Source organism: Providencia sp. PROV141, from assembly GCF_028481645.1.
GTDB lineage: Bacteria > Pseudomonadota > Gammaproteobacteria > Enterobacterales > Enterobacteriaceae > Providencia > Providencia rettgeri.
The window spans coordinates 1-171,374 of the sequence record NZ_JAMPPR010000024.1 but is presented as its reverse complement, the minus strand read 5'-3'; the positions used below and the strand labels follow the sequence as shown (position 1 = coordinate 171,374).

Annotated in this window: 134 protein-coding genes; 38 read left to right on the top strand and 96 right to left on the bottom strand. The window is 41.2% G+C overall.

Features of this window, described 5'->3' with window-relative positions:
* Positions 1–98: 98 nt before the first annotated feature.
* The 4 genes from hemG to pepQ are packed head-to-tail and all read right to left on the bottom strand — an operon-like array spanning position 99 to position 4,112.
* On the bottom strand, positions 99–623 hold the full coding sequence (gene hemG / locus PSF09_RS16730) for a menaquinone-dependent protoporphyrinogen IX dehydrogenase (RefSeq protein ID WP_210835753.1): 525 nt from the start codon (positions 621–623) through the stop codon (positions 99–101).
* A 60-nt stretch (positions 624–683) separates the two neighbouring features.
* Complete coding sequence (trkH, locus tag PSF09_RS16725) at positions 684–2,135, bottom strand: Trk system potassium transporter TrkH (protein ID WP_004914863.1); 1,452 nt, start codon at positions 2,133–2,135, stop codon at positions 684–686.
* 28 nt (positions 2,136–2,163) lie between these two features.
* Positions 2,164–2,778 (bottom strand): IMPACT family protein, encoded by a 615-nt coding sequence (locus tag PSF09_RS16720; RefSeq protein WP_210835755.1) that lies wholly within the window; start codon positions 2,776–2,778, stop codon positions 2,164–2,166.
* Positions 2,778–4,112, bottom strand: a complete 1,335-nt coding sequence (gene pepQ, locus PSF09_RS16715; protein WP_210835757.1) for a Xaa-Pro dipeptidase — start codon at positions 4,110–4,112, stop codon at positions 2,778–2,780. The genes PSF09_RS16720 and pepQ overlap by 1 nt, the downstream gene beginning before the upstream one ends.
* A gap of 257 nt (positions 4,113–4,369) precedes the next feature.
* Here pepQ and fadB point away from each other — a divergent pair, with 257 nt between their 5' ends.
* Positions 4,370–6,562, top strand: coding sequence for a fatty acid oxidation complex subunit alpha FadB (gene fadB / locus PSF09_RS16710; RefSeq protein WP_272684188.1), 2,193 nt, complete (start codon positions 4,370–4,372; stop codon positions 6,560–6,562).
* Between the two features lie 4 nt (positions 6,563–6,566).
* Entirely contained in the window at positions 6,567–7,733 is a 1,167-nt protein-coding gene (gene fadA, locus PSF09_RS16705) for an acetyl-CoA C-acyltransferase FadA (protein WP_272666208.1), read from the top strand.
* 494 nt (positions 7,734–8,227) lie between these two features.
* Here the strand turns inward: fadA and fre are convergent, their stop codons facing one another.
* From fre to pepE, 3 genes are all read right to left on the bottom strand, one after another.
* A complete protein-coding gene (gene fre / locus PSF09_RS16700) occupies positions 8,228–8,929 on the bottom strand; it encodes an NAD(P)H-flavin reductase (RefSeq protein ID WP_272666209.1) in 702 nt (233 codons plus the stop codon).
* Positions 8,930–8,939: 10 nt separating this feature from the next.
* A complete protein-coding gene (gene ubiD / locus PSF09_RS16695; RefSeq protein ID WP_272666210.1) occupies positions 8,940–10,415 on the bottom strand; it encodes a 4-hydroxy-3-polyprenylbenzoate decarboxylase in 1,476 nt (491 codons plus the stop codon).
* Positions 10,416–10,527: 112 nt separating this feature from the next.
* Positions 10,528–11,253: a dipeptidase PepE gene (gene pepE / locus PSF09_RS16690; protein ID WP_210835767.1), complete on the bottom strand. Its 726-nt coding sequence runs from the start codon at positions 11,251–11,253 to the stop codon at positions 10,528–10,530.
* Positions 11,254–11,418: 165 nt separating this feature from the next.
* On the opposite strand from pepE, the gene rfaH reads away from it, so the two are divergent.
* The gene (rfaH, locus tag PSF09_RS16685) at positions 11,419–11,913 is read left to right on the top strand and encodes a transcription/translation regulatory transformer protein RfaH (RefSeq protein WP_272684187.1); all 495 of its coding nucleotides are present in this window, start codon (positions 11,419–11,421) and stop codon (positions 11,911–11,913) included.
* Between the two features lie 76 nt (positions 11,914–11,989).
* Here the strand turns inward: rfaH and tatC are convergent, their stop codons facing one another.
* The 17 genes from tatC to ltnD form a co-directional block, all read right to left on the bottom strand.
* Positions 11,990–12,757, bottom strand: coding sequence for a Sec-independent protein translocase subunit TatC (tatC, locus tag PSF09_RS16680; RefSeq protein ID WP_004260806.1), 768 nt, complete (start codon positions 12,755–12,757; stop codon positions 11,990–11,992).
* Positions 12,758–12,760: 3 nt separating this feature from the next.
* A complete protein-coding gene (tatB, locus tag PSF09_RS16675; RefSeq protein WP_272684186.1) occupies positions 12,761–13,306 on the bottom strand; it encodes a Sec-independent protein translocase protein TatB in 546 nt (181 codons plus the stop codon).
* A gap of 3 nt (positions 13,307–13,309) precedes the next feature.
* Positions 13,310–13,591 (bottom strand): twin-arginine translocase TatA/TatE family subunit, encoded by a 282-nt coding sequence (gene tatA, locus PSF09_RS16670; protein ID WP_096865125.1) that lies wholly within the window; start codon positions 13,589–13,591, stop codon positions 13,310–13,312.
* Between the two features lie 113 nt (positions 13,592–13,704).
* A complete protein-coding gene (gene ubiB, locus PSF09_RS16665) occupies positions 13,705–15,339 on the bottom strand; it encodes a ubiquinone biosynthesis regulatory protein kinase UbiB (RefSeq protein WP_004914885.1) in 1,635 nt (544 codons plus the stop codon).
* The gene (locus PSF09_RS16660; RefSeq protein WP_272684185.1) at positions 15,326–15,979 is read right to left on the bottom strand and encodes a ubiquinone biosynthesis accessory factor UbiJ; all 654 of its coding nucleotides are present in this window, start codon (positions 15,977–15,979) and stop codon (positions 15,326–15,328) included. The genes ubiB and PSF09_RS16660 overlap by 14 nt, the downstream gene beginning before the upstream one ends.
* A gap of 1 nt (position 15,980) precedes the next feature.
* Complete coding sequence (gene ubiE, locus PSF09_RS16655) at positions 15,981–16,736, bottom strand: bifunctional demethylmenaquinone methyltransferase/2-methoxy-6-polyprenyl-1,4-benzoquinol methylase UbiE (protein WP_047756010.1); 756 nt, start codon at positions 16,734–16,736, stop codon at positions 15,981–15,983.
* A 75-nt stretch (positions 16,737–16,811) separates the two neighbouring features.
* Entirely contained in the window at positions 16,812–18,167 is a 1,356-nt protein-coding gene (gene rmuC / locus PSF09_RS16650) for a DNA recombination protein RmuC (protein WP_272666213.1), read from the bottom strand.
* 107 nt (positions 18,168–18,274) lie between these two features.
* Positions 18,275–18,805, bottom strand: a complete 531-nt coding sequence (locus tag PSF09_RS16645) for a DedA family protein (RefSeq protein WP_004914898.1) — start codon at positions 18,803–18,805, stop codon at positions 18,275–18,277.
* Positions 18,806–18,955: 150 nt separating this feature from the next.
* A complete protein-coding gene (locus PSF09_RS16640; protein WP_272666214.1) occupies positions 18,956–19,738 on the bottom strand; it encodes a tyrosine-protein phosphatase in 783 nt (260 codons plus the stop codon).
* A gap of 274 nt (positions 19,739–20,012) precedes the next feature.
* Complete coding sequence (gene udp / locus PSF09_RS16635) at positions 20,013–20,771, bottom strand: uridine phosphorylase (protein ID WP_004914901.1); 759 nt, start codon at positions 20,769–20,771, stop codon at positions 20,013–20,015.
* A 289-nt stretch (positions 20,772–21,060) separates the two neighbouring features.
* Complete coding sequence (locus PSF09_RS16630; RefSeq protein ID WP_004914902.1) at positions 21,061–22,437, bottom strand: GntP family permease; 1,377 nt, start codon at positions 22,435–22,437, stop codon at positions 21,061–21,063.
* Between the two features lie 10 nt (positions 22,438–22,447).
* Positions 22,448–23,407 carry a D-erythronate dehydrogenase gene (denD, locus tag PSF09_RS16625; protein ID WP_210835793.1) on the bottom strand — a complete coding sequence of 320 codons (960 nt, stop codon included), beginning with the start codon at positions 23,405–23,407 and terminating at the stop codon, positions 22,448–22,450.
* Positions 23,408–23,470: 63 nt separating this feature from the next.
* Positions 23,471–24,238, bottom strand: coding sequence for a DeoR/GlpR family DNA-binding transcription regulator (locus tag PSF09_RS16620; RefSeq protein WP_004914906.1), 768 nt, complete (start codon positions 24,236–24,238; stop codon positions 23,471–23,473).
* A 12-nt stretch (positions 24,239–24,250) separates the two neighbouring features.
* Entirely contained in the window at positions 24,251–25,030 is a 780-nt protein-coding gene (otnI, locus tag PSF09_RS16615) for a 2-oxo-tetronate isomerase (protein WP_272666216.1), read from the bottom strand.
* Between the two features lie 10 nt (positions 25,031–25,040).
* Positions 25,041–25,682: a 3-oxo-tetronate 4-phosphate decarboxylase gene (otnC, locus tag PSF09_RS16610; protein WP_109912576.1), complete on the bottom strand. Its 642-nt coding sequence runs from the start codon at positions 25,680–25,682 to the stop codon at positions 25,041–25,043.
* Positions 25,675–26,952, bottom strand: coding sequence for a 3-oxo-tetronate kinase (gene otnK, locus PSF09_RS16605; protein ID WP_272666217.1), 1,278 nt, complete (start codon positions 26,950–26,952; stop codon positions 25,675–25,677). The genes otnC and otnK overlap by 8 nt, the downstream gene beginning before the upstream one ends.
* On the bottom strand, positions 26,949–27,857 hold the full coding sequence (gene ltnD / locus PSF09_RS16600; protein ID WP_210835801.1) for an L-threonate dehydrogenase: 909 nt from the start codon (positions 27,855–27,857) through the stop codon (positions 26,949–26,951). The genes otnK and ltnD overlap by 4 nt, the downstream gene beginning before the upstream one ends.
* A 382-nt stretch (positions 27,858–28,239) precedes the next feature.
* On the opposite strand from ltnD, the gene PSF09_RS16595 reads away from it, so the two are divergent.
* On the top strand, positions 28,240–28,629 hold the full coding sequence (locus PSF09_RS16595) for a YidB family protein (protein ID WP_004914918.1): 390 nt from the start codon (positions 28,240–28,242) through the stop codon (positions 28,627–28,629).
* A 215-nt stretch (positions 28,630–28,844) separates the two neighbouring features.
* Here PSF09_RS16595 and metE read toward each other — a convergent pair whose 3' ends face one another.
* Entirely contained in the window at positions 28,845–31,118 is a 2,274-nt protein-coding gene (gene metE, locus PSF09_RS16590; protein ID WP_272666218.1) for a 5-methyltetrahydropteroyltriglutamate--homocysteine S-methyltransferase, read from the bottom strand.
* A 108-nt stretch (positions 31,119–31,226) separates the two neighbouring features.
* On the opposite strand from metE, the gene metR reads away from it, so the two are divergent.
* Positions 31,227–32,183, top strand: coding sequence for an HTH-type transcriptional regulator MetR (gene metR / locus PSF09_RS16585; RefSeq protein WP_210835804.1), 957 nt, complete (start codon positions 31,227–31,229; stop codon positions 32,181–32,183).
* Here the strand turns inward: metR and PSF09_RS16580 are convergent.
* From PSF09_RS16580 to PSF09_RS16570, 3 genes are all read right to left on the bottom strand, one after another.
* Positions 32,068–32,967: a carboxylate/amino acid/amine transporter gene (locus PSF09_RS16580; protein WP_272666219.1), complete on the bottom strand. Its 900-nt coding sequence runs from the start codon at positions 32,965–32,967 to the stop codon at positions 32,068–32,070. The genes metR and PSF09_RS16580 overlap by 116 nt on opposite strands.
* A 57-nt stretch (positions 32,968–33,024) precedes the next feature.
* Positions 33,025–34,674 carry a Na+/H+ antiporter gene (locus tag PSF09_RS16575; RefSeq protein WP_210835806.1) on the bottom strand — a complete coding sequence of 550 codons (1,650 nt, stop codon included), beginning with the start codon at positions 34,672–34,674 and terminating at the stop codon, positions 33,025–33,027.
* Between the two features lie 263 nt (positions 34,675–34,937).
* Positions 34,938–36,284 (bottom strand): NCS2 family permease, encoded by a 1,347-nt coding sequence (locus PSF09_RS16570; RefSeq protein WP_004914933.1) that lies wholly within the window; start codon positions 36,282–36,284, stop codon positions 34,938–34,940.
* A 613-nt stretch (positions 36,285–36,897) separates the two neighbouring features.
* On the opposite strand from PSF09_RS16570, the gene PSF09_RS16565 reads away from it, so the two are divergent.
* Positions 36,898–38,586: a hypothetical protein gene (locus PSF09_RS16565; RefSeq protein ID WP_272666220.1), complete on the top strand. Its 1,689-nt coding sequence runs from the start codon at positions 36,898–36,900 to the stop codon at positions 38,584–38,586.
* 46 nt (positions 38,587–38,632) lie between these two features.
* Here PSF09_RS16565 and PSF09_RS16560 read toward each other — a convergent pair whose 3' ends face one another.
* The gene (locus tag PSF09_RS16560) at positions 38,633–39,916 is read right to left on the bottom strand and encodes an MFS transporter (protein WP_140172661.1); all 1,284 of its coding nucleotides are present in this window, start codon (positions 39,914–39,916) and stop codon (positions 38,633–38,635) included.
* Positions 39,917–40,010: 94 nt separating this feature from the next.
* Positions 40,011–40,763 carry a sulfite exporter TauE/SafE family protein gene (locus PSF09_RS16555; protein ID WP_210835810.1) on the bottom strand — a complete coding sequence of 251 codons (753 nt, stop codon included), beginning with the start codon at positions 40,761–40,763 and terminating at the stop codon, positions 40,011–40,013.
* Positions 40,764–40,974: 211 nt separating this feature from the next.
* Here PSF09_RS16555 and PSF09_RS16550 point away from each other — a divergent pair, with 211 nt between their 5' ends.
* The gene (locus PSF09_RS16550; RefSeq protein ID WP_109912583.1) at positions 40,975–41,532 is read left to right on the top strand and encodes a helix-turn-helix domain-containing protein; all 558 of its coding nucleotides are present in this window, start codon (positions 40,975–40,977) and stop codon (positions 41,530–41,532) included.
* On the opposite strand, the gene PSF09_RS16545 is transcribed toward PSF09_RS16550, so the two are convergent.
* From PSF09_RS16545 to ivbL, 4 genes are all read right to left on the bottom strand, one after another.
* On the bottom strand, positions 41,529–42,191 hold the full coding sequence (locus PSF09_RS16545; protein ID WP_272684184.1) for a hypothetical protein: 663 nt from the start codon (positions 42,189–42,191) through the stop codon (positions 41,529–41,531). The two genes, PSF09_RS16550 and PSF09_RS16545, sit on opposite strands and share 4 nt — an antisense overlap.
* 194 nt (positions 42,192–42,385) lie before the next feature.
* On the bottom strand, positions 42,386–42,670 hold the full coding sequence (gene ilvN, locus PSF09_RS16540; protein ID WP_070927583.1) for an acetolactate synthase small subunit: 285 nt from the start codon (positions 42,668–42,670) through the stop codon (positions 42,386–42,388).
* A 2-nt stretch (positions 42,671–42,672) separates the two neighbouring features.
* Positions 42,673–44,370: an acetolactate synthase large subunit gene (gene ilvB, locus PSF09_RS16535; protein ID WP_272666288.1), complete on the bottom strand. Its 1,698-nt coding sequence runs from the start codon at positions 44,368–44,370 to the stop codon at positions 42,673–42,675.
* Positions 44,371–44,472: 102 nt separating this feature from the next.
* Complete coding sequence (ivbL, locus tag PSF09_RS16530; protein WP_109912586.1) at positions 44,473–44,562, bottom strand: ilvB operon leader peptide IvbL; 90 nt, start codon at positions 44,560–44,562, stop codon at positions 44,473–44,475.
* A 333-nt stretch (positions 44,563–44,895) separates the two neighbouring features.
* On the opposite strand from ivbL, the gene PSF09_RS16525 reads away from it, so the two are divergent.
* Together PSF09_RS16525 and PSF09_RS16520 are read left to right on the top strand one after the other, a co-directional pair.
* On the top strand, positions 44,896–46,068 hold the full coding sequence (locus PSF09_RS16525; RefSeq protein WP_272684183.1) for an MFS transporter: 1,173 nt from the start codon (positions 44,896–44,898) through the stop codon (positions 46,066–46,068).
* Positions 46,069–46,310: 242 nt separating this feature from the next.
* A complete protein-coding gene (locus tag PSF09_RS16520; RefSeq protein WP_117163030.1) occupies positions 46,311–46,718 on the top strand; it encodes a helix-turn-helix domain-containing protein in 408 nt (135 codons plus the stop codon).
* Positions 46,719–46,993: 275 nt separating this feature from the next.
* Here the strand turns inward: PSF09_RS16520 and PSF09_RS16515 are convergent, their stop codons facing one another.
* Positions 46,994–47,515, bottom strand: a complete 522-nt coding sequence (locus tag PSF09_RS16515) for a single-stranded DNA-binding protein (RefSeq protein ID WP_109912589.1) — start codon at positions 47,513–47,515, stop codon at positions 46,994–46,996.
* Positions 47,516–48,158: 643 nt separating this feature from the next.
* Between PSF09_RS16515 and uvrA the strand changes: the two genes are divergently transcribed.
* Complete coding sequence (gene uvrA / locus PSF09_RS16510; protein WP_272666224.1) at positions 48,159–50,993, top strand: excinuclease ABC subunit UvrA; 2,835 nt, start codon at positions 48,159–48,161, stop codon at positions 50,991–50,993.
* Positions 50,994–51,236: 243 nt separating this feature from the next.
* Positions 51,237–52,436, top strand: a complete 1,200-nt coding sequence (locus tag PSF09_RS16505) for a hypothetical protein (protein ID WP_272666225.1) — start codon at positions 51,237–51,239, stop codon at positions 52,434–52,436.
* A gap of 68 nt (positions 52,437–52,504) precedes the next feature.
* Here the strand turns inward: PSF09_RS16505 and PSF09_RS16500 are convergent, their stop codons facing one another.
* From PSF09_RS16500 to dnaB, 10 genes are all read right to left on the bottom strand, one after another.
* On the bottom strand, positions 52,505–55,066 hold the full coding sequence (locus PSF09_RS16500) for a fimbria/pilus outer membrane usher protein (protein WP_272684182.1): 2,562 nt from the start codon (positions 55,064–55,066) through the stop codon (positions 52,505–52,507).
* 66 nt (positions 55,067–55,132) lie between these two features.
* On the bottom strand, positions 55,133–55,885 hold the full coding sequence (locus PSF09_RS16495) for a fimbrial biogenesis chaperone (protein ID WP_247605251.1): 753 nt from the start codon (positions 55,883–55,885) through the stop codon (positions 55,133–55,135).
* 1 nt (position 55,886) lies between these two features.
* Positions 55,887–56,525, bottom strand: a complete 639-nt coding sequence (locus tag PSF09_RS16490) for a fimbrial biogenesis chaperone (protein WP_272684190.1) — start codon at positions 56,523–56,525, stop codon at positions 55,887–55,889.
* Between the two features lie 76 nt (positions 56,526–56,601).
* On the bottom strand, positions 56,602–57,135 hold the full coding sequence (locus PSF09_RS16485; RefSeq protein WP_210835824.1) for a fimbrial protein: 534 nt from the start codon (positions 57,133–57,135) through the stop codon (positions 56,602–56,604).
* Between the two features lie 8 nt (positions 57,136–57,143).
* Entirely contained in the window at positions 57,144–57,722 is a 579-nt protein-coding gene (locus tag PSF09_RS16480; RefSeq protein ID WP_272666226.1) for a fimbrial protein, read from the bottom strand.
* Entirely contained in the window at positions 57,697–58,410 is a 714-nt protein-coding gene (locus PSF09_RS16475; RefSeq protein WP_272666227.1) for a fimbrial biogenesis chaperone, read from the bottom strand. Before PSF09_RS16475 ends, PSF09_RS16480 begins: the two co-directional genes overlap by 26 nt.
* A 93-nt stretch (positions 58,411–58,503) precedes the next feature.
* Positions 58,504–59,064, bottom strand: a complete 561-nt coding sequence (locus tag PSF09_RS16470) for a fimbrial protein (protein ID WP_210835830.1) — start codon at positions 59,062–59,064, stop codon at positions 58,504–58,506.
* A gap of 426 nt (positions 59,065–59,490) precedes the next feature.
* Positions 59,491–60,687 (bottom strand): amino acid aminotransferase, encoded by a 1,197-nt coding sequence (locus tag PSF09_RS16465; protein ID WP_115166560.1) that lies wholly within the window; start codon positions 60,685–60,687, stop codon positions 59,491–59,493.
* Positions 60,688–60,791: 104 nt separating this feature from the next.
* Positions 60,792–61,874: an alanine racemase gene (gene alr, locus PSF09_RS16460; RefSeq protein WP_272666289.1), complete on the bottom strand. Its 1,083-nt coding sequence runs from the start codon at positions 61,872–61,874 to the stop codon at positions 60,792–60,794.
* Between the two features lie 294 nt (positions 61,875–62,168).
* Complete coding sequence (dnaB, locus tag PSF09_RS16455; RefSeq protein ID WP_042848859.1) at positions 62,169–63,581, bottom strand: replicative DNA helicase; 1,413 nt, start codon at positions 63,579–63,581, stop codon at positions 62,169–62,171.
* A 213-nt stretch (positions 63,582–63,794) separates the two neighbouring features.
* On the opposite strand from dnaB, the gene PSF09_RS16450 reads away from it, so the two are divergent.
* Complete coding sequence (locus tag PSF09_RS16450) at positions 63,795–64,778, top strand: quinone oxidoreductase (protein WP_210835686.1); 984 nt, start codon at positions 63,795–63,797, stop codon at positions 64,776–64,778.
* Between the two features lie 219 nt (positions 64,779–64,997).
* On the opposite strand, the gene dusA is transcribed toward PSF09_RS16450, so the two are convergent.
* Complete coding sequence (gene dusA, locus PSF09_RS16445; protein WP_272684181.1) at positions 64,998–66,035, bottom strand: tRNA dihydrouridine(20/20a) synthase DusA; 1,038 nt, start codon at positions 66,033–66,035, stop codon at positions 64,998–65,000.
* A gap of 229 nt (positions 66,036–66,264) precedes the next feature.
* Here dusA and PSF09_RS16440 point away from each other — a divergent pair, with 229 nt between their 5' ends.
* Positions 66,265–67,782: a phosphoethanolamine transferase gene (locus PSF09_RS16440; protein ID WP_272666229.1), complete on the top strand. Its 1,518-nt coding sequence runs from the start codon at positions 66,265–66,267 to the stop codon at positions 67,780–67,782.
* Between the two features lie 74 nt (positions 67,783–67,856).
* On the opposite strand, the gene ycaC is transcribed toward PSF09_RS16440, so the two are convergent.
* The 6 genes from ycaC to PSF09_RS16410 all read right to left on the bottom strand — a co-directional run bounded on the left by ycaC (position 67,857) and on the right by PSF09_RS16410 (position 74,149).
* Complete coding sequence (gene ycaC, locus PSF09_RS16435; protein WP_004260919.1) at positions 67,857–68,483, bottom strand: isochorismate family cysteine hydrolase YcaC; 627 nt, start codon at positions 68,481–68,483, stop codon at positions 67,857–67,859.
* Positions 68,484–68,619: 136 nt separating this feature from the next.
* Positions 68,620–68,829 (bottom strand): YdgH/BhsA/McbA-like domain containing protein, encoded by a 210-nt coding sequence (locus tag PSF09_RS16430; protein ID WP_272666230.1) that lies wholly within the window; start codon positions 68,827–68,829, stop codon positions 68,620–68,622.
* 357 nt (positions 68,830–69,186) lie between these two features.
* A complete protein-coding gene (locus PSF09_RS16425; RefSeq protein ID WP_272684180.1) occupies positions 69,187–69,660 on the bottom strand; it encodes a DUF6882 domain-containing protein in 474 nt (157 codons plus the stop codon).
* Positions 69,661–69,663: 3 nt separating this feature from the next.
* Positions 69,664–70,599, bottom strand: a complete 936-nt coding sequence (gene uriH / locus PSF09_RS16420) for a uridine-preferring nucleoside hydrolase UriH (protein WP_272684179.1) — start codon at positions 70,597–70,599, stop codon at positions 69,664–69,666.
* 98 nt (positions 70,600–70,697) lie between these two features.
* Entirely contained in the window at positions 70,698–72,857 is a 2,160-nt protein-coding gene (locus tag PSF09_RS16415) for an ornithine decarboxylase (RefSeq protein WP_272684178.1), read from the bottom strand.
* A gap of 272 nt (positions 72,858–73,129) precedes the next feature.
* The gene (locus PSF09_RS16410; protein WP_272666234.1) at positions 73,130–74,149 is read right to left on the bottom strand and encodes a mechanosensitive ion channel family protein; all 1,020 of its coding nucleotides are present in this window, start codon (positions 74,147–74,149) and stop codon (positions 73,130–73,132) included.
* Between the two features lie 143 nt (positions 74,150–74,292).
* Here PSF09_RS16410 and PSF09_RS16405 point away from each other — a divergent pair, with 143 nt between their 5' ends.
* Positions 74,293–74,700: a DUF2750 domain-containing protein gene (locus tag PSF09_RS16405; RefSeq protein WP_272666235.1), complete on the top strand. Its 408-nt coding sequence runs from the start codon at positions 74,293–74,295 to the stop codon at positions 74,698–74,700.
* A gap of 33 nt (positions 74,701–74,733) precedes the next feature.
* On the opposite strand, the gene PSF09_RS16400 is transcribed toward PSF09_RS16405, so the two are convergent.
* From PSF09_RS16400 to rbsK, 3 genes are all read right to left on the bottom strand, one after another.
* A complete protein-coding gene (locus tag PSF09_RS16400; protein ID WP_272666236.1) occupies positions 74,734–75,750 on the bottom strand; it encodes an aldose 1-epimerase family protein in 1,017 nt (338 codons plus the stop codon).
* 58 nt (positions 75,751–75,808) lie between these two features.
* Positions 75,809–77,116: an L-fucose:H+ symporter permease gene (gene fucP, locus PSF09_RS16395; RefSeq protein ID WP_198641995.1), complete on the bottom strand. Its 1,308-nt coding sequence runs from the start codon at positions 77,114–77,116 to the stop codon at positions 75,809–75,811.
* Between the two features lie 108 nt (positions 77,117–77,224).
* Positions 77,225–78,154, bottom strand: a complete 930-nt coding sequence (rbsK, locus tag PSF09_RS16390) for a ribokinase (protein WP_102139120.1) — start codon at positions 78,152–78,154, stop codon at positions 77,225–77,227.
* Positions 78,155–78,322: 168 nt separating this feature from the next.
* On the opposite strand from rbsK, the gene deoC reads away from it, so the two are divergent.
* Together deoC and deoR are read left to right on the top strand one after the other, a co-directional pair.
* Positions 78,323–78,991, top strand: coding sequence for a deoxyribose-phosphate aldolase (gene deoC, locus PSF09_RS16385; RefSeq protein ID WP_272666237.1), 669 nt, complete (start codon positions 78,323–78,325; stop codon positions 78,989–78,991).
* A 55-nt stretch (positions 78,992–79,046) separates the two neighbouring features.
* Positions 79,047–79,826, top strand: coding sequence for a DNA-binding transcriptional repressor DeoR (gene deoR / locus PSF09_RS16380; RefSeq protein WP_272666238.1), 780 nt, complete (start codon positions 79,047–79,049; stop codon positions 79,824–79,826).
* Between the two features lie 42 nt (positions 79,827–79,868).
* Here deoR and rnz read toward each other — a convergent pair whose 3' ends face one another.
* Positions 79,869–80,783: a ribonuclease Z gene (gene rnz, locus PSF09_RS16375; protein WP_272666239.1), complete on the bottom strand. Its 915-nt coding sequence runs from the start codon at positions 80,781–80,783 to the stop codon at positions 79,869–79,871.
* Between the two features lie 236 nt (positions 80,784–81,019).
* Here rnz and PSF09_RS16370 point away from each other — a divergent pair, with 236 nt between their 5' ends.
* The 3 genes from PSF09_RS16370 (at position 81,020) to PSF09_RS16360 (ending at position 99,614) form a co-directional block, all read left to right on the top strand.
* The gene (locus PSF09_RS16370) at positions 81,020–83,302 is read left to right on the top strand and encodes an inverse autotransporter beta domain-containing protein (RefSeq protein ID WP_272684177.1); all 2,283 of its coding nucleotides are present in this window, start codon (positions 81,020–81,022) and stop codon (positions 83,300–83,302) included.
* 195 nt (positions 83,303–83,497) lie between these two features.
* Positions 83,498–85,666, top strand: coding sequence for an inverse autotransporter beta domain-containing protein (locus tag PSF09_RS16365; RefSeq protein ID WP_272684176.1), 2,169 nt, complete (start codon positions 83,498–83,500; stop codon positions 85,664–85,666).
* Positions 85,667–86,093: 427 nt separating this feature from the next.
* Positions 86,094–99,614, top strand: a complete 13,521-nt coding sequence (locus tag PSF09_RS16360; RefSeq protein WP_272684175.1) for an Ig-like domain-containing protein — start codon at positions 86,094–86,096, stop codon at positions 99,612–99,614.
* Between the two features lie 59 nt (positions 99,615–99,673).
* On the opposite strand, the gene rtcR is transcribed toward PSF09_RS16360, so the two are convergent.
* Positions 99,674–101,257, bottom strand: a complete 1,584-nt coding sequence (gene rtcR, locus PSF09_RS16355) for an RNA repair transcriptional activator RtcR (RefSeq protein ID WP_272666243.1) — start codon at positions 101,255–101,257, stop codon at positions 99,674–99,676.
* A gap of 486 nt (positions 101,258–101,743) precedes the next feature.
* Between rtcR and PSF09_RS16350 the strand changes: the two genes are divergently transcribed.
* From PSF09_RS16350 to PSF09_RS16340, 3 genes are read left to right on the top strand one after another with little or no spacing between them, the layout of a single operon-like run.
* The gene (locus tag PSF09_RS16350) at positions 101,744–102,865 is read left to right on the top strand and encodes a slipin family protein (RefSeq protein WP_272666290.1); all 1,122 of its coding nucleotides are present in this window, start codon (positions 101,744–101,746) and stop codon (positions 102,863–102,865) included.
* A 3-nt stretch (positions 102,866–102,868) separates the two neighbouring features.
* Positions 102,869–104,095: an RtcB family protein gene (locus tag PSF09_RS16345; RefSeq protein WP_272666244.1), complete on the top strand. Its 1,227-nt coding sequence runs from the start codon at positions 102,869–102,871 to the stop codon at positions 104,093–104,095.
* A gap of 24 nt (positions 104,096–104,119) precedes the next feature.
* Entirely contained in the window at positions 104,120–104,914 is a 795-nt protein-coding gene (locus PSF09_RS16340) for a nucleotidyltransferase domain-containing protein (protein WP_272666245.1), read from the top strand.
* A gap of 86 nt (positions 104,915–105,000) precedes the next feature.
* Here PSF09_RS16340 and PSF09_RS16335 read toward each other — a convergent pair whose 3' ends face one another.
* The 5 genes from PSF09_RS16335 to PSF09_RS16315 form a co-directional block, all read right to left on the bottom strand.
* Positions 105,001–105,423 (bottom strand): DoxX family protein, encoded by a 423-nt coding sequence (locus PSF09_RS16335; RefSeq protein ID WP_272666246.1) that lies wholly within the window; start codon positions 105,421–105,423, stop codon positions 105,001–105,003.
* A gap of 205 nt (positions 105,424–105,628) precedes the next feature.
* Positions 105,629–106,195: a molecular chaperone TorD family protein gene (locus PSF09_RS16330; RefSeq protein WP_272684174.1), complete on the bottom strand. Its 567-nt coding sequence runs from the start codon at positions 106,193–106,195 to the stop codon at positions 105,629–105,631.
* Positions 106,196–106,229: 34 nt separating this feature from the next.
* Positions 106,230–107,129 (bottom strand): dimethyl sulfoxide reductase anchor subunit family protein, encoded by a 900-nt coding sequence (locus PSF09_RS16325; protein WP_272666248.1) that lies wholly within the window; start codon positions 107,127–107,129, stop codon positions 106,230–106,232.
* On the bottom strand, positions 107,126–107,764 hold the full coding sequence (locus PSF09_RS16320) for a DMSO/selenate family reductase complex B subunit (protein ID WP_164528339.1): 639 nt from the start codon (positions 107,762–107,764) through the stop codon (positions 107,126–107,128). Before PSF09_RS16320 ends, PSF09_RS16325 begins: the two co-directional genes overlap by 4 nt.
* Complete coding sequence (locus PSF09_RS16315; protein WP_272684173.1) at positions 107,761–110,178, bottom strand: DMSO/selenate family reductase complex A subunit; 2,418 nt, start codon at positions 110,176–110,178, stop codon at positions 107,761–107,763. The genes PSF09_RS16320 and PSF09_RS16315 overlap by 4 nt, the downstream gene beginning before the upstream one ends.
* 192 nt (positions 110,179–110,370) lie before the next feature.
* Between PSF09_RS16315 and PSF09_RS16310 the strand changes: the two genes are divergently transcribed.
* On the top strand, positions 110,371–111,144 hold the full coding sequence (locus tag PSF09_RS16310) for an AraC family transcriptional regulator (RefSeq protein ID WP_272571697.1): 774 nt from the start codon (positions 110,371–110,373) through the stop codon (positions 111,142–111,144).
* 24 nt (positions 111,145–111,168) lie between these two features.
* Here the strand turns inward: PSF09_RS16310 and PSF09_RS16305 are convergent, their stop codons facing one another.
* From PSF09_RS16305 to PSF09_RS16265, 9 genes are all read right to left on the bottom strand, one after another.
* Positions 111,169–112,179 carry an adhesin gene (locus tag PSF09_RS16305; RefSeq protein ID WP_272666250.1) on the bottom strand — a complete coding sequence of 337 codons (1,011 nt, stop codon included), beginning with the start codon at positions 112,177–112,179 and terminating at the stop codon, positions 111,169–111,171.
* Positions 112,180–112,339: 160 nt separating this feature from the next.
* Positions 112,340–112,876 carry a fimbrial protein gene (locus PSF09_RS16300; RefSeq protein ID WP_272684172.1) on the bottom strand — a complete coding sequence of 179 codons (537 nt, stop codon included), beginning with the start codon at positions 112,874–112,876 and terminating at the stop codon, positions 112,340–112,342.
* Entirely contained in the window at positions 112,873–113,388 is a 516-nt protein-coding gene (locus PSF09_RS16295) for a fimbrial protein (protein ID WP_272684171.1), read from the bottom strand. The genes PSF09_RS16300 and PSF09_RS16295 overlap by 4 nt, the downstream gene beginning before the upstream one ends.
* Positions 113,381–113,809: a hypothetical protein gene (locus PSF09_RS16290; protein ID WP_272666253.1), complete on the bottom strand. Its 429-nt coding sequence runs from the start codon at positions 113,807–113,809 to the stop codon at positions 113,381–113,383. The genes PSF09_RS16295 and PSF09_RS16290 overlap by 8 nt, the downstream gene beginning before the upstream one ends.
* A gap of 14 nt (positions 113,810–113,823) precedes the next feature.
* On the bottom strand, positions 113,824–114,528 hold the full coding sequence (locus PSF09_RS16285) for a fimbrial biogenesis chaperone (protein WP_272684189.1): 705 nt from the start codon (positions 114,526–114,528) through the stop codon (positions 113,824–113,826).
* A gap of 47 nt (positions 114,529–114,575) precedes the next feature.
* Positions 114,576–117,128 (bottom strand): fimbria/pilus outer membrane usher protein, encoded by a 2,553-nt coding sequence (locus PSF09_RS16280; protein WP_272684170.1) that lies wholly within the window; start codon positions 117,126–117,128, stop codon positions 114,576–114,578.
* A gap of 88 nt (positions 117,129–117,216) precedes the next feature.
* Complete coding sequence (locus PSF09_RS16275) at positions 117,217–117,774, bottom strand: fimbrial protein (RefSeq protein ID WP_272684169.1); 558 nt, start codon at positions 117,772–117,774, stop codon at positions 117,217–117,219.
* Positions 117,775–117,857: 83 nt separating this feature from the next.
* Entirely contained in the window at positions 117,858–118,445 is a 588-nt protein-coding gene (locus tag PSF09_RS16270) for a fimbrial protein (protein ID WP_272684168.1), read from the bottom strand.
* Positions 118,446–118,607: 162 nt separating this feature from the next.
* Positions 118,608–118,937, bottom strand: a complete 330-nt coding sequence (locus PSF09_RS16265; protein WP_272666255.1) for a helix-turn-helix domain-containing protein — start codon at positions 118,935–118,937, stop codon at positions 118,608–118,610.
* Between the two features lie 635 nt (positions 118,938–119,572).
* Between PSF09_RS16265 and PSF09_RS16260 the strand changes: the two genes are divergently transcribed.
* Positions 119,573–120,193: a flavin reductase family protein gene (locus tag PSF09_RS16260; RefSeq protein WP_210840431.1), complete on the top strand. Its 621-nt coding sequence runs from the start codon at positions 119,573–119,575 to the stop codon at positions 120,191–120,193.
* A 56-nt stretch (positions 120,194–120,249) separates the two neighbouring features.
* Here PSF09_RS16260 and PSF09_RS16255 read toward each other — a convergent pair whose 3' ends face one another.
* The 11 genes from PSF09_RS16255 to PSF09_RS16205 all read right to left on the bottom strand — a co-directional run bounded on the left by PSF09_RS16255 (position 120,250) and on the right by PSF09_RS16205 (position 134,088).
* Positions 120,250–120,762, bottom strand: coding sequence for an AAA family ATPase (locus PSF09_RS16255; RefSeq protein WP_272666256.1), 513 nt, complete (start codon positions 120,760–120,762; stop codon positions 120,250–120,252).
* 355 nt (positions 120,763–121,117) lie between these two features.
* Positions 121,118–122,764 (bottom strand): Na+/H+ antiporter, encoded by a 1,647-nt coding sequence (locus PSF09_RS16250; protein WP_004915075.1) that lies wholly within the window; start codon positions 122,762–122,764, stop codon positions 121,118–121,120.
* 266 nt (positions 122,765–123,030) lie between these two features.
* The gene (locus PSF09_RS16245) at positions 123,031–123,567 is read right to left on the bottom strand and encodes a MarR family winged helix-turn-helix transcriptional regulator (RefSeq protein ID WP_272666257.1); all 537 of its coding nucleotides are present in this window, start codon (positions 123,565–123,567) and stop codon (positions 123,031–123,033) included.
* 79 nt (positions 123,568–123,646) lie between these two features.
* Positions 123,647–124,402, bottom strand: coding sequence for a maleate cis-trans isomerase family protein (locus tag PSF09_RS16240; protein ID WP_272684167.1), 756 nt, complete (start codon positions 124,400–124,402; stop codon positions 123,647–123,649).
* Positions 124,399–125,430 carry a carbon-nitrogen hydrolase family protein gene (locus PSF09_RS16235; protein WP_272684166.1) on the bottom strand — a complete coding sequence of 344 codons (1,032 nt, stop codon included), beginning with the start codon at positions 125,428–125,430 and terminating at the stop codon, positions 124,399–124,401. Before PSF09_RS16235 ends, PSF09_RS16240 begins: the two co-directional genes overlap by 4 nt.
* A 9-nt stretch (positions 125,431–125,439) precedes the next feature.
* Positions 125,440–126,351, bottom strand: coding sequence for a fumarylacetoacetate hydrolase family protein (locus PSF09_RS16230; protein ID WP_272684165.1), 912 nt, complete (start codon positions 126,349–126,351; stop codon positions 125,440–125,442).
* A gap of 95 nt (positions 126,352–126,446) precedes the next feature.
* Positions 126,447–127,574: a cupin domain-containing protein gene (locus PSF09_RS16225; RefSeq protein WP_272684164.1), complete on the bottom strand. Its 1,128-nt coding sequence runs from the start codon at positions 127,572–127,574 to the stop codon at positions 126,447–126,449.
* Between the two features lie 29 nt (positions 127,575–127,603).
* Complete coding sequence (locus PSF09_RS16220) at positions 127,604–129,901, bottom strand: bifunctional salicylyl-CoA 5-hydroxylase/oxidoreductase (protein ID WP_210840023.1); 2,298 nt, start codon at positions 129,899–129,901, stop codon at positions 127,604–127,606.
* A gap of 16 nt (positions 129,902–129,917) precedes the next feature.
* Positions 129,918–130,340: an acyl-CoA thioesterase gene (locus PSF09_RS16215; protein WP_272666261.1), complete on the bottom strand. Its 423-nt coding sequence runs from the start codon at positions 130,338–130,340 to the stop codon at positions 129,918–129,920.
* A gap of 10 nt (positions 130,341–130,350) precedes the next feature.
* Complete coding sequence (locus PSF09_RS16210; RefSeq protein WP_272666262.1) at positions 130,351–131,880, bottom strand: indolepyruvate oxidoreductase subunit beta family protein; 1,530 nt, start codon at positions 131,878–131,880, stop codon at positions 130,351–130,353.
* Positions 131,881–131,889: 9 nt separating this feature from the next.
* Positions 131,890–134,088, bottom strand: a complete 2,199-nt coding sequence (locus PSF09_RS16205) for an indolepyruvate ferredoxin oxidoreductase subunit alpha (protein WP_272666263.1) — start codon at positions 134,086–134,088, stop codon at positions 131,890–131,892.
* Between the two features lie 745 nt (positions 134,089–134,833).
* Here PSF09_RS16205 and PSF09_RS16200 point away from each other — a divergent pair.
* A complete protein-coding gene (locus tag PSF09_RS16200; RefSeq protein ID WP_272666264.1) occupies positions 134,834–135,841 on the top strand; it encodes an AraC family transcriptional regulator in 1,008 nt (335 codons plus the stop codon).
* An 81-nt stretch (positions 135,842–135,922) separates the two neighbouring features.
* Here PSF09_RS16200 and PSF09_RS16195 read toward each other — a convergent pair whose 3' ends face one another.
* The 7 genes from PSF09_RS16195 to soxR all read right to left on the bottom strand — a co-directional run bounded on the left by PSF09_RS16195 (position 135,923) and on the right by soxR (position 142,654).
* The gene (locus PSF09_RS16195) at positions 135,923–136,816 is read right to left on the bottom strand and encodes a SphA family protein (protein WP_272684163.1); all 894 of its coding nucleotides are present in this window, start codon (positions 136,814–136,816) and stop codon (positions 135,923–135,925) included.
* Positions 136,817–136,890: 74 nt separating this feature from the next.
* On the bottom strand, positions 136,891–138,504 hold the full coding sequence (locus PSF09_RS16190; RefSeq protein WP_272684162.1) for a phytoene desaturase family protein: 1,614 nt from the start codon (positions 138,502–138,504) through the stop codon (positions 136,891–136,893).
* Between the two features lie 3 nt (positions 138,505–138,507).
* Positions 138,508–139,290, bottom strand: coding sequence for a cyclase family protein (locus PSF09_RS16185; protein ID WP_272666267.1), 783 nt, complete (start codon positions 139,288–139,290; stop codon positions 138,508–138,510).
* A 14-nt stretch (positions 139,291–139,304) separates the two neighbouring features.
* A complete protein-coding gene (locus tag PSF09_RS16180) occupies positions 139,305–139,841 on the bottom strand; it encodes a flavin reductase family protein (protein ID WP_247605438.1) in 537 nt (178 codons plus the stop codon).
* Between the two features lie 16 nt (positions 139,842–139,857).
* Positions 139,858–141,102, bottom strand: coding sequence for a styrene monooxygenase/indole monooxygenase family protein (locus PSF09_RS16175; RefSeq protein WP_272666268.1), 1,245 nt, complete (start codon positions 141,100–141,102; stop codon positions 139,858–139,860).
* A gap of 35 nt (positions 141,103–141,137) precedes the next feature.
* Entirely contained in the window at positions 141,138–141,923 is a 786-nt protein-coding gene (locus PSF09_RS16170) for an SDR family oxidoreductase (RefSeq protein WP_272666269.1), read from the bottom strand.
* A 233-nt stretch (positions 141,924–142,156) separates the two neighbouring features.
* Positions 142,157–142,654, bottom strand: coding sequence for a redox-sensitive transcriptional activator SoxR (gene soxR, locus PSF09_RS16165; RefSeq protein WP_272666270.1), 498 nt, complete (start codon positions 142,652–142,654; stop codon positions 142,157–142,159).
* 99 nt (positions 142,655–142,753) lie between these two features.
* Here soxR and PSF09_RS16160 point away from each other — a divergent pair, with 99 nt between their 5' ends.
* Genes PSF09_RS16160 through PSF09_RS16145 form a run of 4 tightly spaced genes read left to right on the top strand, consistent with a single transcriptional unit; the run spans position 142,754 to position 147,592 of the window.
* Entirely contained in the window at positions 142,754–143,182 is a 429-nt protein-coding gene (locus tag PSF09_RS16160; RefSeq protein ID WP_210839543.1) for a DoxX family protein, read from the top strand.
* 12 nt (positions 143,183–143,194) lie between these two features.
* Positions 143,195–144,304 (top strand): efflux RND transporter periplasmic adaptor subunit, encoded by a 1,110-nt coding sequence (locus tag PSF09_RS16155; RefSeq protein ID WP_272666272.1) that lies wholly within the window; start codon positions 143,195–143,197, stop codon positions 144,302–144,304.
* A 10-nt stretch (positions 144,305–144,314) separates the two neighbouring features.
* Positions 144,315–147,419 carry a MexW/MexI family multidrug efflux RND transporter permease subunit gene (locus PSF09_RS16150; protein ID WP_272666273.1) on the top strand — a complete coding sequence of 1,035 codons (3,105 nt, stop codon included), beginning with the start codon at positions 144,315–144,317 and terminating at the stop codon, positions 147,417–147,419.
* On the top strand, positions 147,416–147,592 hold the full coding sequence (locus tag PSF09_RS16145) for a hypothetical protein (RefSeq protein WP_272684161.1): 177 nt from the start codon (positions 147,416–147,418) through the stop codon (positions 147,590–147,592). The genes PSF09_RS16150 and PSF09_RS16145 overlap by 4 nt, the downstream gene beginning before the upstream one ends.
* Before the next feature lie 62 nt (positions 147,593–147,654).
* On the opposite strand, the gene arnT is transcribed toward PSF09_RS16145, so the two are convergent.
* From arnT to PSF09_RS16115, 6 genes are all read right to left on the bottom strand, one after another.
* On the bottom strand, positions 147,655–149,301 hold the full coding sequence (arnT, locus tag PSF09_RS16140; RefSeq protein ID WP_336298618.1) for a lipid IV(A) 4-amino-4-deoxy-L-arabinosyltransferase: 1,647 nt from the start codon (positions 149,299–149,301) through the stop codon (positions 147,655–147,657).
* Positions 149,302–149,667: 366 nt separating this feature from the next.
* The gene (locus PSF09_RS16135) at positions 149,668–150,942 is read right to left on the bottom strand and encodes a bifunctional O-acetylhomoserine aminocarboxypropyltransferase/cysteine synthase (protein ID WP_272684160.1); all 1,275 of its coding nucleotides are present in this window, start codon (positions 150,940–150,942) and stop codon (positions 149,668–149,670) included.
* A gap of 291 nt (positions 150,943–151,233) precedes the next feature.
* Entirely contained in the window at positions 151,234–152,493 is a 1,260-nt protein-coding gene (locus PSF09_RS16130; protein WP_272666277.1) for an aromatic amino acid transport family protein, read from the bottom strand.
* Between the two features lie 277 nt (positions 152,494–152,770).
* A complete protein-coding gene (gene dcuC, locus PSF09_RS16125) occupies positions 152,771–154,129 on the bottom strand; it encodes an anaerobic C4-dicarboxylate transporter DcuC (RefSeq protein WP_004915139.1) in 1,359 nt (452 codons plus the stop codon).
* Between the two features lie 253 nt (positions 154,130–154,382).
* Positions 154,383–154,838 carry a regulatory protein RecX gene (locus PSF09_RS16120; RefSeq protein WP_272666278.1) on the bottom strand — a complete coding sequence of 152 codons (456 nt, stop codon included), beginning with the start codon at positions 154,836–154,838 and terminating at the stop codon, positions 154,383–154,385.
* A 298-nt stretch (positions 154,839–155,136) separates the two neighbouring features.
* The gene (locus PSF09_RS16115; protein ID WP_272684159.1) at positions 155,137–156,594 is read right to left on the bottom strand and encodes a DUF4026 domain-containing protein; all 1,458 of its coding nucleotides are present in this window, start codon (positions 156,592–156,594) and stop codon (positions 155,137–155,139) included.
* A gap of 252 nt (positions 156,595–156,846) precedes the next feature.
* Here PSF09_RS16115 and PSF09_RS16110 point away from each other — a divergent pair, with 252 nt between their 5' ends.
* From PSF09_RS16110 to PSF09_RS16070, 9 genes are all read left to right on the top strand, one after another.
* Entirely contained in the window at positions 156,847–157,029 is a 183-nt protein-coding gene (locus PSF09_RS16110; RefSeq protein WP_210838271.1) for a hypothetical protein, read from the top strand.
* A 236-nt stretch (positions 157,030–157,265) separates the two neighbouring features.
* Positions 157,266–158,267: a hypothetical protein gene (locus tag PSF09_RS16105; protein ID WP_272684158.1), complete on the top strand. Its 1,002-nt coding sequence runs from the start codon at positions 157,266–157,268 to the stop codon at positions 158,265–158,267.
* Positions 158,267–159,412: a BamA/TamA family outer membrane protein gene (locus PSF09_RS16100; RefSeq protein ID WP_272684157.1), complete on the top strand. Its 1,146-nt coding sequence runs from the start codon at positions 158,267–158,269 to the stop codon at positions 159,410–159,412. Before PSF09_RS16105 ends, PSF09_RS16100 begins: the two co-directional genes overlap by 1 nt.
* Positions 159,412–160,557, top strand: coding sequence for a DUF4056 domain-containing protein (locus PSF09_RS16095; protein WP_272684156.1), 1,146 nt, complete (start codon positions 159,412–159,414; stop codon positions 160,555–160,557). The genes PSF09_RS16100 and PSF09_RS16095 overlap by 1 nt, the downstream gene beginning before the upstream one ends.
* A 489-nt stretch (positions 160,558–161,046) precedes the next feature.
* Positions 161,047–161,856 (top strand): protein bax, encoded by an 810-nt coding sequence (locus PSF09_RS16090; RefSeq protein WP_210838263.1) that lies wholly within the window; start codon positions 161,047–161,049, stop codon positions 161,854–161,856.
* 296 nt (positions 161,857–162,152) lie between these two features.
* Positions 162,153–163,571, top strand: a complete 1,419-nt coding sequence (locus PSF09_RS16085) for an MBOAT family O-acyltransferase (RefSeq protein ID WP_272666282.1) — start codon at positions 162,153–162,155, stop codon at positions 163,569–163,571.
* Positions 163,558–164,727: an SGNH/GDSL hydrolase family protein gene (locus tag PSF09_RS16080; protein ID WP_272666283.1), complete on the top strand. Its 1,170-nt coding sequence runs from the start codon at positions 163,558–163,560 to the stop codon at positions 164,725–164,727. Before PSF09_RS16085 ends, PSF09_RS16080 begins: the two co-directional genes overlap by 14 nt.
* Positions 164,699–165,925 (top strand): SGNH/GDSL hydrolase family protein, encoded by a 1,227-nt coding sequence (locus PSF09_RS16075; RefSeq protein ID WP_272684155.1) that lies wholly within the window; start codon positions 164,699–164,701, stop codon positions 165,923–165,925. Before PSF09_RS16080 ends, PSF09_RS16075 begins: the two co-directional genes overlap by 29 nt.
* Before the next feature lie 502 nt (positions 165,926–166,427).
* Entirely contained in the window at positions 166,428–167,246 is an 819-nt protein-coding gene (locus PSF09_RS16070) for a helix-turn-helix domain-containing protein (protein ID WP_272666285.1), read from the top strand.
* Between the two features lie 74 nt (positions 167,247–167,320).
* On the opposite strand, the gene PSF09_RS16065 is transcribed toward PSF09_RS16070, so the two are convergent.
* Positions 167,321–171,374, bottom strand: a 4,054-nt coding sequence (locus PSF09_RS16065) for an Ig-like domain-containing protein (RefSeq protein WP_272684154.1), incomplete at its 5' end; no start/stop codon positions are given.

Genomic DNA, 171,374 nt, shown 5'->3' with positions numbered 1-171,374 from the left:
TCGAAAAATTCTCGCAAGTGTTTTTTTGATTTATTTTACCAAGCGATGAATTATTAAACAAATCACACAAAATAACTACGTTTTGTTGAAATTACGAACTACAAATCATCAAATTCAACCGCGAATTCAGCAACCTTTTCCCAGTTAGTATATTCAATCTCTGTTTTTGGATCGGTTGGACCATCCGTCATTTTCATTATTAGACGAATCATCATTCTATCAAACCATGTATAGCGTGGATAAAACAGCGCTCCGGCAAAAACAGACTTCAATGTCGGCTTCCAAGGACATGCTTCTAAAAACTTTCGCGTATATGCGTTGGTTTCTACCGTATTCTTGCCTTCTTTTCTTGCCGTCAAATTTACAGCAAAAAAACCCGTCTTCATTGAGTTCAATTGATTTTGATGAGAAAGCACGAAGCGTTGTAGCTTTTTATTAAAGTGCCCATAACGAATGGATGCCCCTACTAATACTTTATCGTAGCCTGATAAATTAAGCTGTTGGTCAGTATTTAAATCACGAATATCACATTCACGACCAGAGTTTCTCAGTTGCTCCGCTATTTTTAGAATAATTTTTTTAGTTTGCCCATCCGTACTGGAGTGTAAAAGTAAGTAGCTCATTATTGTTCCTAAATTAATATCATTTCTATATAGGTAATATTATTTATTAATTGTACCCAACTATTCACGCCAAAAAGTGGGAGTCAGTAGCACTAATAAAGTGAAAACTTCCAAACGCCCAAATAACATCGTGACAACTAATATCCATTTCCCTGTAGGGTTCATCGTTGTGAAATTATCAGCCACAGTCCCTAACCCAGGCCCTAAGTTATTCAGTGTCGTTGCAATTGCTGAAAAAGCAGAGAATTCATCAACCCCTGTAGCAATCAGTAATAATAAGCTGACAACAAAGACCAGTGCATATGCAGAAAAGAACCCCCAAACAGCTTCGATGATCCTTTCAGGTAATGCGCGTTGCCCTAATTTGATTGTGTAGACTGCATTTGGGTGAACTAGGCGCTTTAACTCACGCGAGCCTTGTAAGAAAAGTAACAATATACGAATAACTTTTAACCCACCACCTGTCGAGCCTGCACATCCTCCAACGAATGCGGCGCACAATAGCAGCATAGGTAAAAAAAGAGGCCAACCAGAAAAGCTATCTGTCGTAAATCCAGCCGTTGTCGCCATGGACACGACTTGGAAGAATGCCTGATCAAGTGTTTGACCAAAGCTACTATAAACAGAATGGAACATAAGTACTAAGGTACAAATAACCACCAAGACAAACTGGAAGCTAATAAACATTCTAAATTCAGGATCGCGCCAATAAATCCCTAAACTACGTCCAGTTAATACTGCAAAGTGCAAACCGAAGTTACAACCAGAGATAATCAGGAAAATACCAATGATAGTGTTAATCGCAGGACTATTGAAATAACCAATACTGGCATCATGAGTTGAAAACCCACCAATAGCGATAGTCGAAAAGCTGTGAGAAATAGCATCAAAAACATCCATACCGGCTATCCATAAAGCAACTGCACAGGCAATCGTTAGCAGTACATAGATAAGCCATAATGTTTTTGCTGTTTCTGCAATACGAGGCCGCATTTTATTGTCTTTCAAAGGACCAGGCATTTCTGCGCGATATAGCTGCATTCCCCCGACGCCCAAAAGTGGCAAAATTGCAACGGCAAGTACAATAATCCCCATCCCCCCAAGCCATTGAAGCATCTGCCGATAAAATAAAATAGCTTTGGGCAGGGAATCAAGCCCTGTTAGCGTTGTCGCACCTGTCGTCGTCAAGCCTGAAAACGATTCAAAAAAAGCATCAGTTACTGAAAGATTAGGTCTTTCAGAAAAAATAAAAGGCAATGCCCCTACGCTTCCCAGTACCGTCCAAAATAAAACAACAATAAGAAAACCTTCTTTCGCTTTCAGTTCGTGCCGGCTATTACGGGTTGGTAGCCACAAAAAAAGGCCAATTAGCAAAGCAGTGACAAAAGTCTGGCTAAAAGCTCGCCCTGCACCATCACGATAAATTAGCGCAACAATACCAGGAATAACCATGGTAAAAGAAAAGATGATGACAAGCAGCCCGACTATACGGGTTATTGCACGAAAATGCATTCGGCAGGTTCCTTGATAAAACTGTTTACTATTGTGATTCTGACGTGAGCGTTATGGCTCCACGGCTTATATCGCGTAATTTATCATTGACTTCCTGCTCAAGAGTAGCAGGAATTGCAATTTGTAAAGAGACAGTTTCATTATAATCACTGTGTAAAACCGTGCCATTCACCTGGACAAGCAGTTGTTCAATCGCATTAATCAATGAATAGTCACACACTAAATTAAAGATTTTTTGTGGTACTTTTGTCTTTGTTGGTAATATTTTTAATGCTTGCTGAGCACCATTTCCATAAGCTTTAACTAGCCCACCAGTGCCTAGTTTTATCCCACCAAAATAACGTACAACAACACAGGTAACCTCCCCTAGGTTGCTACCTAATAGTTGCGCCATGATGGGTTTTCCTGCTGTTCCTGTCGGCTCCCCGTCATCAGAGAACCCCAATTTTTGTGAATCATCAGGCCGACCAGCAACAAATGCCCAGCAATGGTGCCGGGCATCTGGGTATTGAGCTTTAATCGATTGAATGTAATCTTTTGCCGCTTCAATACCATCTGTATGAGCTAAATACGTAATAAATTGGCTTTTTTTGATCTCTTCTGTAAAAGAAATGGTTTCAGCCGGTATTAAATAAGGTTTCATTAACGTAAATGTAAATCTCGAGTCATATTCTCAATACGATTTGCATGGATCACGATATTATCTTCAATACGAATCCCACCGTAAGGTTTGAAGAACTCAATTTTATCCCAATTAAAGTGCTGGCTGAACTCTCCATTTCTCCATTCAGATAACAGAGATTCAATGAAGTAGAGCCCTGGCTCAATAGTTAACACCATTTTAGGTTCTAAAACACGAGTACAACGCAAGAATGGATACATTTTAGGAGCGGCGAGATGAGTACCACTATCATCTTGCATAAAACCAGCAGCATCATGAACTTGTAGCCCAAGAGGATGGCCTAAACCATGAGGCAAAAACGGCGTTGTTAAGCCACATTCCACCATCGACTCTTCGCTAATACCTTTAACAATATCATGTTTAATTAGTATCTTAGCAATCCTATGATGCATATCCACGTGATAATCTGTATAGCGAACCCCCGCCTTAATCGTATCAATTAAAGCAAGCTGTTCTGTATTGACATCTGCAACCAATTCAGCAAATTCGTCTTTACCTTTCGCCGCATAAGTTCTCGTAATATCAGCAGCATAGCCATTATATTCAGCGCCTGCATCAATAAGAAAACTGCGTAATTCGTTCGGCACTGTTTGCTGCAGTTTAGTGTAATGTAATACCGCCGCATTTTCATTCAGCGCAACAATGTTACCATAAGGCACATTAGTATCTCGATGACCGGTGGATTGTAAGTAACTGACATTAATATCAAATTCGCTCATACCTGCTCGGAATGCTTCGAGAGCCGCAAGGTGTCCATTTACTGCCATTTTTTGAGCTTCTCGCATACAGTAAAGCTCATAATCTGTCTTATAAGAACGATGATAATGATAGTAATCTAAAACCGATTTGGGATTGATATTATGCAAAGAAATCCCTAAAGATTCTGCTCGTGCTGTTGCTGAGCCTATATAGGCGACATTTTCTTTTGATAAGCTTGCGAGAAACGTTTTGATGTCATCCGCATTTTTTAAATGGATTAACTCAATATCTTTAGTCCAAAAACTGTTTGGTAGTGGCTCAACACTATGCCAATAGTCAACGGGAGAATAAAACCATAGCTTAGGCTTATTTATACCATCAACTAATAACCATGAATGTGGAACATCGGTAACAGGTACCCACGCTTTGAAATGAGGGTTAACTTTAAACGGATAGTCGCTATCATCAAGAAAGATGCGTAGGGGTTCACCTGAATGAATCAATATGGCATCTAATTTGCTGCGCTGTAAAACTTGCTGAGTTCTGTTTTGTAACGTTTTAATGTGTTCAGCGTAGAGTGCAGTCAGTTTTTCCATTTCCTTCAACCTTTCAGCATTAATTAGAAAAATTAAGCTTACCACGTTCTGTTATTAACGGATATGCACTCTGTTGCAAACCTTAATTAACCAATTGATATATAATACGTTTATCATTAAAATCATTAATTATTCCACTTAATTGCTGTGACCAACCTTCCATTTTTGTCATTAATCATTTGCAATTAATTAACATTCTAGTCACACTCTTTTCATCTGGTCGTACCAGATAACACTACCACGTAGAGGAGAGCAGAATGCTTTATCAAAGTGACACTATCTATATTCAATGGTTGAAACAAGGGATTGCAGAACTGGTTTTTAACTCACCAGGGCCAATTAATAAATTGGATACCCACACCGTTGCTTCACTTGATGAAGCCGTGTCTGTTCTTGAGCAACAAACCGAGCTGCAAGGTGTAATTTTCCGTTCTGATAAACCCGCTTTTATTGTTGGTGCTGATATCAAAGAGTTTCTGTCACTCTTTGAAGCATCAAAAGAAACACTAAGCGATTGGTTACACTACGCTAATAGTATTTTTAATCGTATTGAAGACTTGCCTGTTCCAACGATTTGCGCCATTAATGGCTATGCACTAGGTGGTGGTTGTGAATGTGTTTTATCCACTGATTTTCGTATCGCCTCTCCTGATGCCCGAATTGGGCTTCCTGAAACAAAACTTGGGATCATGCCTGGCTTTGGTGGTTCTGTTCGGCTACCTCGATTAATTGGTTTGGATAGCGCATTAGAAATTATTACTGCGGGTAAAGATATCGATGCCTCTCAAGCTTTAAAATTTGGCCTTATTGATGCCGTTGTTAATACAGAAGCTCTCGCACAATCAGCGCTACAAGTCATTGAATCTGCAATTACCGGAGCCTTCAATTGGCAGCAAAAACGCCAACCTAAACTTAGTCCTCTGCAATTGAAGCCTATTGAGCAAACGATGAGTTTCAATGTCGCTAAGGGAATGGTGTATAAGGTTGCAGGCAAACACTATCCAGCCCCTATGGCTGCGGTGAATACAATAGAAAAGGCAGCAAACTGTACTCGCGATGAGGCCTTGAAGCATGAAACAGCCGCATTTGTTCCTCTAGCACATAGTGATGTTGCACGTGCGTTAGTGAATATTTTTCTAAATGACCAACAAGTTAAGTCAAATAGTAAAAAAATCGCACAACGTGTTGATATTCCTACACATGCCACCGTATTAGGCGCAGGGATTATGGGCGGAGGCATTGCTTATCAGTCTGCCAGCAAAGGCGTACCTGTTTTAATGAAAGATATTAATGTTAAGTCATTAGAATTAGGGATTGAAGAAGCACAAAAGCTATTAAATAACCAATTTGAGCGTGGAAAAATTACAGCTGCAAAAATGGCGGCAACCTTATCATCTATTCACCCTTCATTATCTTATAATGGCGTAGAAAATAGCCAAATCGTCGTTGAAGCCGTTGTTGAGAACCCAAAAGTCAAAGCCGCTGTATTATCTGAAGTTGAGTCCTTAGTAACAAGTGAAACTATACTGGCTTCAAATACATCAACTATTCCAATTTCAATCCTTGCTAAATCACTAAAGCGCCCAGAAAATTTCTGCGGAATGCACTTTTTTAACCCTGTGCATCGAATGCCATTAGTCGAAATTATTCGCGGAGAACAAACCTCTGATAACACGGTTGCTAAGGTTGTTGCCTACGCCAATAAAATGGGGAAAACCCCTATTGTTGTCAATGATTGCCCTGGCTTCTTTGTTAACCGAGTACTTTTCCCTTACTTTGCTGGCTTTAACTTACTGTTACAAGATGGAGCTGACTTTAGAGAAATAGATAAAGTCATGGAAAAAGAGTTTGGCTGGCCAATGGGACCTGCTTATCTCCTTGATGTGGTTGGTATTGATACTGCCTTTCATGCAGAGCAAGTTATGGCTCAAGGTTTTCCTGAACGAATGGGAAAAAAAGGCAAAAATGCCATTGATGTGATGTATGAACAACAACGCTTTGGCCAAAAAAATGGCCAAGGGTTTTATCAATATGAAAAAGATAAAAAAGGGAAACCGAAAAAAGTTGATGACCCGCGGGCTGATGAACTACTTGCTACTATTTGCTCAACAAGACGCTCTTTCACCAAAGAAGAAATTATTGCTCGAATGATGGCTCCAATGATCAACGAAGTTGTTCGTTGCTTAGAGGAAGGCATTATCCAAAGCCCTTCGGATGCAGATATTGCTTTAGTTTACGGTTTAGGCTTTCCACCATTTAGAGGCGGAGTATTCTGCTATTTAGATACCTTAGGTAGTCAATCTTACTTAAAAACAACGGAGTCTTTACAGCATTTAAGTCCTCTATATCATGCGCCTAATGGCTTAAAAGAAAAAGCATCTACCAATGCAAGATATTACCCACAGCCACCAGTAGTGGCGATTGATGTCAAAAAAGTTGCGAGAGGTTAATTCTATGGAAAATGTCGTCATTATTGATGGAATACGTACACCTATGGGCCGTTCAAAAGGTGGGGTATTTCGCCATGTTAGAGCTGAAGACCTTTCTGCGCACCTCATGAATGCGATTTTTGAACGTAATCCAAACGCAAGTAAAAAAGAATTGGATGACATCATCTGGGGTTGCGTTCAGCAAACACTAGAGCAAGGGTTTAATATTGCGAAAAATGCAGCATTACTCACAGATATACCTCATACGGTTCCTGCCGTTACAGTAAATCGCCTTTGTGGTTCATCAATGCAAGCGATACATGATGCGAGCCGGTTAATTATGACTGGTGATGCAAAATCAGTACTCATTGGTGGAGTTGAGCATATGGGCCACGTCCCAATGACTCATGGTATAGATTTCAACCCTAAACTGACTTTACGCGTTGCTAAAGCCGCAGGCGCTATGGGACTGACCGCTGAAATGCTTGCCAAAATGTATAAAATTAGCCGAGAAGAGCAAGATGCATTTGCATTAAGGTCTCACCAACTTGCAGCCCTAGCAACGGAAAAAGGGAAGTTCAATAACGAGATCGTTCCAATTAGTGGCCATGATGCCACAGGTAACCTCATTTCAGTAAATTATGATGAAGTGATTCGCTTTGATGCAAACCTTCAAGGCTTAGCCGCTCTTCGCCCCGCCTTCGACCCTATTAGTGGTACAGTGACTGCAGGTAATTCGTCTGCTCTATCTGATGGTGCATCTGCGATGCTGCTAGCCAGCGAAAGTTATGCCACACAGCAAGGCATTAAACCTCGAGCTAAAATACGCGCAATGGCAGTTGTTGGCTGCGACCCGTCGATCATGGGATTTGGACCAGTACCAGCAAGTGAACTTGCTTTAAAGCGCGCAGGACTAACTTTAAATGATATTGATATTATCGAATTAAATGAAGCTTTTGCGGCGCAATCTATTGCATGCTTAAAAGGCTTGAAGCTATCAGAAAACCAACTAGATGATAAAGTAAATCTCAGTGGTGGAGCTATTGCGCTAGGCCATCCTTTGGGATGCTCAGGGGCAAGGATTTCAACAGCATTACTTAATCAATTAGAACAAAACGATAAACAATTTGGTTTAGCCACCATGTGCATCGGGTTCGGCCAAGGTATTGCTACAATTATTGAGCGTGTTTAACAATTTAGTTTTAGTTTTCGCAAACATTGTATTTTGTCGATGTTCCCGCCTAGTCAGGGGCGGTTTTTTTTTTGCCTTTTTCTGGCCAAATAGCCACGATAAATTCAAAGATTATCGATAGGTGGCAAGTGAATAAGCCCCTAGGAGCATACAAAAGTCTGTGACTAGGGCGACCAACATTTCTACAATTTGAACAGATCTGATTTCACGCAAAAACCATGACAAGTTTAACCCTCATCGTTCAGATTATCGATAGGCGGCAAGTGAATAAGACCCTAGGAGCATACAAAAGTATGTGACTAGGGCGAATGAGTGGAGCCAACATTTCTACGATTTGAACGGGTCTGATTTCACGCAAAAACCATGACAAGTTTAACCCTCATAGTTCAGATTATCGATAGGCGGTAAGCAAATGAGACCCTAGGAGCATACAAAAGTCTGTGACTAGGGCGAATGAGTGAAGCCAACACCCCTACAATTTGAAGTAGGACGGGTTAAATGAATTCGTAAGCATCACCAAAGAGTTGTTCTGCCTTAGCTCCTCGCTCATTACAAAACCGCTCTCTCGCTATTTTAGCCATTTCAAAGCGACCTGCGATATAGATATCATGACTGGACAAATCGCCAAAATCTTCTAATACTGCGCTCAGGACTGTTCCTGTTCTACCACGCCATAGTTCGTCTGGTTGCTCTACAACTGGAACAATTTTCAAATTAGGGTAGTTTTCACTGAGGGCCTGCAATTCACCAAGGTCATATAAGTGCTCCAATTGGCGCCCTCCCCAATAGAAAGTTATGTCACGATTCGAGTTTTCAGCTAAAGCCGCAAGTAATACAGAGTGGGTATAGGAAAAACCAGTTCCACCTGCAATTAAGATCATTGCGTTACTGCTATTTTCCCGAAACCAAGCTTTACCGTGAGGAATGTCAATATTTATACGTTTTTGGTCCAAAATTCTATCCATGACAGCCATTGCGTATAAATTAATCTCAGAAGCACCAATATGTAATTCAATAGTTTCTTTATTATTCGGTGTAGAAGCCATTGAAAATGGTCGCTTGTCTCTCTCATCCATTACGACCATTAAATATTGACCTGCTTTAAAATGAAAAGGACCATCTGGCAACAAAATCACCCGATAAACCGTATCCGTGATAGATTCAACAGATGTTACTTTACAGCTTAAAGTTGCCATGGTTTCCCTCTTATTTTGTGTCAAAAATATTTAACTGTTCCCAAATATCATCAATGCGAGATTTAACGCTCTCTGTCATTACGATAGGACGCCCCCACTCACGATCTGTTTCACCCGGCCATTTATTGGTGGCATCAAGCCCCATTTTTGAGCCTAATCCTGATACAGGAGAAGCGAAGTCGAGATAATCTATGGGCGTGTTTTCCATCATCACGGTATCACGAGCTGGATCCATACGGGTTGTAATTGCCCAGATGACATCTTTCCAGTCTCGTGCATTAATATCATCATCACAAACAATAACAAACTTAGTGTACATGAATTGGCGCAGGTATGACCAGACTCCCATCATGACTCTTTTAGCATGTCCTGCATATTGTTTTTTCATTGTCACAACGGCAAGACGATACGAGCACCCTTCAGGAGGAAGATAGAAATCAACAATTTCAGGAAATTGTTTTTGAAGAATGGGAACAAGGACTTCGTTTAACGCTTCCCCTAATACTGCGGGCTCATCTGGTGGCCTTCCCGTATAAGTTGAATGATAAATTGCATCACGACGCTGAGTCACATGAGTCACAGTAAATACTGGGAAATTATCTATTTCATTATAATAACCAGTATGGTCACCATAAGGACCTTCAGGGGCCATTTCACCCGGTTCAATATACCCTTCTAAAATAATTTCAGCGCCAGCAGGTACTTCTAGGTCATTCGATATGCATTTAACAACCTCGGTTTTATTACCGCGCAATAATCCCGCAAAAGCGTATTCTGATAATGTGTCAGGAACTGGTGTTACCGCGCCTAAAATGGTCGCAGGATCTGCACCAAGGGCAACTGCAACAGGGAATTTTTCACCGGGATGTGCTTGGCACCATTCTTGAAAATCCAAAGCGCCACCGCGATGAGACAGCCAACGCATAATAACTTTGTTTTTTCCAAGAACTTGCTGACGATAAATACCTAAATTTTGCCTTTCTTTATGTGGGCCTTTAGTTACTGTCAGCCCCCATGTAATTAGAGGAGCGGCATCTTCTGGCCAACAATGCATAACAGGGATTTTTGTGAGATCGACGTCTTCACCAACCCAAATTTGTTCCTGACAAGCCGCTGAACTTAACCGTTTAGCTGGCATATTCAGCACTTGTTTAAATTTTGGAAGCTTATCAAAAAGGTCACGAAAACCTTTCGGTGGATCAGGCTCTTTCAGAAACGCCAGTAATTTGCCTACATCATGTAAAGCTTTTATGTCTTCTTGCCCCATCCCCATCGCAACACGTTTAGTTGTTCCAAACAGGTTACACAAGACAGGCATGTTATAGCCTTTGGGATTTTCAAATAATAGGGCCGGTCCCCCTGCTCTTAGTGTACGATCTGCAATTTCTGTCATTTCCAAATAGGGGTCGACTTCCATTGTAATGCGTTTTAGCTCGCCTTGTTTTTCAAGTTGCGAGATGAAATCTCTAAGGTCACGGTATTTCATTATCTTCTTTTACTGTTACAGAGGGAGTCCCATTATAAGACGTCCGGCCAAGGTTACAAGTTACTGTCTAAAGCACTTAAAAATCAATCTTTTTCTGGTTTAGTATACCATTTTACTGGCAATCAAAAGGGACTAATTTTTCTAATAGTAATGTATTAAATTGCTCTGAGAATGTTTTATTATGCTGAAATAGTTTAAAACCTTCATCTTTTCCACTGAAATAATGAAGTTCATTACCTTTAATTTGTAACCCACTTCCTTCCCTGAGTGCAACAACAACTTCATGAGGATTAATCACACAAAATTCTTGTAATCGCTCATCACGAGTTTCTCCCATATGACCAGAGATGTGTGCATCAATATAATGAGGATTAATTTGTAATGGGAATAGCCCCAGAGATGGCATAATTGCTGCGTTACTTACAGGCATATCATTCGTAGTACGAATACTTGGCGTCGCTACATTACATCCTGCGCTCCAGCCGATATATGGCACGCCACGTTCACGAACTGCGCGTTGAATCGCAACAATCAACCCATTCTCATGTAGGCATTTATTCAACCACCAAGTATTGCCACCACTTACAAGAATGCATTCTGCCTGCTCAATCGCGTCCACTGGGCTAGAAAAATGCTCAATTGACGTAACTTTTATCCCCAATGCTTCGGAAAGCTGCTCTGCTCTTTCGTCATGTGAGCCGCGAAGAACCGCATAAGGAACCAAAACTGCTGACTTTATATTCTTACGAGTAATCATTTCTTTGATTCGAGGTAAGGCGTAGCTTAGCCATACAGGATTGCCTGCTAGCTTGCCGTTACTCAACAAAAAGATATCCATTATGTCTCCTACTGATTTGGTTTTTGCATTACAGTTATCATAAGACTATATTCGATTAATATAGACTGATGAATATCAATGATATGGTGCTGTTATTCATTAGTCACATTGTTATGTCGTAATTTGTTATCATAAACATAGTTTTGTCAGATGGAATTCAAAAAAATGGAAAAATGGTATTTGCTTTATTGCAAACGAGGCCAAATTGAGCGCGCTATGGAGCATTTAAATCGACAGAATGTTGTTTGTATGACGCCCATGACTGAAATGGAAAAAGTGGTTAGAGGAAAAAGGACGACTGTGCAAGAAGCTCTGTTTCCAAATTACTTATTTGTGAAATTTGATCATAATGAAATTCATACGACAACAATCCAGTCAACGAGAGGGGTCAGCCATTTTATTCGTTTTGGCCAATTGCCGACGGAAGTCCCTGAAGAAATTATTGAACTACTACAACAAACTCCTATTAGTTATTCCGTCGCACCAGATATACCAAAGCATGGTGACCAGGTGACTATTACCGAAGGTATTTTTGCGGGTGTACAAGCTATTTTTGGTGAACCTAATGGTGAGTACCGTTCTATTCTTTTACTGAATATTTTAAATAAAAGCGTACCCAAAGTAGTTGATAATACACAGTTTAAAAAAAATACAGATTGAGTATTGAAGCAATAAAAAAGCCCTTCCTAGAGGGCTTTTTATAATTTTGTATTGAATAACAATAGATTAATACAAATCAGGACTCTTCTTTTTCTTCTTCCTCTGCACCTTCTTGTCGATTTCTACCTTTTCCAACATAGAAATTGGATAGTAAAACACCGAGCTCAAAGAGCAAATACATTGGAACAGCAAGTAAAGTTTGAGAGAGTACATCTGGCGGCGTTAAAAACATCCCAACGATAAATGCCCCGACTAAAATATAAGGGCGTTTACGTTTTAGTGATTCAGGTGTCGTTACACCAGTCCAACACAGTAAAATAATTGCAATAGGGACTTCAAATGCAGCACCAAAAGCCATGAATAATGTCATGACGAAACTAAGGTATTTACTGATATCCGGGATAAAGTTAACGCTATCTGGCGTTGTTTTAACAAAGAAACCAAATGCGAGTGGAAAAACAACGAAGTAGGCAAATGCCATTCCCAAATAGAACAAGAAACTACTTGAAACAAGCAAAGGCAACATGAGTTTACGTTCATGCTTGTATAAGGCAGGTGCAATGAAAGCCCATATTTGATAGAGAATAACTGGGATCGATACAAAAACCGAAACCATCATTGTCAATTTAATTGGGGTAAAGAATGTAGACGCCACATCCGTCGCACTCATTTGCGAACCTACTGGCAGCTTATCAATCAAAGGAGCTGCAACCAGCCGATAGATATCATTCGAAAAATAAGCAAGCGCAGCAAAAACAATTAAAACTGTAATTAAACAGTTGAGTAGCCGTTTACGAAGTTCAATGAGGTGGCTAATAAGTGGTTGTGTATCATTTACAGCCATGTGTTATTTTTCACTTTCAGTTTGATTAGAGTTTTTTACATTAGCATCGAGTGACTCTACTTTTTTCACGGCTGCTGAATCTTCCGGTTTCTCATCCTCCTCAACAACTGCCGCCATTTTAGCTGCATGTTCAGGGTTTGGATCAGACTCTTCAGGTTGCTGAGTATTATCTTTCACTTCCTTTACAGCACTATCGTAACTGTCAGTGATCTCTTTTGCTTTGTTTAACTCTGTTTCAATATCATTAGTTGTCGCTTGGTAATCGCTTTTAAGCGATTGTGCCGCTGTACGCAGTTCTTCCATAGACTGCTTAAGTTCAGGAGAAAGCGCTTCTAGATTCGCTTTTTCTTCCACCTTTTTCAGCGTTTCTTGCAGCTCCTGCAGCTTTAATTCTTGCGATAACTCGTTTTGTACATTTGCAGCCATAGAGCGCATCGCACGGATCCACCCAGCGACAGTTCTCACTGCCACTGGTAACCGCTCAGGGCCTAATACAACGAGACCAATAACTGCAACAAGCAACAGTTCACTAAAACCTATGTCAAACACGGTTTAACCCTGCTCTTTGTTTTTGCTCTCAACTGGGCTTTCTTTCTTTTCAGCAGCCTGTTGTTCCGTAATATTTTTAGGTGCGAAGTCAGCATCTTGCTTTTCTTGCTCTGCTTTTGCTTTTTCGTCATCGCTCATTGCTTTTTTAAAGCCTTTGAGTGACTCACCCAAATCCGAGCCTAAAGAACGCAATTTTTTGGTGCCGAAAATTAAAATAATAAGCAAAGCAATGATAATGAGTTGCCAAGGACTACCGAAAGCAGCCATTGCAATAGTTGATTCCATTGTTAATACCTCTATAGTTTTGGGATCAATTGTTGTTAGATCTATTATATACAACCAACACAAAATACGGAAATGTTCACAGCCTTATAAACTTGTCGCAAAACAAAGTTTACTTAATTTCCGCCTGTTTTACACCAACCAAACAACCAAGACAATGCTCCTGCCACCATAAACACAATACCAAACGGGGTGAGATTCGAAATAAGGAACATACTCCCACAGAGAATAAATGTGGCACCTATACCTAAAAGGTACTGAGATTTACGCTGTTTATTACGCTGACTTTTCAGTTGTTGCGTTAGTTGGTCTATGTTTGATTGTAAGTACTTATGTTGCCGTAATGCACCATAAATTAAATCAGGAATTTCAGGCATTTTTTCTGCCCAATACGGTGCCTTTTCTTTCAATGCTTGAGTAATTGCTGGTATCCCTACTTGGCTATGAACCCAATCCTCAAGGAATGGTTTTGCTGTTTTCCAGAGATCAAGCTGCGGGTAAAGCTGCCGCCCCAACCCTTCAACATACAATAATGTTTTTTGTAATAATACCAACTGTGGCTGAACTTCCATATTGAACCGACGTGCTGTATTAAATAAATTCAATAGCACTTGCCCAAACGAAATTTCAGCCAATGGTTTTTCAAAAATAGGTTCACATACCGTACGGATAGCAAACTCAAAGTCTTCCACATTCGTGTCTGAAGGAACCCAGCCTGAGTCAACGTGTAGTTCTGCTACTTTGCGGTAATCACGATTAAAAAAAGCAATAAAGTTTTCTGCCAGATAACGTTTGTCTTCTTTGTTCAATGAACCGACTATTCCACAGTCTATCCCTATGTATTGAGGATCTTCTGGATGATCGTAACTAACAAAGATATTTCCTGGATGCATATCTGCATGGAAAAAACTGTCGCGAAAAACTTGTGTAAAGAAGACTTTAACGCCACGTTCTGCCAGCAGTTTCATATTGGTTCCTTGCGCTTTAAGCGCAGCAATATCAGAAACTGGGATCCCATATATACGTTCCATGACCATCACGTTTTCACGACAATAGTCTGGATAGACCTCTGGCACATACAGCATTGCGCTGTTTTCAAAATTACGCCGGAGCTGAATGGCATTTGCTGATTCACGAAGCAAATTCAGCTCATCAATCAACGTTTTTTCGTATTCACGCACGACTTCTTTTGGTCTTAATCGCCGCCCATCTGGCAACAACGGAACCCAATTGGCAATGCGGTACATTAATTTAATGTCAGCTTTAATAATTGGCAGAATATCTGGGCGAATAACCTTGATGACAACATCTTTGCCATTTTCTTTTAATGTTGCGGTATGAACCTGAGCAATAGATGCTGAAGCTAAAGCTTGTTCATCAAAATCATCAAACCACTGTTCTAAAGGACCTTCGAGAGATTCTTCAATATAGCTTCGTGCTAGTTTGCCATCAAAACTCGCGACTTTGTCTTGCAATAGCGAAAGTTGATCTGCGATTGCGGGAGGGAAAAGATCTCGACGAGTCGATAGCATTTGGCCAAATTTGATCCAAACCGGCCCGAGTTCTTGTAGGGCGAGACGAAGCCTTTCACCCAATGCTTTGTCTTTATGCTTATTTCTAATCCAAAAGAAACCTAAGCGACCAATTCTTAATGGTAACGTTAGTTTAATTTTAGGGATTAACTCGTCTAATCCGTAAGAGAGAAAAACCCGAATAATGAAGTAAAGTCGTTTTATTTCACCGGGTGTCATTCTTCTCCTCCAACTGGCTTAACCGTTGCTCAAGCGCACTCATTGAATATTCCACTTGCTCGACTTCATCACTAAAATGAGCGAGTTCAAGCTGGTTAGGAGCCATTTTCCATTCTTCAACAATAGCGTCTTTGATATACGTTTTTTGCCGTTTTACTAAATGAGATGCAAAGCAAACACCTTTATTCAGGAACTTACTAAGGCCCTCTGCTGCAACATCACCAATGTAAGGTGACAGATAATGAGCAGGGTTCCAAATAGCTAAGTCAAGCAAAGAAGACCAGTGCTGTACAATTTGCATATCACCTTCAATCACGATATCACCACGATTGATAAGTTGAGCTAATTGCTGTTTGTCTTTCAATTTAACGAGCGTAAAGATGGATGTTTTAATGGTACAGTCCGCAGGCTCAACCCACTGGCTTAACACATCAACATGATTTTCAGCAAAAACGAGTGTCAACGTTTTATTCAGTTCTTTAAGTTCAATTGCCATAACTTTGCCAGCCAAACGCATCCTAGCCGGCTGTAGAACTTTTTCTTTGAACAACATGTGGTTAAGAGAGGTTTCCATCAATGCTGTGATCAAAGAATACAAAGCTGTATTTTGGTTTTCGGTATGTGTTGATGGTGCTTCCATCTTAGAATTTAAACCCTTTATGCAATGCGACAATTCCACCTGTCATATTGGTGTAGGAAACCTGTTCAAACCCTGCATTTTCCATCATACCTTTTAGTGTTTCTTGGTTTGGATGCATGCGGATTGATTCAGCTAAATAGCGATAGCTATCGGGATCATTAACGATCGCTTGACCAATACGAGGGAGTATATGAAATGAATAGGCATCATAAGCTTTATTCAGTGGCTCAATAACTGGTTTTGAGAACTCTAATACCAATAAACGCCCACCTGGCTTCAACACTCGGAACATAGAGCGTAGCGCTTTGTCTTTATCGGTGACATTACGCAGGCCAAAAGAGATTGTAATACAATCAAAATAGTTATCAGGGAATGGCAGCTCTTCCGCATTGGCTTGCACGTAATTAACATTACCAACAATACCAAGATCACGTAGTTTCTCACGCCCCATTTTTAGCATTGAATCATTAATGTCTGCGAGTATGACTTCGCCTTTTTCGCCCACTAAACGTGAAAATTTAGCGGTTAAGTCACCCGTTCCACCCGCAAGGTCAAGTACCCGCTGATTACGACGGACACCACTTGCCTCAATGGTAAAACGCTTCCAAATACGATGAATACCAAACGACATCAAATCATTCATTAAGTCATATTTTGATGCTACTGAGTGAAAAACATTCGCTACTAGGCCAGCTTTATCTTCTTTGCCGACAGTACGGAAACCGAAATCAATGGTTTCTTTAGTTGGTTCAGTCATTTCTCTTATGCCTGCTTATCATTCAAACTTTTGTAGGAAGTGTAACAGTCTTTGAGCCAAAACCCTATCAGAAGTCTAAGATTCCGCACAATTAGGCGTATCAGACCGCTCAACCAATTGAGGCGGGATAGGTTGCTTAATTTCGACTCCTAGCTCTTTAAAACTTTCCGCCTGGCTAATTAAATTTCCACGCCCTTGAGCAAGACGCTTCATTGCCGATAGGTAAGTATTATTGGCTTTATCAAGACTGGCGCCTAAAACCTGCATATCATCCACAAACAAACGCAGCTTGTCATACATTTTTGCTGCTCTATTTGCTATCTCCTGAGCATTTTGCCCTTGGCGTTCATACCGCCAAATATTATTAATCGTTCTCACTGCGACTAACAATGTTGAAGGACAAACTAACATAATATTCTGTTTAATGCCTTCATCAAGTAACTCGGGAGCTTCTTTCAAAGCCAGTAAATACGCAGGTTCAATAGGGATAAACATTAAAACGTAATCCAGTGAACGAATTCCCGGTAACTGGTGGTAATCTTTACGACTCAACATACGCATGTGATTACGGATAGATGCCACATGATTTTTTAACGCTTGTTGCTGTTCATGTGGATCTTCGCTATTGAAGTAATGTTCATAGGAAACCAGCGACATTTTTGCATCAACAACCACATCTTTCCCTTCTGGAAGATGAATAATCACATCCGGTTGATAACGGCTATTATAACTTGTATTGATACTAACTTGGGTTTCAAATTCACTTCCTTCACGTAAACCTGAAACTTCGAGGATCCGAGTAAGAATGGTTTCCCCCCAGTTCCCTTGAATTTTGTTATCCCCTTTCAGCGCTCGTGTCAGGTTAACTGCCTCTTTGGTCATTTGATTATTGAGCTGCTGTAATTGCCGAATTTCATAGGCTAAAGTGTGGCGCTCTTTGGCTTCCTCGCCAAAACTTTGTTGAACTTGCTGACGAAAGCCTTCTAATTGCTCGCGAAAAGGTGACAACATCGCCAATAGGCTTTTCTGTTGTTGCTCAGATGCACGACGCTCATTTTGTTCAAAAATACGGTTAGCTAAGTTTTCAAATTGTGCTGTCAGCCGTTGTTCACTGTTTTGTAAAATGCGCTGTTTTTCTTCGTTGGCTAGCTGGTTCTGTTCAAAACGGGTGATTACCTCGCGAAGCTCTGCTTCTTGCTCTCGGTTAATATCTCTTTGAGTACGCAGTTCTTGATCTAGCCTGTCGTATTCTTCTTTCCATTGCGCAAGGTGAATATTTTTTTCGTCACTTGCCGCAAGTTGGCGGTTGAGTTGTTGCAGTTCTTGATCTTTTTGCGCAATTTTTTGGGCAATAGAGAACCACGTTGCCAAGCCACCAATTAAAACGCCACTCAACGCACCAATAACAGCATATAAAAGAGAGGTATCCACGGTTAAATCCTTACTTTACAAAGTCTAGTGTAAGGTAATGGGATACTGTATAAGTGTCCAGAGGTAATTTCGCCATCGAAGAAAATTTTGCGAAGCGCTTCGCAAGCTTAGCCTATCCAGCTCGCAAACCATTTCAAGCCTAATGCTCCAGGCGCTAGAATACCAAATGCCCAAATCATTGCAGAAGCGATATTAGCGAGTTGGAAATGCCGTTGTGGCATGGCACAAATCCCTGCAACCAAGGGAACAATGGCTCGTAAAGGCCCGAAGAAGCGCCCAAAGAAAATGCCCCAAATCCCCCATCGGTCAAAGAAACGTTGCCCTTTATCAATCATTTGCGGGTTACGAGAAATCGGCCACATATGGCGTACATTTTCTTTGTAATGATAACCAAACCAATAAGAAAGCCAGTCTCCAAAAAAAGCACCGAGTGCTGCTGCTAACCATATTGGCCAGAAAGTAATATTACTTTCACCAATCAAAGCACCGAGCGCGAGTAAAATGACCGTTGCAGGTAACAGAAGCGACAAAAATGCCAGAGATTCCCCAAAAGCCAGAAAGAAAATAATAGGAAGCGCCCATACTTCGTGTTCGCGTGTAAAGTCCGTCACTATGGTGACAATTTCATTGAGTGTCACGGTCAGTTCCTTTCATTAGGGGATAATCAGAATACTGTAGCGAAAAAGTGGTAAATCAACGTTAAACAAAGCCAAAACACCTTTGAAAAAACCGAGTTGTGGATAAAGAAAAACGGATTATCCGACAACTCATGTTCCAGTTAGAGCAACTTAGTCCAGAAACTGGCTTTGCAGTGCTTCTCGTTGCTGCCTTCCTAAACCAAAATCTTTTTCTAGCCATTGGTCAACATTGCCATACTGGCTTTCAATACTGTTTAGTGCTGTTCTCAAGAAGTCTTCACGTACCGAATAGACGTACTCGAATTTTTTCACGATGCTTTCGTCCATCGTTTTTGCATGCTCTTCAAGTAAGTGTTTGCGGTAAGGTGCGAGTGTTTCATTAGTCAGTAAGTAATCTTCCATTACGGTGTCTAAATCTGCACCTAAAGCAAATAACACGAGCGCAGACCCGACTCCTGTACGGTCTTTTCCTACCGCACAGTGTTGTACTATGCCACCTTTTTCTGGTTGTTTGAGTAAATTGACTAATTGATGATAAGCAGGATTGTTCAGTGGTAACAATTCATATAAACGGAACATAAAGGCTTGCGGATCAAATTGTTCCAATATCTCTGGCGTTAATTTATCTAAATTTGCGGTGACTTCTTTGGCTAGCGGATTTGCTGGCGCATGTACATAATGCGCGCCTTGCCAAATGACATCAGGCTTATCTAAGATTTCAGCCTCATCACGATAGTCAATGATTTGGAAAAGATTTTGTGAACGCAAAACCGCTTCGTCTTCCTGTGTTAATCGGTCTAACGCACCGGAACGAAACAGGACACCGGGCTTGATTTTGCCACCGTTAGCAAGTTTTTTACCACCGAGGTCACGGAAGTTAATACCGCCCTTCAAAGGCAGAACAGAAGGATGAAGATAAGGTGTTGTTGACATAATAATTCCTTTTCGCCCTATAGCTTTCATTCAAGTTAGCAATAAAACAAACGTAACCTGAATAATTTAAGGGCACATAATATTGATAATTGTTTTTATGACAATAACAGATCTAGCAAATAAGAGGATCAGAATATTTCCTGTAAATTGATTAGTAATTGCCAAATCTATCGAGGAAATAAAGAGAAATGAAAAGTGGATAAAGGGACTAAGCCCGCTTACTTTTTGTCCACAACCGAGTGAAAGTCAAGTAAACGGGCCAGTAAATCACGGACTACAGTAAGCGGCGTGCAGCTTCAACCACAATACTTAATACGTTACCTTCAGTTTTCTTCAGTAACGCTTCATTTGGAATTTCTTGTTGGGTACGATTCACGATAACACCCGCAACCATACCAGCACGTAATCCTTTACTGCTAGAACACATAGTCAGCAATGTGGCTGATTCCATTTCGTAGTTCATTACGCCCATGTCTTGCCACTCTTTCATCGAACCTCTGAAATGACGCATCACACGGCCAGTATAGGTATCATAACGCTCTTGACCTGGGTAGAAGGTATCAGATGATGCAGTAACACCAACATGAACGGTCGCACCGGCATCTTTCGCTGCGGCATAAAGCGCATTAGTACAGTCAAAATCAGCAACAGCTGGGTATTCTAATGGTGCGAAGTGTTGACTAGCACCGTCTAGGCGCACTGCCCCAGTTGTCACCAGAACATCACCGACATTGATATCTTCTTGGATTGCACCTGTTGTACCAATACGTAAGAAAGTACGGATACCAAGCTGTGCAAGTTCTTCAACTGCAATTGACGTTGATGGACCACCGATACCGGTTGAACAAACAATGACAGCTTTTCCGTCAAGCTCACCACGCCAAGAGGTGTATTCACGTAATGACGCAAGGTGCACAGGGTTATCCATCAGACGTGCAATTTTTTCAACACGGTTAGGATCCCCAGGAACAATCGCTACGGTCGCACCCTGTAAGTCACTTTTCTTTAAACCTAAGTGGAAAACGTCAGACATTTCAAACTCCTTTACACAATGGCATCATTAAATCAGTCAATACTGATTAATCGTTATTTGTAATATAGCGAGAAAACGATATTTTTTTAGTGATGAACATCACTTTTAATGAAAACAATAAAAGATTGATTTCATAATTTGGTGATATATATCACACAAATTCATGGATTTTATTTCTCTTTGAATTCCATTGCCATCAGTATAGATGAAAGTTTGGCATAACGACAAAAGCGCCCCTAATTGCTGGGCGCTTTGATTATTTGGCAGAACTAAAACTGATAACGCTATGTTAGAGAATTACATCAAGAACGAGGACACCAACTAAGCCTATCGCCCACGCAATGGTGGTCGGAATAGACCAAACAATCATTTGTTGTTTAACGTCCTTAATTCCCATCATTCTGTTCACCACCCAGTACAGGCTGTCGTTGAAGTAACCGAAGAACAGAGACCCCATGGTTGCCGCTTGCGCAGCGACCAATAAGTTAATATCCGGTATTTGGCTAATGATTGGTGCAGAAATAGATGCTGCGGTAATCATTGCTACCGTACCCGAACCTTGAATCAAACGAACCAATGTCGCGATGATAAACGGAATCAATACTGGTGTAATCGGCAGATTTGCAACATGTTCAGCAAGAATATTTCCTGTGCCACTATCACGCAGTACCGCACCTAATGCACCACCCGCACCCGTAACTAGCAGGATAATACCCGCTGCTTGTAAGCCTTCTTCCATACGGTCGATGACTTCTTCTTTTGTTGCTTTTGGCATTAATGTGTAAACAGAGATCAACACACTAATTGATAATGCAATAATTGGTGCGCCTAAGAATTCAAATGTTTGGAAATACCAATTACTTTCCATACCTTGGAAAGATTCTGTTTTGAGAATTAATCCATTGATAGCATTGATAAAAATCAACAAAATAGGTGTAATAATCGGTAAAAGCGATAAGAACAGGCTTGGTAATGGCTTATTCGCTTTTTCTTCCATATAACGAGCGTGAACTTCTTTCAGGTCTTCGCTGCCCGTTTCATCTGGCATAAATTCAGGGTACTTAGTCCCTAACCATTTTGCGTAAAACACAATACCGATAACACAAGGGATAGCCAGGCTCATACCCGCTAGGATCATGGCGCCAACATCGACACCAAAAATCCCTGCCACGCCTAAAGGCCCTGGTGTTGGTGGAACGGTGTGGTGTGTCACCACTAACCCACCAGCGAGTGCAACGCCTAAAGTTAGTATGCTACGTTTACCATTTTTGGCTAATGCTTTTGCCAATGGGTATAAAATCACAAAAGCAGAGTCAACAAAGATAGGAATACTAACAATATAACCCGTAATCGCTAACGCCCATTCTTCACGTTTTTTACCTAACCATTTGATAAAGCTATAAGCGATTTGTTCAGCAGCACCTGAAACTTCCAGCACCCTTCCCATCATTACCCCGAGTCCGATAACAATACCGATGCTACCAAGTGTTGACCCAAAGCCTTTTGTAATGACTGTCACTGTCTCTGCGGCGGTCAAACCACCAGATACACCCGCGATTGCCGCAGCAATTAGCATGGCTAATAACGCATGAACACGCGTGCGTAATACTAAAAAGATCAGGACAAATATGGCCACTGCGAGGCCAATAACAGGAATATAGGACATAGGCTATCTCCTACTTAGACGAGCCGTGGTGAGTGATAAACGAACGGATCGCATCACCAAACGAGCCATCTGCACGGAAACCGAGATCCAATGCACGGCTGATATCAAATTTACCCGGCCAGCTCGCCACAATGCGGTTAATGCCTTCATCAGGTTCAAAACGAATAAGATCCACCGCTTCTTGGCCTGCAACATCACGCAGAGCATCAATCATGCCTTGAACAGTAACCGTAATACCTGGCAGGTTCACAGTGCGAGATTTACCAAATTTCTCAGCTGGGATACTGACCGCATGAATAAAGTTGTTAATCACGGTTTCAGGGCTGGATAACCATAGCGCAAGGTCAGGGGAGACAGGGCAAACACTTTCAACCCCATTTAATGGTTCACGAATAATGCCGCTTGCGAATGAAGATGCCGCTTTATTGGGTACACCAGGACGAATACTGATGGTTGGCAAACGCATCACCCGACCATCAACAAAGCCTTTGCGTGAATAGTCATTGACCATCAGTTCACACATTGCTTTTTGAGCACCATAGGACGATTGTGGGTTAACGACACACAAGTCTGTGATGACATCCGGTAGCTCACCACCAAACACGGCAAGAGAACTGGTAAACATAAATTTGATTGCTGGGTTCTTGGCACGAGCAACTTCCAATAATTGGCGAGTAGCTTCGAAGTTAACCTTCATGCCCAAGTCAAAGTCACTTTCAGCGTGGCTACTTACGATAGCGGCAAGGTGGAAAACCACGTCAGTTTGTGCATCGATCAGTTTATCGGCCGCGCCTGCTTGCGTTAAATCTAGCGCAACGCAACTGACTCTGGCATCTTCAACTGGTGATGTAGGGCATTGAATATCGGCTAAAACAAGGTGGTCAAATTTTAAACCCTGGCTATTTTTAAGCAAAGCAGCGGCTAGCTGCTGGCCCAGAAAGCCTGCGCCACCAGTAATAATAACTTTCATTGTAATTCTCCTTGCTATAGCCTTTTTGCTGGCTATGCAGTTTTAGGTAAGATTATTTATGTTTTATGTCTTGATTAAATGAAGTTTTATGTTTTGTTCTGTTATCCGCTGCACCACATCAGCTGGCAACTGGTCATCACAGATGATGTCGTGCAATTGATTCAATGGGCAAACACGAAACATGCCATATTTGCCGAATTTGCTACTGTCTGAAACCAATACACAGCGACGGGCAACATCCAATAGCGTTTGTTTTATCTGAACTTTTTCTTCATGTGGGGTAGAAACCCCGTGCTGTAAATCCCATGAACTGGTGCTGATAAAAGCAATATCAACATTGAGCGTTTTCAGCATCATCGCAGCAGTATTTCCTACACTAGAATGGTTACGTTTATCCACCAATCCCCCGGTGTGGTATAGGTTTAGCTGCGATTTATTCATTAAGTACTGCATAATCGAAAAATCATTAGTGACAATCGTTAAGTTAAAACGCTCACCGAGTACGCGCGCTATCTCAAAGGTGGTGGTTCCTGCATCGAGATACACTACTTGCCCATCTTCAACTAATGAGCTGGCAAACTGACCAATTTCACGCTTATGGCGATGATGCAACCGCGCCTTTTCACTCCAAGGTAGCTCTTGGCGCAACACATCATTTAACTTAACGCCACCACTGATACTGAGCACCTTCCCTTCTTCTTCTAACATCCGAATATCACGTCGTACTGTCATATGAGAGACATTCATTAGCTCAACCAAATCACTGATCGATACGGTTTGATGTTCATGCACGTAACGGTAAATAAAATCACGACGCTCAGAAGGGAGCATAGGTTCTCCTAATTATGAATTTGCTTGTTTAAGCCAGCCTAATCCATCTTCGGTGCGGCCTGCAGGATGGTATTCACATCCTAACCAACCTTCATACCCCATTTCATCCAACTGCTTAAAAATCCATGGGTAATTGACTTCACCGCTATCCGGTTCATGACGATATGGGACTGACGCTATCTGAATGTGACTAAATTTACCCCATAAACGTTCAATTGTTTTCAATAAATCACCTTCCATAATTTGGCAGTGATATAAATCCAACTGGATAAATACATTTTCACGATTAATTTCAGGCAGTAATGCTTCCGCTTGTTTTTGCGTCGTCAAAAAATACCCAGGCATATCGCGGGTATTGATGGGTTCGATAAGCACACGAATACCGTGCTCAGCCATCACATCTGCCGCATATTGAATATTTTTGATATAGCACGCGGTTTGCTGTTCAAGTGTATAATTTTCATTCACTTTCCCCGCCATCGCATGAACTTGTTTACAGCCTAATGCTTTTGCGTATTTCAATGCAGTTTGTACGCCCTCGGCAAATTCGCTCTCACGACCTGGGATCGACGCCATACCGCGCTCCCCCAGAGCCCAATTTCCCGCAGGCATATTAAACAGGGCCTGTGTTAAATGGTATTTACTCAGTTCACCCGCAATAACATTGGCATCTTCTTCATAAGGGAAGAGATATTCAACACCGTTAAACCCCGCATTTGCAGCACGTTCAAAGCGCTGTATAAAAGGCACTTCGGTAAACATCATGCTTAAATTTGCAGCAAATTTAGCCATTTTCGCCTCGCTACTTTTGTGGATAACGACTTTCGAGCTGTTCAACTTGCTCTTGCGTTAATGTTGTAAAGCCATGTGGGCGTAATGTGATATATAAACGAGCAGTATCTTCTAACTCTTCTGCATTGAAGAACGCTTGTCTTAACGTTTTACCACCCACGACCGGACCATGATTCGATAGCAATACCGCATTATGTGTCGGTGCTAATTTTGCAATTTCCTCACCAATTCGGTCATCCCCCGGTGGCAAGTATTCAATCAATGGCAGTTTCCCCACTCGCATCACATAATAAGGTGTGATTGGAGGTAAACAATTTTTTGTATCTAACCCCGGCAAGCAAGACAACGCCGTTAACCAAGGTGAGTGAAGATGAACAACCGCTTGGCAATCAGGGCGTTGCAAATACATCGCCATATGCATAGAAACTTCTTTTGTCGGTTTATCTCCCCCAATCCAATTTCCTTGTGCATCGAGTTTACTCAGTTTGCTAGGGTCTAAATCACCAAAACTGGAATTTGTCGGTGTCACAATAATCGAACCATCAGGTAACCGAGCACTAATATTTCCTGCACCACCGCTGCTGTAACCACGGTTAAACATTGATTTAGCCCAATCGACTAACTCTTGGCGCAGCGCCTTTTCATCACTCATTAAACATCTCCTGTGCAAACTGGAAGAAATTTTCTTGGCCGAAATTACCTGATTTCAACGCTAACCAGTTACCGCTTGCTAAGTCCTGTACCCATGGCACACCTGGGGCGATTGGTGAGCCAATACTTAATTGTTCTGTCCCAAGGCTTTGAACCACTTTTCCGGAGGTTTCACCACCAGCAATAATAAAGGTGTCATACCCTTTCGCTTGCAACAGCGCGACGACCTCACCAAATACCTTCTCAACCGCGAAACTCGACTCCGCAGCACCGTATTTCTCTTGTGTTTTTTTCAGTAATTCAGGTGATTGAGTGGCATAAAGCATTGGCGCCAAACCCGTTAGTTGCTGTGCTTGCACCCAATCTGCCAATGTTTTGGCATACTCAGGGTTATTTAAACACTCACCCACATCCAACATTTTTGCAGGAGCAACTTGCTGATAAGCCTGAACTTGTTTGTTAGTCATTACCGAGCAACTTCCCGATAAAATAACTGTTTTTCTGTTTTTACCTGTTGGCTTTTCACCTCGTTGCGTTGTACCGCCCCATGGACATTGGCTATCCACATTGGCCAGTGCAGCACCGAGACCGGACCCCCCTGTCAACAATGGCATCGCTTTAACCGCTTGTGCGATAGGGAGCAAATCATCCATTGTTAAGCTATCAACAACCGCGTAACTCACACCTTGTTGGGCTAACTCGGTCAGTTTTTGGCTAACAACATCGCTGCCTTTTTGAATATCTTCAAGTTTGATTAGACCGGCTTGACCTTTTGATTGTTTTTCCATCACACGCAATAAATTTGCGTCGGTCATTGGCGTTACAGGATGATGCTGCATACCACTTTCATTAAGTAGCTGGCCATTCACAAATAAATGTCCATGAATCACCGTTCTACCGTTAACGGGTAGCGCGGGGCAAACTAATGCTAAGTTTGTGCCCAGTTGTGCCATTAATGCATCTGTAACGGGGCCAATATTGCCTTTTTCGGTTGAATCAAACGTCGAGCAATATTTAAAGAAAATTTGCTGGCAATGCGCTTTTTGTTTCAGCCAATTACATGCATTGGTCGATGCACTGACGGCTTCATCGACAGGACAAGAGCGGCTTTTTAAACTGATCACTATTGCATCAACATCTTGTGGTACTGGTGTGCTCTCATCGGGTTCATTCAATAACTGAACAACCTTCCAACCGTTTTGCACCATAAAGCCTGCAATATCTGTCGCACCGGTAAAATCATCTGCTATTACGCCTAACTTCACTGTCATGCTTTTTTCTCCGGTAAAGTAATACCTTTAAATGTTTTGATCACCGCGCTGTCATCCTGTTGACCTAAGCCTTCATTGCTCGCTGAAATAAACATTTGATGAGCTGTTGAAGCAAGTGGTAATGGGAAATTTAATGCTTTTCCTGTTTCCATCACTAGCCCTAAATCTTTGACAAAAATATCTACTGAAGATTTTGGCGTATAATCACCGTCTAAGACATGTTGCATTCGGTTTTCAAACATCCATGAATTTCCAGCTGCATGCGTGACAATGTCGTACATCACGTCAAGCTCAATACCCGCTTTGGCGGCTAAAGCCATACTTTCTGCCGCAACAGCAATATGTACCCCAGCTAATAACTGGTGAATCGTTTTGACGGTTGAACCTAAGCCAACTTCATTCCCTACGCGGTATAGGCGCTCAGAAATAGCGTCAAATACAGGTGAAAGTTGCTCAAATAAAGCTGGCTCTCCTGAGGCCATTACGGTCAATTTTCCTTCAGCAGCTTTAATTGCCCCCCCTGAAATAGGCGCATCCACAAGGGGTAATTGATATAAGGCAAGGCGCTGAGCGATGTTTTTGGTTTGCTCCGCGGAGAGTGTGCTATGCAACACTATAATTGTACCGGGACGTAGTTGTTCAGCCAGAGGCTGTTCACCCGAAAACAAAATGGCTTCAACTTGACGACCATTAACCACCACCAGCAACAAAGCGTCAATTTCATGGGCAAATTCCGCTGCATTTTGCCCCACTGCAATTGCTCCTGCATTAAATAGGCTTTTGCATGCATCTTGGTTTAAATCAAATCCATAGGTAGGAATGTTATTTTTTATAAGAGATTGTGCGATCCCCATCCCCATAGAACCTAGGCCAATCACGCCAATTTTATTAACGAAATTTCCCATAATGACCCCTGATGTTGTTAATCTTCGTGACTGTTGTGAATTTTTACACAATAAAATTCACAAACACATGACTAATATCACATTTGAGATAATATAAAAAACCAACAAATTAAACCTAAACAACTGAATTAAAACAAAATAAAAGAAAGCTCACCTTAAACACACGTTCACAGGATGATGTGATAAAAAATGTGATGCATATTATGTTTATTCACGTTTAATTCACAAATGATAAACCGTGGTTTTTCTACTGGGCTATATTCAATGCATCATTTCTATTGACCTAAAACTTAAATTGCTGAAAATAGCCGACTACAATTTTTTGAATAATGCTCCATACTATGAATGAGAGCATAAATTGGCGGATTGCCTAGGAGATAACATGGGGTTGTTTGAGCAAATGATGGGTATGGTTGCAGGCGATAAAATGCAACAGTTTCAATCAGTAATAAACTGGGTTGAGAATCAAGGTGGCCTTCAAGGTGTTATCGAAAAATTTAATGAACAAGGCTTAGGTGGTGTTATTGCCTCGTGGATCAGTGAAGGGAATAATTTACCTATCGATGCCAGCCAATTAATGCAAGTTTTTGGAAATGCTAATATCCAAGAATTGGCTCAACAGGTAGGCTTAGAACCTCAAGCAACCTCAGAAATGATTGCTAAATATCTTCCTCAGTTAGTTGACAGCGCCACACCAAATGGTGAAGTTCCAGAAAACCTCGATTTAGCTTCTATCGGTATGAACTTACTAAAATCCAAATTATTTGGTTAATATTTTCTAAAAAGGCAGGTTTCCCTGCCTCAGACTGCTGACAAACATATTATGTTTGGCGGCAAGTCGAATAGGTTTTGAAAATAAACGAGGAAAATCAATTTATTGATTTTCGGCTGATAACACAAAGCGGGAAAAACCACGCTTTTCTCCCGCTTTGTCAACAACCTCAGGCTGGTTTCCCTGCCTTTTTGACACACTAACTAGTCGCCATTTTACTGCTCATTTCTAAGCTGTTTCGCTGCCTCAACCATGTTGGCTAATGCTTGGCGAGTTTCTGGCCAGCCGCGAGTTTTCAAGCCACAATCTGGGTTTACCCATAAGCGCTCAACCGGAACACGCTTCGCTGCCTTTCTTAATAGCGCAACAATCCATTCCACATTCGGTACATTTGGTGAGTGAATATCGTACACTCCTGGACCAATTTCATTTGGATAATCAAAATCTTCGAATGCATCTAACAAATCCATATCTGAACGTGATGTTTCAATCGTGATCACGTCGGCATCCAATGCCGCAATGGAATCCATGATGTCATTGAATTCGCAATAGCACATATGGGTGTGAATTTGCGTGTCGTCATCCGCAATCGCAGCACTGAGTTTGAAAGCATCAACCGCCCATTTAAGGTAAGCCGCCCACTCGTCTCGACGCAATGGTAACCCTTCACGCAGTGCAGGCTCATCGATTTGAATAATACCGATACCCGCTTTTTGTAAGTCATCGACTTCATCACGCAAGGCTAGCGCAATTTGTTTCGCAATCGTTTCACGGCTCACATCTTCACGTGGGAATGACCAACACAGAATAGTGACTGGGCCGGTTAACATCCCTTTGACCGGTTTTTCCGTTAAAGACTGAGCATATTTTGCCCACTCTACTGTAATCGCTTCTGGGCGACTAATATCACCAATAATCACCGGCGGTTTTACACAACGTGAACCATAACTTTGCACCCAACCATTTTGGGTAAATACATAACCATCAAAGTGCTCACCGAAGTATTCCACCATGTCATTACGTTCGGCTTCACCATGTACAAGAACATCGATATCTAAAATTTCTTGTTCTTTAATGGCTTGCTTAATATGCTCACTAATATTGGTGCGATAGTAGGTTTTATCCACATTCCCTTTTTTGAAGTCTAAACGTAATGTTCTGATTTCACTTGTTTGAGGAAATGAGCCAATCGTGGTTGTCGGCCATAATGGTAAGTTAAAGCGTTGACGTTGGCGTGCTGCTCGCTGTGGATAGGGGCTATAACGTTCTGTATCCCCTTCGCTGATTGCCGCCAAACGCTGAGCCACTGAAGCATTATTCACACGGGCTGATGTTCTACGCGCTCGAATAGGTGCGCTGTATGTATCTAATTCAGCAATATGGCTGTCTGTTGGCTGATTTAATGCTTTTGTTAACAGAGCGAGTTCTTCGCATTTTTGGATAGCGAAAGCAAACCAGCTTTTCACTTCAGCATCTAAACGTGCCTCATCATTTAAGTCAATTGGGCTGTGCAGTAATGAACATGACGTTCCTACCCATATATCACGCAGGCCTAAGAGCGGCTTCACCTGTAAGAATTTTTCCCCTAAGTCAGCCTTCCATACGTTACGACCATTAATAATTCCTAGTGATAATACCCAGTCTGCTGGCAGTATTTGGTGTAATTTTTCAATATCATCAGCGCCTGCAACCACATCGACATGTAGACCTTGCACAGGGAGTTGCTTAATCAAGTCTACATGGTGACTAATTCCATCGAAATAAGTGGTTAGCAGTAATTTGATTTGGCCTGACAGCGCTTGGTAAGCCTGCTGATAAGCTTGCTGCCATTGCTCTGGTAAATCTAACACTAATGCAGGCTCATCAATTTGCACCCACTCAAGGCCTTTTTCTGCCAAACGCGACAGGATCTCCTGATATACAGGCAATAATTCATTCAATAATGATAAGCGATCAAACGGTTCACCTTTCACTTTACCTAACCAAAGGTAAGTAATAGGACCAATGATAACCGGTTTCACATTATGGCCTAATGCTAATGCCTCATCGACTTCATCAAACAGCTGTGTCCAAGACAGGGAAAATTGTTGCCCTTTTTGAAATTCAGGCACGATGTAGTGGTAGTTAGTATTAAACCACTTAGTCATCTCGCCTGCTGGAGCAGGTTTGCCCGTTGGTGCGCGACCGCGAGCAACACGAAATAAGGTATCTAAATCAATCGAACCATCTTCATTTTGATGGCGTGGCGGCACATTGCCCAATAGCAAACTGGTTGTCAGCACTTGGTCATACCAAGCGAAATCACCAACGGGTAATAGCTCAACGCCCGCATTTTTTTGTTGCTGCCAATGGCGCACACGTAACTGATAACCGGTTTCTAATAGTGTGGTCTGATCAATTTTACCTGCCCAATAATCTTCTTGTGCACGTTTGAGCTCTCTTTTTAGACCGACACGTGGAAATCCAAGTGTATGATTTATAACAGACATATTGACCCCTTAAAATATTTAGCCGTCTAGATGTTTACACATCCATAATCAACAGGTACTGTATAAAGCACAAGCGCAAATTATTCATTGTCACCGTGAAGGTTTCTCATGATCGAATTAAAACATCTAAAAACATTGCAAGCGCTCAGCCAATACGGTTCATTAGCGGCAACAGCAACACACTTGCACCAGACACAGTCTGCTTTATCACACCAATTTAGTGATTTAGAGCATCGGCTAGGTTTCCGGTTATTTGTTCGTAAAAGCCAACCATTGCGCTTTACGCCACAAGGGGAAGTCTTATTACAATTAGCACAACAAGTCCTGCCATTAGTGAAAGATGCCATTCGAGTATGTAATGAGCCTGGGGTTTGTGCGTTACGCATCGCTATTGAATGCCATAGCTGCATTCAGTGGTTGACCCCTGCATTACAGCAATTCAGGCAAACTTGGCCTCAAGTTAGCGTCGATTTTAAATCTGGGGTGACGTTCGACCCACAGCCTGAATTACTTTCAAGGGAATTGGATATCGTGATGACCTCTGACATTTTGCCAGATCAAGGCATCCACTATACGCCAATGTTTGATTATGAAGTAAAATTGATTGTGGCGAATGACCATCCGTTAGCCAAAAGACCGCATATTGAGCCCCATGATTTGGCAGATGAAACGTTGCTTATCTACCCAGTACAACGGGATCGCTTCGATGTTTGGCGCCATTTTTTGCAACCTGCAGGCGTGTCACCTAACGTAAAAAATGTTGATAACACATTAATTTTAATTCAAATGGTCGCAGCTAAAATGGGTATTGCCGCACTGCCTCACTGGGCGGTTGATTCATTTGAAAAGCAAGGGTTGATTAAAACCAAAACCTTGGGTAGCGGTTTATGGAGCCGGCTGTATGCAGCTTGCCGTGAAGGAGAGCAGCACCAGCCAGCTATTGAGGCGTTTACTGAGACGACGACTGATCACGCTGTGGAGAACTTGTCTTATGTGAAGGCCGCGAAAGGATCCAACGCTTATGCACCCAAAGAGAAGCAACTATTAGGCTCGATCCTATGGTAAAACTCAGCCAATCCGGATGTTGTTGCCAGATAGCAAAATTAACTAATAACCCCGCTGGGACCATCATGTTATTCATAATAGCAAGGGTTCCAGCATCAACTTTGGTTGCGCCATAGTTCCACATAAAGTAGCCAATGCCTGAAGCTGCAATCCCCAACCAGAGTAAGACACCCCACTGGAGAGTTGTTGTCGGCATCATCGATTTATTACCAAATAGCAACCACCCAAGTAATGCAATTAACGTTGCACCAAGGTAAAACCATGAGAAAGCCTGATGTTGAGGGATCGGATGCACCTCCATCAAACGTTTATACCCCACCTGCCCAATCGCAAAAAAGATATTTGCTAGCTGCACAAAAAGCAAACCTAACCAAAAAGATTCGCTCAAGTGGTCATAGCGAATAATTGCCGCGCCAATGACCGCCAATAGAGAGCTAAACAAATAGCCTTTACGCAGCTTTTGCCGTTCTAGTAAATCATAAATTAACGTGACATATAGTGGTGTTAATACCGTAAAAAGCAAAAATTCGGCAACAGTAAGGTATTGATAAGCATGGAATACAAATAAGTACATGATGCCAAGTTGGCAAGCGCCCACTAGCATATAGAGTGCAATCACTTTAGCGCTAAACTGGCGCCAACGTAGGAAAGGTAAAAAAACGAGCGAAGCTAGTGCCACCCGTACAAGTACTGAAAACCAACTATCTACTTGGCCTGCAAGGTATTCGCCGATAAGACTAAACGACGCTGCCCAAAGCAGCGTCGTGATAACAAGTAACCACATAATGCTGTATTTCGCCCCAAACTTAACAATGTTGGCTAGAATACTCGCTTTTTGGTTTTAATGCTCTTTTTCGATCAAGACGGCTTCTAATAAATCCAGATCAACCAACAACGTTTGTAGCGTTTCATTACTGATTTTCTTAGTTGCACGTAAGTGATAAAGCTCACCACGCTCCGCACGTAATGCCGTCAAACGGAAACGTCGTTCAAGGTCTTCAATCAGCAAATTATGATCAATTTCATCTTGCCCTGCCGTGCGTCGTCTTAGATAACCTGTCACACGGGAAGCGACTTCACTGATATCTTCTGAATCGAGTTTTTCATCAACGTCTGCAGATAAACGTTCCTGCATCTTATTTAAACTGACAATCGCCACTTCTGCCATTGCGGCTTTTGCCATTCGAATTTCATTGGCATCGGCTTCTTTGTCTCCCACGGTAAAATTACGCAGCAGAAGCGGTAAAGCAACCACACCTGCAAAAATGGAAAATAAGATAACCCCTGCGGCAATAAATACTAGCTGGTAACGCGCTGGGAATGGTGAGCCATCGGTTAAAAATAACGGAATAGAAAGCACACCCGCTAAGGTAATCGCCCCGCGTACCCCTGCAAAAGAGGCTAGCCAAAGCTCACGTACGGTATAGTTAGCAAATTGCAGTGGCTTTTTCTTTAAGAATAAACGGCTAAACCTTTTCATCAGCCATAGCCAACAGAAACGCAATAGCAGTAGAGCAAAATAGATGATGGCTACTGCCGCGAATAGCATCCAGGTTTCTACGCTTGGGTCGAGATCGGCTTGGATAACAGACGTTTCCCAAATACCGGGCAATTGAAGCCCTAACATGATGAAAACCAACCCGTTAAAGACAAATTCAAGCATCGACCAAACGCTATCAGCACGTAGTCTCATCGCTAACGGAGCGTTACGGATAACCCCGGATTTTGTGATGGTCATACCGGCCGCAACAGCGGCTAAAATACCTGAAAAACCAATATGTTCCGCTATCATGTATGACGCAAATGGTAGCAATAGCATAAACACAATTTGGGTTGCAGGATCATCACCACTCCAACGGCTCATTAGACGCAATGATTTACTGTATAACCAAGTCACGATAATACCCGCGAGTAGCCCACCAATCGCGACCTTGAAAAATTCAATGGTGACGCCAGAGGCACTAAATACCATCGTCCCCATAGCAATTGCTACTGCAAATTTTAATGCTACCAGACCAGAGGCATCATTCATCAATGCCTCCCCTTCTAGCACACTCATCATCCGTTTAGGGATACGCCCCTTTCCGACAATGGATGATAAGGCAACGGCGTCGGTTGGCGATAACACCGCCGCTAGAGCAAATGCTGCAATCAATGGAATACCTGGCATCAGCCAGTAAATTAAATAACCAATCCCAATCACTGTAACCAGTACAAGAACCAACACTAAAATAAAAATTTCTCGACCATTTTGAAAGAATTCGCGTGTTGGCGTTTTCCACCCATCAACAAACAGCAAAGGTGGAATTAACAGAACCATAAAAAGTTCTGGGTCAAAGGTGACATGTAGGCCGAATTGAGGCCAAGCTAATAGCGCACCAATAGCAATTTGAATGAGAGGAAGAGGAATACGAATAGGAAGAATTTTAGCGGCAACCCCTGAAACAGAGACAGCTAAAATCAAAATAAGAATAGTAAAGAAAATTTCCATGTTGCCCTTACTGAATTAACCTAGCGACTAGAACCTAAAATATTGCCTGCCGCCGCATAGTAAGAGATAGCACCGTCCAGACCATGATTATTAAAACCCAGCCAGTCACCAGTGGAAATCATGCACATCCACTTGATTAACCGCCTTCTCTCTATTTTATCCCTAGCCATCCATTTTCGGGGAAAAAATTGAGACTTTACGATTAATTAATACAATAAGTTAAAAAGGTGGCAACATTAGCCACCCTCTTGAAAGAATATACTTTAGATTGCCAATCCTGAAGCGTAAAACGCCACTAAAAGTACCGCAATAATGACTGTACCAATATTCAATTTGCGCCATTCACCTGCACAAATACGACCAATAACCAAAGCAGCAAAGCCCAACATGATACCTGTGACGATATTACAAGTCAGAACAATGAATACCGCACACAATAAACCAGACATTGAATCTACAAAGTCATCGAAATCAAGCTTAGAGACATTACTTAACATTAAAAGCCCGACATACATCAATGCCGGCGCTGTTGCATAGGCAGGCACCAAATAAGAAAGTGGCGATAAAAAGAGAATGAGTAAGAACAGTACGCCAACAACTACTGCGGTTAAACCTGTACGACCACCAGCAGCGGTACCCGCTGCGGATTCAATATACACCGCCGCAGGAGATGCGCCAATCGCTCCCGCAAAGATACTGCTCACTGAGTCTGCGGTTAACGCTTTACCACCATCAATGATTTGGCCGTCTTTATCCAATAAATTGGCTTGTCCCGCCACCGCGCGAATAGTCCCCGTTGCATCAAAAACAGCGGTCATCACTAATGCAAGTAAGCTTGGCAATACCATTGGCTGCAATGCGCCCATGATATCCATATTGAAAACCAATGAAAGCCCATCATCACCCAATGAAGGCAACTTGAAAAAGCCTTGATATTTAACCGCAGGATCAAAAATTAAACCAATAATTGAAATTGCAATAATAACAAGTAATACGCCACCCGGAACACGGCGTTTTTCTAAACCAAAAATGACCGCTAACCCAGCCAATGACATTAATACAGGGAAAGAAGTAAATTCACCTAGAGCAACAGGCAGGCCTGCATTTGGGTTTTTAATCACTAAACCCACCCCATTAGCCGCAATTAACAGTAAAAATAAACCGATACCAATACCTGTGCCATGTGCAATACCCATTGGCATATTGCGTAAAATCCAACTACGGATACCTGTAACAGAAATGATGGTGAACAAACACCCCATTAAAAAGACAGCGCCCAATGCCACAGGAATACTAATTTGCTGCCCTAACACCAAACTAAACGCGGTAAATGCAGTCAGTGAGATAGCACAACCAATTGCCATCGGTAGATTGGCCCATAACCCCATCAATAAGGAACCAAAGCCAGCCACTAAGCAAGTTGCAATAAAGACCGCTGTTGGTGGAAACCCTGCTTGCCCTAACATGCCAGGTACAACGATGACAGAATAAACCATCGCTAAGAATGTGGTTAATCCTGCAATGATTTCACGGCGAACTGAAGAGCCGCGCGCTGTTATCTTGAAAAATGAATCCAATTTGCAACTGGATGAAGCCTGTTGGCCTGACATGGTATACCTCTGCTGTTTAATGGAAAACGACGACCTTCAAATACTGCTAACGACTAATTTTCACGTTGACGTAAACGATTACGTTTTTAAGAAAAAACAAACTAACTGAGAAAAAATCCCAATAAAAACAGTTACGCAATCGTTTGGTTTTTAAAATAGAATAAAACGTATCGTGAGGAGAGCAATTATCATTCTAAACAGGGGGGATGATCAAGCATTTTTAGCATTTCTTACCCGTTTGTTCTTTTTTACTCCCAAATATACAGGCTTTTAAGCAATGAACATTATTTTCAAATAATGATTCTTTTTAGTTACATTTATTTTACGTAAAAATAGCTAAATACCTTTCATATAATGTCTGTTTAAAGAGGAAGGTTATTTCTTTGATACAATCCAAGAATATTTGCTTACAAAACCAATAGCTAAAAACTTATTTACTGGTGGTAATATGCGTCTGTTAAAAATGTGGCTAAAAATCCATTTCTTATTGTTTTTCATTAAAAAAAACATCATTCGCTGAGTAAATATATATTTAAGTATATAAACTCAATTATTATCAATCGCAGTTATAGTTTCAATTTAATCAAGTAAAAAACACATAAAACGTATTAAAATGTCAAATAAGAATGCACCATTAATCATATTACAGCGGAGTATTTTACTACTTTTCATTAGTTTTCTTGCTCTGTATTTATTACCGGGAATATATAGTCATAGCCCTTGGAAGCAAGATGAAAATTATAGTTTTGGTATTATTCAAACTATGTATGAAACTGGTAAATGGTTAGTTCCCACAAATGCGGGTGAACCATTTATGGAAAAACCCCCGCTTTATTATTGGGTTGCTGCGATTTCCTCTCATTTATTTTCAAGCTTTATGCCACTTTATGATGCAGCCCGTAGTGCAAGCTTAATTTTTTCGGTTATCAATTTTTCATTTTTTATCCTTTTGGCGCGTCGCTTTTTCCAAGCCACAGACTTCACTGATACTCGGATTTGGGTCGCTTTTGCACTGTATGCCTGTGCTCCCGGTATTATCAGGCATAGCCATGATATGTTTACCGACGTTGCACTAATGGCAGGAACAACTATTGGCTTGTATGGGTTATTGGGGCTGATACAACAACAAAAAATGCACATGTCTACACTTTGGTTGTCTATTGGAACCATCGTCACCATGTTGTCAAAAGGCGTTTTCATTCCTGGCGTTCTCTGGATTTGTCTATTTTTATCACCTATTTTTCTTACTCAATGCCGAACTAAGCGGTTTTGGCTATACAGTTTAACGGCGGGGTTAATCGCGCTTATCGCCATTTTACCTTGGCCTATCCAACTGTATCTTCAGCATCCTGATTTATTTCTCGTGTGGTTTTGGGAAAACAATATCGGCCGCTTCTTTGGCTTTTCGGTTGAAAAATTAGGGGCAAAAGCTAATTTAACTCGGATTCCAGCGGCAGTATCTTTATTTGCCTTTCCTTCCGGCCTACTGGCTGTCGCTTACTTTCTAAGGCACCCTATTAAGCGTTTATTTAATTCAAACGAGTTTTTGTTGGCGCTATTTCCTTTATTAGGTATCGTTTTTTTACAGATTTCAGCATCTGGTCGCGCGCTATATTTACTGCCTTTTATTGCACCCATGGCCATTTTAGGAACCCAAACACTACTCAATTTCCCTGAAAAAATTCTTAATGGTATCGCTCGCTTTGCGGCTGTTTTATGGTCTGTACTCATTCTGTTTTTATGGCTCTGCTATTTCATCACCTTGGCTGGTCATCAACAAGAATGGCTAGCGCCATTTAGCCGCTGGCTTCCCATGAGCTACCAAATGCCCTTTTCTTCCATTGCATTTATCAGTGGTCTGTTGATTACATTAGTGTGGTTTTTACGCAATAAAATTATTCCAAACTTTATTTCACCGGCCTTTCACATGATGAAAAATTGGTTATTAGGCCTATGTGCCGTTTGGGGGATAATTTTAACCTTATTTTTGGGGTGGATAGACTACGCAAAAGGTTTCGAAGGAGTTTTTGTCGATTTAAACCAGCATTTAGCAGGCCAGTTTACAAAAAACGATTGTATGGCTTCTGATAATATTGGCGAGTCTGAAGCACCGATGCTCTACTATTACACTGGCGTATTACACCAACGCCAAGACCGCTTTGAAAAACCTGAACAATGCCGCTGGTTAATTGTACTCTCGAAAACAATCCAACCTGCACCGCAAGGCATGGAATTATTCTGGCACAATCATCGGCCAGATGAATTCCGAGAAAACCTTGTTGTGTATAAAGTTATTGAGTAAGTATTTATGGTGCTCGCTAACTTAAGTAGAGCACCACAAATGCGCTTTATGGGCTGACTTGTTCAACCATTTGAGCGCTATATTTTTCTCGTGTGAACCATAAAAATACTGCCACAGATAGAACCAATAGCACCGGTAAGCCCACTGGTGAGATTGAAGTCGCCACTCCCGCCAGTAATGGTCCTGATAAATTACCAATTCCCCATAGCATGGCCGCCGCTGCATTAGCGATGATCAATTCATTCCCTTTGAAATATTGGCCGATTTGTACCAAAGCAATCGTATAAATTGCCCCTGCCGTCGCCCCTAAGATAAATAGCAGCACCCAAATTAGATAAGGTTGAGTAATAAGGAAGGGTAATAATAAGCTAGCTGCGAGTGTGATAATGCCGCAAATTCGGTACAGTTTTTCTCTATTCATATGGTCGGCAAGCCAACCAAAAGGTAACTGCATAATGGCATCGCCAGCAAGGATGGCGCTAATCATTAATGCAGCAACCGCCTCTGTATGCCCCATTCCCATGCCATAAATTGGGAACATCGATAAAATGGTTCCGTCAAAAAAAGCAAAAAATAAAATTCCACCACAAATACCCGGTGCAATTTTTACAAATTGAATAATTGAAAAATTAGATTTCGCGGCATTTTCAGCTAAACGGTCACCGACTTTTTGATCCATTAAAATAAATAGCACTACAGAGATTAAATGGATCAACGTACAAATCAATAAAGGCGATTTATCTTCCACACCATAATAAGCAATGAATGAAGGCCCAAGTAGCTGACTTACTGTGAAGACAGTGGTATAGATTGCTAAAATCCGACCCCGTTTATTTTCAGGGGATAATTCATTAATCCACGTTTCTCCCAAACAAATCATCACGCCACTCGCTAGCCCCGTAACTAACCGTAATGGAAATAACAGCCAAAGTGGTAACGTGCTCAATAATGGCAATAAGCTAATGGCAGAAACGAGGGTTGCCAATAGCATTGCCTTTCGCTTACCTGACCAACGCACAATACGTTGAACCACAGGGGCAATTAAAAACATACCTAATGCAGGAGCCGCCGAAATAATGCCTATATACAACTCATTGAAACCATAATTATTTAGTCTAAGAGCCACCATTGGAATACTTAGCCCAATAACGATACCAATGACAGCAATACTCATGGTGATGGTAAAAATAGCAAAAGATGGGGAACGACGAAAATTTTGTAAACGCTGATTATCAGAGCTCATGTTGAAATTAACCCGTTTCTTTTTAGCAAAAAAACAGATTTTAACTCCATAAAATAGATTATTATGAAAAATAAAAAACCGCATCATTACTAGTAAAACTAATAATGTTCGTGGTGATTGTAACACGACTCATATATTCTGCTATTTATCTTTATAAAACTATTTTTAATATTCTAAATACTTAAAGAACGAAAAAATATCGATAAAGCAGCACAATACCTGATAATAAAATTATGACATTAATAACTTTTAAAAAACTTTCACGTGAAATTTTTAATGTTATATGCCGACCAGCCCATGTACCAATTAACATGGCAGGGGAAAATGCTAAAGCAATCAATAAAATATCTAGGTTGAGATACACACCCATAACTAAAAATATCACTACTCGAGTCAGCGTGCTAAAGCCAATTAACGTCATTTGAGTGATACGAAAACGTTGTTTGTCTTCAATTCGGCTAGATAAATACATGGCATAGATAAAACCACCACTACCAAATAAAGCACTAAAAACACCACCCACTAAACTAAATGGGATAACCAACGCTTTTGAAAAAGGTGATTTTGATTTTTTAGAAAAGAAAGCATGTAATACATAACCAACAACAAATAACCCAAGTAATAATACGAGTATATCGGGACGAGTTTTTAATAAAATTGCAGCACCCACTAAACTACCAGCTATCATTAATGGAATTATCCATTTAATTTCCTGATAATCTGCATTTTTACCATCTTTAAGTAAATTTAAAACTGCCGCGGTTAGATCTATTAGCGCAAGAATTGGAACAATCATGTTTAACGGCAAATACATGGCTAATACAGGAGTTGCAATAAGAGCAGAACCAAACCCCGCCATGCCAAAAACCAAATAAGCAAACAGCAATGTCGAGAAACAAATCGCCATTTCTGGTGATAACAATTCAAACGGCATGACCTTAACTCCAGAAGTTTTTTAACGTCCTCACTATAGATTTTTTCAAATACATAAAATAGTTTTATTTTTGTAGGGTTTTAAATTTCAAATCTATATCAAAAAACAAAATAGCCGCTTTAAATACAATATACAACTAAGAGTGTATAATTTACTTCTCTGAGTGATACAGAACTAGCACAATAAATTAAAATTCAGGTAAAAACACATTGTGGATAAAAAAATTAATTTAAAAATAGGGCAGAAAATTCGGTTACTTAGGCAAGCAAGGGATCTCTCGCTTAACGAACTATCTCGTTTATCAGGAATCTCGAAAGCCGCTTTATCCAAACTGGAATCTGGTGATTCAAATCCACGCATCGACACATTAGAGTCGATCGCCATTGCTCTGCGCTTCCCACTAAGCGATCTGTTTACACGGCAACATGAAGCTTATCCCTACTTGCTTAAAGCCACTCCTAGTGAAAAAGAGTATTCACAACAGTTTAAGTTTCGCATTAGCATGGGAAATATCTCTGAAATCTGGCAATTAACCATGAAACGAGGCGCTATCATTAATAGCCCCGCCCATATGAGTGGAACTCACGAACACATTATGGTGAATTCTGGCTCACTCATGTTGCGGTTGCATAACGACCAAAATATCCTCTTGGAGGCGGGGGATTTCTATGCTTTCAGTGGTGATTTCCCACACAGTTATCTATGCATGGAAGGGGAGCTCCAAGCCACCGTCGTCATGACATACTCTCATCTTAGTGATAGTGTTTAAATTATGGCATGTTGTGCATCATAACTAATGCGCAACGTTCCCTTTTTAAATTTCATCGACTTAATTGAAAAATGCTGAATATTATCTAGTGAAGAAACATGCGTTCCACCACAAGGCATTTCTTCAGTTTGGTCGATGTAACTGATCCGCAAATCACCCTTTTGCTTTATTGTAACGGGCCGTCCACTGCGAATGCTTTGGTTAACAATATCTTCGATATATTGGCTATCAAGTTTATCAAAAGGAGTGACATCACCTTCCATCATGCTAAATTCTACTCGAGATTCATCAGGAAAATGATGGCCTTTTTGTGCCAGCCAGCCAAAGCGACGTAATTCCCAATTCAGCAAATGACCTGCGGTATGTAGCACGGCGTAACGCTGACGTTTTTCCTTATCTACCCTTGCAACCACATTATTTTCTTGGCTAAAAGTAACGCCTTCAGGTAGGTATCCTACAATTAAGCCACTCGATAGTTTCTTAATACGAACAGAAATATCATTCACCCAAGCTGTATCCATGGGCTGCCCACCACCTTGTGGGTGGAAAATATTGTCTTTTAGAGCCACCCAATAACCTTCATCATCATTCCCTTGCGCCAGTAAGTCCGTTTCAATTTCACATAGATAAGTGTCCGACAAATAGATGTTGTTTTGCATAAATTTATACCTGTTTATTATTCAATTTACCAAATACAAAACTGTAATGTATTCAAAAAATCATTATTCAGCAACTGAACTTATATCATTTTTGTTCGCTTTAAGAAACCCTCATTATCGCTATGATTAAACATAAAAGAAAATAGCCCATACTGTTATGTATGGGCTATTAGGTCATAAAATTTGCCTCAGAATTACTGCAAATAATTTTGCATTGTTTCGAAAAGACGCAAATCATCACTAAAGCGTACTTCCCGAACATCTTCTAATTTTTCAACTTGGTTAATCATTTGCGACAAACGCTCATCTTTTTGTACTAATAGCCATATACGGCTTTCATCTTTATCTTTAATTGGCATACATAGAATGCCATCAACATTAAATGCTCTGCGCGCAAATAAACCACAAATATGTGACATTACACCGGGGTGATTACGAACAATTAGCTCTAAAGCAATCGGATGATGTTCAAATACCATAATTACGCTCCAATCATATCAATGTTAGCTGCACCTGGTGGAACCATTGGATATACCTTCTGATTCACATCAATCAAGGCATGGATCAAACATGGACCTTTGGTATTCATTATCGCTTCTAATGCCATTTCTGGATCTGCTTCATTATTTAAATCGCAAGTTTGCAAGCCAAACCCTGCCGCAATCTTGATAAAATCGGTTTGATACGGATAAGCTGCAGCAAATATGCGGTTTTCAAAAAATAAATCTTGTTGTTGATGTACCATCCCTAACGCTTGGTTATTCATTAAAATAATTTTGATATTCAATTGGTGCTCCGCTGCCGTTGCCAGCTCTTGAATATTCATCATCAAACTGCCATCACCGGAAAAACACACAATGGTTTTTTCGGGTTTTGCCAACGCTGCACCAATGGCCGCTGGTAGCCCAAAGCCCATGGTACCTAACCCGCCTGATGTCAGCCATTGACGAGGTCGAGACAGAGGGTATGCTTGAGCCGCCCACATTTGGTGCTGCCCAACATCCGTTGTTACAATTGCATCTTCACCTGCCGCACGTGCCGTAGACAGAACTAAGCCATAATGGTTCAGCGGGTTATCAGCCTCGCTAAAATTCAATGGATATTGCTCTTTTAATTGATTCACTTGCGCCATCCAATCTGTGCGTGCATTGCGTTCTACTAAAGGCAATAATAATTCCAATATTTGCCCTGCATCTGCATGAATAGCGATATCTGGACGCTTAATTTTGCTGATTTCTGCTTTATCAATATCCACATGGATGATTTTCGCGTTAGGACAAAATTTCTCTGCTTTACCTATTGCCCTATCATCAAACCGTGCACCAATCACAATCAATAGATCCGATTCTTCCATGATCATATTAGTACTTGCGGCAGCATGCATACCTAGCATCCCTAAATATAACGGATGCCTCATCGGAAGAGTGCCAAGTGCCATTAATGTCATGGTTGTCGGTAATGAAGCCTTTTCCGCAAAAGCGATCGCTGTTTCTGTCGAATCAGAACTAATTACCCCACCACCAAAATACAGCACAGGGCGTTTTGCGTTATTAATCATTTCAGCCGCTTGCAGAACTTTTTCCATATCAAATGCGGGTGCTTTATCTTTCGGTAATACTTCTGGTATTTCAGTTAGTTCAATTGTGGCAGTTTGCACATCTTTTGGAATATCAATCCAAACAGGCCCAGGGCGGCCTGACTCTGCAATACGAAAAGCATCACAAATCACTTGTGGCAATTCATTGATATTACGAACCAAATAATTATGTTTTGTTACTGGAATCGAAATACCATAGGTATCAACCTCTTGAAAGGCATCTGTACCAATCATTGACGAAGAAACTTGAGCCGTAATACAAACCAGCGGGATAGAATCCAGTTTTGCATCAGCAATAGCAGTTACTAAGTTAGTTGCCCCAGGTCCACTTGAAGAGATACAAACCGCGGCCTTCCCCGTGGTACGTGCAATTCCCTGAGCAATAAAACCGGCACCTTGCTCATGGCGAGCCAGTATGTGGCGGATTTTCTGGCTTTGACCTAATGCGTCATAAAAGGGTAAAGCCGCTCCACCTGGAATGCCAGAAACGATGGTAATACCGTGTTTTTCCAGTAAATGTACGATTAATTCTGCACCCGTAAAGCGGGTTTTATGTGGTGTTGTGGTGCCCGATTCGCTCATCATAATTATCCTTTGCTAGCCTGCGGATCCGAGCGAGAGGTGATAAAAAACCCCGCTCGGTTTGCGCCGGCGGGGTTTCTAAATCTGCGTGATTTGTACCCGTTACGGCGCTAAGCCCACGACCACCACCACACGCACGACCACCGCGGCACGTGGCGCGGTTAGTAGTAGGTTTAAGTGATTAGTCGTCATGTTCACGGGTTCTTCCTATTTAGTCTGTCTAATTTATTGATTATTGTTTTTCAGTGTCTTTTATTAAGAAAACATAAATTTCCCAGCATGACAATCATTTTTTCTTGTTTTATCCCAAAGGGATAGTAATTGAGACACTCATCACACATTGAAGTAACAGCAATATTATCTATTAAAATAAAAAAATATAGCATTAATCACTACTTAAAATACCATCACAGACCTTGACTTAAAGTCAACTTTAAGTTGTATCCTTTGCACCATTCAGAGGGATTATTCCCTCAATGTAAGAAATATAACCAATTGATTTTTACTTAATAGACAGAGGGATATATGCCAAAATCCGTTTGGTGGTTAACCATCACACTTGCATTATTTATCACAGGAAATGCAATTGTCCTTTCTGTAGCAGTAGTTATTGGCGAAAAACTGGCTACCAACCCAACTTATGCAACTATTCCACTGGTAAGCCAGTACGTTGGCTTAATCTTAGCAACTATTCCGATCGCATTTTTAATGCAAAAATATTCGAGAAGAGTGGGCTTTATTATTGGTAATATCGGTGGGTTAATCGGTGCAGGCTTCTCTATTCTTGGTGTGATAGAAAGTCATTTAGTGTATTTTTCCATCGGGCTGTTTTTCACTGGGATTGCTATTGGTACTGCGCAACAATTTCGTTTTGCCGCAATTGAAGAAGCACCAGTTTCTTTGCGAGCAAAAGCTATTGGCCTTGTTATGAGCGGAGGCATTGCCGCGGCTTTAATTGGACCAACATTAGCCATTACCACCCAACGGTTTTTTACAGAATACCCGTTTGCAGGGCCGTTCATCACGTTAGCTGCCATTTATGTGATCGCATTTATTCTATTACTCGTTGTGCCTTTAAAGAAAATAGTGAAAACGCCATCGGATGAAGCGTTAGTCAAACGCAACTACAGTGCATTGTATTCACAACCTATTTTAAAATTAATCGCTATTGTTAGTGCAGCAGGGTATGCCATTGTGGTTTTCACTTTTGCCTCGATACCGTTATCTATGAAACAACATGACTTCGCCTTTTCCTCGATTGCGATAGTATTTCAATTTCATGTATTAGGTATGTTTGCACCGTCATTTTTCACTGGAACATTAATTCATCATTTAGGGGCAAAACGCATTATTTACTGCGGTATCGTACTGTTAATTTTATCAGCGACTATGAACCTGCTAGGTAACCATTTTTACAATTATTTGTTGGCGGGTATATTTGTGGGTGTTGCGTGGAATTTGCTTTTAATCAGTACCACCAACCTACTACCTCATACATATGAAATGCATGAGCGAGCTAAAGTACAAGGCATGACTGATTTTCTTATCTATTTTTTCGGTGGAATAGGCAGTTTAGGAGCAGGCGTTCTTTTCTTCACTCTCGGTTGGCAGATGATGAATGTTCTATCTGTAATCATTTCCGCTACAATTTTAATTAGTTTTTGGAAGCTAAAAAAATATATCCCCAAACACCAATGAAAAGTGATATCACTGTACGATGGTTTTATATTCAGAGGGCATAATAGTTTCATCTATTGTTAATCGATATCATGATGAATATATCTCCTTAAGATAAACTCCACTGGCTATAAACTAATTAAAAATCGGTATTTTGTCTGTTTTGCCAATTAACAAACTGTATTCAACTTCGTTTACTATTTATTTATTGGATAATGACTGAATGAGGGATAAGATTAAAAAGTAACTAATAGGAAGATATTATGTATAAAGAAATCCCTGTTCCCTATAATGGGAAGTACACAGAATTTCAATCTACAGTTGTTAATGAAATATTAGTTTGGATTGAAATGAACTTAACCAGTCGTCTATTACTTGATGATATTGCACTAAAATCAGGATATACAAAATGGCATTTACAAAGAGTATTTAGAAAAGTTGTTGGTATGCCTTTAGGTGAATATATTCGCCGAAGGAGGATCTGTGAAGCCGCTAAAGACCTATGCTCCACCGAACTTCAAGTTATTGATATTGCATTGAAATACCAATTTGACTCCCAGCAATCTTTTGCAAAGCGATTTAGAGCTTATTTAGGTACGTCACCGTCAATCTACCGCCTGTCCGGTGAAAGCCAAAATGACCCATTACTACTGGAACCTAAAGTAGCTTGACACGCTAATATGAAAATAAAATTTATATTTCCTTTTTTAATAACACTACCAATACAAAGCCCCATGTAAGTTAATTACTGGGGCTTTTTCTATTTTTTATTTATTTAAGAAATTCTTAATTTAAAATTAATAAACTCTTAATGTTCCAGTTCTTTATTTGTTTTATCATTCCAATAAAAAAAAATATTTTCTAGATATAGATTATTTATATTTATTAAAAATAAAGGCTTCACAAGGAAGCCTTTATTTTATTTATACATTCTAAGTCTTACTGATTAGAATGGAATATCGTCATCAAAATCCATTGGTGGTTCATTGGTTTGTGGTGCAGGTGCTGATGGGCGTGCGGCTGGCGCTCCACCACCACTGAATTGTTGTGCTGCTTGAGGCTGCTGTGGTTGGCCCCAACCACCTTGACCGCCTTGACCTTGTGATGGTGCATCACCGCCACGGCCACCTAACATTTGCATTGAGCCACCGATATTCACAACAACTTCTGTCGTATAACGATCTTGACCGCTTTGATCTTGCCATTTACGTGTTTGCAGAGAACCTTCGATATAGACTTGTGAACCTTTTTTTAGGTATTCACCTGCTACTTCAGCAAGTTTGCCGAAAATAACGACTCGGTGCCATTCGGTTTTTTCACGCATCTCACCGGTTTGCTTGTCACGCCAACTTTCAGAAGTTGCCAGAGTCAGGTTCGCCACAGCTCCGCCGTTAGGCATATAACGGATTTCTGGATCTTGTCCTAGGTTACCGATAAGAATTACTTTATTTACGCCTCTGCTGGCCATTTATTACTCCTGATGCATTGAATTTTAATCTCTGGATTAGCCGTGAAGTTTACCACGACCTCGCTTTTTTGCACCACGAAATTGAAACTACTGAGCGTTCTTGCGAAACGCTTTCCAACTTTTGGTGAAACGCTACCGTGCCAATTTTCAGTATAGACACAAAATAGTTCACACCGTATCTATCTTTTCGATAAATTCAGATCGCTGTTTTTCTGTTTTTCTGTTTTTCTGTTTTTCTGTTTTTCTGTTTTTCTGTTTTTCTGTTTTTCTGTTTTTCTGTTTTTCTGTTTTTCTGTTTCACCATTAAAATCTTACTCTAAATAGTTCAAGCTGTGGCTAGGCGGCAAACGAAGATATCGTAGGGAGCATACAAAAGTATGTGACCTACGTAGCTGAGAGTAGCCAACACCGCCACGGTTTGAAATATGACGAGTAAAAATAAAGCAAAGATATCGCAGGGAGCGTACATAAGTATGTGACCTACGTCGCTGAGCGCAGCCAACCCGCTGTGGATTGAAATATGACGAGTAGGAAAATATGACATGCAGGAAAATATGACAACCACTGTATATCCATTCAGCCATAAATATGTGATAATAGTCTCTTGCGATTGTTCAATATCAAATCATCCGGGAAGTGGTAAATGGATAATATCGAAGTCCGCGGCGCACGTACGCATAATCTGAAAAACATTAATCTCATCATCCCTCGCGACAAACTCATTGTTATTACTGGGTTATCTGGTTCAGGGAAATCATCTTTAGCTTTTGATACCCTGTATGCAGAGGGTCAGCGCCGTTATGTTGAATCTTTATCTGCTTATGCCCGCCAGTTTCTTTCTTTAATGGAAAAACCGGATGTCGATCATATTGAAGGGTTATCTCCTGCTATTTCAATTGAACAAAAATCCACTTCACATAACCCACGTTCGACGGTCGGAACCATCACAGAAATTCATGACTATCTGCGATTATTATTTGCCCGTGTTGGTGAACCTCGCTGCCCTGATCACGACATACCGCTTGCGGCTCAAACGGTTAGCCAGATGGTCGATAATGTTTTGGCTCAGCCCACCGATCGTCGAATGATGCTACTTGCTCCTGTCGTTAAAGAACGTAAAGGGGAGCATGTTAAGTTACTCGATAACTTGGCCAGCCAAGGCTATATCCGCGCCCGAATTGATGGGGAAGTTTGCGATCTATCAGACCCACCAACGCTTGAATTACAAAAAAAACATACAATTGAAGTCATTGTTGACCGTTTCAAAATTCGTGATGATATTGCTCAGCGTTTAGCCGAATCTTTTGAAACCGCACTAGAACTATCTGGTGGTACCGCAATTGTCGCGGATATGGATGACACAAACGCAGAAGAGCTGGTTTTTTCAGCAAATTTTGCCTGCTCCGTTTGCGGCTATAGTATGGTAGAACTTGAACCTCGCCTATTTTCTTTTAACAACCCAGCTGGAGCCTGTCCAAGCTGTGATGGCTTAGGTGTCCAGCAGTTTTTTGATCCCGAAAGAGTCATCCAAAATACCGAAATCTCACTTGCCGGTGGCGCAATTCGGGGTTGGGATCGCCGTAACTTTTATTATTTTCAAATGCTGATGTCATTAGCTGAGCATTATAAATTTGATGTGGAAGCACCTTACGACACCCTGAGCCCCGCTATCCAAAAAATTATTTTATATGGTTCAGGCAAAGAAACGATTGAGTTTAAATACCGTAATGACCGTGGCGATATCACTGTACGCCGACACCCTTTTGAAGGCGTACTCAATAATATGGAGCGCCGCTATAAAGAAACGGAATCAACGGCTGTCCGTGAAGAATTAGCGAAATATATCAGTAACCGTCCATGTGTCTCTTGCCATGGAACACGCTTACGTAAAGAAGCGCGATTTGTCTTTGTTGAAAATACGACTTTGCCGGAAATCGCAGATTACAGCATTGGCCACGCAATGGAGTTTTTCCAAAACCTAAAACTCACTGGCCAGCGTGCTCAAATCGCAGAAAAAGTCTTAAAAGAAATTAGCGATCGCCTGAAGTTTCTCGTCAATGTTGGGCTTAATTATCTGACCCTATCACGCTCTGCCGACACCTTGTCCGGTGGTGAAGCACAACGCATCCGTTTAGCAAGCCAAATTGGTGCAGGTTTAGTGGGCGTGATGTATGTCCTTGATGAACCATCAATTGGCTTACACCAACGTGATAATGACCGATTACTTGAAACATTGATCCACCTACGCGATCTAGGAAATACCGTGATCGTGGTTGAACATGACGAAGACGCGATCCGCGCCGCAGACCATGTGATTGATATCGGCCCTGGTGCTGGGGTGCATGGCGGGCAAATTGTTGCCCAAGGAACATTGGAAGATATTGTCGCAAACCCAGATTCACTCACAGGTAAATTTTTAAGTGGTGAGCGCAGAATTGACATCCCGCAAAAACGCGTTCCAATTAATAAAGATAAAATGCTGACCGTGTTTGGGGCAAAAGGTAACAACCTGAAAAATGTGACATTAAAAGTCCCAGTTGGGTTATTTACTTGTATTACGGGTGTATCGGGTTCCGGTAAATCGACCTTAATAAACGACACGTTGTTCCCTATTGCTCAACGCCAATTAAATGGCGCGACCACCATCACACCCGCGCCTTATTTGGATGTCGAAGGCTTAGAGCACTTTGATAAAGTGATTGATATTGACCAGAGCCCAATAGGCCGGACACCACGTTCGAACCCTGCCACCTATACTGGTGTGTTTACACCTGTGCGTGAGTTATTTGCTGGTGTACCTGAATCTCGGACTCGCGGTTATAACCCAGGACGTTTTAGCTTTAACGTAAAAGGTGGCCGTTGTGAGGCTTGTCAAGGTGATGGAGTCATCAAGGTTGAAATGCACTTCTTACCTGATGTGTATGTCCCTTGTGACCAATGTAAAGGTAAACGCTATAACCGTGAAACTTTAGAGATTAAATATAAAGGTAAAAATATCCATGAAGTTCTGGATATGACTATCGAAGAGTCTCGTGAATTCTTTGATGCTGTACCTGCCCTTGCCCGCAAGCTACAAACTTTGATGGACGTTGGTTTATCCTATATCCGTCTCGGTCAGTCAGCCACAACTCTATCAGGGGGTGAGGCACAACGTGTGAAATTAGCTAAAGAGTTGTCTAAACGCGGAACAGGCCAAACTATCTATATTTTGGATGAACCAACAACAGGTCTGCATTTTGCTGATATCCAACAACTTTTAGTTGTTTTACATCAGCTTCGTGATCAAGGAAATACCATTGTGGTGATTGAGCACAACCTTGATGTCATTAAGACAGCGGACTGGATTGTCGATTTAGGCCCAGAAGGTGGTAGTGGTGGCGGTGAAATTTTAATTGCTGGCACACCAGAAGAAGTCGCTGAGTGTGAAAAATCGCACACTGCAAGGTTCTTGAAAACAATTTTAGAACGCGGCTATTAATCAACAAAACATAAGGGAAAGCCGATATTGCTTTCCCTTTACTTTATCGATATTCACTCAAGTTTCGCAGCAATAACGAGCAAATTATCGCCGAAACCTCGACATTCTATTTATCTTAGCAATTTCTATGACGAAGAAATTAAAACAACGTATATTATACGAAATACTTCTTTCATTGTAGATTAGTATCTATGAAGTACTAAGTCTCCTTTTCTTTTATGTGGTCAGGATATGACAATAGCGATGAACACAAACATACATAAAAAAAACACTTATACGCGATCGAGCCTCATCGCTATGTTATTTGTTGGTATGTTAGGGGTATCTCTTTCATCTGAGTCAGCCGTTGTTGGTACCGCGACACTAAAATTACATGGCGTCATTGATCTAACTTTATCAGATCGGTTCGCACAAGAAGTGCAAGGAACGTTAACTGGAGATACCGTCTTAGATGCCGAACCTATTTTTGATAATGTAGAAAAAAAATACTGGCTAGAAACCATCCCCTTGTTAGGTATCAGTAATAACCAATCACAATGTGACTTATCCGGCTTTGCTAAAATTCCTTATATGATTGCTAATACTTATGGTGCCCCACTCGTCAATAATGAAGGGGGAGTAAATGCATATGTGGTTCCGCAACTCGATTATGATTTAATTATTAGTAAATATTCTAACCGGTTAGAACCTGCATACCATGGTACCTTTTTTACCCGAGATAATAGCTCGAAACTCAGCCATATCCCGAAACCTGGGGTCACTGGTGCCTGTTTTCATCCATCAGACAGCTATAACTCTGTCCCTAAAGGTGGTCATAAAAACCTAACATTATCTGTTTCACGTCCCCAATTACTGTATGTTGATAGCAATTTACCTTCAGGTAAGATGCAATACAGTAATAAAGTTCCATTGTATTTTATGACCAGTGGATATATTAATGCAGCAAAAAGCGCCATCCGCTTAAATATTGATGCGGATATTACTATATTGCGCTATTGCGAAGTCAGTAATCTCACTAACAGCCAAATTAAACACTCTTTCTCAGATGAAATGCAATCATTACATAAATCTTCACTCACAATAACCTGTAATGGTAGTAAACAGGACAGTGTCAGAATGATAGCAAAAGCAAAAGACACCGATTTTGATGCAAGTAATCCCAAAAAATTACTCTTAAAACCTGTTGATACCACCGTTAAGTCAGAGGTTTTACCTTGGGTTATTGGTCGCATTTATGAATCAGGGAAATCTGCATCCTTAAACTGTAATGATTCCACCAATTCACAATTAATGAGTTTCCACGGTGAGGAAGTCGATCTTGGTGTAAAAAACACCCAAAAAGCGATGTTGTTTGATATTTCTTGGGCATTGTGTAGAACACCGGAGGTACCAAGTGGGGAGTATCAAGGTAAAGCAGATCTAGAATTTTTTATTAAAAGTTAGTTTTCATGACGTGACTAAATAGATGAGAAGACGTGCTAATGTTAATGCACGTCTTTTTATTTTTTATATTAACGAACACAATTTAGAGAAAGTGTCCTGATGGGATTATCTGGGGTTGGCGTTATATTTTGCAAATCACTGAAATGCACATCGCATGATTGTTTATTTTGCATTCCCCATTGAATGCGCAACACTCCCGAGTTTGGCAATCCACTCATATACAATTGGCCGTCATCCCCGACTAACCCTGTATTTTCCTCTGTTACAGAATCATCCACTAATGTGGCAACTGCTCCAAATGGAATGATCCCATTATCATCATTTAGTTGAATAATAGCCTGATAACCTATACGGGTATCAAATTTCACTTTAACAATAGCGCCTGAGGTTGGATAAATATTTTTCGATGTTTGTGTTAGTGTCACATCATCAGGAAGAGAGTTGACATCTAAACCGACACTATTTTTTGAATATTCAGAGAGATAAGGATAAATTGCCTGGCCTTGAGCATTGATTTGCGTACTCCCTATCGCTAGATGGGTTCCTTCAGCACCTTCAGCTTCGACAATAGCAAAGCTATCACTCATACTACGACCAAATAATAACCCTCCCGAATAAATGACCATTCCGCCATTAATTCCCGCATTTACAGAATTATAACTATTTGAATAATTATACCCTGCAGAAACGGTTCCTTTTGAGCCTGCATAGTTAGTGTAAAGGCTGCCTGAACTACGTTGGTTTTGGTTACCCCAGCTTTGTGAAACGCCATAAGTCAGTTTTGAATCTAATAAGCTCCCACTAACACCTGCTTGCTGAATTGTTTTACCGTTATTATCGTGGCTAATAGAGTAAGTGCTGCTAATGTTACGGGCCGCTGGTGAATTCGAAAATAAACTAAAAGGGATACTGAGGTTAAAACTTATTTGGCGATTTTCTGGCCATTGCTCGCTATTTTTAGTTCTATCAATGCTGTAATTGATACCGTATGAGACCCCTTTAATACTGGTATTGTAACCCGCTGAAACTTGAGTGACATTCTGTTCATCATTCCAATATTCATTACGACTTCCAGAAAAATATAGGTTGCCATAGTTTCCCAGCGGTTGCGAGATTGAGGCCGAATATTGTCGACGTTCCTGTATCCCCGTCCAAGGTGCAACATCATCAACATATCGATAGTTATAATTATTAAAATTATTGAAAGTATAATAATCTTTCGAGGTATAATGTGTTCCAGATAAATCAATTGAGGTATTCGTGGCTACAATATTTTTTGCGTAGCGCACACGATAGGCCTGTGCTTGGTGAGTTTGTTGATCTAACGTTGCCTGAGCATGGGTAATATCAGCAGAAATAGCACCGATATCTCCCATTGAAAACCCAATCCCAGAAACACCTGACCAATAGTCTTGTGCTGCAATCACTCCCCCATAAATCGTAATATCATTTGGCAAGCCATAGATACCACTAGCCAGAAGAAAATCAGACTCTTTTGACCCAACAGTTACACCACCATCATAGCGACCTGTTGTGAGTTCATATTGCCATCCGCCAGGGCGCTGCATAATCGGCAAAGACGAAAAGGCCACCGTAAATGTCCGCTCAGAACCATCTTCTTCCTTTACGGTGACATCTAATGCCCCCGAATTACTACCTGTTGCAAGGTCTTGGATACTAAAAGGCCCAGGAGATACGTAGGTTTGATAAATAACATAACCATTTTGACGTACGGTAATTTGGGCATTTGATTGAGCAATCCCTGTGATATCAGGAGCAAAACCACGGAGACTACTTGGCAGCATTTGATCGTTAGAGCTTAATTGAACCCCTTTAAAAGGGATCGAGTTAAATAGCTCACCACGAGTACTGCTTTCACCAACCAATAATTCAGAACGCATGCTATACAAATTTCGAGAGACCGCTGTATTTGAAAAGTGGCTTCTCGTTTGATTATGGCGAGTACCATTACCATACTGACGATTAACGGTATGAGAAAAATTTGAACGAAGTCGCCATGCACCAACGTTAAAACCATTATTTAGATTAATAAATAAATTATCGTTCTTTTGCTTTCCTGATGAAAACTGCTCATTCGTTGAATGGTTACCTGTTATCATATAATTTGTTTTTAATGCCGTAATACCATCATCAAGAAGTTCATTGGGAATATAGCCTTCTGCGGTATTATCCATCGCAATTTGTGGAATACTGATATTGACACTTAGTGTTGATAAATGTGTATCGACACTTGCATCTTCAATAAAATCAGGTAGTTCCGTAATAATATAATCTTTAGGCAACCCTCGTAATTTAGAAATAGCATCAATTTTCACACCGAGAGAAGACAACAATTCAATCGTTAGTTCGGGGACTACAACATCATGCTTATTAATAATAAAGTTAAGGCGATGTTCACCTTTAGGTTGCTGGTTAACGAAAACCTGCAAAGTATATTCCCCTGTAGGGGTGCTGTTATTTTTTGTAAACTGGCTTAGGTTGATATCACTGGCATCAATACCAAGCTGTTCATTGAGTAAATTCGGATCAAAATATTCATCACCTTGACTCATAAAAGGCAATAAAACTAATGAAGGCAGTAAGCCAATTTTAAAATAAGGTAACTTCATGATAAGTTCATCGCCTGTGCTGTTCTGCTGAGTCATAGACAAAATAACAGTAAAAAATTCTAATAATTATTTTATTAAGCTTACTTTTTGTTTTGTTGGTAATAAGTATTCATCTAAAATTGCCCACGAAACAGAACCTGATGGTAGGTTATCATAATAAAACCGCTGCTCTGAAAAAGGCGGAACTGATAAAAAAAGCACCTCTTCACTAAATGTATGCCCATTTATTGAAAGGTTATCAAAAGTGGCATAAATAGGGCTGTTATTTTTAACTACCAATGCATTCTTTTCACGTTGAAAGGACAGATTTTCCGCCACCTGTTCTAACGTTATTTCTTTTAATTCCACTGGTCGATAATACACTTTAAACAATAAAGAACGCGTAACCGTAAACTGTAGTGATTGCTCAATTTGACGTTCTGTCGAAGGAATAGCTTTTAGCTGAACAAGGAAAACGCTTTCCCTATCTGATGGTAAATTTTGCGTTTGCCCAGTAAACATAATCCGCCAACTATAATACTCACCACCATTTAATTTATGCAGGGGAGGTGTAACAGTAAAAGGAATTCTTTCACTTTTATTGAGAATATTAATACCTGTTCTTTCATCAAGCCACTGCATATTCGCTTGAATTAAGTAAGCATGGGTACTTACATTACGCAAGCTAACTGAAACGCTTTTTTCTCCCGTCACATAAGTGAGCCGTTGTAATGAAAATTTTAGGTTATCAGAGTCCGCTTTAACTGAAAAATAAGTTAGCGCCCCGATAATCAGTACTAAAACTCTCAGTAACCTTAACAGATTAAAATGTAGTCCCATGTTATTTTACCGATGAAGGGGCTAAGGGATAATGAAAAAAATCAGATAACCCACCAAAATCATTGATCATTTGCCAGCTTGCTGTCGTGATTTTACCATTAACACCATCAATAGTTGTTTGGTTAAATGGGGGTAACGTCAGGTTTTTTTTATAAGTTTGTTGGTTTATTTTTATGTTCACAACAGTGAGATAATAAGGTGTTGGATTATTAAATTGCCATTCAGTCCCTTTTGGGATTAACGTCACTTGCTCAAATATATTAGTGTTTGGTACCGCTAAATGATTTGGACGATATAAGACCTTAATGATGATATTGGTCACAAAGGTAAGTTTAGCATTACTTTCCTGCTCGTTTGGCTGTTGTGTGGCAGGAATAGCACGAGTATAAAGATAAAAAAGTGATTCTTTATCGGTTGGTAACTCTTTCTTATTATTAACTAATATTTTTGCACTAAATTTACTTTTTGCATCTAATCTAAATAATGGCGGCGTTACAATGAAAAAAGGTGACTTTTTTCCTTCCAGCTTATCGGTAACCGCTGTTTGAATTAAGTATGGTGAATTATCATCATTCAAAATACTAAAAACTTGGCTAGCACTGTCACTATTTATAATGACTCTGGTTTGGTCTAATCGAATTCCATCGGCCTAAGCAGTCAAGCTTAATGAAAATGCCAAAAATAACAATGTAATTAATTGCTTCATATCGCCTCAGTTAATCCACAATAAAAGAAAATGTAATCGTGGATTGAAAGTTCCCGACTTGCGGATCACAAGGTGTTCCCGATGCACATCTCACGTATGTATAGAGTGTTTTATCCAACTTATTTGCATCAATTTGAGTCCAGACATTCGATTCTTTTTCCATAAAATCACTGATGTTCGCTGAACTTGCAACATTGTCATTCTCAGAAAAACTAATCCCAAAACCTTTGGTTGGATCATCAATGAAAGTAATCGTGTCAAGATAGTTTTTTGGTGATATTTTCACCGAAGAGTTAGTGAAGTTTTTGGTTAAACAATCTGATAGAGAAATTTTAATCGGAATGGGCTGAACTTTATTTGCTTGGATATCGGAGAATGTTAAGTTACCAAAATCAACTTCATTAGTCGACGTGCCAGTTACTGATATTTTGCACATTTGAGCAATAACTTTCACATTAAAAGTAAACTCTGCATTATTATTTGATAATGCGAAAGGTGAGATAAACAACAAACTAAATAAAATAAAGCTAAATATTAATTTCATTATTCTCCTCATGGCTGTAAGAACGTAAAAACAATAGCCGCACTGAGTTTTCCTGGTTTTATCGCTGAATCGTCTAATTTAACCACTTTAGCTTCAAAATGTTTTTCGTTATCTCCATTTTGAATTGGAAAATCAAGAATGCTTTCATGGTTAGTAAAATTAATTGTTGTGCAATTTTTTTTCAAACTATCACATTGCAAGAAAGTAAAGGCTGCATTCGTCATATTATTCTTTGGTGACAGTTTACCCTCTATAATTTGAGACTGACTATCTGCTGCCATTGTTACCTGTAAGTCAGGCAATATTTCATTATTATAGTCTTGGCACTGGTATTCCACTGAAAAAGGCTCTACAAGTCTTGTATTATCTATATTATTAATATCTTTTACTGTCAGCACTCGAGAGAAATTAACCACTTTATGGCTAAAGGTAAAACCGCACGTACCTTTTGATACATGACCTTTAACAATCAAGTCAACATTCGCATCTTGTTCCGTAAGCGAATACGCTGAATGATATGCTGTACTCAGAGAAAAGATAACAGCACAGCAAGCTAGGAATTTAAGGAAGCTGCGCTTTAAACTCATTCGTTCCACCTAAATCAGTGATAGCACGCCAAGTAATTGTTCCTTTCTGCATATTGGATGAAATTGGGTAAGTTAATGATGAATAGGGAGCAATTGTTGTATTTCCTTTTTCCATACTCATACTGATTTTTTGTTTATTAATATTTATTTGGGCAAGATTAATATAGTAAGGAGAGTCATTCGTCACTTTCAATTGGTTACCCTGACTTTGAAATGACAGTTTTTTCTGTGCTTCTTCTGAGGTTAATTTCAAATTTTTGGGTCGATAAAATACTTTAATAACATGATCATAACCAATATTTAAACCATCACCATCTACCTTTTCAGATTGACCTGCAATCATTGTGGCATGAAAAAAGAATAGTGATTCTCTATCACTCGGTAAATTATTGCTCTTTTCTAAAATTCTCACTTCTTGTTGAGACTTGGGCGCTATCTTAAATACAGGCGGCGTTGTCTCAAATGGTACATTACGATCATTATTCGTTGAGGTAATAAAAGTTCGCGTTAAATATGAAACTTGTGAATGACTATTTTTTATAGATATCGATACACTTTTATCCCCTTGAGGATAAACAATACGAGTCGCATCTAAGCTGACACCATCAGCAAAAGAAAATGTTGAAGCTAACAATAACAATGAACTAAAACTAAATATTTTGGTGGTGTGAAACATTTCAAATTTCATATTGTTACCTTAATGTTCAAAGTCCCCAAAGGGACTCTGAAAATATTTCTATTGCTAATGTAGCATAATATTAATATTTTTTAACCTGTACTTTTAATTATAGGATACAGTGAAAGTTACAGGTACTTTCAAGCTATCACCTACAGTTGCTTGATTAACCATAATGAGTCGTGCTTGCATCGGAATATTAGCAAAACCATCTTTAGCAATCGTATCTTCAATAGTCATCTGGGTTTCTTTATTTGGTAAAATATCTTGTGCTTTATTATCAGCATCGATTGCTTTTAATTCAACTGCCAGAGATTTCGCCGCAGAGTTAGCAAATAATGATGGATTAAATGGTGAAGCAGCACCTGATGCATGAACAAAGACAGTTGAATCACCAGCGTCTGCTGCTGAGCACTCAGTTAATGTTAAATGGAAATTTTTAGTTTCGCCAATCGCATTCCCTTTAGTTGCGCTTGCTAATTCTTGAGTCGTAAATACTCCCCAGTTAACCATTGAACCTTCTGTTGTTGATGACACATTACAGCTTGCTGCACGTACTAAGGCTTCAAATGTAATTGTTGCTGCTTGATTTTCAGCAAATGCAGCTGGCATAGATAATGTTGATGCAATGATAAATGCTGGAGCAATTTTATTTAATAAAGTCATGTGTGTGTCTCTCATATTAAAGTTTAAGTTTTAAAAGTTTTAAATTCTTTTTTACATTCATTAATTAAAAATAAAGACTGGTTTTAATTAATAAAGCAGCTTATATATCTTGTTTCGATGAGAGAATAATACGAATATTGTTTTTAGAAATAAACATTAAATGTGTAAGATAACTCAGATTAAGTGTGAATAATTTTAAAAATAAATAAAGAACAAAACAAAAATAAGCCATAAAAATCAATTATTTAATAATTTAACATTGAAATATTTGTTCACATTTCATGAAAATATACTTAAATACTATTAATCTGTAGTCGCATTGTTTTTATTTGAGAATGGCTAATATCATTAACTATGGGATATAAAGAAATAAAAAAACGCAGGCTAAGCCTACGTTTTTTAACAACTCTTTTGGGGAGTAAATAATTATTGGCTAACGGCGGCAAATGCTTCCACAATACGTTTAACATTATGGCGATTAACACCTGCCATACAAACACGGCCAGTTCCAACCAAGTAAACCGCAAACTCGTCTTTCAGGCGAGCCACTTGCTCTTTAGAAAAACCCGTGTAGCTGAACATACCGCGTTGCTTTAATAAGTGGTCGAAATTTTGGTTTGGTAGTGCCTTTTTCAGCTCATTAACCAGTACCGTACGCATGTCTAAAATACGTAAGCGCATCTCTTCCACTTCCGCTAGCCATTTGGCTTTTTCAGCGCTATTGGTTAATACCGCAGCAACAATTTTTGCGCCATTAGATGGTGGGCTAGAATATAAACGGCGAACACCCGCTTTTAGCTGACCTAACACACGGTCACGTTCATCTTGGTTTTCACAGATCACCGACAGGCCACCTGCGCGTTCGCCGTAGATACCAAAGATTTTAGAAAATGAATTACTAACAAACACGGGTAAACCCGCTTTAACCATCGCTCGGATAGCATAAGCATCTTCATTAATGCCTTCTGCAAAACCTTGATAAGCAATGTCTAAAAATGGGATCAGTTTGTGTTCTAATGCCACCTTAGTGACTTCATCCCATTGTGCAGGAGTCAGGTCGGAGCCTGTTGGGTTATGACAACACGGGTGCATTAGGATGATGCTATTTGCTGGCAATTTTTTGAATGTTGCTAGCATTTCATCAAATTTAACACCTTTGGTTTTTTCATCAAAATATGGGTAGTAATGCACTTTTGTCCCCGCGCCTGAAAAAATAGAGGCATGGTTTTCCCAAGTTGGGTCACTGCACCACACTTCGGAATCGGGATAATATTGATGTAAAAAATCAGCACCAATTTTTAACGCACCAGAACCACCAATCGTTTGGACAGTAGCGATACGTTCCTGTGCAATTAGCGGGCAATCCTCACCAAAGACTAATTTTTGTAATTCAGTACGGTAATCTTTCAAACCTTCCATAGGCAAATACAGTGATGCGCTTGCTGGCAGTTTATTTAAAGCCGCTTTTGCTGTACCGACTGTCGCCAGTTCAGGGGTTTTTCCTTCACCATCATAGTAAAGACCGATACTCAAATTAATTTTATTTTCACGAGTGTCTTTATTAAATTCATCCATTAACGACAAAATTGGGTCGCCCGGATAAGCATCAACATGTTCGAACACAGGACATCTCCTAATCATTGTTTTACGCTAAATAAACCAAGCGATGATTTGCCATATTTAGCACCATTTTTTTACGTTGTTATCTGAAAATAACCCTTTGCTGACTATTCGTCTACATATTCCATTGCAACTCTAGAGGTTAACTTCGTCAGTAACTCATAGTTTATAATGCCTGTTTGTATGGCAATTTCTTCAACTGGCAGTTGATTTCCCCATAAAATAACGTCATCTCCCACTTTATCTTCGGCATTTAATCCCAAATCCACCACGGTCATATCCATGGAAATTCGCCCAACAATAGGTACTTTTCGCCCATTAATTAACACAGGTGTGCCTGAAGGTACGTTACGCGGATAACCATCCCCATAACCGATAGCAACAACACCAAGCAGTGTGTTTTTGTCACTGCACCATGTTTCACCGTAACCCACACATTGCCCAGCCGAATGTTCCCTAATTGCAATTAATGTTGATTTTAATGTCATCACAGGAAGTAAACCGAAGTCTTTTGCACTTTTCCCTTCTTGTGGGGATGCACCATACATCATGATCCCTGGGCGAACCCAGTCATAGTGAGCTTCTGGCCACAGTAAAATTCCGGCGGAGGCGGCAATGGATTTTTCTCCCTCTTTACCCGCAATAAACTGTTTAAAACAAGTAATTTGTTTTTCAGTTGTCGGTAAATGAGGTGCATCTGCTTGGCAAAAATGACTAACAATATTAATAGGAAGCTGAACTTGTTGGCAGCGTTGTAAACGTTGATAAAAGTCTTCGGCATCTTTCGGCAGTACACCAAGGCGGTGCATGCCTGTATCCAGTTTCATCCAAACTTTAAGAGGATAAGGTAATTTAGTCGCTTCTAGCATTTCAAGCTGTTCAATACAATGGATCACGGTGTCAATCTGGTGCTCTGCCATCAACAGCAAGTCAGACTGCTCAAAAAAACCCTCCAGTAAAACAATCGGTTTTATCACGCCGTGCTGTCGTAAAAGTAGCGCCTCATTGAGTCTTGCCACACCAAAGCCATCCACCAGCTCTTCTACTGCCTGACCAACCCCTACTAATCCATGACCATAAGCGTTTGCTTTGACAACTGCAATCATTCGGCTATTTGGTGCAATTTCTTTCACCCGTTGCAAGTTGTGTCGCAGAGCGCGGCGGTTTATCAATGCGGTTGCCGCTTTCATTGTTTCCTCGTTCTTTTTCTCTAAACCCGCTAAAAATTGAGCTGCCATTTGGCAGCTCAATATGTTCTCTATTTGTTATACGCTAAAAAATATCAATTTCCATTCGATCTTGTTTCTTTATAAAGAAAAAAATCATTTAAGGTAGTTTCGCTTTAATACTCTAACGTCAATACTCTAAATAGTTTGCAGTGTCGCTAGGCGGCAAGCGAAGATATCACGGGGAGCATACATAAGTATGTGGCTCGCGTAGTTGAGTGTAGCCAACACCGCGACAGTGTAAAATATGACGAGTATTTAGTCTTCGTCGTTATACGCAGGCCCCGCGTAATTATCAAACCGAGACCACTGCCCATTAAACGTCAACCGCACCGTACCAATCGGCCCGTTACGTTGCTTACCGAGAATGATTTCCGCAACGCCTTTGAGTTCACTGTTATCGTGATAAACTTCATCACGGTAGATAAACATGATTAAGTCCGCATCCTGCTCGATAGACCCTGATTCACGCAAGTCCGAGTTAACAGGGCGTTTATCTGCACGCTGCTCAAGACTACGGTTTAACTGTGACAACGCCACTACGGGAACATTAAGCTCTTTTGCTAATGCTTTGAGTGAGCGTGAAATTTCAGCAATTTCTAACGTTCGGTTATCAGAAAGAGCAGGAACTCGCATCAATTGGAGGTAGTCAATCATGATCAAACTTAAACCACCATGCTCACGATAAATACGACGCGCACGTGAACGCACCTCTGTAGGAGTCAGGCCCGAAGAGTCATCGATGTACATGTTGCGCTTTTCCATCAAAATACCCATCGTGCTTGATATTCGAGCCCAATCCTCATCATCGAGCTGCCCAGTACGAATGCGAGTTTGGTCAACGCGGGATAATGATGCCAACATACGCATCATAATTTGGTTGCCGGGCATCTCCAAGCTGAAGATCAGTACCGGTTTTTCTTCCGTCATTGCTGCATTTTCACACAAGTTCATCGCAAAGGTGGTTTTCCCCATCGACGGACGTGCAGCGACAATAATTAAATCAGAGCCTTGTAAGCCTGCTGTTTTTTTATCGAGATCTTGATAACCTGTTGAAACCCCAGTAACACCGTCGTGCGGTTGTTGGTAAAGTTGCTCAATTTTCTCAACGGTTTCCGACAAAATGGCTTCGATGCCTTTCGGCCCTTCGTCTTTATTCGCACGAGATTCTGCAATTTGGAAAACTTTGGTTTCGGCAAAATCGAGAAGATCTTCACTACTACGCCCCTGAGGATCATACCCAGCATCCGCAATATCATTAGCGACAGAGATCATATCACGCACAATGGCACGTTCGCGGACGATGTCAGCATAAGCATTAATATTCGCCGCACTTGGAGTGTTTTTCGATAACTCGGCTAAGTAAGCAAAGCCCCCAACGCTATCCAGCTCACCTTGTTGTTCAAGGGATTCTGACAAGGTGATTAAGTCAATGGGCTTACCCTGCTCAAGCAGGATCTGCATTTGTGCAAAAATAGTACGGTGGGGGCGGCTAAAAAAGTCAGCATGGGTAACACGCTCTGAGACTGTATCCCAACGCTCATTATCCAACATTAACCCCCCTAAAACAGACTGCTCCGCTTCGAGAGAATGAGGTGGAAGTTTCAACCCTTCCATTTGATGGTCTCGAGGGGCGTCAGTTTTAAAATTCGATGAGGGTTTTTTAGCCATACATTAATATCCAAGTCTATAATTAACCAAGAGAGCCGTAGTATACGCCAATCTGCTTTGAGTTGTGGTTTTCTTTACGTCTTTCCTTTGCAAGATACCAATCAAAATAAACAATACAAAGCACAAACCAATAATTCTTCTGATTGAAACATGGCGTTATGATAAAACGATTGTTATTGTAATTAAAACGAATAGTCCTTATTGGAGATTGTCATGGCAAAACGTATTGAATTCGCGCAACATGGCGGCGCTGACGTACTTAACTTGGTAGATTATTCCCCAGCAAATCCAGCAGATAACGAAATTCAAATTGAAAACCGGGCTATCGGGATTAACTTTATCGATACCTACGTTCGCAGCGGCTTATATCCTGTTGCTCAACTTCCCTGTGGTCTAGGTACAGAAGCAGCGGGTGTTGTTGTGAAAACAGGTGCACATGTTACAGGTTTCAAACCAGGTGACCGTGTCGTTTATGCGCAAGGCCCTTTAGGCGCTTATAGCGAAATCCATAACGTGCCTGAGAGTGCGGTTGCCCATCTCCCTGATAGTATTACTTTTGAACAAGCCGCCGCCAGCTCATTAAAAGGCATGACGGTTTATTACTTATTCCATCAAACCTATCAACTGAAACGTGATGAAGCCTTTCTGTTCCATGCCGCAGCAGGTGGTGTTGGGCTGATAGCTTGCCAGTGGGCAAACGCACTCGGTGCTAAGATGATAGGCACTGTGGGTTCTGCGGATAAAGCATTAAGAGCCAAAGATGCCGGGGCATGGGAAGTCATCAACTACCAAACAGAAGACATTGCAGCTCGCGTGAAAGAAATCACTAATGGCGAAAAAGTAAATGTGGCGTATGATTCTGTAGGGCAATCCACATGGCTTGCCTCGTTAGACTCGCTCAAACGCCGTGGCTTGATGGTTAGCTTTGGTAATGCCTCAGGCCCTGTCACCGGTGTAAATTTAGGGATTTTAAACCAAAAAGGCGGGTTATATGTCACTCGCCCATCACTTGGTGTGTATGTGACTAACCGCGCTGAGCTAGACCAAGCTAGTAATGCCTTATTTGATATGATTTTAAGCGGAAAAGTGAATGTAGATGTGCCGCAATCACAAATTTTTGCCCTAAAAGATGCGCAAAAAGCCCATATCACCATCGAATCGAGGAAAACCCAAGGCTCAAGTTTATTAATTCCGTAATCAGCCGCCCAACATACAAAAAGCGCCAATTGGCGCTTGAGGTTGTTGACAAAGCGGGATAAAAGCGTGGTTTTTCCCGCTTTGTGTTATCAGCCGAAAATCAATAGATTGATTTTCCTAATTTATTCTCAAAACCTATTAGACTTGCTGACAAACATAATATGTTTGTCAGCTGTCTGAAGCGCCAATAGGCGCTTTTTCTTTTCTCTTCGCACTAAGCTATTCACCGCGAGTGACAAACTCCAGAGCTTGCTCAACAACGGCTAAGTCAGCGCCTTTTTTATGTGCATTTTCACTTAAATGACGGCGCCATTGGCGTGCACCGGGGATACCTTGAAAAATTCCTAACATATGGCGAGTCATATGGCCTAAATAAGCGCCTTTTGTTAATTCATTTTCTATATAAGGGTACATCGCCCTAATCGCATCAACACCATTGGTGACAGGAAAGTGCTCACCAAATAATTGGTTATCGACTGCGGTTAAAATTGACGGATTTTGATAGGCTTCACGCCCCACCATCACACCATCTAAATATTGAAGGTGCTGTTTGGCTTCTTCTAAGGTTTTAATACCGCCATTAATGGCCATCGTCAGATGCGGAAAATCACGTTTTAGCTGGTAAACACGCGGGTAGTCTAACGGTGGGATTTCACGATTTTCTTTTGGGCTAAGGCCTGATAACCATGCTTTACGCGCATGAATAATAAACATTTCGCAGCCGCTTTGGTGAGAAACGGTTTCAATGAAGTCGCATAAAAATTCGTAGCTATCTTGTTCATCAATACCAATACGAGTTTTGACCGTAACAGGAATAGAAACAACGTCTTGCATAGCTTTCACACAATCGGCAACCAATTGGGCATCACCCATTAAACAAGCGCCAAAACGCCCATTTTGGACGCGATCTGATGGGCATCCCACATTTAAGTTAATTTCATCATAACCACGTTCTTGAGCCAGTTTCGCACACTGTGCTAATGCAGTAGGATCGCTGCCGCCAAGTTGTAATGCGACTGGATGCTCTTCCTCACTAAAAGCAAGGTAATCCCCTTTCCCGTAAATAATCGCTCCCGTTGTGACCATTTCGGTATACAACAAGGTATTTTTGCTTAATAGGCGATGAAAGTAACGGCAATGGCGATCTGTCCAATCGAGCATCGGCGCAACGGAAAATCGGTTTAGGTTGGTATAGTGTGTCTTACCTTGAAAACTCTTGTTTTCATTGTTTTTTATATTTGTCGTGTTTCCGTGCATTTTTACCTGGTTGAATGTCATCAATGTATTAATTTGGCATAAAAAGTTAAGATAGATTATTATAGCACAGGCAAAAATGAGGATAGAGTAGAAGTTATGCGGCAATACCACTCTCATTGTTCTTACAATGACAAAAAATTAATAGCTAAAGAACCAATTTTCGTGACAAGATAAAAGTATCTTATCACATTTTTCATAAAGTTAACGTATAAAACCCCAAAATAAAAATATGCCAGTAGCAAAATTTCTCACTAAAAACAGTTTCTTATTAAATATAGTCTTAATATTTCTATTTTTTACGCTTGTCCATTATGCTATGGGGTATCACTTTAAGCCTTTTTATGTACTGGCTATTACGGGATTCGCTATATTCTTAAATAAGTATAGAAAACTCTATTTGGCTACTATCTTATTTTACACTGTAGTTGCATCGTTTTATTTCCCTGTTGGCGTACTTTATGGTCCTCCTGACTATAATATTTTTTCATCCTTTTATTATACTAATACCGAAGAAGCTAAAGGGTTTATTAGCAATATAAACTTAAGGTACTATATCTGGTCTATCCTACTATTCTTTTTTGGAATTTTTATTTGCCGAATTAAATTCAATTTTAGTAAGAAAATAAGAATAGGTGGATTTTCATTTTTTATTATCGTGGTACTGATACAACCATTCAAAGCGGTTTATAGCAACAGCCCGAAACTGTTTTTAACATCTGGCCTTCCTGAAATTAGATTTTTTACTGAAAGTTTGTACTATTTAGACTACTTAGATAAAGAAAAAAAATCGATAGAAGGGGATAACACTTTCGGTTCTCTCACCACTGATAGTCCATATGACACTTATGTTGTCATCATAGGCGAAAGTGTGCGCCGTGATTTCATGAATAACTATGGGTTTCCTATCAATAACACACCTTTTATGAACAACGTTAATGGCGTTTTTTATAATAACTACATCGCAGCAGCAGGATCTACGAATTTATCATTATCAAGAAGCCTTTCTATGTACCCAACAATGCCTAACAACATCATTACATTGGCAAACAAAGCAGGCTTTAGTACGTTTTGGATATCACGACAAGGACAAAGTGGTAAACATGATGGCCCTGTCGCTTCTATTGCTAAAAAAGCGGGAAAAACGTACTTTGTTAGTGGTAAAGCAAAAATTTCTGATACGGTAATCTCGGATGATGGTCCAGTCTTACCTAAGTTTATTGAATCACTTAATAACCCTGCCCCTAAAAAATTAATTGTTATTCACTTAATTGGTAGCCACTCTCCATTTTGCACAAGAGTTTCTGAGCAGTACGATACATTTTATAAAAGCAAAGACTTATCTTGTTATATTCAGAGTATAAAAAATACCGATTTACTTCTTTCTCAAGTGTACGCTGAACTATCAAAAACCCAAAAAACTTGGTCTATGTTATATTTTTCAGACCATGGGCTCTCTTTTATCGACCAACAGCAAGACCTAATTCATGGCTATAGCCGCCATCAAAATTTTGATGTCCCACTTTTTATCACCTCATCTGATTCTGATAAGAAAGAAATAATACAAGCACGAAGAAGTGGGCTTTATTTATTTGATTTATTTTCAGAATGGCTAGGAATAAAACAAGATAATAGAAATACATCCTGTAAAATGTTATCGAATGACGACTGTAGTAACCAAAATACAGTTGTTAACTCCGACCAACAACACATCGATTATGACCGGCTATCAGATGATAGTATTAAATAAATACCCCCCGATATGCGCAAATACATATCGGGGGTTACTAAACCAATTATGTCATTTTAATACTCAGTCACACACTATTTTTTCGCAGAAAGCAGTGCATAGCTAGTCATTAAGTTACGGTAATCAGGGATATGGTTTGAAAACAACGTCCCTAACCCTTCCACATCATTACGCCAGTCACGGTGTAATTCACAAGCAGCACCAAACCAGCTCATTAGCTGAGCTCCTGCTTTTGACATTCTATCCCATGCGGCATCACGTGTTATTGGGTTAAATGTACCTGAGGCATCAGTAATAACAAAAACTTCATAGCCTTCTTCCAGTGCAGATAGTGCAGGAAAGGCCACACACACTTCTGTCACAACACCGGCAATAATTAGCTGCTTTTTACCCGTGGCTTTGACAGCTTTGACAAACTCTTCGTTATCCCACGCGTTGATTTGCCCTGGGCGGGCAATGAAAGGGGCATCCGGAAATGTTTCTTTTAATTCAGGAACTAATGGGCCATTAGGACCATCTTCAAAAGATGTCGTCAAAATAGTTGGTAAGTTAAAATACTTTGCCAGATCGGCTAGTGCTAACACGCTATTCTTGAATTTGTCTGGATCTTGGTCACGAACTAGCGATAACAAACCCGTTTGATGGTCGACAAGTAATACAGCTGCATTATCTTTATCTAGGCGGTTATATTTAAAGCTCATATCAGCGACTCCTCAATGATTAGAAAAGTACTCTATGTTGGTTTAGATAAAACAAAAGTGGCATTTAATCTACTTACTGCTCTAAAACACCACTTTTCATCAAAAATATTTCAATAAGATGAATTCACACAATTCGTTATTTAGTTTCTGCACTCATTGTGACAAAATTTCCCATACGAGCACTGGTGATTGTATAGCTATCCGCACCGGCTGCTTTCGCTTTAGCTGCAATTTTTGCTTCTGTTGAAGCCAGCGTATCACCTGTTGCAGTGATTGTTGCTGCTGATACACCAAATGCAACGAAAGATAATACAGAAGCTGTCATCAAAGTTTTTAACATGTTCATAGTCTAATTCCTTCACTTATTATTCAATGAGACAACCCTTGTTGTCTGCGATGAAGGTATCTTATCGATAATCACATTTAGGTTAAAGCTAATAATATCGCTCATCTTATTCAATTAAACTGAAAGAAATGAATGTAAGAGGAATAAGAAAGAGATTTATTGATGGCTAAGTGGCGGAATACATCGATCCAACCATCGATGATTAGTTAACTCTTTATTAATTCAATAAGTTACTCAGCCAATTCTGGAGTTACTGCTGATAGCAAGTTCCTCATTGAAAAAGTGAGTGTAACGAATAGGTTATGGAGTAAAGGAGTTAAAATGCCTTATCGACCAGAGATAAGGCACCAATACAACCTAAATTTGCTGAAGAGAAACCTCACCAAATGTCATAAAGATCAAAGTATGCCCCGCAATTCCACGGTATACCCCTTGTTGACTATTGAGTTCACAGGCTAATGCCGTTAATTGCCATGCGTCATATTCTTCGATTTGACTAATGCGAGCGGTTAATAATGCATTGTCTTTCCGCTCACCATAAGCTTTCACCGCGATTGCATCTTGTGTTAAAGCGCTGTCGATAGAACTGTTTGCCCAACTCCACATCCAACTACCTTGGCTTTGGTCATAAGTACCAACAATTTGCACCGGCGCTGTTGCCATAAGATTATCAGGTGCATGAAAAATAATGGTTCCTTCATCTTGGTTTACTGACCAATCTGCTTCATCTAATTTCCATGTATCACAATGAAATTGGTTTTTAGCCTGTAACGCGTTCATGCTACGTTCAATTAATGCCTCATAAGGCATTTGTTCTATTTCATTATCCATTGATTACCCAATATTTTTTAATGCATTGATAATTAACTGCCAAAATTTATGATGATCTAATTTAACAGCAACTTGAGTATGGCAATTTTCAGGCGCTGGATGGCGGAAATCAGCCACTGTCATGCCTAACGTGTGTGTCCCAGTAAGCTCAATATTTATAGGGACTTTTTGTGTGGTCATTACAGTCGGATCAATAACATAAGCAACCGCACAAGGGTCATGTACTGGCGGAGCATCGAAGCCTTGGGCTTGCTTGTACATTTTCCCAAAGAAATCCAGTAGTTCGACGACAAACTGTGAACAATCACTGCCAATCGCAGCAATTTTATTCACCACATCAGAAGTTGCCAGCGCTTGATGGGTAAGGTCTAAGCCCACCATGGTTAACGGCCATTTTTCATTGAAAACAATATGAGCCGCTTCTGGGTCTATTTTGATGTTAAATTCAGCTACCGCACTCCAATTCCCAACATGATAGCCTCCTCCCATCAGTACCACTTCTTTAACTCGCTCGACAATACGAGGCTCAAGGCGAGCAGCAAGCGCAATATTGGTTAATGCACCAGTAGGCACTAAAGTTACCGTTTTAGGGGGGTGAGACATAATAGTTTCGATAATCAGTGAAACAGCATGTCGTTCATCAAGCTGCAATGTTGGCGTCGGTAGTACAGGCCCATCAAGCCCTGAATCCCCATGAATGTCAGGCGCAACTTCAATTTCTCGAACTAAAGGACGTGCTGAACCTGCGGCAAAGGGAATACCCGTAATTTTCGCCATTTCAGCGATAGCCAGTGCATTATGAGTGACTTTTTCGAGGGTTTGATTGCCGGCAACGGTTGTTACCGCCAATAATTCAATGTCAGGGTTACCATAAGCCAGTAATAAAGCAATAGCGTCGTCATGGCCGGGATCACAATCGAGGATTATTTTTTTGCTCATACCTTACCTTATTAAAATTGGAGTCAGAAATGGCACTGACCCCAATTTAGCGAGCTAGTAAGGTAAAATCTATGCTTAATATCTGAATATTCAGAAATTTATTTTAAAACATGCGCATAAACACGTTTTTTCTCACCTTCATTTTTTGAAATATACACACCTTGTAATTCCGGCGCAAAGCCCGGTAATGCATTAATACCGGTTTCAAGTGCTTTGAAATAGCGCAGTGCTGGCCCTGACCATACTTCCCCAGGCACAACGCACAATACGCCCGGAGGGTACGGTAATGCCCCTTCAACAGCAATACGTCCTTCTAATTCATCCAATGGCAATAATTCACAGTTGCCTCGAATAAATTCTAAATGTGCTTGCTGAGGCGCCATTTTCACTTCAGGGAAATGCGCTTTACGGAACATCTCTTTTTGCAGCTGTTTAATATTGTCATTAACGCTGAGTTGGTGCATTTCTTGGCACAAACGACGCAAGGTATAGCCTTGATAGTGCTCTTGATAGCGTTGATAAACCGATGGCAAAACCTCTTCCAATAGTGCGTCTTCATCCAGTAATTGCTCAAAACGTACTAAATGAGAGACCAATAGCGCTAATTTTTCCTGTGTTTCTGCAGGGGTTAACAAAAATAAAATTGAGTTTAAGTCACATTTTTCAGGGATCACACCATGTTCACGTAAAAAATGCGCCAATATCGTCGCAGGTACGCCAAAAGCTTCATATTCTCCACTTTCAACATCAATACCCGGGGTCGTTAGCATCAGTTTGCAAGGGTCCACAAAGTACTGATCCTGCGCATACCCCTCAAATGCATGCCAACGCTCTTGCGGTATGAAGTTAAAGAAACGCTGCTCAGCGGCGATCTGCTCTGTAGGGTATTCTTGCCATAACTTGCCATCAACAATTTCAGGGACAAAAGGCTTAAAATAGCGGCAGTGCTGAAATATCGATTTTCTTACCTCAATTCCCACTTTCACACAGTCCATCCACATCATTTTACCTGCATCACCTTGGTGAATACGTGCATTGACATCTAAAGAAGCAAATAAAGGATAAAATGGGCTGGTAGAGGCGTGCATCATAAAAGCATTATTGAGTTTTTTGTGTGAAACAAAGCGCTCTTGCCCTTTGATATGATTATCTTTTTTATGGATTTGTGATGCTTGAGAAAAACCAGCCAGTTGTTTATGAACTGACTGAGTGACCATAATTCCGGGGTCGTTTTCATTTAATTCAAGTAGTAATGGCGAGCACTGGCGCATCATGGGAATAAATTGTTCGTAACCGACCCACGCAGAATCGAATAAAATGTAATCACATAAATGACCTATTTTATCAACGACTTGCCTTGCGTTATACACAGTGCCGTCATAAGTTCCAAGTTGGATCACCGCTAAGCGAAATGGTCGTTTGGCTTGCGCTTTTTCCGGCATCACTTCTTGGATAACTCCACGTAAATAACTTTCGCTAAAGCAGTGCGCATCAATACCACCAATAAAACCAAAAGGATTACGTGCCGTTTCAAGGTAGATAGGTGTTGCCCCTGCCTGTATCAGCGCCCCATGGTGGTTTGATTTATGATTATTACGATCGAACAAAACTAAATCACCCGGTGTTAATAGCGCGTTTAGCACCACTTTATTGGATGATGAAGTGCCATTTAATACAAAATAAGTTTTGTCCGCATTGAACACTTTTGCGGCGAATTTTTGCGCTTCTTTAGCTGCGCCTTCGTGGATCAATAAATCGCCCATTGCGACATCAGCATTACATAAATCGGTACGGAACAGGTTTTCACCATAAAATTGATAAAACTGCTCCCCTGTCGGGTGGCGACGGAAAAATTGGCCGCCTTGGTGCCCTGGGCAGGCAAAAGTCACATTATGACCCGCAGCATAATCCATCATTCGAGCAAAAAATGGCGGTAATAACTGCTCAAGATATTGATTCGCAGCATCAAGTAATTGACGACTATTTTCTTCACGAGCAGCGGGGGCGGGTGGTAATAGCGCCGTCAAATAAGGTGGTAAATTTTCATCGGTTGGCAGCTGTTTATCACTGATGATAAACAGCGGAATACTCAGCTGACTCTCAACGACTCTTTCCCACAACCCTTGGTTGGCATCTTGTTCAGATAGCACGACAGCGGCAATATTGTTTAACTGTGCATCGCGAATATCTACCCACTGAAATTGATTAGTGAAATAGATTGCGACCCCCTGGCTACATGCCACATTGATTTTGTTCATAGCAGTCTGGCTCTTAGTTAGCTGAGGAAAAGAGGCGGACAATATACTTGATAGATCAGGGAATTGAAATGATTAGCATGGTAAGAAAAGATAGCTAGATTTAGAAAGTCGAATATATTTTATAAGCCACTGGTTAATAGCATAAAAATTCTATCTCATCACAACCCACTCCCCCATACTTCAGGCCATCATAAAGATAATAAAAAGATAAATTAACCAATTAACCCGGTGATCACCACCAATTAATCGGTCAATTTATCCGTAATGGGACGTTAGTTGTTTTTTTCCACATACAAAGTCTGTGATGGGAATGCAAAGTCCGCATCGTGGCGTTTAACTATTTCAATGATCTTCAAATACACGGCTTGTTGCGCCGCTAACCATTCCGCCCAAACTGTTGTTTTGGTAAAGCAATACACCATAATATTTAACGAAGAGTCGGCAAAAGCATCGAAATAAACTAATAAGGTTTGGCTGGTATCGATATTCGCATCTTGTTGTAACATTGTGCGGATATCGTCGACAATCGCCCCAATTTTGTCTGAATCTTCGTAACGTAAGCCAATTTCAGTTTTGATGCGCCGGTTAGTCATGCGCCCTGGGTTTTCCACACTAATAGAAGAAAAAACCGAGTTGGGGATATATAGCGGGCGGTGGTCAAACGTAATAATTTTGGTGATCCGCCAACCGATTTCAACCACCGTTCCTTCGATATTTCGATCCGGTGAGCTGACCCAGTCACCAATGTTGAAGGGCCGATCAAAATAGAGCATTAACCCAGAGAAAAAGTTACTTAGGATATCTTTACCAGCCATACCGATAGCAATGCCGCCAATCCCGCCAAATGCCATCAAACCAGAAAGGCTCATTCCAAAATGCTCACCAAACAGTAGCACCATAATGACAAATATTGCGGTTTTAAATACGCGGGCGACAATACGTGCCGAAGTGGGGTCACTACCTTTTTTAATCTGCGTTTTTTCTAATCGGTTCGCTAACTGGAACAGCTTTCGCATTAAAATCAATGCAATCAATGAGATGGTTATAAAATTAACCAGAGAAGTTGAAATAAAGGTTAAATCAAAATCCGTTGCGGCCATGTCTACATATTGAGCAATAACAATCACCACGCCACACAGCACAAGAGTTTGAACCACATGGATCAAAATACTTTTGCGCTTATGTTTATGTTTACGTCGTTTATGTACAACCTCAAAAACTAAATAGACTGCGAGAAAAGCCGCAATTAAGGTCATGCCAATCGCATATTTTTCAAGTAATACTTCTATCATTTCTAACCGCCCTAAAATTTACCTGATAGATCTTATTTTTATTTGTTTTACTGTGTATTATTTCTCGTTATCTTGTTATTAAGATAACAATTATAAAGATAATTTTCCCAATAATTATCAGTTACTTTTTAGATTATCCAATAATGAATAACAACCTATTTTCCCCAAATGACAAAGAAATAGACAATGTCCATGCACTTAGGCCGTCCCAACAGTATAACTATTTCATTGGTAAAATAGCTGACTGGGAGCAGGTATGGAGCCTCGGTGATGGGGAAAACCTCGTTACCGCATGGAATGATGAAAAATGCCTCTTTCTGCCCCTCTGGCCTGCCAAAGCGTATGTTGAGTTGTGTTTAACGGGTGAGTGGGCGAATTTTACGCCAATGCTATTTACTCTTGAACACTTGATGACAGAAATTTTACCTGATATGCATGAAGCAAATATTAAGGTTGCGTTGATGATGCAACCTGATGGGAAAAAAACATTAGTTTATGATGCGGCGGCACTTCTCGCTGATTTAGAAGAAGAATATCAGCAATATGAGTAAAAGGCAGCAATTCACTGCCTTTTATTACGAGAACTACTTTTCAACACCGGTGGTCACGGTGAATTCACGGGTTTGCCCCGCTTCTAACCAAATCAGAGTTTGGCTATTTTTTGCGGCTAAAAAGCCTTCTGGACGACAAGTGGCAGGCAATACAAATGCGCCAACTTTTTGGTCACCATTGTACAAAATCCAACGAGTTGCATAATTTAGTTGGTTAGATTTAAAACGCGTAACAAACGTATCTCCTGCGGGTGAAATCATCCTAAACTCAGGCGTTGCGGTATATTGGCTGAGGTCATCCATAAAAAACACAATTTCAGGGTCACACATTTGTGGCTGATTAAGCTGATTTAATGAGACTTTGCCAGATTTCAATGCTTCATTAAATTCGAGCCATTTTTCAGTTGGCTGTACATGCCCCGGTATTGATTCACGCAATTTAATCGCATTTTCAGGAATATTTTGTGTTAGCGTTGCATTCTCCACGTAAGCATAATTCATATGGCACATATATTGGAGAGGCATAGGAACCGATGCTAAATTGGTGACTGACATATGAATATCAAATAATGCACTGCCCGCATTTAATTGCACTGACGGTGTCGCACGGTAATGGTGACCAAAACCCATCACATACTCATATTCGCCGACAACGTTCAAGCTTTCGTCTGTCAGTTCCAGCCAAGCGCTATCCATTGATGCACAGGGCATTTCTCCATGTAATGGATGTGAATCTTCTGGAGAAGGACAACCATTGCTGATTAAACCTGAATGGAATGCAAAGCAACCGTAGGTTTCAACTACTGTTGGAACACGTTTTGGCGCTGAAAACATATTTTCCATTTTCAGATTTTTGCCACAAAATTCCGCATCCCAAATCATTTGTCCTAAAAAAGGCAAAATAGTTAAATGCCCTTGTTGATTTTCAATTCGTAACCCTTCCACGCCAGTGTGATAACGAAATGCCGTGGCAGTAAATTGGTTATTTTTTAGAATAAGCGTCGGGTTTTCCGTAAATAAGCTTTTGTGAAGCGGTATCAATGTTTTCATTTTCATACTCACGGTTTAATAAAAGAAGTTGGGTAGCACACGCTACCCAGTTTGAAGACTATTTCGTGGCTTGTTTCGCTTTAAAACGGCGTTCACCAACAAAGTAAATACCGACATACACGAAACACAACATGGAAACGAGGAATGAAAGTTGTAATGAGTGCAGCATATCTGCGACATAGCCTTGAACAGCAGGGACAACCGCAGCACCGACAATCGCCATCACAATGACCGCCCCGGCCATTTCAGTATGCTCATTATCCACAGTATCCAAAGTGCCTGCATAAATGGTTGCCCAGCAAGGTCCAAACAGAATACTGACCATCACCGCTGCATAGACCGCTGTAAAACTCGGAATAAATGCAACATAAATTAGGAACAGCGCACCAATCACCGAGTAGATAATTAGGACTTTTTCTGCATTAAAGCGGGTCATTAAAATATTGGCAATAAACTTACCAATAAAGAAACAAGCGAAGCTATACACCATGAAATTCGAGGCATCACGTTCGTTAATATCCCCCATTTCTAATGCGAGACGAATGGTAAATGACCATACTGCCACTTGCATTCCGACATATAAGAATTGGGCAATAATTCCTTTTCTAAAGCGGCTATTTTTCGCTAAATATTTTAAGGTTTCTAATGCAGTAGGACGCTTATGATCTTGCGTTTCTGCCACTTTACATTTAGGAAACTTGGTAATAAGGAATAAAATCATTACCACAACCAATACCATAATCATGTAACGATAAGGTTCGAGGGTATTTTCCAGCATGGCTAAACGGAACTCATGGATTTGCTCCGCATTCATTCCCGCCATTTGGTTTTGTAAGCTATCCCCTTCGGAAAATACCAGATACTTGCCCAGTAAGATCCCGCCTGCGGCGCCAATTGGGTAGAAGGTTTGGCTAATATTTAAACGCAATGTGGCGTATTGTTTCGGACCTATCATTGAACTATAGGTATTCGCAGCGGTTTCGAGGAAGCTTAAACCGATCGCAATGGCGAAAATAGCCGCCAAGAACATGGTATAAGTCGCCATATGAGAAGCAGGGAAGAACATACTGCAACCTGCGATATACAGGATCAGTCCCACCATAATGGCATATTTATAGCTGGTTTTTTTGATCACTAACGACGCAGGAATAGCGATTAAGAAATAACCACCATAGAATGCGCTTTGTACTAAAGCCGAGGCGAAGTTGCTGAGTTCAAAAACACTTTTAAACTGTGTGATTAAAATATCATTTAATGCTGCTGCACATCCCCATAATGGGAACAGGCACGATAGTAGGATAAATTGGAATAGAGGCGTCTTACTCAGGTAGCCATCCGGTAACTGAGTGATGTTCTTAATGTTCATAGTAACCCTTATATTTTTATAATTTATACCCGATGAGTGGCTATGTGGCTCTGATGACCACTTAATTATTCAAAGGGTATATAGCTACGTTGGACTATTATTATTTAGCTATTCATTAGCTGTGTTGATTTGCACAAATTCATTAAATTGCTCAACACTTGGATAAGAAGATTGAGTTCCTTTCCCTGTCACACTAAAAGCCGAAAACATCACTGCTTTTTTCAGTGCTTCTTCAATATTCCCCGTATGGACATAGTAATGTGAGAAGCAGCCGATAAAGGCATCCCCTGCACCACTGGTGTCAATCGCATTTACTTTAATTGCGGGTATATGTAACTCGCTGTCGCGAGTCATCCATAACGCCCCTTTTTCCCCTAATGTTACGATGACGTTTTTTAACCCTTTATCCAATAAAGACTGCGCAGCACGACGAATGTTATCCATCGTGTCGACTGGCATATTGGTTAAAATTTCGAGTTCCGTTTCATTAGGGACAAAGAAATCACATCGGCAGGCAAAATCGAGATCGAGCGTACGTTGTGCAGGGGCTGGGTTCAGTAATACTGGGATCCCATGCTTATTGCCGAATGAAATCGCGTGATAAACCGTTTCAAGCTGGACCTCTAATTGCAGAACGATCAATTTACATTTCTTCAGATCTTCCGCTGCACGATCGATATCTTCAGGTGATAAAAATTTATTCGCCCCTTTGACGATCAAAATACTATTTGATGAATTTTGATTAACAAAAATAGGTGCGACGCCACTTGAGGTACAAGGTACTTTTTCCACATAACGGGTATTAATACCGTAAGACTCAAGATTACGGATCGTATTATCTGCAAAAATATCATCACCAACTTTGGTTAACATGATCACTTTTGAATTTAACTTAGCAGCAGCAACCGCTTGGTTCGCACCTTTACCACCGCAACCAATTTTGAAAGCTGGCGCTTCTAACGTTTCGCCTTCTTTTGGCATTTGATCGATGTAAGTGATCAAATCAACCATGTTTGAACCAATAACTGCTATATCCATAATGTCCCTCGTGTTAAATAAATCACATAATGATATGATAGTAACATTATCATGTTGCAAAAATATCATTTGTGATTAGGATCTCGAATAACGAATGATCAAGTGTTATATCTACCACATTTCCTCATTCTTTGTTGTCTATCCCACATTTATATAGGAAAGTTGAAAATGCAAGACTTAGCAAAATATATTGATCACACTTTACTTGCTGCGAATGCGACTGTCAGCGATATTACCAAACTGTGTACGGAAGCGGCAGAACACCATTTTGCATCGGTGTGCGTAAACACGGGTTATGTTCCTTTAGCCAGTGAACTTTTAAAAAACAGCGACGTTAAGGTTTGCTGTGTGGTAGGCTTCCCACTAGGTGCGGGCTTAACGGAAACCAAAGCATTTGAAGCTGCAGAAGCCGTACGCCGTGGTGCTGATGAAGTGGATATGGTTATCAACATTGGCATGCTCAAAAGTGGCGACTTAGACTTTGTTCGCAAAGACATTGAAGCGGTATTTGCTGCCTGTGGTAAAGCAACATTAAAAGTTATTTTAGAAAATTGCCTATTAACCGATGAAGAAATTACTCAAGTTTGTGAAATTTGCCGCACAATTAAAGTCGGTTTTGTGAAAACTTCAACAGGTTTCAGTACAATGGGCGCAACAGAACACCATGTCGCCCTGATGCGCAAAGTGGTTGGCGATGAAGTCGGTGTAAAAGCCTCTGGTGGTGTGCGTGACCGTGAAACCGCAATTAAAATGGTTAAAGCAGGCGCAAACCGTGTTGGTGCTAGTGCTAGCGTTGCCATTGTCACAGGCAATAACACCAAACCAAGTGACTATTAAGTGATGGGGCGCGGTCTAACCGCGCCAATTTTGTATATCATAAAAGGATCGTAGGGTGATAGAAACTAAACAAAAAGAACGCCTTCGTCGTTTAAGTGAATGTTTAAAACGCTCAGGCCGCATTCATTTAAAAGAAGCCGCTAGAATACTCGAAGTCTCAGAAATGACTATTCGACGAGATCTCAGCGCAGATACAGAAGGCCCCATCCCCATGTCACTGCTTGGTGGCTATATAGTTTCTGTTACCCAACCTGCTAATTTAGTCGCTAATGAACAACAAGCGGACGTGTTTACCCCAGATCAAACGGAAGAATTATATATCCCGAACCTTGCCGCTAGCATGGTGACAGAAGATGATGTGATCTTCTTTGATAATGGCATTGAAATGGCAACCCTGATCTCCCTCATTCCTGAAGAGATCAATTTTACGGGCATTTGTTATTCACATAACGTTTTTCTCGCTCTTAGCCAGAAAAAAAATGCCACTGCGCTATTATGTGGCGGGGAATATCGCCCTAAAAGTGATTCTTTTTACAACCCATCACTCCCTTCATTACTTGATTCAATCAACCCGAAAAAAGCCTTTATTTCAGCAGCTGGTGTGCATGGGAATTTTGGCGTAACTTGCTATAATCTCGATGATTTACCCATGAAGAAAAAAGCGATGGAAAAATCTATCCGTAAGATTTTACTCGCCCCTTATAACCTGTTTGATGAAGTCGCTACCGCCAATATGGGGGAATTATCACAATTTGATGTGATAGTCACAAACAGGCAACTTTCTGATGAATATGAGACATATTGTCGTAATGGCTTTGTGAAAGTAATTTATTAAAACCATCAATAGATTAAGCGGACAATATCTTGCCCGCTGACATTAGATCTTCACTGTCAAATAGTCTTCTGCGATTTCGCTCGCGGGGAACACAGCTTGGCATTCCGCAAGTAATTTTGGGATATCCTCACTCGTATAGCGACCACTCAAGTGAGTGGCAATAAACCGTTTAACGCCTGCCGCACGAGCTAGCTCAGCCGCTTGTACCGTAGTCGAGTGCCCTCGCTCATTAGCTTTTTCTGCAAACTCCGCTTCTAAGGTTGTTTCATGGATCATCACATCGGCATTTCTCGCGAGTTCCAACGCTTGCTCTGTCGGTTGCGTATCGCCAAAAATCGCAACGACTTTACCGGGAACGGGCTCACCGAGGTAATCAGCCCCATTGACTGTTCGGCCATCATCAAGAACTATCGTTTCCCCTGCCTTGAGTGCCTGCATCCAAGGGCCACGAGGAATATTATCATTGGCTAATTTCGCCGCGTCTAGTGCGCCACTTTTCGGATGTTCTTCAATACGATAGCCATAGCACTCCACACGGTGATCAAGGGCATAGGCCGTCACAATCAGCTCCCCATCGTCAAATAACAGGCCGGCTTCGATTTCCACTATCTCCAGTGGGTATGTCATATAAGACACACTCACGGTGAGTACCGTTTCAATATATTGTTTTAACCCTTTCGGCCCATAAACAATCAGTGGGTCTGTTGCTCCCCCCATAGAGCGGCTACATAACAAACCGGGTAAACCAAAAATATGGTCGCCATGTAAATGAGTAATAAAAATTTTCTCAATCTTGGGCGCTTTAAATGGGCTGTTTAAAATACGGTGCTGTGTCCCTTCACCACAATCAAATAACCAGTAGCTTTTACGGATGCCGACTAAATTTAATATCATACTGGTGACATTTCGCTCTTTTGTCGGCACACCAGCACTGGTTCCTAAAAATGTTAATTCCATAATGCCCTCATCTAATTTATTGTTTTTATTATGGTAAGATTTTTTCCAATAGAAAATTTATTTATTTTATTCATCTATTATTCAATATTTTCCAATTATAAATAAACGTCGGTTATTCCTGATTTTTTCCAATATACAAATCCCTTTTCTGTATTAATCCAATTAATTCCCAAGCGTTTTTTACGCCGCATATTCCACAATACTAAAAATGAATATCCAATCTAGGAATATATTTAATGCTTTGCTCTAAAAAGAAATTTCCTGCCCCTTTGGCCTTATTGGTGGCGACATGGTCATTAACTATTATGCCAACATTGTCCAGCGATGCAAAAATGCTAACACCGGATGAACTCCCTCTTTTAGGTAGTCCTATCCCAAAACTAGAAAGTAACGATGGCGAACGTAACTTAGCGCAATACAGTAAAACTGCCGCATCATGGCTTGCAGAACAAAAAAATAGCCATGAAATCTCACAAATGGCACAAAGTTATCTCAGTAATCAAGCGGCTAATGCAGCAATAGAGGAAATTACCCATTGGCTCTCAAAAGCGGGTAATGTGAAAGTCAGTCTGAATTTTGATAAGCAATTATCACTTAAAAATAGTCATTTTGATTGGCTGATCCCTTGGTATCAACAAACTAATATGCTGTTATTTACCCAACACAGTATTCACAACACGGATGGGCGACTACAAAGCAATAATGGGATTGGTTTGCGCCATTTCAATGAGCAGAGCACTGTGGGTGTCAATGCATTCTTTGATCATGATCTTTCACATTATCACTCCCGGTTAGGCGTTGGCGCTGAATACTGGCAAGATTACTTAAAACTCAGCGCTAATACCTATTTTCCCGTTTCGTCATGGCGTAGTTCATCTGAGCTAACTCGCGCTTATGATGCACGTCCTGCGCGTGGGTGGGATGTACAAGCTCAGGGATGGCTACCAGCTTACCCGCAACTGGGGGCTAATCTTAAGTTTGAACAATATGTCGGTCATAATGTTGCTCTAATGGGGAAAAATAAACTTCAAGAAGACCCAACCGCAGCCACTTTAGGTGTAAATTGGACCCCTTTCACTCTTATCACCTTGGGTGCAGAGCACAAAATAAGCAGTGGATTACAAGATACCAGTGCCAAAGTGCAATTTAACTGGGCATTTGATAAGACTTTTATTGAGCAAATTGACCCTGCTAAAGTCGGTGAATCACGACGTGTTTCGGGTAACCGCCTTGACTTCGTCAATCGCAATAACAATATTGTTCTTGATTATCAAAAGAAAATAGCAATTCAATTGAAGCTCGCGGCAAAAATTCAAGGTGAAGCCGGACAAGAGTTGCCATTGGTGCAATCAATAACAACGCAATATCCACTGAAAAAAATTGTCTGGAATGCACCTGAATTACTCGCTGCCGGTGGTGTTATTAGCTCATCGGGTCAAAATGCTACCGTAAAATTACCCACTTATAAAACGGCATCAACACCATCAGAACGGGAAAGATTGAATCGTTATCGCTTAAGCGGTATTGCTTATGATATTCATGGCAATGCATCATCGACCACCGATACCCTCATTGAAGTGACCAGCAAAAACACCGCAACAACTAGCCAACCAGTGATACAAAGTCTTAACATCGTTCAGACAGCAGCATTGGCTAATGGTAAAGCAGCCAATATGATTACTGCCTATATCACCGACGCTCTAGGTAATCCCATCGCAGGAGAAACCGTTAATTTTAGCGCGACTCGTGGTAAAATTGACGCTCAAGGGGTGACAAATCAAACAGGAGTTATTGAAATGCCACTCACTAGTGTACACAGCGGAATTAGTAGAGTGACCGCAACAATAAATGGCCAAAGTGAAACCGTTACTGTTTATTTTATCAGCGGAACATTGAAAAAAATTGAGATCCTGAATACGCAATCGCCCCATGCAGGAGAAGAAACTGTTATGGCTCTCAGGTTAACCGATGTGAATGGTAATCCCGTTTCTGGCGCAGATGGGATCATCATGGTCAATATTGGCAATAAACAAGTTCCTGTCGAGATTGAAGAAAGTTCGGTTAATTTAGGTGAGTATAGCGGGTTACTTGCAGGGCAAATGTCCGGAGATTACACCATTAGCGCTTCTTTACATGGAAAAACGTCACCTAAACATAGGCTAACGGTGAATCCACCACTCACTATCAATGCGAAAAATTCTGATGGCAGCGGCCCTCAAGGTCAGTTAGGTGTCGTCGAAAACATCGAAATATCTGCATCGTCCACGCATAATGTCACCGTTGGCAGTGATGTGCTCATTACGGTCACTCTTAGCGATGCCTTTGGCAACACACTTGAGGGTATAAACCCTAAAAATATCGACCTTGGTCGTTATAACACTAATATCCTTGGTTGGTATGAAGAGAGTGATGGGGATTATTCTACCTACTTAACATTATTAACACCGGGTGATATTGATATTATTGCTTCTATCAATGGGCATTCTAGCTCTAAATTTACGGTGCCTGTGACACCTTAATTCTCCTTAAACTTTTCCCCCTCGTCTTTAGAGGGGGAAATAAAAAACACCGATTAATCAATAGATAATAATAACCATTCCTAACAATTCCATAATGCATATTTCCTTTCCGTTTAAATCCAATCAATTCACAAGCACTGAGCACTTTCTACCCTGAAAATAGCAATGTTAATATTGATATCAGGAATATGTTCGATGAATCTCCCTTCGTCAAAATTGAAGCCAAAGCAACCAAACCGCTTAGTACTCTCTACGGCTATTTGGTCAGTTGCCATTGCGCAAATCATGCCGAGTTATGCCAAAATGCTCAGTACAGACGATTTACCAACACTCGGTAGCAGTGCCACTCAATTTGAAGGAACCCAACCTGAAGATAGCACCGAGCATTTTTTAGCGGAATATGGGCAAAATGCGGCAAATTTCGCATCAAAAGAAAACAAAACAAAAAACCTCACGGATATGGCGCAAGATTACGCTCGCCATAAAGCCGCAAATATTGCGACTGATGAAATAACGCATTGGTTATCCAAAGCAGGTAATGCCAGGCTGAACATTAACCTAGATAAAAAATTGTCAATTAAGACTTCTCAATTAGATTGGTTAGTACCTTGGTATGACCAACCCGATTTATTGCTATTTTCCCAACATAGTATTCATCGCACTGATGGTCGATTGCAGACTAATAACGGCCTTGGATTACGTCATTTCCAGCAAAATAGCATGGTCGGAGTAAATGCTTTTTTTGATCATGATTTATCCCATTACCATTCGCGCTTAGGGTTTGGTGTGGAGTATGCTCAAGATTATGTTCGAATGAGTGCGAATAGCTATTTGGGGTTATCGACTTGGCGTAGTGCGTCCGAGTTAGCCTATGAGTATAATGCGCGTCCTGCTAACGGCTGGGATATTCAATTTGAAGGCTGGTTACCCACGTATGCTAATTTAGGTGCGAATCTCAAGCTGGAGCAATATTACGGTGATGATGTGGCTTTATTTGGTCAAAATGAACGCCAGAAAAACCCAATGGCAACAACTTTCGGCGTCAATTGGTCTCCATTTCCCCTCCTCGCACTAAATGCAGAACATAAAATGGGCAGTAGCGGCGCAAATGAAACAAGTGCAAAAGTTGCGTTCAATTGGTTGTTAGGGAAAAGCTTAGCGCAACATCTTGATGCTTCAGCGGTAGAAGCCACTCGTCATATCGCCAGTAACCGCTATGATTTTGTTAACCGTAATAACAATATTGTATTGGAATACCAAAAGAAAACCTTAATTTCATTGTCATTACCGAAAGTTATTCAAGGCATAACAGGAGAAGAACTCTCGATTATCCGCAATTTATCCACTAAATACCCACTCGATAAAATAGTGATAGAAGCCCCTGAATTGATAGCGGCTGGGGGAGAAATTCACCTTAACGGTTTAGAGAGTTCAGTCAAACTACCGTCTTACAAAATTGCCAGCAACACAGTTAAAAACCCACAACTCAACCTTTATCGTTTAACAGTGACAGCTTATGACACCAATGGAAATGTTTCGCCACAAGCGGAAACGTTAATTGAGGTGACTAACACAGGCACTCTCACCATCAGCCATGCAAATACCGCCAAAAGAAACAATGCCGTTGCTGATGGTAAAGACACAAACACCTTTGCCGTCGTCATCAAAGATGCGCTTGGCCACCCAGTACCCAATGCGAAAGTCAACTTTACACTGCCTACAAGCCTTAAATCTAGCGATCAAAAAAACACAGGATACTATTCATTACTTAATCATTTTATGTGGAAGGCTCAGGCAGCAAAATCAGTTCCGGAACAATCCCATAGCATCATCGCTAACAGTAAAGGTGAAGCTTCCATTCAATTTACCAGTTTGGTATCAGGAAGTTATGCAATAAAAGCAAATATTGATCATGGTACAGAAATTAATGAAATGTATAACTTTAAATCCGATATTAGCCAGTCATTTATTGGTAGCATTGATATTATTCAAAATAATGCGGTGGCAGATGGGAGCAGTAAAAATACAATTAAATTACATATTGTGAATAATAACCGACAAAGCATCGCTGGTGCGCAGGTTCATTTTGCAGCCCTAAATGGCATTATCTCAACGGTTAACCTGACTGATGAATATGGATATACAGAATTAAAAGTCAGTAGTTTAGTTGAAGGTTCAATGGATGTCATTGCGACCCTAAATGGCGATAGTAGAACCATACAAGTCAACTTTCTAAGGAATGGATCTGCGATAAATATTCAGCCAAGCACAGGAACTCTTTTCAAATCTCCAATAAATGAGCAAAACAGACCTACACGCACACCGTTAAGTTTGCTAAGGCAGCTATTTCAAAAAATAGGATAATACTCTCTGTATAAAATAGGTTTACTTTAACTACTCTTCCAATGTCAAAAAATGCCCCTTAACAAGGGCATTGTTAATTTTACTAACTGAGTTTATGGCTTTATTGCATTACGACGAAATTTACTATCATACCCACCAAACAGCGTCTTTTATTCATACCTTTAAAAGCCATATTCCTGTGTGATTATCGCATTCATTTATAAGCTAATTAATTGTTTTTATTTAAGTAAGATTTATTCCCAATCGCTAAAAACTCTTTGATATCAGCGAGGAGATTATTTTTTAACGTTATCAATAAAAGCCACCTATTCCGCATTTTTCCACCTTGCAAATTTCGCTTCTGTTTAAGTCAAACTAATTCACAAGCTCTTACCACGATAAGCATTCAACAATAGCCAAGTTAATATTGAAACTAGGAATAAATTGAATGAACCCCGATACATCAACACCGAAGCTAACCTTGAGACACAAGCTCTCAAACGGCTTTGTGCTCTTTACTGCAATATGGTCTTCGGCCATCATGCCGGTTATGCCAAGCTATGCAAAAATGCTCACGCCTGATGATCTTCCTACTTTGGGGAGTGACTCTGTACTCAGCAATAGCAATAGCAATGATAAAACAGAGAAATTTATTGCGGAATATAGCCAAAGCGCTGCCCGTTTTATCTCTGATAAGAAAAAGGCGGCAGATCTTGCAGATATGGCACAAGACTTCGCTCGCAGTAAGGTCACAAACGCGGCAACTGATGAAATTAACAATTGGTTATCCAAAGCCGGTAATGCCAAATTCAGTGTTGATGTAGATAAAAAATTATCCATTAAAAATACCCAGCTAGATTGGTTAGTTCCTTGGCATGACAGTGCAGATTTATTGTTGTTTACCCAACATAATCTTCACCGTACTGATGGCCGCTTACAAGCTAATAATGGTATTGGGGTTCGTCACTTTACTCCTGAACGCATGATGGGGGTCAATGCCTTTTTCGATCATGACTTATCTCGCTACCACTCTCGCTTAGGTTTGGGCGCAGAATACGCACAAGACTTTTTAAAACTTAGCGCCAATACTTATATGCGCACGTCTTCATGGCGTAGCGCATCAGAATTAGATAACGATTACAATGCTCGCCCTGCCAACGGTTGGGATTTACAAGCGGAAGGCTGGTTGCCGTCTTACCCGAACATTGGCGGAAACCTTAAATTTGAACAGTATTTCGGCGATGATGTCGCCCTATTCGGCAAAGATAAACGCCAAAAAGACCCACTTGCCACCACGGTTGGGGTGAATTGGACTCCTTTCTCTCTGGTCACTTTAAGTGCAGAGCAAAAAATCAGTGGTGGATTGAGTGAAACCAATGCCAAAGTGCAATTCACTTGGGCACTAGGTAAGAGCCTCGCAGAGCAGCTTGACCCAAGCAAAGTGGGTGATGCTCGTCGCTTAATGGGCAGCCGCTATGATTTTGTGAATCGTAATAACAACATCGTACTGGAATACCAAAAGAAAACCCTGATAACCCTATCCTTACCCTCAATGATCCAAGGAAAAACAGGGGAATTATTACCTTTAATTAATACCCTCAATACCAAATATCCGTTAGATAAATTGACCGTACAAGCGCCTGAGTTTTTAACCGCTGGAGGTGAAATCATCCTCGACGGTGCGGCGACAAGAGTCAAATTGCCATCCTATCAAGTGGCAATGACTGAACAAGAAAGGAAGAAAATCAACCTTTACCGATTCACAATAACAGCCTCTGATAGCAAAGGAAATATTTCACCGCAAGCCACAACCTTGGTTGAAGTCACCAACTCTGGCGTATTATCAATTAAGCAGAGTGAGGTTATCAAGCAAGGAAATGCCGTTGCCAATGGCAAAGATATTAATACGCTAACAATTACGGCCAGAGATAGTTTAGGTCATGTTGCGCCAGACTCAATAGTGACCTTCACCCTGCCTCCTGAACTCAAATTAACCACTCAAAAAGCCACCTCTTCCAGTATGGCATTTAGCAACCTGTTTAAAAAAATGCAGGCGGCAAAGTCAACTACTCAACAAAAATATGACATCGTCACTAATATGAAAGGCGAGGCGTCAATTCAGTTCACCTCGCTAGTCACGGGCGAACATCACATTCAAGCCGTAGCAAATGGTGGCGTTCCCATCGAAACCGCTTTTTTCTTTATTGCCGATACCCATCAAGCACATATTAATCATTTCAATGTTCTAAGTGATAATGCCGTTGCCGATGGTAAATCTAAAAATAAAATTCAATTCCATATTACCGATAACAACGCTCACCCAATTCAAGGTGCCATGCTGCAATTGGATGCGAAAAATGCACACACCACACAGTTAGCGCCAACAGATGAACAGGGTAACACTGAAGTAGAAGTTGACAGTCACGCCGCAGGCCCCGTAGAAATCACTGCAACACTGAACGAACAAAGCGCTACAGTAAAAGTACATTTTATCTTTGGCAAATTAGCCCATGTCAGCATTTTAGAACTCACGAAAGCTGAGGCTGGCACAGACAGTAGCATCGCCATTTTATTAACTGATATGCACGGTAATACCGTATCTGGAGCTGATGGTACTATAACAGTCAATATCGATGGTAAACCTACGCCAATAACCATTAGTGAAACCTTTCCTGGTAGCGGAGTTTATACCGGAAAATTACCAGGGCAACACACTGGTACACCAAGTATCACCGTTACTGTTGATGGGCAAACTTCCTCCCCAGAGACGTTAATTGTTGAGCAGCCAAAACCGATTTCGCCGAACAACTCGAACGGTACAGGTCAAAAAGGAGAAAAAGGGGTTATTGATAATATCGTCATCACTCCAAGCAAAACCCAGAGTTTACAATCAGGGGATACCCTTAATGTGACAGTAACCATCACCGATACCTTTGGCAATGGGTTATCAAACTTGAATACCGATAATATCGATATCGGTAAACACAAAGGTGACACGCTGACGTGGACGGATAATGGTGATGGCTCTTACACTACCACCTTGCCATTAACCGAAGTCGGCAACAATGACCTAACTGCCTCCATCAATGGCAGTACTAGCCCGAAAACAGACATTCAAGTCAATCATGCCACCGGAACAACCCATGTTGATAAGGTAAAAATCACTAAAATAGAAAAGCCTGCCGCAGGTATGGATAGCACTGTAACTATCGAGTTAACTGATAAATATGGTAACTCGGTTGTCGGGGAAAAAGAAATCACCATCAATATTAATGGTCAGCCTCACACTTTACCTACAACCGAAACATCACCGGGCATTTACCAAGTGATTATTGATGGACAACTCGCGGGCAACCATGATCTTTCCGCTGTCGTTAACGGGAAAAAATCCCCCAAAGAGTTGCTGATTATTGATAAGCCACAGCCTGTTAAGCCTAAAAATCCAAATGGTACAGGACAAAAAGGTGGGCAAGGCGTTATTGATAAAATAGAAATTACGACAGGCAATACGAACAATCTGCAATCTGGCGATAATCTTGAAATCACTGTGACCATTACCGATGCCTTTAACAACGGCTTAGCTGGCTTGAACACCAATAATATCGATATTGGTAAACATAAAGGTGATACGTTGGTATGGGTTGACAACGGTGATGGCTCTTACACCACCACCTTGCCACTCACCGAAGCCGGCAATAATGACCTCACCGCTTCCATTAATGGCTCTGCGAGTTCACAGAAACAAATCCAAGTGAGCAATGCCACAGGGAAAGACAAGGTCAGCAAAGTTGAAATCATCAAAACAGAAAAACCTGCCGCAGGTTCAAGCAGCATACTGACCGTCGAGTTAACCGATAAAAACAGCAACCCAGTGGTCGGTGAACAGGAAATAATTGTTGAGATTGATGGCAAGCTACACACCTTGCCAGTAAAAGAAGGGAAACCGGGTATTTATGAAGTCACACTGCCAGCACTGCAAGCAGGCCAACATAATATCCATGCGAGTGTAAATAGTACTGTATCAATCAAAGAAAGCTTGCTAGTTGAACAACCAAAACCGATATCCCCTAATAACTCTAACGGAACGGGTCAACAGGGTGAGAAAGGCGTTGTTGATAAGGTGGCGATCACACTTGATCACTCTAACCGTTTTGAATCCGGCAATTCCCTTGATATCACTGTAACAGTGACGGATGCCTTTGGTAACGGCTTGGTGGATTTAAACAGGGATAATATCGATATCGGTAAACACAAAGGGAGTACCTTAAACTGGGTGGATAATGGCGATGGCTCTTACACCACCACCCTGATCTTAACCGACGTTGGTAGCAATGATTTAACTGTTTCTGTCAATGGCACCCACAGCCCTCTAACTGAGGTACAGGTTAATAACGCTGTAGGAACTGTTCACGTTGATAAAGTAAAAATCATCAAAACAGAAAAACCGTCAGCAGGCACAAATAGTACTGCCACTATCGAATTAACCGACAAACATGGCAATCCCGTTATCGGGGAAAAAGAAATTACCATCAATGTTGATGGACAAACCCATAAGCTTCCAGCAAAAGAAGGAAAACCGGGTATTTACGAGGCGACACTACCCGCACTACAAGCAGGAAATCACAACATTAGCGCGAGTGTGAATGGTAAGGGCTCAACTGATACAACTTTAGTGGTTACCCCACCAACGCCAATTAAACCCAATAACACAGGTAAGCCGGGAGAAAAAGGCGTGGTCAATAGTATTGTCATGACAACGGGCAATACCGACAACTTACAATCTGGCAGTCAACTTGAAATCAGTGTGGCCATCACCGATGCCTTTGGTAACGGTTTAACAGCACTCAACACCAATAATATCAAACTTGAAGGATATAACGGCAAGCCAGTATGGAAAGATAACCGCGATGGTTCTTACAGCGCGACCATCACGTTAACTGAAGTTGGCGCGAAAGGTTTAGTTGCGTCAATTGATGGCAATAAAACTCCCGTAAAACCGATTCAAATCAATCTTGCCAAAGGAACAGACAAGGTCAGCAAAGTTGCAATTATCAAGACTGAGCAACCTGCCGCAGGTTCAAGCAGCATACTGGCAGTTCAATTAACCGATACACATGGCAACCCGGTAGTCGGTGAAACTGAAATTATCGTTAATATTGATAACAAACCCCACACTTTGCCAGCAAAAGAAGGGAAATCAGGTATTTATGAAGTCACACTGCCAGCTCTGCAAACCGGTAAATACGACATTCATGCAAGTGTGAATGGCCAAGGCTCCGTTAAAAATACTTTAGAAGTGAAAAAACCGGTCCCAGTTAGCTCGAATAATACAAGCGGAACAGGTAATAGTGGCGAACGAGGCGTTATCAATAACATTACCATGACAACAGGTGATATCACACATCTGCAATCAGGTGACAGTCTGAATATCACAGTGACCATAGTTGATGCATTTAATAATCCCTTAACCACTATCGATACCAGTAATATGATTCTGGATGGATATAAAGCGAGCTCGTTAAAATGGTTAGATAAAGGTAACGGCACTTACACGACTCCGTTACTGCTAACGCAAACAGGCTCTACTGATTTAACGGCTTCGATTAACGGCCATAAATCACAATTAATTTCCATTACCGTAAGTAATGCGATGGATATCAATAAAGTGGCTAATGTCGAACTGGAACCAATCACGCCGAGTGAAGCAGGTGAAAACCAAACTATCACAGTGAAAGTTACCGACAAGTATCAGCACCCCGTAACCACAATTGCTAACAACATTACCGTTAAGATTAATCAACAAGCTCAAATACTACAGTTTACAGAATCAGCATCCAACAAAGGGAGCTACACTGCCACATTACCTGTTGAAAAAATGGGAGATTATAATGTTGAAGTTAGTGCTAACAGCCAAAATACATCAAAAATTTGGCAAGTGAAAAAACCAGCAATTATTACTGTTAAAAATAACAATGGCAGTGGTACAGAAAATCAACGTGGCGTGGTAAAAACGGTTGAATTAACCTCATCACCAACCAAAGATTTAAAGTCTGGCGATTCATTACAACTAACCGTGACACTAAAAGATAACTTTGGTAATTACCTTGACGGTGTTGATGGTTCACATATCCAATTACAAAATCAGCAAGCTAAAACAATCAGTTGGTCAGACAACCGGAATGGAAATTATACCGCCATTTTACCACTAACTAACATTGGAGAAGATGACTTAGTCGCTACTGTTAATAGCCATGCCAGCCCACTAATTAGCATTAAAGTCGGCAATGCCACTGGTACGACTCAAATCAAACAGGTTGAAATCAAAAGCCTGACTAAACCAGCTGCCGGTGAAACAAGCTCCATCACGTTGGCACTCACTGATGCCAATAATCAATCCATTACAGGGATAGATAGTAACGCAGTTGTGTCTATCGATGGCGCTGAAGAGTTGCTGAAGATAGCAGAAACCAGCAGCAAAGGAACTTATACTGGCACACTTTCTGGCCAAAAAGCAGGCGTTCATAAAGTCATTGTCACTGTTGGTGGCGTTAAATCTGCTGAGTCAACCTTAACAGTCACCTCCCCGACAGCGATAGCCAACAATAACAGTGGTAAAAAAGGTTCTCGCGGTATGGTCAACACTGCGACACTCACGGTTTCACCTAGCAAAGATTTAAAGTCTGGCGATACGTTAAAGCTAACTGTTACGTTAAAAGATGCCTTTGATAACTCGCTAACTGGCGTCGATTTAGGTCAATCACTCACCCATCACCAAAAAGGTAAAGTGACTTGGGTAGCACAAAAAGATGGAACCTATACGGCTAGCTTAGTCTTAACGCAATTGGGGCAAGATCACTTATTTATCACAGCAAATAAAATACAAAGCTCCACTGTTGTTATTGATGTCAAATCACAGTTAGGCAGTAATGCTATCCATAAAGTCGATATCATCGATGTCACACCAGCCGCCGCCGGTACAGGCAGCGAATTTACTGTGGCCTTAACGGATAAAAATGGCCACCCAGTTACTGGCATCAAAAGTGTCGATGTTAAAATAGGTCAACAACAGCTATCAAACGTTGCCGTTACCCAACAAGCAGATGGCCGCTATACCGGAAAATTACCGGGCCAACTGAGTGGTTCACACCCAGTGATTGTCACGGCCAATAGCCAAGCATCAACGCCAAGACCACTACAAGTTGCAAAACCAGATACCGCCTTGGCAGCACCAAATGGTGGGGGAACAGCAGGAGCACGTGGTGTCGTCAATGAGGTCACACTGGCTGTAACACCAAATACTAACGTTAAATTAGGCGATAACTTACAACTGACCGTGACCTTAAAGGATAAGTTTGATAACCCACTTAAAGGCGTTACCAGTATCACTCTGCAACAAAATCAAGGCAGTACAGTGACATGGAGTGATAACAATAACGGCAGTTATACCACAACATTACCAGTAAAAATGTTGGGAAGTGGTACGCTAAAAGCCATCGTTAACCAGAAAGAGAGTTCAACCGTAAACATTACGGTGGAAAACACCAACCAAGTCAATCAAGTAGATAAGGTTATCATTGACCCTATCGCCCAGTCAGAAGCCGGGAAAGCGGGCAATCTTACCGTAAAAATTCAAGATACCCATCAACAAGGTGTGACTCAGATAGCTAATGACATAAAAGTCACTATTAACGACAAATTAGCAGACCTCAAGTTCACTGAAATTAGCACCAAAGGCACTTACAGCGCGACGCTACCGGCAAGTAAAGCAGGCAGTTACACCGTTAAAGTCACGGCTAATAAAAAGGAAAACCAACAAAGTTGGGTCGTTAAGGCCGCCTCAATCATTAAGGCAACTCAAACTGATGGTTCAGGTAAAGCTGAAACGCAAGGCGTGGTTAAAACCGTTGAACTCAAGGCTTCAACAGTACAAAACCTCAAATCTGGCGATAAGCTCACCCTGACATTGACGCTGAAAGATGCGTTCAACAATACACTGACGGGTATTGCACTCGATAAAATCACCCTAACCCATAACCAAACAGGTAAGGTGACTTGGACTGAACAAAATAATGGGACTTATACCGCGAGTTTACTGTTAGACACGCTTGGGACAGATACACTAATTTCCACAGCGAATAGCGTGAATAGCCGGCCAATTAGCATCATTGTTAAAAAAGCAGAAGGTAGTAACAGCGTTAAACAAGTCGAAATCATCAATATCACACCAGCCGCCGCCGGTACAGGCAGCGAATTTACTGTGGCCTTAACGGATAAAAATGGCCACCCAGTTACTGGCATCAAAAGTGTCGATATTAAAATGGATCAGCAACAGCTATCAAACGTTGCCGTTACCCAACAAGCAGATGGTCGCTATATCGGAACATTACCGGGGCAATTGAGTGGTTCTCATCCCGTCATTATCACGGCCAATGGCTTGTCATCAACAGAAAAACCGTTCAATGTTGCAACTCCAGATACCGTCTTAGCAACTCAAAATGGCGGAGGAGCTAAAGGCACTCGTGGCGTGGTTAATGAGGTCACACTGGCTGTAACACCAAATACTAACGTCAAATCAGGCGATAACTTACAACTGACCATGACCTTAAAGGATAAGTTTAGTAACCCACTTAAAGGCGTTACCAGTATCACTCTGCAACAAAATCAAGGCAGTACAGTGACATGGAGTGATAACAATAACGGCAGCTACACGGCACTATTACCGTTAAAAGTGCTGGGTAAAGACCCATTAAAAGCAATTGTTAACAGTGTGAATAGCACATCAGTGAATATTACTGTCACAAATGCGGATCAGGTTACGCAGGTAAAAACGATCAATCTGGACTCGATCGACGCTTCCGCAGCAGGTCAAGCGAAAATCATCACAGTGAAAGCTAAAGATAGTCATGGCAATGGCGTTACTCAGATAGCTAATGACATTAAAGTCACTATCAACGACAAATTAGCAGACATCAAGTTCACTGAAACTAGCACCAAAGGCACTTACAGCGCGACGCTACCGGCAAGTAAAGCAGGCAGTTACACCGTTAAAGTCACGGCTAATAAATATACAGAGCAACAATCGTGGGCAGTAAGTCCAGCCACAACCATTAAAGCGAATAAAGCCGACGGCTCTGGCACAAAAGAGACCCTCGGAGTGGTTAAAACCGTTGAGCTCAAGGCTTCAACAGTACAAAACCTCAGATCTGGCGATAAGCTCACCCTGACATTGACGCTGAAAGATGCGGTCGACAATACACTGACGGGTATTGCACTCGATAAAATCACCCTAACCCATAACCAAACAGGTAAGGTGACTTGGATTGATAACAAAGATGGGACTTATACCGCGAGTTTACTGTTAAACATGCTTGGTAACGATGAGCTAATAGCTACTGTCAATAATATCAATAGCCAAGCTCTTCCTATCCGAGTTGAAAAGGCCGTAGGCGGTAGCCATGTTGATAAAATTACAATCCTCGCGATACTTCCAACTATGGCAGGTGCAGAAAGCACATTGGCGGTCTCACTGACAGATGCAAATGGTCACTCTATTGACGGCATCAAAGAGGTAACGGCTAAAATCGGCAATAAAAACCCATCAGTAGTTCTCGTTTCTCAACAGCCGAATGGTAACTATGTTGGCACACTACCAGGTCAACAACAGGGTAAATACAGCCTTGTTGTCTCCGTCAATAATCACGATTCTGCCGCTAAAACATTGACTGTTGCAAAACCCACCACCCTTGTTGTCATCAATGGTAACGGTAGCGGTGCTAAGAACCAGCGTGGCGTAGTGGATGACCTGTTATTCACGACTGCCCCAACGGATAATCTTAAAACCAGTGATAAATTAAAGCTTACCGTGACCTTAAAAGACTATTTTGACAATCCGTTAAGGGGAATTGAGAGCAAAAGTATTGTCATCAATCATAAACAAACCAGTTCCGTCGTATGGAAAGACAATGCAGATGGCACTTATACCGCCGAGTTATTATTGAAAAAACAGGGTAAAGATACTCTAAAAGTAACAGTTAATAATAACAGTAAAGAAGTAAACATTAATGTTGGCTCACCAGAAGGTAAATCTGCCGTTCAAAACGTAAAATTAGACATTATTAACAGTAAGTTATCTGTGAATAATTCAGTTGAATTGAAATTAACACTAACTGATAGCCATGGTAATGGTGTTGAAAAGGTACAAACTAACGACATTCAAGTAGAACATAACAATGCTCTTGTCACTGCTCTGGTTTGGCAAGAAAAAAGTGCAGGTGTTTACATAGCCAGCCTCCCATTGCATAAACAAGGGAGAAACACCTTTGTCAGTCGAGTTAATAACCAAACAAATACACCAGTAACTATTGATGTCAGTGCGCTAGCGGGGCCAAAACACGTCAGCAAAGCTGAACTCAAAGCCAGCACCAATCAACTGACCGTTGGTAGTACAACCGAGCTGACACTCAAATTAACCGACCAATGGGATAATGGCATTGAAGGAATTAAAAATACCGATATCGTAATCCGTGATGCTCATACTCAAAAAGACCTTACGGGTTTAATCTGGACATCAAAAGGAAACGGTATTTATACCACACCAGCCGTCATCTCAATTGCAGGTATTCACTCGCTGAGAGCTACTGTTAATAAAATACCAAGCACAAATGTCTTGATTGAAGTGAAGCCTTCAACAGACTCAAAACGAGTTCACAAAGTAACGCTAACGGCAACACCAAACGTGATCACCGCGGGTGATAACCTAACGTTGTCCTTAAAAGTGACTGATGCCGATAACAACCCAGTTATCAACCTCAACAATAGCGACATTGGTTATACAGGCATTTCTAGCAAAGGACCAATAATTTGGAAAGAAGATAGCCATGGCTTAGGTATCTATACCACCACCACCATGCTCAGTGAAGTCAAAACACATACTCTGAGTGCAGGTATTGGTAAATTTACGGATACAACCAATGTCGCGGTCAATTCGCCAATGGGTAAAGATGTAGTAAAAACAATCACTATCTCACCGATAGCCGACAGTGACGCAGGACAACCATCATCATTATCTATTAGTTTAACTGACCAATATGGCAACACCGTTAAGAATGTCAGCAGCAGTGATATCAAATTGAAAATTAACGATAAAGAGCAAAGTATTGTCTTTATGGAAAAGAATGTGATGAATAAATATATCGCTCAACTTCCTGCATCCAAAGCGAGCCGTTATAAAATAACAGTGGAAGTCAATGGCCAATCAGAAAGCACTAATTGGAACGTCAAAGTACCAAAAGAAATTTTGATTAGCTCTTATAATAAAGATGGTCTGCGTGGCTCATTAGACACCCTGTCTATCACCCATAGTGCAACAAAAAACACGGTCAATTCAGCGGAGAAAGTCACCCTAACAGTGGGGCTAAAAGATAAGTTTGGTAACAAGCTGACTGGGGCATCATCAAACTTGACGTTATTGACGGGCTTGCAATCGACCTCTATATGGAAAGAGCTTAAAGATGGTTTTTACTCTCAAGAACTCACGATGAACAAGTTACACAAGCAGCCTATTCAAGTTGCCGCAGATAACATACTCAGCGATAAGATTGAGTTAACCGTAGCCCCTGCTAAAGGCACAAACAATGTGCATAAAACCACGCTGTCAACTGACGAAGGCACCATTGAAGCAGGTAAAGAAGTCACGTTAACATTAGCCTTAACGGATAGCGTTGATAACGGTGTTATTGATATCAATACTAAAGACATTCAGCTCACCAATAATGGAAAACCTACAAATGTTAAATGGACTAACCCACAAGATGGCGTATACACCACTAAACAACGGTTGGAAACTGTCGGTAATTACCAGTTTAAAGCCACGGTAAATAAAAAACCAAGCCGTATACAAACCGTAGAAGCAACCTATCCAAGCGGAAAAGATGTGGTAAACAGCGCAACACTTTCCACTAAGACAGCGGGGCTTAATGCCGGTGAAAAAACTGAATTAACCTTAACTTTGAATGACCAATATGGCAACTTGGTGACTGGCGTCAATGGGGCAGATATTGAGTTAACTGATAACCATAGCGCAGAAATTATCAATAGCAGTAGTATCGCTTGGAAAATGGAATCGGTAGGCGTGTATAAAGCCACCTTACCATTAACCAAAGTGGGTAAACATACCTTAACCGCGGTGGTGAATAAGCAGAATGCCAATACCAAGGAAATCACGGTGAAAGCATTGAAAGGGACTAGCAACGTTAAAGACATTAAATTAACCACTGTTGCAACTTCAATGAGTGCAGGTGAGAGCACCACATTAACCCTCACCATGTTTGATAACTACGGCAATGAAGTGGCAGATGTCACGTCGAAAGACATTAAGTTTAAAAATACCGATAGCACCATTACCACAAAAGCATCGTGGGTGAAAACACCATTACACGATAGTGTCTATACCGCTCAGATAACCTTAGAGAAAGTTAAAGCACACACTTTATCGGTTGAGGTAAATGGTCAGGTAAAAAATATCGAAATTGAAGTGAAACCACTAGAAGGCGACAAAAATGTTGCGAAAGTTAATTTATCTGCGTCAGCAACGGCCAAATTAGGTGTGGATACTCTACTGACATTACAACTCAAAGATCAGTTCGGTAATGGTGTTATTAATGTTACCAATCGAAACATTCAATTAACTAATGGTGGCCAAGCAGAAAATATTACTTGGGTTGAAGGATCTCAAGGTCAATACACCACTAATTGGCAATCGACGAAAGTCGGTACCCATCAATTAGATGTGACCGTAAATAGTAACAGTTTGGCAAAACCAACCGAAATCATATTTACCGCCCCTCAGGGTGCAGAAAGTGTTGCAACCATTAAGATAGATACCCTAGATACCGCGGAAACTGGGGTTACGGTTACATTAACTCTCAAGCTACAAGATAAGTATGGTAACGGTGTTATTGATATCAGTTCAAGTGACATTACTTTATCGAGTAATAAGCAGGCTTTTTCTTCATTAGCATGGCGCGATGATAAGCGTGGAAACTATTCAACCAGTGTTAAATTTGTCGCGGCAGGAATGCACACATTAACTGTTGATATAAGTAATTCAGCCAAAACAACGGAGAAAAAAGCGATCAATATCAAAACTCTTCCTCCAGTTTTCGACAAAGGGAAAAGTGAGTTATCCGTTGATACCGATTCAGTTGAAGGTAATGGCAAAGACAAGGCGATAATAACCTTAAAGCTTATCAATAAAAATGGAGTACTTATCTCAGGTAAAAAACCAAAGATCACTTCAAGTAGTGGAGTCCTAAGTAACGCTGTTATGAAAGAAATAGCAGCATCAGGTGTGTATACTGCATCTATCTCGAACTTAAAAGCAGAGAAAGTAATGGTAACCCTTGACTCTAATTCAATTGGTCATGTGGGCGCCGAACAGAAAACTGATATCTATTTCTATTCTTTCCAAGATATTAATTACCCCACAGCAGTACTTGACCAACAGTATTTTCATTTCTATTCAATAACAAAGGATTATACTGATTATACATGGGAGAATAGCCATCCAGATGTGATAGGCTTTGGTACCAAGTTGGTCCCTTATATAAAAAATAAACCAAATCGTCAAAAAAATGTCATCAAATTAACCGCTAGGCCGAATAAAAACAGCCATAAACTTGAGGCTATACGCGCAACGATAACAATAAATACATATTTCTACGCCACGAAGAAGAAAGAACTTAATATGGATGATTCTGGGTGCAGCATTGAAGGAGGCCGTCCTGCCTATGACTCAGAAATAGCAATGTTATTTCAGAACCCTCAGAAAAAAATAGATACTTATCATAATGTTCTAGGATGGTACTGGACAGGAAATGATGCTGTAACTCTTGGTACCGACAAAGTTATTTCCATTCCGGCCTCAATGTATAGCAATAGTCTAAAAACACTTTGTATTGCCGAATATTAACCCCCACATCCCCGCTTCGGCGGGGATTTTTCTTTTACGACTTAGCAATATAAAGCCTTTCAATACCCCGCTTTCACCCCTTCCCAATCCAACTTAAACTTAGCTAAATATTTTCTCAACCTGTCCGCATCATTGGGCTGTTTTTTATGTTGCCGTGATACCGCAAACAGCTCACGCCCCGCTTCGGAAAGGGTAGATGAACGGCGGCAAACTTCAAGCACCATTGCCAACTGTGGTTGGTCGAATAAATCAATTTCACCAATTTGCTTTGGTAATGTATTGGTTGATTTTGGCTGCCATTGAGACTGCAAACGGCCAATTTCCTCCTCGGCGACCACTTTGGTGATGCGCCCGCGTTCGGCAAAAGTGGCCATTCGGCTAATGGAGGCACCCAATTCCCGGAAATTGCCGCGCCACTGGGCTTGCGGGGAACAAGCAAACCTCACATACACATTGCGCGCTTCGCTATCAAAACGGATTTGGCTTTGCTGAACTTGGCAAAATTTGGCTAATTCATAATCGATATTGGGTTCAATATCTTCACGACGTTCTTTTAACCCCGGTAAGGCAAAGGTCCACATATTGATACGAGCGTATAAATCTTCCCGAAACTTACCGGATTCCACTTGCTCTGCAAGGTTGCGGTGGGTGCCCGCAATCAGTTGGAAATCACTCTGGGTTTCATTGTCGGAGCCAAAAGGAAAAAAACGTTTTTCTTCAATGGCTTTGAGTAACATAGCTTGTTCATCAAGGCCAAGTTCTGCAATTTCATCTAAAAATAAAATGCCGCCATCGGCTTCTTTTAACAAACCGCCTCGTGCATTTAGTGCCCCAGTAAACGCCCCTTTTACATGGCCAAATAGCGTCGACATGGCATTATCACCGCGCAAAGTGGCACAGTTCACCTCAATAAAACGCCCTTTGACTTGGTGGCGGCTTTCGCGTAATTGATAAATGCGGCGCGCTAAGAAAGATTTTCCTGCCCCTGTTGGGCCATTGAGTAAAATCGGCGCTTTCGAGCGCAGTGCTACCCGCTCGATTTGTTCAATCATGGTGTTAAATGCGGCATTACGCGTGGCAATCCCAGATTTTAAAAACGAAACCTGTTGCTGCTGCTCTTTTTGGAAGCGGCTAGTAATGTGTGCATAACGGCTTAAATCTAAGTCAATAACCGCATGAATACCAACAGGGTCTTTTTCTCGCCCTTTTTGGCTGGGAGACGTTTGGATTAATTTAGCGGGTAAATAATGGGCTTCAGTTAATAAAAACCAGCAAATTTGTACCACATGGGTGCCGGTAGTGATATGCACCAAATACTCTTCGTTGTCAGTATCAAAAGGATAACTTGAAGAAAAATCCAATAACGAGGTGTATACCTCTTCGAAATCCCACGGGTCGGCAATATCCACCTCATGCAGTACCACTTCGGTACTGGGAGAGGCTTGCTCAATATCCTCTTTCACCCGATTCGCCATACCATAATCATTCACTTGATGTAGCAGTTCAAAACGGCCGATATCCAAATCAGGTTGTTGGCACAAGCCTACCGTTGGGCGCCATTTTGTCCAGCGATTGGCTTTTTTGCCTCGTCTATCAAGTACCGTACCCAGTACCCCAATAACCACTTTGCGTTTTTTATTCATAATGAATTTATATAAATTTATAAATAACGATATAAAAAGATAATAATTAGCATAATCCATCTACCAAGCCAATGTTTACTACTTTTATCTTAAAATTATTTTTCATTTATATTTCAATCAAATAAAAATATTTATCCCGTTTTTAAAAAAGTTGGCACGCTTCTGGCAATTAGACATTCATCTACTGCCGGAAATTGTCTGAACTTCGCGTTCAACCGGTGCAGACATGGTGGCGTTAGTCACTACATGATCTGTATTCCGTCCGCTGGGAGATACCTTATGGTAATAGCACAGCTATCAGGTTCGACTCCTGAAACTAACGTCTCCAAAACGTATAACAACGAGCTGAAGTTAAGCTTAACGCCGCCACTCGAGAGCCACGCCGAGTGATGAGCAGAAATTTAGACAGCCCAGTTAGGCACTCTACTTTTCCCCTCACCACTTCGCTTTTTTCTTCAGTGGCGGATAAATATTAAAAAAGGAAAAATAATGAAAAAAATAAAAGTTGCTCAAGGACTTATCGCATTGACCGCTAAAAATGGCGATTTTCAGCACCTATTATTGGCTGGTGAGCACAAAGTGAATGATTGGTTTAACAAATTAACCGTGACCATGTATCCATTAAATGAAGAGCCAATTGAAAATAAGCTGGCAGAACATTTGCGCCAATTTCACTCAGACTGGGTTGATGAGCACTGCCTTGATGTAGCGTTATCTGATGATGAAATTGGATTTATTTATTTACACAATAGCTTGAGCGAAATCTTGCCACCAGCAACTCGTCGGTTGTATTGGAAAAATGGTAATAGCTTAAAAGTGGAACTGCTATCGCTAGAAGATAGTGTCATCGACTCCACCTTAGTTGCACGCTTAATGGGTAAAAAACGCCTTAAAGGCAATGAGTTGGCATTGATTAGTCAAGTGCCTGCATGGCATGTGGGTATGTTAAAAATTGATGGTGAGATACAAAATTTATTACAACCGGGAACTTACGGTTATTGGAAAATCAACCACAAACCGGAAGTTGAAATAATAGACACTCGTTTGCAATCCCTTGAAGTGAGTGGACAAGAGATTTTAACCAAGGACAAAGTGACGCTGCGCATCAATCTTTCAGCTAACTGGCGCTATCACGATATTTTGTTGGCGTTCTCAAAATTGAGTCAGCCTGTAGAGCATTTATACCGTGAGTTACAGTTTTCATTAAGGGAAATCGTCGGTACCCGAACTTTAGACGAACTTTTAGAAAATAAGCAGTTAATTGATGAGTTGATGCTAACTCAAATAGCACAATGCGTAACGGAGTTTGGTTTAGAAGTCGACAGTATTGGTATAAAAGACATTATTTTACCGGGAGATATGCGTACGATTTTATCCCAAGTGGTAGAAGCCGAGAAATCGGCACAGGCTAACGTGATCCGCCGCCGCGAAGAAACCGCCGCGACTCGCTCACTGCTAAATACCGCTAAAGTAATGGAAAACAACCCAGTTGCACTGCGTTTAAAAGAACTTGAAACCCTAGAAAACATTGCGCATCGCATCGACCAAATTTCAGTTTACGGCGGTTTAGACCAAGTATTAAACGGATTAGTAAAAATTAAGGAATAAATAATGATAAATAATAAATTCAATGAATTAACTCAAGAAAATAGCGCACCCGTAAAAATGTGGACCAATGGGGTGCCTGTTGACCCAAAAGCGGTAACCCAGCTGCAAAACACTGCAAAAATGCCGTTTATTTTCAAGCACCTTGCTGTGATGCCAGATGTGCACGTGGGAAAAGGATCGACAATTGGGAGCGTGATCCCGACCAAAGGGGCCATTATCCCTGCAGCGGTTGGAGTGGATATTGGTTGTGGAATGATTGCCGTAAAAACGTCCTTAACGGCATCAGATTTGCCGGATAGCTTGCAAAACATCCGTTTTGCCATTGAAGCGGCAGTGCCGCACGGTCGAACCACCCATCGACATGGGCGTGATAAAGGGGCTTGGCATCGTACACCGGATATTGTCGATACCCACTGGGCGCACTTGGATGAAGAGTTCAAACGTATCTGTGATAAGTACCCAAAACTGCGCCAAACCAACCATTATAACCATTTAGGGACGTTGGGAACGGGAAACCACTTTATTGAGCTGTGTTTAGACGAACAAAACCGTGTATGGGTAATGCTACATAGCGGATCACGCGGAGTGGGAAATGCGATTGGTAACTTGTTTATCACATTGGCACAAAAAGATATGCAACAGCATATTGCTAATTTGCCCGATAGAGATTTGGCTTATTTCGAAGAAGGAAGTGTGCATTTTAATGACTATATGGAAGCGGTGGGTTGGGCGCAAGACTTTGCCCGCCATAACCGTGAAGTGATGATGCACCGCGTATTGGAAGCACTATCGCGTGAAATTCCAAAACCGTTTATCACAGAGCAAGAAGCCGTAAATTGTCATCATAACTATGTGCAAAAAGAGCAGCACTTTGGTGAAGAAGTACTGGTAACCCGCAAAGGCGCAGTATCCGCTCGAAAAGGCCAAATGGGGATCATTCCAGGGTCTATGGGGGCAAAAAGTTTTATCGTGCGCGGGTTGGGTGATGAAGAAAGTTTTTGTTCCTGTAGCCACGGTGCAGGCCGTGTAATGAGCCGAACTGAAGCCAAAAAACGTTTCTCAGTCAGCGACCAAAAAATGGCTACCGCCCATGTTGAATGCCGAAAAGACAGTGATGTGATTGACGAAATACCGATGGCCTACAAAGACATCGACGCGGTAATGGCAGCACAATCATCACTGGTAGAAATTGTTCATACCCTACGTCAAGTGGTGTGCGTTAAGGGTTAAATATAAAAAGTAACAGGAGAAAGCATGGAAACTGACCATGAAAGTGTATCCGTGCTAATGAGAGAACGGATAGGAAAAACACTCAAAGAAATAGAAGAAACTCATCACGTTAAAATACTGTTTGCGTGTGAATCCGGCAGTCGCGGTTGGGGTTTTGCCTCCCGCGATAGCGACTATGATGTTCGATTTATCTATGTTCACAAACTCGATTGGTACCTAACATTAGATAAAAAGCGCGATGTGATAGAAAAGCCAATTGATGATGAGTTAGATGTGTCAGGTTGGGAGCTATCTAAAGCATTGAAATTAATGCGCAACTCAAACCCAGCATTAATAGAATGGTTACATTCACCAATTGTTTATTTTAAAGATGAGGCATTTTTTGCTCAACTGGGGGAATTGGCGGCACAATTTTATTCACCGTTAAAGTCACGTTATCATTACTTATCAATCAGTAAGCGTAATTTACATACTGACTTTAAAGGCGAGCGTATTAAATTAAAAAAATATTTTTATTTACTACGTGCAGTATTAGCTTTGCGTTGGATAGAAACAAGCAAGAGCATGCCACCAATGGCATTTTCAGAGCTAGTTAATGCAACTGTTAAAGATAAATTAGTACGGTTAGAAATTGATGAATTGTTGGTAATAAAAGGCCAAGCAGACGAAAGTCATTATGGTGCAAGACGCCCAGCTATTGATAAGCTCGTTTTGGAAGTTATAGCCAATGCAGAACACATGCAATTCCCTGAGCCCGCTTGCCGTGACAGCCGTTTATTAGATGAATTTTTTCGTAAAGCCGTGTTAGAAAATCATTAACGAGTATTTTTCAAAAAAATAGACCATCAGAAAATTTTTGATGGTCTTTTTTCAAAGGCAATGTCAAACACAAAAGAAAAACAGGTTTATCGCCAGTTCGGGTTTTTAATAATGGAATATTTACCCGCGCCTAAAAATGCCAATGCAATACCACTCAAGAAGAAATACACCAAACTTTCAATCGCCCATGCGCCTGTTTTATCAAGTAAAAACGTTTTATCTAGCCCAATCATCAGCCATGCAACGACCATAGTGAAAGCCACTAATAATGCCGATGGACGAGTTAAAATCCCTAAAATAATGAAAATAGGCGCAACCACTTCACCTAGAATTGTTCCATAAGCAATAAATTCAGGTAAACCATAAGAAGCCAGCAGCGCTTTAATACCACTCGCACCAGTCATTAATTTGCTCATACCATGAAATAACATGAGCCCACCAACAGAAAGACGCAATAACAACCTGCCAGCATCTTCATGGGACAACAAACGATTTAATAAATTGACCACTTTATACCCCCTATGGATATCCAAAACATCATTAAGTAGTATGGCTTAAAAATGCATTATGGCTTAGAAAGATAAAGTAAGAATCATTTTAATTTGCATTTCTTATAACTAAATCAATTTTCATTTAATTAAAATTTGTTAACTTTTCATCCATTCAAATATTACGTTTAATTAACCATTTAATAATCAAAAATATTGAACAATATTACAAACACGACCTGACAGTCACCAAAGCTAATTCGGTTAATGCATTATAGAAAGGGCTATGTATTGTTCGATTTAATTGCTGAGAAAATTGCGGTAACCAACTCCCCAAATGGTCATTCAACAATTCCTTTAATGCGGCCTCCCTAACCTGTGAAGCCAAAACTGCCGCTTGAAATAACATTAACCCAACATGGTCTGAGGGCTCTGGATAACGTGTCTGAATTTTTAAACGCTCTCGCTGTAAAAAATCACTCAGTGCCAGTGTTGAAGAGCCTTGTAATACTCCCTCTGGGTCAAGATATACCGAGCCCCATGGCGGGGCGGGTAATGCTTCTGGCCCAATAAACAAATCTGTCCACTGAGTATGCAGTGTCGCAATCTCAATATTTAGCGATGCCGATAGCCGTTCGCTAAGTGAGGTACTGACCTTACAAGGCCACTGAGATGCGAAGTCATTTAACTTGAAAAAGCTTATTGCATAATGACTTGCATCATCATTCGGTGAAAATAAATAGCATGTGCCTAAAATATTAAACGCCGCTGCATAGTGTGAAAAATGGATCATAAAAAAGATAATTTCCTAAGCAATACGCTGTTATCTATATGTGGATCGTGTAAAAACAGTAGCGCAGCATAAACTCAGCAACCATCGCCGCTGTACAACCAACCACTAAATACCTTTTACTATTTGAGGTAATGACCCCATTCGCCGTTTGTCGTATATGACGAAACAACCCATATCCCAATACCATCACCGCCAATATGCCAACTACCCAACTCGTGATACGCAGTGACCAAATCCCTTGGTATGCATAGATAGAGTCGATAGGAAATGTAATGGATTCATTATTATAGCTAGTGTGAACCAAGTAACTTTCATAGGCAGGCTGATAAGCTAAACGAACCAGTAAGCTAACCCCAATCACCGCCCATAATATCCATAGCCCACGAGTTGATATCTGAGCCTCTACGGCTCCGACGTTAAAACGCAATAACAAATTGATTAATAAGTAATACCCAGCAGCACCTGCTGTAAACATGGTGCCGTAGAACATCAAATAAGTATTATCATTCATCCACGTTAACATTGATGTATAACGATAAATTGAAGCCATGGCATACACATCACATAGCCCTGCAATAATCGCTAAACCAAGTAACAGATATGACAATTCCTTTTTGAACCATAACCATAGGAAAGTGAGCCCAAGAAAAGAAAAATAGGTGGCAGTGAATACCACTTCACGGCTTAACCACGATGAAAAAATATTCAATAGGGAATTAGGCGCATTCAAAGGAACCCCTAAGTGGGTAATTGAAGACAATAAACCGATCCCCGCAAATACGCAGGCGACAAACACATACCACAGCAAAAACTGTGTGTGCGTTTTACCCGTTAAATTCGCCGATAATTTGTTTGCAAAAAGCGCTAACATCACACTCAACCCAATGGATGTTTGCATTAAAAATGTGAATAATAACAGTGGCCATTCATTCATTTGGCTTCTCCTTGTGAGTCTTGTGTACGACCCGCCCCAAGATGTGGATGGATCACTAAATTTGGGTGGGTAATCGATGAGTCTGGTAATCCTCGGACATCCGCTAGCTCCCCATAACGTTGTCGTAATTCATCAATTGGGCCAAATTGAATGGCTCCTAGTGGGCAAGTGGCGACGCAGACGGGCTGCTCCCCTTTTAGTTGTAAATCAATACAAAAATCACATTTCGACATTTGCTTGGTTTCAGGGTTCATTTGCGGTGCACCATACGGGCAAGACCACGCACAGGTTCCACAGCCCACACACTTATCTGTATTGACCATCACAATGCCATCCCCTTCACGCTTGTGCATGGCTGTCGTCGGGCAATTTTTCACGCACATTGGGTCGGCACAGTGGTTGCATGAAATGGACAACGTATAGGCAAAGACGTTATTCATCAGCCCCCCTGTGCCATTTTCAATAAACTCACCACCAGCGACTTCGTATACACGACGATATTTGCGACCCACGTCGAGGTTATTTTTATCTTTGCACGCCACTTGGCAGGCTTTACAACCGGAACAACGGGCAGAGTCAATATAAAAGCCAAGCTGTTTGTCACTAATCGCGGGATAAACCTGAAATTTACTCATGCTTTGCTTACCTCCACCAATAAGGTTTGATGGGCATTTCCATGTGCCATCGCTGTACTGCGGGAAGATGTTAAAACGTTCGCACAACCGCCTTGGTCAATGCCATTTTCATCAGGTTGCCACCATGCTCCGGCTTGTAAAGCGACAACGCCAGGCATAATGCGCTGGGTAATTTTGACTGGCACCATGGTGATACCGCGGTCATTATTCACTTTGACCCGCTCCCCATCCGCGATATTTCGTCTTTTTGCATCGATGGGATTGATCCACAGCTCTTGGCGTTGTACTTCTTGTAACCACGGGTTAGCAAATTGCGTTGAATTAGCGCGATTACGGCCTTTCCAAGTGATTAATTGCAATGGATAACGGGAAGCCAGTTCATCTTCCGGCCCCTCAATGGCGGGCACATAATGAGATAACGCAGGGATATCCACATCATTTCGCTGATAAAGGCGCTGAGAGAAAATTTCGATTTTTCCGGATGGTGTTTCAAACGGGTTATTCTCGATATCGTTAATATTTTTTTCGAAGGCGACATGACCCACATGCGGTTTGTGTTTTAACAAATGGCGGCGCTTAACCAGCAACTCATCAAAGGTTGGAATGCCATCTTCTGGGCGTTTTTGATGAGCGTCATTGACTAAATGCTCAATCCACTGTTTTTCTGTGCGCCCTTCACTGAATTTTTCACCAACACCGAGTTTTTCAGCCACGTCGCGCAACCATTCATAGTCACTACGGCGCTCAAATTCAGGCTCGACGACTTTTTCAGATAAAATAATATAGTTACCGGTTCCCCAAGTGCCGCCCACATTCCAGCGCTCTAAGAAACTGGTTTCAGGCAATAAAATATCGGCATACTTGGCGCTAGGAGTCATGTATAAGTCGCTGTAAACAATAAACTCAACTTTACTTTCATCTTCCAGAACTTTAGCGGCATGCAAAATATCGGGGTTCTGGTTAGTCATATAGTTACCCGCTAACGAAAAAATCATTTTGATTTCCGTATCGAGTTTTTCCGCATTTTTTAAACCATTATTTGGCGTTACCAAATCTTTATTTTCACAGGCTTGTACCCAATTGGTGATGTTGATTTTCGCTTTAACTGGGTTGTCAAATAAGCTAGGGCCCGCTAACGTTTTACGGAGATCCGGCGTGACTGCCATGCCATAACCTGCTGCCCCCCCCCCTTTTACGCCCACATTACCCGTGATTGTTGCCAACAAGGTCGCGCCTCGGGCGGAACGTTCACCACAGATATGACGCTGGGGCCCCCAGCCTTGCATTAATGCCGCAGGTTTGGTGTTGGCATATTCACGCGCCAGTTGGCGTATGGTGTCGGCGGGTACTTTGGTAATGGGTTCCGCCCATTCTGGGGTTTTCACTATTCCATCTTTTTTTCCCATTAAATAAGCCATTAATGACTCATTTTCGGGTATGCCTTCGGGCATCTGGTGCTCATCAAAACCAACAGTGAATTTATCAATAAAGGCTTGATCATGCAGCCCCTCACTGATGATCACATACATCATGGCATCCATCATCGCATTGTCTGTGGTCGGCAAAATAGGGATCCACTGGTCAGCTAATGACGATGCGGTATCCGAATAACGCGGATCGACAACAATGAATTTGGTGCCATTTTTCTTCATTTTTTGAAAATAATGGTTCGTATGGCCAAAAATGGTTTCGTTGGGATTATGCCCCCACAGGATCACCAATGGCGTATCTTCGAGTGTGTCTAGCGTGCTACCGCTTGCTGATGTGCCATAGGTATAAGGTGTGACCGCCATGGTATTGCCGTTACTTACTGAATGGTAATTTTCTAGAAAACCACCCGTGATATTAAATAGGCGGCGTAGCATATTCGCACCAGAGAAAATCCCACCAGTTACCCCTGTGCTGAGACTAACAAAGCGCGAGGCAGGGCCATATTGCTCATTGATACGCTGCATGTTGTCAGCAATCAATGTCGTTGCTTCTTCCCAGCTAATACGCTCAAATCGCCCTTCACCACGTTTGCCCACTCTTTTCATTGGGTATTTCAAGCGATTTGGGTGATAAACAAATTTCCGATAGCTGCGGCCGCGCACGCAAGCACGCATGATGGGCATCTCTTCATCTAAATCGGCATCTGGGCGGGTACTAATTCGGGTTACTACCCCTTCTTTAACGTGTGCTCGAATATCACATTTACCACCACAGTCAAAACTGCTACAGGTGGAGACCACTCTCTCACCTTCATTTTGCAGCGTTGTCGTTGGGATGATATTCGGGTTTTCTGGTGTCGATGCGACCGTGTTTGTGGCAATAAAGGGGACAGCCATGAGCGCAGAGCTGCCTTGAATAAACCGACGACGGGTTAAGGGTTCAATCAGACTCTTGCTATCCGCCCGATCGTGATAATTTTCCATGATAACTCTACCTCTGGCATACATTAGGTTGCCGCGCTAGAGTAATCATTTCCCGGTTTGCCAACTTTCGAAAAACCGCCAAACACATTGGAATTTCAGCCAACCATATAAAACATGTGGTTATGTCAATAAAAACTGCCTATATTCAGAAAATAGATAATAATTTTTGAATCTCAGCCAAGATAAATTCCTATGCGAAATATTCCTCTAAAAACTGTCGATGCCACTCCACGTGATGTGTTAGCTATCGGCACTGATTACCTACCAAACGTGTTACTCGATTCTCACGTCCATCGACGCGCCCAGTTTTTATATGGTGCGACAGGCTTGATTGAAGTCAGTACTGCAGATGGGGAGTGGGTCATCCCCCCTGATAGCGGGGTTTGGATCCCCTGTAATACCCCCCATGAAACCCGGATGTTGAATGTCAGTACACGTAGTTTATACATAGAACCCAAAGCGGCTCCACGTAGAGGAAATAAGTGCGAAGTACTCAGGGTTTCTCCCCTACTTCGTCAGTTATTGCTCGAAGCCGTTGATACCCCAATTGAATATGATTTAAATGGTCGTGATGGAGTCATGTACCAATTGATTTTGCATGAAATTGCACAAGCAGAGCCCTTGCCTTTCTACGCACCCATCCCACGGGATGAACATTTAGCTCAGTTGTGCAGGGAATTCCTAAAAGCCCCACAAATCACCTCATTACCACAGGAATGGGCAGCAAAATTACATAAAAGTGAGCGTTCATTTAGCCGTTTTTTTGGTGCTCAAACGGGGCTCTCTTTCTCTGACTGGCGGCAGCAAGCTTGCTTATTAAGTGCGATTACCCACATTTCTGCGGGTAAATCCATTACCGAGGTCGCATTCGATTTAGGCTACAGCAGTGTCGGGTCTTTTTCGACCATGTTTAAAAAATGGTTAGGGCAAAGCCCATCCAGTTTTATTCAGAGAATTGGTGGATAATATCTAACCATTCAAAAGCTCAATTTAATCAAATGTGGCGATTAACCATGCAGACCCTTGATAGCTTCCTGCGTCTGCATTAGCTCCTTGAATACGACTACGTATCTGAATCGTACGATCTGACTGAATTCCCACACGAATGTCTGTGCCTGTCGCCCCGGTTTGCTCATCCACAATTTCTAACTGACTGTAAATCGTTCTATTTGCAGCATCTTTCATCGGCAATCGCTTTTGCGGGTCGCTATCGGTCGCATAGTCTAACCGCAGCCTGACCTTTGTTAAGGCTGCAAATTTGCAGGTGTATCTGATGCTTTCACTCACCAAGCTATCATAATAAACGCTACTTAATTGGCCATGTCGCAAATTGACTGTACTAGCCTGCCCAGAGCTCGTTTGCGTGGAACACATTGCTTTTACATTTAGCTGAGAAGCCGCAAGACGCATTGGCACTGTTGAGTCAGATAGTGGCCAGCTATCAAAAGGCGGTACAGATTTAGGTTCAGTAAAAGCGCGAACATAACCGGCTAAATCCATTGCGGGAATAACTAATTTTCCATCAATAATTTGCTCATTAATATAAAATGTGATGGTAATCGGAAATTGACTCGTAAACTCATGGGCGGAGCGAACGAGCCCCACATAAGCATATGAGCACATTCCGGCATCAATATTCTTCCAATCCATAATAGGGGCTTCTACTGTCATCACAAGGTTATTATTAATTCGGTAGGCGGTTTTTCCATCAATCGTCACTCCCGCAGAAGCCACATACATAAACAAACGATGAAATGCCTGTGATGAATGAATTCTGGTATTACTGCTCCCCCACCGTCTTCCAACACAATCAACCAAGCCAGATACGCTCACTTGGGCGCTATTGCCATCAATAACGATAGGGTTTCCCACGCGATGATAATTTTTACCATCAGAGCCCACTCGTGAGACGGGGTCAATAACACTATTGCTGTCGAGGCGAATTAAATAACCTGCATTCGAATTTTGTATTCGAGGAGCATAGTCCGCATAGGCTTTCATTCCATACAAACCGAGAATAGCTACCAGAGAATACATTGAGAGATTAAATAATTGCTTAAAGAATCCTTTCCCCAAAAATAGGGAAGATTGCCTTTTCACTATTGAGCTAAAAAACACCTGAAACAGGATTTGAAAATTAGACATAACCGATATTACCGCCTTAATAGTAAGTGACCGAAATCATGGCAATAGCACTAAATTTTCCAGCACTGAGCTGATTCGCTGGCAGGGTATTGACGAGCTCAGCTTGTAAAATAATTCGCTGCAACGTGGCATCTATTTGTTCAGGAAATATTTGCTGAATTTGATTAACTTCAAGTGGATGAGCCACACCGCCAGTTAGGTTATTGATATTAATGCCAAGGCCATCGGTACTGGTTGATAAAATAGTTTTTCCTTGATAAACCATAGTGTTACTATTTTTGGGGTTAATCATGATACCAAGAGCTTTATTCCAATTGCAGCCTGTTAAATACAACGGAAATGTATGGGATTGAGAAACATCATCTGAATTAATTGGTATATTAATCACCCCAAAATTAATTTTTAATGGTGTGCTGTTATCTTCGCTACGAAGCTGGCAGGCTGGGTCGACTAATGTCGCACTCACATCGATTAAAACATCTGACTTAGACATAAACGAGATGAATAAAACACACAAAATTAATTTAGATGACCAATTGGTTGTATTCATCATTCGTACTCCAATGTAAAAGTCGCTGAGCTTGAGAAAAAACCTTTTTTTGCCTCATTCAACGGGTTTTTACGGACAAATACGCCAAATTCCAATTGCTGGCTTCCACCAGCCATAGTAACCGGTTCTACCTCAATCGATTTTTCCCAAACAACAAGAGCCCTTTGCTTATCAACCACCCCAAGCAATACCCCACTATTACCATCAGTTCCTAGGTAACTTTGCCCCTCTACATTGACGCGTTTAGGGCTTTTCCAAGTAATTTTAATCATCTTATTGAGGTCAGCTTGGCTGCATTTTTCAATCGTGATAAAAAACGGAGTAATATCACTGGTAATGTTGTCATTAATCGACTTCAAACGTATATTTTCAATTTTCACCTGCTTAGTAATAGAATCAGCCGCTAACTGACAGGTTTTGTTGACTAAAATGCCACTAAATTCCACATCAAGGCTATCCATACCCCAACCCAATATAGGAATTCCAAGACTTAAAAGTAAAATGACCTTACTCATAAACCACCTCCAGCCGTAACACTTTCGATTTGTGTATAGCAACAGGCGGGTGAATCAAATTATTACCGTTGAGTAAACTCATTTTCTCCATGGCCGTAACATTCCCATTTTGCACATCATAAAAGCGTATTCGTGCAGGCGTTGTTTGTGTTTTGTTAGCAGAAAAGGCGTCGCCTGCGCCACATTGCGTCAACATCACCGTTGAGGTTGATATTTTTAAATGACAAGGTGAATTGAATAATTCAGCGCTGACTTCTAACCATCCACTATTTAAATCTTCATAATGCGATTCATTCACCGCAATATGATTTAAAAATCCGCTCGCTGAAGCCATTCCCTCCATCATGCCACTAATGAAAAATAGACCGATAAGCATATGTTTTATCAATGCATTACTCCTTCTATTATTAATGCTAGCCATATATTCCTACCTAACTAGCGTTCATCGACCACAGTGCAAATGTCTTGCTGGCAACGAAAAGCCAAAGTCGGTTTTCCGCCATAGTCGTTGATATAGGTTAAATGAGGTTTTGTCAGAGGCTGGGAAACAAGCTCTTGGGTAGATTTAGGCGGTACCATCACTACCTCAAATTGACTTTGCTCAGATTGTTTTTGGTTATTACCCAACCCAATAACAGTCAAATTAAAAGGCGTTGAATTATTGAGTTGATACCCTTTATGCGTTTTCATTAATGTGACTTTATGAGCCCAATTTGTCTCAGACTCAGCTAGAATGGATGCGGGTCGATAAAAAAGCTTCACCCGTGATTGCAAAGCAATTTGTAAGGTATTCGCATCATGAGATTTAGGCGGGACTTCCCGTAAATTAAAATAAAATACGGATTCCCTATCTTGCGGTAACTGGCTAAATAACGGTGTAAGGCTCAAGCGAACTAAACTTTGGCTATTCGGCTCGACACGTTGTAGAGGTGGCGTGGCTAATAATGCACCCTTTATTAACTTCTGACCTTGCTGGTCTTCAATCCAACTCTGCGCTAGGTAAGCTTCTTCTGGGTTATCATTAGTTATTTTGATATTGATCGATTTTGCATTCCCGGGGAAAATGATCCGAGTTCGATCCAAGGTTACTGCGGCATCGGTATTAAAGGTCAATATTGGTGTGACAAACAGTACTCTCATAATCCATTGATGATAGATATCTAACTTCCACATAATTAGCCTCACAATCATTTACTTGATGACGAAGAAATTGAACCAAGAGCTTTGACCGAAGAACACGGCAGTAATAATAGATCCGTAAGCTCATCTAATTTTTCAGGTAGAGATAACTCGCACTGTGGCTGGTTATTCCAATACAACGACAGTTTTTCTTGAGGTGAAACCCCCACTAGCCATGTCACTCCACCTTCACCAATAAGTCCCAATTCTTGGTTATTTTTATTGCGAACGCTCGCGCCAAAAGGTGGGTGCCTTCCATCAGACAGAACAAAAACAGCGAATAACTTATGGCCTTTCATCACTGATAAGCTGCGATAACCAATGGCGCCTTTGGTTAAGGTAATATCTGTTGAGGGATCAAGGCTTTCTATATCATCAGGAAGCTGACTCGTATTAATTGAGGCAGTTGATTTCCGGTAACTATTCATATTAGGAATAACAGCTAATCCAAATGCATTGGTTTTAATCACGCCATTATCGAGAGGAACGCCGCTCACATCCGGTGTTTCAATCATAAGCCGTGTATCGCCGTGCGCTGAGCGGTGTAATGCCGCCCCTTTAGAGGTTAATGTGACCCCACCATTTATTGACCCACCAATGCTGTGGTATTGATCTGGTACATAGCTCGCATTTATCGATGTACTTGCTTGGGACAGGTCTCGTGAGTAGAAGCCACTCAAACTGGCTTGGTTATCAATATGTTGGCCATGGCTATAACCCACATTGATATTGTAATTGTCTTGCTCCCCATAACCGCTATAACCAACCTGATGATTAAATTGGTTATTTCCTGCTGAGCGTGAGTAGAGCTCAGAAAATGTGACACTATGCCCACGGAATAATGGCAAGGTGAGATACAGATTAATAGCATCATCTTCATTACCATTGTCTCGTTCAGTACGAGTCGCTGATAATGATAAATTTGCCGCATTTCGGGACAGAAGTGGAAAATTTAAAGGCGCATTAATGTATAAGCCATATTGCGTTTGTGAATCATGCTGCCAATAAGTACTGTATTGATAATTAATAGAAATATTAAAATCATCAAAATATTTATTTAAATATAATTGATAATTTTCTTTTGCTGCCTGAACACCATTGCCTATTCTATCTTCATCCATAAATTGCGTCAGTGTTCGGTATTCTTTGTCAGCAAAGCGGTAACCCGCAAAGGTAATATCGGTACGTAAATCATCGAAAGATTTTGCGTAATTAACACGATAAGAGCGCCCTTGGCGTCTTTTATCTGAAAAATCGGCAAAGGATTGAGTGATATCAAAAGAAACCGCGCCTATTGAAAAAAGATCTCGTCCTATCCCTAGCGCTGCACTTTGGTAATAACCATTAAGCTGAGTTCCGCCATATAATGACCATGCATTTGAAACACCATATGATAATTCACCACTTACAACAGGCTCCCCCGTCAAATGCCGATTGTCATAACGCGTCTTTCCCATCGCAACCTTATAGATAGCCCGTCCAGGACGTGTTAAATAAGGTAACGAGGCGGTACTAATACTAAATTTACTCTCTTCGCCATTTTCTTCACGTACCGTCACATCCAATACGCCACGAATACCACTATCGAGTGTTTGAATTCGAAATGGCCCTGGAGGAACGGCTGTTTCAGAAATAATACGTTCTTGACTGCGAACAGTCACAATTGCATTAGTGTTTGCCACACCAATAATTTCAGGTGCATACCCCACTAATTTAGGCGGTAGCATGCGGTCATCACTTTCTAAAGAAAAACCAGTATATTGCCAAGACTCAAAAATATCCGAATAAAAATAATTTTCTCCCACGGTAAAAATTGAAGCGCTATCTTTCAATGAAGTAAATGCATAAAGACGAGTAAAATCAAAGTTGTGTTTCTCTTGAGGGTAATCCCCCCGTTGCTTCTGATAAGATGTACTGTAATCCCCACGTAAGCGCCAAGCCCCCCAATTTACCCCTGTAATCCCATTGCTTGATAAATAGATTTGCCGATTACTATCCGTTTCTTTAGTTGCAGAAATATTCGCATTGTAATCAATAAATGCGCCATCTATTCCCTCTTCCCATAAATTAGCAGGTACCCAATATGGGTCGCGATATTCCATCCATATTTGTGGAATAATCATTTTCAGCGACAGCGTACTGAGCTCAATGATAGTTTGAATCCCATCTAGCGCAGAAAAATCGAGACATTTCCCATTATGGGAAAGTGTCACCTTTTTCATTGCAGAACGCTTTAAACCAATTAACTCAAGGACATCAGGAGGAATACAGATAGTTTGTGCCACTTGAGTTGATTCACCTGCGATTGATTTGTTTTCATAAACAGAGATATCGCGGGGTGCCCCTAAACGTTGCCCATTAACAAAGAGAGTAAAAACATAATTCCCCGGTAGCGTATACCCGGCAACCGAAAACTGGCTCATATCAATATTTTGAATATCATCTGCATCTAACACATCTGTATTAAATTCAGTTGCAAATGCTTTCCATCCCATAAGACTCGGTAACAGAAAAGCAATGTGCCAAGCTAGTTTCAATTTTTCGTTAATTTTGAACACCATGCTCTATACCATCCTAGCTATACCAGATTAAATGCAATAAGAATGCATCTTCAAAATGAAGTTTATAAAAGCGTATTACTCGTGTGTGTTATTGGTAATCGATGAAGAAACGGACCAGTCCGTAATAACGACCTGCTTGGATCGGCTGTCCGGTTAATTCCAAACGTAGGAAATAGCGTAGGAAAAGGCTGTACCCTGATTTATCTTGATACAACACATTGTTAGATAATGAATAATCCTTATTAGGTTGTAATCGTATTTTTGCATTATCTAATACCGATATACCTAATCCTTTCGAGGCACCTTGTAGTGTAAAAGCATCAATATATGGTGCATTTTGGCCAACAAAGCGTATCTTCCATGTTTTTAGATCAATGCTTGAATAGGCACTACCGCAATCTTGTAGCTCGATAATAAAAGGCTGGTCATGCATTTCTCGTTGCAAGTTATTAGATAAAAAAGAAAGAGCCAAAGAAGAAAAATCAATAGTTTGATAGCGGTTTTGTAACGAAATTGAACACGGTGCATCAATGACGCTTCCTTTAAGTAACGTTATTGCATTGACGTTGTAGGGTTTACCATTTTTGGTGTCTGCATGTGAATGAATACTAAAAATAAGCATTACCAACAGTACCGTTATATTCATAATCCTTTGATAACTATCCACAACCCCTCCTATAGCGGCTCACTATTTAACCACCAGTTAATTCTGGCGGTTAAACAATTTAGTTATTGATAGGTAATACGAAAGTTTGTGACTGCACTGAACTTACCTTCCGATACACTTTTCGTTGTATCAACAGCTTTCGCTAATGCTTTGAAAGATAAAACATTATCACCTTTTTTATTGATGATCCGTGAGAGTACATCTTTCGCTTTTCCAAATTCAAATCCATCAATGCCAATTCCCACATTGTTGGTATTACCTGCAGAAGTAGAAAGTAAAGTATTTGTTGCATCCGCATAGCTTTGGCCTGTAAACACTAATTCCATTGATTTAACAGCAATAGGTTTTCCGGTTACATCAGTATCGAAATCAGTGAAATCACACCCAGTAAATTCAATATTAAATTTCACTTCAGCCACACGACCATTTTCCAGTGCTCTACGAGATAACTGTCCAAAATCAATAACTTGCTTTAGTGAAGATTGGGCTATATTACAAGGCGTGCTAACAACGACACCCTCAAAATCAACCGTGCCTGTATTGTCTGCAGCAGAATTTGCTGATAATAAACCCGCTATCAATGCAGTAAAAATAAATAACTGAGTTGATTTTGATAATTGAGGTGCAATATTTAATTTGGTTAATCGCATAGATTTTTCCTTTCAATTAAAAAATAAAACTACAACAAATACACTATTAGAAATTTAATAGCGTAAATCTGATTCCCATATTTAATTCAATGAAAGAGGATACAAAAACCAAGTATCACACTATGAGCGCATAATTAAATTAACGATATATTTGATTGAAAATCATCTTTTTTTTGGTTTTCCATAATAATAGAAAAATGATCTTTCGATGAGATAAAAAAGCTCATCCTGTGTTCTTATATCTGCAATTTCACTCGAGTAATTAACTAAAACTTTGAAGAAAAATTCTAGCCAGTTTTTTTCTAATACGATCAGAAGGGTATTCAATACTTCAACATTAATACCAGTTTCCCCTCTTTCATAACGAGAAACCTGCTGTTGACTTATTTTTAATATTTCCGCTAATTGGTATCCTGTTAATGATTTATCAATTCTAGCTTGTCTTAAAAACAACCCAATATCTCGACGTAATAATATATTTGTTTTTGTCATATTATTTCCAATGAGTAGTACTCTTATATGAAATTTTAAATTACTCATTGCTAATTTAAAAATCGATTTATTTTTATATAAAGTAAAATTTAGACACATCAAAAAATAGATAGAAATAACTTAATTTAAATATAGGTTTATTAATTAATTCTGTAAATACGTTTGTATCGATCGAATTTATATAATTTGATAGTCATTTCCTATTAAATTATATAGATTGTGTTTCATGATTAATAAAATTAAAAAATAAACAATTAAAATCAAAGTGTTAAAATAAATTTCAATTAAGATAATAGAAAAGTAAATTAATTACATTAAAATATTAACATACCGGGAAAAATAAAATTAAAAGAACACATTAAAGCTTTCAATTAAGACAGATAAATATATCAAATTTACACAAAAATAGAGTTAAATAATAAAATCAATAAATAAAAAAATGACAAATATAACGCATTAATAATTATTTAAATAATTACTATCAGCTTACGTTATATTCCCCAGAATTAACATAATTAAGATTTAAAATAAAATATCCATTTACTGCATTTTTTATGCATTTATAGCATTTTTTATTTAAACACCTAACAACTTATTCAAATATCCGTTAGAGTAAAACTAAAAAGGAATTCACAATGACAGCAAAATTTTATAGTTACCAACCACAGCAAGGTCACAAGCTACCCCACGACCCTATTCCATCACTTATTGGCCCTAGGCCGATTGGTTGGATATCAACCCGTGATAGCAAAGGTAGAACCAACCTAGCTCCCTATAGTTTTTTCAATATTTTCAATTATTCACCACCTATATTGGCCTTTTCGAGCGTTGGGAAAAAAGATTCAGTCACCAATGCCATTGAAACAGGGGAATTCGTTTATAACCTCGCAACATTGTCACTAGGTGAGCATGTAAATATGAGTAGCGCCACACTCGCACGTGGCGAAAGCGAGTTCACACTAACGGGGCTATCAACTCTCCCCTCGACATTAGTTTCGCCGCCTCGTGTTGCTCAAACACCCGTTTCAATGGAATGTGTTGTCACACAATACCAACAACTTAAACGTGCTGATGGCCAGTTATTGGATACTTGGATGGTGATGGGTGAAGTCGTCATGGTGCATATTGATGAGTCAGCATTGAATGATGGCTTATATGATTGTGCTGGCCAGAAACCACTATTACGAGCAGGAGGACCTGCTGATTATTATTGGATTGAACAACAGCAAAACCTCAAAATGTATCGCCCTAAGTAACCAGAAATCGGAGTAATAAGTATCTTTCTGAGGTTTATTACTCCGATATGTTACTCTTATGGATAGAATTGACAGTTTAGCTGCTCACTGCTTTCTGGATAGGAAAAATGCTCAGTAATTAAATCAAATTGCATTTCAGATGTTTGAAATGGGTTTTCCCCTGCTAAATTGCGGGCCACAAGCCTTGCTTTACACTCATCATTACTGACCTGCAATACATGAAATATATAATGAGCATTAGATGTCTGCGCCAATGATCTTAACCATTGCCTTTGCAAGGGTGTATTAGCAGGAAAATCCATCACAATATTATTTCCAGCCTGTATCAATTGCTTGATATGACCTTCTAATACTTGCTTCACTAAAGCACTTTTCTCAATATAGTGAACTAATTCAGTAATTTCATTAGGGTAAAGTGCAGCAAGCCACTCATCTTCACAAAGCAAAATAGTACAAGGCGAGTTAGCCAATTGTTTTGCTAATGTGGATTTCCCTGAAGCGATTTTGCCACAAAGAAAATGCAAACGAGGTTGATTTTTTAGTAATGATGATGCTTCTGCTAAATTCATAAATCGTTCCTTACTGAAGTATTAACCAGATAAGAACAAAAAACCCGCCTTATCTGGCGGGTTTAGGATGTCGCTTATCCCCACCACTAAGTGATGGTAATAATAATGTTTAAGCTAACGACACCCTGCGACATATAAATTTCCCAAATGGAATTATAATCAACTTATCAGTGGTCAATACAAACTGTCAAACTTAGTTGAATTATGAGCATAAATAAAAGAGGTTTTGAAAATAAATTTGGAAAATCAATTTTTTGATTTTCGGCTGATAACACAAAGCGGGAAAAACCACGCTTTTATCCCGCTTTGTCAACAACCTTAGACCTGAATAAATTCAGGTCTTTTATTTCACTAACTAATGTTTACCATTTTTATGGTGATTAAGTGTTTCTTCTTTTAAATCAAGTTCATCACGTAAACGATGGTACACCCTTTCATTGATATTTTTGCTTTTACGCATTTGATATAACGCGTCCCGTTTTGCTTTTAATGCTGACTTGGACATCTCACGTTCCATATCAATCATCTTATGTAAGTCATACACATCTGACTCAGTTTCATCTGAGTTATCGAGTCGTCTGCCATAAATTTCTAACAGTTGCGCCCCAACCTCAGTACGCATCGCAATTTCATCCATATCATCCGATGGGTGGTTCATCAATTCACGTAAATGCGCCATTGCTGCCTCATTTAAGGCTAAACGCGCTCGAATTTCGTCATTATCATAAGGTAAATCTTGTACCAGCCCCTTGGTTAAAATTGGCAGCGCAATACTGGCAATCAGCAATGAACATAAAATCACTCCCATTGCTAAGAAAATAGCCACATCACGATTCGGAAATAATGAACCATCTGGCATCAGTAATGGTAATGTCAAAATACCCGCTAACGTAATCGCTCCACGCACACCTGCTGTCGCCATAACCGCCATCATACGAATATGCATGACATCAGCTTCTTTACCGCGACGGCGTTTATGGAAGACCGTTAGAGTCATCGAGATCCACACCCAGCTAAACCGTAAAACCGCCAAGGCCACAGTAATGATTGCCACATACACAAATAACATCCAAGGGTGACTCGCCCCAGCCGCTTCTGCGACAGCAGGCATGTTTGTCCACATACCGGGTAACTGCTCACCTAACAAAATGAAAATCATTCCGTTCAACGCGGTTTGTACCGTGTCCCATACCGCTTTACTTTGCATCCGTGTAGCGGCTTGCATACGCCCTGCAATTTTTTCATAGTGCATGGCAATACCAGCAACCACTGCGGCTAAAATACCGGAAACATGTAGATGTTCAGCTAATAAGTAAGCCGTAAATGGCATCAATAGGCTGATCATAATTTGAATAGCAGGCTCTTCACCAGTACGCTTAACTAACAATTGATTTAACCAACCAATTGCCCAAGCCACCAGCAAACCAATTAAAATTCCCCCGAATGCAACGAGCACAAACTGCCCCGCCGCTGAAGCAAGAGAAAATGTACCTGTTAACGCAGCGACCACCGCAAAACTGAAACACACTAGGCCCGTTGCATCATTCAGCAATGACTCCCCTTCTAGAATATGTGCCATTCGCGATGGCAATGGGGAATTGACAGTCATTGCAGACACTGAAACAGGGTCTGTTGGCGACAAAATAGCAGCCAAGGCAAAGGCAACAGCTAAAGAAATAGCCGGAATTAACCAATGTATAAAAAAGCCCATACCAATAACCGTGACAACCACTAGGCCGATGGCTAACGACATGATCGGTTTAATTTCTTGGAATAAGGCTTCTTTAGGAATACGCCAACCGTCCAGAAACAGCAAAGGAGGGATAAATAAAAATAGAAATAGATGAGGTTCAAATTCAACTGTAAAACCGTATAAAGACAAGCCAGCCCCTAATGCTATCTGAATCAGAGGTAATGGAATAATATCTTTGAGCAATCGTGAAACAAAAACGCTCACAACAACGGCTAATAAAAAAACGAGTACAAGTGTCACTACTGACATTGATTGCTCCATGTTTAGCTAATCATTAATTATCAGTTATGCAGTAAATAGATAAATTGAATCAATGTAAAGTAGCAATTAATCATCTGATATAAAAATAATAAATTTAAGAAATAGCCTATCTATCATTAAGTTATAAAATTACCGTCAACTTGAGCCGTCCATAAAAAACTTATTTATCTATTTGATATAGAACAATTAAATTCTTATTTAAACAATAAGTTATGCCTTACTATTAAAAACCAAACTAAAGCACCATTAACTGACTATTCTTTTGTTTCACTAAATCCATTTCCGCTACCCAGCTTTTTCTTTTTATGATTATTATCAGAAGTACTTTTATAGGTAGTATTGGCATTTTCTAGGCTATACCGCTCAATTAATTCTTGTAGTACTTGCTTAATAACCTTACTTTTACGTAACCCCAAGGGCGCTAAAACAGCCTCTTCGTGTTGCTGTGCAGCAATAAGTAAACCATCAACCAATGACATTCCACTTGATGTCACACTAACAAGTGTTATGCGCTTATCACTGCCATTATAGTTACTGTGGCGAACCACGTGCCCCTGCTGCTCTAATCGTTGTAGTACACGAGTAATTGTAGGTTGTTTACTCACCGTTTTTTGTGCAAGTTCGGTGATCCCCATCGAGCCATTTCCTGCCAGTGTGGATAACACTCTCCACTCTAATACTGACAAACCTTTTTCTTCAACAATGGCATGAAACTCGGATGAAACCAACATCCAAGCCTGCCCCAACAGGGCAGGCAAATAGTTATCAACAAAAATCTTTGAGTTTGCCATTCGCTCCCCTTGATAAATTCTTGAATTATTGCGTTTGGTTACAACTCCTCAAGAGTAACAGAAGCCGGCTATAATTCAGCTAAAACTTTCCACTTAACAATGAACCAAACCCATCAACGCGCGTTTCTAAACCCAGCTTTTTTAACATCATATAGGTAGTCGCCACTGAAGAAGACAATACGGGTAAACCAACTCTGTCTTCAATTAGCTGTATCGAAGGTAGTGAAGGCATTTGCACACAGGCAGACGCCACAATTGCATCTACTTGAGTATTGAGTTTTTTAGTAATTTCCACTGGTGCTAATGGATTTTGCCGCCCTACGTCTAAATTATCGGGGATTTCCAGTGAAATACTGTCTACCACCTCAATGCCTTCACTTTCAATATAATCAATCACAAGCTGTGTCAGCGGTTTCATATATGGCGTCAGGATCGACACCCGTTTGGCGCCTATTGCATGTAATCCATCCACTAACGCCCCTGCACTCGTCACCACTGGCGCTGGATGGCCGTTATCTACCGTGCGTTGGAATAAGCGTTTTTCGGACACTCGATGATAACCCTTACCCATGCTCATAATGGCTACTAAGCAAGCATACCCCAGCACATCAACCGCGGCATCTGATAATTCAATAGCGCAGCGGTCACTATCAGAGTCCATTTTTGCCAACTCCTCTTTGGTCACTTTTTGCATACGCATACGGCTTGAATGGAAAGTGAAGCGTTCCGCAAACAGGGCTTCTCTTACCCGTAATATGGACGGAATTTCGGTTTCCATCGTCGTATTTGACGATGGGACAATCTGCCCGATACGATATGTACGTGCTAAACTCATGACTCGTTCTCCCCAAATGACTCAGCTGATTCTGGAAATACGTTTAACGCCTCAGTATCTTGCCCATCACCGTGAAAATGTGCGGCGGTTAATGGCCGACGGTTTACCTGTAAATCAAAGATATCAAAACGATTATAATTCCCTGTAATATCATGCATTTGCCGTGGTTGAATGCAGCGATTTAAATTAATTTCACCGTAAACGATACCTTCTTCGTCAATCAATGGTTCGCCGACAACACGCCCATCAGGCCCGATAATTCCAGAAAAAGCACTATTTGGCCGAGCCAGTAGCTCCCGTGCTTCTGGGTGAGTTTCAGACATTGCATCAATAATCTCTTCTGACACCGTCGAACAGGAAACTATCGTGAAAACTTTGCCTTCGAAACAGTGGGCTGAAGCGCGCAGACGGATCGCCTCTGCCATGTCATAGTCTTTCGGCGCAACGGGTAAGGCGATATAACTCGCAATATGGACTAACTCACCCTGTGCCAATAAAGCAAAACGAGCCAGTGTATTGGTGTTTTCCCCACAAGCTAAGGCGCCGAGAGGCCCAATACTGGTTTGGTGCACTTTTAATGAGGACGCATCTCCATTTGCCCACGTCAGTTTTTCCGCCCATGTTGGAACTAATTTGCGATGGCGCCCTAAAATTTTTCCTTCATCTGAAATAGTCACTAACGTGTTATATAACGTAGCAATTCCATTCGGATTGCGTTCATTCACCCCTATCACAACATTGATGTGATGACGTGCCGCCGCTTGAGCGATTTTTTGGATTTCAGGCCCTGGGACTTCAATGGCAGATTTGCACAGTTTTTCAAACCATGGGCTGCCGTCTATCGGGTTCATCACCCAGCTCCAATAGGGATAACCAGAAACAAACACCTCTGGAAACGCGACCAATTTCGCCCCGTTGTCTGCCGCTTCTTCAATTAAACGACAAACTTTATCTACCGTAGCATGGGTATCGAGAAACACGGGAGCAGCCTGTACTGCAGCCGCTTTAAATGTCTGCAAATTCAGCATATTTCCCCCTTAAACGGCAACAACTGGATGACGCAATTCACCAATGCTCTCGACATATGCCTCAATGACATCTCCCGGCCAGACCCATTCTTGTGGCGTTCTACCTGCCCCCACACCCTCTGGAGTACCTGTCGCAATGATGTCACCTGGTTCTAATGTGATCCCTTGGCTAATATCTTCAATCAATGCATTTATATTAAATAGCATATGACGTGTATTTGAGGATTGTTTGGTTACCCCATTCACTTTTAAGCTTAAATCTAGGGAATGAGGGTCCGGTATTTCATCAGCAGTGACAATGCAAGGCCCAAATGGCGCATAAGTATCTTGCCCTTTAGAGTAAATCCACTGCCCCGCACGACGGCAATCACGTGCGCTCATATCAATCATCAAGCTGTAGCCAAACACATAATTAAGCGCATCTTTTGCCGTAACACTTTTCGCACGCGTGCCGATAATCACTGCCAATTCAACTTCCCAGTCTAATTGTTGGGTAATTTTGGCGTTATGTTCAATAGCATCCCCCGGTCCAATCACTGTAGTTGGTGGCTTAGAAAAAATAACCGGTTGCTTTGGAAGATCTTTTGAAGTGTCTAATGTACGGCTGGATTCCGCCACGTGCTCAACATAATTCAAACCAATACCAAAAATATTTTTACGTGGACGAGGGATTGGAGCCAAAATTTTCACGTTTTGCACCGGCCAAGCAGTTCCAGCAGGAAATTGCCCCTGATAAGAATTTAAGAGTTCAGTTCCAACACGTACGCCTTGTGAGCCTAAATCGATAAAATCCAACATATTGTCAGGCAAGTATAGCCCTTGCTCTTGGGCAAGAAGAGCTAAATCCACTACTTGATGGTTAACAATTGCTCCTAAACGAGCTGCTGCGGTTACATCAGAACGATAAGTTATTAAGCGCATTTTCTTTCTCCTTGAATGAGGTGTCTCACTCACTTCTTCACGTAAATTGGAATAATAAAATGTTTAAATTAATTAATAATAAATATGGTATTCACCTAGCTAATGACTTTTTGGTTCCCATCATTTTCAACTAGAGCTTCTTCATAATAGAGCCCCAAAGATTGCATTACGGGTAAGTCATTAAAGCAAAACAGACATGCATCATCGGTTTGTGAGGTATTCACATGTTCATGGAACATCCATGATGGCACACAGAAAATATCCCGCTCTTGCCAATCAAAACGCTGGCCGTTAATCACCGAATACCCTTGCCCTTTGGCTACTTGATAAATAAAGCTACCCGTATGACGATGAGCTTTACCCACAAAGCCCGGACGTAGTAATTGCATACTTGCCCCAATAGTTGGCATCACCGGCCCACCAGTGAGAGGGTTGGTATAGCGCATTAAAACGTCATCAAATACTGAGCCATCCGCAGCCTTGGCTGCACGGCATAGAGCCTCGTAAGTTGGCCCCCATTGGTATTTAAATAATGGCGAATAAGGTTTATCCCAACCGATATCATGAGGGCGTAATGCCGTTCCCCCCCACATGCCAACTGGGTAGTCGATAGGGCGTGTTTGTACTTGGTGCAAATCAGGATGCACTTTGTAAAAACCAGCTTCCATGGCATTGACTAACGGGATATCAAGTCCATCTTGCCAGATACAAGGTAAGCCATCTTCCGCAACACCGTGCTCATGCCATGTTCCATTTGGCGTCAGTACAAAGTCGTTGGCTTCTAGCATCATTTTCTGCCCTTCGACAATGGTGTATGCCCCACGCCCTTCCATAATAAAACGCAATGCTGAAGACGAATGAGCATGTGCCGAAGCAGCTTCTCCTGGGTGCATTACTTGCAAACCTGAGTACAGCCAACCGACTGCAGCAGCCACATCTTGGCGGCCGGGGTTATTTAAATAAATTACGCGGCGTCCCGCTTTTTCTGGTGTCACCAATTCGACTGAACGTAACACATGCTCACGTAGGTCACGGTAGCGCCACAACACCGGAACTGAACTTGATTTGGGCTGCCACGGTTCAATCTTGTTTGCTACCGTCCATAGTGCGCCTGTCTTCAACGCATCCAATTCTTGGTAATACGCCACTAGTTCAGGGGTATCTGCCACATCGGCACGACCTGCCACATTTTCTCGATATTGGTCATGGGAGCGTGTATTCATGCTGTTTTCCTCTTGGTTTACCAAAGCCTTTAACGCGACTTCAAGGATTGAACGAGTTGCTGGCGCCCATACTCATACGGTGCCGGCCAACAAGTTTCCCACCCATAACGCGCACATTCATGTAAGACCCATGCAGAGTCAGAAAGTAATGGTCGAGATAAAGCGCACAAATCTGCCCGTCCAGCGGCAATAATGCTGTTCACTTGGTCTGCGTCAGTAATCGCACCGACGGCAATAACGGGTATTCCAGCCTCATTACGAATACGGTCTGCCATTGGTGTTTGATACATCCGACCATAGATTGGTTGCTGTTGTGGTGATACCTCACCTGAAGAGCAATCAATCATATCCACTCCCACTTGCTTCATTGCACGGCCAATTTCCACTGCATCATCGACCGTCGTTCCACCGTCCACCCAGTCCGTCGTTGAAATACGCACACACAACGGCTTTGACCACACTTGGCGTACAGCATGAATGACAGCTAATGGGAAACGTAAGCGGTTTTCTAATGTTCCACCGTAGTTATCTGTACGCTGATTGGTTAATGGAGAAATAAAGCTCGACAGTAAATAACCCTGTCCTGCTTGCAGTTCAAGCCAGTCAAAACCGGCCTCTTCGGCACGTTTTGCTGCGGCAACAAATTGGCTTACCACCACTGTCATTTGCGCCTCGGATAATTCCACCGGAGTTTGTGAAATATTCGCTAAATAAGGCAACGCTGAAGCAGAAACTAACGGCCAGTTATCCGCATCCAGTGGGTGATTTTCTTTTTCCCACCCTCGCTGAGTTGAACCACGGCGTCCTGCATGACCTAATTGAATCCCAATTTTGGCTTCCGTTTTTTGATGAACAAAATCAGTCACCCGCTGCCATGCGGCGACTTGCTCGTCACTCCAAATACCAACACAGCCTTTTGTCACTCGAGCTTCGGGGGTAATAGCTGTCATTTCAGTCATGACTAATCCCACTCCGCCTAATGCACGACTCCCCAAATGTACCAAGTGAAAATCATCGGGTACGCCCTGATTAGCGCAATACAATAGTGTCGGTGATGCAACCACTCGGTTATTAAGCGTGACACCCCGCACGTGATAAGGCGTCAGCATAGGCGGTACTTTTGCCTTTGAAGTCACACCCGTTTGTGCTGCAAACCACTGCTCGTAATTTTCCAACCATGCAGCATCCCGCACTCGCAAGTTTTCATGGGATATACGCTGTGAACGCGTTAAGAGGGAATAAGCAAATTGCTCTGGTGCTAAGTTTTCATAGCGACAGACATTTTCGAACCACTCTGTCGAATTACGTGCTGCATTCTGAATTTTCAGCACTTCGACACTACGCACCGTCTGGTAATGCGCCAGCCCTTTACGTAAATCACCTTCTGCGGTTTTCAAGCTTTCACACAGCTCAATAGCATCTTCTAATGCTAACTTGGTTCCCGAGCCTATCGAAAAATGGGCCGTATGAGCTGCATCGCCCATCAAGACTACTGGAACATCTTTCCCCTGTGTTGGCTGTGTCCAATGCACCCAATTTTCACAGATGACGCGAGGGAAACGGATCCAAATTGCGGCACCACGTAAATGAGCAGCATTAGCAATCAGTTTTTCACCATCAAGCCACGGTGCAAATAGCTTTTCACAATAAGCGATGCCATCCTCTTGAGACATTTGGTCAATACCCGCTTTAAGCCAAGTTTCTTCCGTCGTTTCAACAATAAAAGTCGATAACCCCTCTTGAAATTGGTAGGCATGCACTTGGAACCAACCGTGCTCATTTTCGGCAAATAAGAAGGTAAAAGCGTCAAAAATTTTCTTTGTGCCCAACCAAACAAAACGGCAACGACGTGGGTCAATATCAGGTTTAAACACGTTTTCGTAACGCGTACGTACCGCACTATTAATACCGTCAGATGCAATGAGCAAATCGGCTTGGTATTCACGAGCAATCGCTTGATCATCTGTGACTTGGGTTTCAAACACCAACTCCACACCCAGTTCCAAGCAACGGTCTTGTAAAATATTGAGTAACTTTTTGCGCCCAATACCAATAAAACCATGGCCACCACTGCGATTACATACACCTTTAAAATGCACATCGATATCATCCCAGTGACTAAATTCTGCAGAAATAGTTTCTGCAGAAACAGGGTCAGCTTGGCGTAAATTAGTGAGTGTGGCATCAGAAAATACCACTCCCCAGCCAAAAGTGTCATAGGGACGATTACGCTCCACCACCACAACACGGTTTTGCGGGTTCTGCAGTTTCATCAGCAACCCGAAATAAAGCCCTGCGGGACCACCGCCAATACACACGATATTCATGGAATTTCTCCTTTACTTACACAGGTTGCTGAGCGGTTAATGCCTGATACAGGGCATCGGGAATGGGGATTGCTTGATGCGTTTCTAATGATGTTGTGACATAGGTTTGCGTCACTTGCATACGCAATACGTTATCAATACCAACACAGCGTTGATGTAACGTCAGAGACTTGCGGCCAATACGTTGGACATGCAGTTCTAGCATCACGTTATCCCCCATTTTACTAATGGCTTTGAACTCTGCTTCTAGGTGTACCGTCGGCAATCCAAAGCGTTGCTCCATGATGTAACCAGCAAAACCTTGAGGAACTAATTCATCAACCCAACGTTCAAGTAAATTATTAAACATCACGAAATACTGGGGATAGAACACGATTCCAGCGGGGTCACACTCCGAAAAGTGGATTTTGTGTGGCTTAGTAAATGTCAGTAAACTCATGATGTTGTCCTTAATTCATTGCTAAACGTTGACGGCATTTTTCTAACTCTTTACCGTGTTCATCAGCTAACGCAGCCTCGCGTAACTCCCGTAAATTAATGGGTGTTAATTTGCTTCCTTGCTGCACAACGATATCCATTAATATTTGGAAATTACGCAATCCTCTTGCATGAGTGTCGCTATAGCCCTTAACAACCCGTTGGCACTGAGTAATTTCTGTTGCTAGAGCAGGGTTAGCTTTCGCTGCTTCAATCACAGTGGCGAGCCATTTTTCAATACGTTGCGTTTCTAGTTGATAGCGTAATGTCGAACGCCGGCCTTTTCGCCATGCCGCTAATACATACAACTGTAAAAAACCAAATAAAGAACTGGTAGTGATAGTGCGCCCTTTTTCGGTCATTTTGCGAAGCGCTTTGTGTAACCAATGTGGGCGCATTAACCAGCGCCCCAAATTTTTGGGAAGCGTTTCGCAAATCTCTTCAATTCTTGGATGCATAAATTCATTGATATCCAATAATTGGCTATCTTTTGCCTGTACTTCATTACGAACGCGAGCAAAGCGGCTATCACGAATTTTAAGGTCAGCAACTCGAATGGTGTCTTCATAGGACATCCACAGTGCTAAGTGGCGTGCAAGTGCTCGTTGCAAACGTTCATCTTGTCCACCCTCTTGCGCAAAGAGGTTATTGAGGCGTTCTAAATACAAAGAGGCATATGCAGGATCTTGGTAATCAATAAGTCGGCGAACCCCTTCAGTGACGAGATACTGCGCATGAGGAGAAAATTCGTGTTGGATACGCGCTAATAGCTGCGATACTTGTTTATTTTTTGGTGAATATACGATGCTTTTTGTTGATTCAGATTGGTACGCATCTTCAGGTTTCGCGGCTTTTTCGGCTCCTAATGTAAAAGCTCGCAAACTTGGCTTTACACCAACACCACCGCGGACAATCGTTTCTTCGAATTGTGCACGGCTAAATGGCAAAACACCGGAGCCAAACAATGCACCAAATAAAACAGCGCTAATCACACTGCCACTTTCTTGTGCCGCTTGCGCCATATCAAAATGAATAAACTGGCGTGCGGATGCCGCAGCATGACGAACCAGTGCTTGGCTATCGACTCGCCCATCACCCATGGCTGATTTTTCAGCAATGGAGTAAACCCGATGTGTCGAGCTAATTAATGTTGTCCGCTCTGGGGTAACAAAACCACGCTGTACCGCTCTGCCCGCTTCCATTAACTCAGAAGCCAATACAACATCTACATCACCAGGCATGGGCATCAGAGCTAACACAGGTGAAGGTGTTTGAGGGTTGTCAGCCCCAGGGAAGAGTTCTACATAATAAATTGTTGCCCCTGTGCGCTGTGCCACACCAGGAACTGAAGTTGTTTGGGCAAAATAGCCGTTTTCTTCACCTAGGTTAACAACCCAGTCAGCAAGCACCCCACCACCTTCACCACCCATGGCTAGAATGGCAATTTTAATCGGCTGTAATGCAACTTTTGTCGATGGTAATGCAGTTGATAACGAATTCATGCATCCCCCTTAAAAACTAAATTGTTCACGTCGACGTGCATCACGACGCTGTAAATAACCAATAAACCAACTACGAACACGGTGACGTAATTTGTCCCAACTATTCGGGTTAGTAATAATTTGAGCCTTAAAGAAAGAAGGGCACAAAACAGCAGCGTGAGAGACTTCGCCACATAACCCACAGCCGACACAGCTATCCATCACTGTTGCAACTGGGTCTGTTCTTAGTGGGTCTTGACTTGGTTTAATGGATAAAGACGGACAACCAGACAAACGAATACAAGAGTGGTCTCCCGTGCAGGTGTCAGGATCGACCCCGAAACGCTCACGTACCACCCGTTTACCGGCAGCAACATCACTGCGTACTTTTTTCTTTTCGCGGCGTTGTTTGTTTAACATGCATTCGCTTTGTGCAATCAGAACTTTTGGACCTTGCTCATCGGTTGTTAGGGCTTCACGTAGCGTATTGGTCATGGCTTTTAAGTCATAGGTGTGTTTAATGGTTTTCACCCAATTGACCCCAACCCCTTTTACTGCTTTTTCAATTTCATGGCCGGTGCTGCGAGTTGGGTTCAGCGCTGTCGACGAGAGAATATCTTGCCCTCCCGTTGCAGACGTATAGTTGTTATCAATAACAATTGTTAAATTATCACTACGATTAAAAACACTGTTGGCAATACCACTGGTTAAACCGTTATGCCAAAAGCCGCCATCACCCATCACTGAAATTGCACGCTTCCCTGCTTTTGCATTCAAGGCCGCAGCACCTGCGCCACCTAACCCATATCCCATGGTGGTGTTACCTAAATTAAATGGCGGTAAGATAGAAAATAGATGACAGCCGATATCGGCACTGACATGGTGTTCGCCTAATTCACGCTCCACTAATTTCATCGCAGTGAAAATAGGTCTTTCAGGGCAACCTGTGCAAAACCCTGGTGGGCGAGCATGGACAGATTCTTCTAATGTCGGCTCTGCCGCATTGACGTACTCAGGTAAGGATTCATCAGGCTGTTGAGTGGCAATATTAATCGTTGGGATACGAATTTGTTTTGCAGCCGCTTTAACTTGTGGCGCTATCTTTCCATAACATTCAAAGAATGAGCGTAAGCCCGCAAGTACTGTCGCAGTATTATATTCTCCCGCCATTGGCAACATATCCTTACCATGGAGAGCAATATCAATCTTGCGTTGACGTAAAATATTCGCCACATTTTGCTCGACAAAATTTGGCTGCCCCTCTTCCAAGATTAAAATCGCTTTTTTATGGCGACAAAAACGTTCAAATTCATCATCAATCAATGGATAAGCTACATTCATCACATATAAGGGAATTTGGCTATTACCAAATACATCGGCTAATCCAAGCTGATTTAATGCGCGGATCAATGTGTTGTAACAACCGCCTTGTAGTGCAATTCCAACATCATCCGAGTCCTCGGAAAAAAACTCATTTAACTCATGTTGTTGAATAAATTTAACTGCTGCGGGCCAGCGAGCTTCTATTTTTTCTTTTTCATGTAAGAAACTAGCGGGAGGTAATACAATGCGACTGACATCTCGGGTTGGGTTCTCGAGTGCATCCTTGACGGTAAATTTTGGATGTTGGTTATCCGCACAAACAAATTGCCCATGAACATGACAAGAACGAATACGCATTTGTAACATAACAGGTGTATTACTGGCTTCAGAGAGCTCAAAGCCATCTTTCACTGCTTGAACGATGGACGGCAAGTTGGGACGAGGGTCAAGCAGCCACATCTGCGATTTCATCGCAAAAGCATGGCTACGCTCTTGCATAATAGAAGAACCTTCACCATAGTCTTCACCAACAATAATTAAAGCCCCCCCTAACACCCCACCAGACGCTAAGTTAGCTAAGGCATCAGACGCGACATTGGTTCCTACAGTGGCTTTAAACGTCACGGCGCCACGCAGTGGATAATTTACAGAGGCTGCCAAAGTTGCCGCTGCAGTTGCTTCGCTTGCGCTATTTTCAAAACGAATACCATATTCGGATAAAATATCTTGCGCATCAGCAAGCACATCCATCAAATGGGAGATGGGAGCACCTTGGTATCCAGCAACATAAGATACGCCTGACTCTAATAACGCTTTTGTGACAGCAAGGATCCCTTCTCCGCTAAAGGTTTCACCTTGCCCCTGCCGTAATTTTTGAACTTCTTGTACAAACGATCGCTCAGCCATTTTAACCTCACCAATCAACATCAGAACGTTTTTATCTTTTTTGTGTTTCTTATTTGTATATCTTTTGTTAATTAAAGGTCAATCCATGATTAATCATGTAAATTAGATTTATGCAGAGAGTGGATAAGGCTTGCAGACAGGGGACAAATAGTGAATTAAAACAACCAGAAAATTCGTTTTCTTTCTAAATAACTTAACAAAAATAACCCAATAAAAATAAATAAAAAATACTGAAAAGTATGAATCAAAAGGAAATAGATCTCACAAAAACAAATGAATCAGGAAAATAAATCACCATAAATAAATTACTTAGAATATTAATCTAATCAAATAAGAAGTAGATGGGTAAATATAGAATACAACATGAAAAATCATGTATATTTTGCTATTGAAAAATAAAAATAACTTTATTTTTTATATTGTTATCGATATCACAATAATCACATAGTTTCTATTTTCTTGCAGTTTTCGGATAGTTTCTGCATGTTTTTATCTAGGTAAGAAAATATGTTTATGTTATGTTCAACTCACAGTTAGTTACGAAATAATTAATAAAATGTTAACAAAAGTAGAGGGAATCCATTTGACTTAAATAGAAGTCATTCCTTCCTCAGGTAATAAGCCATCAAAAATATAATAATTAATTGAATTCATTGAGAAAAACATATAATAAGCAATATTAGTCAGACCCACTTTTGGTTATTCTATAAAGTAGGGTTGGCAAATCATTTTGGAGGTACCTCCGATGTTGAGCAACTCATGGTCCCATTCATCTGCACCTCAGATTGAAAACCAACTCTGTTCTTCAGAGCGTTTATTATTTACCTCAGCAGATCCTGAAGAGATTAAATCGATGGTTGGCCGAGTCATGAAGCCACATCAATTTAACTTACTTAATCCGCATCAACGTCTTGACGCTCGTATGCACTACATCCCAATGGGGGACATTTCTCTTAGTCGCTTGCGCTATGGTGCAGACGTTTCTATTGCACCGGGGCAATTACAAGATTTTTTTCTAGTGCAAATGCCTCTATCAGGTACAGCAATCATCGAAAGTGGCGGAAAATGTATTGAATCAACACCGCAAATGGCGTCACTCCTCAGCCCCGAAGAATCAACAACAATGCGTTGGAATAGCGATAACGATCAATTCATGTTACGTATTTCACGGTCTTTACTTGAAAGATCGCTAGTGGGTCAGCTGGGACATATTCTCGATAAGCCCCTAGTCTTTGAATTAGGATTTGCTTGGCAGTCCTGCATTGCGTGGCGTACTTTAATGAATTACCTCATTGAATGTGCAACCCGTACACCCGATCTTTTGCAACATAAACTGATCACAACACAGGTCGAACAATTAGTTTCTGTCACACTTCTTTCAACCCAAGGCCATAATTATACCGAAGATTCAGGCATGCGAAGAGCAACAATCCGCCCCCGGCACGTACGTCGAGTACAAGAATATTTAGAAGCGCATGCCCATGAGCCAATCACCGTTGAGCAGCTTGCACACATCGCAGGGGTCAGCTTACGTAGCTTATATGCTGGTTTTAAAGAGTTTTTAGATATCAGCCCCATGCAATATTTGCGCGATTTAAGAATGGAACGTGTTCGAGCAGAACTCCTTTCAGGAGAAGCCACAAGCGTCACAGGGGTCGCTTTACGTTGGGGTTTTGCTCATATGGGGCGTTTCAGCGCGGAATATAAACAACGTTATGGTGAGACCCCAAGCCAAAGCATGAAAAAAGCCTAAATTCTCAACAATATCTTTCTTACAAATAGCCCCATATTGTTATGTAAAGGCAATATGGGGTTTTTAATATGCAAATATGTTTTAAAAAGGTATCGATGCTTTCAAATAAATTTGGGAGCCTTCCGGTCGGTTTCTGACTTCAAAATCCTTTTCCCATTTAGCAGTAAATAACCATCCTTGCGGGTTTGCATAGCGAATTGAAGGGCCAATGGAATAAGCTCGAGCTTTCCCTTGTGCTGAATTTGGCCCACTGTCATCTGTCGTTTGCCAAAATGCATAGCCCCCAATTCCTGCCACCCAACCATTACCAAACCCCCAACCTAGGGCGTAATCCGCATGAAAAGCTTGGCCTGAGCGTGTTTTAGTCTCGTTATTACGAAAGTTAAAGTCATACATCATTTTCAAGTCAGCATTAACACCAACTGGGGGAATATAGCTAATTGCCCATACTGGCTGCAGTGCCCAGTAATTCTTACCTAAGCTTGAGGGATCCGTTTTGCTGTATTTACCCGTAGGCGCATATGCATCTAACCCAAACACATAGTGTAAATCGGCTGAAGGGTGAAACCCTAATGCAGGACCAAATGTAATATCACCAAGGCCGCGACTGGTATCTTTCTTACCAGCGGCTTTCGCAGTGACATCTAATAATGGCACTATCGTATGAAAAGCGAGGTCACCACCAAAGACTTTTTGGTCTGTCACCCAAATCAGTCGAGGCGCTAATACGTTCACATTAACGCTAAACCCCGGAACTGGGATTTTATCCCCTTTATTATCGCGAATACTGTCGTAATGCGCATTTCCACCATACATCAGTACATGAACCCCTTGCGGCGGCAATGCACCTGACATAAAGTTTTCTAGCCCATCAGGGTATACCCCTAAACCGCCGCCTTCGGTGGCAATCGTACCAAACGATAGTACGCAGAGACAAGAACCTGCTACAAGCTTACCGATTATTGTTTTTTTCATCATGTTTCCTGCCATAGTGGATTGTTTTACTGTGTGTGCTTTGCCTGTTATGTCGCAAATCCCTTGCGGATTTATTATGTCCTGCGTTTGACTGCCAATTTTTGGGCAACAAGGTAACCTGAGCCACCACCAAGACCGGGACCAGGATGTGTTGAAGCACCGATATGAAAAAGATTTTTGACTGCGGTTTGATGTGTCTTTGTTTGGCCCGTCGCAGAAAAAGGTCGCAACCAGAAGAATTGATCGGGAGAACATGTCCCTGAATAAGGATCTCCGCCGACAAGGTTACAGTTATAGTTTTCCAAATCTGCCGGAGAAATGGCTTTGCGGCCAACAATAAGCGAAGAAAAGCCGGGCATAACAAGTTCCAAACGTTGCTGAATTCGGTCAGCAACAGCTTCTCGCACTTGCTCATTCCAACACCCATCATCTGGTATTGAAATTTCACCAGCAGAATCCCCTTTTAAAACTCGGGGAAGCTCCTGCATTTGGATCCATAAGATCCACCCTCCGTCAGGAGCTCGACTGGGATCAAGCGTGGTGGGCTGGCCAATACCAAATGTCGGTTTATCCGGTAAGTAGCCATTGTTTGCCTGCGTTACCGACAAACACACTTGTTCCATGCTTTCGGTGAAATGGACCAGTGGTACATTTAGCAATTCAGGGTTACACCACGGAGGAGGTGCGCTTAAAGCAAAATGAATTTGCATCCCCGCCCGTCCATAGCGGTAGCCTCTAGCTTTTTGTCTTACTTGAGAGGAAACGTTATCGAGCAATGAGCCATATAACTGCGTTGGGGTGACGTTACAAACCACACTTTCAGACGCAGTGACGATTTGCCCATTCACTTTCACTCCTGTAGCTCGTTGGTTTTTTCCCTCGCCGACAGTGATAATTTTTTCAACATGCATACCCGTTTTTAGTTGACCACCGTGTGCTTCAATAACCTGCGCAAAAGACTCCACAATGCGAGCACTACCGCCTTTCACTACAGGCATTCCCCCTGCGACCACAGCTGCAAAGGTTAATTTTCCAATTAATGCAGAGCTGGCTTCGTCTGGCCCCAGTCCAGTATGCAATACCCACGGTGCCATCAAAGCTCGACTAAAATCATGTTGTAATTCACGTTCTGACCAACGGCGAAAGCTTTCTATTCCCGCTTTTGCAAAATCAAGCAAGCCATCAACCCCACGTTTTCGCCATTCTGAAAATAATAATTTCAACATGTTAGCACTGTAGGGATTTTGCCCTAATAGGCCAAACGTCAGTGCTGCGTCTTGCGTAAACAGTTGTTCAGCCATATTACGAAATGCTAAGCCGTCCCCGGGAGCCAATTGGTCAAGTTGTTTCGCCGCTTGGCCGATATCCCGCTTCAGTGCTATCGACTGGCCATCCGGTTGCACTAAACCCGTTGAATAATCACACTGAGCAAACTCTAATCCATACTGTTTTAAATAGGGTTCTAATTCTTGGTATCCTGGGCTGCCAACAAATAAGGAGTACCAGCAAGAAAGTAGGTCGTGGGTATAGCCCTCAAATAAATTTTCAGTGCGGATACAGCCCCCTAAGCGGTCATTTCGCTCAAGAACCAAGACGGACTTTCCACGTACCGCCAACAAGGCGGCACACATCAATGAGTTCAGTCCACTGCCCACGATAATCACTTGAGGGGTCGAATTTGTCGTCATACCTCACCCCACAAGTGCGAGTACACGTAGCGGGCTACCTGAACCCCCTTCAATTTTAAGTGGCGCAGCAACTATCACGATGCCTGTTGCAGGCAGTTTGTCGAGATTCGTCAAGCATTGCAGACCATATTTATTATTGCCATGCATTAAAGTGTGACAGGGATAAGGTACTGGCCAACTGTATGATTGACCCGCATCTGTATTAATGGTTTCAACACCAAACCCTTTGACATCACGCTGATGAATTAACCACTCTACCGCTTCTTGAGATGGCCCTGGAGTGTGTGCACCATCTTCTCGCATACTTACATAAGCAGCTGGGTCATTCGCCTTTTTCGACCAATCCGTTCTAAAAAGCACCCAAGCCCCTTTAGGTATTTTGCCATGTGTTTCTTCCCACTTTTGTAAAAACTCCACAGTTAACACCCAATCTGAGTTTTGAGCGACTTCTTTACTGGCATCCACCACGACCGCTGGTGCTACAAAATTTTCCACAGGAATAGTATCAACGGTGTTATTGACTTGGTCTTTACCACTAATCCAATGAATTGGCGCATCAAAATGCGTGCCAGTATGTTCTCCACAGCTAAAATTATTCCAATACCATGCTGGGCCGTTATCATCGTAGCGAGAAATTTGTTCCATGCTAAATGACCATACTTGTCCAAATTGTTCTGGCAGTTGCAGTGCAGGAAATGATGGAGACAAGGTTTGTGTCAGGTCAATAACTTGAATATTTCCTTGCTGCAATTGTGTAGCAAATGCCATTAATGTTTGCTGGTTCATAGTCTCTCCCGCGCTCAAGGCGCTTCATGTAGGGCAGTAAAGCTACCGCCATGGAACACTAACGGCTTACCCGTTTGACTACCGATACGGCGAACATGCCCCACCATCAATAAATGGTCACCAATCGTGTCTTGCTTATGGTTTTCGCACACCAATGTGGCAATAGCGCCATGCAAGGCAGGAACACCTTCTGGTGTCAGGTGAATCGACACATCTGCAAATTTGTTTTCAATGCGCGGGTTCGCAAAACGCATCGCAAGCTCTTGGTGACCATGCCCTAAAATATTGATAGTAAAGTGAGAACAATCACGAAAGACCGCTAAATTGGGTGAGTGATTTACTAAGCTCCATAGCACTAAAGGTGGATCAAGTGATAACGAAGCAAATGAGTTGATAGTCAACCCAACATCACGCCCATCTGCAGTTCGAGTGGTCACAATCGCCACGCCTGTTGGGTAGCATCCCAGCAGGTTGCGCAATATTTTTGATTCAAACTCAGTTTGGCCCCATTCGCTATCACACATGGCTATATCCTCTGCAACCATAGACATATTGATATCTCCCCCATTAAGCTCTGGCTTCTTCAATCATTTGTGATTGAATATAAGCCTCACAGGCAGCTCCATCTTTCCACCAAGGGAATAATATTGGTGGATAATTAAAGGCATTCGCGATGGTGTGTGCGAGGGATGGCAGCTGCTGGGCTGCACCCAATAGATGTAAAATATGCGGCTCAGGTGGAGCGAGTAAAGAATTGGTCCATTCCACAACATGGCGACCATATTTCCAGAACTGCTCAAATGTGTCATTCATCCACTCGGCAGTGTAGGGCTTGTCACCACGGGCTAAGATTGCGTCATAGTAAACTTTGCAGGCTTTGGTCGCGTTATTTGATCCTTGGCCAGTCAGTGGATCATTGGTGACTAGTGCATCTCCTAAACCAAACACAATGTTACCTGATGGCAAAGTTAACACCGGTTTTCGCACTGTTGGTGCAAATCTTCCTGCTAAGATGCCATTATCATCTGTTAGTTCAACGTTGTGACAACGTTCAGCTTCCCAAGGTAAATAGGTATTGAGAATTTTTTTACTGTAAGCCAAATGTTCCTGTGGAGTACGCGCTTCATTCCATTGATCCATCGGCCCACCGGGGATCCCCTCAAACACCATAATGTGGCAATCACCGCTATTCGTCAGTGATGGGAAGACGAAATACTCCCCTACACCAGGGATCAAATTGAAAGACACTTGTGAAAATTCTGGGGTTGGTAACATGCCATGCACGTAAGTCAGTGCTAAGGCACGTTGTGGCTTGTCATAAGGTGAGCGGGTCGTATCGCGCTCAAGCAATTTCACAATTTCCCCTTTCCCGCCAGCCAACACGACTAAGTCGTGCGTTTGCGCTAAGCGTTCCAGTTCTGCGATACCAACATCTTCAATGCGTAAATTCCCCCCACGAGCAGCGAATAATTCCATCCAGTAAGGCATTTTGATACGTTGGTCGACAGCTTGGGCGTAATTATCGAGACGCGAGCGCCAAGAAATCACTTTTTCCCCTGCTTTTTCGGGATGAGGAACAGTAAAACCAATGCCTTCAACTGGCGGACACTTTTCTTCCCAAAAATTGATCCCTAAATCACGCTCAAATTGCAGTGAAATATCGAACATGCACTGACTCGACATCACGCGGCCATTTTTAACATCATCTGGTGTGCGGTTGGTGGCAACCGTGACTTCATAGCCTTTATCAAGTAGACCTAAAGCCAATGGCATACCCGCTTGACCACCACCTACAATAGCGATACGGCGCATAGTATTTTCCTTTGAAAAATAGTGAGAATGGTGTCTTACTGTGCAAGACGAGGGATTGCGGGCTTAGCTTGTTCAGGCCCCATAGCGGAGTAACCGCCATCAACAGCATAATCAGCACCAGTAACAAAACTGGCCAAGTCAGAAAGTAGGAACGCGACAACCTGAGCGACTTCTTCTGGGTCACCAACGCGTTTTAATAAATGGTAGTCAGCAGCGACACGGTCAGTTTTTTGGCGGTCACCTCCAGTGATTTCATCCATTACTCGAGACCAAGTCCAGCCAGGAGATACCGAATTGACACGAATACCCTCACCCGCATAATCCATTGCTTGGCTGCGAGTTACCTCCAACATGGTGGCTTTAGATGCGGGGTAGAGCCAGCGGCCTGTTTGCGCGACAGAAGAGGAAATACTGGTGAAATTGACGATGGCACCTTTGCCCGATTTTACAAAGTGTACTTTTGCAAACTGTGCGGCCATCACCGCACTTACCACATTTATGTTCAATGCAGTGAGCCAATCCTGCCTTGAGGATAACTGGCCTTCATCGAGATAAGTGGCAGCCAGATTAACTAAAAAATCGAGTTGCCCATATTTTTGTGCAACACGGTCAATGCCTTGTTTAAGCTGTTGATCGTCAGTGATATCGACAGAGAGAAAATCAATATTGGGCTCACTTTGAGCCACCTTTTCACCATTCACAGAATCAATATCAAAAATCGTGACTTTTACACCGTAATCACTCAATACTTTCGCGACGGTTGCACCAATTTTGGTCGCCCCACCGGTAACAATGGCAATTTTATTATTCAAACCTTTCATCTTAGGCACCCTCTTTCTCTCCCCATTCAATTACAATGAGTTTACAAAAAATTAACATGACGAATAGTTACGCAAATATGCTGAAAAGCGGTAGCCGAAGGGCGCAAAAAATATCCATTCTGTGCGGTAATTTAAATAGTAAGGTAATGATATAACTAGGTAAATAGCCACTTTTGGCAGTGGCTATCCAAATAATGAAAAGTATGGCTAATCGCAGAAATTAATGAAACTGCTTATGGACGTTCTAAAATACGGGCGCCGGGGCCTTTCCGGCCAAGCACATCATCAGGGTTACGCAATGGACAATCACTTAATGATAAGCAACCGCAACCAATACAGTTATCCAATTCATTACGTAAACGCGTCAATTGCCGAATACGCTTATCTAAAGATTTACGCCATTGTGTCGACATCTCCTGCCATTGTTCTGAAGTCAGCGCACTATTTGCAGGAAAACGCCCTAGTGCATCTTGAATTTCATGTAATGGGATCCCTGTACTTTGCGCGACTTTAATAATGGCAATATAACGCAGTACAACAGAGTGAAATCGTCGCTGATTCCCTTGAGTTCGAGTACTTTGAATGAGTCCCTTTGATTCATAAAAATGGACTGTAGAAACAGGTACTCCTGAGCGTTTTGCCACTTCGCCCACCGTTAGTGCCCGCGTAAAATCAATTTTTTTCCCCTCGCTTTTCTGAGGTTTTATCGTTTTTGTGTCTTTGTCCGCCATTTTATCTCACCTTTGCTTGACCTCAACTTAACTTAAGGTTTTATAGTGCCACCCTGCTAGTTTGTCAATTGAGGTTACTTTTTAAAAGGGGATAGGTTTATGCCATCGGTGATTACCAAAATGTTAGAAAGCAATAGCTTATGGATTATTGCTCGCTTACTCATCTTGGTTTTATTTATTTCATCTGGTTTAGCCAAAGTTTTTGATTATGAAAATAGTCTGGCCGAAATGCGCGCCGCAGGTCTGCACCCAGATTGGTTTTTCAACATTGCTTCTGCCGCTGTCATGTTAGTTGGCTCTGCTCTTGTGCTATTTAATCGTCTTTTATGGCTTGGAACTGGGGCGCTAGCCGTGTTTTTGTTCCTCACAATTGTGGTTGTCCACACCTTTTGGAGCTACACGGGAGAACAGGCTCAAATCGCGATGTTTTGGGCAATTGAACATATCGCTGTTATTGGGGGCTTAATTGCTATCGCCATTGCAGGGCATTTTCGAGGTCTTTATTTCGCGTTAAAAGCGCAGAAATAGAAGGAAAATTTAATGAATAAAAAAACAATAATGACACTTTGTTCCGTTTTAATCGCTGTTGGGGCGGGTAGCGCGATTTATTCGACCTATGCCCAAAATGAGGAAGACGAACAAGCAGCTTACCAATATCCACCCGTAAAAGTGGCATTGGCTCCTGTTAGCTTAGATACCGCGCCTCGCACCTTTTACGGCGTGGGTGAGTTAGAAGCTGGCAGCCAAGTGTTAGTCGCGGCAGAAACCAATGGCCGTATTACGAAAATTGCATTTGAATCTGGCCAACAAGTCAAAAAAGGCCAATTATTAGTGCAGCTCAATGATGCCGTTGAACAAGCGGATTTATCACGTTACCAAGCACAGTTGCGAAATGCGGCTCGCTTATACGAAAGAACCCGTTCATTATCTGCGCAACATTTAGTGGCAGAGGCTCAAGTGGATAGCACACGTGCTGAACGTGATATTGCCCAAGGCCTAATCCGTCAAACCCAAGCATTAATTGCACAAAAAACGATCCGAGCGCCATTCGACGGAACGATAGGTATTCGCCAAGTCCATGAAGGTCAATATTTAAACCCCGGCGAAGCTATTGCCAGCTTGGTGGATACCCAAACCTTAAAGCTCAATTTCTCTTTAGATGAACAGGCCTCACCGGAACTGCATCAAGGGCAAATTGTTGATATTACGGTTGATGCTTATCCCAATAAAACATTTCCAGCTCGTATTACTGCCATTGATCCACTCATTGGTAAATCACGCACTATCGCCCTGCAAGCCACACTGGAAAATAGTGATGGCACCTTAAAAGCAGGGATGTACGCCAACGTGAATGTGGTACGCCAAGCCAGTAATGAGGTCATTACGATCCCAGAAACCGCAGTCACTTATACCGCCTATGGCGATACTGTGTTTATTACGCAAGGTGAAGGGGATGCGATGACTGTTAAGCGAGTGTCCGTAAAAACGGGGCAACGTTGGGATGGCAAAATTGAAATAGAGCACGGCTTAAGTGCTAACGATAAAGTCGTCACTTCTGGGCAATTACGCTTAAACGACGGCTCCGCTATCACTCCAGTTGCCCAAGATACATTGTCTGAATCTGTCGCTAACACAGCTCAAGGTTCATAAGGAAGGCGCAATGAAATTTACTGATATTTTTGTTCGCCGACCGGTTCTGGCTCTCGTGGTCAGTGCGTTGATTGTATTAATTGGTTTATTTGCACTGAGTAAGTTGCCTATCCGCCAATATCCACAGCTTGAAAGCTCGACGATCACCATTACTACGCAATACCCTGGTGCATCGGCTAAATTGATGCAAGGCTTTGTGACGCAACCCATTGCCCAAGCCGTTTCCTCTGTAGAAGGCGTCGACTATTTGTCTTCTTCTTCTGTGCAAGGAAGCAGCCTTGTCACCGTACGAATGGAACTTAACCGAGACTCCACTCAAGCCCTTGCGCAAGTAATGGCGAAGGTGAACCAAGTTCGTTATAAATTACCTAAAGAAGCTTATGACCCTGTGATTGAGCTTTCCTCTGGGGAATCCACTGCGGTTGCTTATATCGGTTTTTCCAGTACCAATCTATCCATTCCAGCCCTAACAGATTACATTTCTCGCGTCATTGAGCCAATGTATTCCTCAATTGACGGTGTCGCCAAAGTTCAAGTCTTTGGAGGGCAACAGTTGGCGATGCGTTTATGGCTTGATGCCGATAAATTAGCAGGTCGAGGCCTAACCGCGGCCGATGTTGCGCAAGCGGTTCGCCAAAACAACTACCAAGCGGCTCCCGGCAAAGTCAAAGGTGAGTTCGTAATTTCCAATGTTTATGTTAATACCGACCTCACGAATGTCGATGAGTTTCGTGATTTAGTGATCCGCAACGACGGTAATGGATTAGTACGTTTAAAAGATGTGGGAACCATCGAATTAGGCGCTGCTTCCACAGAAACCAGTGGTTTAATGAATGGTGAGCCTGCGATTTATCTTGGGTTGTTTGCCACCCCAACGGGTAACCCACTGGTAATCGTTGATGGCATGAATCAATTAATGACAGACATCACCAAAACATTGCCACCCGGTGTCAAAGTGGAAATGGCATTTGAAACTTCGCGCTTTATTAAAGCGTCTATTGACCAAGTTATTAGCACATTAATTGAAGCTCTCTTGATTGTTATTGTTGTTATTTACCTCTGTTTAGGGTCAATTCGCAGCGTAATCATCCCAATCTTAGCTATTCCACTATCAATGTTAGGTGCAGCCGCACTAATGATGGCATTTGGCTTTAGTATTAACTTACTAACGTTACTGGCCATGGTATTAGCGATTGGTCTGGTTGTCGATGACGCTATCGTGGTCGTCGAAAACGTCCATCGCCATATTGAAGAAGGGAAATCACCGGTTTTAGCGGCTTTAATTGGAGCTCGTGAAGTAGCAGGGCCAGTTATCGCAATGACAATCACCTTGGCAGCAGTTTATGCACCAATCGGGCTCATGTCGGGTTTAACAGGGGCTTTATTTAAAGAATTCGCACTCACCTTGGCCGGTGCAGTAATTGTTTCCGGTATTGTGGCGTTAACCCTTTCCCCTGTGATGAGCTCTTTTATGTTGAACTCAAAACAGAATGAAGGGCGTATGGCGCGTATGGCAGAAACCTTCTTTTCTACCTTAGCCCATTACTATACCATTGTATTGAATTTCTCTTTGAAAAACCGTTGGTTAACAGGTGTTATTGCCATTAGTGTCTTCATTAGCTTACCACTGCTTTATCAATCTGCCCCTCGTGAATTGGCCCCTGTGGAAGACCAATCCAGCGTATTAACGGCAATCAAATCTCCTCAACACGCTAACCTCGAGTATGTAGAACGCTTTTCGCGTAAGTTACATGATGTTTTCATGGAATTACCGGAAACAGAAAGTACTTGGATTATTAACGGGACCGATGGCCCTTCCGCCAGCTTTGGGGGAACTAACTTAACGTCATGGGAACAGCGTGATCGCGCTGCATCTGAGATCCAAGGGGACTTACAAGGGCGTGTCGGTGATGTTGAGGGGAACAGTATTTTCGTTTTCCAATTACCCGCTTTACCGGGTTCAACGGGGGGCTTACCAATCCAAATGGTTCTCAGAAGCCCGCAGGATTATTCCGTACTCTATAAAACCATGGAAGAGATCAAGCAGCAAGCACGTGAAAGCGGCCTATTTATGGTGGTAGATAGTGACCTTGACTATAACAATCCTGTAGTAGAAGTCCGTATTAACCGTTCAAAAGCAAATAGCTTAGGCATTCGCATGCAAGATATCGGCGAATCACTGACCTTATTAGTGGGAGAAAACTATATTAACCGCTTTGGGATGGATGGCCGCTCCTATGATGTGATCCCTCAAAGTATTCGTAGCCAACGCTTAACACCGGAAGCCCTTTCACGCCATTATGTGAAATCGGAAGCGGGGACGATGATCCCACTGTCAACGGTGGTCGATATCAATACCCAAGTTGAACCGAATAAACTCACGCAATTTAATCAGCAGAATGCAGCAATTTTCCAAGCAATACCCGCCCCTGGGGTCACATTAGGCCAAGCTGTTGCCTACTTAGATAATATTGCCAATGAGCTACCTGCCGGTTTTAGCCATGACTGGCAATCCGATTCGCGCCAATATAAACAAGAAGGAAACACCCTCGCCTTTGCCTTTATGGCGGCGCTCATCATTATTTACTTAGTCTTAGCGGCACAATATGAAAGTTTAGTCGACCCATTGATTATCTTGATTACTGTTCCACTTTCAATTTGTGGTGCGTTAATTCCATTAGCACTTGGCTATGCGACATTGAATATTTACACCCAAATCGGCTTAGTCACATTGATTGGTTTAATCAGTAAACACGGAATATTGATGGTTGAGTTTGCCAATGAATTACAAGCCAATGAAGGGCTAGATAGACGGCATGCCATTCTCAAAGCAGCACAGATTCGTTTACGCCCAATATTAATGACAACTGCGGCAATGGTGATTGGTTTAGTTCCGCTGCTATTCGCCACTGGAGCCGGCGCCAATAGCCGCTTTGGTTTAGGTTTAGTGATCGTCACCGGTATGTTAGTTGGTACATTATTTACCCTGTTTGTTTTACCAACCATGTATACCTTATTAGCCCGTAATCACAGTGCAACCGCACTTACACCAAGGCGCTATGAGCTTGCCGAAGCGAATCGCCTAATCAAAGAAACTGAGGAGACGTCCCAATGAGAAATACGTTAGCTAGCCGTCATCAACGTAACAACCGTACAGTCAACGAAGTGGAAGTGAATGCGATGAGCAATAGCATGGCAATGCTATTAATTTATCATGGTCTCCCTGCTGGCCTGGAAAAATCCCATTCCACCTCGCCCCCGAATATCTTAGGTAAGCCTACCCGCTAATGTAAATAGCCGCCAAATTATTTAGGTTTGGCGGCTATTATCAAACAACATGACAAAGAACTCTATTGGCCTTCGTAAAAAGCTAAAACAAGATTACCTTCCCGAATAATAATTGGGTTGCCGGGTAATGCATCCAACAATTCACGCTGAGAGCTTTCTACGACCACCGCCACATCTTTATAATGGTAGTTTTTCAATAAGTCAGGTAGCTGTTTTAAGCTGTAAAACCGATTAGCGGCATCTGGGTATTTGAGCCCGTAGCCCAATTCCCCAGTTTGGTGAAGCATTGTAATATCACTACGTTTAAGTACCCATGCCAATGCGGTACCGAGCCCTACATTATTGGTTAACAATACAGATTTATCAGCTAATTGGTGATGATATTTCGCAATCACCTCTTGCGGGGTATTATTACTGGCAATACGAGATGGGATCACATGCCCTACCGTTAAGCTAATTGCCACCGTACACACCGCGGCTAAATACCAAAACCGTTGTTTGAAAGAGACCAAAGCAACCAATAACCAAAAAATAAAGGCACCCGCAGCTAACCATAATTTTCCACTTTCATCGGCCTGATACACATTCAGTTTAGGGTAATAAGCAGAAACAATAATTCCCCCAGCAATAGCGCCACCAATTAATGTGTTAATCAATGCATTCAAACGAATAGGCAGTGTTTTTTTCTCAGTGAGAATTTTTTCAATGTAGGCCGCCATAAGAACAGCAATAGGTGCAATACAAGGCAAAATATAGGTCAGTAATTTTCCTTTAGTGATACTGAAAAATACAAATGGCGCAATAAACCACATTAGAAAATAAATATGTACCCCTTTTTGCTGCCATGCATGGCGTAGTGCGCCAAAAAGGTACCCCAGCCAAGGCAATACCGCGGCAAGTAAAATAGGGATATAAAACCAGAATGGGGATTTATTTTGCGCATTATTCGCCATAAAACGTTGAATATGCTCAACCCAGAAGAAATAGTTCCAGAAATCAGGCTCACGACTAGCAATGACAAAAGCCCAAGGTAAGCACACGACAAAGGCAGTAAATAGCGAAACAAAAGAGAAAACAAACACTTCTTTGAATTGCTTAAAGTAGATGGCAGTTACTGAACACACCAGCAAAGGTAACACTAAAACAAGAAAACCTTTTGTTAATACGCCTAACCCACAGGCTACTCCCATCATCATGAAGGCGAATAGTTTATGAGAGAAGTATTTTGTCGTTAACCCCCATTGGAAAAAGAAAATCACCATAGTGATAAATGCTGTCACGATGGGGTCAAGAATATTGTAGGTGCCGATGGTAAAGACCATCAACATTGAAAGATAAATAAACACCGCGTTGAAAGCGAGACGTGAGTTTTTCCAAGCCATTTTGGCACTGAGATACACAAATAGCCCACTGACTAATGTACTAAATACTACGCCAAGGCGAACAGAAATGTTATTTTCACCAAATAACATTTGGAAAATAGCCCCTACCCAATAACCAAAAATAGGCTTCTCAAAATAACGAATATCTAAAAGTTCAGGAACGCTCCAGTTATAACTAATAATCAATTCCCGACTAATTTCCGCATACCGCAGTTCATCCGGTTGCCACAATAACCTACCGTTTAATGGTAAAAAATAGGTTACTAGGACAAAACCAAATAACAGGCACCATTTAAGGTAGGCAACTTTATTGTTTGCCATAATCATCTCATCTCAACCATTCTTGTTATTGATATTTAATAATTTTATTTAGTTCATTTGAAAAGCACTTTCATTTTATTTAGCTATTATCGTTATGACAATTAAACCCCATTTAAACAAGTCAAAAGTTAATTGGTATGAATACCGCTATATATAAACAATTAATAAATGGAAACTACATTTTGTCGATAAAAGAGATAAGAATCGCAGATTAAGACTGAATACTTAAAGAATAGTTCAGTATTTAAAAATAAGATAAAAATTAACTTACTCTTAATGTTAGTCATTAATACAAAAAAACATACAGTAACTTATAAACAAAAACCGGTCAGAGCATTCGCCATAACCGGTTATTATTCATGCCAAGTAAAGCTATTTGGCTGCAACTAACGCTTGTTCAAGGTCGGCTAAAATATCATCGATATGTTCTATACCAATTGATAAACGAATCATATCTCGGGAAACCCCAGCTTGTGCTAATTCTGCGTCATTGAGCTGGCGATGCGTCGTTGATGCAGGGTGGCAAGCTAGTGATTTAGCATCACCAATATTCACCAACCGCACAATCAGTTTCAAGGCATCAATAAAGCGAGCTCCTGCTTCTTGCCCACCTTTAATACCAAACGACATAATACTGGCAGGCTTGCCGTTCATATATTTCTGCGCTAAATCATGTTCAGGGTTGCTAGGTAGTCCTGCATATTTCACCCATTCCACTTGAGGATGATTTTCGAGGTAATTCGCAACTTTTAGTGCATTTTCAGTATGTCTATCCATTCTTAACGCGAGAGTTTCTAACCCTTGTAGAATTAAAAACGCATTAAATGGTGACAATGCGGCACCCGTTCCGCGCAGTGGGGCAACACGGCAACGCGCAATAAAGGCAGCGGCGCCAAAATGTTCAGTATAGCTTACGCCATGATAAGCCACGTCAGGCTCTATCAATAATGAAAAACGGTCTGGGTACTCTGCCCATGGGAATTTACCTGAATCAATAACCATTCCACCCAGTGATGTACCATGGCCGCCAATATACTTAGTCAATGAATGAACCACGATATCTGCCCCATGTTCAAATGGGCGGCATAAATATGGGGTCGCTACGGTATTATCGACAATCAAAGGCACACCATAGCGATGTGCAACTTCAGCGAGTGCAGCAATATCTACAATAAAACCCGCTGGATTTGAAATTGACTCACAGAATACGGCTCGAGTCTTGTTATCAATAAGCGCTTCAAGTGCTGCTAAGTCATCGTGCTCTGCAAAACGGGTTTCAATTCCTAAGCGTGGCAAAGCGTGGGCAAGTAAATTGTATGTTCCGCCATATAATTTTGCCACGGAAACAATGTTGTCACCTGCTTGTGCGACTGTTTGGATCGCATAAGTAATTGCCGCCATTCCAGAAGCAACAGCCAACCCTGCTACCCCCCCCTCAAGGGCAGCAACACGTTGCTCTAGAACATCATTCGTTGGGTTCATAATTCGCGTGTAAATATTACCCGCGACTTTTAAATCGAAGAGATCAGCGCCGTGCTGAGTGTCATCAAAAGCATAAGAAGTCGTTTGGTAAATCGGTACGGCAACAGACTTGGTAGTAGGATCAGGGGAGTAGCCCGCGTGAATCGATAATGTTTCTAATTTCATTCGTTATCCTTGTTACGACACACTGGAAAATGCAATTGCCAGAGGAGGTTCATAATTATGTTGTTATGATGCTGTGATAACTCTAGATATTACCTAAGACACCATAGCGAGCAACTAATTGAACTTGAAATTATTTCACATTGATAGATGCAGCAATGGTGATTATCACACCCTTCAGCTTAAAAATCAGTTATATCAGTGTCTATCCTTATAACCTATTTCGTATTGATATAAAAAAAGCCACAACCCCTACAGGTCGTGGCTTTACGTCTTATATAACTTTATTTATAACTATAAGAAAGCGCCATAAATAACCGAAGTAATAGATGCTAACCCACAAATAAAGGTGAAAATTTGTGCCAGTTTTGACGTGCTAAATTTCTTCATTGCTGGAACAATATTCATCGACACAACAGGCAGAATAAACAGAATAGCGGCAATCATTGGCGCCCCCATCGTTTCAATCATGCCTAAAATACTTGGGTTACGAATAGTCACAATCCACGTTGTAATCACAATAAATAACATGGATGCCATTTCAATTTTCTTTACAGAGAAAGAAGAACGAGACTTGATTAATCCAACTAAACCTTCATGAGCCCCTAAGAAGTGACCAAAGTAACTCGATACAATCGCAGCAAAAGCAACAATCGGCCCTAAGTAGGACAAGATTGGCGATGGATTGATATTCGCGATATGTGATAACACACTGATATTTTGTTCTTTCGCAACAGCAAGTTCAGCAGGGCTTAATGATAACACCACAGAGAAAACGAAAAACATCACAAAGCCAGTCAGCATTAATGCAGCACCGCCAGTGATCATATCTGTTTTCACAATAGCATTATTGCCGAATTGTTGGCGCTGGTCTTTCGTGAATTGGCTGATGATTGGGCTATGGTTAAATGAAAATACGATAAGGGGGATCGCCATCCAAACAACCACTGGCATTGAACTCCAGTCTGGTGCCACCTCTAGCATTGACATATTCCATTCAGGAATTAAATACAATGACAAAGCTAATAAAATAAAGACCAAAGGATAAACCATTAGAGACGTGAGCTTTAACATAAGGTCACGACCAAATACCACCCCAGCTGTCATTGCAGCAATCAGCACGCCAGACAGCAACCATCGTGGTAGTGGATCTATACCTAATTGATTGACTAGGAATGAATCAACCGTATTCGTGATACCCACACCGTAAATCAATACGATAGGGTAAATAGCAAAAAAGTAGGCAAAGGTAATAATATTTGCGCCTATTTTACCAAAATGCTCTTCGACCGTATCGGTAATATCCGCATTGGGATTTTTTGAAGATAAAACAAAGCGGGCTAACCCTTTATGGGCCAGCCAAATCATTGGAGTGGCAATTATTGCCAATACAACTAATGGCCAAAACCCCCCTGCACCAGCTTTAATTGGCAGGAATAGAACACCTGCGCCAACAGCGGTTCCAAATAAAGAAAGTACCCAAGTAAAATCCTTATAGGTCCACTTACTGGCAGGTTTATCGACTGCGACTACTGCTTTTTCAATTGTGCTCATCTTGTGTTCTTCATCATTAACGTTATTAAAATAAGATGTGCAGATTTTGCATTAAATGAGCAACAGTACCTAATTTAATTACGCTATTTTTTTCAACTTTTTGGTGTAGATCTCGTTAATAACGTAAAAAAAACAAATACCACATAATTATTCTGTAAATAAATAATTTCGCAATTAATTAAAAGAGTAAATTTTAGATATAAAGTATTTAATTTTTAATTCGAGAAAGGGCTGAATGATTCGTTCAGCCCTTTTTTTTATCTGAAAAACTGAAGTTTTACAGATAGACAGGCACTAATATTTCTGTCGCAATCACGACCACAACCAATCCAACTAATACTGGGATTGACGTTCTTTTCACCACTTCGAACGGAGAGATTTTTGCCATACCAGACACAGCCACGACAACCCCTGATACAGGCGATAATGTCCGCCCTAAGTTAGAGGCTTGCAGCATTGGGATCACTAAATAAGCTGGATTGACCCCCATTTGTTTTGCTAAGTGAGGAATTAACTCAACAAATGCATAGAATGGGGCATTACCCGAACCCGTTGTCATCGCGGCTAACATCGTGATCACCACCAGTGCGATCATCATCACTATAGCGCCTGAACCGAATGATTGAGCAAGGTCAATTAGCCCTTTAATAAAGCCAATCGTGCTTAAACCTTGTGCAAATACCCCTGCTGCCACTAATAACATCACGACCGTTGCAAATGCTTCTGCCATGCCTTTGTAACAAACTTCTAAGCCACTATAGACATGTTTAGCGCTGAAACTACGAATAAATTCAATGACTGCTGCCAAAATAATACAGCCAACAATAATAGTAACAATATGCAATTCAGGCGCCCATTTGCCATCAAACACTAAAACACCAATAATCGGTGTGAAAGGTAAAATAGCGTAGAAAGCAGGTGCATGGGTTTTAATTTCATTAACATCTAACATTTCAGTTGTGACATTTTCTTTTCTGTCGAGATAACGCTGCCAGAAAAAGTGGGCGATTGACATTGCCACAATTGCCGCGATAGAAATCGGTAAGGTCGTTTTAAATGCAAAGTCGATTAATGGCATTTCGGCTGCTTTTGCCGCTAAGATAACATCACCAGACGTTGGCGCTAAAATAATTGCCGCTGGCGATGCACAGATTGCCGCTGCTGCACCACGACTGATCCCGACATTCACCATGACAGGGAATAGCGTCGCCATCAGTAATACCCCGAGGCCAGTTGCAGAGGAAACGGCTAGTGACATCAAACATGCCACAATATAAGCAGCAACCATCAACAAATAAGGTGAGTTGATCATTTTTAATGGCTTAGATGCGATTTTCACCACGACATCATTCGCCCCGATATGAGTCATATAAGATGCAAACCCACATAGCACCATGATCATCATACCAAGGTCGCCACCTCGGCTCATTAATAGGAATTTTATGTATTCCAAGATATCTGTTACACGCCACCCCGTCGTCGGAACAGAACCTGGTAAAATACTTTTTCCCATAATAGCGGTAATGATCAGAAGTAAAATACCCCCGGTCATTAACACTCCCGTTGCGGAATATCCTTTTATGATATAACGCCCAACTCCAATGGCGACAATTACGCCGATTAAGAGCTCAATCATTTATTTCTCCTGCCTGTCTTATTTTGTAATTATAAAAAAAATTACTCTGCCTAATTATTAAGCAAAATTCACTGACAATGATCATGTCAGCAGATGATTTTTAATATAGAAATGCGTTAAAACACAAGAGAAATAAATAAAAAATCTATTTTGGGCGCCCATTTACAGCCGATAGCCCCAAATATTAATAAAGAATAGGAAAATCAGCTTTGTTTAGCGATGTAATGTTTTTCACATTAAAGAGGAAAATTGATTAACTAAATAACTCATAAATCATATCACCAAAAAAGCCGCGATATTGCAGATAACGAATTTGCTTGCTCTTTTCTTTAAAATCTTTAGGAATGCTATCCCCAAACTTCTTATTGCGCACCCATGCGGCCTTTTCAAACCAGTCTACATCTAAAGTGGCAAAATGCTTTTCCACAATTGTTTCAGGAAAACCTTTCTGCCGCATTTCTTGTTTTATCCGCAATGGGCCGTATCCCTTGCGCAGAAAACCTTGCATTAATAACCCTGCGACACGGTCATCATCAAGAAAATGTTGCTCACTTAACCGCTCAAGCACCAATTCAATTAAAGGCTCGTCAATAATGCCTTCATTTTTTTCATACATACGCCGTTTCATACGGGCAAATAGCTCAGCTTTACCGTAATCACGGCGGGAAAGCATAAATAAGGCATATTGGTAAAGCTCGGATTCATTCATGGCGTTAAACTTTCATCATTAAATTGGGCGCATTGCGCGCCCAGTCTAACATAAACCTTTGTACTCTACGTTACATGTAGGCGACAAACGAAGACAGACCGATGAGCATACATAAGTATGTGATTCGGCTGGCTAAGTGTAGTCAACACCCATGCAGCTTGAAGTATGACAAATATATACTCTAAATAATTCAAGTTGCATGTAGGCGACAAGCGAAGACAGACCGATGAGCATACATAAGTATGTGATTCGGCTGGCTAAGTGCAGTCAACACCCATGCAGCTTGAAGTATGACGAGTTAGTGAACTTGAGTACCACTTAGCAGTTTATATATCGTATCTGGGGTATAGCTGCCATCTTGGAAATAAATTGTCCAGTCCGTAATATCATCACGTGTTAATGGGTAAACTTCCCCTTCTTGCATATTTTTCACATAAAAAGGATGGTTTATTAAGCGCCCTTCAAATTGGTCACCATGCCAAGAAACGGGTTCAAACCACATATGTTCATGACCATCGAAATCTTCTTCCGCATCATAGTAGCCAATACCGCATTTCACTAAAAAGCGCCATTCAGAGTCTTCAGTTTCCTCGTTTTTACCGAGGAATTTGGCAAAAAAACCTTTCTTCTGAGCAACCGGTTTTGGCCCGTAGTTATCTAACATATGAGTGAAATACTCCCAACGTAACTTAGCTTTGCGAGACATATCGGCCGTTTCTTCGTCAGTACGCATAAACATCATGGCATTTTGATCTTCAAACCCTTCAAAGAAGCTTTCTAAGGTTGGGTTTTCTTGTGTTACACGGAATAACATGGCTGAAGGATGTTGATGAGATTCGTCTCTATCATGCCAATCTCCCATAAAACGCTCTGATGATGCATCTCCAAACTCGAAACTCATCTCTTCTAGCGGTTTTAAATCATCAATGGGTGTGGATTTACCTACATGTAGCAGCCCTTCTTCAAACGGTACTGCAACTAAATATTCATAGCCCGCCTGGGTTTGTCCAATAAAAATCGGCTCATTAAACACGATTTTTCCGTGAGTAATGCTGTTATTCACGAAGCTCCAAAACAGTTCGGGAATACCATAATAAGAAGCAATCGGGTGCGGTATAATAATTTCTGCTTCTGATAAACCACAACGTGCCAAGCCGTGAGTGTGGAACCAATACATGGTCGGCGCACGCTCTTCTTCCGGCTTGTCTTCGTTATCTTCTTGGTCATAAATAGCATGAACAACATACAAAGAATCAATGCTTGGCATCAAATCATCAATGAGTTGGAAATTAAGCCACTCACGAGTAAATACTTTCCCTGCGGCAGAAATATCCAAGCCCAGTAATAAATCGGGTACCAAGATTTGAATAATCTTTAGCTGCTGCAGATAATTGACTAATGGTTGCCCTTGAAATAAGCACTCAACAATCACCGCTTGGGGGGCAGCACTTGCTTCTGCATACAGCTCAGGGCTGATTGGGTCAGTGGCAAAATAAGGGTTGATGGTATATTCAGGGTCGCTATCCACTAAAGCGATATAAAAACGTAATTCTTCTTCATCTTTTTTACAGCTAAAGAAAAAACCGCCATCCTCTGGAATGTAATCTATCTCACCCTCGGTGAAATAAGTTTGTTCTTCTAAACGCTGCTCAAGTAATAAAGACGTTAGCTCAGAACCAGAAATAGCAACCATCATTGATGCTTCTTTCTCGCCCTCACCTGCTGCGGTATCAAGGTAGTGTTGTTTATTATTCATTTTCAGACCTATTAATAAGTGACTGTGGCGAGGATATCAGCTTATATTCATTAAGAATATTGTGATTATTCTTAACAAACTGAGATTGTGATTTGATCCTTCGTATTGCAACTAAGTTAATAAATAATCATTATTCGACAATCAGTTATTCTACTTTTCATACGGTATTGGCTGAGGCACAATAATGCTCTTTCTTTAATTTGCTTTATATTGATGAAGCAAAAGTCCTATTTCAATAAAGGTAATTCAAATATGGCTGATTTAACCAAAGCACAAAAAGAATATGTCGATGACCTCGCAATGCAGCGTGTTTTTGATATGAATAATGATGACGTTTTTGTGGATGCTTTAGAACAAAAAATTCACCAATTAGAAGACCATTTGAAAGCCTATTTTCATGAGCGAGTTAAGTTTCATCAGCAAACTAAAAAATAGCCTTTTGCCTGCTCAGTGCCGGTATTGTTTATTATATCGGCACCTGCTCTATCCCTTTCATATAGCCATCTTAAATAGATAATAAACGCACATTTCTTTAGTTCAACTTATCAACAAAAAAGCATTAAGCGCCATCTAATAATAAATTTCTAATGATAGAATTCCAATCATCACTGTACGACTAATAACAATTTATCTATTACACTTCTCTATTGTCCAAATATTGAGCCAATTTTATGAAACGCATTCAATTCAGTACTGCACTGATCCTTTCTTCTATTATGAGCATGTCTGTGAGCTTTGCCGATAGCGATCGTCCATTATTTTCAGTCTCTGTAAGTGAGTCTGGAGTACCACAAAATAATAGCGAAGGCGGCATTACTCGTTCTTCTACCACAGAGTCACGAGTACTGCCGATTTGGGGCGATGAAGCCCGTGCTCGAGGGTATGATTTACCGGAACCATTTGGGGCAAGTTATGGTTATATGAACCTACGCCAAGATATTGTTGTTGATAAAATTGGCTTCAACTCTGATAGTCGATTAGGGCAAGGTATTCTTTCTAATATTTTAGTTGAAACAGGTCATACACGAGAAAAAAATGAATCACACATGCTAAAACTGGATGCTTGGGTTCTGCCATTCATGAATATCTACGGTGTTTATGGAAAAACAAAAGGCTCCTCTAAAACTAATATCACTGGTATATATATGAAAGGGCAGCAAGGTCCAATGTGGGAGAACTTACCTTTCTCATTGGATTTTAAAGGAAAAACATATGGAGGTGGGGTAACCTTTGCGGGTGGATATAACCAATTTTTTGGAACGCTAGACCTAAACTATACTAAAACAAACCTTGATATTTTAGATGGTGATATTACCGCTTTTGTTATGACCCCTCGTATTGGATATGAATTTGTGTTCGAGCCATTAATTAGTGGCCAAGGTAATACCAAAGTCCAAGTTTGGACTGGTGCCATGTACCAAGATATCACCCAACGTTTTAAAGGTGATGTTAGCAAATTGAATCTTCCTGAAGAACTTGATTACTTCATGAATGATCCATTAATGAAGCCCATAATTGGTAATGTTAAATTCGATGTAAAACAACACCTTGCTCATAAATGGAATAATACTGTCGGTGCTCGAGTTGAACTCACTCGAAATTTTAATGTATTAACCGAAGTCGGCTTTAATAACCGTAACAGCTTCTTTATATCCGGGGAATTCCGTTTTTAATGTGGCATTCGGCAATTATTCAAAGGCTGGCCTTGCTCAGCCTTTTTATTATTTTTCCTGCTAAAGCAGATCTTCTTCCTGACCGCCAGCAAATCGATGGCTGGCTAAACGATCTCGGTGGGGAAAATAGCTTTGATGAAAGTAAAACTGTTGATTGGGGCATATTGCCAGGACCATTTTATACCCCCGAAATGGGCATTGGTATTGGCACCGCACTGGTTGGTTTATATCGAATAGATAAAGAAGATAAACAAACCCAGCCATCTTCTATTGGATTAAGCGGTTTTGCATCGTCGACCGGCGCATTTGGATTAAATTTTACCAATTATAATTTTATTGATAACGACCAGTGGCGGTTATTTGTTTCCGGTACCATTAACAATATTCCCACTTATTATTGGGGTAAGGGATATTCTGCAGGGAAAAACGATCACAATAAAGAAAAGTACCATTCTCAAGAGTTCCAAATAACTCCAAGAGCCTTATACCAACTGGCTGATTCTACTTATGTTGGGCTCGGTTGGAACTTCTCATCAATCAATGCCAGCGATCCTGATGATGGTGCGAAACAGTATTTCTCCAAGTCAATTGGGGGCCGTTCGGTGTTAAATTCAGGCATCAGTGCATATTACAGTTATGACACACGAGATTTCCTGCCCAATGCCCATCATGGTCAAACTTTTGAGGCCGTTTATACTTATTTTACACCTAGCCTCGGTAGCGATACACGCTTCCAAACCACCCAATTACAATATGCCTATTACCATGCCTTAGCCGAAGAAACTGTTATTGCATTCGACAATTATGCAAGGTTTTCAAGCGGAAATGTACCGTGGAACCAGCTATCATTACTTGGTAATGGTAACCGCATGCGCGGGTATTACGAAGGCCGTTATCGCGATAACAATATTTTCACCAGCCAAATAGAACTCCGCCATAAACTCGATTGGCGCCATGGCGTTGTTGGTTGGTTAGGCACAGGAACCATGAGCGATACTGCATCCGACTTAGGCCAAAGGCATTGGTTGCCCACCGTAGGTGTTGGCTACCGTTTTGAATTTAAACCAAGAATGAATGTTCGCTTGGATTTAGGTGTCGGCCGCAACAGCACAGGGGTTTATTTTCAGGTTGGGGAGGCATTTTAATGTTCAAATGGGTTCTGGCAATGGGGATTGCGCTTTTATTAGCCGCCTGCCAAAGTCATGACAAACTGGAATTGCCTGCCATTGAGCCTGTAATTACCCCCTATACTTTTGAAGCGGCCTCACAAGCTTGGCCTGTGGTTGCTTCCTTAGCTCCTCCACAAGGTTTGCGCGCTTGCTGTGCTTTTGGCTACAACTTGCAAGCTGAACTGTGGGGATTACCAGTCCCATTTTACACTATCGATAATATCGTTGAAGCAGATAGCCTCGGTGAACATCATTATAATGACAGCTTTTTAGGTGCCTCTGCGGCATTAATCGGGCTCAGTAATGAAAAAATAGGCTTACTCTATACGGATAAAAGCGGGTTTATTGATATTTCCCATGTCAGAGATACTGCAGATTATACTTTTTACTTATTTAGCCAAATTTACCCACGCCTTGGCCAACAATGGTCGCTGTCACTTAGTGAAGAATTAGCAGATAGACAAGTTCATTTCAGTGCATTTGAACCACCACAGTCTGCCAACCAACGTTATACCCTAAGCGCCTACTTAGCCGCAAAACTGGCTTTCCAGCTCGCAGTATGGCATGAAATTGCGCAGTGGTATGGTTATCAATCTGTACCGGGATTTTCCGAAGGGATTTCCGCATTTTCCCCTGAAGACCTGTACTCAAATTTACTTGGTTCCCGTCTCGCCTTAACTTTGATACTACAAGGCCGAGCAGACTCTTTAGCCACTTATTCTCAATCAATGGAAAATATTCTTCCACGAGCACTTCAGCGGCTAGGTAGCAAAGAAAAAAGTATAACCCGCAAAATGTTTGATAGCGTAGATGGCTTATGGTGGAACAGTTACCGTAGAGTACCGGAGAAATTTCTTGTTTTAACAAGGGATTACCAAACAAGTGACCAACGTTATCCTCTGATGCCCCCACAAATTATGCCATCTGAAAGCTTATTTTTAACGTTGCCTGATCGCTATCTCAAATATGATTTGTCATTACTCGCACAACTGCGTTTGCTCCCTACTGGTAACATGAAACAGCTCCCCAAACCAACCTCTTATTGGACAGTGGCAGATTTTCCACAGCTGGCGGAAGATGCGAAGCAACAAGATTTACTGCAACAAATTTTAAAGCCTTAAGGCCTATTTGTGATATCCATATTACTCACCCTATAGGACTTTATTCTGACATTACCGCACTTAAAACTTAAGGTAAATGTCACTTTTTACTCATTTGCAGATAATAATCTAATTTCACTTTTGTCTCATCGATAGGCTTTAATAAAACGATGGAGAACTCATTTTGATTAAAAAACAGCCTATCAACTGCTTATTTTTCAGACAAAATAACCCTATAATAACTACATGAATTGTGTTTTTTTCACTCAAATTTGACTTAAGTAAAGCCAAGGCGTTACGGAAATAAACAGTTTAATTTATCATTCTTCATGTGAAAATATATCAACAGAAACTTTATACCAATTAAAATCAGTAAATTCATAATAATATAAAAAAGTCTACAAAATAATACAGAAATTTCCCTAATGTCACCCGGATAAATGTAGCTCGTAAAAAATTAATCTGCTAATATTCGCTCGAATTTTGTTCAGAGATACTTAGGAGAAGCAAATGCCCTCTCGAACGATGAGGACAAACGCCGTCTTCGCTTTCTTATTTTTACTTTTATTTTCGAGCCTGAGTATGGGCTCCACCAGTACCAGCACAATGCTCAATAAAGAGTATACTAATAAAACTGTGCAACAGAATGTAAGTCAGGCTAAAACCTCACTCCCTGATTTACGTAAATACCCTTCTGGTACACCTCGAAAGAAAGCATTTTTGAAAACGGTTGTCCCTGTTATTGAAAAAGTGAATAAGCAGATCATGGCTGAACGTACTTGGTTGTTATCAGTACGAGCTAACAAGAAGTGGAGCGCCCAAGAATTGCGCCGTCTTGAGCAAATCTGTAATAGTTATGGTATGAAATGTAGTAACCCAAAACGTTTAAATTGGGACAAACTATTGAGTCGTGTCGACATCATGCCAACGCACTTAGTTGCAACACAAGCAGCAACAGAGTCTGGCTGGGGTACTTCACAACTCGCACTGCAAAACGGTAATTTATTTGGTATGCGCTGCGGTAGCGGCTGCCAAACTAAGCAAGGGAAAGTCAAAGGCTATTCTTCCTATGCTTCTGTAGAAGATACCGTAACTGCTTACATGAAGAACATGAATACCCATAATGCTTATGAGTCACTACGTACTTCACGAGCAAAGCAACGTCTATCAAAAGATGAGCTAGATACTAAAAAGCTAATCAATGATATGAAAGGATATTCAGAGTTAGGTTCAACCTATAACCGCTATTTACAAGAGATGTACGCGAGTAATGAAGAATTGATTACACAAGCTCAACAAAGAGCAGCCACTCGCATTTAATTTTGTATCACCAGGTACAAGACATAAAAAATCCACTTCGTTAAGTGGATTTTTTTATTATTTTTTAGATTGACTCTATTGCTCTAAATAGTTCGAGTGGTGGCAAGGCGGCAAGAGAGGCTATCCCTAGGAGCATACATAAGTATGTGACTAGGGTAGCTGAACGTAGCCAACAAAGTCACCATTCGAAATATGACGAGCAATATGACAAGCAATATTCTGATTGCATAGAAAAAGAGATCAAATATCATATACCCTCACCTTCTAACAAAATAATTAACATCTTTGAGTCTAATATGAATTTCTTCTCTTTTGAGTTTCTTGGCTCTTTCTTAATTTTTTTTCTTATTTATTGGGGTTGTCAGCCCAGTGCAAAACTACAGAATGGCTTATTAATCACTGCTAGCTATTTTTTTGTTTATTCATTTAGCCCTGACTTTGCTTATATTTTATTTAGCTACACACTGATCATTTATTTGCTTACCAATGTGGCAACTAATTGGCTCTCTAGTCGATGGATATACGGTATTCTTACCGCCGTCATTATTGGTTTCTTTACCACTTTTAAGTATTACTCATTCTTCCAAGAGACTATCCAGCAAACACTCGACAAATTTGGTTTTAGTGTTGGCCTTCCTATATTGGAGATACTCGCACCTCTTGGCCTCTCCTTTTATGTATTCCACTCGGTAAGCTATACCGTATCGGTTTGCCGCAAAGAAATTCCTAAAGCTGATTTCTTTGACGTAACACTATACCTTGCATTTTTTCCAAGTATCGTCGCGGGACCAATCAATCGTGCGAAGAACTTTCTTCCTCAAATACAAGCTGAAAGCCGTGAGGTTTTAGATCCTCGAAAAGCCATATTGCTTATCTCATTAGCACTGGTGAAATTATTTTTATTTAGCTCTTACTTATCTGAAAATTTTGTAAACCCTGTCTTTGATGCCCCTGTGGGTTACAGTGCGGGAGAGATTCTAATAGCAACCTATGCGTATGCTTGGAATATTTACTTTAACTTCTCTGGTTATACCAACCTGGTGACGGGCATCGCGTTATTATTAGGGTTTAGAGTTCCTGTTAACTTTAATGCGCCTTATTTAGCTGCAAATTTAAAAGAGTTTTGGGCTCGCTGGCATATCAGCTTATCAACCTTTATTCGCGACTACATTTATATTCCCCTTGGCGGTAACCGCAAAGGTTTTAGTCGTATGAACACTAATGTATTCCTTGCTATGGTCATTTCAGGGTTATGGCACGGTGCTGCAATGACATTTGTGGTATGGGGAGCCATTCATGGATTAGGGATTGTATTACTCAATCTTAAGAGTTTATGCATGGAAAAATTAGGATGGACTCAAGTGATCCCTAATAAAACATTATCAGTTTGGGTTTCGCGTATTATTACTTTCCATTTCGTCTGTTTTGCTTGGATCTTCTTTCGTAGTGCCTCATTTGATGATGCACTGCTAATAGTCAATCAAATCACTGCACCTGGTTTTATCGCTTCTATTAATGCAAGCTTGGGATTATTAGTCGCATTTTGGCTACTACTGATTACCTACCCTTATTTTGTACAAGGCTACCATTATGTGGCGAAAAAATACCAAACTATTCCTTGGTATTATTACCCTATTCCGCTCGCGATTATTCTAACCATTATGTTTATGCTTTCTCCTTCAGGTATGCCGGGGTTTATTTATGCTAACTTCTGAGTTTAAAAATACCCTCATCAAGGTTGGGCAGATTTTATTTATTGTCCTCGTTGCCGGCCTATTATTAATTTGGTTGAATCAAAGCTCACTAGAACGATTTTGGCAGCAGAAATATCATCAAGATACCCCATGGGCAAAAATGTCGGGTAATCCTATCTGGGATTACGGAGCTTATTTACATGATGGTGCACTTGAAGCTGGAAGCCTATTTACTTACTACGCATCAGGGCAAAAAGCGCAAGAGGACAATCAAGCGGCAGAAATCGCATTGGCCAATAAAGACAAAGCACTCAGTTTTCCCACCGGGTTTCAAGTTGGTCTTCATTTTGTGAATGGCTATGTTTACCCAGCTGAAAGCTTATCGATTACCTTCCCTGAACGCCTGAAACGGCCACAAGCTAGGGAGAAAAACCCCAAAATTAACTTTGGTGGTTTTACTATCAAAACAGATCAGCCAATCGTGCCAAAACATGTTGCCAATATCGAAAAAGGCCAACAAGTTCTGTTTGCGGGGGACTCCATGATGCAAGGTGTTGCTCCACATGTTAAAAACATGCTCTTGAAAAAATATAATATTGATAGCATTAATCTAAGCAAACAAAGTACAGGATTAGCATATCCACGCTTTTTCAATTGGCCACAAACCATTGCCAAGGCATTGAATGATAACCCGAACATTAAGGTTCTCGTCGTTTTTTTAGGCCCTAATGACCCTTGGGATATGCCACCACAAACGGGTTATAAATACGTCAAATTTAAAAGTGAAGATTGGGAAAAAGTGTACCGTGAACGGATTAGTGATATAATATCGACCGCTCGCCAGCACAATGTTGATGTTATTTGGGTTGGCCCCCCTAATATGCGTAAAAATACGCTCTCCGATGGTATGAAATTCTTGAGTAGCCTCTACCAATCTGAAGTTGAGGATAACGGCGAAATTTACTTTTCTGTCAATGATGTCTTTAAATATAAAGGCGATACCTATTCTGACTATATCGGTGATGCAAGCAGTACAATTAAATTGCGAAGTGGTGACGGGATCCATTTCAGCGGAAAAGGCCAACAATTGATTGCTGAAAAAGTATTCTCACTCATTCATTTCGAAGAAGAGGAAGAAAAGGAACCTCATGAAACTGAACAAACTGTGTCAAGCTAAGTCCAAAATATTGGCGGGTAGCGTGATTGCGCTTTTATCGCTGGGCTTATTGTCTTGCCAGAACACATCAGACAAAACACGTACGACTAGCCTCCCCAAAGGCCAGCCTGCGGTTGCACAAGAGCAGTTGATCAATAACGCCGAACCTAATTTGCCACTGTTGGCGAAAAAGCTACGCCAAGGCAACCAACAAGTGCATATCGTCCAAATTGGTGACTCACACACCGCCGCTGACTTTTTCAGTGGCAATTTAAGAACCTTGTTCCAGCAACGCTATGGGGATGCTGGCCCAGGTTTTATTCCGCCTATTTCAGTGCCGGGGCAACGTACCGCAACCATTAATCGCACAAGCGAAAAGAAGGAGTGGTCTCTGGCTTCCAGCCGTAAAGATGAGCGGTTTGATTACCCACTTGGTGGGCTAATCGCCGAGCCGCAAACTGCCAACAGCAAAGTAGTGCTCAAGCCTTTACAGGCTGCGCTAGGGGCTTACCAGCTACAGACTCTCTATCAAAGCGCAGGTGATTCACAAATGCGTGTCGCTCCTGCTGTTTCTCCCAGTGTTGCATTGCCAGCCACGGGTAACCAGTGGGTATTTTCATCCCCTGTAAATACCCAACTTCCCGCTCAGGTTACTGTTAATAAAGGTAATGGGTTAAAAATTGGTGGGTGGTTAGTGCGTTCACAAAAACCAGGAGTGATGCTTTCAGCACTTGGGCTCAATGGTGCAACATTAAGTATGGCAGATAAATGGCAGCCACAATGGAGCGAAACTTTAGCGCAAATGTCGCCTGATATGGTGATTTTAGCTTATGGAACCAATGAAGCTTTTAATGATACGTTAGATTTAGCCGCTTATGAGCAAAATTTACGCGCTAAAATCCGCTTAATTCGCCAACAAATGCCTAACAGCGTTATTTTGCTTATCGGCCCGAATGATTCACTTAAATTTAATAATGCAGCTAGTTGCCAAGCTCAAATGCCTGTGAATCTAATGAGTGTGATACAAATTCAAAAGACGGTTGCTGCTCAGGAAAATACGTTATTTTGGGACTGGCAAGCCTTTATGGGTGGCCCTTGTTCAATTCGCACATGGGCAGCTCAAGATTTAGCCCGCCCAGATAATGTTCACCTTTCTGTTGAAGGGTACAAAAAGAGTGCTCAAGGTTTATATAGTCAATTAAGCCAAATATTAAATTAATTACTGACTCAATGCACGATAAGGCAGAGGTATTTTCAACGTACCCTGCCTTTTTATTTACTACTATTTTTAATATTTATCGCCTAATAGTGGCTATTTCACTTTAGCTTTTTTCTTACTTATCTTTTTGTCACTCTAAAAGTCCAATTCCAATTTTAGAGCTAAAATAATTATTTCAAATAAAAACAACAAATTAAAAACATCACTCTCGGAATACTACTGACTAATTACGAATTTATTTTTCCTTCTAAAAAACATAAAAAATCGTGACCATTAATTAAATCAATATACACCGCATAAAATTAGTATCCCTGCGTTCCTTCTAGTAAACCATATCGCTATACACTGCGATTTATAAAACAAGGAGGTAATGACAAACCACTTTGCAGCTTATGCAAGCTCAGGGTTTGTTGTTAAAAAATGGAAACCGTGAACAATTCTTTGACACAACCAGAATATTTTTACGGTCGCAATCGTAGGTAATATTTATTTAGGTTCAAAAATGTCGACTAATTTCTGTGTAAAATCGTTTCATACCTATATTGAAACGCTATCAAATAAAATAAAAAATAGCTTTTACCTCACTCACTCCCTACTCTTTAAACTGAGCTCGGGTGAAATTGATATGCGAATAGAAGAAGGCCCATGGCAAAAACTGATAGCCTCAGATATCTGTTTTCTCCCCAAAGGATCCTCAATTGAGATAATCAATCGTGATAATCACAATCTACTCGCTGTGGATGTACTTCCAATGACCACTGACATGTTAAAATCTTTTTATCAACAACAATCTGCATTATTTATTAATAAGAAAAAAACATCTTCAATAGGTCAAATTTGTTGTACTAACTTACAAGAAAACCCAATTATTGAAGATGTATTTCACTCTGCCATTAAAGAAGTTAATTCAACTGCCAACCAGGATATTATTCATATTCATTTGGGTTTTATTTTGTCATTTTTTTTACTGGTAAATGAATTTATCCCTACATTATATGCATCAATAAATATCTCGATAAAAGATAAAGTGTATGACTTAATTTTTCATAGTGCAGGTAAGCAATGCCATACTTTAGATACTATCGCGAAAAAACTTCATATGAGTTCTTCAACGCTTAAACGACGACTGGCCAGTGAATACACCAGTTTTTCTAAAATTAGCTTAATGTCACGAATGAATAAAGCGATGATATTATCGAGAACAGAAAATATGCCTATGACACGTATTGCTCAAGAAGTCGGCTATGATGATGTGCCTTATTTTTTACTCGCATTTAAAAATTTTCATTCCCAGTCAAATCTCACCTACCCCCTGCTCTAATACGCTTTATCTCTTTTAATCATCATCTATAAATACTTGAGCCTCACCATTTCCATGGTAAGGCTCTAGTTTACCTAAAAATAGTGATTATCAATATCTATCGGTAACATTGTGGTATCTATTGGGGGGATATCAACATGGTTACCCCCTGTGTTATCTACGGGAGCAGGGGTGACGGCTGCATCTGGTAAACTTGAATCAATCACAATACTCCCTTTAAGCTGTGCCTGATTCCCCGCTTGGTCATAGACATTAATTTCATAAGGGTAGGCCCCATCATTAAGTGGGTTTGCCACGGTAATTTCCCATTGACCCTGTCCGTTTGTTTTTTGCTTATAGGTATGGTTATCAATAGTTAAAAATACGGTGGTATTGGCCTCTGTTACTCCACTGAATTTTGGCGTTTTAATGTTGGTAATTTCATTCTGTTCACCGCCTGTATTCGTTAGTTCATCTAGCTGCCCAGTAAGTTCAGGCGCTTTTGAATCAATGGTAACTTGCCCTGTTTTTACCATACCATTTCCTGCTTTATCTTTTACCTCAATACGGTAATTATAAGTGCCATCACTCAACGCTTCAGTCATAGAGACAGTCCATTCTCCCTTTTCATTGGCACTCTCTTGGTAAGTTTTTTTGTTGATTGTAAACTCAACCAATGCGTTCGGCTCTGTCAGCCCATTGAATTTGGGTCGACTATGATTTGTTACAGCATCATTTAATGTGCCGGAATTAGTACTAACATCTAAGCCAAACTCAGTCATATCAGGTAGTATCGTATCTATTGTTACTTTTCCTGTTAAAAGTTGCGTTCCTGCGTTACCTGCAAGATCAGTTATCTTTATTTGATAATTATATTCGCCATCTGTGAGTGAATTAGGTAAAGTAAACGCCCACTCACCACATTGGTTCACCTTAATATCTTTATAAACCTGTTGACCAACAGTTAATTGTAGATAGGTTCCTGGTTCTGCAATCCCTGCAAACGTAGGTGTTGGAGTATTCATTACAATATCTTGTTTAGTTATAGAATCTGTGGAGTCAAAAACCCCACCAATAAGAAAATCGGGCGCTAATGTATCAATAATCAATTGCCCTGAAACTTGGCCTTGAATACCTTGAATATTATCAATCGCAAAAATCACATAATCATGAACACCTTCACTCAATTCAGTATTAACGTGAATTGACCATTCCCCTTTTTCATTAGCAATGGTTTCAAAAGCTGAAACCACTTTATTATCAAAAACTAATCGAATTATCGCATTCGGTTCAGTTATTCCAGTGAATATAGGCTTATTGATATTTGTGTAGTTATCGCCCTGAATGCCCGAATCTGAGTTTGGTGTTAACTCTCCCGTCGCCAAAGCGATAGTTTTTACCGTAAAATCGCCCGATATGGGTTGCATACTAGTTTGGCCAAGTATGTCATGCGCTTCGATTTCATAAGAGTAAGCCCCCTCAGCAAGTGCTTCCTTATCCGATAGTTTAATTTGCCAGTTACCATCGTGATCCGCAGTCGTATGATAAATATTTCCATTGCTCTTCAAGCGTACTTGCGCGTTAGCTTTAGTTGCTCCACTAAATGTAGGTTGGTTAACATGAATAATACCATCACTTGTTAGTGAATCGTCTAAGACTGCGGTTAATTCAGGAGGGGAGATGTCATAGACTAAATCAAACTCAAACTGCGTTTCACGGTTAACTAAATCCTTTGCGCTAACCAATAATTTAATACTTTCTCCGTCCTTAATACCAACAGGAACAATGTCGTTGGGTAATTTTATTTGCCAACTTCCTTGGTTATTTGCCTTCGTTGTACCCAGTATTTTTCCATTTGTATCTTTGATGCTCACCAGACTTGCGACACTTGTAGTCCCAGTGAGTGTTAAGTCATTTTGGTTGAAAAGTAATTTTCCGTCTTTTTCAGAAATTAATTGTTTATCATTCACACCAAATTCAATACTTGGGGCAGTCTTTCCAGGCACGTCACTGAGCACTTTAATCATCACTTCATGCTCAGTTTTATTACCGGCGATATCAAATGCCGTTATTTTTGCCACATGCTCACCGTCAGGTAATACTAGCTCATTAGCAAACACCGTTTTAGAGCCATTATATTTAGTTTGTAGCTTACTATGCCGAGTCGTTTTTCCATTCACGTTTATCAGGTAATAATCCATGTTTCCATGATAACTGAAAACCAGTTTAGGATTGGTTACATTCGCAACTTGCGTCCCCGCATGAACCTGCTTATCAACAACATGAAAATCATTAAATGTTGGCGCCGTAGTCAGGATGTTGAGCGTCGTTTGCGCTGTCGTAAGGCTACCATCATCTTGAATAAAGGTAATATGGTAGGCACCATCCCCTTGAACTGGCACCTCAAAGCGCCACTCTCCTCTATCGTTGGCTTGGATAGGGTAACTTTTGCCATTCATCTTGGCTGAAATAATGCCGCCTGGGGTTATTTTACCTTTATAAACCGGGTGCTTATGGTTAGTATAATGGTTTCCGAGTTGCCCAGAATCGGTATCAGGGTCAAGGTAAAATTTAAAATCACTAATGGTGACGAAAGAAGAAAACTCCCTTACTGAGCCATAAACATCTTTAAATGTTAAGGTATAAGGTACTTCGCCTAAAGGAAGCTGAACATCATCGGGGACTTTAAAACTCCATGAGCTTCTACTTTTCCCAAAATCTACCGAATAGCTTTTCCCACCAATAACAATAGTTCCTTTAAGCTCATCCCTATCCGATGACCCTAAAATCATTCCCTGTAACTTAGGCGAACGACTTGAGCTCAATGAGTTATTAATTTCCCCTGTACTACTCGACTCTGCGGCCACCTGAAATGTCACCTTTAAAATACAATCCTTGATTTGAATACCTTTTTCTTCAATCGATTGTTCTGTGACGATCCCAGAGGATGAAGTTGCAACGAGTTTCATCTGGTCAAGATCGTAACGGCGATCCGTTTTAAGAAAACCTGGCGGTAAGCGAAAAGACCAATTTCCATTTTTATCAATATCTGAGATGGAGAAAATATGCTCATCCTTCTTACTCACTCTAAACTTAAATTGTAAACTTGAACCAGGAGTTACTTTTCCTTGAAAACTCGCCATCAAATCATTAGTCGATTTCTCACCATAAAATTTACCTAGGGTCCACGGTGAAGCTAAAGCCGCATTCGTTATCTTTGGTGGATTAACATTAATCGCCAGTGTACCCATTTTTTTGAATTGATTATCTGCCGCATCCGTGACAACAATTTTATAGTCACCAATAAAATCTTTCGGTAATTCGTTAGGTAAAGTCAAACTCCAAAAGCAGTTGTTATCAACAACTGTTGAAACTAACTCATTATTTAATTCCAGTACAATTTCACTACCCGGTTCACTTTTTCCGGTAAATACAGGTTTGCGATGTGCCGTAATAAAGTTTCCTTTGGTTCCAGTATCCGCTTCTGTGCCGAGTTCAACGGTTAATGTGGGGGATATCGTATCAATAAAGATATTTCCAGAAATATCCTTTATTTGCCCATTTGTCGGGTGCTCAGCCGTCACAAGATACTGGTTATTTCCTTCCACAAGCTCCTTAGCTTGAATTTCCCAGTTTCCAGTCACGTTATCAGCGAATACAGAAAAGCGTTCATTCCCGATGATCAGTGTCACTTTAGCCCCCGCTGTAGCGAACCCTGTAAACTTAGGGGCTGTAATATTGGTGATATAATCACCTTTCTTTCCACTATCACTCGCAGCGTCTAATGTGGCGACAAGAATCGGAAATTCAGCTTCCCCACCTCCCACTGATGGGGGTTGATACGTGAAACTCTGACTGATTGTATCTTGGTTGCCCGCCGCATCCTCTGCGGTGATCTTGTAGTGATTATCCATACCGACATCTGCATCAACATCAAAAATCAGAGACCATTTTCCTTGGCTATCGGCATAAACTGTTTTAATTTGTCCTTTGAATTCAGCCGTAATTTTACTTTCGGGGTCAGCTTCGCCACTAATTTGTGGTCTTTTTAAATAAGTCACCGAAGTATTCGGGTTTTCTTGGCTTGCAGGATCTAAATGTGCGGTCAGTGTAATATTGCTATCGACAATGAACTGACCGTTGGATGTA

Bases quoted from the DNA above. Each gene is read 5' to 3' on its own strand.
- hemG (WP_210835753.1), bottom strand. From the start codon at position 623: ATGAGCTACTTACTTTTACACTCCAGTACGGATGGGCAAACTAAAAAA.
- trkH (WP_004914863.1), bottom strand. From the start codon at position 2,135: ATGCATTTTCGTGCAATAACCCGTATAGTCGGGCTGCTTGTCATCATC.
- PSF09_RS16720 (WP_210835755.1), bottom strand. From the start codon at position 2,778: ATGAAACCTTATTTAATACCGGCTGAAACCATTTCTTTTACAGAAGAG.
- pepQ (WP_210835757.1), bottom strand. From the start codon at position 4,112: ATGGAAAAACTGACTGCACTCTACGCTGAACACATTAAAACGTTACAA.
- fadB (WP_272684188.1), top strand. From the start codon at position 4,370: ATGCTTTATCAAAGTGACACTATCTATATTCAATGGTTGAAACAAGGG.
- fadA (WP_272666208.1), top strand. From the start codon at position 6,567: ATGGAAAATGTCGTCATTATTGATGGAATACGTACACCTATGGGCCGT.
- fre (WP_272666209.1), bottom strand. From the start codon at position 8,929: ATGGCAACTTTAAGCTGTAAAGTAACATCTGTTGAATCTATCACGGAT.
- ubiD (WP_272666210.1), bottom strand. From the start codon at position 10,415: ATGAAATACCGTGACCTTAGAGATTTCATCTCGCAACTTGAAAAACAA.
- pepE (WP_210835767.1), bottom strand. From the start codon at position 11,253: ATGGATATCTTTTTGTTGAGTAACGGCAAGCTAGCAGGCAATCCTGTA.
- rfaH (WP_272684187.1), top strand. From the start codon at position 11,419: ATGGAAAAATGGTATTTGCTTTATTGCAAACGAGGCCAAATTGAGCGC.
- tatC (WP_004260806.1), bottom strand. From the start codon at position 12,757: ATGGCTGTAAATGATACACAACCACTTATTAGCCACCTCATTGAACTT.
- tatA (WP_096865125.1), bottom strand. From the start codon at position 13,591: ATGGAATCAACTATTGCAATGGCTGCTTTCGGTAGTCCTTGGCAACTC.
- ubiB (WP_004914885.1), bottom strand. From the start codon at position 15,339: ATGACACCCGGTGAAATAAAACGACTTTACTTCATTATTCGGGTTTTT.
- PSF09_RS16660 (WP_272684185.1), bottom strand. From the start codon at position 15,979: ATGGAAGCACCATCAACACATACCGAAAACCAAAATACAGCTTTGTAT.
- ubiE (WP_047756010.1), bottom strand. From the start codon at position 16,736: ATGACTGAACCAACTAAAGAAACCATTGATTTCGGTTTCCGTACTGTC.
- PSF09_RS16640 (WP_272666214.1), bottom strand. From the start codon at position 19,738: ATGTCAACAACACCTTATCTTCATCCTTCTGTTCTGCCTTTGAAGGGC.
- udp (WP_004914901.1), bottom strand. From the start codon at position 20,771: ATGTCTGACGTTTTCCACTTAGGTTTAAAGAAAAGTGACTTACAGGGT.
- PSF09_RS16630 (WP_004914902.1), bottom strand. From the start codon at position 22,437: ATGTCCTATATTCCTGTTATTGGCCTCGCAGTGGCCATATTTGTCCTG.
- denD (WP_210835793.1), bottom strand. From the start codon at position 23,407: ATGAAAGTTATTATTACTGGTGGCGCAGGCTTTCTGGGCCAGCAGCTA.
- PSF09_RS16620 (WP_004914906.1), bottom strand. From the start codon at position 24,238: ATGCTCCCTTCTGAGCGTCGTGATTTTATTTACCGTTACGTGCATGAA.
- otnI (WP_272666216.1), bottom strand. From the start codon at position 25,030: ATGGCTAAATTTGCTGCAAATTTAAGCATGATGTTTACCGAAGTGCCT.
- otnC (WP_109912576.1), bottom strand. From the start codon at position 25,682: ATGAGTGATGAAAAGGCGCTGCGCCAAGAGTTAGTCGATTGGGCTAAA.
- otnK (WP_272666217.1), bottom strand. From the start codon at position 26,952: ATGACAGTGAAGTTAGGCGTAATAGCAGATGATTTTACCGGTGCGACA.
- ltnD (WP_210835801.1), bottom strand. From the start codon at position 27,857: ATGGGAAATTTCGTTAATAAAATTGGCGTGATTGGCCTAGGTTCTATG.
- PSF09_RS16595 (WP_004914918.1), top strand. From the start codon at position 28,240: ATGGGGTTGTTTGAGCAAATGATGGGTATGGTTGCAGGCGATAAAATG.
- metE (WP_272666218.1), bottom strand. From the start codon at position 31,118: ATGTCTGTTATAAATCATACACTTGGATTTCCACGTGTCGGTCTAAAA.
- metR (WP_210835804.1), top strand. From the start codon at position 31,227: ATGATCGAATTAAAACATCTAAAAACATTGCAAGCGCTCAGCCAATAC.
- PSF09_RS16580 (WP_272666219.1), bottom strand. From the start codon at position 32,967: ATGTGGTTACTTGTTATCACGACGCTGCTTTGGGCAGCGTCGTTTAGT.
- PSF09_RS16575 (WP_210835806.1), bottom strand. From the start codon at position 34,674: ATGGAAATTTTCTTTACTATTCTTATTTTGATTTTAGCTGTCTCTGTT.
- PSF09_RS16570 (WP_004914933.1), bottom strand. From the start codon at position 36,284: ATGTCAGGCCAACAGGCTTCATCCAGTTGCAAATTGGATTCATTTTTC.
- PSF09_RS16565 (WP_272666220.1), top strand. From the start codon at position 36,898: ATGTCAAATAAGAATGCACCATTAATCATATTACAGCGGAGTATTTTA.
- PSF09_RS16560 (WP_140172661.1), bottom strand. From the start codon at position 39,916: ATGATGCGGTTTTTTATTTTTCATAATAATCTATTTTATGGAGTTAAA.
- PSF09_RS16555 (WP_210835810.1), bottom strand. From the start codon at position 40,763: ATGCCGTTTGAATTGTTATCACCAGAAATGGCGATTTGTTTCTCGACA.
- PSF09_RS16545 (WP_272684184.1), bottom strand. From the start codon at position 42,191: ATGCAAAACAACATCTATTTGTCGGACACTTATCTATGTGAAATTGAA.
- ilvN (WP_070927583.1), bottom strand. From the start codon at position 42,670: ATGGTATTTGAACATCATCCGATTGCTTTAGAGCTAATTGTTCGTAAT.
- ilvB (WP_272666288.1), bottom strand. From the start codon at position 44,370: ATGAGCGAATCGGGCACCACAACACCACATAAAACCCGCTTTACGGGT.
- ivbL (WP_109912586.1), bottom strand. From the start codon at position 44,562: ATGACGACTAATCACTTAAACCTACTACTAACCGCGCCACGTGCCGCG.
- PSF09_RS16525 (WP_272684183.1), top strand. From the start codon at position 44,896: ATGCCAAAATCCGTTTGGTGGTTAACCATCACACTTGCATTATTTATC.
- PSF09_RS16520 (WP_117163030.1), top strand. From the start codon at position 46,311: ATGTATAAAGAAATCCCTGTTCCCTATAATGGGAAGTACACAGAATTT.
- PSF09_RS16515 (WP_109912589.1), bottom strand. From the start codon at position 47,515: ATGGCCAGCAGAGGCGTAAATAAAGTAATTCTTATCGGTAACCTAGGA.
- uvrA (WP_272666224.1), top strand. From the start codon at position 48,159: ATGGATAATATCGAAGTCCGCGGCGCACGTACGCATAATCTGAAAAAC.
- PSF09_RS16505 (WP_272666225.1), top strand. From the start codon at position 51,237: ATGAACACAAACATACATAAAAAAAACACTTATACGCGATCGAGCCTC.
- PSF09_RS16500 (WP_272684182.1), bottom strand. From the start codon at position 55,066: ATGAAGTTACCTTATTTTAAAATTGGCTTACTGCCTTCATTAGTTTTA.
- PSF09_RS16495 (WP_247605251.1), bottom strand. From the start codon at position 55,885: ATGGGACTACATTTTAATCTGTTAAGGTTACTGAGAGTTTTAGTACTG.
- PSF09_RS16485 (WP_210835824.1), bottom strand. From the start codon at position 57,135: ATGAAATTAATATTTAGCTTTATTTTATTTAGTTTGTTGTTTATCTCA.
- PSF09_RS16480 (WP_272666226.1), bottom strand. From the start codon at position 57,722: ATGAGTTTAAAGCGCAGCTTCCTTAAATTCCTAGCTTGCTGTGCTGTT.
- PSF09_RS16475 (WP_272666227.1), bottom strand. From the start codon at position 58,410: ATGAAATTTGAAATGTTTCACACCACCAAAATATTTAGTTTTAGTTCA.
- PSF09_RS16470 (WP_210835830.1), bottom strand. From the start codon at position 59,064: ATGACTTTATTAAATAAAATTGCTCCAGCATTTATCATTGCATCAACA.
- alr (WP_272666289.1), bottom strand. From the start codon at position 61,874: ATGAAAGCGGCAACCGCATTGATAAACCGCCGCGCTCTGCGACACAAC.
- dnaB (WP_042848859.1), bottom strand. From the start codon at position 63,581: ATGGCTAAAAAACCCTCATCGAATTTTAAAACTGACGCCCCTCGAGAC.
- PSF09_RS16450 (WP_210835686.1), top strand. From the start codon at position 63,795: ATGGCAAAACGTATTGAATTCGCGCAACATGGCGGCGCTGACGTACTT.
- dusA (WP_272684181.1), bottom strand. From the start codon at position 66,035: ATGCACGGAAACACGACAAATATAAAAAACAATGAAAACAAGAGTTTT.
- PSF09_RS16440 (WP_272666229.1), top strand. From the start codon at position 66,265: ATGCCAGTAGCAAAATTTCTCACTAAAAACAGTTTCTTATTAAATATA.
- ycaC (WP_004260919.1), bottom strand. From the start codon at position 68,483: ATGAGCTTTAAATATAACCGCCTAGATAAAGATAATGCAGCTGTATTA.
- PSF09_RS16430 (WP_272666230.1), bottom strand. From the start codon at position 68,829: ATGAACATGTTAAAAACTTTGATGACAGCTTCTGTATTATCTTTCGTT.
- PSF09_RS16425 (WP_272684180.1), bottom strand. From the start codon at position 69,660: ATGGATAATGAAATAGAACAAATGCCTTATGAGGCATTAATTGAACGT.
- uriH (WP_272684179.1), bottom strand. From the start codon at position 70,599: ATGAGCAAAAAAATAATCCTCGATTGTGATCCCGGCCATGACGACGCT.
- PSF09_RS16415 (WP_272684178.1), bottom strand. From the start codon at position 72,857: ATGAACAAAATCAATGTGGCATGTAGCCAGGGGGTCGCAATCTATTTC.
- PSF09_RS16410 (WP_272666234.1), bottom strand. From the start codon at position 74,149: ATGATAGAAGTATTACTTGAAAAATATGCGATTGGCATGACCTTAATT.
- PSF09_RS16405 (WP_272666235.1), top strand. From the start codon at position 74,293: ATGAATAACAACCTATTTTCCCCAAATGACAAAGAAATAGACAATGTC.
- PSF09_RS16400 (WP_272666236.1), bottom strand. From the start codon at position 75,750: ATGAAAACATTGATACCGCTTCACAAAAGCTTATTTACGGAAAACCCG.
- fucP (WP_198641995.1), bottom strand. From the start codon at position 77,116: ATGAACATTAAGAACATCACTCAGTTACCGGATGGCTACCTGAGTAAG.
- rbsK (WP_102139120.1), bottom strand. From the start codon at position 78,154: ATGGATATAGCAGTTATTGGTTCAAACATGGTTGATTTGATCACTTAC.
- deoC (WP_272666237.1), top strand. From the start codon at position 78,323: ATGCAAGACTTAGCAAAATATATTGATCACACTTTACTTGCTGCGAAT.
- rnz (WP_272666239.1), bottom strand. From the start codon at position 80,783: ATGGAATTAACATTTTTAGGAACCAGTGCTGGTGTGCCGACAAAAGAG.
- PSF09_RS16370 (WP_272684177.1), top strand. From the start codon at position 81,020: ATGCTTTGCTCTAAAAAGAAATTTCCTGCCCCTTTGGCCTTATTGGTG.
- PSF09_RS16365 (WP_272684176.1), top strand. From the start codon at position 83,498: ATGAATCTCCCTTCGTCAAAATTGAAGCCAAAGCAACCAAACCGCTTA.
- PSF09_RS16360 (WP_272684175.1), top strand. From the start codon at position 86,094: ATGAACCCCGATACATCAACACCGAAGCTAACCTTGAGACACAAGCTC.
- rtcR (WP_272666243.1), bottom strand. From the start codon at position 101,257: ATGAATAAAAAACGCAAAGTGGTTATTGGGGTACTGGGTACGGTACTT.
- PSF09_RS16345 (WP_272666244.1), top strand. From the start codon at position 102,869: ATGATAAATAATAAATTCAATGAATTAACTCAAGAAAATAGCGCACCC.
- PSF09_RS16340 (WP_272666245.1), top strand. From the start codon at position 104,120: ATGGAAACTGACCATGAAAGTGTATCCGTGCTAATGAGAGAACGGATA.
- PSF09_RS16330 (WP_272684174.1), bottom strand. From the start codon at position 106,195: ATGATCCATTTTTCACACTATGCAGCGGCGTTTAATATTTTAGGCACA.
- PSF09_RS16325 (WP_272666248.1), bottom strand. From the start codon at position 107,129: ATGAATGAATGGCCACTGTTATTATTCACATTTTTAATGCAAACATCC.
- PSF09_RS16320 (WP_164528339.1), bottom strand. From the start codon at position 107,764: ATGAGTAAATTTCAGGTTTATCCCGCGATTAGTGACAAACAGCTTGGC.
- PSF09_RS16315 (WP_272684173.1), bottom strand. From the start codon at position 110,178: ATGGAAAATTATCACGATCGGGCGGATAGCAAGAGTCTGATTGAACCC.
- PSF09_RS16310 (WP_272571697.1), top strand. From the start codon at position 110,371: ATGCGAAATATTCCTCTAAAAACTGTCGATGCCACTCCACGTGATGTG.
- PSF09_RS16305 (WP_272666250.1), bottom strand. From the start codon at position 112,179: ATGAAAGCCTATGCGGACTATGCTCCTCGAATACAAAATTCGAATGCA.
- PSF09_RS16300 (WP_272684172.1), bottom strand. From the start codon at position 112,876: ATGATGAATACAACCAATTGGTCATCTAAATTAATTTTGTGTGTTTTA.
- PSF09_RS16295 (WP_272684171.1), bottom strand. From the start codon at position 113,388: ATGAGTAAGGTCATTTTACTTTTAAGTCTTGGAATTCCTATATTGGGT.
- PSF09_RS16290 (WP_272666253.1), bottom strand. From the start codon at position 113,809: ATGGCTAGCATTAATAATAGAAGGAGTAATGCATTGATAAAACATATG.
- PSF09_RS16285 (WP_272684189.1), bottom strand. From the start codon at position 114,528: ATGAGAGTACTGTTTGTCACACCAATATTGACCTTTAATACCGATGCC.
- PSF09_RS16280 (WP_272684170.1), bottom strand. From the start codon at position 117,128: ATGGTGTTCAAAATTAACGAAAAATTGAAACTAGCTTGGCACATTGCT.
- PSF09_RS16275 (WP_272684169.1), bottom strand. From the start codon at position 117,774: ATGAATATAACGGTACTGTTGGTAATGCTTATTTTTAGTATTCATTCA.
- PSF09_RS16270 (WP_272684168.1), bottom strand. From the start codon at position 118,445: ATGCGATTAACCAAATTAAATATTGCACCTCAATTATCAAAATCAACT.
- PSF09_RS16265 (WP_272666255.1), bottom strand. From the start codon at position 118,937: ATGACAAAAACAAATATATTATTACGTCGAGATATTGGGTTGTTTTTA.
- PSF09_RS16260 (WP_210840431.1), top strand. From the start codon at position 119,573: ATGACAGCAAAATTTTATAGTTACCAACCACAGCAAGGTCACAAGCTA.
- PSF09_RS16255 (WP_272666256.1), bottom strand. From the start codon at position 120,762: ATGAATTTAGCAGAAGCATCATCATTACTAAAAAATCAACCTCGTTTG.
- PSF09_RS16250 (WP_004915075.1), bottom strand. From the start codon at position 122,764: ATGTCAGTAGTGACACTTGTACTCGTTTTTTTATTAGCCGTTGTTGTG.
- PSF09_RS16245 (WP_272666257.1), bottom strand. From the start codon at position 123,567: ATGGCAAACTCAAAGATTTTTGTTGATAACTATTTGCCTGCCCTGTTG.
- PSF09_RS16240 (WP_272684167.1), bottom strand. From the start codon at position 124,402: ATGAGTTTAGCACGTACATATCGTATCGGGCAGATTGTCCCATCGTCA.
- PSF09_RS16235 (WP_272684166.1), bottom strand. From the start codon at position 125,430: ATGCTGAATTTGCAGACATTTAAAGCGGCTGCAGTACAGGCTGCTCCC.
- PSF09_RS16230 (WP_272684165.1), bottom strand. From the start codon at position 126,351: ATGCGCTTAATAACTTATCGTTCTGATGTAACCGCAGCAGCTCGTTTA.
- PSF09_RS16225 (WP_272684164.1), bottom strand. From the start codon at position 127,574: ATGAATACACGCTCCCATGACCAATATCGAGAAAATGTGGCAGGTCGT.
- PSF09_RS16220 (WP_210840023.1), bottom strand. From the start codon at position 129,901: ATGAATATCGTGTGTATTGGCGGTGGTCCCGCAGGGCTTTATTTCGGG.
- PSF09_RS16215 (WP_272666261.1), bottom strand. From the start codon at position 130,340: ATGAGTTTACTGACATTTACTAAGCCACACAAAATCCACTTTTCGGAG.
- PSF09_RS16210 (WP_272666262.1), bottom strand. From the start codon at position 131,880: ATGAATTCGTTATCAACTGCATTACCATCGACAAAAGTTGCATTACAG.
- PSF09_RS16205 (WP_272666263.1), bottom strand. From the start codon at position 134,088: ATGGCTGAGCGATCGTTTGTACAAGAAGTTCAAAAATTACGGCAGGGG.
- PSF09_RS16200 (WP_272666264.1), top strand. From the start codon at position 134,834: ATGTTGAGCAACTCATGGTCCCATTCATCTGCACCTCAGATTGAAAAC.
- PSF09_RS16195 (WP_272684163.1), bottom strand. From the start codon at position 136,816: ATGAAAAAAACAATAATCGGTAAGCTTGTAGCAGGTTCTTGTCTCTGC.
- PSF09_RS16190 (WP_272684162.1), bottom strand. From the start codon at position 138,504: ATGACGACAAATTCGACCCCTCAAGTGATTATCGTGGGCAGTGGACTG.
- PSF09_RS16185 (WP_272666267.1), bottom strand. From the start codon at position 139,290: ATGAACCAGCAAACATTAATGGCATTTGCTACACAATTGCAGCAAGGA.
- PSF09_RS16180 (WP_247605438.1), bottom strand. From the start codon at position 139,841: ATGTCTATGGTTGCAGAGGATATAGCCATGTGTGATAGCGAATGGGGC.
- PSF09_RS16175 (WP_272666268.1), bottom strand. From the start codon at position 141,102: ATGCGCCGTATCGCTATTGTAGGTGGTGGTCAAGCGGGTATGCCATTG.
- PSF09_RS16170 (WP_272666269.1), bottom strand. From the start codon at position 141,923: ATGAAAGGTTTGAATAATAAAATTGCCATTGTTACCGGTGGGGCGACC.
- soxR (WP_272666270.1), bottom strand. From the start codon at position 142,654: ATGGCGGACAAAGACACAAAAACGATAAAACCTCAGAAAAGCGAGGGG.
- PSF09_RS16160 (WP_210839543.1), top strand. From the start codon at position 142,754: ATGCCATCGGTGATTACCAAAATGTTAGAAAGCAATAGCTTATGGATT.
- PSF09_RS16155 (WP_272666272.1), top strand. From the start codon at position 143,195: ATGAATAAAAAAACAATAATGACACTTTGTTCCGTTTTAATCGCTGTT.
- PSF09_RS16150 (WP_272666273.1), top strand. From the start codon at position 144,315: ATGAAATTTACTGATATTTTTGTTCGCCGACCGGTTCTGGCTCTCGTG.
- PSF09_RS16145 (WP_272684161.1), top strand. From the start codon at position 147,416: ATGAGAAATACGTTAGCTAGCCGTCATCAACGTAACAACCGTACAGTC.
- arnT (WP_336298618.1), bottom strand. From the start codon at position 149,301: ATGATTATGGCAAACAATAAAGTTGCCTACCTTAAATGGTGCCTGTTA.
- PSF09_RS16135 (WP_272684160.1), bottom strand. From the start codon at position 150,942: ATGAAATTAGAAACATTATCGATTCACGCGGGCTACTCCCCTGATCCT.
- PSF09_RS16130 (WP_272666277.1), bottom strand. From the start codon at position 152,493: ATGAGCACAATTGAAAAAGCAGTAGTCGCAGTCGATAAACCTGCCAGT.
- dcuC (WP_004915139.1), bottom strand. From the start codon at position 154,129: ATGATTGAGCTCTTAATCGGCGTAATTGTCGCCATTGGAGTTGGGCGT.
- PSF09_RS16120 (WP_272666278.1), bottom strand. From the start codon at position 154,838: ATGAATGAATCCGAGCTTTACCAATATGCCTTATTTATGCTTTCCCGC.
- PSF09_RS16115 (WP_272684159.1), bottom strand. From the start codon at position 156,594: ATGAATAATAAACAACACTACCTTGATACCGCAGCAGGTGAGGGCGAG.
- PSF09_RS16110 (WP_210838271.1), top strand. From the start codon at position 156,847: ATGGCTGATTTAACCAAAGCACAAAAAGAATATGTCGATGACCTCGCA.
- PSF09_RS16105 (WP_272684158.1), top strand. From the start codon at position 157,266: ATGAAACGCATTCAATTCAGTACTGCACTGATCCTTTCTTCTATTATG.
- PSF09_RS16100 (WP_272684157.1), top strand. From the start codon at position 158,267: ATGTGGCATTCGGCAATTATTCAAAGGCTGGCCTTGCTCAGCCTTTTT.
- PSF09_RS16095 (WP_272684156.1), top strand. From the start codon at position 159,412: ATGTTCAAATGGGTTCTGGCAATGGGGATTGCGCTTTTATTAGCCGCC.
- PSF09_RS16090 (WP_210838263.1), top strand. From the start codon at position 161,047: ATGCCCTCTCGAACGATGAGGACAAACGCCGTCTTCGCTTTCTTATTT.
- PSF09_RS16085 (WP_272666282.1), top strand. From the start codon at position 162,153: ATGAATTTCTTCTCTTTTGAGTTTCTTGGCTCTTTCTTAATTTTTTTT.
- PSF09_RS16080 (WP_272666283.1), top strand. From the start codon at position 163,558: ATGCTAACTTCTGAGTTTAAAAATACCCTCATCAAGGTTGGGCAGATT.
- PSF09_RS16075 (WP_272684155.1), top strand. From the start codon at position 164,699: ATGAAACTGAACAAACTGTGTCAAGCTAAGTCCAAAATATTGGCGGGT.
- PSF09_RS16070 (WP_272666285.1), top strand. From the start codon at position 166,428: ATGTCGACTAATTTCTGTGTAAAATCGTTTCATACCTATATTGAAACG.